Source organism: Thermodesulfomicrobium thermophilum DSM 16697 (genome assembly GCF_059568695.1).
Window position 1 is genome coordinate 112,866 of sequence record NZ_JCANTW010000013.1, and the last position, 208,543, is coordinate 321,408.

The 208,543-nt window shown below is 63.9% G+C and carries 198 protein-coding genes, 6 tRNA genes and 2 pseudogenes (1 of these 206 running past the window's edge); 99 read left to right on the forward strand and 107 right to left on the reverse strand.

The window, feature by feature from the left end; translation table 11 throughout:
• A protein-coding gene (gene metK / locus BR00_RS06300) for a methionine adenosyltransferase (RefSeq protein WP_496476741.1) crosses the window boundary here: on the forward strand, positions 1–741 show its 3' portion. It extends 429 nt beyond the left edge of the window; 741 of the gene's 1,170 nt are visible here — the last part of the coding sequence; the start codon falls outside the window, past its left edge; it ends in the stop codon at positions 739–741.
• Positions 742–785: 44 nt separating this feature from the next.
• Positions 786–1,718, forward strand: coding sequence for a glucokinase (locus tag BR00_RS06305; protein ID WP_496476742.1), 933 nt, complete (start codon positions 786–788; stop codon positions 1,716–1,718).
• A gap of 14 nt (positions 1,719–1,732) precedes the next feature.
• On the opposite strand, the gene BR00_RS06310 is transcribed toward BR00_RS06305, so the two are convergent.
• Complete coding sequence (locus BR00_RS06310) at positions 1,733–2,986, reverse strand: 4Fe-4S binding protein (RefSeq protein ID WP_496476743.1); 1,254 nt, start codon at positions 2,984–2,986, stop codon at positions 1,733–1,735.
• A gap of 48 nt (positions 2,987–3,034) precedes the next feature.
• Entirely contained in the window at positions 3,035–4,324 is a 1,290-nt protein-coding gene (locus BR00_RS06315; protein ID WP_496476744.1) for an NCS2 family permease, read from the reverse strand.
• 223 nt (positions 4,325–4,547) lie between these two features.
• Here BR00_RS06315 and BR00_RS06320 point away from each other — a divergent pair, with 223 nt between their 5' ends.
• On the forward strand, positions 4,548–5,348 hold the full coding sequence (locus tag BR00_RS06320) for a sulfite exporter TauE/SafE family protein (RefSeq protein ID WP_496476745.1): 801 nt from the start codon (positions 4,548–4,550) through the stop codon (positions 5,346–5,348).
• A gap of 209 nt (positions 5,349–5,557) precedes the next feature.
• On the opposite strand, the gene BR00_RS06325 is transcribed toward BR00_RS06320, so the two are convergent.
• From BR00_RS06325 to BR00_RS06345, 5 genes are read right to left on the reverse strand one after another with little or no spacing between them, the layout of a single operon-like run.
• Positions 5,558–6,301, reverse strand: coding sequence for an energy-coupling factor ABC transporter ATP-binding protein (locus BR00_RS06325; protein WP_496476746.1), 744 nt, complete (start codon positions 6,299–6,301; stop codon positions 5,558–5,560).
• 41 nt (positions 6,302–6,342) lie between these two features.
• Complete coding sequence (gene cbiQ, locus BR00_RS06330) at positions 6,343–7,104, reverse strand: cobalt ECF transporter T component CbiQ (protein WP_496476747.1); 762 nt, start codon at positions 7,102–7,104, stop codon at positions 6,343–6,345.
• A complete protein-coding gene (locus BR00_RS06335; RefSeq protein ID WP_496476748.1) occupies positions 7,097–7,702 on the reverse strand; it encodes a NikL family nickel/cobalt ECF transporter subunit in 606 nt (201 codons plus the stop codon). The genes cbiQ and BR00_RS06335 overlap by 8 nt, the downstream gene beginning before the upstream one ends.
• Positions 7,703–7,713: 11 nt before the next feature.
• Positions 7,714–8,319 carry a cobalt transporter CbiM gene (gene cbiM / locus BR00_RS06340; RefSeq protein WP_496476749.1) on the reverse strand — a complete coding sequence of 202 codons (606 nt, stop codon included), beginning with the start codon at positions 8,317–8,319 and terminating at the stop codon, positions 7,714–7,716.
• Between the two features lie 54 nt (positions 8,320–8,373).
• A complete protein-coding gene (locus BR00_RS06345; RefSeq protein WP_496476750.1) occupies positions 8,374–9,144 on the reverse strand; it encodes a DUF4198 domain-containing protein in 771 nt (256 codons plus the stop codon).
• Between the two features lie 258 nt (positions 9,145–9,402).
• Between BR00_RS06345 and BR00_RS06350 the strand changes: the two genes are divergently transcribed.
• From BR00_RS06350 to BR00_RS06375, 6 genes are read left to right on the forward strand one after another with little or no spacing between them, the layout of a single operon-like run.
• On the forward strand, positions 9,403–10,680 hold the full coding sequence (locus tag BR00_RS06350; protein ID WP_496476751.1) for an adenylosuccinate synthase: 1,278 nt from the start codon (positions 9,403–9,405) through the stop codon (positions 10,678–10,680).
• Between the two features lie 7 nt (positions 10,681–10,687).
• Positions 10,688–11,515, forward strand: a complete 828-nt coding sequence (locus BR00_RS06355; RefSeq protein ID WP_496476752.1) for a DNA polymerase III delta subunit-related protein — start codon at positions 10,688–10,690, stop codon at positions 11,513–11,515.
• Positions 11,512–12,768, forward strand: coding sequence for a phosphoserine phosphatase SerB (gene serB, locus BR00_RS06360; RefSeq protein WP_496476753.1), 1,257 nt, complete (start codon positions 11,512–11,514; stop codon positions 12,766–12,768). Before BR00_RS06355 ends, serB begins: the two co-directional genes overlap by 4 nt.
• The gene (locus BR00_RS06365) at positions 12,765–14,600 is read left to right on the forward strand and encodes a UbiD family decarboxylase (RefSeq protein WP_496476754.1); all 1,836 of its coding nucleotides are present in this window, start codon (positions 12,765–12,767) and stop codon (positions 14,598–14,600) included. Before serB ends, BR00_RS06365 begins: the two co-directional genes overlap by 4 nt.
• A 37-nt stretch (positions 14,601–14,637) precedes the next feature.
• Positions 14,638–16,056: a pyruvate kinase gene (gene pyk, locus BR00_RS06370; protein WP_496476755.1), complete on the forward strand. Its 1,419-nt coding sequence runs from the start codon at positions 14,638–14,640 to the stop codon at positions 16,054–16,056.
• A gap of 22 nt (positions 16,057–16,078) precedes the next feature.
• The gene (locus BR00_RS06375; RefSeq protein WP_496476756.1) at positions 16,079–18,004 is read left to right on the forward strand and encodes a bacteriohemerythrin; all 1,926 of its coding nucleotides are present in this window, start codon (positions 16,079–16,081) and stop codon (positions 18,002–18,004) included.
• Between the two features lie 146 nt (positions 18,005–18,150).
• Here the strand turns inward: BR00_RS06375 and BR00_RS06380 are convergent, their stop codons facing one another.
• From BR00_RS06380 to BR00_RS06405, 6 genes are read right to left on the reverse strand one after another with little or no spacing between them, the layout of a single operon-like run.
• Positions 18,151–21,123, reverse strand: a complete 2,973-nt coding sequence (locus BR00_RS06380) for an AIR synthase-related protein (protein WP_496476757.1) — start codon at positions 21,121–21,123, stop codon at positions 18,151–18,153.
• Positions 21,120–23,579 carry a sensor domain-containing diguanylate cyclase gene (locus tag BR00_RS06385; protein ID WP_496476758.1) on the reverse strand — a complete coding sequence of 820 codons (2,460 nt, stop codon included), beginning with the start codon at positions 23,577–23,579 and terminating at the stop codon, positions 21,120–21,122. The genes BR00_RS06380 and BR00_RS06385 overlap by 4 nt, the downstream gene beginning before the upstream one ends.
• Before the next feature lie 2 nt (positions 23,580–23,581).
• The gene (locus BR00_RS06390) at positions 23,582–24,565 is read right to left on the reverse strand and encodes a polyprenyl synthetase family protein (protein ID WP_496476759.1); all 984 of its coding nucleotides are present in this window, start codon (positions 24,563–24,565) and stop codon (positions 23,582–23,584) included.
• Positions 24,562–25,332 (reverse strand): 1,4-dihydroxy-6-naphtoate synthase, encoded by a 771-nt coding sequence (locus BR00_RS06395; RefSeq protein WP_496476760.1) that lies wholly within the window; start codon positions 25,330–25,332, stop codon positions 24,562–24,564. Before BR00_RS06395 ends, BR00_RS06390 begins: the two co-directional genes overlap by 4 nt.
• Positions 25,329–25,925 carry a futalosine hydrolase gene (gene mqnB, locus BR00_RS06400; protein WP_496476761.1) on the reverse strand — a complete coding sequence of 199 codons (597 nt, stop codon included), beginning with the start codon at positions 25,923–25,925 and terminating at the stop codon, positions 25,329–25,331. The genes BR00_RS06395 and mqnB overlap by 4 nt, the downstream gene beginning before the upstream one ends.
• Before the next feature lie 41 nt (positions 25,926–25,966).
• The gene (locus BR00_RS06405) at positions 25,967–27,277 is read right to left on the reverse strand and encodes a nucleotide sugar dehydrogenase (protein WP_496476762.1); all 1,311 of its coding nucleotides are present in this window, start codon (positions 27,275–27,277) and stop codon (positions 25,967–25,969) included.
• Between BR00_RS06405 and BR00_RS06410 the strand changes: the two genes are divergently transcribed.
• On the forward strand, positions 27,269–27,532 hold the full coding sequence (locus tag BR00_RS06410) for a DUF2065 domain-containing protein (RefSeq protein ID WP_496476763.1): 264 nt from the start codon (positions 27,269–27,271) through the stop codon (positions 27,530–27,532). The genes BR00_RS06405 and BR00_RS06410 overlap by 9 nt on opposite strands.
• A 5-nt stretch (positions 27,533–27,537) precedes the next feature.
• Here the strand turns inward: BR00_RS06410 and BR00_RS06415 are convergent, their stop codons facing one another.
• The 6 genes from BR00_RS06415 to ahbB all read right to left on the reverse strand — a co-directional run bounded on the left by BR00_RS06415 (position 27,538) and on the right by ahbB (position 32,170).
• Positions 27,538–28,230, reverse strand: a complete 693-nt coding sequence (locus tag BR00_RS06415) for a ubiquinone/menaquinone biosynthesis methyltransferase (protein WP_496476764.1) — start codon at positions 28,228–28,230, stop codon at positions 27,538–27,540.
• Positions 28,223–28,402, reverse strand: coding sequence for a hypothetical protein (locus BR00_RS06420; RefSeq protein WP_496476765.1), 180 nt, complete (start codon positions 28,400–28,402; stop codon positions 28,223–28,225). Before BR00_RS06420 ends, BR00_RS06415 begins: the two co-directional genes overlap by 8 nt.
• A 130-nt stretch (positions 28,403–28,532) precedes the next feature.
• Entirely contained in the window at positions 28,533–29,756 is a 1,224-nt protein-coding gene (locus BR00_RS06425; RefSeq protein ID WP_496476766.1) for a hypothetical protein, read from the reverse strand.
• A gap of 145 nt (positions 29,757–29,901) precedes the next feature.
• Complete coding sequence (locus tag BR00_RS06430) at positions 29,902–30,318, reverse strand: cytochrome c3 family protein (RefSeq protein WP_496476767.1); 417 nt, start codon at positions 30,316–30,318, stop codon at positions 29,902–29,904.
• Between the two features lie 76 nt (positions 30,319–30,394).
• Entirely contained in the window at positions 30,395–31,681 is a 1,287-nt protein-coding gene (gene hemL / locus BR00_RS06435) for a glutamate-1-semialdehyde 2,1-aminomutase (protein ID WP_496476768.1), read from the reverse strand.
• 18 nt (positions 31,682–31,699) lie between these two features.
• Positions 31,700–32,170 carry a siroheme decarboxylase subunit beta gene (gene ahbB, locus BR00_RS06440; RefSeq protein ID WP_496476769.1) on the reverse strand — a complete coding sequence of 157 codons (471 nt, stop codon included), beginning with the start codon at positions 32,168–32,170 and terminating at the stop codon, positions 31,700–31,702.
• Positions 32,171–32,330: 160 nt separating this feature from the next.
• On the opposite strand from ahbB, the gene BR00_RS06445 reads away from it, so the two are divergent.
• The gene (locus BR00_RS06445; protein ID WP_496476770.1) at positions 32,331–33,326 is read left to right on the forward strand and encodes an NAD(P)H-dependent glycerol-3-phosphate dehydrogenase; all 996 of its coding nucleotides are present in this window, start codon (positions 32,331–32,333) and stop codon (positions 33,324–33,326) included.
• On the opposite strand, the gene BR00_RS06450 is transcribed toward BR00_RS06445, so the two are convergent.
• Genes BR00_RS06450 through BR00_RS06460 form a run of 3 tightly spaced genes read right to left on the reverse strand, consistent with a single transcriptional unit; the run spans position 33,323 to position 35,260 of the window.
• Positions 33,323–33,727: a secondary thiamine-phosphate synthase enzyme YjbQ gene (locus tag BR00_RS06450; RefSeq protein ID WP_496476771.1), complete on the reverse strand. Its 405-nt coding sequence runs from the start codon at positions 33,725–33,727 to the stop codon at positions 33,323–33,325. The genes BR00_RS06445 and BR00_RS06450 overlap by 4 nt on opposite strands.
• Positions 33,724–34,137 carry an ATP-binding protein gene (locus BR00_RS06455; RefSeq protein WP_496476772.1) on the reverse strand — a complete coding sequence of 138 codons (414 nt, stop codon included), beginning with the start codon at positions 34,135–34,137 and terminating at the stop codon, positions 33,724–33,726. Before BR00_RS06455 ends, BR00_RS06450 begins: the two co-directional genes overlap by 4 nt.
• A gap of 1 nt (position 34,138) precedes the next feature.
• A complete protein-coding gene (locus BR00_RS06460; protein ID WP_496476773.1) occupies positions 34,139–35,260 on the reverse strand; it encodes a PP2C family protein-serine/threonine phosphatase in 1,122 nt (373 codons plus the stop codon).
• Positions 35,261–35,495: 235 nt separating this feature from the next.
• Here BR00_RS06460 and BR00_RS06465 point away from each other — a divergent pair.
• The 12 genes from BR00_RS06465 (at position 35,496) to BR00_RS06520 (ending at position 47,376) form a co-directional block, all read left to right on the forward strand.
• Positions 35,496–35,570, forward strand: a tRNA-Val gene (locus tag BR00_RS06465).
• Positions 35,571–35,621: 51 nt separating this feature from the next.
• Complete coding sequence (gene thrS, locus BR00_RS06470) at positions 35,622–37,556, forward strand: threonine--tRNA ligase (RefSeq protein WP_496476774.1); 1,935 nt, start codon at positions 35,622–35,624, stop codon at positions 37,554–37,556.
• Complete coding sequence (gene infC, locus BR00_RS06475) at positions 37,540–38,061, forward strand: translation initiation factor IF-3 (protein ID WP_496476936.1); 522 nt, start codon at positions 37,540–37,542, stop codon at positions 38,059–38,061. Before thrS ends, infC begins: the two co-directional genes overlap by 17 nt.
• Before the next feature lie 63 nt (positions 38,062–38,124).
• Positions 38,125–38,325 (forward strand): 50S ribosomal protein L35, encoded by a 201-nt coding sequence (gene rpmI / locus BR00_RS06480; RefSeq protein WP_496476775.1) that lies wholly within the window; start codon positions 38,125–38,127, stop codon positions 38,323–38,325.
• An 81-nt stretch (positions 38,326–38,406) separates the two neighbouring features.
• Positions 38,407–38,763, forward strand: a complete 357-nt coding sequence (gene rplT, locus BR00_RS06485) for a 50S ribosomal protein L20 (RefSeq protein ID WP_496476776.1) — start codon at positions 38,407–38,409, stop codon at positions 38,761–38,763.
• A complete protein-coding gene (gene pheS, locus BR00_RS06490) occupies positions 38,760–39,800 on the forward strand; it encodes a phenylalanine--tRNA ligase subunit alpha (protein ID WP_496476777.1) in 1,041 nt (346 codons plus the stop codon). The genes rplT and pheS overlap by 4 nt, the downstream gene beginning before the upstream one ends.
• Positions 39,801–39,809: 9 nt before the next feature.
• A complete protein-coding gene (gene pheT / locus BR00_RS06495; RefSeq protein ID WP_496476778.1) occupies positions 39,810–42,197 on the forward strand; it encodes a phenylalanine--tRNA ligase subunit beta in 2,388 nt (795 codons plus the stop codon).
• 5 nt (positions 42,198–42,202) lie between these two features.
• Entirely contained in the window at positions 42,203–42,553 is a 351-nt protein-coding gene (locus BR00_RS06500; protein WP_496476779.1) for a MerR family transcriptional regulator, read from the forward strand.
• Positions 42,546–43,022 carry a PilZ domain-containing protein gene (locus BR00_RS06505; protein WP_496476780.1) on the forward strand — a complete coding sequence of 159 codons (477 nt, stop codon included), beginning with the start codon at positions 42,546–42,548 and terminating at the stop codon, positions 43,020–43,022. Before BR00_RS06500 ends, BR00_RS06505 begins: the two co-directional genes overlap by 8 nt.
• A gap of 18 nt (positions 43,023–43,040) precedes the next feature.
• Complete coding sequence (locus tag BR00_RS06510) at positions 43,041–44,219, forward strand: pyridoxal phosphate-dependent aminotransferase (RefSeq protein WP_496476781.1); 1,179 nt, start codon at positions 43,041–43,043, stop codon at positions 44,217–44,219.
• A 12-nt stretch (positions 44,220–44,231) separates the two neighbouring features.
• Positions 44,232–45,878: a glucose-6-phosphate isomerase gene (pgi, locus tag BR00_RS06515; protein ID WP_496476782.1), complete on the forward strand. Its 1,647-nt coding sequence runs from the start codon at positions 44,232–44,234 to the stop codon at positions 45,876–45,878.
• Between the two features lie 34 nt (positions 45,879–45,912).
• On the forward strand, positions 45,913–47,376 hold the full coding sequence (locus tag BR00_RS06520) for a histidine kinase dimerization/phospho-acceptor domain-containing protein (RefSeq protein ID WP_496476783.1): 1,464 nt from the start codon (positions 45,913–45,915) through the stop codon (positions 47,374–47,376).
• Here BR00_RS06520 and recD read toward each other — a convergent pair.
• The 6 genes from recD to BR00_RS06550 all read right to left on the reverse strand — a co-directional run bounded on the left by recD (position 47,356) and on the right by BR00_RS06550 (position 57,586).
• Positions 47,356–49,149, reverse strand: a complete 1,794-nt coding sequence (gene recD, locus BR00_RS06525) for an exodeoxyribonuclease V subunit alpha (RefSeq protein ID WP_496476784.1) — start codon at positions 49,147–49,149, stop codon at positions 47,356–47,358. The two genes, BR00_RS06520 and recD, sit on opposite strands and share 21 nt — an antisense overlap.
• Positions 49,128–52,559, reverse strand: coding sequence for a UvrD-helicase domain-containing protein (locus tag BR00_RS06530; RefSeq protein WP_496476785.1), 3,432 nt, complete (start codon positions 52,557–52,559; stop codon positions 49,128–49,130). Before BR00_RS06530 ends, recD begins: the two co-directional genes overlap by 22 nt.
• The gene (locus BR00_RS06535; protein WP_496476786.1) at positions 52,556–55,645 is read right to left on the reverse strand and encodes an exodeoxyribonuclease V subunit gamma; all 3,090 of its coding nucleotides are present in this window, start codon (positions 55,643–55,645) and stop codon (positions 52,556–52,558) included. The genes BR00_RS06530 and BR00_RS06535 overlap by 4 nt, the downstream gene beginning before the upstream one ends.
• Positions 55,646–55,648: 3 nt before the next feature.
• Entirely contained in the window at positions 55,649–56,200 is a 552-nt protein-coding gene (locus BR00_RS06540; RefSeq protein ID WP_496476787.1) for an HD domain-containing protein, read from the reverse strand.
• A complete protein-coding gene (locus BR00_RS06545; RefSeq protein ID WP_496476788.1) occupies positions 56,197–57,096 on the reverse strand; it encodes a hypothetical protein in 900 nt (299 codons plus the stop codon). The genes BR00_RS06540 and BR00_RS06545 overlap by 4 nt, the downstream gene beginning before the upstream one ends.
• A 139-nt stretch (positions 57,097–57,235) precedes the next feature.
• Positions 57,236–57,586, reverse strand: coding sequence for a flagellar protein FlaG (locus tag BR00_RS06550; RefSeq protein WP_496476789.1), 351 nt, complete (start codon positions 57,584–57,586; stop codon positions 57,236–57,238).
• Positions 57,587–57,794: 208 nt separating this feature from the next.
• Here BR00_RS06550 and BR00_RS06555 point away from each other — a divergent pair, with 208 nt between their 5' ends.
• Positions 57,795–58,739 (forward strand): flagellin N-terminal helical domain-containing protein, encoded by a 945-nt coding sequence (locus BR00_RS06555; RefSeq protein WP_496476790.1) that lies wholly within the window; start codon positions 57,795–57,797, stop codon positions 58,737–58,739.
• Positions 58,740–58,802: 63 nt separating this feature from the next.
• On the opposite strand, the gene rnc is transcribed toward BR00_RS06555, so the two are convergent.
• Positions 58,803–59,540: a ribonuclease III gene (rnc, locus tag BR00_RS06560; protein WP_496476791.1), complete on the reverse strand. Its 738-nt coding sequence runs from the start codon at positions 59,538–59,540 to the stop codon at positions 58,803–58,805.
• An 11-nt stretch (positions 59,541–59,551) separates the two neighbouring features.
• Between rnc and BR00_RS06565 the strand changes: the two genes are divergently transcribed.
• Both BR00_RS06565 and BR00_RS06570 read left to right on the forward strand, forming a co-directional pair.
• Positions 59,552–61,609 (forward strand): acetate--CoA ligase family protein, encoded by a 2,058-nt coding sequence (locus BR00_RS06565; RefSeq protein WP_496476792.1) that lies wholly within the window; start codon positions 59,552–59,554, stop codon positions 61,607–61,609.
• A gap of 33 nt (positions 61,610–61,642) precedes the next feature.
• Positions 61,643–62,710 (forward strand): phosphotransacetylase family protein, encoded by a 1,068-nt coding sequence (locus tag BR00_RS06570; RefSeq protein ID WP_496476793.1) that lies wholly within the window; start codon positions 61,643–61,645, stop codon positions 62,708–62,710.
• Between the two features lie 20 nt (positions 62,711–62,730).
• On the opposite strand, the gene rnhA is transcribed toward BR00_RS06570, so the two are convergent.
• Entirely contained in the window at positions 62,731–63,192 is a 462-nt protein-coding gene (gene rnhA / locus BR00_RS06575; protein WP_496476794.1) for a ribonuclease HI, read from the reverse strand.
• On the reverse strand, positions 63,189–63,683 hold the full coding sequence (locus tag BR00_RS06580) for a hypothetical protein (protein ID WP_496476795.1): 495 nt from the start codon (positions 63,681–63,683) through the stop codon (positions 63,189–63,191). Before BR00_RS06580 ends, rnhA begins: the two co-directional genes overlap by 4 nt.
• Before the next feature lie 63 nt (positions 63,684–63,746).
• Between BR00_RS06580 and hflK the strand changes: the two genes are divergently transcribed.
• Both hflK and hflC read left to right on the forward strand, forming a co-directional pair.
• Positions 63,747–64,787, forward strand: coding sequence for an FtsH protease activity modulator HflK (hflK, locus tag BR00_RS06585; protein WP_496476796.1), 1,041 nt, complete (start codon positions 63,747–63,749; stop codon positions 64,785–64,787).
• A complete protein-coding gene (gene hflC / locus BR00_RS06590) occupies positions 64,787–65,632 on the forward strand; it encodes a protease modulator HflC (RefSeq protein WP_496476797.1) in 846 nt (281 codons plus the stop codon). Before hflK ends, hflC begins: the two co-directional genes overlap by 1 nt.
• An 87-nt stretch (positions 65,633–65,719) precedes the next feature.
• Here hflC and BR00_RS06595 read toward each other — a convergent pair whose 3' ends face one another.
• The 3 genes from BR00_RS06595 to BR00_RS06605 all read right to left on the reverse strand — a co-directional run bounded on the left by BR00_RS06595 (position 65,720) and on the right by BR00_RS06605 (position 67,082).
• A complete protein-coding gene (locus BR00_RS06595; protein ID WP_496476798.1) occupies positions 65,720–66,529 on the reverse strand; it encodes a rhomboid family intramembrane serine protease in 810 nt (269 codons plus the stop codon).
• Positions 66,530–66,656: 127 nt separating this feature from the next.
• Positions 66,657–66,733: transfer RNA gene (locus BR00_RS06600), tRNA-Pro, on the reverse strand.
• 79 nt (positions 66,734–66,812) lie between these two features.
• Positions 66,813–67,082 (reverse strand): hypothetical protein, encoded by a 270-nt coding sequence (locus BR00_RS06605; RefSeq protein WP_496476799.1) that lies wholly within the window; start codon positions 67,080–67,082, stop codon positions 66,813–66,815.
• Between the two features lie 190 nt (positions 67,083–67,272).
• Between BR00_RS06605 and BR00_RS06610 the strand changes: the two genes are divergently transcribed.
• The 7 genes from BR00_RS06610 to BR00_RS06640 all read left to right on the forward strand — a co-directional run bounded on the left by BR00_RS06610 (position 67,273) and on the right by BR00_RS06640 (position 74,863).
• Entirely contained in the window at positions 67,273–68,697 is a 1,425-nt protein-coding gene (locus BR00_RS06610; protein ID WP_496476800.1) for a mannose-1-phosphate guanylyltransferase/mannose-6-phosphate isomerase, read from the forward strand.
• A gap of 216 nt (positions 68,698–68,913) precedes the next feature.
• Entirely contained in the window at positions 68,914–70,047 is a 1,134-nt protein-coding gene (locus BR00_RS06615) for an ABC transporter substrate-binding protein (protein WP_496476801.1), read from the forward strand.
• Between the two features lie 58 nt (positions 70,048–70,105).
• On the forward strand, positions 70,106–70,999 hold the full coding sequence (locus BR00_RS06620) for a branched-chain amino acid ABC transporter permease (RefSeq protein ID WP_496476802.1): 894 nt from the start codon (positions 70,106–70,108) through the stop codon (positions 70,997–70,999).
• A complete protein-coding gene (locus BR00_RS06625; protein WP_496476803.1) occupies positions 70,996–72,036 on the forward strand; it encodes a branched-chain amino acid ABC transporter permease in 1,041 nt (346 codons plus the stop codon). Before BR00_RS06620 ends, BR00_RS06625 begins: the two co-directional genes overlap by 4 nt.
• The gene (locus tag BR00_RS06630) at positions 72,033–72,812 is read left to right on the forward strand and encodes an ABC transporter ATP-binding protein (RefSeq protein WP_496476804.1); all 780 of its coding nucleotides are present in this window, start codon (positions 72,033–72,035) and stop codon (positions 72,810–72,812) included. Before BR00_RS06625 ends, BR00_RS06630 begins: the two co-directional genes overlap by 4 nt.
• Complete coding sequence (locus BR00_RS06635; protein WP_496476805.1) at positions 72,805–73,509, forward strand: ABC transporter ATP-binding protein; 705 nt, start codon at positions 72,805–72,807, stop codon at positions 73,507–73,509. The genes BR00_RS06630 and BR00_RS06635 overlap by 8 nt, the downstream gene beginning before the upstream one ends.
• 220 nt (positions 73,510–73,729) lie before the next feature.
• Positions 73,730–74,863, forward strand: a complete 1,134-nt coding sequence (locus tag BR00_RS06640; protein WP_496476806.1) for an ABC transporter substrate-binding protein — start codon at positions 73,730–73,732, stop codon at positions 74,861–74,863.
• 117 nt (positions 74,864–74,980) lie between these two features.
• On the opposite strand, the gene BR00_RS06645 is transcribed toward BR00_RS06640, so the two are convergent.
• The 3 genes from BR00_RS06645 to BR00_RS06655 form a co-directional block, all read right to left on the reverse strand.
• A tRNA-Glu gene (locus tag BR00_RS06645) sits at positions 74,981–75,058 on the reverse strand.
• A gap of 3 nt (positions 75,059–75,061) precedes the next feature.
• Positions 75,062–75,135 (reverse strand) — tRNA-Gln (locus BR00_RS06650).
• Between the two features lie 60 nt (positions 75,136–75,195).
• On the reverse strand, positions 75,196–75,675 hold the full coding sequence (locus BR00_RS06655; protein ID WP_496476807.1) for a DciA family protein: 480 nt from the start codon (positions 75,673–75,675) through the stop codon (positions 75,196–75,198).
• A 126-nt stretch (positions 75,676–75,801) separates the two neighbouring features.
• Between BR00_RS06655 and BR00_RS06660 the strand changes: the two genes are divergently transcribed.
• Together BR00_RS06660 and BR00_RS06665 are read left to right on the forward strand one after the other, a co-directional pair.
• Positions 75,802–76,338 carry a bacterioferritin gene (locus BR00_RS06660; protein ID WP_496476808.1) on the forward strand — a complete coding sequence of 179 codons (537 nt, stop codon included), beginning with the start codon at positions 75,802–75,804 and terminating at the stop codon, positions 76,336–76,338.
• A gap of 18 nt (positions 76,339–76,356) precedes the next feature.
• A complete protein-coding gene (locus BR00_RS06665) occupies positions 76,357–76,806 on the forward strand; it encodes a DsrE/DsrF/DrsH-like family protein (protein WP_496476809.1) in 450 nt (149 codons plus the stop codon).
• A gap of 81 nt (positions 76,807–76,887) precedes the next feature.
• On the opposite strand, the gene BR00_RS06670 is transcribed toward BR00_RS06665, so the two are convergent.
• The 4 genes from BR00_RS06670 to BR00_RS06685 all read right to left on the reverse strand — a co-directional run bounded on the left by BR00_RS06670 (position 76,888) and on the right by BR00_RS06685 (position 79,687).
• Entirely contained in the window at positions 76,888–77,484 is a 597-nt protein-coding gene (locus BR00_RS06670; protein WP_496476810.1) for a superoxide dismutase, read from the reverse strand.
• A 137-nt stretch (positions 77,485–77,621) separates the two neighbouring features.
• On the reverse strand, positions 77,622–79,022 hold the full coding sequence (gltX, locus tag BR00_RS06675; protein WP_496476811.1) for a glutamate--tRNA ligase: 1,401 nt from the start codon (positions 79,020–79,022) through the stop codon (positions 77,622–77,624).
• Between the two features lie 54 nt (positions 79,023–79,076).
• Entirely contained in the window at positions 79,077–79,430 is a 354-nt protein-coding gene (locus BR00_RS06680; RefSeq protein WP_496476812.1) for a ferredoxin-thioredoxin reductase catalytic domain-containing protein, read from the reverse strand.
• Entirely contained in the window at positions 79,427–79,687 is a 261-nt protein-coding gene (locus BR00_RS06685; protein WP_496476813.1) for a glutaredoxin family protein, read from the reverse strand. The genes BR00_RS06680 and BR00_RS06685 overlap by 4 nt, the downstream gene beginning before the upstream one ends.
• Before the next feature lie 101 nt (positions 79,688–79,788).
• On the opposite strand from BR00_RS06685, the gene BR00_RS06690 reads away from it, so the two are divergent.
• Together BR00_RS06690 and BR00_RS06695 are read left to right on the forward strand one after the other, a co-directional pair.
• Entirely contained in the window at positions 79,789–80,958 is a 1,170-nt protein-coding gene (locus BR00_RS06690; RefSeq protein WP_496476814.1) for a DegT/DnrJ/EryC1/StrS family aminotransferase, read from the forward strand.
• A gap of 30 nt (positions 80,959–80,988) precedes the next feature.
• Positions 80,989–81,951 (forward strand): hypothetical protein, encoded by a 963-nt coding sequence (locus BR00_RS06695; protein ID WP_496476815.1) that lies wholly within the window; start codon positions 80,989–80,991, stop codon positions 81,949–81,951.
• On the opposite strand, the gene BR00_RS06700 is transcribed toward BR00_RS06695, so the two are convergent.
• The 18 genes from BR00_RS06700 to BR00_RS06785 form a co-directional block, all read right to left on the reverse strand.
• Entirely contained in the window at positions 81,948–82,691 is a 744-nt protein-coding gene (locus BR00_RS06700; RefSeq protein WP_496476816.1) for a UPF0280 family protein, read from the reverse strand. The two genes, BR00_RS06695 and BR00_RS06700, sit on opposite strands and share 4 nt — an antisense overlap.
• Positions 82,688–85,384, reverse strand: coding sequence for a putative bifunctional diguanylate cyclase/phosphodiesterase (locus tag BR00_RS06705; RefSeq protein ID WP_496476817.1), 2,697 nt, complete (start codon positions 85,382–85,384; stop codon positions 82,688–82,690). Before BR00_RS06705 ends, BR00_RS06700 begins: the two co-directional genes overlap by 4 nt.
• Entirely contained in the window at positions 85,384–86,463 is a 1,080-nt protein-coding gene (locus BR00_RS06710) for an FIST signal transduction protein (RefSeq protein WP_496476818.1), read from the reverse strand. Before BR00_RS06710 ends, BR00_RS06705 begins: the two co-directional genes overlap by 1 nt.
• Positions 86,463–87,545 (reverse strand): HD-GYP domain-containing protein, encoded by a 1,083-nt coding sequence (locus BR00_RS06715; RefSeq protein ID WP_496476819.1) that lies wholly within the window; start codon positions 87,543–87,545, stop codon positions 86,463–86,465. The genes BR00_RS06710 and BR00_RS06715 overlap by 1 nt, the downstream gene beginning before the upstream one ends.
• Entirely contained in the window at positions 87,527–90,403 is a 2,877-nt protein-coding gene (locus BR00_RS06720; RefSeq protein ID WP_496476820.1) for an ATP-binding protein, read from the reverse strand. The genes BR00_RS06715 and BR00_RS06720 overlap by 19 nt, the downstream gene beginning before the upstream one ends.
• 2 nt (positions 90,404–90,405) lie before the next feature.
• Positions 90,406–90,756 carry a type IV pilin protein gene (locus tag BR00_RS06725; protein WP_496476821.1) on the reverse strand — a complete coding sequence of 117 codons (351 nt, stop codon included), beginning with the start codon at positions 90,754–90,756 and terminating at the stop codon, positions 90,406–90,408.
• Between the two features lie 88 nt (positions 90,757–90,844).
• Entirely contained in the window at positions 90,845–91,708 is an 864-nt protein-coding gene (locus BR00_RS06730; RefSeq protein WP_496476822.1) for a DMT family transporter, read from the reverse strand.
• 84 nt (positions 91,709–91,792) lie between these two features.
• Positions 91,793–93,967 carry a polyribonucleotide nucleotidyltransferase gene (gene pnp, locus BR00_RS06735; protein WP_496476823.1) on the reverse strand — a complete coding sequence of 725 codons (2,175 nt, stop codon included), beginning with the start codon at positions 93,965–93,967 and terminating at the stop codon, positions 91,793–91,795.
• A 139-nt stretch (positions 93,968–94,106) separates the two neighbouring features.
• Positions 94,107–94,376 (reverse strand): 30S ribosomal protein S15, encoded by a 270-nt coding sequence (gene rpsO / locus BR00_RS06740; protein WP_496476937.1) that lies wholly within the window; start codon positions 94,374–94,376, stop codon positions 94,107–94,109.
• A 47-nt stretch (positions 94,377–94,423) separates the two neighbouring features.
• Positions 94,424–95,320 carry a tRNA pseudouridine(55) synthase TruB gene (gene truB / locus BR00_RS06745; protein ID WP_496476824.1) on the reverse strand — a complete coding sequence of 299 codons (897 nt, stop codon included), beginning with the start codon at positions 95,318–95,320 and terminating at the stop codon, positions 94,424–94,426.
• The gene (locus tag BR00_RS06750; RefSeq protein ID WP_496476825.1) at positions 95,299–96,285 is read right to left on the reverse strand and encodes a DHH family phosphoesterase; all 987 of its coding nucleotides are present in this window, start codon (positions 96,283–96,285) and stop codon (positions 95,299–95,301) included. The genes truB and BR00_RS06750 overlap by 22 nt, the downstream gene beginning before the upstream one ends.
• Entirely contained in the window at positions 96,257–96,601 is a 345-nt protein-coding gene (gene rbfA, locus BR00_RS06755) for a 30S ribosome-binding factor RbfA (protein WP_496476826.1), read from the reverse strand. Before rbfA ends, BR00_RS06750 begins: the two co-directional genes overlap by 29 nt.
• A gap of 1 nt (position 96,602) precedes the next feature.
• A complete protein-coding gene (locus BR00_RS06760) occupies positions 96,603–96,890 on the reverse strand; it encodes a DUF503 domain-containing protein (RefSeq protein WP_496476827.1) in 288 nt (95 codons plus the stop codon).
• A 3-nt stretch (positions 96,891–96,893) separates the two neighbouring features.
• Entirely contained in the window at positions 96,894–99,578 is a 2,685-nt protein-coding gene (infB, locus tag BR00_RS06765; protein ID WP_496476828.1) for a translation initiation factor IF-2, read from the reverse strand.
• Positions 99,575–99,910, reverse strand: coding sequence for a YlxR family protein (locus tag BR00_RS06770; protein ID WP_496476829.1), 336 nt, complete (start codon positions 99,908–99,910; stop codon positions 99,575–99,577). Before BR00_RS06770 ends, infB begins: the two co-directional genes overlap by 4 nt.
• On the reverse strand, positions 99,807–101,087 hold the full coding sequence (gene nusA, locus BR00_RS06775; RefSeq protein WP_496476830.1) for a transcription termination factor NusA: 1,281 nt from the start codon (positions 101,085–101,087) through the stop codon (positions 99,807–99,809). Before nusA ends, BR00_RS06770 begins: the two co-directional genes overlap by 104 nt.
• Entirely contained in the window at positions 101,084–101,581 is a 498-nt protein-coding gene (gene rimP / locus BR00_RS06780) for a ribosome maturation factor RimP (RefSeq protein ID WP_496476831.1), read from the reverse strand. Before rimP ends, nusA begins: the two co-directional genes overlap by 4 nt.
• Positions 101,582–101,668: 87 nt before the next feature.
• Positions 101,669–101,744 (reverse strand) — tRNA-Gly (locus BR00_RS06785).
• A gap of 820 nt (positions 101,745–102,564) precedes the next feature.
• Here BR00_RS06785 and BR00_RS06790 point away from each other — a divergent pair.
• The 5 genes from BR00_RS06790 to BR00_RS06810 all read left to right on the forward strand — a co-directional run bounded on the left by BR00_RS06790 (position 102,565) and on the right by BR00_RS06810 (position 107,309).
• Positions 102,565–103,626: an extracellular solute-binding protein gene (locus BR00_RS06790; RefSeq protein WP_496476832.1), complete on the forward strand. Its 1,062-nt coding sequence runs from the start codon at positions 102,565–102,567 to the stop codon at positions 103,624–103,626.
• A 61-nt stretch (positions 103,627–103,687) separates the two neighbouring features.
• Positions 103,688–104,776 (forward strand): ABC transporter ATP-binding protein, encoded by a 1,089-nt coding sequence (locus BR00_RS06795; RefSeq protein WP_496476833.1) that lies wholly within the window; start codon positions 103,688–103,690, stop codon positions 104,774–104,776.
• On the forward strand, positions 104,773–105,609 hold the full coding sequence (locus BR00_RS06800) for an ABC transporter permease (protein WP_496476834.1): 837 nt from the start codon (positions 104,773–104,775) through the stop codon (positions 105,607–105,609). The genes BR00_RS06795 and BR00_RS06800 overlap by 4 nt, the downstream gene beginning before the upstream one ends.
• Entirely contained in the window at positions 105,606–106,460 is an 855-nt protein-coding gene (locus BR00_RS06805) for an ABC transporter permease (RefSeq protein WP_496476835.1), read from the forward strand. Before BR00_RS06800 ends, BR00_RS06805 begins: the two co-directional genes overlap by 4 nt.
• Positions 106,461–107,309 carry a glycerophosphodiester phosphodiesterase gene (locus tag BR00_RS06810; protein WP_496476836.1) on the forward strand — a complete coding sequence of 283 codons (849 nt, stop codon included), beginning with the start codon at positions 106,461–106,463 and terminating at the stop codon, positions 107,307–107,309. It abuts the gene before it with no gap.
• A 322-nt stretch (positions 107,310–107,631) separates the two neighbouring features.
• Here the strand turns inward: BR00_RS06810 and BR00_RS06815 are convergent, their stop codons facing one another.
• The 9 genes from BR00_RS06815 to BR00_RS06855 all read right to left on the reverse strand — a co-directional run bounded on the left by BR00_RS06815 (position 107,632) and on the right by BR00_RS06855 (position 115,444).
• Positions 107,632–108,531: an amino acid ABC transporter permease gene (locus tag BR00_RS06815; RefSeq protein WP_496476837.1), complete on the reverse strand. Its 900-nt coding sequence runs from the start codon at positions 108,529–108,531 to the stop codon at positions 107,632–107,634.
• The gene (locus BR00_RS06820) at positions 108,528–109,331 is read right to left on the reverse strand and encodes a transporter substrate-binding domain-containing protein (RefSeq protein ID WP_496476838.1); all 804 of its coding nucleotides are present in this window, start codon (positions 109,329–109,331) and stop codon (positions 108,528–108,530) included. The genes BR00_RS06815 and BR00_RS06820 overlap by 4 nt, the downstream gene beginning before the upstream one ends.
• The gene (locus BR00_RS06825; protein ID WP_496476839.1) at positions 109,243–110,157 is read right to left on the reverse strand and encodes an amino acid ABC transporter permease; all 915 of its coding nucleotides are present in this window, start codon (positions 110,155–110,157) and stop codon (positions 109,243–109,245) included. The genes BR00_RS06820 and BR00_RS06825 overlap by 89 nt, the downstream gene beginning before the upstream one ends.
• An 84-nt stretch (positions 110,158–110,241) precedes the next feature.
• Positions 110,242–110,327, reverse strand: a tRNA-Leu gene (locus BR00_RS06830).
• A gap of 35 nt (positions 110,328–110,362) precedes the next feature.
• Complete coding sequence (locus BR00_RS06835) at positions 110,363–111,595, reverse strand: L-serine ammonia-lyase, iron-sulfur-dependent, subunit alpha (protein WP_496476840.1); 1,233 nt, start codon at positions 111,593–111,595, stop codon at positions 110,363–110,365.
• 9 nt (positions 111,596–111,604) lie between these two features.
• Entirely contained in the window at positions 111,605–112,984 is a 1,380-nt protein-coding gene (locus BR00_RS06840) for a DUF4139 domain-containing protein (RefSeq protein ID WP_496476841.1), read from the reverse strand.
• Between the two features lie 16 nt (positions 112,985–113,000).
• On the reverse strand, positions 113,001–113,771 hold the full coding sequence (locus tag BR00_RS06845) for a glycosyltransferase family 2 protein (protein WP_496476842.1): 771 nt from the start codon (positions 113,769–113,771) through the stop codon (positions 113,001–113,003).
• Complete coding sequence (gene tmk / locus BR00_RS06850) at positions 113,764–114,396, reverse strand: dTMP kinase (RefSeq protein WP_496476843.1); 633 nt, start codon at positions 114,394–114,396, stop codon at positions 113,764–113,766. Before tmk ends, BR00_RS06845 begins: the two co-directional genes overlap by 8 nt.
• Positions 114,397–114,439: 43 nt before the next feature.
• The gene (locus BR00_RS06855; protein ID WP_496476844.1) at positions 114,440–115,444 is read right to left on the reverse strand and encodes a 3'-5' exoribonuclease YhaM family protein; all 1,005 of its coding nucleotides are present in this window, start codon (positions 115,442–115,444) and stop codon (positions 114,440–114,442) included.
• Positions 115,445–115,590: 146 nt separating this feature from the next.
• Here BR00_RS06855 and BR00_RS06860 point away from each other — a divergent pair, with 146 nt between their 5' ends.
• From BR00_RS06860 to BR00_RS06950, 19 genes are all read left to right on the forward strand, one after another.
• On the forward strand, positions 115,591–115,905 hold the full coding sequence (locus BR00_RS06860) for a 4Fe-4S dicluster domain-containing protein (protein ID WP_496476845.1): 315 nt from the start codon (positions 115,591–115,593) through the stop codon (positions 115,903–115,905).
• A complete protein-coding gene (locus BR00_RS06865; RefSeq protein ID WP_496476846.1) occupies positions 115,880–117,028 on the forward strand; it encodes a 2-oxoacid:acceptor oxidoreductase subunit alpha in 1,149 nt (382 codons plus the stop codon). The genes BR00_RS06860 and BR00_RS06865 overlap by 26 nt, the downstream gene beginning before the upstream one ends.
• A gap of 1 nt (position 117,029) precedes the next feature.
• The gene (locus BR00_RS06870; RefSeq protein ID WP_496476847.1) at positions 117,030–117,878 is read left to right on the forward strand and encodes a 2-oxoacid:ferredoxin oxidoreductase subunit beta; all 849 of its coding nucleotides are present in this window, start codon (positions 117,030–117,032) and stop codon (positions 117,876–117,878) included.
• Positions 117,860–118,468: a 2-oxoacid:acceptor oxidoreductase family protein gene (locus BR00_RS06875; protein ID WP_496476848.1), complete on the forward strand. Its 609-nt coding sequence runs from the start codon at positions 117,860–117,862 to the stop codon at positions 118,466–118,468. Before BR00_RS06870 ends, BR00_RS06875 begins: the two co-directional genes overlap by 19 nt.
• Positions 118,426–119,229, forward strand: coding sequence for a 5'/3'-nucleotidase SurE (gene surE / locus BR00_RS06880; RefSeq protein WP_496476849.1), 804 nt, complete (start codon positions 118,426–118,428; stop codon positions 119,227–119,229). Before BR00_RS06875 ends, surE begins: the two co-directional genes overlap by 43 nt.
• A complete protein-coding gene (gene fba, locus BR00_RS06885) occupies positions 119,198–120,127 on the forward strand; it encodes a class II fructose-1,6-bisphosphate aldolase (protein ID WP_496476850.1) in 930 nt (309 codons plus the stop codon). The genes surE and fba overlap by 32 nt, the downstream gene beginning before the upstream one ends.
• A gap of 11 nt (positions 120,128–120,138) precedes the next feature.
• The gene (gene gap, locus BR00_RS06890; protein WP_496476851.1) at positions 120,139–121,137 is read left to right on the forward strand and encodes a type I glyceraldehyde-3-phosphate dehydrogenase; all 999 of its coding nucleotides are present in this window, start codon (positions 120,139–120,141) and stop codon (positions 121,135–121,137) included.
• Positions 121,138–121,197: 60 nt separating this feature from the next.
• Positions 121,198–124,647 (forward strand): DNA polymerase III subunit alpha, encoded by a 3,450-nt coding sequence (gene dnaE / locus BR00_RS06895; protein WP_496476852.1) that lies wholly within the window; start codon positions 121,198–121,200, stop codon positions 124,645–124,647.
• Positions 124,647–125,024 carry a 6-pyruvoyl trahydropterin synthase family protein gene (locus BR00_RS06900; protein ID WP_496476853.1) on the forward strand — a complete coding sequence of 126 codons (378 nt, stop codon included), beginning with the start codon at positions 124,647–124,649 and terminating at the stop codon, positions 125,022–125,024. The genes dnaE and BR00_RS06900 overlap by 1 nt, the downstream gene beginning before the upstream one ends.
• Before the next feature lie 5 nt (positions 125,025–125,029).
• Positions 125,030–126,595 (forward strand): ATP-binding SpoIIE family protein phosphatase, encoded by a 1,566-nt coding sequence (locus BR00_RS06905; protein ID WP_496476854.1) that lies wholly within the window; start codon positions 125,030–125,032, stop codon positions 126,593–126,595.
• Positions 126,577–126,921 (forward strand): STAS domain-containing protein, encoded by a 345-nt coding sequence (locus tag BR00_RS06910; protein WP_496476855.1) that lies wholly within the window; start codon positions 126,577–126,579, stop codon positions 126,919–126,921. The genes BR00_RS06905 and BR00_RS06910 overlap by 19 nt, the downstream gene beginning before the upstream one ends.
• Positions 126,922–126,924: 3 nt before the next feature.
• Positions 126,925–128,037, forward strand: coding sequence for a FapA family protein (locus BR00_RS06915; protein WP_496476856.1), 1,113 nt, complete (start codon positions 126,925–126,927; stop codon positions 128,035–128,037).
• Positions 128,038–128,060: 23 nt separating this feature from the next.
• Entirely contained in the window at positions 128,061–128,816 is a 756-nt protein-coding gene (locus tag BR00_RS06920) for a motility protein A (RefSeq protein ID WP_496476857.1), read from the forward strand.
• Positions 128,816–129,556 (forward strand): flagellar motor protein MotB, encoded by a 741-nt coding sequence (locus tag BR00_RS06925; RefSeq protein ID WP_496476858.1) that lies wholly within the window; start codon positions 128,816–128,818, stop codon positions 129,554–129,556. Before BR00_RS06920 ends, BR00_RS06925 begins: the two co-directional genes overlap by 1 nt.
• A 3-nt stretch (positions 129,557–129,559) precedes the next feature.
• Positions 129,560–131,197, forward strand: coding sequence for a CgeB family protein (locus BR00_RS06930; RefSeq protein ID WP_496476859.1), 1,638 nt, complete (start codon positions 129,560–129,562; stop codon positions 131,195–131,197).
• A gap of 71 nt (positions 131,198–131,268) precedes the next feature.
• The gene (locus BR00_RS06935; RefSeq protein ID WP_496476860.1) at positions 131,269–132,648 is read left to right on the forward strand and encodes a glycosyltransferase family 9 protein; all 1,380 of its coding nucleotides are present in this window, start codon (positions 131,269–131,271) and stop codon (positions 132,646–132,648) included.
• Between the two features lie 124 nt (positions 132,649–132,772).
• Positions 132,773–134,395 carry a flagellar hook-length control protein FliK gene (locus BR00_RS06940; RefSeq protein ID WP_496476861.1) on the forward strand — a complete coding sequence of 541 codons (1,623 nt, stop codon included), beginning with the start codon at positions 132,773–132,775 and terminating at the stop codon, positions 134,393–134,395.
• A 9-nt stretch (positions 134,396–134,404) separates the two neighbouring features.
• A complete protein-coding gene (locus BR00_RS06945) occupies positions 134,405–135,094 on the forward strand; it encodes a flagellar hook assembly protein FlgD (protein ID WP_496476862.1) in 690 nt (229 codons plus the stop codon).
• An 18-nt stretch (positions 135,095–135,112) separates the two neighbouring features.
• Complete coding sequence (locus tag BR00_RS06950) at positions 135,113–136,930, forward strand: flagellar hook protein FlgE (protein WP_496476863.1); 1,818 nt, start codon at positions 135,113–135,115, stop codon at positions 136,928–136,930.
• A gap of 74 nt (positions 136,931–137,004) precedes the next feature.
• Here BR00_RS06950 and BR00_RS06955 read toward each other — a convergent pair whose 3' ends face one another.
• The 5 genes from BR00_RS06955 to BR00_RS06975 form a co-directional block, all read right to left on the reverse strand.
• On the reverse strand, positions 137,005–137,769 hold the full coding sequence (locus BR00_RS06955) for an enoyl-ACP reductase FabI (protein WP_496476864.1): 765 nt from the start codon (positions 137,767–137,769) through the stop codon (positions 137,005–137,007).
• 9 nt (positions 137,770–137,778) lie between these two features.
• Positions 137,779–138,684, reverse strand: a complete 906-nt coding sequence (locus tag BR00_RS06960; protein WP_496476865.1) for a phosphoribosylaminoimidazolesuccinocarboxamide synthase — start codon at positions 138,682–138,684, stop codon at positions 137,779–137,781.
• Positions 138,685–138,686: 2 nt separating this feature from the next.
• Positions 138,687–139,985 carry a histidinol dehydrogenase gene (gene hisD / locus BR00_RS06965; RefSeq protein ID WP_496476866.1) on the reverse strand — a complete coding sequence of 433 codons (1,299 nt, stop codon included), beginning with the start codon at positions 139,983–139,985 and terminating at the stop codon, positions 138,687–138,689.
• Positions 139,986–140,188: 203 nt separating this feature from the next.
• A complete protein-coding gene (locus BR00_RS06970; protein ID WP_496476867.1) occupies positions 140,189–141,472 on the reverse strand; it encodes an outer membrane homotrimeric porin in 1,284 nt (427 codons plus the stop codon).
• Positions 141,473–141,605: 133 nt separating this feature from the next.
• Positions 141,606–143,219: an FG-GAP-like repeat-containing protein gene (locus tag BR00_RS06975; RefSeq protein ID WP_496476868.1), complete on the reverse strand. Its 1,614-nt coding sequence runs from the start codon at positions 143,217–143,219 to the stop codon at positions 141,606–141,608.
• A 150-nt stretch (positions 143,220–143,369) separates the two neighbouring features.
• Between BR00_RS06975 and BR00_RS06980 the strand changes: the two genes are divergently transcribed.
• The 6 genes from BR00_RS06980 to BR00_RS07005 all read left to right on the forward strand — a co-directional run bounded on the left by BR00_RS06980 (position 143,370) and on the right by BR00_RS07005 (position 149,079).
• Positions 143,370–143,843: a tetratricopeptide repeat protein gene (locus tag BR00_RS06980; protein ID WP_496476869.1), complete on the forward strand. Its 474-nt coding sequence runs from the start codon at positions 143,370–143,372 to the stop codon at positions 143,841–143,843.
• A gap of 210 nt (positions 143,844–144,053) precedes the next feature.
• Positions 144,054–144,488 carry a response regulator gene (locus BR00_RS06985; protein WP_281752181.1) on the forward strand — a complete coding sequence of 145 codons (435 nt, stop codon included), beginning with the start codon at positions 144,054–144,056 and terminating at the stop codon, positions 144,486–144,488.
• A 57-nt stretch (positions 144,489–144,545) separates the two neighbouring features.
• The gene (locus tag BR00_RS06990; RefSeq protein ID WP_496476870.1) at positions 144,546–145,820 is read left to right on the forward strand and encodes a sulfite exporter TauE/SafE family protein; all 1,275 of its coding nucleotides are present in this window, start codon (positions 144,546–144,548) and stop codon (positions 145,818–145,820) included.
• A gap of 3 nt (positions 145,821–145,823) precedes the next feature.
• Complete coding sequence (locus tag BR00_RS06995) at positions 145,824–146,519, forward strand: hypothetical protein (protein ID WP_496476871.1); 696 nt, start codon at positions 145,824–145,826, stop codon at positions 146,517–146,519.
• Between the two features lie 107 nt (positions 146,520–146,626).
• Positions 146,627–147,742, forward strand: a complete 1,116-nt coding sequence (locus BR00_RS07000) for a sensor histidine kinase (RefSeq protein WP_496476872.1) — start codon at positions 146,627–146,629, stop codon at positions 147,740–147,742.
• Positions 147,739–149,079 (forward strand): sigma-54-dependent transcriptional regulator, encoded by a 1,341-nt coding sequence (locus tag BR00_RS07005; protein WP_496476873.1) that lies wholly within the window; start codon positions 147,739–147,741, stop codon positions 149,077–149,079. The genes BR00_RS07000 and BR00_RS07005 overlap by 4 nt, the downstream gene beginning before the upstream one ends.
• 193 nt (positions 149,080–149,272) lie before the next feature.
• Here the strand turns inward: BR00_RS07005 and BR00_RS07010 are convergent.
• From BR00_RS07010 to BR00_RS07020, 3 genes and pseudogenes are all read right to left on the reverse strand, one after another.
• Positions 149,273–149,665, reverse strand: a pseudogene (locus tag BR00_RS07010) (response regulator); the annotation flags it as partial.
• Positions 149,666–149,828: 163 nt separating this feature from the next.
• Positions 149,829–150,740, reverse strand: a pseudogene (locus tag BR00_RS07015) (HEAT repeat domain-containing protein); the annotation flags it as partial.
• The gene (locus BR00_RS07020; RefSeq protein WP_496476874.1) at positions 150,737–151,573 is read right to left on the reverse strand and encodes a purine-nucleoside phosphorylase; all 837 of its coding nucleotides are present in this window, start codon (positions 151,571–151,573) and stop codon (positions 150,737–150,739) included. The gene BR00_RS07020 and the pseudogene BR00_RS07015, both read right to left, overlap by 4 nt.
• A gap of 86 nt (positions 151,574–151,659) precedes the next feature.
• Between BR00_RS07020 and BR00_RS07025 the strand changes: the two genes are divergently transcribed.
• The 9 genes from BR00_RS07025 to BR00_RS07065 all read left to right on the forward strand — a co-directional run bounded on the left by BR00_RS07025 (position 151,660) and on the right by BR00_RS07065 (position 159,258).
• Positions 151,660–152,415, forward strand: coding sequence for a motility protein A (locus tag BR00_RS07025; protein WP_496476875.1), 756 nt, complete (start codon positions 151,660–151,662; stop codon positions 152,413–152,415).
• The gene (locus BR00_RS07030) at positions 152,363–153,142 is read left to right on the forward strand and encodes an OmpA/MotB family protein (RefSeq protein WP_496476876.1); all 780 of its coding nucleotides are present in this window, start codon (positions 152,363–152,365) and stop codon (positions 153,140–153,142) included. Before BR00_RS07025 ends, BR00_RS07030 begins: the two co-directional genes overlap by 53 nt.
• Entirely contained in the window at positions 153,142–153,531 is a 390-nt protein-coding gene (locus BR00_RS07035; RefSeq protein ID WP_496476877.1) for a PilZ domain-containing protein, read from the forward strand. The genes BR00_RS07030 and BR00_RS07035 overlap by 1 nt, the downstream gene beginning before the upstream one ends.
• Positions 153,532–153,533: 2 nt before the next feature.
• Positions 153,534–154,943: an ATP-binding protein gene (locus tag BR00_RS07040; protein ID WP_496476878.1), complete on the forward strand. Its 1,410-nt coding sequence runs from the start codon at positions 153,534–153,536 to the stop codon at positions 154,941–154,943.
• A gap of 20 nt (positions 154,944–154,963) precedes the next feature.
• A complete protein-coding gene (locus tag BR00_RS07045) occupies positions 154,964–157,198 on the forward strand; it encodes an acetyl-CoA carboxylase carboxyl transferase subunit alpha/beta (RefSeq protein WP_496476879.1) in 2,235 nt (744 codons plus the stop codon).
• Positions 157,199–157,207: 9 nt separating this feature from the next.
• A complete protein-coding gene (locus BR00_RS07050) occupies positions 157,208–157,852 on the forward strand; it encodes a biotin/lipoyl attachment domain-containing protein (RefSeq protein ID WP_496476880.1) in 645 nt (214 codons plus the stop codon).
• A complete protein-coding gene (locus BR00_RS07055) occupies positions 157,853–158,215 on the forward strand; it encodes a hypothetical protein (RefSeq protein ID WP_496476881.1) in 363 nt (120 codons plus the stop codon). It begins immediately after the preceding gene.
• 10 nt (positions 158,216–158,225) lie between these two features.
• Positions 158,226–158,684 carry a single-stranded DNA-binding protein gene (locus tag BR00_RS07060; protein ID WP_496476882.1) on the forward strand — a complete coding sequence of 153 codons (459 nt, stop codon included), beginning with the start codon at positions 158,226–158,228 and terminating at the stop codon, positions 158,682–158,684.
• A 61-nt stretch (positions 158,685–158,745) separates the two neighbouring features.
• Positions 158,746–159,258: an NlpC/P60 family protein gene (locus BR00_RS07065; protein ID WP_496476938.1), complete on the forward strand. Its 513-nt coding sequence runs from the start codon at positions 158,746–158,748 to the stop codon at positions 159,256–159,258.
• Here the strand turns inward: BR00_RS07065 and BR00_RS07070 are convergent.
• From BR00_RS07070 to BR00_RS07105, 8 genes are all read right to left on the reverse strand, one after another.
• Complete coding sequence (locus BR00_RS07070; protein WP_496476883.1) at positions 159,252–159,737, reverse strand: hypothetical protein; 486 nt, start codon at positions 159,735–159,737, stop codon at positions 159,252–159,254. The genes BR00_RS07065 and BR00_RS07070 overlap by 7 nt on opposite strands.
• 22 nt (positions 159,738–159,759) lie before the next feature.
• A complete protein-coding gene (locus BR00_RS07075; protein WP_496476884.1) occupies positions 159,760–160,341 on the reverse strand; it encodes a hypothetical protein in 582 nt (193 codons plus the stop codon).
• Complete coding sequence (gene thrB, locus BR00_RS07080; protein WP_496476885.1) at positions 160,338–160,853, reverse strand: homoserine kinase; 516 nt, start codon at positions 160,851–160,853, stop codon at positions 160,338–160,340. Before thrB ends, BR00_RS07075 begins: the two co-directional genes overlap by 4 nt.
• 2 nt (positions 160,854–160,855) lie before the next feature.
• Complete coding sequence (locus BR00_RS07085) at positions 160,856–161,578, reverse strand: ABC transporter ATP-binding protein (RefSeq protein ID WP_496476886.1); 723 nt, start codon at positions 161,576–161,578, stop codon at positions 160,856–160,858.
• Complete coding sequence (locus BR00_RS07090; protein WP_496476887.1) at positions 161,578–162,345, reverse strand: ABC transporter ATP-binding protein; 768 nt, start codon at positions 162,343–162,345, stop codon at positions 161,578–161,580. Before BR00_RS07090 ends, BR00_RS07085 begins: the two co-directional genes overlap by 1 nt.
• 16 nt (positions 162,346–162,361) lie before the next feature.
• Entirely contained in the window at positions 162,362–163,438 is a 1,077-nt protein-coding gene (locus BR00_RS07095; RefSeq protein WP_496476888.1) for a branched-chain amino acid ABC transporter permease, read from the reverse strand.
• Positions 163,439–163,453: 15 nt separating this feature from the next.
• The gene (locus BR00_RS07100) at positions 163,454–164,362 is read right to left on the reverse strand and encodes a branched-chain amino acid ABC transporter permease (RefSeq protein WP_496476889.1); all 909 of its coding nucleotides are present in this window, start codon (positions 164,360–164,362) and stop codon (positions 163,454–163,456) included.
• Positions 164,363–164,466: 104 nt separating this feature from the next.
• Positions 164,467–165,600, reverse strand: coding sequence for an ABC transporter substrate-binding protein (locus BR00_RS07105; protein WP_496476939.1), 1,134 nt, complete (start codon positions 165,598–165,600; stop codon positions 164,467–164,469).
• 252 nt (positions 165,601–165,852) lie between these two features.
• Here BR00_RS07105 and BR00_RS07110 point away from each other — a divergent pair, with 252 nt between their 5' ends.
• The 3 genes from BR00_RS07110 to hemC are packed head-to-tail and all read left to right on the forward strand — an operon-like array spanning position 165,853 to position 167,657.
• Positions 165,853–166,455 carry an SIS domain-containing protein gene (locus BR00_RS07110; protein ID WP_496476890.1) on the forward strand — a complete coding sequence of 201 codons (603 nt, stop codon included), beginning with the start codon at positions 165,853–165,855 and terminating at the stop codon, positions 166,453–166,455.
• Positions 166,456–166,469: 14 nt separating this feature from the next.
• Positions 166,470–166,712 carry an FmdB family zinc ribbon protein gene (locus BR00_RS07115; protein WP_496476891.1) on the forward strand — a complete coding sequence of 81 codons (243 nt, stop codon included), beginning with the start codon at positions 166,470–166,472 and terminating at the stop codon, positions 166,710–166,712.
• A gap of 9 nt (positions 166,713–166,721) precedes the next feature.
• Positions 166,722–167,657 carry a hydroxymethylbilane synthase gene (gene hemC, locus BR00_RS07120; RefSeq protein WP_496476892.1) on the forward strand — a complete coding sequence of 312 codons (936 nt, stop codon included), beginning with the start codon at positions 166,722–166,724 and terminating at the stop codon, positions 167,655–167,657.
• Between the two features lie 84 nt (positions 167,658–167,741).
• Here the strand turns inward: hemC and BR00_RS07125 are convergent, their stop codons facing one another.
• From BR00_RS07125 to BR00_RS07195, 15 genes are all read right to left on the reverse strand, one after another.
• Positions 167,742–169,166 (reverse strand): efflux transporter outer membrane subunit, encoded by a 1,425-nt coding sequence (locus BR00_RS07125; RefSeq protein ID WP_496476893.1) that lies wholly within the window; start codon positions 169,164–169,166, stop codon positions 167,742–167,744.
• Complete coding sequence (locus BR00_RS07130) at positions 169,154–172,303, reverse strand: efflux RND transporter permease subunit (protein ID WP_496476894.1); 3,150 nt, start codon at positions 172,301–172,303, stop codon at positions 169,154–169,156. Before BR00_RS07130 ends, BR00_RS07125 begins: the two co-directional genes overlap by 13 nt.
• 54 nt (positions 172,304–172,357) lie before the next feature.
• Entirely contained in the window at positions 172,358–173,527 is a 1,170-nt protein-coding gene (locus BR00_RS07135; protein WP_496476895.1) for an efflux RND transporter periplasmic adaptor subunit, read from the reverse strand.
• A 39-nt stretch (positions 173,528–173,566) separates the two neighbouring features.
• Complete coding sequence (locus BR00_RS07140) at positions 173,567–174,160, reverse strand: TetR/AcrR family transcriptional regulator (RefSeq protein WP_496476896.1); 594 nt, start codon at positions 174,158–174,160, stop codon at positions 173,567–173,569.
• Between the two features lie 96 nt (positions 174,161–174,256).
• Positions 174,257–175,003, reverse strand: a complete 747-nt coding sequence (locus BR00_RS07145) for an N-acyl homoserine lactonase family protein (RefSeq protein ID WP_496476897.1) — start codon at positions 175,001–175,003, stop codon at positions 174,257–174,259.
• A gap of 140 nt (positions 175,004–175,143) precedes the next feature.
• Positions 175,144–176,214 carry a nicotinate-nucleotide--dimethylbenzimidazole phosphoribosyltransferase gene (cobT, locus tag BR00_RS07150; protein WP_496476898.1) on the reverse strand — a complete coding sequence of 357 codons (1,071 nt, stop codon included), beginning with the start codon at positions 176,212–176,214 and terminating at the stop codon, positions 175,144–175,146.
• A 24-nt stretch (positions 176,215–176,238) separates the two neighbouring features.
• Entirely contained in the window at positions 176,239–177,264 is a 1,026-nt protein-coding gene (locus tag BR00_RS07155) for a hypothetical protein (RefSeq protein ID WP_496476899.1), read from the reverse strand.
• Positions 177,265–177,273: 9 nt separating this feature from the next.
• The gene (locus BR00_RS07160; RefSeq protein ID WP_496476900.1) at positions 177,274–178,569 is read right to left on the reverse strand and encodes an ATP-dependent 6-phosphofructokinase; all 1,296 of its coding nucleotides are present in this window, start codon (positions 178,567–178,569) and stop codon (positions 177,274–177,276) included.
• Between the two features lie 9 nt (positions 178,570–178,578).
• Positions 178,579–179,505 (reverse strand): TIGR01777 family oxidoreductase, encoded by a 927-nt coding sequence (locus tag BR00_RS07165; protein ID WP_496476901.1) that lies wholly within the window; start codon positions 179,503–179,505, stop codon positions 178,579–178,581.
• Between the two features lie 73 nt (positions 179,506–179,578).
• Positions 179,579–180,181 carry an iron-sulfur cluster assembly scaffold protein gene (locus BR00_RS07170; protein ID WP_496476902.1) on the reverse strand — a complete coding sequence of 201 codons (603 nt, stop codon included), beginning with the start codon at positions 180,179–180,181 and terminating at the stop codon, positions 179,579–179,581.
• A 3-nt stretch (positions 180,182–180,184) separates the two neighbouring features.
• A complete protein-coding gene (locus BR00_RS07175; protein ID WP_496476903.1) occupies positions 180,185–181,363 on the reverse strand; it encodes a cysteine desulfurase family protein in 1,179 nt (392 codons plus the stop codon).
• Between the two features lie 101 nt (positions 181,364–181,464).
• Positions 181,465–182,172, reverse strand: coding sequence for an arginyltransferase (locus tag BR00_RS07180; protein WP_496476904.1), 708 nt, complete (start codon positions 182,170–182,172; stop codon positions 181,465–181,467).
• Positions 182,169–183,842, reverse strand: a complete 1,674-nt coding sequence (locus BR00_RS07185) for a glutamine--tRNA ligase/YqeY domain fusion protein (RefSeq protein ID WP_496476905.1) — start codon at positions 183,840–183,842, stop codon at positions 182,169–182,171. Before BR00_RS07185 ends, BR00_RS07180 begins: the two co-directional genes overlap by 4 nt.
• Complete coding sequence (locus BR00_RS07190) at positions 183,839–184,414, reverse strand: NUDIX hydrolase (RefSeq protein ID WP_496476906.1); 576 nt, start codon at positions 184,412–184,414, stop codon at positions 183,839–183,841. The genes BR00_RS07185 and BR00_RS07190 overlap by 4 nt, the downstream gene beginning before the upstream one ends.
• Complete coding sequence (locus tag BR00_RS07195; RefSeq protein ID WP_496476907.1) at positions 184,411–184,932, reverse strand: nitroreductase family protein; 522 nt, start codon at positions 184,930–184,932, stop codon at positions 184,411–184,413. Before BR00_RS07195 ends, BR00_RS07190 begins: the two co-directional genes overlap by 4 nt.
• Before the next feature lie 75 nt (positions 184,933–185,007).
• Here BR00_RS07195 and BR00_RS07200 point away from each other — a divergent pair, with 75 nt between their 5' ends.
• From BR00_RS07200 to BR00_RS07240, 9 genes are all read left to right on the forward strand, one after another.
• Positions 185,008–185,445 carry a DMT family transporter gene (locus tag BR00_RS07200; protein ID WP_496476908.1) on the forward strand — a complete coding sequence of 146 codons (438 nt, stop codon included), beginning with the start codon at positions 185,008–185,010 and terminating at the stop codon, positions 185,443–185,445.
• 10 nt (positions 185,446–185,455) lie between these two features.
• Positions 185,456–185,800 (forward strand): DsrE family protein, encoded by a 345-nt coding sequence (locus BR00_RS07205; RefSeq protein WP_496476909.1) that lies wholly within the window; start codon positions 185,456–185,458, stop codon positions 185,798–185,800.
• 19 nt (positions 185,801–185,819) lie between these two features.
• On the forward strand, positions 185,820–186,227 hold the full coding sequence (locus BR00_RS07210) for a hypothetical protein (RefSeq protein WP_496476910.1): 408 nt from the start codon (positions 185,820–185,822) through the stop codon (positions 186,225–186,227).
• A gap of 14 nt (positions 186,228–186,241) precedes the next feature.
• A complete protein-coding gene (locus tag BR00_RS07215) occupies positions 186,242–186,694 on the forward strand; it encodes a DUF3124 domain-containing protein (protein WP_496476911.1) in 453 nt (150 codons plus the stop codon).
• A 33-nt stretch (positions 186,695–186,727) separates the two neighbouring features.
• Positions 186,728–187,129 carry a hypothetical protein gene (locus BR00_RS07220; protein WP_496476912.1) on the forward strand — a complete coding sequence of 134 codons (402 nt, stop codon included), beginning with the start codon at positions 186,728–186,730 and terminating at the stop codon, positions 187,127–187,129.
• Positions 187,126–188,034, forward strand: a complete 909-nt coding sequence (locus BR00_RS07225; RefSeq protein ID WP_496476913.1) for a zinc metalloprotease HtpX — start codon at positions 187,126–187,128, stop codon at positions 188,032–188,034. Before BR00_RS07220 ends, BR00_RS07225 begins: the two co-directional genes overlap by 4 nt.
• Positions 188,035–188,051: 17 nt before the next feature.
• Positions 188,052–189,431, forward strand: coding sequence for a sigma-54-dependent transcriptional regulator (locus tag BR00_RS07230; RefSeq protein ID WP_496476914.1), 1,380 nt, complete (start codon positions 188,052–188,054; stop codon positions 189,429–189,431).
• A gap of 74 nt (positions 189,432–189,505) precedes the next feature.
• The gene (locus BR00_RS07235) at positions 189,506–190,858 is read left to right on the forward strand and encodes an MFS transporter (protein ID WP_496476915.1); all 1,353 of its coding nucleotides are present in this window, start codon (positions 189,506–189,508) and stop codon (positions 190,856–190,858) included.
• Positions 190,846–191,118, forward strand: a complete 273-nt coding sequence (locus tag BR00_RS07240) for a hypothetical protein (RefSeq protein ID WP_496476916.1) — start codon at positions 190,846–190,848, stop codon at positions 191,116–191,118. The genes BR00_RS07235 and BR00_RS07240 overlap by 13 nt, the downstream gene beginning before the upstream one ends.
• Here the strand turns inward: BR00_RS07240 and BR00_RS07245 are convergent.
• On the reverse strand, positions 191,096–191,653 hold the full coding sequence (locus BR00_RS07245) for a manganese efflux pump MntP (RefSeq protein WP_496476917.1): 558 nt from the start codon (positions 191,651–191,653) through the stop codon (positions 191,096–191,098). The two genes, BR00_RS07240 and BR00_RS07245, sit on opposite strands and share 23 nt — an antisense overlap.
• 144 nt (positions 191,654–191,797) lie before the next feature.
• Between BR00_RS07245 and speA the strand changes: the two genes are divergently transcribed.
• From speA to BR00_RS07275, 6 genes are all read left to right on the forward strand, one after another.
• Entirely contained in the window at positions 191,798–193,759 is a 1,962-nt protein-coding gene (gene speA / locus BR00_RS07250; protein ID WP_496476918.1) for a biosynthetic arginine decarboxylase, read from the forward strand.
• 2 nt (positions 193,760–193,761) lie between these two features.
• A complete protein-coding gene (locus BR00_RS07255) occupies positions 193,762–194,952 on the forward strand; it encodes a saccharopine dehydrogenase family protein (protein WP_496476919.1) in 1,191 nt (396 codons plus the stop codon).
• Complete coding sequence (nspC, locus tag BR00_RS07260; RefSeq protein ID WP_496476920.1) at positions 194,952–196,118, forward strand: carboxynorspermidine decarboxylase; 1,167 nt, start codon at positions 194,952–194,954, stop codon at positions 196,116–196,118. Before BR00_RS07255 ends, nspC begins: the two co-directional genes overlap by 1 nt.
• A 69-nt stretch (positions 196,119–196,187) precedes the next feature.
• Positions 196,188–196,709 (forward strand): type 1 glutamine amidotransferase domain-containing protein, encoded by a 522-nt coding sequence (locus BR00_RS07265; RefSeq protein ID WP_496476921.1) that lies wholly within the window; start codon positions 196,188–196,190, stop codon positions 196,707–196,709.
• 73 nt (positions 196,710–196,782) lie between these two features.
• Positions 196,783–197,928 (forward strand): pyridoxal phosphate-dependent aminotransferase, encoded by a 1,146-nt coding sequence (locus BR00_RS07270; protein ID WP_496476922.1) that lies wholly within the window; start codon positions 196,783–196,785, stop codon positions 197,926–197,928.
• Between the two features lie 70 nt (positions 197,929–197,998).
• On the forward strand, positions 197,999–198,235 hold the full coding sequence (locus BR00_RS07275) for a ferredoxin (protein WP_496476923.1): 237 nt from the start codon (positions 197,999–198,001) through the stop codon (positions 198,233–198,235).
• On the opposite strand, the gene BR00_RS07280 is transcribed toward BR00_RS07275, so the two are convergent.
• The 5 genes from BR00_RS07280 to rplM all read right to left on the reverse strand — a co-directional run bounded on the left by BR00_RS07280 (position 198,177) and on the right by rplM (position 202,058).
• Entirely contained in the window at positions 198,177–199,031 is an 855-nt protein-coding gene (locus BR00_RS07280) for a menaquinone biosynthetic enzyme MqnA/MqnD family protein (RefSeq protein WP_496476924.1), read from the reverse strand. The genes BR00_RS07275 and BR00_RS07280 overlap by 59 nt on opposite strands.
• 52 nt (positions 199,032–199,083) lie before the next feature.
• The gene (locus BR00_RS07285; protein ID WP_496476925.1) at positions 199,084–199,755 is read right to left on the reverse strand and encodes an adenylate kinase; all 672 of its coding nucleotides are present in this window, start codon (positions 199,753–199,755) and stop codon (positions 199,084–199,086) included.
• Positions 199,756–199,823: 68 nt separating this feature from the next.
• Entirely contained in the window at positions 199,824–201,158 is a 1,335-nt protein-coding gene (locus tag BR00_RS07290) for a radical SAM family protein (RefSeq protein ID WP_496476926.1), read from the reverse strand.
• A gap of 60 nt (positions 201,159–201,218) precedes the next feature.
• On the reverse strand, positions 201,219–201,611 hold the full coding sequence (gene rpsI, locus BR00_RS07295; RefSeq protein ID WP_496476927.1) for a 30S ribosomal protein S9: 393 nt from the start codon (positions 201,609–201,611) through the stop codon (positions 201,219–201,221).
• Positions 201,612–201,629: 18 nt separating this feature from the next.
• Positions 201,630–202,058: a 50S ribosomal protein L13 gene (rplM, locus tag BR00_RS07300; RefSeq protein WP_496476928.1), complete on the reverse strand. Its 429-nt coding sequence runs from the start codon at positions 202,056–202,058 to the stop codon at positions 201,630–201,632.
• A gap of 197 nt (positions 202,059–202,255) precedes the next feature.
• On the opposite strand from rplM, the gene BR00_RS07305 reads away from it, so the two are divergent.
• Both BR00_RS07305 and BR00_RS07310 read left to right on the forward strand, forming a co-directional pair.
• Positions 202,256–203,506: an HD domain-containing protein gene (locus BR00_RS07305; RefSeq protein WP_496476929.1), complete on the forward strand. Its 1,251-nt coding sequence runs from the start codon at positions 202,256–202,258 to the stop codon at positions 203,504–203,506.
• 47 nt (positions 203,507–203,553) lie between these two features.
• Complete coding sequence (locus tag BR00_RS07310; protein ID WP_496476930.1) at positions 203,554–204,030, forward strand: CBS domain-containing protein; 477 nt, start codon at positions 203,554–203,556, stop codon at positions 204,028–204,030.
• 77 nt (positions 204,031–204,107) lie between these two features.
• Here the strand turns inward: BR00_RS07310 and BR00_RS07315 are convergent, their stop codons facing one another.
• Positions 204,108–205,508, reverse strand: a complete 1,401-nt coding sequence (locus BR00_RS07315) for a sigma-54-dependent transcriptional regulator (RefSeq protein ID WP_496476931.1) — start codon at positions 205,506–205,508, stop codon at positions 204,108–204,110.
• Positions 205,505–207,916, reverse strand: coding sequence for a c-type heme family protein (locus tag BR00_RS07320; RefSeq protein WP_496476932.1), 2,412 nt, complete (start codon positions 207,914–207,916; stop codon positions 205,505–205,507). The genes BR00_RS07315 and BR00_RS07320 overlap by 4 nt, the downstream gene beginning before the upstream one ends.
• 376 nt (positions 207,917–208,292) lie before the next feature.
• On the opposite strand from BR00_RS07320, the gene BR00_RS07325 reads away from it, so the two are divergent.
• A partial coding sequence (locus BR00_RS07325) for a helix-turn-helix domain-containing protein (RefSeq protein ID WP_496476933.1) occupies positions 208,293–208,543 on the forward strand: 251 nt, incomplete at its 3' end.

Genomic DNA, 208,543 nt, shown 5'->3' on the forward strand with positions numbered 1-208,543 from the left:
TACTTTGCCCACGCCCTCTCCCGCCGCCTGGCCGAGGTGCGCAAATCCGGGCTGCTGCCTTTCCTGCGGCCGGACGGCAAGACCCAGGTGTCGGTGGAGTACCGCAAAGGCAAGCCGGTACGCATCGACAACGTGGTGGTGTCCTCCCAGCACAGCCCGGATGTGACGTATGAAGACCTGGCCGCGGCCATCACCGCCGAGGTCGTCCGCAAGACCCTGCCCGCCGGGATGCTCGACGACCAGACCCGCATCTACATCAATACCACGGGCCGATTCGTGGTGGGCGGTCCCTTGGCCGACTGCGGGCTCACGGGCCGCAAGATCATCAACGACACCTACGGCGGCATGGGCAATCATGGCGGCGGCGCCTTTTCGGGCAAGGATCCTTCCAAGGTGGACCGCTCCGGCGCCTACATGGCCCGCTACGTGGCCAAAAACGTCGTGGCCGCAGGCCTGGCGCAGACCTGCGAGGTGCAGATTGCCTACGCCATCGGCGTGGCCGAGCCGGTGTCGGTTCTGGTCACCACCGGCGGCACCGGCGTGGTGCCCGACGAGGTGCTCACCCAGGCGGTGCGCGAGGTCTTTGACCTGCGCCCGTACTTCATCATCAAGCGTCTCAACCTCATCCAGCCCATCTACAAGCAGACCGCCTGCTACGGCCATTTTGGCCGCGAGGACGTGACCTTCCCCTGGGAAGTGACCGACGCCGTGGACGACCTGCGCACCGCCGCGAAAGTCTAGCACCGTGGGCCGGGGAAACCCGGCCCGTGTTTTTGGGAGGCCCTATGGCGATGCTTGTGGCGGATATCGGTGGCACCCATGCCCGCTTTGCGGTGGTGGAAGCGCTGAACGGCGCGGCCCCGCGCTTGGCGCACGCAGTCACCGTGCCCACGGCCGCGGCCGCGGATCTCTCGGGACTCGTGGACTTGGCCCTGGAGCGCGGCTTGGGGCTGCCCCCCCAAAAGGCACGGGGCACGGTCCTGGCGGTGGCCGGCGCGGTGCAGGACGGGCGGGCGTGGCTGCCCAACGCCGGGCTCACGGTGGACGCCCAGGATGCGTGCCTGGCAGGACGGGCCGTGGTCCTGAACGACTTCGTGGCCCAGGCGTACGCCACCCTGCACCCGGAGGTCTGGGCCTTGAGCCGGGTGCTCCAGGAGGGGGCAGCGCGACCGGGTCCTCGGGCCGTGGCCGGCGCGGGCACGGGGTTTGGGGCCTGCGTGCTCATGCCCGGGGAGGCCGACTGGGTGCCGCTTCCTACCGAGATGGGGCATACGCCCTTTCCCTTTCTCCCTGCGGAACAGGCCCTGCAGGAGCGCATCCTTGCGGAGGCGGGTGAGGCCATCCTGGACGCCGTGGTCTCGGGCCCGGGCCTTTCCCGGGTGCACGCCTGGTGCACGGGCAAGGCCATGGCCCCTGCAGCCGTGGCAGAGGCCATTTCGCCCACGCACCCCACGTGTGCGGCCTTTGCCCGGCTCTACGGCCGCGCCCTGCGCATCCTTGCCCTCACGAGCCTGCCGACCTCCGGCCTCTTTGTGGCCGGCGGCGTGGCGGCCAAGAATCCCTTTCTGGTGGAGCACCCGGCGTTTCTCGAGGAGTTTTGCGCCTGCCGGGGCTACGAGACCGTGCTTGCCGCTCTCCCGGTGCGGCTTGTCACCCATCCTGATGCCGGGCTCTTGGGCGCGGCCATGGCGGGGCTCAAGCGGCGCTGGGTGGTCTGAGCTGCGGCGCGCCGCTATGCGCTGTGCTTGCGGAGAAACCCAAGAAAACGGGAGCGTAGCGCCTCGCTCATGAGCGCCTGCTTGACTCCGGGCAGGCGCAGAAAGCCTCCGGTCAGCGCGCGCAGGAAGGCGTGATCGAGGCGCCTTGGGTGGTCGAAGAGCACGTGCTGGAGCGTTCCCCGCTCCAGGGATTGCAGCAGGATGCGCTCGAAGATGTCTTCGGGAAGCAGGGTGCGCTTGGGGCGGGAGACCAAGTGGATGGCCTGGGCAGTGCAGCGCAGGGCGCAGACGCCGCAGCCCAGGCAAAAGGCCTCGTGCAGGCGGGGAATTTCTCCGGGCGGCGCCGTGATGGCGTGCACCGGGCACACCTGGGCGCAGCGGCCGCAGCGGCGGCAGCGGGCCTCGTCCACGGATGCCATGAGGCTCGAGGAGACGATGACCCCGGGATAGCCGCTTTCGCGCACCCCGCGCAGCAGATGGCAGCAGCATGCGCAGCAGTGGCACAGAAACCCAGGCGCCTGGCGTACATTGTCCGTGGAGAGGACGAGCCCGAGCTCTCGGGAGCGGACAAGGAGGTCGTCCACGGCCTGCCGGGGCACCTCGCGGGCAAAGCCGCGGCGGATGAGAAAATCTGCGGTCTCTCCGAGGGACGTACAGGTGGCGAGCCCTGCGGCGCATACCTTGCCGTCGGTGTGCAGCCGCTCATGGCGGCAGGCGCAGGTGCCGATGGCAAAGCGTTTGGCTTCTCGTACCATGGCGCTGGCGGATTCATGGTCTAGGATGGTGACCTGGGGCGCCTGGGTGCCTTCGTGCGGTAGGGCGCGCATGACGGATATCTGTTCCTGGCCTCCGAAATTGGCCTCGAGGAAGGCTTTTTCTCCCAGGATATAGGCGTGGAAGGCCTCGGCCAACGGGCGGATGGGAAGCCCCTGGGGGGCGCGCATGAAGGTGAACTCGAAAAAGCCGATGACCATGGGGCTGAGCATGTACTGGACCGTATCGCCGTCCCACAGGTCCATGACCAGTCCTTTGGCGCAGAGCCCTTCGAGCAGGGGCTGGAGTTCTGCCGCAGTCCTTTGGGTGATGCGGGCGATACGCGCCAGGGACGACGGCCGGTGGGGCATGGCCACCACGAGTTCGGCCTCGGCCTCGGTGTACAGCAGGGTGAGGATGCGGCGCAGGGTGGGCGTCCACGGCGTGCGCACCGAGGTTTGATCGAGTTTGCGCCCCAGGGCGCGGAAGATGTCTTTGGCGCTCGAGTGTCCCATAGAGGGTTTGGGGCAAGCCGCCGTGCAGCGCTTGCCCCATTTTTTTGGTCAGCCCACGAACTTGAGCAAAGAAAAGGCCGCAACCGCGTAGGTGAAGAGGGAGAGCTCGCGGCCGCGGCCGGTGAGCAGCTTGAGGGCGGTATACGAGAGGATGCCGAACACGATGCCGTCGGCGATGCTGTAGGTAAGCGGCATGGCGATGATGGCGAGAAAACCGGGGATGGCCTCGGTGGGGTCATCCAGGTCCATGTCCTTGATGGGCGAGAGCATGAAGAGTCCCACCAGGATGAGGGCCGGGGCGGTGGCCGCGCTGGGCACCATGAGAAAGACCGGAGAGAGGAAGAGGGCGAGGCAGAAGAGGGCTGCGGTGGTCAGCGCCGTGGCTCCGGTGCGGCCGCCTTCGGCAACGCCGGCGGCGCTTTCGATGTAGGTGGTCACGGTGGAAGTGCCGAGCAGGGCGCCCACGGTGGTGCCGATGGCGTCGGCGAGCAGCGCCTGCTTGGCCCGCGGCACCTGGCCTTCCGGGGTGAGCATGCCGGCCTTGGTGCAGACGCCCACCAACGTGCCGATGGTGTCGAACATGTCCACCAACAGGAAGGTGAGAACCACCATGATGAGCTCGCCAGAGGCCAGGGCGGAGAAGTCCATCTGCAGGGCGATGGGCGCAAGGGAGACGGGAAGGGATACGAGCGCTGTCCCGTGCCATTGGGTCACGCCCAAGGGGATGCCTGCCAGGGTGGCGGCGAGGATACCCAAAAGCAGGGCGCCCTTGACGCGCCAGGCAAGGAGCAGCCCAGTGAAGACAAGCCCCATAAGGGCCACCAAGGCCGGGCCTTGGGTGATGTCGCCCAAGGTGACCAAGGTGGCGTCGTGCTTTACCACGATGCCGGCGTTGTGCAGGCCGATGAAGGCGATGAAGAGCCCGATGCCCACGGAGAGGGCGCGTTTCAAGTTGAGGGGAATGCAGGCGATGATGGCTTCGCGGACATTGATGGCGGAAAGTACGATAAACAGGATCCCTTCCAGAAAGACCGCAGCCAGGGCCGTTTGCCACGAATACCCAAGGCCAAGCACGACCGAGTAGGCGAAAAAGGCGTTGAGTCCCATGCCCGGGGCCAGAGCGAAGGGCAGGCGGGCCACAAGCGCCATCACCAGGGTGGCGATGATGGACGAGGCGGCCGTGGCCGTGAACAGGGCGTCCTTGGGCATGCCGGTGGCCGAGAGGATGGCGGGATTGACGGCCAGGATATAGGCCATGGTCATGAAGGTCGTTGCCCCGGCGACGAGCTCGGTGCGCAACGTGGTGCCATGTTCGGCACAGCGGAAAAAGCGTTCCATGGGGAGGTCTCCTTGATCGGTTTGGGCGGCGCCTGGCGGAATCCGTACGGCGGCTCGGCCTTCAGGGCAAGTCATGCGGCCCGGGATTTGATGGATGGCCGTCTCAAAAGGGGCAGCAGCCCAAGGCGTCCCGCATTCAGGAGAAATTGCACGGCCTGAGTCTTGACAGGGGTGCGGATCTGGCAGGAATTGGTCTGACCAATTTTGGTGCAGGAGATGATATATGCTTGAAATTTTTGCAGTCTATCTTGCGGTGGGTGCCGTGGCCGGGGTGTTGGCCGGGCTTTTTGGTATTGGCGGCGGGCTCGTCATCGTCCCTATGCTGGTGCTGTGCTTCACCTGGCAGGGGGTGGACGGGGCGAGTATGATGCAACTTGCTCTGGGGACTTCCATGGCCAGCATTATGTTTACTGCGGTTTCCAGCTTCATGGCCCACCATCGCCGGGGGGCGGTGGCCTGGGATGTCGTGCGGCGTATCTGTCTGGGGATCCTGGTGGGGACCTATGCAGGGACGTTCGTGGCTGCCGTGCTTCCCACCCGGGTGCTCAAAGTGGTGTTTGTGGTCTTTCTCTTTTTCGTGTGCTGGCAGATGCTTTCCGGCAAGCGGCCCAAGCCTACGCGCCAGATGCCCGGCCTGGTGGGGACGAGCCTGGTGGGGGTGGTCATCGGCGCGGTTTCGAGTTTGGTGGGTATTGGCGGCGGCACGCTTTCGGTGCCGTTTATGGTGTGGCATAATATCCCGCTGCATCGGGCCATCGGTACTTCAGCGGCCATTGGCTTTCCCATCGCCGTTGCTGGCACCTTGGGCTACATTGTGCATGGTTTGGGTGTGCCGCGCCTGCCGGAGTGGTGTCTGGGATTCGTCTCACTGCCGGCGCTTTTGGGGATCGTTCTGGCGAGTGTATGCACTGCGCCGCTCGGGGTACGTTTGGCCCACGCCCTGCCCGTTGACCGTTTGAAAAAGATTTTCGCCCTCTTGCTGCTCATGGTGGGCCTACGGATGCTTTGGGGCGTGGTGGCGTAGCCCTTACCAGGGCGATCACAGTGAGCTGGCTGGGCCAGGCACGTCCCCTGGGTGTTGGGAAGGACCTCCATGGCAGTGCACCCCGCCAGGTTAGGGAAGGGCTGGTCAGGAAATCTCTCCACGAAAACCGTCCCATAGCGCGCATGTGCGCTGCTGCGTTCTGGAGCGCACGCAGGAATCTGCGTTTTATGTGTGGGCGAGCGTTGGGATTACCGTGGATTTTTCGCAGTTCCCGGGTGTTCGTGCGGGGCGCTTCCCAGGGGATGGGCGTGCACGTGGGAGTGGGGATGGAGCTGAAAGCCGTCGTGCATGCGTCCTGCCTCGAGGAGGAGAAAGCGGTCGCAGGTGGCTTCGAGAAAGTCCCAGTCGTGGGAGATGACCAGCCGGGCAGTGGGAAGCTCCTGGAGGATGGCGATGAGGCGTTCTCGGGTGGCAGGGTCCAGACCGGTGGTGGGCTCGTCGAGGAGCAGGAGTCTTGGCTGCATGGCCAGGACCCCGGCCAGGGCCACGAGGCGCATCTCGCCGCCGGAGAGACGGTGGGTGAGGCGCTCGGCAAAGTCCGAGAGCCCGAGCATGGCGAGGGTGGTTTCGGCGCGGCTTCGGGCTTCTTCCGGAGAAAGGCCCTGGTTGAGCGGACCGAACGCCACGTCGTCGAGCACCGTGGGATAGAGGAGCTGATCTTCGGCGTTTTGCAGGGCAAAGCCTACGGCCTGGCGCAGGCGGCGGAACCCGTCCTCGGAGGTGACTTCTTCTCCGTCAAAGAGGATGCGTCCCCCGCTGGGGCGGGCAAGGCCGGTGAGCAGCCGCAGGAGCGTGGTCTTGCCGCTGCCGTTGGCGCCCACGAGACCCACGCGGTCCTGGGCGGTGAGGCGGAGATGGATTCGGTCGAGGAGCAGCGGCCGGCCTGGGTAGCCAAAAGAAAGGTCTTCGGTGGCGAGGATGGGTGTCGGCATGGGCGGCGCTATGGCAGAAGGGGCGGGGCATGGCAAGGCGTTCAGCGCCCAGGAAGGCCCCAGATGTCCAGGCAGGTGAGGGCCGCGCTGATGGCCGCCATGGTCAGGCCGAAGGCGACGTCCTGCCAGGAGGCGCGGAAGGTGGTGACGCTGGTGAGGGTTCCGGAAAATCCCCGAAGCAGCATGGCCTCATGGGCGCGCCGGGCATGATCCAGGGCCCGCACCACCACGAGTCCGAGCATGGTGGCAATGGTGCGGTAGGAGTGGGCGTCGGTGCGGGGGACAAAACCGCGCAGCCGGGCGGCATCCTTGAGGCGAGTCCACGCCTGGTGGAGTACGAACACCTGCCGGTAGGTGAACAGAAGCAGCATGGCCACTGGGGTTGGGACGCCCAGGCGGCACAGGGCGTGGCCGAAGGTCGCCACGTGCATGGTGGCCACCAGGGCGATGAGGGCGAGGATCATGGCCAGGCCTTTGAGGGTGACGGCGGCGGCCAAATGGATGCCCGGCCAGGAGAGGTGCAGCGGCCCCCAGGCCCAGGCCGTGGGGCCCGGCATGGTGAGGGGGGTGGTGATCCAGAGGAGCCCGAAGAAGATGCTTACCGAGGCCAGGCGGCGCACCAGGGGGCGTATGGGCGGGGCCGCACCCATGACGAGGAGCAGGGCGATGCCGAGGGCTGCCGCCGCAGCCACAAGCTGCCCCATGGCGGCGACACTGGCGCTGAAGGCTACCGCCGCAAGGATGCGGGCACGGGGGTCGATGCGGTGCAGGAGGCCCCGGCCATGGGCGAAGGGCTCATCCATGGCGGCGGCTCCCAAAGTATGCGGCCACCCCAATGAGGCCGAAGATCCAGCCGATGCCGCCGAGGACATCCTGCAGCCGGGGGCCGCTGTCTTCCAGCAGGGCGCGGCGCAGCGGCGCCAGCTTGGCGTCGAGCTCGGCGCGCACGGCGGCGCGCACGATCGTCTCCAGTTCGGCCGGGTTGATCGCCTGCGTGGTCCCGGCGCCGGCCTGTGGTGCGGCCGCCGCTGCGGGCGAAGCGGCTTTGGCGGTGGATGGGGAGACGGCCGCCGGGGCCCCTCCGAACTCCGCAGGCTCCATGCGCCATTCGTTCTGGTGACCTTCGCCGGCAATGAGCACGAGGCGCAGCCCATGCTGCCGCGCAGCTTCGGGCACGGGAAACCGGAACACGCCGGCGTCGGTGGTTGTCCCCTCCAGGAGTACGGCGTCGGTGGCGCCGTCGAGCACCTGGACGCGGCCTCCCATGACCGGTTTGGATTTACTGTAGGAGCATTCCACCACGACCTCCTGACCTTCCACCAAGGCAAAGATATTGACGCGGTGGGCAGAGGCCGCGGTGGCGGCAAGGATGCACACAAGGGTGGCGATGAGGATCCGCATGGGGTTTCTCCTTAGGATGAGACGATACCGAAGGTTTCCGGCCGCACGCGGGCGAGGAAGCGCACGAGCAGGGCGGTGAGCACTCCCTCGGCTGCGGCTACCGGCACGTGGGCCAAGAACAGGACCTGGGCGGCGCGCAGAAACCCCTCGTCGGTGAAGGTGAGGGAGAGCGCCGTCAAAAGTCCGGCCCCAAGCACGCTCCCAAAGCCGCAGACAAAGGCGGCGATGGTGCGGGCTTGACCTGGCCGAAGGACCCACGGCCGGCAGAGGATGCCCAGGAGGACCGCCGGGGCGGCCATGTTCCAGGTGTTGATCCCCAGCACCGTGAGGCCTCCGTACTGAAAGAAGAGCGCCTGCAAGGCCAGCCCCATGAGGATGGCGGGAAAGGCCCCCCAGCCGAGAAGCATCCCCAGCGCGCCGTTGAGGACCAAATGGGCGCTGGTGGGGCCGATGGGGACGTGAACGAGGGAGGCCACGAAAAAGGCTGCAGCCATGAGGGCCACGAGCATGAGGTCCTCGTGGCGCAGACGCTTGAGCCCCATGGCGGTGCCGCCTGCGGTGAGCAGAGCGCCGCCCACCAGGATGGCGGGGGAAAGGACCCCTTCAGCGATGTGCATGGTGGATACTCCGTGGGGCGGCGGACCGCTCTTGGGCCGCCGCCCGGATGCGGGTTAGCGTTTCTGGGGCGCCACGAACTCGGCCCAGAGCACGGCGCCCTGCTCTACGGGTTTGGGCTGGCCGTCGTGGGCGATTTTCTCCTTGGCCGTGGTGAGGGCCGCAAAGCCCCACCAGCCCGGGAAGGGCACGGCATAGGTGAAGACGCCGTTGTCGTCCGCCTTGACCACCTGGGTCACCAGGAGGGCGTTGGGCGCTTCGTAGGCATTGCCTTGGTTGTAGTGCTCGATTTCCACCGTGGCTCCGGGTACGGGCTTGCCGTCCACGAGTACCTGGCCTTGGAAGACATTGCCGGCATAGTTCCCGAAGGGCCGGGTGAGCGGGACGATCTCCGTCTTGAGGCCGGCCGGTTCGTCCCAGCCTTCTTCCTCTCCAAAGGCGGACACGTAGGTCTTGGTGTAGTGGACGATGTAGCTGTCTTCGGCGGGCTCGAAATACGGCGTGGGTTCGAGGACGAACTGGTAGACTCCGGGCTTTTTGATGGCGTAGCTGACCTTCCACGCCTCTTTGTCCATGACCGTGGTGGGGGTGAGCTGCGCGGTGAGGTCCTCTGCCTTACCGTCGGTGATGACACGTACGGCTTTGGGCTTGGCCATGGTCATGCCCACCATTTCCATGGGATGGGAAAAGCTGATCTGGAGGCCCACGGTGGCCTGGCTTTTTTCTTCCACCACCGGGGTGGAGGGGATGACCATGCCGAAGTGCGCCAGGGCAGGGGAGGCCAGGGTCGTCAGGGCCACGCCGAGAAGGAGGGAACGAAACTGCATGGAAGACTCCTTGTGGGGTTTGATGAGTAAAACGCTGCAAACGCGAAGCTCTGTATATGGTTTCGTGATACGAATCAAGAGTTCGTAACAAAAAAGTCTTCGGATATTTTTTTTCGTCATCGTTGCGGTGCCGAGACGCAGGCGGGTGCTGGGGGCGGCAAATGCTTGGGGCGGCAAATTGACTTGCCCGTGGGGCTCCCGTAAGCGGTAGTGCCATTTGCGCGCAGCGCTGGTGAGATTTTTTTGAAGGAGACAGCCATGGCGGGAATCGTGGTGGTGGGCGCCCAATGGGGCGATGAAGGTAAGGGGAAGATCGTGGATTTGTTGACCGCGCAGGTGAGCGCCATCGTGCGTTTTCAGGGCGGCAACAACGCCGGTCATACGTTGGTGGTGGGGGGCGCAAGGACGGTGCTCCACCTCATCCCCTCGGGGATCCTCCACCCGGGCAAGCTCTGCCTCATTGGCAATGGGGTGGTCCTGGACCCCTTCGTGTTCTGTCAGGAGCTCGACACCTTGGCAGCCTCGGGCGTGGATGTGCGTCCTTCCCGGCTGCGGGTGAGCCGCAAGGCCCATATCATCATGGAATACCACCGGCTTTTGGACGCCGCCCGGGAAGCTTTCAAAAGTGGGGCGGACAAGATCGGCACCACGGGCCGGGGCATTGGGCCGTGTTACGAAGACAAGGCCGCGCGCGTGGGCATCCGGGCCGCGGATTTGGCGGACGAGGCGCTTTTGCGCCGGAAGATCGAAAAGGCCCTGGTGGAGAAAAACGCTTTGTTGACTGGCCTTTACGGTCAGGATGCCGTGGACGCCGAGGCCGTGTGGCAGCGGCTTGTGCCCGTTGCCCGGCGTATCGTGCCCTATTTGGACGACGTCTCCGAGCAGGTGGCCGTCGCCCTCCCCCAAGGGGTCCTTTTCGAAGGCGCTCAAGGCACGCACCTCGATATCGATCACGGCACCTACCCGTTTGTCACGTCCTCCAATACCGTGGCGGGTAATGCAGCGGCCGGGGCGGGGTGTGCGCCGGCGGCCCTTTCCCGTATCATCGGCATCGTCAAGGCGTACACCACCCGCGTGGGCGCCGGCCCCTTCCCCACGGAACTCACGGACGCTGTGGGCGACCTGCTCCAGGAACGCGGACAGGAGTTCGGCGCCACCACCGGCCGCCGTCGGCGTTGCGGGTGGCTCGATGCCGTAGTGCTGCGGGAGTCGGTGCGGGTCAACGGCCTTACCGAGATCGCCCTCACCAAGTTGGACGTGCTCTCCGGCGTCGATCCGCTGCGCATTGCCGTGGCCTACCGGGCCGACGGCCGCGAGGTGGCCTATCCGCCGCAAGGAGAGAACGCCATGGCCGCCGTGGAGCCGGTGTACGAGACCTTGCCCGGGTGGCGCGAAGACATCTCCGGGTGCCGCAGTTTTGCCGAACTGCCTTTGGCGGCGCAGAACTACGTGCGCCGCATCGAGGAGCTTGCGGGAGTTCCGGTGCGCCTCATCGCCGTGGGCCCGGATCGGGAGCAGACCATCGCGGTGGCCTGAGGAAGCGGTGGACGTTTTCGCCGTCGTGCATACCCAGGCGCGGGTGACGCGGATTCTGCGCCGTTTGGCGCCTCATGCGCCGGCGCTCGTGCTTTTGGAAGGCGCGGATGCCGTCTGCCGGCGGCAGGTGGGGCTTTTTTGGGCCGCCGCCGTCCACTGCCGGGAGATTGATCCCCCGTGCGGCGCGTGTGCCGCGTGCCATGCCGTTACTCAGGATGCCAGCCGCGATCTGGTGTGGCTGCGCGGCGAGGACGGAGAGATCAAGGTGGCCGACGCCCGGGCCCTGCGCCAGATGGCCCTGGATCCGCCTGCGGCCGCGCCCCGGCGGGTGGTGCTCATCACCGAGGCCCAGGCCATGAACGTGGAGGCGCAAAATGCGCTCCTCAAAATCCTCGAAGAGCCGGGGCCGTCCACGGTGTTCTGTGTGACGGTCCCGCACCGGGACGTGCTCCTCCCCACGGTGGTTTCCCGCGCCTTTGCGCTGACCTTGGCCTCTGTCTCTCCGGAGCCTCTTGAGGAGGCGGCGGCGTGGACCGCCTCTGTGGCGGAGTTTGCCGCTACGGGCGGCGGGGATCTCCTTGCCCGCACCGGCGGTTCCGTGGACGCGGCCCTGGCGCAGGAAGTGGTGCTCGAGGTCTTGCGGGCGGTGCTCGCCACCATGCGCGGTGTCCCCCAGGGGCAGCTGGCGGACGTCTTCACCCGCCGCATGGATGTGGTGACGGTGCGTGAGGCCCAGGTGCTGGCGGAAGAGGCGCTCCATCGCCTGCGTTTGGGGGTGAATCCGGCCTTGGCCCTGGAGGCCCTGGCCGTTGGACTGTGGAGGCTGTGCGCATGAAGCGGGAAATCATTTTGGTGCAGCTGGCCGGCGAAGACCGGCCAGGTTTTTTTGCTGCCATTTTGGGAAGTATTGCGCAGTTCGGGGTGCGGGTGGTGGACATGTGCCAGTCGGTCATCCATGAGACCCTCTCTTTGGGCTTCGTGCTGGAAGTGCCGCCGGGTGCGGCCTCGGCGCCTATCCTCAAAGAGTTGCTCTTTTGCGCCCACGGCCTTGGGCTTTCGGCCAGGTTTACGCCCATCCCGGAGGACGCCTACGAGGAATGGGTGGCTGGCCAAGGCCGGCCCCGGCACATCGTCACCTTGCTCGGTCGCTCGCTCACCGCCCAGCACCTGGCACAGTTGGGCCAGCTGCTCGCCCAGCAGGGGCTTTCCATCGACACCGTCACCCGGCTTTCGGAGCGGGTTTCCCTGGCCCGGCCGTCGGCCTCCCCCCGGGCGTGCCTCGAGTTTTCCGTGCGCGGCACGCCTCAGGACCGCTTTGCCATGCGCGCCGCCTTGCTGGAGCTCTCCCGTGACCTGGGCGTGGACGTGGCCTTTCAGGAGGATTCGGTCTTTCGCCGCATCCGCCGCTTGGTGTGTTTTGACATGGACTCCACCCTCATCGAGGCCGAAGTCATCGACGAGTTGGCCGCCCGGGCCGGTGTGGGGCCGCAGGTGGCGGCCATCACCGAGGCGGCCATGCGCGGGGAGTTGGATTTTCGCCAAAGCCTCACCGAGCGGGTGCGGCTCTTGGCCGGGCTTCCGGAGTCGGTGCTCGGGCAGGTGGCCGCGTCCCTGCGGCTTACCGAAGGGGCCGAGCGCTTGGTGCGCACCGTGAAGGCCTTGGGCTACAAGGTGGCCATCTTGTCGGGAGGGTTCACCTACTTCGGCCGGGTGCTGCAGGAGCGTTTGGGCATCGATTTCGTCCATGCCAACGCGTTGGAGGTGAAGGACGGCCGCCTCACCGGGCGCTTGGTGGGGGATATCGTGGACGGCCCGGGCAAGGCGGCGCGCCTGCGGGCCATCGCCGCGGCCGAGGGCATTTCCCTGGATCAGGTCATTGCCGTGGGCGACGGTGCCAATGACCTGCCCATGCTCCAGATCGCCGGTCTGGGTATCGCCTTCCACGCCAAACCCGTGGTGCGGGAAGGGGCCAGCCAGGCCATCTCCAACCTGGGCCTGGACGGCGTGCTCTACCTTTTGGGCCTGCGCGACCGGGAGATGGCGGCCCTGGAAGGCATGATGCAGCGTGCGCAGGAGGCACAACGATGATCCATCGCACCTTGGCCGAGGCCGTGGCCGACCTGGAGGCAGCGGGAGAACTGATCCGCCTGGACGTGCCGGTGGATCCGCATCTGGAGGCCGGGGTCATCCAGCGCCGCCTCTACGCCGCAGGGGGACCGGCGGTGCTCATGACCCGGGTGCGGGGGACGCGCTTTCCCATGCTGGCCAATCTCTTTGGCTCCCGCCGGCGCATCCGCTACCTTTTTCGCTCCACCTTGCGCTTGGTGGAGGCCATGCTCACGGCCAAGGCCGACCCCATGACCTTTGTGCGCTCGCCGCGCTTGTGGCCCAAGGCCTTGCGGGCCGCGGTCTGTACCCAGCCCCGCTGGGTGCAGGAGGGGCCGGTGCAGGCGCAGTCCTGCCGGCTCTCGGATCTCCCGCAGCTCGTGTCTTGGCCCAAGGACGGCGGGGCCTACGTCACCTTGCCGCAGGTGTACTCCGAAGATCCGGCCCGGCCCGGGCTTTGGGGTTCCAATATCGGCATGTACCGGGTGCAGATTTCCGGCGGCGCCCTGGAACCGGACGCCGAGGCCGGGCTGCACTATCAGATCCACCGCGGCATCGGCCCGCACCATGCCCGGGCTTTGGCCTTGGGTCGGCCGTTTCCGGTGAGCGTGTGGGTGGGGGGGCCGCCGGCCTTGACCCTGGCGGCGGTGATGCCCCTTCCCGAAGGCATGCCCGAGATCCTCTTTGCCGGGGCCTTGGCTGGCCACCGGTTGCCGCTGGTGCGCGGCGCCAATGGCCTGCCTGTGCCGGCGCAGGCGGATTTTTGCATCATGGGCGAGGTGCCTGCGGGACTGCTCAAGCCCGAGGGGCCCTTTGGCGACCATCTGGGCTACTACAGCCTGGCCCACCCCTTCCCGGTGCTGCGGGTGTACCGCGTCTGGCACCGGCCGGACGCCATCTGGCCCTTTACCACCGTGGGGCGGCCGCCCCAGGAAGACACCGAGTTCGGGGCCTTCATCCACGAGCTTACCGGCGAGCTCGTGCCTCGGGTCTTTCCCGGAGTGCACGAGGTGCACGCCGTGGACGCCGCCGGGGTGCACCCCCTGCTTTTGGCCGTCGGCAGCGAGCGTTACGTGCCCTATGCCGGAGAGCGCATGCCCCAGGAGCTCCTCACCAACGGCATGGCCCTTTTGGGATCCACCCAGACGTCGCTTTCCAAGTACGTGCTCCTCGCCGCCCGCGAAGACGACCCGGCGCTTTCCTGCCATGACGTGCCGCGGTTTTTCGCCCACGTGCTCTGCCGGTTGGATTTGTCCCGGGATCTCCACTTCATCACCCGCACCACCATGGACACCCTGGATTACTCGGGCATCAGCCTCAATCAGGGCTCCAAGGTGCTCTGGGCCGCGGCGGGAGATCCCAAGCGTACGCTCGCTTCGGTCTTGCCCGCGCCGGGGGCGCTCCCCGCAGGCTTTGGACCGGCGCGGCTCTTTGCCCCCGGCATTGTGGTGTTGGGCGGCCCTGCCCACGCCCAGCCTCGGGATACTCAGGACCCCGCCATGGAGGAGCTGTGCCGCTATCTTGCGGCCTGGGACGTGTCGGGCCTTCCCCTGATTGTGGTGGTGGACGACGTGGACTTTGCCTGCCGCCATTGGGACAACTTTCTGTGGGTGACCTTTACCCGTTCCGACCCGGCCACGGACACCTATGGCGTGGACGCCCAGATGCACTGCAAGCATTGGGGATGCCGGGCCATGGTCATCGACGCCCGGCTCAAGACCTACCATGCCCCGCCCTTGGAAATGGACCCGGAGGTGGAAAAACGCGTGGACGCCCTTGCGGCCCCCGGCGGTCCGCTGTATGGCCGCATCTAGAGTCCGGATTATCGTAGAGCCTGCAAGGAGGTCCATCATGCAGACCAAGATCGTGGCCACCCTCGGTCCCGCGTCCCTGGAACCTGGTGTATTGCGTGCCATGGTGCACCATGGCGTGCGCATCTTTCGCCTCAATTTTTCCCACGCCGACGCCGCCCACTTCGGTCCGGTGATCCAGAAGATCCGCGCCGTGGAGGCGGAGACCGGGGTGCTGCTCACGGTCATGGGGGATTTGTGCGGCCCCAAGATCCGCATCGGCGAGGTGGCGGGCTCTCCCTTGCAGATCCGCAAAGGCGCCTACGTGTGTTTGGGCGCGCCTGGCGAAAAGCCCCAGGAGACGGACATCTTCATCAGCCTGGAGGCGGTAGAGCTTCTCGAAGGTCTTGGCGAAGGCATGCCCGTGTCTTTGTCCGACGGTATGCTCCAATTTCGGGTGGTCAAGGTCTTGAAGCCGGACCGGCTCTTCCTCTTGGAGGCGCAAAACGGCGGGATGCTCACCTCCAACAAAGGCATCGCCTTTCCGGGTAAAAGCCTGCGTGTGGCCGCGCTCACGGACAAGGACCGCCGGGACCTGCACGAGGGCCTGGACATCGGCCTCGACGCCGTGGCCTTGTCCTTTGTGCAGAGCCGTGACGACATCGATGACATCAAGGCCGAAATCGCCCGGCATGGCACCTGGATCCCGGTGGTGGCCAAGGTGGAGCGCCGCAACGCCGTGGACGACATCGACGCCATCGTGGATGCCGCGGACGCCATCATGGTGGCCCGGGGTGATCTGGGGTTGGAATGCAGCCCGGCGGAGCTGCCCATCATTCAGAAAAAGCTCCTTCGCGCCTGCCGCCACGCCCAGAAACCGGCCATCGTCGCCACCCAGATGCTCCTTTCCATGGTGAAGAACCCCGTGCCCACCCGGGCCGAGGCCACGGACGTGGCCAACGCCATGCTCGACGGCGCGGACTGCGTCATGCTTTCGGAAGAGACCGCCATCGGCTCCTATCCGGTGGAGGCCGTGCGCTTCATCCAGGAGATCGCCCAGTACGCCGAGCCCTATTACCTGGAGCGCATCGGCGGCCCGTATCGGCCCAAGGAAGAGAAAAATCCGCCCAAGTTCATCGCCTATTCCGCCTGTCTCTTGGCGGACAACGCCGAAAGCGCCGCCATCGTCTGCCACTCCACCACCGGCGCCACGGCGCGGTACATCTCCAGCCGCCGGCCGCGGCAGCCCATCTACGGCATGACCACCGACGCCCGGGTGCTGCGCTGGCTCAACTTTTTCTGGGGCGTGACTCCGGTGATGAGCGATGCCTCCATCCCCAGCCACCAGAAGCGGGCGGAGCGCTTCGTGCAATCTTTTGCGGGCTTCCGCCATGGCGAGAGTGTGGTCATCGCCAGCGGCCAGGCCACGCCCGGCATGCCGGCGGTGATGACCAACGAGATCAAGGTGTATTACAAGTAATACGTGAGGAGAAGGAGGAGATATGCGCGTCGGTGTATGGCCCATGATTTTGGCGGTGGCCACCGCTGGAGCCGCGGGTGCGAGCTTCATCATACCTGCCCCGTGGGGCAGTGTCGTGGTGTTGCTCTTGGCTCTGGCCCTGGTCGGGACGTTGGGATGGCAGGCGCGCGGTGGAGCGCGGACTGCCGCGCAGGCGTCGGGGGAGAGCGACCTCGCCGCCATGGCGCACGTGCTTGATGCCGCCAGCACCGGCCGCTTTCAGCAGGTCCTCGATTTCTCCGGGGCTGCCGCCAGACAGATCCAGCGTCCTGTCAACGCCCTTTTGGCCTTTGTGGTGGGGCTCATTGGATCGGTGGACGGTCAGAACCGCATCCTGGGCGAGGTGCAGCAGTTTTTGATGAACTTGGATGCGCGCCTGCAAGATCAGATCTCCCGCACCGAGGCCATGGCCAAGGATGTGCAGGGCGCGGCCACGCAGTCCGTCCATGACGCGGAGACCATCTATCAGTCCATGGAGGACATGTCCGTGGCCACCACGGAAATCGCCACTTCCGTGTCCAAGACCGCCCAAAAGACCGCCGAAGCCCGGGAGCAGGCGGAAAACGCCGCGGCCTCCATCGCCAAGCTCAGCGAGAGCTCACGCAATATCGGCGACGTGAGCCAGGTGATTCGCGCCATCGCCGCCCAGACCAACCTGCTTGCCTTGAACGCCACCATCGAGGCCGCCCGTGCCGGCGAGGCGGGTCGCGGTTTTGCCGTGGTGGCCAACGAGGTCAAGGAGCTGGCTCGGCAGACCGCCGAGGCCACGGAGAAGATCACCGCCCTCATCGAAGGCATCCAGAGCGATGTGGATGACGCCATCGCTCGGGTGCAGGGCATCACCGGCTCCGTGGCCGAGGTCAACGACCTCGCCTCTACCATCGCCAGCGCCACGGAGGAGCAGACCGCCACCATGGCCGAGATCACCACCAACGTGCGCCGCACCAAGGAAGCCGCCACGGTGGTGAAAGAGCGGGCCGACGCCCTTATGGCCTCCACCGAGGACTTCGCCGCCATCGCGCCCCAGGTGTCCATCGCCAGCGAGGCCATGGCGCGTATCGTCAAGTCCAACACCGTGGTCCTGTCCAAAGTGGGGGTCGCGCCGGGGATGGAGGCGCGTTTGGAAGCAAGTCTGTCCGCAGCCGCACGGCTCAAGAGCATCTTCTTCAAACACATTGCGTGGGGCAATGCGGTGATGCGGGCCATTGTTGCGGGGGTTCCACCGGAAGTGGAGATGGATCCCAAGAAGTGTGCCTTGGGCAAATTTCTGGAGACCTACCAGCCGGAACACCCCGAGGTCCGGCGCATCCTCCAGACTCTGCATCCCCTGCACGACAAGCTCCATGCCTCGGCTGGGCTGGTGCGGCAGGCCACGGCCGAAGGGCGGTCGGCAGCGGACATCATGCAGATCTTTTCCCAGGAGATCTCTCCGGTGCTGAGCCAGGTTCTGGACTTGCTCTCGCAGTGGATCACTGTGGAGGAAGGAAGCCGCGCCCAGGACGGCGGGGTCTTCATGCCGTGGACCCAGGATTTGGAACTCGGCATCCCTACCATCGATGAGCAGCACAAAAAGCTCGTGGCCATGATCAACAGCCTGCACCGGGCCGTGGAGAAGAACGACGCCGCCGGCGCCAAGCGGGTGCTCCAGGAACTGGTGGAATACACCGGCTACCATTTTGGCACGGAAGAGAAATTCTTCGACCAGCATGGATATCCGGAGGCCGAGGCCCACAAGACCATTCATAAGAAGTTGGTGGAAAAGGCCCTTGCCTTCACGAAGAAGTTCGACGCCGGCGACGAGTTCTTGGCTCAGGAGCTGCTCAATTTCCTCAAGGATTGGCTGATGAGTCATATCTGTGTTACGGACCGAAAATATGTACCCTTCTTGCAGGGCAAAGGAGTCCGCTAGACTGTTGCCAGACGTGCCGCCGCGGGGCGCCGCAGTCTTGCCAAAGGCCGGCGCGTCTGGGTGAGCGCGTCTTCGGTCCGGTTCTCATGCCAACGCCCCCATTTCGGGGGCGTTGGTCGTGGAGGAAGCCTGAATGCGGCCGAGGCTCAGCGTTGGCGGCCCCAGTCCAGGGGGGATTGCCAGGCGTGGCGCAGGGCGGAGAGCGCCGCCTGGGCAAGGAGGGTGCCGGCGTGGGTGAGGCGCAGCGTGGGCTCGGCGCACGTCTCGCCGATGCGGGCGGCGTCTGCGCCCACGAGGGCTTCGAAGGCGTGGGTGCGGTCTTGGGGCACACTCACCACCAGGCGGCTTGGGCTTTCGCTGTAGAGGACTTCTTCCGGGTGCTGGCAGCCGTGCGCCGGGATGGCGGAGGCGTCCACCACCGCGCCCAGCGCCCCGCCCAAGGCCATTTCCGCCACCGTGACCGCGATGCCGCCGTCGGAGACGTCGTGGCAGGCGGAGATGAGCCCTTCGCAGATGGCGGCATAGAGGCGCTGGTAGCGCTGCCGGGCCGCGAGGGCGTCCACGTGGGGGATGGCGCTGGAAATCCCCAGGGCCTGGGCGTATTCCGAGCCTCCGAGGTCGCCGTGGGTCATGCCCAGCACGTAGAGGGCCTCGCCGGGTTTTTTGAAGTCCGCGGACACGGCGCGGGTCACGTCCGGCATGATGCCGAGCACGGTAAAGAGCACCGTGGGCGGGATGGAGATCTTGACGCCGCCGCCCAGGTAATCGTTTTTCATGGAGTCCTTGCCGGAGATGCACGGCACCCCGAAGGCGTGGCAGAAGTGGGACAGGGCCCGGGCCGAGCGTACGAGCTGGGCGAGCTTGAAGGCGCCGTCGGGGTTTTTGTCCGAGGCGATGGGGTCGCACCAGCAGAAGTTGTCCACCCCAACCAGTTGGTCGGGGTCCGCGCCCACGGCCACGGCGTTGCGGATGGCCTCGTCCATGGCGTTGGCGGTCATCCAATAGGTGTCGAGGTCGCTCAGCTTGGGGCAGATGCCGCAGGCGAGAACCGCCCCGCGCAGGCTGTCCAGCCGCGGCCGCAGCACTGCGGCGTCCGTGGGGCCGCCCGCTCCCATGAGGGGTTTGATGACGCTGCCGCCCTGCACCTCGTGGTCGTATTGGCGGATGACGTATTCCCGCGAGCAGATATTGAGGCGGCCGAGCATGGCGAGCAAAAAGTCGGTGCCGTTTTCCACCCGCGGCCGGGAGGTGGCGGCTGCGGCCGCAGGCGGGGTCCAGAGGGCGGAAAGCTCCATCTGCGGGGTGCCGCGGTGCAGGAAGTCCATGTCCAGGGCCGCCACCACGCGCTCTCCGTGGCGCACGAGAAAGAGGCCGGAGTCGGTGAACGCCCCCAGATCCGTGGCCTCCACGTCCATTTCCCGGGCCAGGTCCAAGAATGCGCCGAGCTTGTGCGGCGGCACGGCCACGGTCATGCGTTCCTGAGCCTCGGAGACGAGGATTTCCCACGGCGCAAGCCCCGGATACTTGAGGGGCGCGCGCGCCAGGTCCAGCTCGCAGCCGCCGGTGTCTTGGGCCATCTCGCCCACGGAGGACGAAAGGCCGCCGGCGCCGTTGTCGGTGATGGCGTTGTAGAGCCCCTGGTTCCGGGCGCGCATGAGAAAATCGTACATCTTGCGCTGGGTGATGGGATCGCCGATCTGCACCGCCGTGGCCGGAGAGCCTTCGTGAAGCTCTTCCGAGGAGAAGGTGGCGCCGTGGATGCCGTCTTTGCCGATGCGGCCGCCCACCATGACGATGCGGTCGCCCACCTGGGCCTTTTTCTCGTGGCTGGGGCGGCCGGCCACGGTGGCCGGCATCTTGCCCACGGTGCCGCAGAAGACCAAGGGTTTGCCGAGGAAGCGTTCGTGGAAGACGATGGCGCCGTTGACCGTGGGCACGCCGCTCTTGTTGCCGCCGTGCTCCACCCCTTCGCGCACGCCTTCGAAGATGCGGCGCGGGTGCAAGAGCCGCGGCGGCAGCTCGCCGTCGTAAAAAGGCGAGGCAAAACAGAACACATCGGTGTTGCACACCAACTCCGCCCCCATGCCGGTGCCCATGGGGTCGCGGTTGACGCCCACGATGCCGGTGAGCGCCCCGCCGTAGGGGTCCAGGGCCGAGGGGCTGTTGTGCGTCTCCACCTTGATGCAGAGGTTGGTCTCGGCGTCGAAGCGGATGACGCCGGCGTTGTCCTTGAAGACCGACAGGCACAGGTCGTCCGCCCCACGCAGGGCGCGTAGGCGGGCGGTGGTGGCCTGGATGCAGGTCTTGTAGAGGCTGTAGATGGTGCTTGTATGCCCGGTAACTGCATCGCGGTAGTGGATGCGGGCGCTGAAAATCTTGTGTTTGCAGTGCTCCGACCAGGTTTGGGCCAGGCATTCCAACTCGGCGTCGGTGGGCGCCGGGCCGAGGCCATGGCGGCTGCGGCGGGCAGCCACCTGCGGGTCCGCGAAATAGGCGCGGATGGCCTGCATCTCGGCGAGGCTCAAGGCCAGGGTGCGGGAACGGCTGAGTTCCAGAAGCTCCGCGTCATCCAAGGACGCAAGTTCCATGACCTCCACCGCGGCCGATGCCGTGGCTGCCACCACCGCCATCTGCGGGGCAAATCCCGGTTCCTTTTCCCATTCCTGGCGGCTTTTGATGCGCAGGCGCTGGATGAGTTCGTTGGCCAAGAGGTCCCGGCCGATGTGCTCCACCTGCGCCCGGGAGAGTGTGCCGAAGATGCGGTACTGGGTGGCGGTGGAGACCTGGACGCCGCGCACCCCCAAGGCCAGGGACAAGGTCTCCCGGGCGGTGCGGCCTTCGTTGTCCGTCACGCCGGGGCGAAAGCCCACTTCCAGCGCCCAGTCCGGAGTCGGCTCCAGGGGCGTGAGGGAGGCGGTATGGAGCACCGGGTCATGGAGCAGGGCGGCATCACAGGCCGCGGTGGCCGTCTCGGGGCTGAGGCCGTCGATGGTGTAGACCTTCACCAGGCGCACGGCGTCCACCGCGAGTCCCAGTTCGGTGCGGATTTTGTGCGCCACCCGGGCGCCTTGAGTATCGGGCAGGTCGGCGCGGGTGCCGACTTCCATGCGAACGATCATGCAGGACTCCTTGGCGACTCTGGTGGGGCGAGAAAGACGAAGGTGTTTCCGCCCCCTTGTTTGGCTTGGTAATTGGCGGCGTCGGCGCGGGAAATAAGGCTTTGTACCGAGTCGTTTTCCGCAAGTAGGGTGGCGCCGATGCTCAGGGTGCACTCCTGGGTGAGGGCCGCTGTCTGCTTTTGGATGCGGGAGGCAAGAAGGGAGAGCCCTTCGGGCGAAGCGTTGGCGCAGAGCACCAGGAATTCGTCCCCGCCGAAGCGGAAGGGATAGTCCATGCCTTTGCGGAGATTTTCGCGCAGCACGGCGCCGATGCCGGCAAGGAGCTCGTCCCCGGCGCTATGGCCGTGGCGGTCGTTGTACTGTTTGAAGCGGTCCACGTCGAAGAAGATCACCCCCAGAGGCTTGCCCGTGCGCCGGCTGCGGTCCATTTCCCGTTCGGTGATGCTGGTGAGGTGGTGGCGGTTGAAGACGCGGGTGAGGGCATCGAGCAGGGCCTGGTCCTTGATGGCGCGCTCCAGGCGGCGCACCGCGGTCATGTCCCGGCCCACGAGCACGGCGTGGTAGCGGGGCGACTGCACCCGGATGCCCAAGAGCTCCAGCACGAACTCGCGGTTGTTGAGGACCGTGCGCACTTCCACTGGTTCGCGGCGGTCGAGGAGGGCGCTTAAGTCCCAATGCGGGTCGAGGGGATTCATGGACGTGCCCAAGTCCAGGATGTTGCGGCCCACCAAGGCCTGGGCATAGGGCTTGGACACGAAGCCGATGACCCCGGCCTCGTCGATGGTCATGACGATATCAGGCATGACGCGCAGAAGCCCTGCCAGGAAATCCCGCTGCTCCACGGCCTCGAAGCCGTGGAAATGCACGGCGGAAAGGTCCTGGATGAGGAGCAGGATGCGCCGGGAGGCGTTTTCGCGGCTCGCCATGCGGTAGGCGCTGACGCTGATGCAGGGCGCGGTTTCCGCCGTCTGGGGGTCCAAAGGGCAAAAGGCCGTGCAATGGCAGTCCTGCTGAGGATCCTCGAGAAACTGGCGCCATTCCTCCGTTTGCACCGAGTGTGGCAAAAGGGCCAGGAGTTCGGTGAGCAGCGCCTCGTTGGGCGCGGCTGTGGTGAGATAGCGTCCCAAGGCCTTGTTGGCGGCGATGAGGCGGCCGTTTGCCCCGAGCAGGGCCACGCCCACGGGCAGGCTCTCCAAGAGGGCGGCCTTGGCGCGCTGGGGGGCCTGGTAGGTGAGGTAGCGGCGGTAACTGGCCGCGGCCAGACGGGCGTAGAGCTCGGTGGCGGATTTTTCCCCGCAGTCGGCCTGGGAGAGGCGCAGTTCGCCCAAAGGCTCGTCGTGGTCCGTCATGAGGATGGGGCTGAGACTTGCCGGAAGAGGCATGGTGGCAAGGAGGTTGCCTCGGCCAAGAGGCGTCGCGCCCGCCGGAGTGAGGGCGAAGCGCAGCCATCCTGGAGCTTCGGGGTCGCGCAAGACCACTTCCGCGCTCCGGCAGCCCCAATTCCAGCGGACGTGGCGGCCCATGACCGTGGCCACGGCGGATACGTCTCCGGTGACGGCCTCGATCTCCCGCGCCTGGGCAAGAAAATCCTGGATGTCGTCCACGGCGTAGGGCTTGAAGGACCACGTCGTCTGCCAGTTGACGCGCATCACCGTGCACATGGCGTCGAAGCGTTCCCCCACGGTTGCCCGCAATGTCTCCAGCCCGGCGGCGTCCAAGCCCACGGCGCGTTTGATGAGCAGATGCACCTGGCCGAGCGCCTCGGGGGCGGGTTGGGTGCGGAATTCCGCTTCTGCCCAGGCGGTGGCCAGGATGACCAGCTGGGTGAGCGGCGGGTGCTCCAGGACCCCGGCGAGATCGTGGTGGTGCTGCACCGCCTCGATGACCGGGCGCGGCAGGTTCCAGAACTCGAGAAGCTCTGCGGTGAGGGCGTGGTGCTCCATCGCCTCGGGCAGTCCCGGGCCGATCAGGTCCGCAGGGGCGCCTTTGGGCAGGCGGCCGGCAACGGTGAGGATGAGCACCGCCAGGTCCTTGAGCAACGTGGCCAAGTAGGCTTCTTGCACGAGCGAGGGATGGGCGTGCTGGGCCATGGCCTCGGCGGCCAACGCCCCCCAGACGATGGTGCGCCACGCCAGATTGGGGTCGAAGCCGTGCTCCAGGAGGACGACGCCAAGGCTGCGGTGCAGGGAAACGGCGAGGGCGATGCGCAGGAGCTCTTGCCGCCCGAGCACCACCACCGCACGGTGCAGATCGGCGATGCGTTGAGTTTGGCCGTAGGCCGGGGAATTGACCAGGGCGAGCACCGTCCCGGCCAGGGCTGGATCCGCGCGGAGGGTGTCGGCCACCGCCTTGGCGTCGGCCGTGGGGTCCACGATGATGGCCAAAAGTTTGGCCGCCACCGGGGAAAAGGAGGCACGCAGACTTTCGCGCAGGGCTCGGGACAGTTGGGCGCGCATGGTCATTTCTCCCGTTTGAGGACGTACTCGCCGATGGTGTGGAGAAGTTCCCGCTCAGGTGATACTGGGAAGAGGGAAAGGGCGCTCAGCGCGCTTTGGACGTACGTTTGGGCTTTTTCCACCGTGGCGCGGGCAAAACCGCCGTCCACCACACGCTGCTGGATATCCGCAAAATCCGCCGCAGAGAGCTCCCGGCGCTGGATGCGGTCGGCAAGTTCTCCGCGCTCGTTGTCCGGGAGGCTTTCGAGGAACAGGAGCAGCGGCAGGGTCCGCTTGCCTTCGCGCAAATCCCCCCCTTGGGGCTTGCCCAAGGCCGCTTCCGTGGCTGCGTAGTCCAGGGCGTCGTCCACCAATTGGAAGGCGATGCCCAGCCCCAGGCCGAAACGTCGGGCGGCGTCCACCACGGCGGCGTCCGCCCGGGCCAGGATGGCCCCGGCTTTACAGGCCGCCTGGATGAGGTAGGCGGTCTTGCCGGTGATGATTTCGAGGTACGCTTCCTGGGAAAGGGCCGGGGCGTCCATGGCGGCGATTTCTTCGATCTCCCCGGCGGCGGTGGCCAGGATGGCCTGGGCCGCGCAGGTGGTGAGCGCCGGGATGCCGGGGCGCGCCATGATGGCGTTGGCGTGGGCGAGGAGGGCGTCTCCGGCGAGGATGGCGGGCACGAGGCCAAAGACGGTATGCGCCGCAGGCCGGCCCCGGCGGGTAGTCGCCCCGTCGAGGATGTCGTCGTGGATGAGGGTGGCGGAGTGCAGAAGCTCCAGGGCCACGGCCGTGGCGTGCAGGTGGACTTCCGCGCCGCCCAAGGCCCGGGCGGTGAGGATGGTGAGCATGGGGCGCAGGCGTTTGCCTCCGGCGTCCAGCACGTGTCGGGCCACGGGCTGGACGGCTTGAGGCAGGCGCGCGATTTCTTCGTGGATCGCCGCATGGATGGCGGGAAGCTCGGCCTGGAAGGCGAGCTTGAGTTGTTGCGTGGTGCATGGAGTCATGGAGAGGTCCCTAGGTGGCCGAGAAGTGTGAGAGCGGCGCGGCCCGCTTCTCCCATATCCAGGCTCAAGTCGTTGGCGTAGGCGGCAATATGGTTGGCGAGCGTGGGGGCGTCAAGCTCCTGGGCGAGGGAGCGCACCAGCGGCATCACTGCCTCCGGATGGCTGCGGGCAAAGGTGAGGCTTTTTCGGATGGCGTCCTCCACCGCGGCGCGGGCCTCGGGCGGGTGCTTGCGGTCCATGGCGATGACCCCCAGGGGGATGGGGAGCCCGTGGGAGACTTCCCGCCACCACTGGCCCAGGTCGAGGGCGAGGGTGAGACCCAGGCGCGCGTAGATGAGGGCGGTCTCGTGGATGACGAGGCCGGCGTCCACGGCGCCGGTTTGGACCATCTCCGGGATGGCGTGAAAGATGGTGGGCACGGCCTCGAACTCGGGGCCGAGAGCGGCGCGCAGCAGCCTATAGGCCGTGGTGGCGAGCCCGGGCACGGCGATGCGCTGCAGGTGTTTGGGGGGCGGGGTGCGCGTGACCAGCTTGGGCCCGTGTTCCAGGCCGAAGGCCCCGCCGCAGGACAGGATGTGGTATTCGGCAAGGCCCAGGGCGGCTGCGGCGCTCACCTTGATGACGTCGAAGCATCCCTGGGCGGCGCGCTCGTTGAGTTCCTGCACGTCGTGCCAGAAAAAGCGGGCCGCAGGGCCAGGGACGCGGCCGAGAATCCACGACCCGAAGATCCAGGTGTCATTGGGACAGGGGGAGATGGCGACGTTCATGACGGGTGGGAAAACAGGGTTTGGGTGGCGTGGGCCAGGGCGGCGAGGGCGGCGGGGGCGTCCCAGCGCCGTTTGTCCCGCTCGCCCACGGCATTGGAGATGCTGCGCACCTCAAGAAAAGGGACTCCGGCCAGGCGGGCGGCCAGGGCCACGCCAAAGCCTTCCATGGACTCGGTGACGGCCTGCCACTGGCGGTGCAGCCGGGCGGCCAGCACCGGGTCTCCCGTGACTCCGGCGCCGGTGAGGGCCGGGCCGCGTATCCATTGCCTGGGAAGCGAGAGCCCCAGGGCTTGGGCCGCGGCGTCGGGATCGAGGCGCAGGACGGGCTCGGGGACGTCATCCAGCATGGGGAAGCCCAGGGGCGTCAGGGTGCCGTCAGCCTGACGCACTCCGTATTCGGGCCAGATTTCCTGGGTCGCCACGACCAGCTCCCCCAGAGGGGCGGCGGTGAGGTCGAAGCTCCCGGCGATTCCCAGATGGAGGACGCCGCGCGCCGGCATTTGTCCCAAGATCCGGGCCGTGGAGGCCGCAGCCGCTACCGGGCCCACGCCCACCACGGCGGCGTGGAGTTCGGGGTATGGGCCGAGGCGCATGGCTGCGGCGCATTCCCGCTGAGTGGGGCAGGCGAGGAGGATCACAGGCGCCAGTATACGGTTTCGGTGAGGAACCGGTCCTTGGGCAGGACCCCTTTGACGTCCATCACCACCGGCCGAATGCCAGGGCGGTGCATGGCGGCCACCATGGCGGGGTCCAGTTGGACGAAGGGGGCGTGGGCCACGGCGATGATGACGGCGTCCAGGTTCGTGAGATCCTCCAGCGGCTTCAGCGCGATGCCGTATTCCGCCAGCGCTTCGGCCGGGTCTGCCAGGGGGTCGTGCACGTGGGTTGCAACGCCGTACTCGGCAAGTTCCGCCAGGATGTCCGGCACGCGGCTATTGCGCAGGTCCGGGACGTTTTCCTTGAAGGTGAGGCCGAGGACGCCCACCTGGGCCCCGCGCACCGGGCTGCCTTGGGCGATGAGCAGCTTGACGGTCTTTTCCGCCACGAACTTGCCCATGGCGTCATTGGTGCGCCGACCGGCCAGGATCACCTGCGGATGAAACCCCAGGCTCTGGGCCTTGGCCGTGAGGTAGTAGGGGTCCACACCGATGCAGTGGCCGCCCACCAGCCCGGGCCGGAAGGGGAGGAAGTTCCATTTGGTGCCTGCCGCGGCGAGTACGTCCTGGGTGTCGATGCCCATGCGGTCGAAGATCATGGCCAGCTCGTTCATGAGGGCGATGTTGATGTCCCGCTGGGTGTTTTCGATGACCTTGGCCGCTTCGGCCACCTTGATGCTCGGGGCGCGGTGGATGCCTGCCCGCACCACGGTGCCGTAGACCTGGGCGAGCAGTTCCGTGACTTCCGGCGTTTGGCCGGCCACGATTTTGACCACCGAGGCGAGGGTGTGCTCGCGGTCTCCGGGGTTGATGCGTTCCGGAGAGTAGCCCACGAAGAAGTCCTCGCCGCAGTGCATCCCCGAGGTGGCCTCCAAGACGGGCACGCATTCTTCTTCGGTAAGTCCGGGGTAGACGGTGGATTCGTAGACCACCACTGCGCCCGGCCGCAGGTGCGCGCCCACGGTGCGGGTGGCGGCAATGAGCGGACCCAGATCCGGGGTGCGGTCCTGGCGGATGGGGGTGGGCACGGCCACCACAATGATTCCCGCCTCGGCAAGCAGGCCGGGGTCGGTGGTGTAGCGCAGAGCGGTTTCCGCCAGAATTTTGGCCGGGACCTCGTGGGTACGGTCGATGCCGGCGGAAAGCTCCGCCACCCGTTGGGGGGAAATATCGAACCCGATGACGTCGAAGTGCCGGGCAAAGGCCACGGCCAGGGGCAGGCCCACGTAGCCGAGCCCCACCACGGCCAGGGCGCGTCGGCGGTGGTGCAAATCTTCCATATGGATCATGAGGTGCTCCTTTCTGGTGCTCTCGACAGGTCCCTGGGCCTATGGCAAAGTCCGGCCATGGCTTTGGATCGACCAACTCTGCTGTGCGCCCTGGGGCTGGCCCTGGTTTTGGAAGCGGTGCCCTATTTTCTCTTTGCGGAGAAGATGCCCCGCTATTTCCGGACCATGGCTGCCATGCCGCCCCGGGCCCTGCGTCTGGTGGCTGCGCTCATGCTCGCCCTGGGGCTGGGCTTGGTGGCCTTGGGACGCGCGTAGTGTCTTCATTCCGGCCGGCTGGCCTCGTGGAGAAACACGATGCCCGAGGCCATGGGTGTATAGCGGATCAACGTGAATCCGGCTTCTTCCAGTTCTTGGGCGAGCGCCTCCTCGTGGGGAAAGGCGGCGATAGTCTCCGCCAGGTAGCGGTAGGCTTCCGGGTCGCGGGAGACCATACGGCCGATGGCCGGAAGCAGCCGGTGGAGATACCAATTGTAGAGCCCTCCCCAGATGCGGCGCCGGCCGGTGCCGAATTCCAGGACCACGAGCTTTCCTCCGGGCCGCAGGACGCGGAGGATCTCGGCAAAGGCGTCGCACCGCGGCCGGATGTTGCGGATGCCAAAAGCCACGGTCACGGCCTGGACGCTGGCGTCCGGCAGGGGAAGGAGCCGGGCGTCGGCCTGCACGGGCCAGATGGGCCGGCCGGTGCGTTTGGCGTGCCCGCGCGCCAGCATGGGGTGGGAAAAGTCCACGGCCACCACTTGGGCCTGGGGATGCTGGCGGCAGATCTCGCAGCTCACATCCAGGGTGCCGGCGGCGAGGTCCAGGACCGGGCCGCGCAGGGGCGGCAGACAGCGCACCATGGCCCGCCGCCACAGCCGGTCCAGGCCAAGGCTCAGCACGTGGTTGAGAAGATCGTAGAAGCGGGCAATGTTGCCGAAGAGCCCCGCCACCCGGCGGGCGTGGGGGTCACGCATGGGGCTCCTCACGGGACGAGCTCTCACGGGCCTTGGTGATGACCCGCAGCACTTCATCGTGGATCAGGGCGAAGTTTTCGGCAAAATTGGCCGGCGAGATGCGCCCCACCTCGATGAACTTGATGACCACTTCCTTGGCCACCTGCAGGGCCTGCTTGCGTTCGCTGTCCATAGGGCTCCTTCCTGGTTGGAACAAAGAAAAACCGCCCGGGGGGAGTGGTCTTGACCTGCTTTGGGGAGTCCGGGCGGCAAAAACCGAAGAAAAAAACCGGTGAAGCCTTCCCCTTCGGTTTTTGAAATACCTATTCTTGGCCTGCCTCCGCCATGAGCGCGGCCAGTTCTTCACGGATGGCCCGGGCAGCCACCCGCGGGGCCTCGTCCTCGATGAGGGTGTGGATCCGTTCTTCCAGGTTCGCGTTCACGTTTTCCATGGTTTGGGCCATGGCATCCAGACGGGCGGCAAGGGCCGTGATCTGCGCGTCCCGGGCGGCGAGCTGCTGTTTGAGGGCCGCCACTTCGGCATCCCTGGCCGCCACCTGGGCGCGTACGGCCTCGATCTCCGCATTTTGCGCCGCTATGGTCTGCCGGAGGGCGGCGGCGTCTTCCGGCAGGATGCCGTCTGCAGATGGGGCCGCTTCGGGGGCCTTCGGGGCGGCACCCTTCGAGAGGGTCGCAATTTCTGCGCGCAGAGCGGCCAATTCTTCACGCAGCGGGGCCGCCCAGGTGTCCAGGTCCGGGAGCGCCGGTGCTTCGGCTTTGGGCGCCGGGTCCTGGCGCACGGCGGCGGTGGCTGCGGCGAGACGATCGTCCACTTGGGCAAGGACAAGGGCCATGAGCGCGGGGAAGAAAGGAAGTTTCTCCGGGTCCTCGGGAAGGTTCAAGGGTCCCGTGTGCTCCGTGCTTTCGGAGAGAGCCGGTTCCTGCGCCTCCTCCGGATCGGGCGTTGCTTCGGCGTCGCCTGCCGGCGCATCGACCGTGGTCGCCTCCTGGGTGGACCCGTCGTCCAGGGGGGCTTCTGCGTCGGACGCCAGGGGCGCAAGGTCTGGCTCCGTGAGGAGATCGGCGTCCTCGGCGGATGCAGGCCCCAGGTCGGGCTCTGCCGTGAGGTCGTCTTCCAGGAGGTCTGCGTGCGCTGCGGCGGAAGGCTCGGACGCTGGCGCCGCGGGCTCGGTGTTTGCCGCAGTCGCTGCCGGCGCGTCGTCGGCAACGGCCGGTGTCTCGGCGAAGATGTCCAGGTCGTCTGCGGCGAGCGGGGAATCCTCCTCCGTGTTGAGGACGATGTCGGCGTCGGGATCAAGGACTTCCGTTGCCGCGGGGAAGGCATCTTCTTGCGGCGGCGTGGGGGCGTCCAGGTCCGCCAGCGGGTCGAGATCCGGGGAGACGTCCTCCAAGAGGGCGTCGAGCTCGTCGTCCAGGCTCTTGGGGTCCACGGCGTTTTCCGCCGGAAAGTCGTCCAGACCCGAAGTAATGGGTGCGTCTTCCTCGATGATGTCCGTGAGTTCAATGATTTCGTCGTCTGCGTGCATACTTCCCCCGCCAAGGTTGTCGCCTGTGCTTGATGTCCTCGCCGTCTATCCCAAGTAGCCGCGAAAAAAAAGCCCCATCCGCCGGGACGGATGGGGCAACCAAGGGCCCGTGCTTGTGCTTTGACAACGCCGCGCTACCGGCACCTTACTTCATGTGGCACTTGCCGCAAGCAGTCGGGCCAGTGGGCTTCTTTTCCTTTTTGAGCGCCTTGTGGCAGTCCAGGCACTGTTTGTGGAAGGCGTTTTCCACCAGCTTGATGTCCTTGGCATTGGCCGCGGTCTTGGCTTCCTTGGAGTCATGGCAGCCCGCCGAGGTGCACTGTTTGATCGCGCCATCCTTTGCCATGGTGTGATGGCACTTGGCACACTCGAAAGCCGCGTGTTTGGAATGGGGGAACGGCACTGCTTTCTGCAAGGGTTTTCCGTCCTTGGTCTGCATGCCTTCCGGGGCCTTGATGACGTAGTCATCGCCTGGGGCTTTTTCCGTGGCCGAGAACAGGGGTGCAGTGCCCAAAGCGAGCAGCAGCACACAGAACAGGCTGACAATCATGGATTTTTTCATTTTTCCTCTACCTCCACAAAAAAATGTTCTGAAAAGCACAAGCACGCATATCTATAGAGAGGGTCTTGGTTTTCCGTCAAGGATGGGCCGTGGTTTGGGGGGCAAAAGCGCGGGTAGCCTCCAGGATGCGTTCCAGATCCGCGTCGGTGTGGGCAAAGGAGAGGAAGGCGCATTCGAAGCCCGAAGGCGCAAGAAAGACGCCGTGTTCGCGCATGTGGCGGAAAAATTGTCCGTAAAGGGCGGTATCCATGGTCTGGGCGCTGGGAAAATCCGTCACCGGATGTTCGGTGAAGAAGAGGGTGAACATGGAGGCCACGGTGTTGCACTGCACGGCAATGCCCTTGGCGCGCAGGATGTCCGTCATCTCCGAGGCCAAGGCGCGGGTGCGCCGGGCGAGGGCGTCGTAGTCGTGGCCTTCCAAAAGGCGCAGCGTCGCCAGCCCTGCGGCCATGGCCACGGGGTTCCCCGAGAGGGTCCCGGCTTGATACACCGGTCCTTGAGGGGCGATGTGCTCCATGATCTCCCTGCGGCCGCCGTAGGCCCCTACGGGCAGGCCGCCGCCGATGATCTTGCCGAGGCACGTGAGGTCCGGCTGGACGCCCAAGGCCGCTTGCGCCCCGCCGTAGGCCACGCGAAAGCCGGTGATGACCTCGTCGAAGACGAGGAGCGCCCCGTATTGGGTGCACAGCTCGCGGAGGGTTTCCAAGAATCCCGGCTGCGGGGGGACCAGGCCCATGTTGCCGGCCACAGGCTCCACGAACACACAGGCGATGTGGTCGCCACGCTCGGCGAAAAGGGTGCGGACCGCCTCGGTGTCGTTGTAGTGGGCAAGGAGGGTGTGCTGGACCACGGCCTGGGGTACACCGGGCGTGCCGGGAATGGCCTGGGTGGCGACGCCGGAGCCGGCGCTGGCGAGAAAGGCGTCGGCATGGCCATGGTAGCCGCCGTGGAATTTGAGTACCAGATCGCGGCCGCTGTAGCCTCGGGCCAGACGCAGGGCGCTCATGGTGGCCTCGGTGCCGGAGGAGACCATGCGCACCATCTCGATGCTCGGTACCGCGCGGATCACGGCCTCCGCCAATTCCACTTCCAGCCGACAGGGTGCGCCGTAGCTGGTGCCTCGGCGCACCGCCTCGATCACCGCGGCTTCCACTTCTGGATGGGCATGGCCGAGGAGCATGGGGCCCCAGGACATGACGAGGTCGATGAGTTCGGCGCCGTCTTCGGTGGTGATGTGGCTGCCCTGGGCGCTGGCGATGAAAAGGGGCGTGGCCTCGACGCTCTTGCAGGCCCGCACGGGGCTGTTGACCCCGCCGGGGATGTATCTGCAGGCACGCTCGAACAATGCTTCGGAAGAGTGCATTTGTGCTCCTCAATAGGGTTAAAAATATTCCATGGACGTTTTCTTGAGCTCTTTATCGCTGAAGAGGATGTCGTATTGGGTGACTCCCGTGAGCTCTTGGATGCGGCGGACTACTTCCAAGCATTCGTCTTGGGTGCGCCCATGGATCATGGTATAGAGGCTATATGGCCAATCGAGGCAGTTGCGGCGCAAATAGCAATGGGAAATCTCCGGCTGGGCCGCCATGATGCGGCCTGCAGCGTCTTCATCCACGCCGTCTTCCACATACCAGGCCACCATGGCGTTGAAGCCGTAGCCTGCCTGTTGATGGCGGAGCGTGGCCCCAAAGCGGCGGATTTGGCCGCCTTTTTTGAGGCGCCGCAGCAGCGCGAGCACTTCCTCCTCGGTGACCCCGGCTGCACGGGCAATGTCGGCGTAGGGAGTGGCGCTGTCGGGAAGCGTGCCTTGCACCATGCGCAGTACTTGGCGTTCGCTGGGGGTAAATTCCATGGGCCTTCCTCGATATTTTCCATGAGTTTCGTTGCGGAAGCTGTAGTCCCTTTGCCGTGGACCTGCAAGGGGGGGCGGCTGCCCTCGAGGAGGGCGCCGGTGGACAGGAAATAAGGGTGTCGGTAGGTTCGGGACGTGCATTTCGTGGAAGGAGGTGTGGATGCGGACGGTGGTGTTGGGTGCGGGCAGTTGGGGGACCGCGTTGGCGCACGCGCTGGCGCTTTCGGGGAAAGAGACCGTGCTTTGGGGCCGCAGTGCCGCCCTCATGGCCCATATGGCCCAATGCAGGGAGAACCGCCGCTATTTGCCGGGATGGCCTGTGGCCGCGGCCGTACGTCCCACGGCGGACATAGCGGCGGCCTTGCGCGGTGCCGCGTTGGTGGTGCTTGCCATCCCCTGCCAGCGCTTAGCCGCGTTTTTGCAGGAACATGCCGGACTTTTTCCCCAAGGCGCGGCTGTGGTGTGCGCCGGCAAGGGTGTGGAGCAGGGGAGTCTGCGCACCATGGGCCAGGTGGTGGCTGCAGAGCTTGGCGCACGGCAGGTGCGCTACGGCGTGCTTTCCGGTCCCTCTTTTGCGGAGGGGGTCATGGCGGGGCAGCCTACGGCCGTGGTCTTGGGGTGCGCCGATGCGGCGTTGGGGGAACGTATCCAGGCGCGTTGTGCCAGCCCGGCCTTTCGGGTGTACGGCACCACGGATGTGTTGGGGGTCGAGCTTGCCGGCGCGCTCAAAAACGTCATGGCCATTGCCGCGGGGCTCGCCGACGGTCTGGGGTTTGGGGAGAACGCCCGTGCGGCGCTCATCACCCGGGGGTTGGCGGAGATGGCCCGCCTGGGCGAGGCCATGGGGGCCCGGGCCCAGACCTTCATGGGGCTCGCCGGGCTGGGGGATTTGGTGCTCACCTGCACCGGGGATGCAAGCCGTAACCGTCGCGTGGGGCTGGCCGTTGGCCGGGGGCAAACCCTGGACGCCGCCTTGGCGCAGGTAGGCGGCGTGGCCGAAGGGGTGTGGACCGCGCAGGCCGTGCAGGAGCTGGCGCAGCGATTGGGCGTGGAGATGCCCATCTGTGAGCAGGTCCATGCCGTGCTCTTTTCCGGCAAGAGTCCTGCGGAGGCGGTGGCGGCCTTGATGGGGCGGCCGCTGCGTTGGGAGACCTAGCCTTCGGGCGCTGCGGCGAGGGCCTGCACCCATACGGTGCGGCGCCGCGGGCCATCGAACTCCGCCAGAAAGATCCGCTGCCAGGTGCCGAGCCGCAGCCGCCCGGACTCCAGCATCACCGATACCGAACTGCCCACCAGGATCGTTTTGATATGGGCGTCGGCGTTGCCCTCCACGTGGCGAAAATGGGAACTTTGCGGAACGAGGCGGTGGAGAAAGGCGAGGACGTCGTGGGCCACGTCCGGGTCCGCCCCTTCGTTGATGAGGATGCCGCAGGTGGTATGCGGGCTGAAGACCATCAGGGCCGCTGCCTGGGAGTGCCGGGCTGCGGCAGCGGCCACCTGCTCGGTGATGTCCACGAGTGCTTCGCGGCGGGAGGTGGATACGGTGAAGCTCGTCATTTGAGCGGAATCTCCACGCACAGGGCGTTGCCGCAGCGGTTGTGGGAGAAACGGGTGGTGAGCAGCCGGAAGATTTCGTGGCCACGGCCGCTTTCCGCTTCGGGGTCGCTTGAGCGACGGAGCCAGGCTTGCCAATCGAAGCCGTGACCTTGATCTTTGACGTAGAGGCGCAGCTTGCCCTGCCGGTGCTTGAGCCGCCACAGGACCTCCTTGGCGGGGTCGGCGCCGTTGCCGTGCAGGATGGCGTTGTTGAGGGCCTCCCGGGTCACCAGGGCGACGTCGAAGAACCGATTCTCGGCCCCGTGGCGGACAAGGAATTCCCGCAAGAGCTCGACGCTGCGGTCTACGTGGCGTAGTTCCGAACTCATCTGCACTTCGATGTCGTGTTCGAGGACTGTGGCGGCGAACATGTCAAACCTCGATGCCCAAGAGCACGCTGTCGTCTTCGGCAGGGCCCTTGCGGGTGGCGATATATTCATGGATGGCCTCCACGGCAGCGGTGATGGGCAGGGACGAAGCGGAGCGGATGGCGGCCCACAGCAGGGCGATGCCTTGGTCCCGCGTGACGGGGGGATCGCCGAAGCCTTCGATGAGCCCATCGGTGTAGAGAAAGACCCGGTCTCCGGGGTGGGCGGCGATGTCCTGGGGCGTCCACAGGGCGGCGTCGAACACGCCGAGGATGTCGCCCTCGGCTTGGATGAGCTCTATATCGCCGTCCTTGCGGGCGAGAATCGCCGGGGGATGGCCGGCGCTCACCAGGTGAATGCAATTTTGGACGCGGTTGACGCGGGCCATGGCCAGGGTGGCGTGCGCGCCGTTGGTGAGGATACGGGTCAGCACCCGGTTGGTCATGGCGAGACTTTCTTCCGGGGCCGTGGCGGCATTGACGTTTTGACGCAGCAAGGCCGTCAGGGCGGAGGTGAGAAAGCCGGCCCCCAGGTCATGGCCGCTCACGTCGGCAACGATGTAGTCGAACACCCCCACGCCTGTGGGCAGCACGTCGTAGATATCGCCGCCTGCTTCGAGTACGGGGGCGAAATGCACGCCGAACCGGGCCTCGGGCAGGTCTTCGGGCCGCACCAGAAGCGACTGCTGGGCCGCCTGGATCTGCCCGAGACGTTGCGCCTGGGCTTCCATGAGGGCGCTGTACGTGAGTCGTAGCCGTAAGTGGACCTTGACCCGGGCGAGTACCTCTGCCTTTTCGAAGGGCTTGGAGATGAAATCCACCCCGCCGCATTCCAGGCCATGCACCCGGCTTTCGGTATCCGTGAGGGCGGAGATGAAGATCACCGGGATGTCGGCGGTTTGCGGCGTCTCTTTGAGGAGTTGGCAGGTGAGGTAGCCGGTTTCTTCCGGCATCATGACGTCGAGGAGGATGAGATCCACGGGGTGCAGCGCGGCTAACTCCCGCGCCCGAGGGCCGTCGTGGGCGGTGAGCGTGGCAAAACCGCTTCGCCGCAGCATGGACTCCAGGATACGGGCGTTGAGGGGCTCGTCGTCCACAATGAGGATGAGTGGGGTGCGATGGTCCACGGGGCCTCCTGATGTCCACCATAGCGAGGCCGCGCGTCTCCTGCAAGGGGGAGGTGGGTTTTGAGGCAAAAAAAGCGGTGCAGCGGTGCCCCCGAGCGGGGAACTCGGCGGGATGAGTGCGGGCGGCTTGGTTGGGCGCGGGCAGGGGTATGGGGGGCATGATCGGCCGGCACAAATTTGTTCCGTAAAATCTTGACAGGGGGGAGGCGTCTTTGTAGTGACGAGGCCCTCGTTGAGGCGCGTAGCTCAGTGGGAGAGCACTTGCTTGACGTGCAAGGGGTCAGGAGTTCGACCCTCCTCGCGCCTACCACTGCAAACACCAGGGAGGCAGAGCCTCCCTGATGCATTTCTGGGGTGACGCATGGTGTACGTAGGAGACGTCTCGGTGGAGGCAACGCCAGGGATGACCTGTCGCGATGTCTTGGCGCAGGGGGTATCCAAAAAGGCAATGAAGGAAGCCGTCGCCTGTCTTTGTGACGGCGAACCCAAGGATTTGGATGCTCCGCTTCCTTCGGGAACCGAGCGCGTGGAGCCTGTCTTTTTGGATTCTCCGCTGGGGATTTCCATTTTGCGCCATAGCGCCGCCCATATCATGGCCGAAGCGGTCAAACGCCTGTATCCTGAGGCCAAGGTGACCATCGGGCCGGACATCGAAAATGGATTTTATTACGACTTCGATCTTTCCCACGCCTTCACTCCAGAAGATTTGGAACGCATCGAAGCCGTGATGCGCGAAAGCATTGCGGCCAACCATCCGTTTGTGCGTCGGGAGATGTCCGCAACGCAGGCGCGGGAGTATTTTCGCTCCGTCGGGGAGACCTATAAGCTCGAAATCATCGACGATCTCGGTGCGGACATGGTGTCCGTCTACCAGCATGGGGATTTCGTGGATTTGTGTCGAGGCCCGCATCTGCCCTCCACGGGCTTCGTGCGTGCCTTCAAGCTTACTGCCGTGGCCGGTGCGTACTGGCGGGGTGATGCGAACCGTCCCATGCTCCAGCGTATCTACGGCACGGCTTTCCCCACGGAAAAGGCCTTGAAGGCCCATTTGGCCATGCTCGAAGAGGCCAAGAAGCGCGATCACCGCAAGCTCGGCCCGCAGCTGGATCTGTTCAGCTTTCATGAGCGCGGCGGTGCCGGCATGGCCTATTGGCACCCCAAGGGGGCGCTCGTGCGGGCCATTCTGGAAGATTTCGTCACCAAGGAAATGCTGCGCCGTGGCTATGGTTTGGTGCGCACTCCGCAGATTTTGCGCCGTGATTTGTGGGAGACTTCGGGGCACTACGCCAATTATCGGGAAAATATGTATTTTACCGAAATCGATGGTGTGCCCTACGGGGTCAAACCCATGAATTGCGTGGCGCACATGCTCATCTATACTACCACGCAGCATAGTTATCGGGATTTGCCGGTGCGGCTCTTTGAATTCGGCGTGGTGCACCGCCATGAGCTCTCGGGCGTGCTGCACGGGCTTTTGCGGGTGCGGCAATTCACGCAGGATGACGCCCACATCATCTGTCGTCCCGATCAATTGCTGGATGAAATCAAGGGCGTGATGCGTTGGATTCAGGACCTCATGGGCGTTTTTGGTTTCGAATACCGCATGGAGCTCAGTACCCGGCCGGAAAAGTCCATCGGTACGGACGAGGACTGGGAGCGCGCGACGAGTGCCCTGCGGGACGCCATGGCGCAGATGGGGCTGGAATACAGCGTCAACGAAGGCGATGGCGCGTTTTACGGGCCCAAGATCGACGTCAAGCTCCGGGATTGTTTGGGTCGGGAATGGCAGTGTTCCACGATTCAGGTGGATTTCACCTTGCCGGAGCGCTTCGATCTTGCATATATCGGCGAGGACGGCGAGCGGCACCGGCCGGTGATGGTGCATCGGGCTATTATGGGCTCGGTGGAGCGGTTCATCGGTATCCTCGTGGAACATTTTGCCGGGGCCTTCCCGTTGTGGTTGGCGCCGGAGCAGGTTCGTGTGCTCACGGTGACCGACCGGCACGACGCCTATGCCTTTGAGGTGGTGCAGGCGCTGCGGGATGCGGGCATGCGGGCCGAGGCCGACACGCGCAACGAGAAGCTCGGCTACAAGGTGCGTGAGGCCCAAATGGCGAAGGTCCCCTACGCCGTGGTGATTGGAGATGAGGAAGTGGCTGGGGCATGCGTGAGTGTGCGCCAGCGGGGCGGTGCGAATCTTGGGACCATGACGGTTGCTGCGTTGGTGGACCATTTGCGCCGCGAATGTGCGGAACCTTTTACGCGCGGAGGCATGCGCTATTCTTTCCACAACTAAGGCCCGGAAGAACCGGCAGATTCGGGCGCGGGAGATTCGCGTCATCGGCGAAGACGGCGCGCAGATTGGTATCATGAGCGTGGATGAGGCCCTGGCCATTGCAGAAAGCCGGGGTCTGGATCTTGTCGAGGTAGCCCCCAACGCCAAGCCACCAGTGTGCAAGGTGATGGATTATGGCAAATACCTCTACGAGGAGAAGAAAAAGGCTCAAGAGGCCAAGAAGCGCCAGACGCAGATTCAGGTGAAGGAGGTCAAATTCCGACCCCATACCGATGACCATGACATCGAGACCAAGGTGCGCCATATCCGGCGTTTTCTCGACGACGGCGACCGGTGCAAGGTGACGGTGTTCTTCCGGGGGCGGGAAATGGCTCACAAGGATTTGGGGGAGGCCATTTTGCAGCGCATCGTGGAAATGACCGCCGATGTGGCCAAGGTGGAGCAGACCTCGCGTTTTGAAGGCCGCACCATGTTTTTGGTGTTGGCCCCACTGCCCAAGAAATAAACGCCGGCCTCGGCTGGCGTGGCCCGCTGCGTATGCGGCAGGACCTTTTGAAGGAGGAGAACCATGCCCAAGATCAAGACCAACCGGAGCGCAGCCAAGCGCTTTACGGCCACGGGCGGCGGTAAGATTCGGCGCAACCACTGCAATATGCGCCATATCTTGACCAAGAAGTCGCCCAAGCGGAAGCGGCAGCTGCGCAAATCGGTCATTGTGGCCGATGCCAACGTGGCACCGATCCGTCGTCTGTTGCCGTACCTGTTCTAAACGTCGAAAAACCACCCCACAGTGGGTGCGGCGCAGTGCTCCAGTTTGTTCCCACTGGACCTGGCCGTGAAGGAGATCATCATGCGTGTCAAAAGAGGAATGACTGCCCATCGTCGGCACAAGAAGTATCTCAAGCTTGCCAAAGGCTATCGTGGATCGCGTCACGCGCTCATTCGTACCGCTCGGGAGACCGTGGAGCGCGCATTGTGCTTTGCTTACCGGGATCGCAAGCAGAAAAAGCGTGCTTTTCGCGCCCTGTGGATCATGCGCATCAACGCCGCTGCCCGGGAGCATGGGTTGACCTACAACCGCTTCATGCACGGGCTCAAACTCTGCCAGATTCAGCTGAACCGTAAAGTATTGGCGGATATGGCCGTGCGGGAGAAAGAGGCATTTGCGGCGTTGTGTCAGATGGTACAGCAGAAGGTCGCGGCGTGAAGACCCAATTGATACAGGACCTGGAGGCCTTGGTGCCGCGCTTTGCAGAAGCGCTGGCCGAGGCGGATGCTTCCGACGTGGAAGCGGTACGGGTGCAGTTTTTGGGCCGCAAGGGAAGCCTTGCGGCCCTTATGGCTGCCATGGGAGGCCTGGACCCGCAGGACCGCCCTGAGGTGGGGCGGGTTGCCAATGCCGTCAAGGCGCGGCTTGCGGAGCTCTGGCAGCAGTGTCAGGAGCGTTTGGCCCAAAAAGCCCAGGGCGCGGCAATGCCTTTCGACGCCGGGGATCCCGCGTGGGTGCCCCATGTGGGCGCACTCCACCCCACGACGCGTATCCAGCAGGAGATCTGTGCGGTGCTCCAGCGCATGGGCTTCGAGACGGTATCCGGCCCTGAGGTGGAGACGGATTTTCATAATTTCGAGGCCCTCAATCTTCCTCCCGGACACCCCGCACGGGATATGCAGGACACCCTGTACATCACCGAGCGGGTGCTCTTGCGCACCCACACCTCACCCATGCAGGTGCGCACCATGCTCGCCCGTCGGCCGCCGCTGGCCATCATTGCCCCGGGGAAGGTGTATCGCCGGGATTCAGACCTGACGCATACGCCCATGTTCCACCAGATCGAAGGCCTGTTGGTGGACCGGGAGGTAACCATGGCGCAGCTGCGCGGGGTGCTCACCGCCCTGGTGCAGGCGGTGTTCGGGGCCTCCACCCGGGTGCGTTTCCGGCCGAGTTTTTTCCCGTTCACCGAGCCCAGCGCCGAGGTGGACATGAGCTGCGTGTTGTGCGGCGGCCGCGGCGTGCTGGACTCCGGCGAGGGATGCCGTGTGTGCAAGGGGACCGGATGGGTGGAAATTTTGGGTTGCGGCATGGTGGATCCTGCGGTGTTTGCCAAGGTGGGCATCGATCCAGAGCAGTGGAGCGGGTTCGCCTTTGGCCTCGGGGTGGAGCGTATGGCTATGCTCAAGTATGGGATCGGCGACCTGCGCCTCTTTTTCGAAAACGACAGTCGGTTTGTGCGCCAGTTTGCGTGAGGTGCGGTGATGTTGCTCGGTCTTTCGTGGCTTCGGCAGTGGACGCCTTTTGAGGGAACAGCAGAAGAATTGGCCGATCGGCTCACGATGTTGGGCCTGGAAGTCGAAGACATTCGGGATCCCTTTGCCCATTTGACCTCGGTGGTGACGGGGCGGGTGGTGGAGTGCGTCCCGCATCCGGCGTCGGACCATTTGTCTGTGTGCCGGGTGGACGTGGGAGGAGCGGAGCTTCTTCCCATCGTATGTGGGGCCCCCAACGTGGCGGCGGGACAGATGGTGCCGGTGGCCACCGTGGGGACCACGCTTCCAGGGGGCATGACCATCCAAAAGGCCAAGCTGCGCGGAGAGCGTTCGTGGGGCATGATCTGCTCGGAGCGGGAATTGGGTCTGGGAGAGAGCCATGGCGGCATCATGGTGCTCGACCCGAAGCTTTCCCCCGGCGTCCCCGTGCCGGACGCCTTGGGTCTGGAGCGTGTGGTGCTTGATGTGAGCATCACCCCCAACCGCGCCGACTGTCTTTCTGTCTTGGGTCTGGCTCGGGAAACGGCCGCGGCCTTTGGATTGCCGCTGCACCTTCCCCAGGTGCAGCTTACCGAAGCCGGGGAGCCCTGGTCGTTTGCCGTGGAGGCGGAGGCCGACGCCTGCCCGCTCTACCAGGCTCGGTTGATCCGCTCCCTTTCGGTCGCCCCGAGTCCGGAGTGGATGCGCTACCGCCTTCTTGCCTGCGGCATGCGGCCACGCAACAATCTCGTGGATGTCACCAATTACGTGCTCTTGGAGACGGGCCAGCCCCTGCACGCCTTTGACGCAGACCGCTTGCACGGAGGGCGCATTCGGGCGGCGCGGACGCCGCAGCCGCTGGATTTCACCACGTTGGATGGCCAGGTGCGGCGCATGGAGCCTGGGGACATCCTCATTTGGGATGCCCAAGGACCGGTGGCCGTGGCCGGCGTCATGGGCGGGCAGGATTCGGAAGTCACGGAGACGACCACGAACGTGCTTTTGGAGAGCGCAGTGTTCCATTCGCTCTCGGTGCGGCGCACGGCCCGGCGCTTGGGGATCGCCAGCGAGGCGGCGTATCGCTTCGAACGCGGAGTGGATCAGCTCGCTACGACGTGGGCCCTGGACCGGGCTGCCGCCCTCATGGCGGAGCTTGCAGGCGGCGTGGTCGCCCCAGGGGTGGCTGGAGCAGAGCCTGTGCCCTATGTCCCGCGGTCGGTGTCCTTCCGTCCTCGGCGGGTTTTTCAAGTTTTGGGCGTGGACCCGGGCGAGGAATTTGCCCACAAGACTTTGGTGTCCCTCGGCTGTGCCGTAACGAGCCACGAGGATGCCTGGGAGGTCACCTTGCCTTCGTTCCGCCTGGATCTGGAGCGGGAGATCGATTTGGTGGAAGAGGTGGCCCGTTTTTATGGTATGGATCGCATCCCGGCGGTGCTTCCGCCGGTGTCTTTGTCCCTCGATGCCCTGGCGCAGGCGGACACGAGCTTTGCGGAGACCGCCGCAGTCAAGGCATGGGGCAAGGGGGCCGGGCTGTTGGAGGCGGTGAACTACAGTTTCGTGAGCGCCGCGGACATGGAGCGGTGCGGTCTTCCTCTGGAACACGCCGTACGCGTGGCCAACCCCTTGAGCGAGGACATGGAAGTGCTGCGCACTGATCTGGTTCCAGGGATGCTGCGCGCCCTGCGTCACAATATCGCGGGGGGGACGACCCGAGTGCGGCTCTTTGAGGTGGCGCGGATATTCGTCTCGGATGCCCAGAGGGAAACCACGGTGGCGGAAGCCCTGCGTTTGGCTATTCTCCTGCATGGCGCGCGTTTCGCCGAGCGGGCGCCGTATCCTCGTGGAGAGGTCGCCTTTGCCGATATCAAAGGCCTGGTGGAACATTTGCTTGTGCATTTGGGCCTGGGGCCGTGCCGCTGGCAGGTGGAGCAGGCCCGGCCATACCTGGCGGAGCAGGCTACGGCATGGGTGGATGGCCGCAGCATCGGTGCTGTGGGCCGCATCGCGCCCAGTATCGCCGATGCCTATGAAGCGCGCGGGGCAGTGTGGTATGCGGACCTCGATCTGGAGCGGCTTTTGGCCATGGCCCGGCAGGCCCGCCTGCGTTTCACTCCCCTGGGGCGTTTCCCGGTGGTGCGCCGGGACGTGACCTTGCGCATGGGCTGGGATATTTCCGTGGACCAGGTGCTCGGCGCAGTGGCGGCCATGCAGGAGCCGCTGGTGGACGAGCACTTCGTTTTGGATGTCTACCATCCGCAGGACGCCGCGGTGCGCCATGTGACGGTGCGCGTGGTCTACCGGCATCCGGAGCGGACGCTCAAAGACAAGGAAGTGGACAAGGTCCATAGTCGGCTGGTTTCCCGCATTGTACAGCAATTGCCTGTCCAGGTGGTGTGAGATCCATGGCGGCGCGGCGCTACCGCATCGGTGAGGTGGCGGCACTCTTGGGGGTGCGGACGTCCACCTTGCGGTTTTGGGAGACGGAGTTTCCCGAAGCCCGCGCCCAGCGCACTGCCTCGGGCCAGCGGTATTATACCGAGGAGGCCGTGGCCGCGCTGCGCCGCATCAAGGATCTGGTGCACCGTGAAGGCCTGACCCTGGCCGGGGCCCGGCGCCGGTTGCGCCAGGAGGGTTCCGCTGAGGCGGAAGCTGGGCTTGTGCAGGAGCTCGCCCGGGATCTGGAGGCGCTCTATGGGTTGCTTGCAGGCAGACCTCCGGCGGGGGCGCCATCTCAGGGAGGTTCCCATGGCTAGTGTGCAGAAGATATTCATGGCCAAGGATGGGAGCGCCACGTTCGTTTGTCCGGCATGCGGTCGGGAGAGGGTGTTTGATGCCCGGGCTTTTTTGGACAAAGATCCGCGGTTCGATATCCGTTGCTCCTGCGGCCAGATAACGCCTGTCCTTTTGGAATTTCGTAAATATTTCCGCAAAAAGGTCCGTTTGCTCGGGTTTTGTACCGTGGAGCGCACGGGCCAGGAATACCCCATCGAAGTGCGGGACGTGTCTTTGGAGGGCGTGGGCTTCGCCCTGGCGGACAAGACGGTGGTGCCGGACATGCTCCCCGGGGACGTGGTGGAGGTGCGTTTTCGCCTCGACAACCGCGCCAAAAGCCTCGTGGAGCGCCGCGGCGAGATCCGCACCCTGCGTGGGGAGTTCATCGGTGTGGAGTTCTTTCCCGTGGCCTACGACAAGGACCTGGGCGGCTATCTTTTGGGAACGTAAGCATAAGGAGGCTCCGTCATGCGACTGGCCCAGCGGATGCAAGCCATTCGGCCTTCAGCCACCTTGGCGGGCAATGCCAAGGCCCAGGAACTCCGCGCTGCAGGCAAGCCCATCGTGAGCCTGGCAGTCGGGGAGCCTGACTTTCCCACCCCGGCGCACGTGGTGGACGCGGCCCATCAAGCCCTGCGCGATGGGTTTACCCGCTATACCCCGGTGCCGGGCATCGCCCCGCTGCGCGAGGCCGTGGCGGCTTCTTTTGCGCGCTACGGCGTCACCACGGCCGGGCCGGAGCATGTGATGGTGACCAACGGCGGCAAACAGGCCCTGTTCAACCTGTTTCTCGCCATATTGGATCCGGGCGATGAGGTGCTTGTCCCCGCGCCGTACTGGGTGAGCTACCCGGATATGATCGCCCTGGCCCAAGGGGTGCCGGTGGCGGTGCCCACCGAGCCGGAACGAGGCTTTTTGGTGGACCTCGACGCCTTGGATGCGGCATGCACCCCGCGCACGCGCATGCTGGTCCTCAATTCGCCTTCCAATCCCACGGGCGCGCACTACACCCAGGAGGCCATGGATCAATTGGCCGCCTGGGCCCATGACCGGGGGATCTTCGTGGTGAGCGACGAGATCTATGCCCAGCTGGTGTATCCGCCGGCAGCGCCTGCCTCCCTGGCCCCGTGGTGGCAGCGTCACCCCGGGGGCTTTGCCATCGTCAACGGCCTGGCCAAGAGCCATGCCATGACCGGGTGGCGTGTGGGCTACGTCTTGGCCCATGCGGACCTCATCAAGGCCATGGTCAAGATCCAGGGGCAAAGCACGTCCAACATTTGTTCCATTGCCCAGAAGGCGGCCTTGGCTGCGCTCACGGGCGACGACGCCTGTGTTCAGGCCATGCGGCAGGCCTTCCAGCGCCGTCGGGATTTGGCCATGGACATGGTGCAGACGTGGCCCAAGGTGGTCTGCCCCAAGCCGCAGGGGGCGTTTTATCTCTTTCCTCGGGTGGACGCCCTGTACTCGCCGACGGTGCCGGATTCCGCCGCCATGTGCGCCTATCTCCTCGATGCCGCATCCGTGGCGCTGGTGCCGGGCGCGGCCTTCGGCGATGACCGCTGTATTCGCATTTCCTATGCCGTAGACGACGCCACGCTGACCGAAGCCCTTGGGGCCATAGGGCAGGCGTTGGCGCGTCTGTGCTAGTGGGAGGTCGCTATGGGGATTCATCAGACACCCGCGTGGCAGGCCTTGGCAGAGCATGCCCGGCAGATGCAGCGCGTCCATCTTCGCCAGCTCTTTGCCGAGGACCCGGATCGCTTTATCCGCTTCCACCGCCGCATCCCTGGGCTGTTGGTGGATTTTTCCAAAAACTGGATCACGGACCGCACCCTGGCCTTGCTGGTGGATCTCGCCGTGGCGGCGGAGCTTCCGGCGCGCCGGGACGCCATGCTGCGCGGGGAGCGCATCAATTCCACGGAAAAACGGGCGGTGCTCCATACCGCCTTGCGTCGGCCGCGAGGGGCCTCGCTTCTGCTGGACGGCCGGGACGTGGTGGCGGACGTGCATGCGGTACTGGACCAGATGGAACGGTGGGTGGAGGCGGTGCGCAGCGGCGCGTGGCGGGGATACACCGACCGGCCCATCACCGATGTGGTCAATATCGGCATCGGCGGCTCCGACCTGGGGCCGCGCATGGCGGTGCATGCCTTGGGGGCTTACACAGCCAAACATTTGCGTTTCCACTTCGTCTCCAACATCGATCCCACCCACATGGCTCGGGTGCTGGAGGTGGTGCACCCGGAGACCACGGTCTTTTTGGTGGCCTCCAAGACCTTCACCACCCAGGAAACCCTGGCCAATGCCCACGCGGCCCGCGCCTGGTTTTTGCGCTCCGCCACCGAGGTCGATATCGCCCGGCATTTCGTGGCCATGTCCACCAATACCGAGGCCGTGCGTGCCTTTGGTATCGACCCTGCCAATATGTTTGGTTTTTGGGATTGGGTGGGCGGCCGCTACTCCGTGTGGTCGGCCATCGGCCTTTCGGTCGCCTTGGCCATCGGCATGGAAGGATTCCGGGAGTTTTTGGCCGGCGGTCACGACATGGACACCCATTTCGCCACTGCTCCCCTTGCGGACAACATCCCCGTGATCTTGGGCCTGCTGCGGGTGTGGTACCGTGATTTCTGCGGCCTTTCCTCGTGCGCGGTCCTTCCGTACGACCAGTATCTCGAACATTTTCCCAGTTATCTCCAGCAACTCGATATGGAGAGCAACGGCAAGGGCGTGACCCATGCCGGGGTCCCGGTGGAGTACGCCACCGGTCCGGTGCTGTGGGGGCAGGTGGGGACCAATGGGCAGCACGCCTTCTACCAGCTCCTCCACCAGGGGACGAGTGTGGTGCCGTGCGACTTCTTGGCCCCGAGAGCGCCGCTCCACCCCTTGGGCGATCAGCATCGCATGCTGCTGGCCAATTTCCTTGCCCAGACCGAGGCCCTCATGCGCGGCCGCACCCTGGAGGAGGCCCGGCAGGCCCTGCGCCATTTGTCTGAAGCGGAGCGGGAGCGCCTTGCCCCGCACAAGGTCTTTCCGGGCAATCGGCCGTCCACGTCCATCGTGTACGACCGCTTGACTCCGCGCACCTTGGGTCGGCTCATCGCTCTCTACGAACACATGGTGTTCGTGCAAGGCGTGATTTGGGACATCAACTCCTTCGATCAGATGGGCGTGGAGTTGGGCAAAGAGTTGGCGGGCGCTTTGCTGCCCGAGCTGGTGCCCGGAGCGGCGGTGGGAGACCATGACGCCTCCACCGCGGCCTTGGTGCGGTATCTGCGCGCCGAAGACGACACCCCCGCCGGGGACTAAGGTCCGGGTGGGGCGGGGAAGATTGTACCATACCATGCGCTATAATCCCTTTCGCGTCGATCCCGCCCACCCCTTCCAACTCGTCCGTTTTCTTTCCGTGAGCTCCTTGGTGCTGGTGCTCGGCGCCGGGCTCGCCCTTGCTGCGGTGCTCACCAACACTGTACGCGCGGCGTTTTTGGACAAGAACCGCGCCTTTGCCCAGCTGTTGGCGGAAAATCTCAATCACCAGATCTATCGGCGCTTCACCTTGCCGGTGGTGCTCGCCTTTGGTCGGGTGGAGCTCAAGCGCAAAGAACAGTACGAGCGCCTGGATCAGGTGGTCGAGTCCACCGTCCATTCCTTCCATGTGCTGGAAATCCGTATCTATAACGAGGCCGGAGAAGTGGTGTACGCCACGCAGCCCCACTTGGTGGGGCGTACGGATTTGAGCGATGGGGCGGTGCGCGCTGCGGTCGACGAAGGCCGCACCACTATGGAAGAGGTCCATGTCCGATCGAGATGGGTGACCTTCCTCGACCCTACTCCTGAGCCGGAAAGCGTCATCTTGCGTACGGTCTATCCGCTGCGGGCGGAAGCGGATTTGCGGTTTCGAGAAAACCCCGGCCCCCTTTTGGGGGTGCTTGAGATCACCCAAGACATCAGTCACGATTCCGGGACCGTGGTGCGCCTGCAGCTCTCCATTTTGGTGGCGACCTTGGTTTCGTCCGCGGTGCTGTACAGTCTCATGGTCTTTCTCATCCGCAAGGCGGACCGGGTGCTGGTGGAGCGGGCCCGGGAGCGCGAACGCCTGGAGCGGGAGCTCGCGCAAAACGAAAAGCTGGCTTCCATGGGGCGCATGGTGGCGAGCATAGCCCACGAGATCCGCAACCCTCTGGGGATCATCCGCAGCAGTGCGGAGCTCTTGCGCAAGAAGGAGACCGACCCGTCGAGCGCCAGCGCGCGCATGCTCGAGGCCATCTTTGAAGAGTCCAAGCGACTCAGCCAGATCGTCAATGACTTTTTGGATTACGCCCGACCACGGCAACCCGCCATGGACGAGGTGGATCTCCATGCCTTGGCCCATCAGGCGGTGACCTTTTTGGGACAGGAGGGTCGCGTGCGTTTGGAAAACCGCTTGCCGGCACCGTATCTGGTGCACGGGGACAAGGAGTTGATCTACCGTGCGCTGTACAACGTCCTGGCCAATGCCGTGGCGGTCTCCCCGGCGGGGATGCTGGTGACCGTGGAGCCGGTATGCCGGGAAGGGTGCCGCGGGGTGCGCGTGTGCGACTGCGGCCCGGGCTTCGATCTCCAGATGTTGCCGCGTTACATCGAGCCCTTCTTCACCACCCGGGATCAGGGGACCGGCCTTGGGCTCGCCATTGTGCATTCCGTTATGCAGGCTCACGGCGGGGAATTGGTGCTGGGCAATACCGAAGCAGGCGGCGGCCAGGTGGATTTGATCTTCTGTGAGCCGTGCCTTGAGGATACGCCCGCATCACACGGATTTTTGCCGTAGGTCTTCCTGGGGGCTGTGCCAAAGCCGCTCGCCGAGCCCGGCGTTGCGCTCTGTGCGGCGAGTTGCTGCCTGAAGGATGCGCTCCGTGTCGCCAAGGATGATGAGGCGTGTGCGCGCGCGGGTGATGGCCGTATAGACGAGTTCCCGAGACAAAATAGGGTGATCGGCCCGAGGCAGGACGAGGATGACGGTGTCGGCCTCGGATCCCTGGCTTTTGTGTACCGTGGTGGCATAGGCGGTTTCCACTGCACCCAAGGCGGTCGGCGGCACTGAGCGCGGGCCGGCAAACCAGACACGAAGCGTTCTGCCAGGAGACCTCAAGGTGACCCCCACGTCCCCGTTGGCCAAATCCAGTTCCGGATCGTTGGCGAGCACGAGAATCAGGCGGCCAGGAAACCATGGGTCAGAGCTAGTGCGGAGCATGGTCTCCAGCAGGGCATTGGCGTGCTCCACGCCTCCGGGACCGTGACGCATGGGGCATAAGATCCGCAGTCTGTCGGCGGCGGCCAGGGCGGCATCGGGAGACAGGCGGCCCAGCGGCTTGAAGGCGGGAAGCGCGTGGCGGCCAAAGAGGGCCTCCAGTTCGGTCTCGGTGCGCCATGGGGAAATCGTGACGTCCGGCCAGGGCTGGGTGAGGACGGCCTGCAGGCGTCGGGTATCGCCGGTGCGCAGGGCCTGTGCCAGGGCCTGGATGCCGGAGTCCGGACGAAAGCGGTAGGTACGCCGCAGGGCGATCAGATTTTCGGCAAGGGGCGGCGCCGGCGTGGGCAGAGTGGGAAGTGCCCAGCCGCAAAGGGTATGGGCCATGTCGGCGGTCTCCGGGCCCACGGCTTCGGGATCCGGGCTGCCGGTGAGACTTGCCAGCACCGCCCCTTCTTCCACGGAGGTGAGCTGGTGGGGATCGCCCAGGAGCACCAGACGCGCCCCTTCGGGGAGGGCGCGTACCAAGTGCCAGGCGAGCTCCCCGTCCATGAGCGAGGTTTCATCCACCGCCAGAAGATCCACCGCCAGGGGGCGGGAGGGGTCGCGCTGCGGCGTGCCGGACGTCCCGATCCCCAGCAGGCGATGGATGGTGCAGGCGTCGCCGGGGATCAGACCGCGGGTTTCCGGGGGAAGTGCGGGCAGGGCGCTGGCGAGGGCCTCGCGCATGCGCGCCGCGGCCTTGCCCGTGGGCGCGGCCAAAAGGATGCGGGGACGTATGCCCCTCGCGTGGACGGCGTGGGCGGCATAGAGACCCAGGGCCCGGGCCAGAGTGGTGGTCTTGCCGGTGCCCGGGCCGCCGGCGATGATGGTGAGCTGGCGCGTGACCACTTGCAGGGCCGCCAGGGCCTGGAAGTCCGGCTCTGGTCCGAGGTTCGGAAAAAATCGAGGCAGGGCCGCGGCAAGCCAGGCAGTATCCACCTCGGGTCGGCATTGGGCCAGGTGGAGGAGGCGCTTCGCAAGTTCGGTCTCGTGGTGGTAATGCCGCCAGAGATAGAGGCGTCCGCAGCTTCGGGCCAGAGGGGCAGGGTCGCCCTGGGTGCTGATCCACGGCATCCCCGTGGCCGTGAGTTGGGGGGCGAGCTCGGCATCGATGGCCTCCATCCGGGCGGTGATTTCTCCTTCGGCAAGGCAGGTGTGCCCGCGTCGGGCGCCTTGGGAGAGCAGGGCTGCGGCCAGGGCCACGGCCAGGGGCGCGCCGAGGTGGAAGAGCGCCCCGGCGGCCAGGAGGTCTTGGGGAGTGAAGCCAAGCTCCGGAGCACGGTGGGAAATCAGTTTCGGGGCAGGGAGCATAGGCGACTGCGCATGGTGTGGATGGTGGGGGGATGGGCGGGGATATGGACGATGCCGTGTCCGGGGTAGTGGGGATGGACGCCGCGCACGAAGAGGAAAAAAGCTCCTCCCAAAAGTTCCAGGGGATCGCGTCCGGGCATGCGTGCGGCGAGCAGACGGTCGAGAGCGGCCAGATACAAGGCGGCCTGCAGATCGTAGCCGTGTTCCTTCATGACCTTGGCCATGGCGTCTGGGGTATAGGCGCTGGGGGTTTCTCCCAAAAGGTGGGTCTTCCAGTCCACCACGTAGTACCGGCCGCGGATTTCCAGCACCGCGTCCACAAAGCCGGTGATCCATCCCGGACCCATGTCGCGAACGCAGCGTGACGCGCGGCCGCTCAAGGATTGGGTCAGGAGCGCGAGCTCCTGGTGGCTCAATCCCGCTGTGGGCAGGAGAAATTCCATCTCCGCCACCCAGCCTTGGTGCTCGCGCAGGCAAAAGCCGCCCAGGTCGGCGTCGAGAACATGGTCCACCATCTGGGTCAAGGTCTCGGTCCAGCGCAAATCCAGGCCATATGTCTCAAGGCCCCGGCGCACGGCTTCTTCCACCGGCGTGTCCGTAGTGGCGGCCTGTGACACGTCTTCCCAGATGGCGTGAATACAGGAGCCCGCCACCGGGCCGCGGGGAAACCGGGCAATATCCCAGGGTTCTTGCGGAGCCTCCGGGGGCGCCGCAGGCGCTTCGGGCGGCTCGTCGTCCCATCCCGGTCGGGTTGGGACGAGCCCCCGCATCAGGCCGGTAAAGCTCTGGATGGCCGGAGGCGAATCGAGGCTCCGCGTCCACGGGGCGATGTGAAGCTCCCAGGCGGGCTGCGGCGGGTCCCAAGGTCGGGGAAGGGCGCTGGGCAGGGGCTGCACCGAGACGACTTCTGCCAAGGGGGCGAGGTCGGCGTCCACGTCGGCGTCCTCGAGGTCTTTCCAGCGTACCGTGTTGCGGCTTCCGTGCAGGACCCAGGCCAGGCCCGATGTGTCGGCCCGATTGATGCGGCCCCAGGCGAAATAGAGGCGGTGGCTGGCCCGGGTGAGGGCCACGTAGGCCAGACGCACGCCCTCGGCCAGGGCTTCCTTCTGGGCCAGGGTTTGGGCCTCGGCGCCGCCCGCCAAGTCCATGATGAGGCCGCGATCGTCGTGGTAGAACAGCGGCGGGGACCCCACCTCGGTTGGCCGGAAGAGGTATGGGCAAAAAACAACTTGAAATTCCAGCCCCTTACTCTTGTGCACCGTAAGGATGCGCACCGCCTCTTCAGCGCCGATGGGCCGCAGTGTGGTGGCGCTGTTGGGTGCTGTGCCGGGGCTGGCCACGAAGCGGCAGAGCGCTGCGGGCGTGGCTCCCCGGCTTTCGTGGAATTGCAAGAGCTCCAGCACGTGGTCGAGGTTGGTCACCGCCCGCAACCCCTGGGGGAACTCCAGCAGGCGCGCTCGCGTATTGGCGCGGGTGAACAGCATCTCCAGGGCTGCCACCACCCCTTGGCGGCGCCACACGTCCATGGCGTCGGCGAAACGTTCCTGCCAGATCTCCAACTTTTCGGGGTGGTCGTGGAGCTGTCGGATGGCGGTGGCGTCAAAGCCCAAGAGGTCCGTGGCCAGGGCCGTGGCCACGCGGGCGCGGCGCCGGGGCTCGCGCATGGCGTCGAGCAGGGCGAGCACCCCTTCTGCCTCGGCGCTGTCGAGTACCGAGGCGTCTTCTTCCAGGATGCAGGGGATGCGGGCGGCTTCCAGGGCCCTGGCCACGGGGAGCATCTGCGCGCGGGTGTCCACCAGCACCGCTATGTGGCCGGGGTGGATGGGGGCCCCGTCCAGACGCACGTCCCGGACAAGCAAGCGGTGGATCTCCGCAGCCACGGCCTGGGCAAGCAGGGGGATGGCCGCGTTTTGGGCAAGGGGTTTGTCCGGGGCCGGCACGCGCCAAAGCACGCAAGCCGCGGAGCAGTCCGGGTCCTCCATGCGGGGCCACGGCGCAGGCCGGGGCTGCACCGGGGAAAACGCCATTTGCGGGAGCACGAAGGCGTTCGCATGGCGGGAGAAGATGGCGTTGACGGCCGCTACCAGGGCAGGGGCGGCGCGGTAGTTGGTGTCGAGGGTGGCTCGGTGCTCGCAGCGGGCGGCGGCATCGAAATACACGTGGATGTCCGCGCCCCGGAAGGCGTAGATGGCCTGTTTGGGATCGCCGACGGTGATGCGGCAATGCCCCGCGTGGTCGAAGAGGCGTGCGAGGATATGCTCTTGCAGGGCGTCGGTGTCCTGAAATTCGTCCACGATGGCCACACGCCACGCCTTCTGCGCCTGGCGGCAGATCTCTGGGTCGTCCACCAACGCGGCGGCCTGGCGGATGAGGGCGTCGAAGCTGTGCATCCCCAATTCCTCGCTGGCGGCGTCGATGCGCGCCATGGCCGTGGATGCAGCCCTGGCCAGGGTTTGGGTGCGCCAGAGGTCCGCGGCGTGATAGAAGTCTTGCGCCGCGCTCCATGCCTCGGCGAGGCGGGCAAGGGACGAGAAATTCGGGTCTGCGCCGGCTTTGAGGCACTTTCCCAAATGTTCGGGCGTGAGCTTGGAAAGGGCGTCTTGGTCCTGGGATGTGGGTTTTTTCCATGGCGTGGCGAGGAATCGTCGCCAAGCATCCAGGGCGTTGGCAAGCGTTGCTTGGCGGATGCGGTTTCCCAGAAACACGGTTTGACGGTGCGTTTCGCACCAGGCCACGGTCTTTTCGATGGCGTCCCAATGCGCTTGCACGGTCTGGAGTGCGTCTTGGAAAGCGTCCTGGGTACGGAAGAGTTCATGGGTATCCGCAGGTGCAGGAGCAGGGCGGATGATGGGATCTTGGACCAGGGCAGGGGTCTTCAGGAGGGCTTCCAAGTCCTCGACGCGTAGGGTTTGGCGCAGGTATTGGCCGGCAAGCCCGGGCAGCGTGGAGAGCTCCTGGCGCCACAATTCCATGGCCGCGTGGTGGATGATGGGGGTGGCGTCGTCGGTGAGCACGCTTGGCCCGGCGCCGGGGCCGAAGCGGTTGATGAGGCGTTGGCAAAAACCATGGATGGTGCAGATGGGGGCCTGGTCCATGGCCAGGCGTGCCGCCGCCAAGCGGGCCCGCACCGGGATGCCGCGGACTTCGGCTTCTTTGAGGTGGCGCATCACGGTATCGTCGGTACAGGTGTCGGGGGGGCGCAGGCAATGGGTCAGGCGTTGGGTGAGGCGGGAACGGAGCTCCTGGGTGGCGGCGTCGGTGAAGGTGACTGTGAGGATACGCTCCACCGGGATGCCCTCCAGGGCCACCAGGCGGATGAAGAGGATCTCCAATGAGTAGGTCTTGCCGGTGCCGGCGCTGGCTTCCACGAGCACGCGGCCGGAAAGGGGCAGCGAGAAGAGATCCGTCATGGCGTGGCCTCGGTGAGCATGGGGACGAGCAGTCGCTGCGCCAGGTCGTGGGCTTCGTCCCAATGCGGAGTGTCGGGAAAGCAGATGCGCAGGTACGGGTCCTGGTTTTCGGGAAAGGGGCCGTCTGTCCAGGCGCTGACCATCTTCTGATGGGCATTGTCGTGACCCTTGGGGCAGTAGGCTTGGGCGTACGCGAGACACGCCTTGGGAAGCAGGGCCACAGGACGGGTGTGGGCCTCGAGCCAAAGGTCTATGGCCGCGCGCAGGCGGTCTTTGCTCTCTTTCGGGTCGAGGACTGGTTGGGTGATGATGTGGTCTTCAGTGATGAGGGTGACCCGATCGGCCGCGCGCGTCGTCCCGGCCACGATCAGCGTGAGGTAGAGGCGTAGGAGGTCTTGGGTTTTGAGGGTGGCTGGCCGGTAGAGCGCGATGCCTCCTGCGGCCAGGGGGAGGGTCCCGCAAAGCGTGGTCTCTTCCATCTCCACGTAAAAGGGGTGAGGGCGGATGCCGTGCGGAGCGATAGCGCGGATGTGCTGGGCCATGTCCATCACCTGGGCGATGGCGGGGACGACGAAGGCCTCGCCTCCTGGGGTGTCGGGGACGACCTGCCAGGCCTGGGCGGTGCGGACGAGTTCGGTGAAGGAGGCGCCGCGTTGGGCAAGCTCTAGGAGCGCGCCCTTGAGGCGGTGGAGAGTCCGGTGCGCCGGCGTGCGGCAGGGCTCGTCGTCCGGGATGTCTTCTTCGCGGAAATGCGGACGGATACCCAGGGCGTGGAGGAGCGTGCGGCAGGGGTGGGCGAGGTCGCGGATTAGGCGGCCAAGCTCCAGTTCCGCCGGCATCTGGGGCCGGGGAAGCGGGTGCCGGAAGAATGGCGGCCGGGGCCGTTGGGGGCGGAGAAAGGCGTGCGCCTCCTGGAGGCGGCTGCGGGTAGTGGTGGGCCAGGGAAACGAGGTGTCCAGGGCGCGGGGATGGAAGGCGAAGAACGGGTGCGTGGTGACCAGGGCCGAGGAAGGGGATGCGCCATCCACAGTGGCGCGGCTGTCGAGGTGCTCCAGGAGACTGGCGAGCACCGGTGACGGGCCGAGGGCCGAGGGCCCTGCGCTGGGGGCGAAAAGCAGGAGGCGGTCGCGGGCGGAGAGCAGCGCGTCCAGGAAGAGACCACGGTCGTCGTCGGTGGGGGTGCGGTCTCCTGGCCGGGGATGCGCGGCAGTCAGGTCGAGACACGGGGGTGTTTGGGTGCGCGGAAAGTTGCCCGCAGCCAGCCCTAAGAACGCCACCACGCGGAAGGGTACGGCGCGCATGGGGCGCGGAGCGCAGAAGGTGATGCCGCGGGCGAGAAATTCGCCCTCCTGGGTTTCGGAATTCAGGGCGCGCTCCAGGGCCTGGGCCATGGAGCGACCACAGGCCGCAGGACGGCCGGCGTCTTTCCATGCGTTCAGCGTTTCCGCGACGCCCCGGCGAAGTTCTTCCGGCGCGCCGCTCCCTTGAGCGGGCCAAAAGGTTTCGAGCATCCAGGGAAGGATCCGCTCCCAGTCCGGGGCAGGGTCTTGGACCCATTGGCAAAGGTGCTCGAGATGCTCCAGCCACAGGGCGCAGGCGGCGAAAAGCTCTCGGTCCTCGCTTGGGCCAAGGGCAAGGGGAGCGACTCCTTGGATGGTGCCGTGGTGATCGCCGGTGATGGCCCCGAGAGCCAGGCGCGTAAGCCCGGCGCGCCAGGTGCCGATGGCGCTGGGCGGCGCGCCGTGTTTTTGGCGGAAGGCCGCGTCGATCCCCCAGGCAATGCCCGCCTGGGCGAACCAGGTCTGCAGGCGCAGGCAGGCGTCTTCGGAAAGTCCGAGAAGGCCCCGCGTGGGCGGGGCGAAGAAGAGTTCTTGCACGCGGCTGCGCTCCAGACGACCGGCAGCGATGCGCAGAAGATCCAGGAAGAAGCGGATTTCTTCATGGATCAGGCCATGGTCCGCTACAGCATACGGGACTTCGGGAGCGCTGCTGCCGAAGACCGCGTGGATGAGGGGGGCGTAGGCATCCATGTCCGCCGTGATGGCAAGGATGTGATGCGGCTCCAACGTGGGGTCGGTCTCGAGAAGATGCAGAAGACGCTCCCGCAGGACCTCCACTTCCCGGCGGGGGGTGGCGCAGAGGTGCACTTCGATATTGGCGCGGTTTTTGGAGAAATCCCGGATTGTCGGGGTTGCGGGCAGGTGGAGGAGATCGGCGTGCAGACAGCCCAAAAGGGTATCCTCGGCGGGCTGGGCAAGGAGCGGAGCCACTACGGCGCATTCTTCCCAGCGGTCCAGGGCGTCTCGGAGGGACGATCCCAGGAGGGCCAGCATCTGGGCCGCGCTCCCTTCCTCGTGGCTCTGCCGCCGTCCCCAGGTGTGCGCAGACGGGCCGAGTACGTACACGTGGACCGGGATGTGGGCGCCGAGGGCTGCCAAGAGATCCACGAAGTGCGGCGGCGCACTGGAGATGCCAAAAACCGCCACGCGGTGAGGCAGGCCCTTCGGGTCCGGGCGGGAGCGCAGAGCCTCGATCATGGCCAGGGTGAGGGCGGCGCGGTGACTTTCTTCCTCGCCGCGTACCACGCGCTGCCAAAGCCGCCGCTGCCAGTCTTCTGAATCCCGGTTTTCCGGGCCGATCTCGCCGCACGGCACGCCCTGCTGCCACTTGGCGAGCCAGTGGGGACGAAAGAGCTGGTAGCGCTCGAAGACCGACGCCAAAGCCACGGCCTGTCCCATGCGCTGGCAAGGGGAGGAGACTGCCGCCCTCTCACCCAAGAGGGCGCCTTCGTATTCCAGTGCCGCCATCAAGCGCCATAGCAGCCGGGAGGCGGAAAGCGGGCGCCGCGCGCCGGGAAGGCGCAGTCGGCGGGCGAGATCGTGCAGCAAGGCTGCGGGAAAAGGGAAGCGCACCCCGGCGCAGATGCCGTGCTCCCGGGCCAAGGTCATGGCCAGGTAGCGCTCCATGCCCCGGGATTGGACCACCACGATCTCCTGGGTGAGGGGAGACAGGCTGTCCTTGAGGTGGTCCGCGAGGAGTGTTGCTAGGTATTCCAGGCGATTGGAGAGAAAAACCGTGAGCGCCATGGGCTAGGTGAGTCCCACCTCGCCGGCGATGTCGTGGATGGCGGCGATGGCGAGTGTCAGAAACTCGTCAAGGGCCAGGTTCAGGTGGCTGCACTCGGCGATGGTTTCGCGGCACACTGCGGCGGCGAAGCGTTTGTCCTTCATTTTTTTTCGCAGGCTCGACGCCTTGAGCCCTTGGGTGCGTTCCGGCCGCACCAGGGCCGCGGCATGGATGAGGCCGGTGACCGTCTCTCCGCAGCGCAGGGCGAAATCCAGGGGAGTGGTCGGGGCAAAGCCGGTGGCTTCGTTGTGGGCGCGGATGGCGGCGAGACCTGCTTCAGGAAGCATCCCCCCTAAGGAGTTGGCGGCGATGACGCCGTGGAGCTCCGGGGTGTCCTGGGTGGCGGGGTAGTCGAGGTCGTGCAGCAGCCCCACTCGACCCCAGAGCTCGGGATCGTGGTCAAGGCGCCGCGCCAAGGCCGTCAGAACGGCCTCGGTCTCCAGGGCATGGGCGCGCAGATGCGCCGGGGTGTTGGCTTCGTCAAGAAGGAGAAGGGCTTTTTCGCGGGAAATCATGCTGAGCGCTCCGGAGTGGTTTCGGGTCGTCGGGCGGGGAAGCCGGTGAACATGCGGTTCCACGCCAAATTCAAGGCAATGGCGAAGAGAATGGCCAGGATGGCCAAGGCCACGTCGTAGATGGGCGGTGCGGCCAGGGCCAGGCGGATGAACACCGTGGCCAGTGCGTAGCCGGAGTTGCGAAACACTGCGTGGAACGATGGCCAGAAATATTGCGCCACCAACACGACGAGGATGTCGGTGAAGACGAGCAGAGTGTAGAAAAAGGGGAAAAACTCCACGTGGGGCAGTCCCGCCAGGGTGATGGCCACGTTGGTCAGGCCGAAGCCTACGAAGACCGTCAGCAACACCAGGGCGATGGCCTTTTTGATGGCCACGAAGCGGTACAGGGCCGTGGCCGACAGGGTGTCTTTTTTGTGTTTGGGCTGGATGCGGCGAAAGACCCCGAGCAGGGCGAAGAGGACGAGCGCCCCGAATCCGGACACCGCCAGGTGGAGCACTGGGGTCAGATTGGCCTCCACGGTGATGGGCTCGCCGAGGAGGCTCAGCTCTTTGAAGGCGTTGCGCAAAAGGATCAGGGCCAGGATCTCGAATTGGGTGCCCAGGGATTTGGAAAAGGAACACGGCAGGGTGAAGAGAAAACTCACCACTTCGAGGATGAGCACCAAGGTGAAGGCGAGGTTGACGGCGTGGAAATGGTTGGCAGGGGTATGCTGGGCGAGGGCCGCGGGCAAAAGTCCTTGGCGGCCGAGTTCGATACCGGCCAGGGCCGCGAGAAAGACGAGCACGAGGAGGGCTGCCGCCCGCCGGTGAAAGCCCTCGCTCTCCCAGAAATGATGCAGGGGGTCGAAGAGGAACGTGACGATTTCACAAATACGGTCCACCCACTTGCCCATACTTCCTCCGGCCCACCAGCATGGCAAAAGCCCGCGCCAGAGGCAAGCCCCGCTCTCGGCGTTCAGGGCGTGCGGCGACGCTGCCGGAACGGGGCGACTCTATCCGGAGATCGTTTTTTGGAGACGGTGCGAGACGGGTTTAGAGGGAGCGGTCCACCAATACGCCCACAGTCTCTTCGATGGCTGCGGCCAGACGCAGGATGTCGTCCGGCGGGATCTTGCGGATGAGTTTGTCGGTTTGTGGATCCCGGACTTCCACCTGGAGACGGTCCGTGGAGTCGTCCACGTGGAAACGCAGCTCCACGCCCAGGGAGGCCATATAGGCGCTCATGGCGTCCGCCACTTCCTTTACGGTCTCGGGAGAAGGCGGTGGAGGCGGCGGTCCGGGCTGCCGTTCCAGGTCGGGGTCACGCTGGGGCTGGCGGTCCGAGGTCCAATCGGCCGCCGGTGGGGTGGGATCCTGCAGGGTGATGGCGGCAATGGAATTCATGATTGGCCTCCGTTGGTTTTCGGTGATGAAGTTTTATCCCTCTTATCGGTCGAGGAGAGGAGAACTTTAGGGGTGCGGAAAAAATGACCGCTTGGGCGGGATCCGAGGAGGGAATTATCGCTAGAAACTTTTTTTTGTTGATAAAAAAATATTCGGCATCTTTTCTGCAAAAGGAGGGGCACACCACACCAACAAGGAGGTTTTTCCCATGTCTTTGGTCATCAACCACAATTTGATGGCGATGAACGCCGCCAGAAACTTGACTCAGTCCTATGGCGCCCTGTCCACCTCGACGCGCCGCCTGTCCTCAGGCCTGCGGGTGGGCACTGCCGCAGACGACGCGGCGGGCCTCGCCATCCGCGAACTCATGCGCGCGGATATCGCCTCCCTCAAGCAGGGCATCCGCAACGCCAACGACGCCATCTCCCTCATCCAGACCGCCGACGGCGCCCTTCAGGTCATCGATGAAAAGCTCATCCGTATGAAGGAACTGGCCGAACAGGCGGCCACCGGCACCTATACCTCGGACCAGCGCCTCATCATCGACTCCGAGTACCAGGCCATGGCCTCGGAAATCACCCGAATCGCCAATGCCACCAACTTCAACGGCATCTATCTCTTGAATGGGAATCTTTCGGCATCCACTCCGCATGTGGCAAGCTGGGCCAGCTCTCATGATGGTTCAGGACTGGCCTCCACCGGCCCGCTCAAGGTCCACTTTGGCACGGGCAACAGCTCTGCCGAGGACTACTACTACATCGCCATCCAGACCGCCACGGCCTCGGCCCTGGGTGTGGGGAACCAGGCGGATGTGAACCGTGACAACGGCTCCGGCGTGGCAGGGGCCGGCTTTAGCATCTCCACCCAGCAGGCGGCGCAAGAGGCCCTGGAGGCCCTCAATGCGGCCATCGTCTCCAAGGACAACATCCGTGCCAATTTGGGTGCGCTCCAAAACCGGCTGCAGAACACCATTACCAACCTGCAGATCCAGGCGGAGAACCTGCAGGCTGCGGAGTCTCGGATTTCCGACGCCGACGTGGCCCAGGAAATGACCGCATTCGTGCGCAACCAGATCCTTACCCAATCTGCGGTGGCCATGCTTTCGCAGGCCAACCAATTGCCGCAGATGGCCATGCAGCTCATTCAGGGATAATGGAACGGGCGCAGACGCGCTGATGCGGAGTGTGGCAGGTGGCCAAAGACAGGCCGGGGTCCGTCAGGACCCCGGCTTCAGAAGACTCTCGGCCTGGCCATCGCCTTCGGTGAGCGTCTGGAGCGCCGCTGCCGCTGCTGCTTGTTCCGCCTTGCGGATGCTGGTTTCCCACGCGCAAAAGCTCTGGCCATCAGGCACGGTGACCTGCACGTGGTATTCCTTGGCGTGTTCGGGGCCGCGACTGGCAAGCAGGCTGTAGGTCGGCCGCTGCCGCCACCGGCTTTGCGTATATTCTTGCAGTTTGCTCTTGAAGTCCGCCGGCCGGAAGGTCTCGGGCGGCGATGGCCATTTGCCGGCAAAAAGATGGTCCACCAAGGCGCACGCCGGCTGCAATCCTCCATCAAGAAAAAGGGCGCCGAGCAACGCTTCCAGGGCGTCGCTGACCACGGAATTTTTTTCCCGTCCTCCTTGGGCCTCCTCTCCTCGCCCCAATAAGATCCATTCATGCAGCCCGATGGTGCGGGCCGCTTCCGCCAAGGCGGTCTCACTGACCAGGGCGGAGCGCATCTTGGTGAGGTGCCCTTCCTGGGCATGGGGAAAGCGGGAGTAGAGGGCGTGGCTCACGGCCAGTTCGAGCACGGCGTCCCCCAGAAATTCCAGGCGTTCATTGCTTTCGGTTTGGTGCTCGTTGGCATGGGAGCTGTGGGTAAGGGCCTGAATGAACAGCTTGACTTGCCTGGGTTGGTAGGCGAGCATGCGATGCAATTCATGCAGTACACGTTGGATAAAATCCTCGGACATTACGGAACTCCATGCAAGACATTCATGTGGGAGCGCTTTTTTCCCCCCAGGCGGTGGCTGTTGTGGGGCCGTGCCATGAAGAAGGAACCGTCGCTGCACGGTTTTTGGCGCGGCTGCGGGAGTGGGCCTATCAGGGTGCTGTAACGGCAGTCAATTGCCGGGACAGTCTCCCGGAAACCCTCGCGCTGGCCGGGGTAGATTTGGCTGTGGTGTGCCTGCCTCCGGCACAAGTGCCCGGGGCGGTGGAACGGCTTGCTCGGGCCGGGGTGCGCGCTGCTTTGGTTCCCGGCAGCGGCTTTGCCGATCGGGGCGGTGAAGGATATTTCTTGGAGAAACGTTTGGCCGCCGTGGCGCAGGAGGCCAATGTGGCGGTGCTCGGTCCGCACTGCCTGGGCGTGGTTTCCTGGCCGGAAGGGCTCAACGCATCGCTGTTGGAAAAGCTCCCCCCATCGGGAGGGGTGGCGTTTTTCTCCCCATCGGCGACCGTGTCCGGGGCGGTGGTGGATTGGGCCGTGGCCGAAGGCGTGGGCTTTTCCCGCTTGGCCGCCCTTGGGAATCGCGCTGCGGTGGATGAGGCCTCGATCCTGCAGTATTTGGCGGAAGACTCCGAGACCCGCGTCATCGCCGGATACCTGGAAGGCGTCTTTGCCGCCCGGCGCTTTGCCCGGGTGAGCCAGACCGTCACTCGGATGAAGCCGGTGGTCATGCTCCTTGGCGGTCTCACCACTCAAGGGCGGCAGGCCGTGGCCGCGGCCGCCGGGCCCTTGGCGGGGTCGGAGGCGGCGTACCGTGCCGCCTTGCGCCAGGCGGGCATCATTGGCGTTTCCGACCTGGAAACCTTCCTGGATACCGTCAAGGCATTTGCTCTGCTCCCGGAGCCTTCCGGACCGCATGTGGCGATCCTCACCAACTCCGGCGGCGCTGGTGTCTTGGCCGCCGACGCCCTGAGCGCCACGCGCTTGGAACTCGCCCGTTTTTCACGGGCCACGGCCGAGGCCCTGCGGCGACAGACCGGGGCTTGGCCCGCCAACCCCTTGGATCTTGGCGCGGAGGCCACGCCGGAGGATTTTGCTGCGGCCCTGCGTCTTGCGGTGGCGGACCCGAGAGTGCGTCTGGTATTGGCCGTCATCGCCCGTCCTGCGGGGACGGACGTGCAGGCGGTGCTGGACGCCATGGCGCAGGTGGATCGCCAAGACACTCCGGTAGCGCTCTGTGTGGTGGGGGAACGCCCAGGCGCGCTGGTGCGGCAGGCCCATGCCCAGGGAATGCCGTGTTTTTCTTCTCCTGCGGCCGCGGCCAGGGCGCTCGACGCCATGCTTGCGTACGGGTGCTGGAAGGAGGAGCCGTTTCCGGTGGAGGTGTGCTACCGTCGGGACAGCACCAAAGCGGAATTGTGGCTGCGGGAGGCCATGAGCGTGGGCCATCGGGACATGGCCGGCCCGGCGGTGTTTCCCCTGCTTGAGGCGTACGAATTGCGGCACCCGGCAACGGAGCTCGCCCGCACCAGCAAGACCGCGGCCCGCATCGCCCGTCGTTTGGGCGCGCCGGTGGCGCTCAAGATCGCCTCGCCGCACATCCAGCACAAAAGCGACGTGGATGGGGTGGATCTCGGATTGGCGGACCCCGAAGCCGTGCGCCAGGGATTCGTGCGCCTGACGCATCGGGTGCAGCGCTTGCGGCCAGAGGCTTTCATTTCCGGGTGCTGGGTGCAGGAGATGATTGCTGGCCCTGTGGTGGAGGCGCGGGTGTGGGTGGTTCGGGACCCGCTGTTCGGCCCGGTGGTCCGCCTCGGCTTGTGCGATGGGGACCACCATGGAGTGAACGCTCGTTTGGCGCCTCTTTCGCTGACGGACGCCAGCCGCATGGTGCGCGAGTTCACCCCTCTGGCGGCCAGCCGTGGCGGCAGGCAGCCCATGCATTTGCGTGCCCTGGAGGATGTGCTGCTGACTGTGTCGCAGCTCGCCTTGGATATGCCCGAACTCTATACCGTAGAGCTGGATCCGGTCCTCATCACCCCTCGGGGAGCATGGATTGTGGATGCCCGGGTGTGTCTCGTGCCTGTGGAGTAGGATCAGTCAAACCCCTTGCCAAGGAGAATGGGTATGGCCGTTGGAATTTATGTTGGCTCGACGTCGAGTTATTCGGGCAAGAACATGGTCGCCATGGGCTTGGGCTTGCGGTTGCAAAAAGAAGGCTACCGCGTGGGCTATATGAAACCCGTGGGCGCCTTGCCGCTCGAAAAAAATGGCGTCCTGGGGGATGCCGATGCCTTTTTCGTGCAGGAGATTCTTGGACTCAGTGACGATCCTACCCTGGTGACTCCCGTGGTGGTGGATCAAGATTTCAAGATGCGCGCCTTTGGGGGACGTTGCGAAGATTTGATGGGAAAAATCGTCTCCGCATACGAAAAATTGTCCCAGGACAAAGACGTCATGCTGGTTGCCGGGTCCGGCAGCATGTATTCGGGCAAATATTGCGGCGTTGATGGCGTGAGCGTGGTGCAGCGTTTGGGCATCAAGGCGATCGTTATCGATCGCTATATGAAGGAGCTCAACTACGACTTTCTGGTGGTGTTGCGGGAGATCCTCGGCGATTTGCTTTTAGGTGTGCTCCTCAACGATATTCCGCCGAGCTTTCGGGATGAACTCGACAGCTTGTTGCATCCTTTCTTGGAGAGCAAGGGGGTCAAGGTGCTGGGGAAGATTCCCTCCGATCCTCTCATGGGGGCCATCAAAGTGGCGGACCTGGCCGAGCGTCTGGGCGGCCGCATCATCACGGCCCAGGCCAAGGCGGATCGGGTGGTGGAGAGTTTTCTCATCGGCACCATGCAGGTGGAAAACTTTATGACCCACTTCCGGAAGAATAAGAAATCCGCGATCATCGTCGGCGGAGACCGTTCCGATGTGCAGCTCGTGGCCTTGGAAGGGCAATGCCAGTGTTTGGTGCTGACCGGAAATCTCTATCCCAATGACATCATCATGACCCGGGCGGAGGTGCTCGAAGTGCCCATCGTGGTGGTGCGCGACGATACGTTTACGGTAGCCAAAAAGATGGAGGCCATTTTGTCGCGGCACAAGCTGCGGGATCTCATCAAAATTCAGCACGGCTCCCAACTCGTGAGCTCCATCATCGATTTTGCGTATATCAAGGAGACACTGGGGTTGAAATAGCGCCGCGGCGACTCGCGTGGTTACGTCATGCCCGGGTCCTGGGGAAGTCCTGGGGCCTGGGCCGCCTGTTTGGCGAGGACGTCGCAGCGTTCATTTTCCGGATGGCCGGCGTGGCCGCGGACCCAATGGAAATCCACGTGATGGCGGGAAAGCAAGGGGATGAGCCGCTGCCAGAGGTCTTGGTTTTTGACGGGTTTTTTGTCGGCGGTTTTCCACCCCCGCTGCTGCCATGCCGGCAGCCACCCTTTGGCGATAGCGTCGTGGACGTAGCGGGAATCGGTGATCACCTGCACGTGGCACGGCCGGGTGAGGGCCGTCAGTCCTTCGATGACGGCGAGCAGCTCCATCCGGTTGTTGGTGGTGTGGGCAAAGCCGCCGGAAAGTTCTTTCTCATGGCTGCCCCAACGCAGGATGGCGGCCCATCCTCCAGGCCCAGGATTGCCGAGGCTTGCGCCATCGGTAAAGAGAAGAACTTCGCTCACGGCCGCCCCAGCTTTTCCATGTGCTCTGTGATGGTGAGGACGATTTGTCCCAGCCCTTCCTGCCATCGGTCATTTTCCCAGTACGGAAGCAGCAGCGGCCCTTCCAGCTCGGCTTCGAGACCGGGTTTGAGCGCATGCCGCAAGAGAGGGGGGAACACCACCCGGGCCTCACGCCGGGATGGACAGAGCGCGATCATGAGGGTCTTGGAGTTCATGGTGGGCAGCAGGATGCCGTCTCGAGTGATGCGCACGCGCACGGTGATGCCGTGGGTGTTTTGCATGACCCGGGCAAAACGGATGAGGGCGTTTTTTTGCTCCGCAGAGAGGGACTTGGTCTGATCCCAGACAATGCCTTGGTCCGTGACGGCCTCCAAGGATCGTTGGTGGTTGACCCAAAACAGATATCCGACGAGGACAAAGACACCAAGCACGCCCACGAAGCGGAGGATTTTCTCCGCGGGGCTCGAACCAGAGATGCGGGGCAGTCGCATGGGACCTCCATGGTTACAGTCGGAGTGATTGCGGCAACGCCTTGAACACAGGAGGAGAGATCGATGACATGGGATTGGGAAAAACTCCAGCAGCGCCGGCAACGGCCAGTGGGTCCTGCGCCAAATCTTGGAGATTTTACAGAGCGCGTCAAGGATTGGAGCCAGTTGCGGCCTCCTGCGATCCGCTGGATCGTCGGGGCGGTCGTTCTTTTGTGGCTGGCAAGTGGCATCTATATCGTGGAACCGGATGAAGTGGGTGTGGTGCAGCGTTTTGGCGCCTACCATCGTACCACGCAGCCTGGACCGCATTATCATTTTCCCTTCCCCATAGAGAAAGTGCAAACTCCCAAGGTCACCAAGATCCAGCGGGTGGAGATCGGCTTTCGGGGAAGCACCGCCTTCGTGACTCAAGGCGGGGCGCAGATACGCCTTGTGCCGGAAGAATCCTTGATGCTCACTGTGGATGAGAACATCGTGGATGTGCAGTTCATTGTGCAGTATCAGATCGCGGACGCGGAGAAGTTTCTCTTTCGTATCGCCAATCCTGAGAAAACGGTGAAAGACGCGGCTGAGGCCGCCATGCGCGAGGTCATCGGCTACAACAAGATCGACGCCGCCCTCACGGACGGCAAGCTCGCCATCCAAAACGAGGCCCGAGCGCTCATGCAGCGCATCCTCGATACCTATGAGAGCGGTATCCGGGTGGTTGCCGTACAGCTCCAAGACGTCCACCCTCCGAAACAGGTTATTGATGCCTTCAAGGACGTGGCTTCGGCCAAGGAAGACAAGAGTCGCTTCATCAACGAAGCCGAGGCCTACGAGAACGACCTTTTGCCGCGTACCCGCGGCGAGGCGGCGCGGATCATCAACGAGGCCGAAGCCTACCGTGAGACGGTCATCCGCAAGGCTGAGGGCGAAGCGGCGCGCTTTACTTCCGTCTTGGCGCAGTACCGCAAGGCGGAGGACGTGACTCGCCGGCGTCTGCTCATTGAGACCATGGAAGCGGTGTTTGGAAGCGACGGGGTCCATAAGACCATCGTGGATCCCGAGGCCATGGGCCGGACCCTTCCTCTTCTTCCCCTTTCTCCTGGAGGTCAGCGCTGATGCGGATACAGATTGCCGTAGTGGCCGCCATCATGCTGGTGGTGGCGGCGTGGGAGTGTGTGTATGTGGTGGATGAAACCCAGCGGGCTATCGTGCTGGAGCTGGGCCGCCCGGTGGGCGACGCGCCCCAGGGGCCAGGACTGCACTTCAAATTACCCTTCATCCAAAAGGTGGAATACTTCGATGCCCGGGTGCTGGAATACGACGCCCCGCCGGCGGAGGTGTTGACCCGGGACAAGAAAAACTTGGTGGTGGACAATTATTCGCGCTGGCGCATTGCCGATCCGCTGCTGTTTTATCGCTCGGTGCGAACCATCCCCGGAGCACTCGCCCGCATTGACGATGTGGTCTACTCGCAGGTGCGTGAGGTGCTTGGCCGCTACCTCCTCACCGAAGTGGTGGCCTTGGAGCGGGCGACCATCATGGAAGAAGTGCGCCAGGCGGCGGATACCCGCCTCCATGAGTTGGGTATCGCGGTGGTGGATGTGCGCATCAAACGGACGGATCTGCCGCCGGAAAACCAGAAGGCCATCTATGGCCGCATGCGGGCAGAACGAGAGCGCCAGGCCAAGCAGTACCGTTCCGAGGGGCGGGAAGAGGCGGCGAAGATCACCTCCGGCGCGGATCGCAAACGGGCGGTGCTCTTGGCCGAGGCCAACCGCCGGGCTGCGCAGCTGCGCGGCGAAGGCGAGGCCCAGGCCACAGCCATCTATGCGGACTCCTTTGGTCAGGATCCCAAGTTTTACGGCTTTTGGCGATCGCTGGAGGCGTACCGCAATAGTCTGACCAATGGGACGGATGTGGTGCTCACCCCGCAGAGCGAGTTTTTGCAGTATTTGCGCTGAGAGGAGGAATGCCCCCCCCGGGCTGATCTTCCCGGAGGAACTGAAGGGCCTCAACGCGGATGCGCGGCGTTGGGGCCTTTTTTATGCTCAGGGGATGGGCGGCGTGGCGGCGCGAAGCGCCAGCACCCAGGCGCTCACAGGAAGCAGCAGGGCTGCGCCGAAGAGCAGGGCATCCAGCGCGCGGGTGCGGGGCGCCCATCGTTTGAGGATGCCGCCCGCCATCAGGCCGGTGATCAGTCCTGCCACATGGGATGCAAGGTCGGTGTTCTCGCCACCCATGCCCAGCAGGGCGAGCAGGGCCAGACCTATGGCCACGGTGGTGGACAGTCGGCGCTCGTTGCTCCATGCCGCAAGCCCCACTGCGGCAAAGACCGCCGTGGAAAAGCCGATGGCGTCATGGGGGCTCCCCAGAAACCAGGCCACCAGAAGGTTGGCCATGGCAGCGGCGAGCGTGATGGCCAGCCAGGTGAGGCCTGCCCCGAAACGCCGGGCCGCCATGACGACAAAGAGCGCCCCGGCGGCGAGGTTGGCTATGAGGTGGGCGCCGTCGGCATGGAGGGTGAGGGCGGTGACGGCCCGCCAGAGTTCGCCGTCTTGTATGGCGTGGGCCTTGGCGCTGCCGATGTCGATCCAGACGCTGCGCGGGATGGTTGTCAGGGGAAGGACGTGGGTGGTGACGAGGCCGAAGATGCCTTCGGCCAAAAGCGGAAGGAAGACGGTGTTTGTGCCGGAACGAGGAGGGGGCGGCTCCATGGGCGGTTGGTCGAGCTCGCTGCGCATGGCCGCGATCTCTGTCTGTGCGGCGGGCGCGTGGTGTTCGGGCACCAGGACTCGGAACCCACGGGCCGAACGGAGCACGCGGTAGGGAATGTCCTTGGCCGCCAGGGCGAGAGCCATGAGCCGTGCTTGGCTCCGGGAAAGGCGGGTGGCTACGGGTACCCAGGGGGTGCGGTCAGGGGAAGTGGACATGGCATGGATGAAGACAAAGGGCTTGGAGGCGTTCCTCCAAGCCCTTATGTTCGTGTGGTCGGGATGGCGCGACTCGAACGCGCGATCTCTGCGTCCCGAACGCAGCGCTCTACCAGACTGAGCCACATCCCGAAAGCGAAGGCGCTCTTAGGCCAAGGCCTGACGCTTGGCAAGGATTTTTCGCGGTTTTTTTTGCGCCCGCCTTGGGCGTTTAGCCGTAGCGCCCGTTTTTTACCGTGAAAACGTATGATTCTAGTTCGGGACGGTCTTCCGCACTGGGGCCGTCGAGGTCGGCCTCGTCCCAAGACCATCCCGCATCCTGCCAGCGTAGCCACCCCAGGCGGGCCTTGAACGCGGCGTCCAGATACACCACCTGCACCCGCCCTTCTTCGGCCATGTGCGTATCCACGGCGATACCGACTTTGCGGCCATGGTGGGAGGAGAAGGGCATCGGATATCCAGGGCGGATTTTGGGGGGCATGGGACCTCCTGGGTGAATATGACACGGACGTTTCCTATCCTGAGGGGCTGTTTGGCGCAAGAAACGGACTATTTCGGGCTGGTTTTTGTGGAGGAACAGAGAGGGATGGACGGTGTTTTTTTTGTCCCCTTGCTTCCTTACGGGGGAGCCCGTAGCAAGGGACGCGACTGTTCTTTTGGGAGGTATGCGTATGGCGCTGTATCCTGTGATCCTTGCCGGAGGCTCCGGCACCCGCTTGTGGCCGTTGTCCCGCAAACTGTACCCCAAGCAGCTGCTTCCCCTTTTAGGGGAAGACACGCTGCTTCAATCCACCTGGAAACGTCTTGATGGCCTTGGCGCCGCCATGACGCTGGTGCTGTGCAGCGAAGAGCATCGTTTCATCGTGGCGGATCAACTTCGGGAGCTGGGCGCTGCCGCCCGTATCATCCTCGAACCAGTGGCCAGGAATACCGCCCCTGCGGTGGCCGTGGCCGCCTTGGCGGCCATGTGCCAGGACCCCGATGCGGTGCTCGTGGTGCTCCCGGCGGATCACGCCGTGGCCGACGCAACGTTGTTTCAAGATACGGTGCGCGCGGCGATGCCGCTGGCCGAGGCGGGCTATCTGGTGACTTTTGGCGTTCCGCCCACGCGGCCGGAGACCGGGTATGGCTATATCCAGCGGGCGGAGGCCTTGCCGGAGGGTGGCTTCCGGGTGGCGCGCTTCGTGGAAAAGCCCGATGCGGACACCGCGCGGCAGTATTGCGAACGTGATGATTATTGGTGGAACTCGGGCATGTTCGTGCTGCGGGCCGACAGAGTGGTGGCGGAGTTGGAGCGCTTCGAACCGGATATGGTGGCGGCGTGTCGGGCCGCGTTGGGCACCAGTTGTCAGGATTTGGACTTTTTGCGTTTGGACGCCGAAAAATTTGCTGCAAGCCCCGAGAAGTCCATCGACTACGCAGTGATGGAGCGCACGGACCGGGCGGCGGTGCTCCCCCTTGCCACGGCCTGGAGCGATTTGGGCTCCTGGGACGCCCTGTGGGAAGCAGGTGCCAAGGACGCTTCCGGGAACGTGGTGCACGGCGACGTGCTCCTGGCGGACGTGCGTGATTCCTTTGTCCATGCCGAGTCGCGCTTGGTGACTGCAGTCGGCCTTGCCGATCATATCGTGGTGGAAACCACCGACGCCGTGCTCGTCGCCCCTCGTCACCGGGTGCAGGAAGTCAAACAATTGGTGGATACCCTCAAGGCGCGCCGCCGGCCTGAGGCGGTCACGCACCGCAAGGTCTTCCGGCCGTGGGGAAATTACGAATCCATCGACGCCGGCGACCGTTATCAGGTGAAACGTATTACCGTCCTGCCGGGGCAGGTGTTGTCTCTCCAGAAACATTTTCACCGCGCCGAGCACTGGGTGGTGGTGCAGGGAACCGCGGTGGTCACACGGGGGCAGGAGCAGATCCTCTTGCGAGAGAACGAATCCATCTACATCCCGCTCGGCACCGTCCACCGTTTGGAAAACCCTGGCCGCATCCCCCTGGAGCTCATCGAGGTGCAGGTGGGCCCCTATCTCGGGGAAGACGATATCGTGCGCTTGGAAGACGTATATGGTCGCAATCTTCAAGAGGCGGAAGCGTGAACGCTGCTCGCGGGATCGCTTTGCGTACCGCATGTCTTGCGGTTTTTTGGCGATTGACGCTCTATCCGTTTTCCCGTAGCTCCTCGCCACTTCCAGGATTGGGAAGACTGTTGTTTGGTAATCGATAATTGAAAAAATCCTGGGGTGTCCCAGGTAGAGTTCTGTTGTGGCCGTTGAGGCCGTGGATTCAACTATCTCCCGTTAAGGAGGAGACGCATGAAACGCTGTTTTCTGCTGGCTGTGGTCCTTGCCGTATTTGGCATGGCAGCTCCGAGCTTCGCCGTGGACACGGTACGCATTGGCGTGTACCTGCCGCTCACCGGCCAGAACGCCTTTGGCGGACAGTTGGAGCTGGAAGGCGTCCAGATGGCGCACGAGGAAGTGGGCGAGGTGCTCGGCAAGAAGGTGGAGCTCTTCGTGGTGGACAACAAGTCCGACAAGGTGGAGGCCGCCAATGCCGTGAAGCGCCTCATTGACAAGGAGAACGTCCAGGCCATCATCGGCACCTATGGCTCCTCTTTGGCCATGGCCGGCGGTGAAGTGGCGGAGAAGGCCGGTGTCCCCCAGGTGGGCACGAGCTGCACCAATCCTTTGGTGACCCAAGGCAAGAAGCACATCTTCCGTGTATGCTTCATCGATCCGTTCCAGGGCGCGGGCGCGGCCACCTATGCCATCAAGGACCTGGGCCTGAAGAAGGCCGCGCTGCTGGTGGATGTGGCCAACGATTATTCCGTGGGCCTGGCCAGCTTTTTCAAGCGCTCTTTTGTGAAGCAGGGCGGCGAGGTGGTGGCTGCGCTCAACTACCAGTCCGGTGACCAGGATTTCACGGCCCAGCTGCAGCAGATCATCTCCAAGAAACCGGACGTGCTCTTCATTCCCTCGTATTTTGCCGAGGGCGCCATCATCATGAAGCAGGCCAAGGAGCTTGGGGCGACCTTCAAGATCATGGGCGGCGACGCCATGGACAACCCGGAGATCGTCAGCATCGGCGGGTCGGCGGTGGAGGGCTTCATGCACACCACCTTCCCCTATGACCCCTCCATGCCGGACATGAACCCCGTGGCCCAGAAGTTCACGGAAAATTGGAAGAAGAAACATCCGGACAAGGACCCCAACGTCAACGCCGCCTTGGGCTATGATGCGTACATGATCATCATCGACGCCATCAAGCGCGCCGGCTCCGCAGAGCCCGCCAAGATCAGCGCGGCGCTGGCCGATACCAAGGGATTCGTGGGTGTTACCGGGGTGACCACCATCAATGAGACCCATGACGCGGAAAAGCCCGTGGGCATCGTGGTCATCAAGGATGGCAAGAAAACCTACGTGGGCAGCATCCAGCCAGAACTGTAATCCCCACAATACGGCCAAACCGGGGAGGGCGACCTCCCCGGTTTTTTGAGGTAATGGCATGACGATTGAAATTTTTCTCCAACATCTGCTCAACGGCCTGACCCTGGGGAGTCTCTACGCCCTCATCGCCATCGGCTACACCATGGTCTATGGCATCCTGCGCCTCATCAATTTTGCGCACAGCGAAATTTTTATGTTGGGCGCGTATTGTGTTTTTTGGGGAGTGACTCTGTTTCATCTGCCATGGCCCCTTGCGCTGGTGGCTGCGGTGGCTGCAGTGGCCTTGGTGGGTGTTCTGGTGGACAGGGTGGCGTATCGGCCTTTGCGTGATGCCCCGCGCATCTCGGCATTGATCAGCGCCATCGGCGTCTCCTTTTTTCTGCAGAATGTGGCCATTGTGCTTTTCAAGGCCATCCCGCGCGAAGTGTATCGTCCTGAGTGGCTGGAAAACCCCATGATCATGGGAGGGGTGCGCGTGTTGCCCCTTACGCTCTTCGTGCCGGTGCTTTCCCTGCTCCTCATGCTTGGTCTCATGTACATCGTGTACCACACCAAGCCGGGCTTGGGCATGCGCGCCATCAGTAAGGACATCGAAACCAGCGCCCTGATGGGCGTGCCGGTGAACTCCATCATTGCCCTCACCTTTGGCCTGGGTTCCGCCTTGGCGGCGGCCAGCGGCATCATGTGGGCCTTGCGGTATCCGCAGCTGCAGCCCATCATGGGAGTCATCCCTGGGTTCAAGGCCTTTATCGCGGCGGTGTTCGGCGGCATTGGGTCCATCCCTGGGGCGGTCATTGGTGGACTTGTGCTCGGGTTCCTGGAGATCCTCATCGTGGCCTTTTTTCCGGATTTGGCCGGCTACCGGGACGCCTTCGCCTTTGTGCTCCTGATCGTCGTTTTGCTCGTGAAGCCCACGGGCCTTTTGGGCGCACGTCCCGAGGAGAAAGTATGAAGCGGTACCACGTTTTTGCACTCAACTTCATGCTGGTGGGAGTGTTGGCGGCGCTTTTGGCCTGCGCCCAACGCTTTTTGGATGGATATTCCATCCAGATATTGAATCTGGTGGCCATCAATATCTTGCTCGCCCTGTCCCTCAACCTGATTTACGGCTTTACGGGGATGTTCAGCTTGGGGCACGCGGGGTTCATGGCCATTGGCGCCTATGTGTGCGCCATATTGATCCTGTCTCCGGACCAAAAGGCCATGCTCTTCTTGTTGGAGCCTGCGTACCCGTGGATCGAGAGCGCCCACGCCCCCTTCGTGGTGGCGGTCTTTGCCGGAGGTTTGGCCGCAGCCGCCATGGCGGCGGTGGTAGGGTTCCCGCTCCTGCGCCTCGGCGACGATTATCTCGGCATTGCCACGCTGGGGTTTGCCGAAATCGTGCGCGTGGTGGCCAACAATGTGCCGCGGATCACCAACGGCGCCCTGGGCTTCAAAGGTATTCCAGCCTATGCCAACCTGTGGTGGAACTATGGGTGGTGCTTGCTCGCACTGGTGCTCATTGTGCGAATTTTGCGCAGCAACACGGGGCGGTGCTTCAAGGCCATCCGCGATGACGAAGTGGCGGCCCGAGCCATGGGGGTGAACGTCTTTCGCCTCAAGCTCCTGTCGTTTTCCCTGGGCGCTTTTTTCGCTGGGGTGGGTGGAGGCCTTTTGGCCAGCCTGCTTACGACTATCGATCCCAAGATGTTTCTCTTCGTGCTCACCTTCAACGTGCTCATGATCGTGGTCATGGGTGGTTTGGGTTCGGTGACGGGGTCGGTCATTGCCGGGGCTGCAGTGACCATCATCTTGGAGTGGTTGCGCTTCGTGGAAGACCCCATCACCTTGGGATCCGTGACCCTGCCGGGGATTCCGGGCATGCGCATGGTGGTGTTTTCGCTCCTCCTCATTGCGGTCATTTTGTTCCGTCGGGAGGGGCTGATGGGGACGCGGGAGATTTCCTGGGAAGGGATCGCCGCGTGGCTTCGGCAAAGGAGGAAGGCATGAACGCCTTGGTGGAAGCGCGCAGCTTGACCATGCGTTTTGGGGGCCTGGTGGCGGTGAGCGAATTTTCCGCGGCCATCGCACCGGGTGCCATCGTAGGACTCATCGGGCCCAATGGGGCAGGCAAGACCACGTGTTTCAACATGATCACCGGGTTTTACCGCCCAACCCAGGGGCAAGTGTTGCTGGATGGCCGAGACATCACCGGGCTTCCTCCCCATGCCGTGTGTGAGGCGGGCATTGCTCGGACGTTCCAGAATATCCGGCTGTTTGGCAATGGCACGGCCTTGGAAAACGTGCTGGTGGGCATGTACGTGCGCCAGAAAAGTTTTTGGTGGCAGTCGGCGCTGTTTTGGCCGCCGGCCCTGCGGGAGGAAGCGCGTCAGCGCACGCGGGCCATGGAGCTCTTGGATGCCGTGGGCCTGACCAGCGTGGCGGGAGAAAAGGCCTCCAGTTTGCCGTACGGCGCCCAGCGCCGTTTGGAGATTGCCCGGGCCCTGGCCACAGCGCCGCGGTTTTTGCTGCTCGACGAGCCGGCAGCTGGCATGAATCCGCAGGAATCGCAGGAGCTCATGGAGTTTATTCGCCATATTCGTGATGCGTTCTCCCTCACCATCCTGCTCATCGAGCACGATATGAAGGTGGTGATGGGCGTGTGCGAGCACATCTATGTGCTCGATTATGGCGTGACCATCGCGCAGGGCCCGCCCGCGGCCATCCAGTCCAACCCCAAGGTTATCGAGGCCTACCTCGGCGAGGAGGCGCTTGCCTATGCTTAAAGTCACCGATTTGCACGTCTCCTATGGAGGCATTCATGCCCTCCAGGGGATTTCCCTTGAGGCCCCTGCCGGCAAGATCGTCACCCTCATCGGGGCCAACGGCGCGGGGAAAAGCAGCACGTTGCGGGCCATTGCCGGGTTGATCAAGTCCAAGACCGGCTCCATCACCTATGAGGGCGAGGAGCTGACCACCTTGGATCCGGCCGCCATCGTGCGTCGAGGCATTGCCCTTTCCCCGGAGGGGCGGCGCATCTTTCCCCACCTTTCGGTGCGCGAAAATCTGCTCTTGGGGGCCTATAGCCGCCGCGACAGTGCTGGTATTGCGCGGGACATGGAATGGGTCTTCGATCTCTTCCCGCGGCTTCGGGAGCGCAGCGAGCAAAAAGGGGGCACCCTTTCCGGAGGCGAGCAGCAAATGCTGGCGGTCGCTCGCGCTCTTATGAGCCGGCCGCAGGTGCTCATGCTCGACGAGCCGAGCTTGGGGCTTGCCCCGCTTTTAGTCAAAGACGTGTTCTCCATCATCGAGCGTATTAACGCCGAGGGCCGTACCGTGCTTTTGGTGGAACAGAACGCCTTTGCCGCCCTGAAAATCGCCCATTACGCCTACGTGCTGGAGACCGGCCGCATTACGCTCCATGGCACGGGCGAAGAACTTTTGGCTGACCAGCGCGTCATTCAGGCATATTTGGGAGGATAGCTGGCTGCGGCCGAGTACTCCAAAGCCCGGGACGTTCCCGGGCTTTGTGCTATCGTGAGGAGCGCTTGGCGCTGGTGCGTTTGTTTTTGTATTATTTTTATTGGTTTAGAGCTGCTTTGGCCTGATGCTTATCGATAATTGAGTATTGAACGGCTTTGTGTATGGAGCGGAGGGCTGCGGCCCGATGGGAAACTTTGGGATCTTTCGAAGGAGGGGGCGCATGGCACGCGGTTTTCTCATAGTGATGGCCCTGGTCGTCTTGGGCGTGGGTGCTTCGAGCGCTGCTGCCGACACGGTGCGCATCGGCGTACATTTGCCGCTTTCCGGGCAAAACGCCTTTGGTGGACAGCTGGAGTTGGAAGGAGTGCGCCTGGCCCATGAAGAAGCCGGTGCAGTGCTCGGCAGGAAGGTGGAGCTCTTCGTGGTGGACAACAAGTCGGAAGAGGTCGCGGCGGCGAACGCGGTGAAGCACCTTATTGATACGGAGCATGTGCAGGCCATCATCGGCACCTACGGCTCTTCGCTCGCCATGGCCGGCGGTGAGGTGGCGGAGAGGGCCGGGGTCCCCCAAGTGGGCACCAGTTGTACCAATCCGTTGGTGACTCAGGGCAAGAAACATGTCTTCCGCGTGTGTTTTATCGATCCGTTCCAGGGCGCTGGCGCGGCGACGTATGCCATCAAAAAATTGGGCATGAAGAAGGCCGCGGTGCTGGTGAACGTGGCCAACGATTATTCTATGGGGTTGGGGAACTTCTTCAAACGTTCCTTTGTCAATCAAGGCGGAGAGATCGTTGCGGATCTCACGTATCAGTCCAGTGACCAGGATTTCACGGCCCATTTGATGTACGCCATCTCCAAGAATCCAGATGTACTCTTTATCCCGGCGTATTTTACCGAAGGGGCCGTCATCCTGAAACAGGCCAAGGCCTTGGGGGCAACCTTCAAGATCATGGGAGGGGACGCCATGGACAATCCTGAGGTTATTTCCATCGCTGGCCCGGCTGCAGAAGGCTTCATGCACACCACGTTTCCTTACGATCCGTCCATGGCGGATATGAATCCCGTGGCGCGGAAATTTACGGAAGACTGGAGGAAGAAGCATCCGGATCAGGAGCCCAACGTCAATGCTGCGTTGGGGTTCGATGCGTATATGCTGCTTCTCGATGCCATCCAGCGCGCTGGCTCCGTGGAGCCTGGTAAGATCAGCGCCGCGTTGGCCGAAACCCGGGGATTTTTGGGCGTAACCGGGATCACTACCATCAACGAAACCCACGATGCGGAAAAGCCCGTAGGCATCGCGGTGATTCAGGAGGGTAAGAGGGTCTATCTGGGCAGTATCCAGCCAGAGTTGTGATGGATCTCGCGGGCTGCCGAACCGGGGGATACCCCGGTTTTTTTATGGCGCGAGCCGTGGCGCTCGCCACACTATGAAAAAATCCCACGAGAGGTTGTCTCGTGGGATGGATTGTTGTGGCGTCCCCAAGGGGATTTGAACCCCTGTTATCGGCGTGAAAGGCCGGTGTCCTGGACCGAGCTAGACGATGGGGACGTTTGGCTGGGCGACTAGGATTCGAACCTAGATTGACGGAGTCAGAGTCCGCTGTCCTGCCGTTGAACGATCGCCCACAACGGAGAAAGCCATTTAGGGAGAAGGTGGATGTCTGTCAAGCAAAAAAACAGCCTGAGTCACGATTCTTTTTTACGGGATGCCATGGCGCGCAGCCGAGCCACGTAGGTGCGGTAGGCCCGCCCCACAGGAGAATCTTCAGGGAGCTGCAGCCCGCCGATGGGCGTAGGGCAAGGAGTTGGAGTCTTCGGGGGCGGCGGGGAGAGAAAGTTTTGATTGAGGGCTGTGCGGGAGCCTGGGAGTTCGAAGCGTACCTCTTGAAAATAGGGCTGCTCCAAGAGGGCGTTGGCCCGGTCGAGAAGGGCGGGACCGAGAAAGGATGCTTCTTGCAGAATGGCTGGGTGCTGTGCGCCGACGCGGAGCTCTCGGCCTTGATGCCCCAGGGGGACCAAGAGTTTTCCCAGCTCCGGTCCGGCGATTTCTTCCCAACGTTTCCAGAGCCCGGCAATGGCAAGCTCGAGCGCCGCCTCTTCGCTCAGGGCCGTGGCGATGATTTGCGAGGCGGATTGGAGGGCGCGGGTGCGGCGTTTGCTCCACATGATTTGTGCCTACGGGTTTGCCTTTGTCCTGACAAGGGGGCTTGTTTTGCGATGGGGCCTGGGGCATAGGGGAGACTGTCTTCAGGCAAAAACACACAACAACCACTTCACGATAAGGAGTCCTTTATGCTTTCCAAAGAAGAACGCCGTGCTAAAGTCATCGATGCCCTCAATCAGGCCCGGGGTATGGAACTCTACGCCATTACCCAGTACATGAACCAGCATTATGGTCTAGACGCCATGGATTATGGGGAACTGGCCGCCAAGGTGAAGCTCATCGCCATCGACGAGATGCGGCATGCGGAGATGTTCGCCGAGCGCATCAAGGAGTTGGGGGGAGAGCCCACCACCGATCCGCTGGGAAGTCTCAAGAAAGGACAAGGCGTGCGGGAGATCTTTCCCTTTGACGCCACCTTGGAGGACGACACCATCGATCAGTACAACCAGTTTGTCCTGGTGTGCCGGGAATGCGGCGACAGTGTGAGCCTCAAACTCTTTGAGACCATTATCGAGGAGGAGCAGGCGCACATGAACTACTTCGACAACGTCGGCAACCACATCGCCACTCTCGGCGATACCTATCTTTCCAAGATTGCCGGGACTTCGGCGTCCACGGGGCCGGCGACCAAGGGGTTTGTTTTGGGAGGTTCTGCAGGCGCGTAACGGAAAAAGAAGGGCCTTATGGCGGCAAACGTATCTCGGGAGTCGGCGGCATTTATCACCTCGAAAGATACGCTCGAAGGGGTGTACCCAGGGCTCATCCTGGGCATCAATGCCTGTCGTTTGGGCATGGAGGCGTCGGTCTTTTATACCTTCATGGGGATCAATGTCATCCGGAAAGGCTGGATCGACAAGATCAAATTCCATCCCCCAGGGTTTATGGGGGCGATCCCAGGGATGGCAAGTGTTGCGACGTGGATGATGAAGCAAAAAATGGACGCGGCCAATATTCCGTCGGTTGAGGATCTTCAAGAGATGGCGCAGATGGAAGGGGTACGTTTTGTCGCTTGCCGTATGACGGTGGATATGATGGGGCTTTCTGAAGAGGATTTTATTGACGGTGTGACGATTATGACCGCGGAAGAGTTCCTCCGCTATGCTAAGGAGTGCAAAATTCTTCTCTATACGTGAGGGAAGATCTTTGGTGGAGGCAACGAACGCGGGCCGCTTCGATTTTTCGGAGCGGCCCGTATTTTTGGGATGCTGGATGGGTTACTGGGCGAGTTGTTGGTTGACGAAGTCCCAGTCGATGAGTTTGGCGATGAAATCCGCCAGATAGTCGCCGCGACGGTTTTGGTAGTCGAGGTAGTAGGCGTGCTCCCACACGTCCACGGTGAGCAGCGGCTTGATGCCGTGGGCAATGGGGGTGTCGGCATTGGCGGTCTTCATGATGGCCAGCTTGCCGTCTTTTTCCACCAGCCATGCCCAACCGCTGCCGAATTGGGTGAGTCCGGCCTCCTTGAAGGCCGCGGCGAAGGCCTCATAGCCCCCCAGGTCGCGTTCGATGCGTTCGGCAATGGGGCCGGTGGGCTTGCCCCCGCCGCCGGGTCTCATGCACTGCCAGTAGAAGGAGTGATTCCATACCTGCGCTGCATTGTTGAAGATGCCCGCACGGCTGGCGTCCCCTGCCGTGGCTCGAATGATCTCTTCCAAGGTCTTGTTCTCGAGCTCGGTGCCCGCGATGAGCTTGTTGGTGTTGTCCACGTATGCTTGGTGGTGTTTGCCGTGATGGAAGTCCAGCGTCTTGGCGCTGATGGTGGGAATCAAGGCTTCTTTGCCGTAAGGCAGGTCAGGCAAGACGAAGAGCATGGGAGCCTCCTAAGGAAGATGAGTTATGGAAAACGATTCTATTGTGGACAATCGTCGGGATCTGTCAAGAGAGTGGAAGACAAAAAACGCCCCGTTGCAGAGTGCTCCGGGGCGCGTACGTGTTTTGAGGAGCGTGCTTAGGAAGGAATGAGGGTTGCGGCGTGCTGCAGGCGCTCCAGCACGCGGTCTTTGCCCAACACCGCCATGGTTTCGAAGAGCCCGGGGCTGACGGTGCCGCCGGTAAGCGCCACGCGTAGGGGCTGGGCAATGGCCTTGAAGGGTTTGCTCACGGCATTGAGGTAGGCCCCTACGGCTGCTTCCAGGGCGGGAACGGAGAAGTCCGTGATCCCGGCCAAGACCTCCCGCAGCGCCGTCAAATGCTGGCGCGCTTCGGCGCCGAGGTGGGTTTCCACGGCCTTGGCGTCATAGGTGAGGTCTACGGTGGGCACGAAAAAGAAGGTCGCGGCCTCTGCCATCTCCCGCAAGGTCTTGGCCCGGGATTGGTAGAGCGGCACCACCTGGCGCACCAAGTCCTCGTCCGGGGCGCATCCCAGCATAGGGGTGAGGAGCTCCGCCACCAGCGGCGCCAGGCGTTCCGGCGAGCTGGTCTTGATGTAGTGGCTGTTGACCCAGGTGAGCTTGTGCATGTCGAAGACCGAAGGGGAACGGCCGAGTCCTTCCACGGAAAACTTTTCCAGGAGTTCTTCCAGAGAGAAGATTTCGTCGTCTCCGTGCGCCCAACCGAGGCGTGCCAGATAATTGACCATGGCCTCGGGGAGAAATCCCATCTCCTTGTAGGCCATGACGGACATGGCCCCGTGGCGTTTACTGAGTTTTTTCTTGTCCGGCCCTAAGATCATGGGCACGTGGCCGAAGCGAGGCAAAGGATAGCCGAGGGCTTCGTAGAGGAGGATCTGCTTGGGGGTGTTGCTCTGATGGTCATCGCCGCGCAGCACGTGGGTGACCCCCATGAGCGCATCGTCCACCACGACGGCCAACTGGTAGATGGGGGAGCCGTCGGCGCGGCGGATGATGAAGTCGTCGAGCTCCTGGACGTCCCAGGCAATGGTGCCCTTGACCATGTCGTCGAACACGATCTTGCCGGTTTGCGGGGTCTTGAAGCGCACCACCCGGCCTGGGCCCGGGCCCAAATTGCGCTCCCGGCAACGACCGTCATACTTGGGCTTGAGCCCCGCCGCCCGGGCGCGTTCGCGCATGGCGTCCACCTCCTCCGGGGAACAGTCGCAGTAGTAGGCATGGCCGGATGCCAAGAGCTTCTCCACGTGGTCGTTGTAAATGGCGGTGCGCTCGCTTTGCAGGTAGGGACCTTCGTCCCAGGCAAGGCCGAGCCAGCGCATGCCGTCGAGGATGGCCTGGGTCATCTCCGGGGTGGAACGGGCCTGATCCGTGTCCTCAATGCGCAGGATGAAGCGTCCGCCGTGCTTGCGGGCAAGCAGGAAGTTGAACAGGGCGGTGCGGGCGCCGCCGATGTGCAGGTAGCCCGTGGGGCTGGGGGGAAAACGGGTGACGATGGACATGGTTCCTCCGGGGCGAAAAAAATCGGCCCTGGTTAGGCAGGGCCGAGGAGTGTGTCAATCTTCGCCATTCGCAAGTGCTGCCAGGAGTTTTTCCGGGTCGCGGCGTTCGGGCACCGTGACATGGGGAATACGTCCTTCGTTCCAGTCTTGGGAAACATAGAGTCCGCAATAACATGCCCCGTATTCCGCTACATCAGGTTCACGGTACACGCATGGACACAAAATATCCCGATCAAGATCGAGCTTTCCCGAAGCAAGCCGGCATGGGCAAGCCATGTACCCATAGCGTTCTTTATTGACCAAAAGGCTCTCCAAGAGGTCCATGGTCATTTGCATATCTTTATTGAAGAAATATCCTTTGGGCTCTTGGATCGATTTGAGCTTTTCGTACAGTTCTTTGGTGGTCATAAGTTACGCAATGCCTCCTCGATTTCTTTCTCTTTGAAGCCAATGATGGCTTCTCCGTTGATCAAGATTGTCGGGAAAGAGAGCTTGGGGTTGATCGTTTTGATGTGCTCTACCATGGCTTTACGTTCATCACCGGTCAATTTGTCGACAAAGATGCAGTCATAGGTGACGCCGCAGCGATCCAGGAATTCTTTGGTGTGCTTGCAATGGATGCAGGTGCTGAGGGCGTAGAGGGTTATGGGGGCTGGTTGCGACATGGTTTCCTCCTTGCGTCTGGGATGGGGCTGGTATAGCCCCCGAGCCGGTGTTTGGGTAGTCTATTTGTGTGTGGGCGTCCATGCCCGGTAAGGAGAACACTATGCGCCAGGATTTTTTGGTTTTTGGATCGCCGCGCATTGAAGCCGATGAGATGGAGGCGGTCCTTGCATGCCTCAAGTCCGGCTGGATTGGCACCGGTCCGCAGGTGGCGGCCTTTGAGGCTGAGTTTGCGGCCTACAAGGAGGCCCCCCATGCGGTGGCGGTCAATTCCTGCACCGCGGCGTTGCACCTGGCGCTCCTTGCCGCGGATCTCGCCCCTGGGGACGAGGTCATCACCACGGCCATGACCTTTTGCGCCACGGTGAACGCCATCATCCATGCCGGCGCCACCCCAGTGGTCGTGGACGTGGATCCTGCCACCGGCAACATGGACCCGGAGGCGGTGGCTGCGGCCATCACCCCGCGCACCCGTGCGCTCCTCCCGGTGCACTTTGCAGGCCGCGCCTGCCCCATGGAACCCCTCCTGCAGCTTGCCCAGCGGCACGATCTCACCGTTATTGAGGACTGCGCCCACGCCATCGAGACCGAGTACCATGGCCGTAAGGCCGGCACCATGGGGCAGTTTGGCTGCTTCAGTTTTTACGTCACCAAAAACGTGGTGACCGGCGAGGGGGGCATGGTCATTACCGCGGACCCAAAGGCCGCGGCCCGCATCAAGGTGCTCGCCCTGCACGGCATGAGCGCCGATGCCTGGAAACGTTTTGGTGACGACGGCTACAAGCATTACTACGTCACCGAGGCGGGTTTCAAATACAATATGATGGACATTCAGGCCGCCATGGGTCGCATTCAGCTCTCCAAGGTGGAGCGTTATTGGCAGCGACGCGGGGAGATCTGGCAGCGCTACATGGAGGCCTTTGCGGACTTACCCATCGATCTCCCGGCGCCGTTGGAGCCGGATCAGCGGCATGGCCTGCATCTCTTTACCATCGGCGTGGATGAGGCACGCTGCGGCATTGCTCGGGACGAGTTTTTGGGCGCCATGCGGCGGCAGAATATCGGGGTGGGCGTGCATTACCTCTGTATCCCCGAGCATCCCTACTATCAGCAGCGCTTTGGTTGGAGTCCAGACATGGTCCCCAACGCCCGTGACATGGGACGGCGTACGGTGAGCCTCCCGCTTTCGGCAAAGCTTACGGATGCAGACGTGGACGACGTCATCGCGGCGGTGCGCGGGATCCTGGCGGAGGCAGCGCATGGCGGCGTTTGACGGCCGCCGCATGGAGGTCGCTCTCAGGTGATGGATGTTTCCTCGTGGGATGCGGCCCTGCGCACCGTGGCTTGGCCGAGTGTCAAACTGGTGGCGGCGGTGGCGGTTGGGGTCTTGGTGGGCAATCTCATCGAGGCCTCGCCGTGGTCGCGCTGGCTTGCCCGCATGGCCCGGCCTGTGGCCCGGATGGGGCGGTTTTGCGATGTCTCTGCGGCCAGCTTTGCCGTGGCCTTCGTCTCCGGCTACACGGCCAATACCATGCTCGCCTCGGCCTACGAGGAAGGCCGCATCAGTCGGCGTGAGCTCATCTTGTCCAATCTGTTCAATAGTTTGCCTACGTATTTTCTCCATCTGCCAAGCATGGTCTTTATGACCGTGCCGCTCATTGGTCGTGCCGCGGTAGTGTATCTGTCCATCACCGTGGGGGCGGCGCTGCTGCGCACATGCGGCGTTTTGGGCGTGGCGCGGCTGCTTTTGGGTGGTCTTGGCCGGTGCTGTCTGGAGGAGACGGCGTTGCCGCCTGCGCCGCAGGATCTCGCCGGCGTGCTGCGCGCGGCATGGAAGCGCTTTCGGCGGCGCATCGGCAAGATCGTGGCCATCACTGTCCCGGTGTACCTGGCCTTTCAGGGGCTGCATGCCTCGGGCGCCTTTCATTGGCTGGAGTCCCGGATTGTGGAATACCTCGGCAGCGCCTTGATCCCTCCCCAAGCCATGAGCGTCGTGCTGTTCCAGCTGGCCGCGGAGTTTTCCGCGGGCATGGCCGCTGCCGGCGCCCTCCTCGACGCCGCGGCCCTGCCCGAGCGTCAAGTGGTGCTCGCCCTGGTGGTGGGCAACATCGTCTCTTCGCCCATGCGCGCCTTTCGGCATCAGTTCCCGTACTATGCGGGGATTTTTGCGCCGCGCCTGGCGCTGGAGCTCATTACCGCCAGTCAGGCCTTTCGGGTGCTTAGCCTCGTGCTCTGCGGCGGCATCTATGCCTGGCTGACGGCCTAGTGCTGTGGGGTGTCCACGGCGACGAGCTCTAGATTCCCCCACGCGCCGAGCATCTCTCCGCAGCGCACCAGGACCCCGTCAATACCGATCTGCTCCCACGCTTGCGCCAGGGCGAGGGCTCGTTCCACGTGGCGGGGGCTGTGCACCCGGTTGGCCAGGGCCGTGGCCGCGGCATCGGCCAGGGCGGCGTCGGCGGCGCGCACCACCACCAAGTCCGCGTCTCCAAAGCTCAGGGAATGGCCGATACGCGCTGATGAAGCACACAGAGCGCAGGGGAAGTCGTGGGGCGCGAGCCGCAAGCCGAGACGCATCCCGGCGGCAGGATCGTCGAGGATGCCCACCACCCGCTCGGTGCGGGAGATGAGGTAGTTGTCGCCGCCGTTTTCCACGAGCACTTCAGGGCTTTCCCGGTGCAGGGCCTCGGCCACGGCCTGGGCGATGGCTCCGGCCACGGCGGCCATGGGCCCCACGCCCGTGGCTTCGGCGGCGTGGTACATGCGCCTGACGATGGCTGGGGCGCGTTGGGGGCAGGGCAGCGGGGTGAGGGCGGAATAGAACTCCGGGTGGAGCTCCGCCCAAGCTTGGATCTGGCCGCGTAGGCGGCGGACTTCGGTGGCCGCCATGGCCGAGAGGTCCTGGTGGGCGGCGATCCAGAGGTCCGACTCTTCGATGACCACTTGGAAGGTGGTGAGGTCGGGGGTACGGGCGCGGTAATTGCGGATCCAGAAATTTGATTTCATGCAAGAGCTTGGGGAATGCGTTCCAGAAGAAAGCGTAGGGTGGTTTGGGCATCCATGGGCCGACCGAAGTAGTAGCCTTGCGCCAGGGGACACCCCAATTGGTGGAGGGCGTCCAGTTGCGCTCGCGTTTCCACGCCTTCGGCCACGGTGGTGAGGCGCAGCACTTGGCCCAGCCCCAAGATGACCCGCACGATTTCCAGATTGGAAGGATTTTCCAGCATGGAGTTCACGAAGGAGCGGTCGATCTTCAGGGTGTCCACCGGCAGGCGGCGCAGGTAGGACAAGGAAGAATATCCGGTGCCGAAGTCGTCCATGCATACGCCGACACCTTCCTGGCGCAGGCGGTGGAGCTTGTGGCTTGCCTGCTCGATGTGTCGCATGATGGCCGTCTCGGTGATTTCGAGCTTGAGGCAGGACGGCGGCATGTGGGCCTCGCGCAGGCTGGTGAGCACCGTGGTCACGAGATTGGGGTGGGCGAGATCCTGGGCCGAGAGGTTGAGAGACAGGAAGAGGGTCGCCAGTTGCGGATGCTGCTTGCGCCAGGAAGCAAAGATGCGGCAGCTGTTTTTGAGCATCCATTGGGTCAGTTGGGTGATGAGGTTGGCCTTTTCCGCCAGGGGGACGAAGGTGGCGGGTGAGACTGGCCCCAACCGGGGATGCTGCCAGCGCACCAGTCCTTCGAGGCCGACCACCCGTCCGTCAGCGACCTGGACAATGGGCTGGAAGTGGATGGAGAGCCCATCGCTTTCAATGGCGTGGCGCAGGTCGCCTTCCATGTGAATATTCTGCATCACTTGGGCGTACATGCGCCGGGTAAAGACCTTGAATCGGTTTTTGCCCGCGTTTTTCGCATGGTACATGGCGATATCCGCATCGCGCAGGACTTCGTCGGCCGAGGTGTAGCCGTCGGTATTGAGGACGACACCGATGGAGGTGGCGGGCTGGTAGGCATGCCCTTCCAGATCCACAGACTGGTTCATGGAGCGGAGGATGCGTCGGATGACCGGCACGGCATCCCGGGGAGACGAGATGTCCGCAAGCAGGATGGCGAATTCGTCGCCGCCCAGGCGTGCCACGGTATCGCCGGTGCGCACCGCTTGGGCGAGAACCCGGGCGATGTGTTCCAACAAGGTATCTCCCGCGGCGTGGCCGAGCGTGTCATTGACGCGCTTGAAGTCGTCGAGATCGAGCATCATGGCCGCGAAGCGTCGTTTGCGGCGGGCGAGGGCTTGGCTGAGGCGGTCGAGGAATAAGGTGCGATTGGGCAGGCCCGTGAGCTGGTCATGCAGGGCCTGGTAGGCCAGTTCTTCTTCGTAGCGTTTGCGCTGGGAGATGTCTTGGTAGAGGAAGAAGGCCCCGGCCACCCGGCCGGCCACGAGATAGGGGTAGCCCAAAATGGCCACGTCGATGCTGTGCCCCATACGGTGACGACGGGAGGTTTCCACGTGCACATTGGCCCCTGCCAAAACCCGCTGCACGAGGGAGGCGTGCTGCGCTTGACTGGCCTCGTCCACAAGCACGTCAAAGGCGTTGGGGATGTCCTGGGCCTTGAGACCGAAGAGATGGGAAAACGCGGCGTTGGCGGACTGCGGTCGGCCTTTGGGATCCACCACGAGGATGCCGAGCGGCGCATTGTCGAAGAGCTGCTGAAACTTGTCCTGGGTGGCGGCCAATTGTTCCTGGAGCTGTGCGTGCGCTGCGGCCAGGGCCAATTGGTCCGCCACTTGGTCCAGGAGCCCGCCAGCAGCCAGCAGCCGGCCTGCTTGGGACAGGCACAGGGCCACTGCGCCGGAGAATTGTGCCGTCGCCGGCAGGGGGGCGGCCATGACCCAGCCGTCGGCAAGCAGCGCTGCGTCCGTGCTGCGGCCGAGAAACTCCGCCTGGTCCATGGCAGCCTTTGCCCGCTGGGCGAATCCGCTGTGGGCGCCCTGGCAGAAGAAGCGTTCGCCTTCGTTTTGGGGGCGCAGACGCAGCGCCACGTCGGTGACCGGAAGAAGCCGGGAGAGCACTGCGGCCGCAGCTTGCGGCAGGGCGTCCATGCTGGAGAGGTTCGTGGTGTTCCGTGCGAGCTCATAGAGGATCCGGGCGCGCACGACGTCGCGCTTATGGCTCGTGATATCGCGGACGGTTTCGATGGCCCCGGCCACCTGGCCTGAGGAGTCCCGCAAGACGATGGCGTGCGCCCACACGAAGGCGCCGGATCCTTGGCGCAGGGCAGGGGCGAAGGCTTCGGTGGTGAGCGCGTCCTCGTCTTCGTGGAGTTCCGGGTACTGGCGGCGTTCGGGCAGGCTGGGGTCCAGGAGCACGTCCACGAGCATGGGACGTGCATAGCCATAGAAGGGGACAGCGTAGCACCGTCCTGCCTTGCCGAGGATCTCCACCGCCGGCACCCGGGTGATGGCCTCCATGGCCCGGTTCCAGGCCTGCACCCGGCCTTCGTGATCGATGACCATGGTGGGGTCGGGGAGAAATTCGATGATACGGGTGAGTCGCTTTTGCGCTTCGCCGAGGCGGCTGCTCTGTTCGGCCAGCTCCTGAGTGGCCAGACGCAATGCCTGGGCCTGGAGGGCGATCTCTTCTTCCAAGTGGGAGTAGGCGGTGCTGACAGCCTCGGTGAGGGGGGCAAGTTTGGGGTCCAGGGCGTCTGGTGAGAGGCCGAGGTCGCGGAATTGGCGGATGAGGAGGCGGTGCATCAGCGTGGGCGTAGGGCCGTGAGGCAGATGGTTTGATTGCGGAAGGAGCAGGGCGCGGCGGCGATCTCTCCGTAGGAATACCAGCCTGCCATGGGGATGCCCAGCGTGGCGGCTACTTCGGCGGGCTCGTCCTCGGCCAGGGGACCGAGGACGTGGCGCCGCGCCACACAGCTCACCATGAGGGCCGCAGCGGAGCCTTGCGGAATTTGCGCTGCCGCGGTGCGCGCTGCGTTCAGGACGTCCACCATGGAGGCATGCATAAGTTGTACTGTGCTGCCTTCGGGGATGGCGGTGGTGAAGAGGAGGCCATGGCGTTGATGATCTACGGCGATAAGACTGCGCAGGACAGGGGCTTCGCCCGGTGCGGATACCAGCAGGGGAAAATGGTGTCCGCTGGCAGGCAGGTCTGCCGCATGGGGGCCGAGGTAGCGGGCGTAGAGGGTGAGCGCCGGCTCGTCGTCCAACTCAAGGATGAGTCTTCCTTCGGCTGCGGTGACCGTGCGTGGCGGCCCCATGGCATGCCAGCCGCACCCGGTGGCGGAGACTGCCTCTAGTTGTGGCGGCAGGGCCATGGCCACCAGGCCGTCGGTGAGGATTTCCGTGTCATGGAGCAGGACGGTGCGCTGAAAGCGCTCGCCATCTGCAGCCATGCCGCCGGTGATGATGGCGTGGGGGAGCGCCTCGGAGAGGGCGCGGGTGAGGCGTTCGCCGTCGAGGTGGAGTCCTTCGGCCATGATGATGATCGGGCCGGTGGGGGCCGGGCCCAGGGTGTCGGCCAGATCTCGGGCCAGGGTCCATTCCGAAGCCAGCCCTCGAGCTCGGATGCGGAGCGCGCGGGCTTTTTCAGGTAAAAACCAGAAGGCCGCCAGGATCCCTTGGCTGTGCAGGCGGCCTGCCTCGACGATGCCTGCGGTGGAGCATCCTTGGATCGGGACGCCAGGGTAGCGCCGCCGCAGGGCGGCTGCGGCATCTTGGACGGCGGCGTCCGACATCTCGGCCCACCAGAGCAGGATGCCGGAAGGGATGTCGTGGGGCAAGTCGCGCCAATCTGCGGAAGGGGTATGGCGAGTGCGGAGCATCAGTCTTGCCAGCGGGCGCGGATGGCGCGGATTTCCTCGATGTGCTGGAAAAAGGCGTCGACGACGGCCGGATCGAAGTGGGTGCCTCGACCTTCGGCGATGATGGCCAGACAGCGGTCTTCGGGAAAAGCGGGCTTGTAGGGCCGCTCGCTGGAGAGGGCGTCGTAGACGTCCACCAAGGCCACGATACGGGCCTCCATGGGGATTTGTTCGCCCTTGAGGCCCAAGGGGTAGCCGGTGCCGTCCCAGCGTTCGTGGTGCAGCAGAGCGAGAATGCGCGCCAGGTGCAAGAGCTCGTTGTCGTCGGGGTCGGTCTCGTCGAAGTGCAGGCAACGCTTCCGAGCTTCGTCGCGGCTTTTCAAGCTGGAGAGGATCTCACAGCCGTAGAGGCAGTGGCGCTGCATGATGGCCCATTCTTCGGGGTCGAGTTTGCCGGGTTTGAGGAGGACGGCGTCCGGGATGCCGATCTTGCCGATATCGTGCAGTGGGGCGCAGTCGCGCAGCATCAGGCAGCGCTCCTCGGAAAGCCCCATGGCCCGACCGAGGACCGCGCTGATTTCGCCCACGCGCATGACGTGGTTGCCGGTTTCGTTGTCCTTGTATTCCGCAGCGCGGCTGAGTCGCTGCATGATTTGGCGCCGGGTGCGTTCCAGCTCGTGGGTGCGCTGGGCCACGAGTTCTTCCAGGTGCTCTTGATGGCGGCGGTTCTCCCGCAGGAGCGCGGCCCGCTCCATGACCTTGTCCAAGGTGTAGAGCAGCAGGTCGAAGTTCCGGATGGGCTTGGTGATGTAGTCCCAAGCGCCAAGCCGTACCGCCCGCAGGGCTTCTTCCACCACCCCGACTCCGGAGATGACCACAGTAGGCATTTCGGGGTGGTTTTGGCGTGCGGCCTCGATCACGGCATATCCATCCACCACGGGCATATTGAGGTCCACCAACGCCACGTCCACCGGTGTGGCGGCGAGGATCTCCAAGGCCAGTTGGCCGTTTTCCGCTTCCAGCACCTGGTGGTCCAAATCTTCCAAGTAGGCGCGCACGGAACGGCGCAAGGCGGGTTCGTCGTCTACGACGAGGACGCGCATGCAACCTCCTTTGACGGTGTGGGCTCGGGGGTGGGGAGTTCGAGGAAGAATACCGCACCGTGGCCGGGTTCGGATTCGGCCCAGAGCCGGCCGCTGTGGTTTTGGGCAATGAAATAGGATACGGCCAAACCGAGTCCCGTGCCGTGGCCCGGGGGTTTGGTGGTGAAAAACGGCTCGAAGATGTGCGGCAGGACTTCCGCAGGGATGCCGGGGCCGTTGTCGGCGATGCGGATGCGCACCATCCCTTGGTGGTGGCGGGTGGTGATGCGGATGCGTGGGCCTTCGGCTGGCGGGGCCTCGTGCAGGGCGTGGGCTGCGTTGCGCAGCAGGTTGAGAAAGATCTGCTCGATCTCCGTTTGCGCGACGAACACCGGGGGCAGTGTCGGGGCATAGTCGCGCTCGATGGTGATCCGCCGGAAGTCGTAGTGCTTTTTGAGATCGTAGTCCTTGCTGGCCAGGGAAATGGCGGTCTCCAGCATGTCGTGCACAGCGCATATGGTCCGACGGGACTCACTTTTGCGCCCGAAATCGAGCATGGTGCGGACGATGCCTGCCGCTCGGCCGCCAGCGTCGCGGATGTCGGCCAGAAAATTCGGGATTCCTCGGGCCGTGACATAGCGGTGCACGTCCTCCAGCGTCACGCCGAGCTCTTCGGCCACCTGCCGGTTCTTGGGAAAATCCGGGCGCAGCCGCAGCTCGGCGTTTTGGGCGTTCTGCAGAATGATCCCCAGAGGATTGTTGATCTCATGGGCAATGCCCGCGGCAATGCCGCCCAAAGAGAGCATTTTTTCCGTTTGCACCAGAAGTTCCTGAATGCGGTGGTGTTCGGTCATGTCGCGCAGGGCAAGCAGCATATGCGTTTCGCCGTGGAGCACAAGAGGGCGGGCGGTGATGGCAAGCGGCATGGGGGTGGCGTCGGCGCGCATGCCTTGGGCGTCGCGGCGGACGGTTTCGCCTTTTTCAAAGACTGCAGCGTAGAGGGATGCGCGCAGCTCCGGGGCAAGCAGGGGGACGGCCTCCAGCGATGGAGGCAGGGGGGCCTCATGGGCCACCATCTGGGCGAAGGCCGCGTTGGCGTGGAGAATGTTCTTTTGTCCATCCACCAAGGCGAGTGCTTCGGGGGAAAGGTGGAAGACGGCGGTAAAGAGGCGCAGCGCGTCTTCGCGCTCTTGGTGGGTGAGGCGCTGTGCCGTGACGTCGCGAAAAAAGATGCCCGCCAGATCCGTGCCCACGGGAAAGACGATCAGGGTGTAGAAACGCTCGTGGTTCAGGCGGTTGATGTAGGGAAAATCCTCTTCGATGTGTGGGATGTTCTGGTCGAGGACCATGTGGAGGATTTGGGGAAGTCGGGTGCTCCCCAGGCGCGGAAAGACGTCGAGAAGGGAACGGCCGACCATGGTGTGGATGTCCGCTCCCATGGTTTCGATGGTAGCGGGATTGGCGTCTTCGATGAGGAAATCTCCGCCCTTTGTGCGGCGGAAGAGGCCGAAGGCCAAGGGCACGTGTTCCAGGACGGCCTGGAGACGCAATTTGCTGCGCATGAGCTGCTGTCGGGTTTCTTCCTGGTCGTGGATATCCAGGTGGACGCCCACCACGCGGGTGGGCGTGCCGGCGGCGTCACGCGTGAGGGCTTGGGCGAAGCTCAAGATCCAGCGCCAGGAACCGTCGGCCGTGCGCATGCGGAAGCGGGCGGTAAAGCGGGACTGCTGGGGATCTTCGAGAAAGCGGACGAAGTTGGCCTCTGCTTGGGGGAGATCATCGGGGTGGACGAGCTTTCTCCACAGGCCATAGCCTCCGGCCGCATCTTCCGGAGGCGTGTAGCCGAGCATGCGGTACCAGTTTTCGGAATGGAATTCGGCCCCGGAGCGGGTGTCGTGCTCCCAGATTCCGGCCCCGGTGGCCTCCAGGGCGATTTCCAGGCGTCGCAGCGCGGACTGCTTCTGGGTGTGGGCGGATTCCAGCTCCCGCATGCGGGCGCGCAGCCGCCGGGTCAGCAAGAAGGCGGCGGCCGCGAGGGTGCCCAGCAGTGCCGCGCCCACCGCCGCAGCGAGGACGAGGGCGCGGCGTACGGCAGGGTCCATGGGCTGTTCGGCAGGAAGCCAGCGCTGCCGCAGCGTCTCCCATTCCTCCGGGGAAATGGATGCCAGCGTCTTGTCGAGGATGCTTGCCAGCAGCGGTGCGTCTCGGCGGGTGGCGAGGCCGAGGTTTTCCGTGTCTTTCAAAAGCTGCGTCACCCGCAGGGTGGTCATGCCGAGGCGGTGGAGAATGGAGGCCGCCACCACGGTGTTGTGGATGGCGGCGTCGGCCTCTCCAAAGGCCACTTGCATGAGCGCCTCGGCGATGGTGTCCACTTCGGTGAAGCGGGCATGGTCGGGGTAGTCGTGGCGGATTTTTTCCGACGCGGCATAGTTGCGGATCAAGACGATGGTGCGGCCCCGTAAGGATTCCATGTCGGACCAGGGGCTTTCCTTGCGCACGACGATTCCTAGGGGCAGGAAGAGATAGGGCTTGGTGAAGAGGAGAAATTGCGTGCGCTCCGGGGTGTAGGCGACGCTGGTGACGATGTCTGCCTCACCCTGACGCATCCATTCCAGGGCCTGGGTCCAGGTGGCCGGGGCCACGAAGCGCAGGTGCACCCCGATGCGCTGCTCCACAAGCTCCATGAGACCACGGGTGAACCCCTGCAATTCTCCGTTTTCCAGATATTCGAAGGGCGGATAATCGCGGTCGAAGATCACGGTGAGGGTGGGGTGCTGCAGTAGATAGGCCTGCTCTTCGGCGGTCAAGGAAAGCTTTTGCCCCCAGCACAGAGCAGGGGCAAGCAGGCCCAGAAGGACGAGGAGGGTGATGAAACGCATGACTATTGAGGGGCACAGACCGCCACATTGGCGGCGATGGAGCAGTTGATGGTCACACCGTCGTAGTCGTGCAGGCATGGCACCGAGAGGGTGGTGGTGCCGTTGGCGACATAGATGGAGACGGTGCAGTTCAGGAGGTTTCCGCTCATGTTGGAGCAGGTGTAGTTTTGGATGCCATCGATGGCCTCTTGGCTGGCCGCCAGCATCATGCAGGAGCGCAGGTCGCTTTGCGCCCGGGCGAGCGCCCCTTGAATGCGGTATTTGACCAGTTGCGGGATGGCAATGGCTGCGAGGATGCCCACGATGGCGACCGCCACAAGAAGTTCCACCAGCGTAAATCCTGCCTGACGCATACGGCCTCCTTGGTTTGTATCCCTATGCCACAAGGCGGGGTGCAAGGCCAGCAGTTTTCGGCGGACGGCGGTTTGCCTGTCAGGAAGATCATGGCCGTAGTTGCGCGGTGATGGTGCCAAGAAGCATGAGACTGCAGCCGAGCATAGCCCGAAGGGACATGGTTTCTCCCAAAATAGCCCAGCCGCCCAGGGCGGCGAACACTGCCTCCAGGCTCAGGATGATGGCTGCCGGTGCCGGTCTCGCGTGGCGCTGGGCGATGACCTGCAGGGTGTAGGCGACCCCCACGGATCCGAGGCCGCCGTAGAGGATAGGGACGATGCCCTGGCGGATCCCGCCCAGGGCGACGGTTTCGGTGGCGAGGGCCCCCGCCAAGCTGATGAGGCCGCAGGTGAGAAATTGGATGATGGAAAGGGCGACGGCTTCTCCAGCGCGAAGCCCCGTGCTGAACCTGCCGATGGCCAGTACGTGTACGGCCCAGAACACGGCGGAGAAAAGGACGAAGACATCACCGCGGTTCATGGAGAAACCTTCGGTAACGGAAAGCAGATACATGCCGGTGAGGGCCAAGCATGCCCCGGTCCAGGTGCCGAGCCCGGCGCGCTGGCCAAAAGGATAGCCCAGAACCGGCACCAACAGGACGTAGAGGCCGGTGATGAACCCTGCGTTGCCGGCGGTGGTCCAGCAGATGCCCAGTTGCTGGAGCCAGGCGCCGAGAAAGAGCACCACGCCGAGGACCATGCCGCGGCGAAGCATCCACAGAGCGGGCAGTGTCCGCTCTCCGAGACCCCAGGCCAAGGGGATGAGGGTGAGTCCGCCTAAAAGGAAGCGGATGCCGTTGAAAGTGAGCGGGCCCATGAAGTCCATGCCCATCCGTTGGGCAGTGAAGGCAAGGCCCCAGATGAGGGCGGTGAGACCGAGCAGAAGATTGGCGGTGGTTTCCTGACGACGCATGCGAACTCTCGTGGACGGAAAAACGGGGCGAGAGATCTCGCCCCGCTGTTGAGGGGATGGATGGGGGTCGCGCAAAAGGCGCGGCTAGCGCCGCCCGCCGCCGCGAGGCCGGCCGCCGCGGGGGGCGTGGCGTTCCACCGGGTCCGGAGTCTCTCCGGCGGCTTCTTGCAGGATGGCCTTGCGGCTGAGTTTGATGCGGCCCGAAGGTTCGATGTCGATGACCCGCACGCGGATGGCGTCGCCTTCGCGCACCACGTCCGTGACCGTTTGGACCCGGGCGCGGTCCAACTGAGAGATATGGCACAGGCCCTCCAGGCCGGGCAAAATCTCTACAAAGGCGCCGAAGTCCATGACCTTTTTGACGATGCCGTCGTAGTCGCGGCCCAGTTCCGCCTTCTGATCGTAGAAGAGCACCATTTCTCGGGCCTTGGCCAAGGTTGCTTGGTCCGGGGCGAAGATGCTCACCTTGCCGCAGTCGTCGATGTCGATGTCCGCCTGGGTGGCCTCGCAGATGGCCTTGATGTTCTTGCCGCCCGGGCCGATGAGCTCGCGGATCTTGTCCGGAGAGATGTGGACCGTATCCGTCTGGGGCGCAAAGCGGGAGAGCTCTCCCCGGGGGGCGGGCAGGACGTTGGCCATGGCGTCGAGGATGAAGATCCGCGCCTCGCGCGCCTGGGCCAAGGCCTTACGCATGACCTCCGCCGGGATGCCGGCGATCTTGATGTCCATCTGGATGGCGGTGACGCCGTCGCGGCTGCCGGCCACCTTGAAGTCCATGTCGCCGAGGTGGTCTTCGTCCCCGAGGATATCGGTGAGCACCAGATAGCGGTCGCCTTCCTTGATGAGTCCCATGGCGATGCCCGCCACCGGGGTGGTAATGGGCACGCCTGCATCCATGAGGGCGAGACAGCCGCCGCACACCGAGGCCATGGACGAGGAGCCGTTGGACTCCATGATGTCCGACACCAGGCGGATAGTGAAGGGAAAGGACTGCGGATCCGGCAGGATGGGCGTGAGTGCGCGCTCCGAGAGGGCGCCGTGCCCCACTTCGCGGCGGGAGGGGGCGCGCAGCGGCCGGGCCTCGCCCACGCAGTAAGGCGGGAAATTGTAGTGCATGAGGAAACGCTTGGCCACGTCGCCGCCCAGGGTTTCCAGCCGTTGCTCATCCCGGGAGCTTCCCAGGGTGCAGGTGCACAGCGCCTTGGTCTCGCCGCGGGCGAAGATGGCGGAGCCGTGGGTGCGGGGCAGGACGCCCACCTCCATGGTCAGGGGCCGTACGGTGGTCAGGTCCCGGCCGTCGATGCGGCGGCCTTCTTCGAGGATGCGGCGGCGCACCAATTCCTTCTCCAGGGCTTCCAAAACTTCGCCAACCCGCGCCAGTCGCTCCGGCGCTTCGGCAAAGCGTTCCCGCAGGGCGGCGAGGACCGCTTCTTTGACCGCGGCCTTGGCCTCCTTGCGGGCGAGCTTGGTCGGCACGCGCAGGGCCTCGTCCAGGGGGGCGACGGCCACTTCCCGTACTGCGGCCTCCAGCTCGGCGTCGTGGACCGGTTCCGGAACCACAAACTTGGCCCGGCCGCGCTCCTCGCGCAGGGACTCCTGGGCATCGAGAAAGGGGGCAAGCTGGCTGTGTCCCCAGGCGATAGCCTCGGCGAGCACGTCTTCGGGGATGAACTGCGCCCCGCCCTCCACCATGACCACGGCGTCCCGCGTGCCGGCCAGCACCAGGTTGAGAGGACTCGATTCCATCTCCTTGGTGGTGGGGTTGAGGATGAAGGCGCCGTCTTTTTGGCCGATGCGCACCGCAGCCATGGGGCCGGCAAAGGGAATGTCCGAGATGTGCAGCGCCGCCGAGGCCCCCAGCATGGCAAGGATGTCCGCCGGGTGTTCGCGATCCGACGAGATGACCGTGGCGATGACCTGAATCTCGTGATTGATGGTTTTGGGGAAAAGCGGCCGGATGGGGCGGTCCACCAGGCGGGAGATGAGGGTCTCGTGATCGCTGGGACGGCCGATCTCCCGGCGGAAATAGCTGCCCGGGATGCGGCCTGCAGCGTAGAGCATTTCCTGGTAGTTGCAGGTGAGCGGCAGGAAGTCCACGGTGCGGTCCATGGCCTGGTGGGTGGCGGTGACGAGCACGATGGTGTCGCCCCAGCGCACGGTGACTGCGCCGCTGGCCTGCAGGGCCAGGCGGCCGTGTTCGATGGTGATGGCTCCATCTGCCCACGAAATGGTGCGGGTGGTCGTGGAAAATCCAGACATGGGTATACTCCTCAAGGGGTTGGCCCTCCCCTTGCGGGTTTGGTGATGCGTGCAGAAAACGAACTTCGCTTCCTGGACAGCAACACGAAACCCTGGGGCGGGAGGGCAAAGGGCGGGGGAAGCCCCCGCCCGTGGTGGTTTACTTACGCAGGCCGAGCTTGGCGATGATGTCGCGGTAGCGCTGCACATCCTTGGAGCGCAGGTAGGAGAGCAGTTGCTTGCGCTGGCCGACCAGCTTCAAGAGGCCCACCCGGGAGTGATGGTCTTTGGGGTGGCTCTTGAAATGTTCGGTGAGGTACTCGATGCGCGCCGAAAGCAGGGCGATCTGGACCTCAGGGCTGCCGGTATCGGTTTCCGACTTTCCGAATTCCTTGACAATTTCCGCTTTTCGTTCCGGTGTCAGGACCACAGCGATCTCCTTATATTGGGTTAGGGTGATGGACCATGGAACCGGGCCTACCATAGGCCGCGAAGCACGCGCCATACCACTGTCTTCCCGTGGATCTTGGCTTGCATGAGGGCCAGGGCCGCGCCGCTGGAGTCCAGCATGAGGGCCTTGTCCCCCGGGGCCGCGGTGACGCCGGGAAACATTCCGGCAGGCAGCATTTGCCCTTGGCGCACCATGGATGCTTGCGCCTCGGTGGCGATGAGGCGCGGCCAATGGGGCAATGCCTCGGCCAACGGGATGACCAGGCGGCCGAGGTCATCCCCTGCAGCGAGGATTTCCTCCAAGCTCAAGGCCTGATCCAGGGTGAAGGGATGGCATGCCTCGCGTTCCAGTTCCTCGAGCACGGCGCCGCACCCAAGCCGCATCCCCAGGCTGTGGGCCAGGGACCGAACATAGGTGCCGGTAGAGCACGTGACTCGAAATTCCACCCGCGGCAGGTCCACGCGCAGGACCTGGGCGGAAAAAACGGTAATGGGTTTCGTCTTGGCTGGCGGGGTAATGCCTTGGCGTACCAAGAGGTATCCTGGCTTGCCGCCGTGTTTGGCCGCGGATACGGGCGGCACCTCCTGCTCGGTGAGTTCGGTCCAGGAGAGGATGAGGCGGCGCACGCTATCGGGTTCGATGTGTTGCCACGGCGCCTCGGACGTCACCGAGCCCTCGCGGTCGTAGGTATCGGTGGTCAGACCAAGGCGCAAGACCCCGCGGTAGACCTTGGTGCCGGTGTTGAGGTGTTCGGCGAGCTTCGTCCCATGGCCGAGGAGCACCACCAGGACGCCGGTGGCCATGGGATCGAGAGTGCCCGCATGGCCGATTTTGCGTTGTCCCAGGCGCTTGATGCGGTTGGTGACCTGGGCCGACGTGAGCCCTGGGGGTTTGGCTACGATCAGGATACCGTGCTGCTGCATGCCTCCTCCAATTCCGCGGTGATTGCGGGGATGAGGGTGCCGATGGCCTCCTCCATGTCCGTGGTGATGAGATTGCCGCCGGCAGCGTTGCGATGGCCGCCGCCGCCAAAGCGTGTGGCCACGGTTTGCACGTTGATCTCGCCCTTGGAGCGCAGGGAAAATTTGATCCGGTCCCGTTCTTCCCGCAGACTCACGGACACCAGGACGCCGCGGATGGCGAGCCCTTCGTTGACGAGTCCTTCGGTGTCTTCCGGCCCGGTGCCGGTGCGGGAAAAAAGCTCTTGGGTGAACTGGAAGAGGCAGATACGGCCGTCGGCGAAGAGCTGGGCCTTTTGCATCACTTCCCCGCGCATCTGGACTTGCGCCAAGGAGCCGGTGGAGTGTTTGCGCTCGTAGAACGGACCGGGTTTGAGGCCTTGACGCAGGATTTCCGCAGCCATTTCCAGCGTTTGGGGGCGGGTATTGTTGTAGCAAAAATCCCCGGTGTCGGCGGTCAGCGCCAAATACAGGGCCTCGCCCAAGGGGCCGGCAAAGGGGATGCCAAAGACCCGGGCGAGCATGCCCACCATCTCGCCGGTGGCGGCCATGCGCTGGTCCACCCAATTATAGGTGCCGAAGTGGGAATTGCCCAGATGGTGGTCCAGGTTGATGATGGGCAGAGTGGTGATCCAGGGTTGGATGGCCTCTCCCGGACGGCGGACGTCGCCGCAGTCGAGGATGATGATGACCTCCGGCTTGCGGTCCGGCAAGGCGGAGACAATGGCCTCGCCACCACGCACCCAGTCGAAGCGCCGTGGCAACCCGGATTCGTTGTAGATGACGACCTCTTTGTGCAATGCCCGCAAGATGCCGGCCATGGCGAGCATGGAGCCGATGGCGTCCCCGTCGGGGTTCACGTGGGAAGTGACGAGGAAACGGTGGTACTGCCGGATGGCGTCAGCGATGGGGTGCAGCGGGGGGATCATACACCATTTCCTCCAGGAAGGCATCCCAGGTGAAGCGCAGGTCAGGGACCGCGCGCAGCCGCAACTCCTGGCCGAGGCGCAGGCGCAAGAAGCCTTTGGCCCGGTAGAGCCCTTGGGTCGTGCGGGTCTCCACCTCGCGGCCTTCCACGTGGGTGAAGAGCACTTCCGCGATGCTGAAGTCCCGGTTGAGGCGCACGCCGGTGACCGTCACCAAGCGCACGGCAGGATCTTCCACCTCTTCCACGAGGATGCGGGCAAGAACCTGCATGATTTGATCGGCCATCTGCATGGCCCGACGGCTTGTGGCGCGGTGCATATCAGTCTCCAAAAATTTCGATGTCTGCGGCGATGAGCTCTTCGCTGGTGGCCGCTTCGACCATGGCCACGGCCTTGTGGAGCAGCCCTTGGGCGTGGCCGGCGTCACCGCTGACGGTGACGACTCCGAGCACCAAGGCACCATGGTTGTCCTGGGACTCTGTCTCCGCCACAGCGACATTGAACTTGTTGCGCAGCTTCTGTTTGAGGCTGGCGGCAATGCGGCGCTTCTCCTTGAGGGAGAAGACGCCGTGCAGCCGGAATTCCAAACGCAGCGCCCCAATGTACATGGCCTATTCGATGGCGCGGGCCTCTTCCACGTGCTCGAAAGCCTCGATGACATCGCCCACTTTGATGTCGTTGAAGTTCTCCAGGCCGATGCCGCATTCGTAGCCTTTGGTCACCTCCCGGGCGTCTTCCTTGAACCGTTTGAGGGAGGCGATACGGCCCGTGTACACCACCACGCCGTCGCGCAGCAAGCGGGCGCCGGCGTTGCGTTTCATCTTGCCGTCGCTCACCATGCAACCGGCAACCATGCCCACCTTGGGGACGGAGAAGGTCTGCTGCACGTCGGCCTGACCCAGGTAGACCTCTTTGATCTCCGGCGAGAGCATGCCGGACATGGCTGCTTTGATGTCGTCCACCAGCTTGTAGATGATGTCGTAGAAGCGGATGTCCACCTGTTCCTGCTCGGCGATCTCCTTGATTTTGGCCGTGGGACGCACATTGAAGCCGATGACGATGGCATTGGACGCCGAGGCCAAGAGGATGTCGGACTCGGAAATGGCGCCGGTGCCGGCGTGGACGATGCCGATCTTGATTTCGTCGGTGGAGAGCTTGCGCAGGGCTTCGGCAATGGCTTCTTGGGAACCCTGGACGTCGGCCTTGAGCACGATGTTGAGGCTTTGAGTCTCACCGCCAGCCTTGGCCGCCAAAAAGCTCTCCAGGGTGACCTTGGATTCTTTGGCCAGCTCACGCTCGCGCTGCTTCATGCGCCGTTCTTCGGCGATGCGGCGGGCGACTTTCTCGTCCTGCACCACCACGAACTCGTCACCCGCCTCGGGCACGCCTTCCAGGCCTTGGAGTTCCGCCGGCATGGATGGCCCGGCCACCTTGATGGCGCGGCCTTGGTCGTTGAACATGGCCCGCACCTTGCCGCTGAAAAGTCCGCATACAAAGGCGTCGCCTTGGCGGATTTGGCCTTCCTTGACCAGGATGGTGGCCACCGGGCCACGGCCTTTGTCCAGGCGCGCCTCGATCACGTGACCGCGCCCGGGCTTGTCCGGGTTGGCCTTGAGCTCCAGGACTTCGGCCTGCAGCAGGATGAGCTCCAGGAGCTCGTCCAGGCCGATACGCTTTTTGGCCGATACCGGGGCGAAAATGGTATCTCCGCCCCAGTCTTCCGCCAAAAGTCCCAGGTCGGCGAGCTCGCGTTTGACCCGGTCAGGATCCGCACCGGGTTTGTCGATCTTGTTGACCGCTACCACGATGGGCACGCCGGCGGCCCGGGCATGGTTGATGGCCTCACGGGTCTGCTCCATGACGCCGTCGTCCGCGGCCACCACGAGCACCACGATGTCCGTGACCTGCGCGCCGCGGGCGCGCATGGTGGTGAACGCCTCATGACCCGGGGTGTCCAGGAATACCACTTCGCCACGGGGGGTACGCACATGGTAGGCGCCGATGTGCTGGGTGATGCCGCCGGCCTCTCCCGAGGCCACGTTGGTCTGACGGATGGCGTCCAGAAGCGACGTCTTGCCATGGTCCACGTGCCCCATGATGGTCACCACAGGCGGCCGCGGCTTGAGGGATTCTGGGGCGTCGGCTTCTTGAGGGATAAGAAAGGATTCCTCGGAGAAGCCCACCTTTTCCACGTCGTAGTGGAATTCCGCCGCCACCAGTGCTGCGGTCTCGAAATCCAGGGATTGGTTGATGGTGGCCAGCACGCCCATGCCAAAGAGGGTCTTGATGAGCTCTTGGGCCTTGATACCCATTTGATGGGCGAGGTCGCTCAAACGGATGCTTTCCTCGATGCGGATCTTGCGTTTGGCTGCCTTGATGGGCTGGGAGACCGGACGGCGTTCCGATTGCCGTCTGGCTTCCGCCCGCTGCGCCTTTTTGCTCTTGGAGAGGATGGCGGCTTCCTGCTTGTCGTAAATATCGCGTGCCTCCACGGTGCGGCGGCCTTTTTTCTTCTTCCCGCGGCTATCACGGCTGGGGGCGTCGCTGGGCGGGGCCACTGGCGCAGGGGCTGGACGAGGCTCGGGCCGGGGTGAGGCCTGGGGAAATTCCACCACCTTGGGCCGGGAGATGACTTTGACGGCCACCGTGGGGGCTGCGGGCTTGCGGCTGCGGTCTTTGGAGCGCTTGCGACTGTCTTTGGGAGAAGCGTCTTCCCGCTCCTCGGGCTGCGGTGCTTCCGCAGGGCGGCCGTCGGCCGATGCTTCGGGCGCGGCAACCATGGCGTCTTCCGGCGTGTCTTGGACCGGGACAGATGCCTCGGGCGTGGCTTCTTCCTGGGGAAGAGTGGCTTCCGGCGCGGCAGGTGCCGTTTCCGACGCAGGCTGCGGCTCCGGCTGTACCTCTGGCTGGGGTGTTTCGATGATTCGAGCTCGGGGCGCCTCGGGACGGCGGGCCTTACGGACGGATTTTTGCGGCGTGGTCTCCGAGTCTTCGGACGCTTGCGGGGCCTCTTTGGCGGCCGGAGCGCTCGCTTCCCCTTCGCGGTCGTCTTTTGGTGCGCTGCTGCGCGTCGTACGCCGGCGGCGGCGTACGACCACTTCCCCTGCCACGCGGGTCTCCACCGGGGCGTTTTGGGATGCTTCGTAGCGTTTGCGTACGGCCTCCACCTGTTCTTCCGTGAGGCCGCTCATTTGGGTTTTGGCCTCAATGCCCAGCTCATGGACAATGCGCATGATCTCCCGACCTTGTGCGCCGAGCTCGGCCACCAAATCCCGAATCCGCATTTTCGTGCTCATGCCCTCTCTCCCTTACATTTCATGCGCCAGCCGCGGTACGAGGCCACACGCTCCTGACATTTCGCGTTGCCGCAGACGTAAAAACCGCGGCCTGGCTGCCGGCCGCTTGGGTCCGGCACCAATGCGGCGCCCCCTGGCGGCGGGCAGAGATATCTCTGCATACAATCTTTCTCAAACCGCTGCCGGCAGATGACACAGGTACGAACCGGGCGGTGTTTCTGGGGAAAATCATTCCTGGAGGGTGCTTCCACTCTCGGCCTCATCGTCGCGGGGCTGGACCTTGGGCGAAAGGAGGTTGATGGCGGTGCGCAAAATCCCCACCGTGTCTTCATCCACCCCGCGGATGCGCATCAAATCTTCATTGTCGGCCGCAGCCAGGGCTTCCAAGGAGTCGAATCCCGCGTCCAGGATGTCGGCCAGGGACACTTGTGCCGCGTTTGCCACCTGCTCCAATTGCTGGCGGTTTTTGTACATCTGGTTGAAGCGGGTGAGCGAATGGATGTCGATCTTCCAGCCGAGGAGCTTGGCCGCCAGCTTTACGTTTTGGCCTTTTTTGCCAATGGCGGGCGTCAGCTGGTCATCGGGGACGACCACCTCGAGGGTTTTTTCCTCATCGTCCACGATGATTTTGGCGATGCGCGCCGGAGACAGGGCATTGGCCGCGTAGGTGGCGATGTCCGGGCTCCAGAGGACGATGTCGATGCGCTCGCCGCGCAGTTCCTGCACGATGTTGTGGATGCGCGAGCCCCGTACGCCCACGCAGGCTCCCACGGGATCCACGTTGGAATCCTGGGACAATACCGCCACCTTGGCCCGCAGTCCCGGATCCCGGGCGACACTCATGATGTTCACCGTGCCGTCGGCCACCTCGGGCACTTCGCGGCGGAACAAGGCCACCATGTAGTCCGGATGGGAGCGGGAAATAATGATCTGCGGGCCGCGGCCTTCCTTGCGCACGTCGATGATGAGGCCTTCCACCCGGTCCCCCTGGCGGAAGTGCTCGCGGGGGATTTGCTGCTCCTTGGGCAGCAGGGCCTCGGTGCGCCCCAGGTTGACGATCCAGCCGGCGCGGTCGCGGCGCTGGATGATGCCGCTGACGATCTCGTTTTTCCGGTTTTTGTATTCCTCGTAGATGATTTCCTGTTCGGCGTCGCGCATGCGCTGGATGAGCACCTGCTTGGCGCTTTGCGCGGCAATGCGGCCGAGATCCTCCACGTGGAGACGAAAACCCATTTCGTCGTCCAACTCCACGTTGGGGTCGTGCTGGCGCGCCTCTTCCAAGGAGATTTCGTTGTCCGGGTCGTGGACTTTGTCCACCACGATCTTGAATTGGAAGACTTCGATGTCCCCGGTTTCGTCGTTGAAGGTGACTTCGATATCGAGGCCATCCCCATATTTTTTGATGACCGATGCCCGGATGGCTTCTTCCAAGGTATCGATGAGGAGATCCCGGTCGATCCCTTTGTCTTTGCTGATTTGGTCGATGACTTTCTTCAGTTCGAGATTCATGCGGTAGTCTCCGTGGAAAAGGAGGGCGAGAGATCGTACACCAGCTGGACCTTGGCGCAGGCCGGCCAGGGCAGGCGGAAGACATGGCCGTTTTCCGCCAGGACAAGGGTATCATCCTCCAGCGCTTGGAGAACTCCCTGGAAATTTTTGCGACCGTCCATGGCTTCGCGCAGACGCACCCGGATGGTGGCCCCCACATAGGAAGCGAGCTGCTCGGGGTGAAAAAAGAGCCGATCAAGGCCCGGAGAAGACACTTCCAAGGTATAGGCCCCGGGAATGGGGTCTTCCACGTCCAGGGCGAGGCCCAGGTGTCTGCTTACGGCTTCGCAATGTTCGATGGTCGCCCCGCCTGGGGCGTCCACGTACACGCGAACGAGAAGGCGTCGTGAGCCGCCGCCGAATTCGATCCCCCACAGGGAGACCCCGTGGGCGAGGCAGGCGGTTTCGGCCAAAGAGGTGATATGGGCGCGTAGGGCGGTGGTGTCCATGGTCATGGGGTGGTCGAGAAAAAAAGAAGGTGGACCGAAACCGGGCCCACCCTCATCGGTTCTCCGCGCAGTCGCGGACGGATACATGAGGTGTGGAGCGGGTGACGAGAATCGAACTCGCGACACCAAGCTTGGGAAGCTTGTACTCTACCAATTGAGCTACACCCGCTCGGAAGCGGAAGCTTCTTTGCCTCAAAGAGTCCGCAGCCGTCAAGATGTTTCCTGCCGCTGTTGCCGGACAATGATATTGTCACCCCTGAATTGGCCAATAAAAATGGCATCCCGGGAAGACACGGGGTGACCTATCCTTGCCGGCGAAGGAAGCGCGGCGGTTTGTGGAGATCGAGCGGAGGCCCTCTGAAGCGCTTCCGGCCCGAGAGGCGGGCGAGCGTCTGGGCGCGTGAGGTTCCTGGGCCACAGGGCGATTTTTGTGGTGGAGAAGCGCCAGGGCGAGCGCGATGTCGGGCGTAGCGGCCCTCTTCGGGAATATGAGCCCTCAAAGGGAAATCGCTGGGGACAGCGACCACGAGACAAGGGACCATCACGCCCGCCGCCGCTATTTCCTCGCGCGGGGTATTTCCGCCCAGAGCCCGCTGCGCGGGCGGCGCGTAGCGGCCCGGAGACAACCTTGAGGTGTTGGGAGAGGAGTTGTCCTTGGTGGAGACGGTCTCACGCAGGGCGCCGGTGGCGCCGTCCCCACTCGTCCACAAAGGGCGGTATTTTTAGTGGTTGCCTCTACCCGGGCTGGAGAGTCGCGTTGCCGACGTCGCATTGCAACAAGATCGTCAAGAAAGCACCGTAGAGCTTGCGTGTATTGGGGCGGTTGGGGTATCCCTCCAATGGGGCGGTTGCATGAGCACGCGTGAGGCAAGGTCCTGATACAGGACACGAGCGCGCGACCCGCCGTGAAATCCGTTTCCAATTTTTCGTTCGAGTGGTATTGATTTGGCTGGATTGTCGGTTTGATTTTTTAACGATGGAGTTTGATCATGAAAAAGAAGTTGGTTTTCGCACTGCTGGCACTGTTCTGCCTGGCGGGCGTCGCCCAGGCGCAGGAAACCCTGAAACTGCTGACCTGGAAAGGCTACGCCCCCCAGAACCTGGTCGACAAGTTCGAGAAGGAGACCGGTATCAAGGTGGAAGTCACCTACTCCAACAACGAAGAGATGATCGCCAAGCTGCGCGCCACCCGCGGGGCGGGCTTCGATCTGGCCCAGCCCAGCCAGGACCGCATCGCCTCGGTGCAGGAGCAGTTCGGCATCTATCAGCCCATCGACTATACCAAGATTCAGTCCGACCTGTTCATCCCTTCCATGCTCGAAGCCGTGAAGAAGAACACCCAGGTGGGCGGCAAGTCCTATGCCGTGCCGTTCTGCTGGGGAACCTCGGGGCTGGTGGTCAACACCGCCCAGGCGGGGGGCGCCACGTCCTGGAAGGCGCTCATCAATCCGCAGTACAAGGGCCGCATTAGTTATCGTCTCAAGAGGCCCGTGCTCATCGGGTTGGGATTCGCCCTGGGCTATGACCCCTTTGCCCTGTACGGCGATGAGAAGGCCTACGGCGAGATGCTGGACAAGATTGAAGCCGAGCTGATCAAGGCCAAGCCTCTGGTCAAGAACTACTGGGCCAACGGCGACCAATTGTTGGAATCCGTTCGTTCGGGCGAGGTGACCGTGGCCGAGGGATGGGACAACGGCGGCTGGAAGCTGCATGAGGAAAACAAGGATATCGACTTCGTGGCCCCGAGCGAAGGCGCCTTGGGCTGGATCGACACCTTCGCCATCCCGGCCAAGGCCAAGAACGTCGACGCCGCCTACAAGTGGATCAACTTCATGCTCCGGCCCGAAAACAGTGGCGCCTTCACCTCCGCCGAAAAGATCCCCACGGCCTCCAAGGGTGCCGGCCCCTTCATCGACCCGGCCTTCCAGGCCAACTTTGACCGTTCCTTTCCCCAGGCGGTCATCGACAATATCAAGTGGTACCCGCCCGTTCCCGCCAAGCTCGAAGCCATGGAAGGCAAGGTGCTGGACAGGATCAAGGCCGCCAACTAACCGTTGCACGGTCCGGAGCGTTTGCGCCCCGGACCTTCATTTTTTTTGATAAGGCAAGCGCATGCAATACGATCTGGTCATTTCCCGTCTGGTCAAGGAGTTCGGAACGTTCCGGGCCGTGGACGACGTGTCCTTCGAGGTGCCCAAGGGCTCCTTCTTTTCCATTCTCGGTCCCTCGGGCTGCGGCAAGACGACGTTGCTGCGCATGATCGCGGGCTTCGAGGAACAGACGAGCGGGCGTATCGAGATCAGCGGCCAGGATATGCGTGGGGTTACGCCCAACAGGCGGCCCGTGAACCTTGTCTTCCAGCACCTTGCGCTTTTCCCCATGATGAACGTGGCCGAGAACATTGCCTTTGGCCTGCGGCGCCGCAAGGTGCCCGCGGCCGAAATCCGCAGGCGCACGGAGGAGATGCTGGAACGGGTCGGCCTGCCCGGTTACGGCGCCAAGCGCATCCACCAGCTCTCTGGCGGCCAGAAGCAGCGTGTGGCCATTGCCCGCTGCTTGGTGCTCGATCCCAAGCTGTTGCTTTTGGATGAACCCTTGGGCGCCCTGGACCTGAAACTGAGGGAGCAGATGAAGGTCGAGCTCAAGAAACTCCAGGCCAAGGTCGGCACGACCTTCATCTACATCACCCACGATCAGTCCGAGGCCCTGGTCATGTCCGACACTGTGGCGGTCATGAACCGCGGGCGCTTCGAGCAGGTCGGCTCCCCGCAGGAACTCTACATGGATCCGCAGACGCCCTTCGTGGCGGGGTTCGTCGGGGACAACAATCGTTGGGAAGGGACGGTGGAGGAAGTGGAGGGTGAGACCGTCCTGATCCGCACCGACGAGGCCCTGGTTTTTCGTGCGCGCCGCAAGGCCGATGCACACAAGGGCCCGGCGACCCTGTTTTTGCGGCCCGAAGCCATGGTCATCGATCCGGTCGGAACGGACGGGCTCAATACGTTTCCGGCTGTGGTCAAGGCGATCCTGTTCGACGGCGCCAACAGCCGCCTGTTGACGGTGACCCCGTCGGGGCACGAGCTCCTCGCGGCCCTTCCCCAGAATCGCGCTTTCGACCACATCCGTCCCGGCGCAGAGATCACCCTGGGCTGGCACCCCCACTCGGGCATCGTTTTTGCTCGCAGGGAGGAATGTCCATGAACCGATCCGGCCTATTTTGGCTCTTTCTGACACCGGTCCTGCTGTGGCTCTTCCTGCTCATCGTGCTTCCGCACGTGGATCTGTTCATCCTGAGCTTCCGGACCGACGAGGGCTGGAGCCTTGAGAACTACGCGAACTTCTTCACCGAACCCATCTACTGGCTGACTTTCGTGCGCACGGCAGTCTATTCCATCATCACCACGTTGCTCACGCTGGTCGTGTCCCTGCCCGTGGCCTTCTACATCACCAAGCTCTCCCGGCCGAGGGTGCGCGGTTTCCTGATGATCCTCCTGCTTCTGCCGTTTTGGGTCAGCGAGTTGGTCCGGGTCTACGGGTGGATGATCCTGCTGCGCGAGTCCGGCGTGTTGAACTACCTTTTCCTGCAGCTCGGGCTTCTGGAGCGTCCCGTGGAGATGCTCTACAACGACGCGACCATGATCATGGGCCTGGTCTACACGTCCATGCTCTTCATGGTGGTGCCCCTGGTCTCGGTCATGGAGAGCCTCGACGACAGTCTGGTGGAGGCCGCCTACGACCTCGGCGCGAGCAAGATCTGCATCTGGCGTACGATCATCATCCCGCACTGCAAGCCGGGCATCACCTCCGGCGCCATCGTGGTATTCATGCTGGTGCTCGGCAACTACCTCACCCCCAACCTCATGGGCGGCAAGAACTCCCTGTGGTTCACGGAGCAGATCTACAACCAGTTCATCGCCAGCTTCAACTGGAACCAGGGGGCGGCCTTCGGCTTCCTGCTGCTGGCGCTCAGCTCGTGCATCGTCTGGGTCGGGCTCAAGCTCACGGGCCAGAAGCTCGGGGAGGTGGCGTCGTGATCCGCTCTCTGCCGCGCAGCAAGGCCTATGACTGGTCCTTCCGCTGCTTCATCCTTCTCTACTTCGCCTTCCTGTTCGCGCCGCTGCTCGTCACCTGCGTGCTGGCCTTCAACGATTCGAACTTTCCGTCCCTGCCTTGGCAGGGATTCACCCTGGACTGGTTTTTGGCCAGCGGACCGGACCGCATTGGTCTGTTTCACGACGACCAGAACCTGCGCGCCATCGTGACCAGCTTCAAGACGGCCTTGTGTGTCTCCATCCTCAGTACGGTGGTGGGCACCTGCGCCAGTTTCCTGTTCGAGAAGGAGGAGTTCCGCTTCAAGGGCGTACTCTACTTCCTGATGCTCGCGCCCCTGGTCATTCCCGGCGTCATCCTGGGTATCTCCCAGTTGCTGGCCGCCAATACGGCGGGCGCCTTTTTTGATGAGACGTTCGGGATAGATATCGAAGTGTTTCGTCCCAGTTTCTGGCTCGTGGTGCTGGGCCAGTTCTCGTTCATCACCACCTTCGTGACGCTGGTGGTGTCGGCCCGGCTGCGCAAATTCGACCACTCGCTGGAAGAGGCCGCCCTGAATCTTGGGGCCACCCCGCTCGGCGTCATCTGGCACATCACCCTGAAATTTCTGCGCCCTGCCATCGTGGGCGCCGGGGCCGTCGCCTTCCTCATGAGCTTCGAGAACTTCAATACGACCCTGTTTCTCGTCGGTTCCGAACCGACACTGCCCATCAACCTCTATCTGCAGGTGCGTGATGGTTCCACGCCGGTCATCAACGCGGTGTCCCTGATGCTCATCGTGGGGACGTCACTGTTGGCTTTGGTCAACGTCTATTTCACCAAAAAGGCTGATTAAATGTTTTTCGATCGCCTCCCCGGCTCGGGGTATGTTTGCGCCCATCGAGGCGCGCGCGCTTTGGCTCCCGAAAACACCATGATGGCGGCCGAACTCGGCCTTGCCCTCGGTGCGGACTATTGGGAAACGGATGTCCACAAGATCGCCGACGGCTCGCTGGTGATTTTTCACGATGACGTGTTGAGCCGTACGACGGACGTGCGCGACCACGACGAGTTCGCGGCCCGCGCGCCCTGGATTACGTCCGGCTTCTCCTTCGAGGAGCTGCGCCGGCTCGACGCAGGCGCATGGTTCGCCGAGCAGGACCCCTTCGGCACCATAGCCTCGGGCGAGGTGTCTCCGGTCGATGTCGACCGGATGCGCGGCCAGCGGATTCCCTCCCTGCGCGCGGTGCTGGAGTTCACCCGTAGGCACGACTTCCCCTTGAATATCGAGATCAAGGACCAGACCCAGTCTCCCGGTGATCTGTCCATCGTCGGCGACGTGCTGGAAATGGTGCGCTCCACCGGTGTCGAGGACCTCGTGCTGGTCTCATCGTTCAATCACGACTACCTGGCCGAGATGCGCAGGCTGGCCCCGGAAATCCCGATAGCCGTCCTGGTTGAGGGCGCCCACCCCGCCAACCTGGTGCAGTACCTCCATGATCTCGGCGCAGAAACCTATCATCCCGATCATGCGCTGGTCGACGCTGGTCTCGTGCGAGAGCTGACCGCTGCGGGCATCCGCGTGGCGCCCTGGACGGTCAATGACATGGACCGGGCCATGGCGCTGATCGACGCCGGGTGTTTCGGCATCATCACCGATTTTGTCCACTCCCTGCGCAAGAGGCTCGTGCACCGGCAGAAGTGATGGCCCCCGGTGGGGCAGCCGTTGCTCTCCGGCGAGCTTGTGTATCTCCCCAACCTCCTGGGTGACTTCGCACACGCCGAGACAGGCGCCGACATCGCCGAACACGGGGAAGGGGCGGAAGGCCCGCCCATGTTGATCCAGGATTCCGCAAGACACGGGACCATCACGCCCGCCGCCGCTATTTCCTCGCGCGGGTATTTCCGTCCAGGGCCCGCTGCGCGGGCGGCCCATGACACAACCTTGAGGCGTTGGGGCGGTGCGGCGTCTGGCTCACGCAGGCTGCCGCTGGCGCCGTCCCAACTCGCCCACACAGGGGATATTTTTATTGCCTGGTTCCAGACGGTTCCTGCCGCTGGGCGATGCGGGTTTCCACGATTTGGGCCAAGGCGGACAAAATGGCGGTGAGGAGGAAGTAGATGACTGCCACGGTGATCCAGACCTCGAAGGTGCGGTAGGTGGTGGCCATGAGCTGCATGCCTTGAAAGGTGAGCTCCTGGATGGAAATGACGGCCATGATGGCGGAGTCCTTGACTGTGGAGATGCCTTGGCCTGCCAGCGGGGGCACCATGACCCGCAGCGCCTGAGGCAGGATCACGTGGCGCAGGATTTGGCCTTGGGAGAGCCCGAGGGCAGAGCCGGCGTCCCATTGCCCGCGGCCAATGGATTGGATGCCGGCGCGCACGATTTCGGCCACGTAGGCCCCTTCCATGAGGCCCAGGATGCACGCTGCGGACCACAGGGCGTGCATCTGACTCACGGGGCCGAAGGCAAATTCCAACAGGCTCCGAACATTGCCGGTGGTGGTGCGGGCGGCGCTGTGCAGGTGGCTGAGAAACGGGATCTGGTCTGCGAGGAAGAAATAGCCGAGAAAGACGAGCACCAGCGGCGGGATATTGCGGATGCCGTGGATGAGGCACGCCGAGAGGGCGCGCAGATACGGCCAGTGGCTCACCCGGCACAGCCCGCCCACGGCGCCAAGGACTATGGCGATCAGTCCGCCCCAGAAGGAAAGGCGCAGGGTTTGGGCGACCCCTTGAAGAAGCAGCCCCGGGGCAAGCGCGGGCTCGGTGCGTACGAGATAGGGCGCAAGGGCCTTCCAATCCCAATCGTAGGGCACCTGGTGTCGGGCGCGCAGCGCGATCCCTGCCCCGGCGGCGGCAAGGACGAGGAGGAGGAGAAAGTCAGGCCACAGCCGTCGCCGTGGCCTGGGCGTCTTTTTCATTGGAGGCGCGACTGCCAATCCAGGGTGCGGAACCAGTAGGTGTAGCGTTCTTCCAACCAGCCTTGGGTTTGCTGGATGGTGATCCAGTTGTTGAGGAAATTGAGGAAGTCGTGGTCGCCTTTGGGCACGGCGAAGCCGATGGGTTCGCGGGTGAAGGTCTGGCCCGCAAGGGGCAGGTAGAGGCGGTCCTTGTGGCGTACTGCCTGATGCTCGGGGAAGGGCGCTGAAGCCACCATGGCGTGGGCGCGGCCGGTGAGCACCTCTTGGAGGGCCTGAGCTTCGTCGTCGAACATGCGCATGGTGGCTTTGGGCATGAACTTCTGCACCGCGGCCACGGAGGTGGCGCCGGTTTTCACTGCAATGACGGTTTCCGGGGTGTTGAAAGCGTCGATGCTCGTTTTGCGCGGTGCGGTTTGGGCATTGGCCACGATGGACATGCCGGAGAACTCGTAAGGGGCACTGAAGTTGACTTTGAGGTTGCGTGCCGGGGTGATGCCCATGCCGCCGATGATGATGTCGAACTTGCCGGCCAGCAGCGCCGGGATGATGCCCGACCACTTGGTGGGTACGAATTCCACCTGCACCCCCATGTCTTCGGCCAGCTTGCGGGCCACGTCGATCTCAAAGCCCATGTACTCGCCGTTTTTGTCCTTCATGGCCCAGGGCACGAAGGTATCGAATCCGACCCGAAGCACCCCGCGGCGGACGACCTCATCCAGGGTGTTTTGCGCCAGGCCTGGCGCGGCGAAACCCAAAAGGACCATGGCAAGAAGCAGCAAGGGGAGCACACGGTGGCGCATGACAACCTCCAGGAAGCGGGTTGAGGGATGAGGAGCCGTGCATGCGGGAGGCGACCCACGAGAGGGTTCCCGTGAGCACCAGGTACATGCCGGCGACGAAAAACCAGGTTTCGAAGACGAGAAACGTCTCCGCCACCACGGCCCCGGCGCGCATGGTGAGGTCGTAGACCGCGATGGTGGACACCAGGGCGGAGTCCTTGATGAGGGAGACCCCTTGGTTCACCAAGGCCGGAAGCACCGTGCGCACGGCTTGGGGCAGGATGATCCGGGCCCACAGGTGCCACGAGGACAGGCCCAGGCTGCGCCCGGCTTCCCATTGCCCTTGAGGCACGGCCAGGATGCCGGCGCGTAGGATTTCCGAGGCGTACGCTCCCTCGAACAGGGCCAGGGCCGTGACCGCAGTGGCCAGGCGGTCGATACCAAGGATCGGGGCGGCGACGAAGTAGAGAAAGAAGATTTGGACGATGAGCGGGGTGTTGCGCACCGCTTCCAACACCACCCGGGAGACGGCACGGGCAACGGGCGAGGCCGAAAGCCGCATGATCGCGAGGCTCGGGGCCACCAGGGCCATGCCGCCAAGTCCCCACAGGCTTACCTGGATGGTTTGGGCAAGGCCGAGGAGGAGGGGGCCCGGGGCGAGGCCGTCTTGGGTACGAAGCACGTACGGCCAGAGCCGACTCCATTGCCAAGTGTAGCCTACGTGTTCCGCCCCGCGCACCAGAATCCACGCGAGGCCGACCAGGGTGAGGAGCACCCGCGTCCACACCCATCCCGGATGGTGCCACCAGATCCTCCAGCACAGAGGAATGCGCACGCCAAACAGCATGTGCGGGTATTACGCCACCAGACGAGAAAAGTCCATCATGCGAAGACGAGGCACGGCACCATGGCAGATACGCGTGGCGGTGATTGGTGCCCGGGGCGGGATTTGAACCCGCACGGCCCGAAAGCCAAGGGATTTTAAGTCCCTGGTGTCTACCGTTCCACCACCCGGGCAGGAAAGGCAACTGTAGGCGCAGTGTCTGTCCGGGTCAATCGCCGTGGGAACGCGGCAGTCCTGCAGCTTTCTCAGGGCGCAGGAATACTCGGGCCAATCCTCCTTGCGCAGTCTCCCGGTACAGGGAAGGAAGGTCGTGGCCGGTCTGCTGCATGGCCTCCACCACCTGATCAAAGCTGATGAGATGGCGGCCGTCGGTGAGCAGGGCATACTCCGCGGCGGACAGGGCGCGGATGGCGGCAAAGGCGTTCCGTTCGATGCAGGGGACCTGCACCAAACCCAGAATAGGATCGCAGGTGAGGCCCAAATGGTGCTCCAGGCCCATTTCCGCAGCGTATTCCACCTGGGCGGGAGAGCCGCCGAGGATCTGCGCCGCTGCTGCGGCCGCCATGGCGCAGGCCACGCCCACTTCCCCCTGGCAGCCCACCTCCGCCCCGGCGATGGAGGCGTTGGTCTTGACGATATTGCCCACCAGTCCTGCCGTGGCCAAGGCCCGGAGGATGTCGGTTTCGTCCAAGTCCATGTCTTTGTGGAGGTAGGTGAGCACGGCGGGCATCACCCCGCAGGACCCGCAAGTGGGGGCGGTGGCCACCATGCCGCCTGCGGCGTTGTGCTCCGCCACCGCCAGGGCGTAGGCGGTGAGCAGGGCCGTGCGTCGCATGCTTCCCCGCAGGCTTTTGGTGCGGGCGAGCACGGACCTGGCCTTGCGCTGCAGCTTGAGCCCTCCGGGGAGCACGCCTTCGGCCTTGCTGCCTTCGCTGATGGCGGCGCGCATGGTGCGCCACACTGCGGCAAGGTGATCCCAGACGTCCGGTTCCACCTCATCCACCAGGGCCCACAATGGTCGGCCGGAGTCCTGCGCCCAGGCCAGGATCGTGGCCATGTGGCGCATGGGATAGATGGACGGCGCAGACGCCGCGTTGCCGCCAGGCTCGCGGAGTTCTCCGCCGCCGATGCTGAACACCGTCCAGGTTGCCGTGGGGGCGTTCTGCGCCGAGAGGGCTTCGAAGGTCATGCCGTTGGGATGAAAGGGCAGCGGCTCGGGATCCCAGAGGATTTCCGCCTGCAGCGGCGTAAGGCCTTGGAGGATGGCCTGGTCCGTCAAGTGGCCTTTGCCGGTGGCGGCGAGGCTTCCATGCAGGGTGACGCGTACGCGGACGGCGTCGGGGTGTTTTTGCCGAAAAATTTCCGCTGCCCGGCGTGGGCCCATGGTGTGGCTGCTGGATGGGCCCATGCCGATACGGTAGAGTTCTCGCAGAGATTGCATCGTGTGCTCCTACCACCGGGCTTCGACGGTGTACCGCACCACCACCGGGGCATCGGTTGGGGTGGGCGCAAGGGTGAGGTCAAGGAGGGCCGTGCGGCTGTCTTGTTGGACAAAGGGATGGGACGGGCCTTGGATGGTCCAGTCTCCATGGAAGCGTTCGGAAAGCTCCAGCCGCTGCGGGGTGCTTTTGGCGTTGTGGATGCGAAGTTCCCAGGTGCAGCGGGCGGCGTTGCGGCCGAGCTCTTGGTAGTCGAGCATACGCCGCTCGATGACGACGTCGAAAGACTCTCCCAGGCGCAGTCGGGCCTCGGTGTCCACAGGAGTGTGGCCGATGGTGTTTTCGCCAAGGAGTACGGGACCGCTTTCCGTCTTTCCGTATACGCGCACCGTCCCTTGCGGTAGGGGGATGCCGAGGCCGCTTGCGGCACGGTTGTGCAGACGGAGCATGGTCCGGGGGTGGGTGGTCGTGGTGGCGCCGGACCAGCGTTGGGGCATGGCGTCGCTCGCCGCGGCGAGATACGGCTCCACCTGGATGGTGCGCGCGGCGATGAGCGGGACCTGCACGGTCTCGTTGGCGGCGATGTCCACGGGCTGCGGCAGGGTGTACATGTGGCCGCTGGAAATCTCTTCCCGTTGGATTCGTGGTGCATCTTCCCGGGCCATCATAGGGGCGGCGAGGTAGTTGCGAGGAGCGCCTTCGTCGAAGTCCACATCGCCGGCCACCAGGCGCAGCTGCGCCCCGGTGAGGTCCAGTCCCGCATTGTTGGTGATGGTGGCCTGCCCCGTGAGCTCTCCGGTAGTGCCGTCGTGGTGGAGATAGAGGCTGTAGTCCATGGCCCAGCGCATGCCGCTCGCCAGGTAGAGAACCTCTATGTCGTGGTGGTTGGGGCCGAGGTTTTTGGCCTGCCAGGTGAGGGTGGGGGCGAGGACGAGGGAGTTTTCCTGCGGGATGTGGATGCCGCGGTGCTCGCCGATGTAGATGCCGTCTTCCATCTGGAAGATGGGCGGGATGGTGGCGGCAAGCAGCACCGCTTCCCGGGAGACGGTGCGCTCCGGAGTGGTGGGGTCGGGCAGGAGTACGCGTAGGGTATGGCCTTTGAGGGCGTTGAGAAGATTTGCCGGGGTGGTGATCCCGGGGTGGAAACGGGTGTCGGTGGCGGTTACGGTGCTCGGATCGGTACTCGAGCGCACGGTGACGGAGGAAAGGTCAAGGGTGGCCGCCACCCCGGGGAAGGTGACCGTGCTTTCGCCTTGGGGGAGTTCCACGCGGCGTAGGTGGCGGATGAGGGCGTGGTCGGCGCCGTACACCGTGACCTGGGTGGAAAGGTCGTGGGCCTCGGCGGACAGGGCGGTGAGCGCAAGGCCAAGGAGGGTGACGACGAGGAACATGGTCGGCTCCGCAGGTTTAGGAGGTGCTGTGGGTGTGGAGGGCAAGTTCCGTGGCGCGGAGGTATTTGTGGAAGGCGTAGAAAAAGCCGTTGACCGCCAGCACGAAACCCGCGCGGCCGTCGAGAAAGCCCGCACGCAGCACATATATCTTGGCAAAGCGGGCAAGTCCATGGGCCAGTGCCGTGAGCACCGAGGGGCGTTTTCCCTGGCGCACCAGGTCTTGGGCCGCGATTTGGGTGTAGGCGTTCATTTTTTCCACGTGCTGGGCCAGGTTGGCATAGGGGTAGTGGAGGATGTCGCCTGCAAGACGCCGGGTGGGGCCGTGGGGGCGGAATCCATAGTGCGGTGGGCAGACGTGGACCTCGGTCTTTTCCAGGAGAAAGACCCGGGGCAGGAGGTCCGGGTACCAGCCGCTATGGCGCAAGAATCGGTCGAAATAGAAGGACGCCCGCGGACAGAGAAAGGCCACGGCGTCGCCCGGGTCGGCGAGGGCCGCCTGGATGGACGCTTGCAGCGCAGGCGAGAGGATCTCGTCCTGATCTAGGGATACCACCCACGGGGTGTGGATCTGGGCAAAGGCAAAGCGGAATTGGTCCGCCGGGCCTGTCCAGGGGCGCACCAGCACCCGCGCCCCGCAGGTCGCGGCGATGTCCCGGGTGCGGTCGGTGCTCTCGGAGTCCACCACCAGGATTTCGTCGCAGAACGCCAGGGAGCGCAGGCAGGCTTCCAGGTGGCGCTCGCCGTCTTTGGTGAGCACAAGTCCCGTGACCGGAGGGCGGCTAGACATGGCCGCGCTCTTCCAGCACGCGCAGGATGGCGTCGAATACCGTTTCCGGCGTCCCTGTGGCGTCCACCACGGCGATGCGCGCACGGTTGAGGGCCGCCCAAGTGAGGTACCCCTCCCGCACGCGGGCGTGGAAGGCGAGGGCCTCGGCCTCGAATCGGCCTTCGTCCGTAGCTCCGGTGGTGAGGTTGCGGGCCAGCGCCCGGCGCAGCCCGGTTTCGGGGTCCACGTCGAGGACGATGGTCACATCGGGCCAGAGGCCGCCCACAGCCAGGTCGCAGAGTTCCGCCAGCCGGGCCGGAGTCATGCCGCGGCCGTAGCCCTGGTAGACGATGGTGGAGTCCGCGAACCGGTCGCAGAGCACCAGTCGGCCCGCATCCAGGGCCGGACGGATGACGGTGGCCACATGCTGGGCGCGGTCGGCAAGGTAGAGAAAGAGTTCGGCCTCGCGGGTGATGTCCGTGGCCGCAGGGTCCAGCAACAGCCGCCGCAGTTCCGTGCCCAGGCGGCTTCCTCCGGGCTCACGGGTGGTGAGCACGTCGTGGCCGTGACGGATGAAATACTCGGCCAGCAGCCGCTGTTGGGTGGTTTTTCCGCAGCCTTCCATGCCTTCGAGGGTAAGAAACATGGGGGATCTCCTGGGGTGATGAGGCGGGGTGATCGCAGAAGCCTCACGCCTGCGCCGTGTCGTTCGCAGGCGCGGTAGCGGCGGATGCGGGGCGCGGGGTGCGCAGGGGTTCGAACACGGCCCGGCCCAGCGCCGGGATGCGCTCCGACCAGGACAACGGGGGGCAGCCTGCCAGGGCCGCCCGGGTGGTGGCGATCTTGGCGTCCAGGTTGTCGGCGAAGTGGAGGATGAAGGCCTCCACGGTCATGGGCTCTCGGGGGGTGCCGAATTCCGGCTGCCCGTGGTGGCTCACCACCAGGTGCCGCAGATGCAGGGCAAGTCCCTCGGGGAGTTCGGGGACCTGGGCGAGGAATCGGTCGAGGATCTCCATGCCCAACACCAAATGGCCGATGAGTCGGCCGGCATCGGTGTACTCTCGGTCCAGGCCCGCGCTGATCTCAAAGGCCTTGCCCAGGTCATGGAAGAGGGTGGCCACCAGCAGGATCTCCTGGTCCGCCTCAGGGTAGAGGGCGGCGATGGATTGCGTCAGACGCATGACCGCCAGGGTGTGCTCCAAGAGCCCCCCGACGTAGGCGTGGTGTACTTTTTTGGCTCCTGGGGCCTGGATCAGCGCCGTGCGGATTTCCGGGTCCGTGAGTACCATGGCGCAGAGTGTGCGCCACGGGGCGTAGGTGAGGCCGGATTCCAAGAGCGCTTCTACCTGGGCAAGGAGTTCTGCGGCCGGGGTGGCGCTCACGGCCATGAAGTCCGCAAGGTCCACGGAGGCCGGGTCCACGAGGCGGAATGTAGTAATATTGATTTGCGCCTGGCCGTTGTACGACGTGACTGCGCCCTCTACCTTGGCGATGGCTCCGCGGGGTATGTCCGCGACGCTGAGGCTGGTGGGCGCCCAGATGCGGGCCTCCATCTGGCCGGTTTTGTCCATGAGGGTGATCTGCCAATAGCGGCCGTTTTTGGCCTCCCGGCGCTGGGCCGCGGTCACGGCGAAGAGGTCCGCCACGAGGTCGCCTGGGGCAAGGTCGCTGAGATAGGTTTGCTTGATAGTCATGGAAGTTGCCAATCCTCGGTGTCTGGCATAGGTGAGAGTGAATCCGCATGGGCTGGTAACAGCGCAACGAATCGTGTGTTTTTTTGCCCAAAACTTTGCAACTGGCAAGCCGCAATGGCGAGCCGAACTGGCCGCGGGAGGCGTGGATGGCTGGCAAGCGAGGACGGGGGCGGACCCGGGTGCGCATCTATCCGGACTGGTGCAAGGGCTGCGGCATTTGCGTGGCCTTTTGTCCGGCCGGGGTGTTCGCCATGGGGCCTCAGGGCAAGGCCGTGGTGGCCAAGGAAGCATTGTGTATGGATTGTGGATTTTGTGAACTCCATTGTCCGGATTTCGCGGTGTCCGTGACGCCTCGCCCGGAGGGGGCCCTAAAGGGGGCTGAGGCGTCCAAGGAAACCGAGCACGCAGGACACGAGGCGCACAAGGAGCCCGAGCATGGCGAGCAAGAAACGCAGTCGTAAGGAACTCTTCGCCCAGGGCAACGACGCCGTGGTGGAAGGGGCGCTGTTGTCGGGGTGTACGTTCTACGCCGGCTATCCCATCACCCCGTCCACGGAGATCGCCGAGGGCATGGCCGCCCGGTTGCCATACGTCCCGGATGGGGTCTTCATCCAGATGGAAGACGAGATCGCGAGCCTGGGCGCGGCCATTGGCGCGTCTTTGGCCGGGCGCAAGGCCATGACCGCCACCTCGGGGCCGGGGTTTTCCCTTATGCAGGAGCATATCGGCTACGCCTGCATGGTGGAGGCGCCGCTGGTCATCGTCAATGTCATGCGCGGGGGGCCCAGTACGGGGCTCCCGACGAGCCCGGCCCAAGGGGACGTGCAGCAGGCCCGCTGGGGGACGCACGGGGATCACTCCATCATCGTGCTCTCGGCAAGTAACGTTCAGGAATGCTTGGAAATGACTGTAACGGCCTTCAACTTCGCCGAAAAGTACCGCACTCCGGTGATCCTGCTCCTCGACGAGGTGACGGCCCATACCCGCGAGCGGCTGGTGATACCGGAAGCAGGAGAGGTGGAGATCCTTTCCCGGGTGGCGCCGTCCATGCCGCCGGAATGGTATGTCCCCTACGAAGACGGCCTGCGCGGGGTGCCGCCCATGCCGGCCATGGGCTCCGGATACCGGTACCACGTCACGGGGCTTACCCATGACCGCAACGGGTTCCCCACCTCGCGCCCCGACGAAGTCCAGGCCCTCATTTCCCGGCAGTTCCGCAAGATCGACCAGTTCTTCTACGACATCCAGCTTACGGAGTCCTACTTGTGCGACGACGCCGAGGTGGCGGTGGTGGCTTACGGGTGTGTGGCCCGCTCGGCGCGTTTGGCCGTGGATCTGGCCCGGGAACAGGGCGTGCGGGCGGGGCTCCTCCATCTGAAGACCCTGTTTCCTTTTCCGCGCCCTGCGGTGGAGGCGGTGCTGCGCACCTGTCCTCGGGTGGTGGTCCCGGAGATGAACATGGGGCAGATTTCACGCGAAGTAAAACGGGTGAACAACGGTCTGGCCGCCGTCCGTACCGTGAACCGCATCGATGGCCAGATCATCACCCCCCAGGAAATCCTCAAACCTCTGCTGCGAGGCTGACATGGCGGCCATTACCGAGCTCATTCACGATTACTTGCGCCACAACAAGAAGTTTCCGCACGTGCTCTGCGCCGGCTGCGGGCATGGTATCGTGCTCGGCGCCTTGATCCGCAGCATCCACTCCCTGGGACTCTCCAAGGACGACGTGGTCCTGGTGGCGGGCATCGGCTGCTCGGGCCGGGTGGCGGTGTACGTGGATTTCAACACGGTGCACACCTGCCATGGCCGGGCCCTCACCGTGGCCACAGGCATCAAGATGGCCAACCCGAAGCTCAAGGTCATCGCCATCATGGGCGATGGCGATGCCTTGGCCATCGGCGGCAACCATTTCATCCATGCCGCCCGCCGCAACATCGGTATCACCGCTTTGGTGCTCAATAACTCCATCTATGGGATGACGGGCGGCCAGGCGTCGCCGGCGTCGCCCACGGGCTCCATGTCCACGACCACGCCGTTGGGGCAATTGGAGCGCTCCTTCGACGTGGTGGACCTGGGTCTTGCCTGCGGCGCGGGGTATGTGGCCCGGGCCACGGCCATGCATGCCCTGCTTTTGGGAAAGCTCCTGGAAGAGGCACTCACCCGGCCGGGCTTCTGCTTGGTGGAGGTGCGCACCCCCTGCCCCACGCAGTACGGCCGCAAAAACGGGTTCAAGACTGCGGTAGAGATGTACCGCTGGTACAAGGAGCGGGCGGTGAAGCGGGAGCGTTGGGACTCATTGCCTGAAGACCAGCGGGCGCAGTCGTTTCCCATCGGCGTGTTTCGAGACGCCCCCCAGCCGGGCCTTGAAGAACGCTACTATGCCGCGTGTTCCCGCGTGCAGGAGAAGACGTCATGCCAGCAATCCCAATAGATCGTTTTGAAATTCGGCTCTCCGGCCTGGGCGGCCAGGGTATTTTGACCCTGGGGCGCATCCTTGGCCAGGCCCTGGCCTTGGAGCATGGCTACCATGTGGCCCAGACGCAAAGTTACGGTCCGGAGGCGCGAGGCGGAGCGAGCCGCGCCGACGTGGTGGTGAGTTCCCGTCCCATCAGCTATCCCAAACCGGTGAATCTGGACCTTCTGGTGGCCTTGAGCCAGGAAGCCTGCAACCTGTATTATCGGGATCTCAAGGGCGAAGGGCTTCTCTTGGTGGATGCCGACCTGGTGCCGCAGCCGCCCACCAACCGATTTTGCGCGCTCCCCTTCACCGCCCTTGCCCGGGAAAAGCTGGGGAACGCGCAGGCCATGAACATCGTATGCTTGGGAGCGTTGGTGCACGTGCTGCCCATGCTTTCCTTGAAGGCGGTGAAGGCGACGCTGCCAGCGGTGTTGCCCGCCAAGATCGTGGAACTCAATCTCAAGGCCGTGGAGCTGGGCTCTACACGGGCGAGGAAACGCTATCCGGATATTGCCACACAATGGACATTCTTCTCACCAACGACGACGGCATCAATGCCGTAGGGCTGCGCGCCCTGTACCGCGCCTTGCTCGATGCCGGCCACAACGTGCGCGTCGTGGCGCCCGTAACCGAGCAGAGCGCCGTGGGCCATGCCATTACTTTGTTTTCTCCCCTGCGCGTGGTGGAAGTGCGGGAGGTGGGCTTCGAGGGCTTGGGAGTGGTGGGCACTCCGGCTGATTGTGTCAAATTGGCGGTGCACCACGTGCTTGTGCGGCGGCCGGACCTGGTGATCTCGGGCATCAATGCCGGCGCCAACGTGGGCGTGGACGTGCTCTATTCCGGCACGGTTTCTGCGGCCACGGAAGGGGCCTTGGCCGGGATCCGCGCTTTGGCCGTATCCGTGGACGACTTCCGCCCCCGGGACCTTTCCGCCCAAGCCATGTGCACCGTCTCGTTCGTGGAGGACTTTCCCTGGGCGTCGCTGCCGCCGCTGACGGTGCTCAACCTCAACTTTCCCGCCGGGCCGTTGCCCTATCCGCCCCGCATCGAGGTGTGTCCGCAAACCAGCGCCACCTACCGGGACTGGTACATCGAGCGGGCCGATCCCCGCGGTCGGCCGTATTATTGGCTCGGAGGAGTCATTCCCGAGGAATTGGTACAGCCAGGTACGGACCGGGCTTTGCTCTCCCAGGGCTGTATCACGTTGACGCCGCTTACTTTTGACCTCACCCATTGGGCGTTTTTGAACGTCCTGCGAGATACCCTTCATCAACCCGAGCAAGGAGGATCCCATGCCCCTGACCACACCGAAAGCGATGTTTGAGCGGGCCTACGCCGAAGGTTTTGCCGTCGGCGGGTTCAACGTCAACAACATGGAAATCGTCCAAGGTATCATGGAGGCGGGTGCCGCGGAAAAATCCCCCCTGATCCTGCAAGTGTCGGCAGGAGCTCGCAAGTATGCCGGCCAGGCGTACATCATCAAATTGGTGGAAGCAGCCTTGACCACCGTGGATTTGCCGGTGGTCCTCCACCTGGACCACGGACAGAATTTCGAGATCTGTAAAGAGGTCATCGACGGGGGATTTTCGTCGGTGATGATCGACGGCTCGCATTTGCCGTACGAGGAAAACATCGCCGTGACCCGGAAGGTGGTGGAGTACGCCCATGACCGCGGGGTATGGGTGGAGGCGGAGCTGGGCCGCCTGGCAGGCGTGGAAGACGAGGTCCATTCCGCGGAAAACGTCTATACGGACCCGGACCAGGCGGCGGAATTCGTGGAACGCACCGGGTGCGATTCCTTGGCCATCGCTATCGGCACCAGTCACGGGGCCTACAAGTTTGCCGGTGAGGCCCGTTTGGATTTCGATCGCCTGGAGAAGGTGGGCAAACTTTTGCCGGGCTTTCCCATCGTGCTCCACGGCGCATCCTCGGTGCCTCAGGAGTTCGTGGCCATGGCCAATACGTACGGCGCGCAGATCGGCGGCGCCCGCGGGGTGCCGGAAGAGCTGTTGCGCAAGGCCGCCGGCATGGCGGTGTGCAAGATCAATATCGATACCGATATCCGTTTGGCCATGACCGCCACCATCCGCAAGTATCTCGCCGAGCATCCGGACCACTTCGATCCGCGGCAGTACTTGAGCGTGGCACGGGACGCGGTGCGGGATATGGTGCGGCATAAAATCCGCAACGTCTTGGGTTCGAGCAATAAAATCGACGCATAAGGAGAAGAGAGATGGGCGTGCGAGTCGCTCTCAATGGATTTGGTCGTATCGGACGCTACATGGCCCGCGTCCTTGCTGGCCGGGAAGATTTGGAACTGGTGGCCGTCAATGCGCGGGGAGACAACGCCTCCTTGGCGCATCTGCTCAAGTATGATTCCGTGCACGGGATCTTTCCGGGCGAAGTGACGGCCACCGAGGATGGGTTCGCCATCAACGGCCGGCTGGTGCGGGTGACCCGCAATGCCCCGGATGCCTGGGACTGGGCCTCCGTGGGGGCGGATATCGTGGTGGAGAGTACGGGCAAGTTCACCGATCGCGAGAGCTGTGAGCGCCATCTGGCCTGCGGAGCCAAGAAGGTGATCGTGTCGGCGCCGGCCAAAAATCCGGACGTCACGGTGGTTGTGGGCGTCAATGACGAATCGCTCGCCGCCGAGCACCGCATCATCTCCAACGCCTCGTGCACCACCAATTGTCTGGCGCCGGTGGCCAAGGTTCTGCACGCCACCTTTGGCATCAAGCACGCCCTCATGACCACCATCCATTCCTACACCATGAGCCAGCGCATTCTGGACGGCACGCACAAGGATTTGCGCCGGGCTCGGGCTGGGGCCATGAACATCCTGCCCACCACCACGGGTGCGGCTCGGGCGGTGACCCTGGTGATTCCGGAGCTTGCGGGCAAGCTCGACGGCATGGCCGTGCGCGTCCCGACGCCCAATGTCTCGTTGGTGGACCTGGTGGCCGAAGTGGAACGGCCCACCACCGCAGCCGAGGTCAATGCGGCCCTCAAGGCCGCGGCCGCCGGCCCGGAAGGCGGTCCCATGGGCTATACGGAACTGCCTTTGGTCTCGGTGGACTATGTGGGCAGCCCTTACGGCGGGGTGGTGGACGGCCTATGCACCGCAGTCATGGACGGCACCATGGTGAAGGTCATCGTCTGGTACGACAACGAAGCGGGTTTCACCCACCAATTGGTACGGCTCACCGCCAAGGTGGCCGCGTTGCTCTGATCCGCGACAAATCCAGGGCGGCTCCCGGTGTGCCTGGGGCCGCCCGTGGTATTTTTTGGTATGAATACATTTGCCCATCTCCATTGCCACACGGAATACAGCCTGCTGGACGGCGCCATCCGCTTGCGCGACCTCTGCGCCCGGGCGGTGGATTATGGCATGGAGGCCGCCGCCGTGACGGATCACGGCAATCTTTTTGCGGCATTGCCGTTTTACTTGGAAGCCAAGAAGCACGGTATCCGACCGATTATCGGCTGTGAAGTGTATGTGACCGGAAACATGCACGATCGCAGTGATAAAAACCGTTTTCACCTGGTGCTGTTGGCGCAAAATCTCGTGGGGTACCACAATCTGGTCAGGTTGGTCTCCGCAGGGTTCTTGGAGGGGTTTTACTACAAGCCGCGTGTGGACAAGGAGTGTCTCAAGCGCCATGCTGAGGGGCTCATTGCCTTGTCCGCCTGCATCAAGGGCGAGATTCCGTGGACCCTCACCCAGGTGGGCATGGACGCTGGTCTCGAGGTGGCGCGGCAGTACGCGGCCATTTTTCCGGGGCGCTTGTATCTGGAGCTCCAAGAAAACGGACTTCCGGAGCAGGAGGAGGCCAATGCCCGGCTCTTGGAAGCTGCCCAGATCCTTGGGCTGCCGCTGGTGGCCACCAATGACTGCCATTACCTGGAGCGGGAAGATTTCGAGGCCCATGACGCTTTGCTGTGCATCGGCACGGGCAAGACCGTGGACACCCCCGGCCGGCTGCGCTTTTCGTCCAACACGTTTTACTTTCGTCCACCGGAGGAGATGGAAGCGGCCTTTGCCCACGTGCCCGAGGCCTTGGAAAACGCCGCCCGTATTGCGGACCTCTGCCAGGTGGAGTTCGATCTCGGTCGGCATCACTTTCCGGCCTACGCTGTGCCGGACGGCTGTTCCATGGAGGACGAGTTCCAGCGCCTGGCCCGCGAAGGTCTGGAAGTACGGCTGCGTCAGCTCCCGTATGCGGTGGATCCCCAGGAATATCGAGACCGCTTGGAGCATGAGCTGGCGGTCATCACGGAAAAAGGCTTCGCCCCGTATTTCCTCATTGTGCAGGACTTCATCAACTGGGCCAAAAGCCAGGGTATTCCGGTGGGTCCGGGCCGTGGTTCCGCGGCCGGGTCCCTGGTGGCCTACGCCCTGCGCATCACCGACCTCGATCCCATTCGGTACCGGCTCTATTTCGAGCGTTTTCTCAATGCCGAGCGGGCGTCCCTGCCGGATATCGACGTGGATTTCTGCTACAATCGCCGCGACGAGGTCATTCGGTATGTGACGGAAAAATACGGCGCGGATCGGGTGGCGCAGATCGTGGCCTTTGGCACCATGAAGGCCAAAGGCGTGGTGCGGGATGTGGCCCGGGTGCTCGGGATTCCGCTCAAGGACGCCGACCGGGTGGCGAAACTCATCCCCGATGACCTCAAGATGACCTTGGACAAGGCCCTGGAGCAGGAGCCGGAGCTTCGGGCCTTGGTGGAAAACGACCCGGTCTTTGCCAAGCTCTTCCATATTTCCCGCCGCCTGGAGGGCCTTGCCCGACACCCGTCCCAGCATGCGGCGGGCATCGTCATCTCCCGCGAACCCATGGTGGAGTATCTCCCCCTGCATGTGGGCAAGAACGGCGAAGTGGTCACCCAGTTCGACATGAAGAAAGTGGAGATGGTGGGGCTCATCAAGTTCGATTTCTTGGGCCTCAAGACCCTGACCGTGATCCACGATGCGCTGCGCCTCATCGCCCACGGGGGCGGGACTCCACCGGATTTGGAGACCTTGCCTCTGGACGATGCGGCGACGTACGAGCTTTTGTGTCGGGGGGAGACCGACGGTGTGTTCCAGCTGGAATCCGAAGGCATGCGCCGGGTGCTCCGCAGCCTCAAGCCTTCGTGCTTCGAGGACATCATCGCTTTGCTCGCCCTCTATCGTCCGGGACCGCTGGAAAGCGGCATGGTGGACGACTTCATCGACCGCAAGCACGGCCGCAAGCCCATCGAATACGCCTATCCTGAGCTTGCGCCCCGCCTGCACCCCATCCTGGAAGACACCTACGGGGTGATCCTCTACCAGGAACAGGTCATGAAGATCGCCTCGGAACTGGCCAACTACTCCATGGGCGAGGGCGACATCCTGCGCCGGGCCATGGGCAAGAAGAACCCCGAAGAAATGGCCAAGCAGCGCTCGCGGTTCCTCTCCGGCGCTCGAGAAAACGGCATCAGCGAAGAGGCCGCAGGCTGGATCTTCGACCTCATGGAAAAGTTCGCCGGTTACGGCTTCAACAAGGCCCATAGCGCCGCCTACGCCCTCATTTCCTACCAGACGGCGTATCTCAAAGCACATTTTCCGGCCGAGTTCATGGCCGCCACCATTACCTCCGAGGTCTCCAACTCTGATAAGGTCTTGGCGCATGTGAACGCCTGCCGCGACATGGGGCTCACCATCCTGCCGCCGGACGTGAATCAGAGCCGCTATGAGTTCACGGTGGAAGACGGAGCCGTGCGCTATGGGCTCTCGGGCATCAAAGGGGTGGGCGAGGCCGCGGTGCAGGGTATGGTGGCGGAACGGGACGCCCACGGCCCATTTGCCAGCCTGCTGGATTTTTGCTGCCGGGTGGATTTGCGGAAGGCCAACAAAAAAGTGCTCGAAGCCCTCATCAAGGCCGGGGCCATGGACACCTTTGGCTGCCATCGGGGGCTGCTGCTCGCAGCGGTGGAGCCGGTCATGGCCATGGCCCAGCGGCAGGCCAAGCGCAAGCGCTCCGGCCAGCTCTCCTTTGCGGCCATGGCGGATGCCTCCACGTGCCGCCTGACCGGCATTGGCGCGGATGTCCCCATAGAAGGCGAGGTCCGCATCCTTGATGATACGGAAAAGCTGCGTATGGAAAAGGAGGCCTTGGGGTTCTACCTCATGGGGCACCCCCTGGAGCCGTACCGGGAGGAACTGCGGCGCATGGACCTGACACCCCTTGCCGCGTGCGCGGAACTTGGGGAAGGTACGGCGGTGCGCGTAGCCGTGCTGGTCACGGGACTCAAGGCCATCACCACCAAGCGGGGGGATCGCATGGCTTTTGCCGAGGTGGAAGACCTTTCCGGCTCCGGCGAGATGGTGCTTTTCAGCGACGTCTTTGCCGCGTGTCGGGAGGTGCTTGCCGCAGAGGAGCCCGTGCTGGTGGAGGCCGAGGTGGGGCGCATGGAGACGGATGACAATGGCCAGGTGGTGCGTGTCAAACTCGTAACTCGGGACATGCGGCCTTTGCGCGCGGCCGTGGCCGAGAGTGCGCAGCCGGTGCGGGTGGAGGTCCCTTTGGCGGACGTCGTGGACTGGGATGGGCTCGCCCAGGTCTTTTCCCGCCACACGGGCCCTGCGCCGGTGGTGTTGGAGGTGGTGGCTCCGGAATTCGTCTGCCAGCTGCAATGCGGGCCGGGGGTCACCGTGGCTGCGGGGCCGCAATTTTGGCGCGACATCGAGTGCTGGCGAGGAGGGCAGTGATGGGGGTATGGCGGCTGCGGGTGCGCGGTGGGTTTGCCGCGGCGCACCAGATTCTGCATTACGGCGGGCCGTGTGAGGCCCTGCATGGTCACAACTTTGCCGTGGAGGTGGAGGTGGAGGGCTGTGTGCTGGATTCCAAGACAGGTATGCTCATGGACTTCAAGGAGCTCAAAGGGCATCTGGCCGCGGTGACAGGGCAGTTGGATCATACCCATGTCAACGCGCTGCCGGAGTTTGCCGGCGTGAGTCCTTCCTCCGAGCGTCTGGCGGAGTATATCTTTCGCCGCCTCGCCGTGCGCCTGAAAGACTCCGGGGTGCGCCTGGTGCGGGTGAGTGTGGCGGAAAACACCGGCTCTGAGGCCGAGTACCGGGAGTAAACGTCATGGCACAGGCGTCGGCCGGGTTGCACGAACCCGTGCGGGTCATGGTGGTGGACCAGGATCCGGTGCTGCGCCGTTTGGTGCGCCACGCCTTGGACGCGCGTTTTGTCCTCTCGGAGGCCCAGGACGGGTTTGACGCCTTGGATGCCTACCTGGAAGAGCGCTTCGATATCGTGGTGATCGGCGAGCGGCTGGGCTCTTGTGATGCCCGGCAGGTGGTGGAATACATCCGGGGGCAGGCCAACGACAGCCGTACGTTCATCGTGGTGTTGTTCTGGGATCTCTCACCGGCGGGGGAGTTCGCCTTGCTCCACGCCGGGGCCAATGATTGTCTGCGTCTTCCCTTTTACCGCGAGGTCTTTCGCGCCCGCATGGAGGTGGGCTTGCGCCACATCCGCATGACGCAGCAACTGGAGCAGGCCTACATGCGCATCGAAGCGCAGATGCGCACTGTGGCGGATTTGCAGAAAAAGCTCGTGCCGTCCTTGGCGCAGGAAGTGCCGGGGTTTCGGGTGCGGCACCTCTACCAGCCTTCTGGTTTGGCCAGTGGAGACTATTACGATTGTTTGTCTCTGCCTTCGGGCGGCGTGCGGGTGGTGGTGGCGGACGTGTCCGGTCACGGGGCCCGGGCGGCCTTTATCATGGCCATGGTGCGTACGGTGGTGCGCGCAGGCACGGCCCGTGGAGCGAGCATCGAGTATCTCCTTGCCACCACCAACACCCAGCTTTTGGAAACCGTGGGGGATGAATCGGATTTTGTGACCATCTTTCTGGCGGACGTGGACCCGGCACTGGGGCGGCTGCGTTTTGCCAGCGCCGGGCATTGTCCGGGGCTTTTACGTGTGGGCACGCAGGTGGAACCCCTGGCGGCGTCCACTCCCATGCTGGGGTTTTTCCCCTTGGAATTTCGCGTTGAGGAGCGGGCATTTCCGCCGGGATCGGGCCTTTTGCTCTACACCGACGGCCTGTATGAGTGGGAGATGGCCTCCGGCGAGCAGCTGGGGGTGGACCGGTTTGTGGCGTTGGCCGCCGAGGCGATCTGTGAGCCCACCGTGTATCTGGACGCCTTGATGCACCGGCTGGAAGAAGCGGGCGAGATGCCGCCGGTGTTCACCGATGACGTAACCGCCCTTTGGGTGGAGACGGACCCGACCTGGCGCAGTGTGGTCTTCCGCGTCGAGGCGGCGCCGGCCCAGGTGCGTCAGGTAGTCCGTCAGGCGGTGGAATGGGCTGCGGAGATGCCGCCGGAGATGCGGGACGCCGTGGAGCTCGCCGTGGTGGAGGCGTGCGCCAACGTGGTCCGCTATGCCTACGGCGAGGGAGGTGGCGTCCTCGAGTTGCGGGTGGCGGTGGCCCCTGGGAGCTTGGTGCGCTTTCAGGTGGTGGACTACGGCCGCCCCTTTGACCCGCCGGAGCGATGGGGACTGCCGGAAGAAACTTCCTCTTCAGGGCGTGGGCTTTTTCTGATCCACACTCTCATGGACCGTGTACACTACGGTCGCATGGAGGGTGCCAATGTACTGACACTGGAGAAACGATGGGAGGGCGCATGCCAGAATTGCATGTAGAGACCAAAGGCACCGAGGTGTGGGTGCGCTATGACGGAGAAATCACTTTTGACGTGGTGGAGGACCTCAAGGTCCGCATGGAGACGGTGTTTGCCGCCCCCAACTGGAAGACGCTCATTTTCGATCTGGAGGGAGTGGACTTTCTCGATAGTTCTGGCATCGGCTTTTTCGTCATCCTCAACAACCGCTGCTCCCAATCCGGGCAGAAGCTCATCCTCTTTCGTCTGCGGCCGCAGCTGCGCAAGACCTTGGCGCTTGTGAACATGCTGCACTTTTTTTGCATAGCCGACGACCAGGACGATGTGGATGCCAACCTCGTGGACTAGCCCATGCCCTATTTTCTCAAACACCATTTCGATCCCGATTTCGACTATCTGAACTTGAAGCCCCGCCAGCGTGAGGACGGCTCGGTGGATCATCAGAATATGGGGTACGTGCAGAACGTCATCGAGGGCCAGGTGCTGGCGGAGATGGTGCCCATCTCCGAAGAAGCGGCGCGCGCCTTGCCGCCGCAGGCGGTGTTTGCCGAACCCCGTTTCCCCATGGGTCGCAACTGTGCGGTACACCCCCAAAATCCCCTGCAGCTTTTGGCCTCGGCCAATGGCTACGTCTTTTATGACGGCGGCCTCATCCATGTGAAGCGGGTGCTCAACGTGCGCCAGGACGTGGGCGTGCGCACGGGCAACGTTCATTTTGTGGGGGATGTCATCGTCCATGGATCGGTGCGTTCCGGTTTTGAGCTCGTGGGCCGGGACGTGCGGGTGCAGGAGGGAGTGGAGGCGGCCACCGTGCAGGCCGGCGGCAACCTGCAGGTGGATGGCGGGGTGCGCGGCGCCGGGGTGCTTCGGGCCGGCAAAAACATTCGCGTGGGATTTTGTGAGAACGCGACCCTCTGGGCCGGGGACTCCATCCTGGTGGACAAGGTCTGCATGCATGCCCAGGTGTTTTGTCAGCGCAAGCTGGCGGTGCGCGACCGGTTGGTGGGCGGCCGCATCTGCTGCCAGGCGGTGGTGTTTGTGGGCGGGCAACTGGGCGGCGGGCTGGGCACCCCCACGGAGTTGGTACTTGGCTTCGATGCCGAACTCATGGGCGAGGTGGAGCGCTTGGAGCGGGAACTTGCCCGCTTGGGGCCGATGAGCAAAGAGTTGCAGCGGGAAATGGCAAAAAATTCCACCTATGCCGCGGAGTACGCCCCGCGCCTGGCCACTGTGGAGCGCAAGATGCGCGCGTTGCAGAACAAGGTGGTAGGCATGCGCGAGCGGCTCCACGAGCGCTTTTTTGCCCGCGCTGTGGTGGTGGCGCCCGGCGAGGTGCGGCCTGGGATCACCATCTCCATTGGCACCGCCCGGCTGCAGGTGAATGATTTTTTGCGCAACGTGCGCTTCGAGTTGGCTGACGACGAGATTGTCGTGCGCAGTCCTGCCCTCGGCAAGAAAGAGTAAACAAGAGCACCATAAGGTGACCTATGGATATCGGAACCCTTATAGGCATTGTTGCAGCTTTTGGTCTGATTTTGGGCTCCATCTTCATGGGGGGGAGCATTGGGGCCTACGTAGACATCCCGTCGGTGCTCATCGTCTTCGGTGGCACTGTGGCCGTGACCTTCATCATGTACCCCATGGGCGCGGTATTGGGTATGGTGAAGGTCATGCTCAAGGCCTTTTTTGCCAAGGATCCGAATCCCAAAGATCTCATCAAGAAGATCGTGGAACTGGCGGAACTTGCCCGGCGGGAAAGCCTGGTGGCCCTGGAGAAGGCCAGCGTGGATGATCCTTTTCTCAAGAAAGGAGTGCTCCTCGTGGCGGACGGTACCCAGGAGAGTCTCGTGCGTTCGGTACTGGAGACGGAGATCAATTTCATGCGCCAGCGCCACGGCTCGGGGCAGGCCATTCTCAAGAGCATGGGCTCCATGGCCCCGGCCTTTGGGATGATCGGCACTCTTATCGGTCTGGTGGCCATGCTGCAGACATTGGATGACCCTTCGGCCATTGGTCCGGCCATGGCCGTGGCCTTGCTCACTACCCTCTACGGCGCGGTGCTCGCCAACGTCCTTTTCATCCCCATCGCCACCAAGCTGGGCGAGCGTTCCGCGGCCGAGGCTTTCTACATGGAGATCGCCGTAGAAGGCATCTTGTCGGTGCTGCGCGGGGAAAACCCGAGAATCATTCAGGATAAACTGGAGGCATTTCTGGCCCCGGCCTTGCGCGAAGGGAGTAAGTGATGTCCGAGGAAGCCCCCAAGAAATGTCCGGAGTGCGTGTGCCCCGACGGCTTGCCCGAATGGCTGGCCACCTTTGGGGACCTCATGTCCTTGCTGTTGACGTTTTTCATCCTGCTCCTTTCCTTTGCCAACATGGACCTCCAAAAGTTCAAGGATATGATGGGCTCCATTCGGGATGCCTTTGGTGTGCAGACGGATCGTCCTATGGATACGTATGTGGCCTATTCTCCCTCGAGATACGAGCGCGAGGAGGTGAAGCTCGACAGCGAGTCGCGCAAGATCATGCAGCTTTCGCTGCAGATCTCCGCCATGTTTCAGGAGGATCAGGAGCTCGCCAAGCAGGCCCAGGTGACCCCTGACGACAAAGGTGTCTTGGTGCGGGTGGGAAGCGGCGCCCTGTTCGCCCCAGGATCGGCGAAGCTCAAGCCGGAAGCTTCCCGCGTGCTTGAAGAGGTCATCACCATCCTCGTCAACTTCAATTTCGATGTGGTGGTGCGCGGGCATACCGACGACTCCGAGCCCCTGGGGGGCTTTGGCTCCTACTGGGAACTGTCCGCGGCCCGGGCTGCGGCGGCTCTCAACTACATCATCACCCGTGGCCATATCGCGCCTTCGCGCCTCAAGGCAGTGGGGTATGCCGATACCCGGCCTTTAATGCCCAATACCTCGGAGGCCAATCGCGCCACCAACCGGCGGGTGGAATTCTATTTCCACCGCGCTGCAGAAAAGGGGGCCTGGTAGCCCATGCAGGTCTGGCCCGTGCGCGGAAAAGACGGCGCGCTCGTGGACGCTGTGGTGGAGGTGGCGGGCAAGCGCTGGCGCATGAATGGCCGCCGGGGGCCTGCCTTGGAGGAAGATCTGTTGGCCGCGGCGCGGCCCCAGAAGGGCGAGGCCGTGGTCTTCTTGGGCGCGGGACTGGGGGCGGGCGTTGCCGCTGCCTTGCGCATGGGACTGCCGGTGGCGGTGGTGGATAAGGAAGCTGGGCTTGCCGAAGCCTTGGGTATCCGCCTTCCGCACGAGGTCTTGTGGTGCCGGCATGCGGACCTCGAGGCCGTGCTTGCGGCCTTGACGCGCTGGCAGATGGATTTGGGAGGCCTGCCCCTGGTGCCCATCGTGCATCCGCTCTACGCTCGCCTCGATCCTGTTTTTTACCGCACCTTGGCCGAGCAGTTGGCCGCAAGCCGCAACACACGCTTTTGGCAGCGCGCCCGGGCCCCGCGCCTTGAGGAGGGCAGGCCACGCATCCTTTTGGTGGCGAGCGCCTATTTTCTCCACGGCGAGCTTGTGGCCGCCTGCGCCCGCCTGGGGTACGCGGTGCGGGTGGTGGATCTCCCCAGCCAAGAGGTGGGAAGGCAGGAGTTCGTAGAGGCTATTTTGCAGGCCGTGGTGGAGTTTCGGCCCCATTTCGCCCTCACCGTCAATCACTTGGGCGTGGACCGGGAAGGGGTGCTCACGGATCTCTTGGCCCGGCTGGAGCTCCCTCTGGCTTCGTGGTTCGTGGACGATCCGCATCTCATCATTGGCCTTTACCGCAGTGCGATCTCTCCGTGGGTGGCCCTTTTTACCTGGGATGCGGACACGGTGGAGGGCCTGCGCGCCATGGGCTTTGCGCATGTGCGCTACCTGCCGCTGGGAACAGATCCCACCCGTTTTGTGCCCCAGGGGGCTCCCCGCCTGGACGTGGCCTTTGTGGGCAACTCCATGGCGCACAAGACACGCACTCGTCAGGGGATCCTTCCTCGGGAGCTTACATCCTGCATTTCTCAGGTGGCGGAAGGTTTTGTCCAAAGCCCCATCCGTACGGTGCGGGCCTATGTGGCGGCCCACCATCCAGACATCCTGACCCAAATGGAAGCGCTTTCCACGGAGAGTCAGCTCGCCCTGGAGACCGCCATCACCTGGCATGCCACCCGCGACTGGCGCCATGCATGTGTGCGCAAGCTCCTGCCCTTTCATCCCCACATCGTGGGGGACTCGGGATGGCGGCGCCTCCTTCCGGCGCGCGGCTGGCACTATCATCCCGAGGTAAGCTACTACAGCGAGCTCCCTGGATTGTATCCGCAGGTGCGGGTGAACTTCAATTGCACCAGTTTGCAGATGAAAGGGGCAGTGAACCAGCGAGTCTTCGACGTGCCGGCCTGTGGAGCCTTTCTCCTCACCGACTACCGTCGCCAGATGGAAGATCTCTTTGCCTTGGGCCGGGAGGTGGTCTGCTACAGCGACCCAGAAGAGATTGATGACTTGGTGCGCTACTATCTTTCCCACGACATCCCGCGTCAGGCCGTCATCCAGGCTGCCCGCAAGCGGGTGCTTCTGGAACACACCTACGACGCGCGGCTTGCCACGTTGGTTGCCGCCATGCGGCAGTGGTATGGCGGCTAGGTGCTGCAGGAGTCTTCCCGGCAGTGCGTATGCTGCCTGCGGGCCTGTGGTGTCGGTCGCACTCGAACCTTATGGCTGATCCCATCGTTGTCCTTCAGATGCAGCGTCTGGGGGACGTGGTCCTCTCCTTCCCCCTGCTTTTGTGGCTGATGCGCACTTTCCCCGGTCATCCGCTGTGGCTGCGCGCGGAGCCGCAATTTGCCGCCTTGGCGCGGGGGCTCATGCCTTCCGGGGTGCGGCTCCTGGGCCCTGCAGACGATGCGGAACTGCGCGCCACCCCGGCGCACCTCGTGCTCCACCTGGGGCATGCCGAATCCGGGGCGGCCTTGGCCGGCGCCATCGTTGCCCGGCGGGTGCTGGGGCTTGTGCGCCGCGACGGGGTGCTGCGCATTCACGGATTTTGGCACCGCTACCGGGCAAGCCTGGTGCACGCCAACCGGCATAATCGCTTCCACTGGGCCGATCTCTACGCCCTGGACGCCGTGCCCATGGAGCGCATGGCGGCCACCCGCTGGGATGCGCCGCGCCGCCCTCCTTCGGACAAAATCGGCCTGTTTCTCGGGGCGAGCACTGCGGCCAAGCGACCGGATGCCGTCTTTTGGGCCGGGGTCTGCGGCCACTTGCGTCGTTTCGGCTTTACTCCGGTGCTATTGGGCGGCCCGGCGGAAAAACCCCTGGCCGAGGCGGTGCGTGGGCTGGTGCGTCGGCCGGTGCTCGATCTCTGCGGCGCCTTCAGCCTGGAGCGCCTGGCCTACTTCGGGCAGGAGCTGGCGCTGCTCATCACTCCGGATACCGGCCCCATGCACGTGGCGGCCTGGACCGGGCTGCGGGTCCTCAATGTGAGCTTGGGGCCGGTATGGCCGTGGGATACCGGGCCGTATCAGCCGGGGCATCTGGTGTTGCAGGCCGCCTGCTCGTGTCGCGGGTGCTGGGCGTGCACGCGGAAGGCCGAGCCCTGCCGCGCCCCCATGACCCCGCGTCAGGTGGCCATGGTGGCTGCGGCTGCGGTGCAGGACGCGCCGTGGCCATGCGTGCGGGGGCTGCGGCTTGCCCAAACGGGCCGGGACGCGCAGGGGCTGTACCTCCTGGAGCCCCAATGCGGCGCCGAGCCCTGCGCCCGGGAGCTCGTGTCCCGCTATTGGCGCGCCCTGTGGCTTGCCTGGGGCGCTGGGGGCGATGCGGCCTCCTGCCGCGCCATCCGCCAGCAGTTGTGGAGCGCCTTTCCTGCCCTTGCCCGGGCCCTTGCCCGCGAGAGCCTGCGCCTGGTGCGCTGGCTCTCCACCACTTCGCCGCCCACCCCGCTTCCGTGGAGCTCCTTTGCTCCCGCCCTCCGTCCTCTGGCAAGTTTCCTTGCTGTGAACCTCGAAAACGAAGATTTTTCGCCAACAAGCCTGCGCCATGCGGCCGAACTGGTGGAGCGCCACCTCGCATTCTTTGCTCCGGAAGCTTGAGCCCGTGCATGGGGCGTTGGGGACTGCTGTGACCTGCGGTGAGGGGTCCTTCCTGGATGTCTGAGCCCACGCATGGGGCGTTTGGAACGGCTTTTGATTGGTGTCCTCAGCAAAGGAGGGTCCCATGCAATTTTTTCCCATCTCTTTGCAGCACGGCGGCGTGTTTTCCGTGCTGGCGGGCAAAGGTGCATCCGCCAAGGCCGGATCCTTGTTTTCCCAGCTCTTGGGGCGCAGCAAGAGCGCGTCTGCTGCGAGCCTGTGGGAACACATTCTGGCGGTGCGCGAGAAAGGCGGCATTAACGACGACCTGTGGCAGCGCCTGACGGACTGGAAAAAGAGCGGCGAGGACGGCCGTTTGGGCGCGTGGCTGGCGCAGGTGTGCCCGGAGCTTTTACCTGCGGGCTGGATACCGCCTCAAGGAGATGCGGACGAGGCCGCGACGCACGACGCCGGTGACGCCGTCGTATCCGCGAAGCAAGGGGCGCAGTCTCTGTGGACGGCCCATGGGAAGGGGAGAAAATCCCTGGGCGCAACATCTGCGACGCACGAAGATATCCACGGGCCCTTGGCGCAGAAGGGAAAGGCAGCTCGAGAGGATGCGGGGGAGGCCTTGGCGAAGGAGTCTTCCCACATCGCTTCCTTGAAGGAAGCCGCGACGTCTTCCGGAAAAATCCAGGGCTCTGGGAAGGCCGAAAAGCACGAGGCCTTGGGGCGGGGCCGCCTCTTTGCTTCCGCCGCCGAATCACAGCGCAGCGACAGGCATCCGGGGGCTGTGCGCCCCTCGGTTGCGACGGTGGATGCCGCCTCCAAGGGCGCTGCTTCGGCGGCGTCGCTCCCCCAAAAAGACGGGCCAGGGCAAAGCCCGCCAGGGGACGTGGGCCATAAGGCGTCCCCCTCTGGCCCTACGCTTGCGTCTGCGGAGAGTCTGTGGCGGGCGACGTCCAAGAAGGTCGGGCAATCTCTCGAAGCCCATGGCCTCACGGGGGCGTCCGACACCCGGCCTCAGGGCACACCAGAGGGGGAAGATCGCATCCGCTCAGGGCAGGGGGGACGCCACGCGGAGTCGGTCTGGATGGAGGACTCCCAGGAGCTGAGCCCCCGCGCGGTGCCTTTGCGCGGCAGCGGTTTCGGGGCAAAGGAGGGCAGGCCCGAGCACCAGTCGCCTGACGAACGTCGGGGGCAAAGGCTGCTGGCTGCGCAGGGCGGGCAGACCACAGGCGCCGAAGGGGCTGGCGCCGCGGTCTTCTCCCCCGCAGGGCCGGTGGCGTCCCGCGCCGAGGCCCTGGCGCCTTCCATCGTGGAGCAGACGGCGCAATCCATGGTGCGGCAACTCTCTCCGGGCATCAAGCAACTCACCATCCAGATCGAACCCCAGGATCTGGGGCCCATCCACGTGGCCCTGCAGGTGCGTGGCGGCGAGGTCCACGCCGTGCTGCGGCCGGCGCACCCGGAAACCAGCCAGGTCCTGAACGCCCATCTGCCCACCCTGCGCCAGGAGCTGGAGCGGCAGGGGTTTCAGGTGGCGCGCCTGGACGTGCAGACCGGTCTTGCGGACTTGGGCTCCCAGACTGCCTGGGATGGGACCAGCCAGCACCAGCGCCCGCAGGGGGACGGCGCGGGCACTGGATTTTTGTGGCGGCGTTCCGCAGCTCCGGAGGAATCGTTGGCGCGCAATCTGCAAGAAGGCAGGACGCCCGGCCTGCACACGGCACTTCGTGCCGACGGGGCTGTGGATCTCTTTGCGTGAGGCATCCGTATGATCGAATCCATCCTTCAATCCCAAGGGGCCTTTGCCGGCAGCGAGGCCAACAGTTCCAAGGCCCTGGACAAAGACGCCTTCTTGCGCCTGCTGGTCACCCAGCTCCAGCATCAGGACCCCTTGAACCCCATGGATGACAAGCAGTTCATCGCCCAATTGGCGCAGTTTTCCAGCCTCGAGCAGATGAACAACATTGCCGCGGGCATCACCAAGCTCACGGAGCAGGCGGCAAGCCAGGACATGCTCTCCGCCGCGGCCTTCATGGGCAAAGAGGTGGTGGCCGCAGGAAGCGGCCTGTCCAAGGAAGACGGCGCGGTCTCCAGTGTGGATTTCACCCTGCAGGGCACCGCCACCGAGGTACGGGTCTTTGTGTATGACAGCACCAACAACCTGGTGCGCACGGAAAAACTTTCCGGCCGTGCCGCCGGTACCTATTCCTATGCTTGGGACGGCAAAGACGACCAAGGCGGCAGCCTGCCCGATGGCCGCTACACCGTGACCTTTGCCGCCACCGATGCCGAGGGCACACCGGTGCTCGTGTCCACGGCCGTCTCCGGCCGGGTCACGGCGGTGGAGCGCACCGATGACGGCGTCACCCGGCTGCGTCTGGCCGATGGCCGTACCGTGGCCCTCGGGGACGTGCGTACCGTGACGGAAACGAGCACCGCTGCCACAGCGCAGGAGTAAGAAGAAGAGGAGGGACCTATGGGCCTGTCAGCTTCCATGTATGCGGGAACCAGTGGACTGCGTGTCCACGGTGAGGACATGTCGGTCATCGGCAACAATATCTCCAATATCTCCACCATCGGGTTCAAGGCCTCGCGCTCGTACTTCGAGGACACCTTGAGCCAGACCATCTCCGTGGCCAACGGCGTGGGGCAGGTGGGCCGTGGCGTGGCCATGGGCGCGGTCATGGGGGATTTCTCCCAGGGCTCTTTGGAAACCACCAACGAAGCCACGGATTTGGCCATTGGCGGGAACGGCTTCTTCGTGGTGGTCCCGCCTGGGGAAGAGACCAACTATTACACCCGGGCCGGCTCCTTCCGCTTCGACAAAGACGGCTATCTCGTGGACCCCCATGGCTACCGGTTGCAGGGCTGGGCCATCCAGTCCGACGACACGAGCGAGGTGGTGTCCACCACCGAGACGTCCGCCCCCAGCGCCACGGTGAAGATCGTGGGCGTGCCCACGGATATCAAGCTGGAGAACTTCCAGTCGCCCCCCCAGGCCACCAGTCGGGTGGACCTCATCTTGAACCTCGATTCCCGGGCCGTAGACCGCTCCGTGGAGGATGGGGACCCGCCTGCCACCACCCCGTTTGATGGCACGCCGTTTACGGCCATGTTCGACGCCTATGATGCCAACTCCGTGGATGGCGTCCCTTTGGGAGACGCTCGCTACGCCTACCAGACTACGATCAAAGTCTACGATGAAAATGGCGGGGCGCATAACCTCACCGTGTATATGGACCCCATCAATGATCCCGATGTAACAGACAATGCCGGGGGCAAACGTTATTGGGAATACATCGTGGCCGTGCCGCCCGCTGAAGACAATCGGGAATTTTGGGCGGTGCAGACCGATACTTCCAAGCGGGGCATCCTCATGGCCGGCACGCTCACCTTCAACGCCACCGGTGAGTTGGAAGGCATGAGCGCCTTTACCATCAATAACCCCTACAACGGAACGGGCGGTACGGAGCCGACCCCTGGTCCCCCGCCTACCGCTGGCGTGTTTGCTACCGATGCCAGCGCCATCACCAACTGGACGCCAGCCAATTTTTCCAAAAACGGCTTTCCGGTGTGCACCGCCAACTTCTTGGGCAAGGCCAATGGCAGCATCACGGCTACGGACGATGATCCGGGGACGTCCAACATTCCGCCCAAGGATCTTACTTTGACGGACAACTCTCCAGCCAACATCGAGATCAACTTCGGGCTGCGCAACAAGGCCACCAACTGGTCCGGAGGCTTGGCTAATTTGGATGAGCTCAGGCGGTTGATGCAGACCGGCAACAGCGGCGGCGCGGTGACGACATCGGCCGAGATGCAGGCGGCCCTTGCCACCATCAACAATTTCGCCTCCGTGGAGGCCAATGCCCTGCGCACCACGAGCTACAGCTCGGCGTCCACCACGGTGTACCAGTCCCAGAACGGCTATGCCGCGGGCTTTCTCCAGAGCATCTCCGTGGACCGGGACGGCGTGCTCACCGGTCGCTACTCCAATGGGCAGGTGCAGCAGCTCTACGCCCTGACCCTGGCCACCTTCAACAACAACTACGGCCTGTACCGGGAGGGCGGCAATCTCTTTTCCGAGACCCGCGCTTCGGGCCCGGCCATCACCGGCCTGGCCAATACCGGCGGCAAGGGGAGTATTGCCTCCAATGCCCTGGAGCAATCCAACGTGGATCTTGCCACGGAATTCGTGAAGATGATCACCACAGAAAAGGGCTTCCAGGCCAATTCCAAGACCATCACCACCACGGAAAACCTCATGAACACCCTCATCCAGCTCAAGCGCTAAGGCTTGGATAGCGGACACGCAAAAACCCCGGGGCATCCCCGGGGTTTTTGGTTTGAGTGGTTCGGATGGCGGGGCTAGATGCCCATGATGTGGTAGCCACTATCCACGTAGATGACCTCGCCGGTGACGGCGCTGGCCAGATCCGAGGCGAGGAAGAGCGCCACCTTGCCTACTTCCTCCTGGGTGATGTTGCGCCTCAGCGGCGCCCGCTCCTCGATGGTCTGCAGGATGCTGCGAAAGCCCGAGATACCCGAGGCCGCCAGGGTCTTGAGGGGCCCGGCGCTGATGGCATTGACCCGGATGCCCTTTTCCCCCAAGTCCATGGCCAGGTAGCGGACGCTGGCCTCCAGGGCCGCCTTGGCCACGCCCATGACGTTGTAATTGGTGATGACCTTTTCCGCGCCGTAGTAGGTCATGGTCATGATGGAGGCCCCAGGGGAGAGCAGCGGCTCGAAGGCCTGGGCCAGGGCCACCAGGGAGTAGGCGGAGACGTCCAGGGCCAGGTGGAAGCCGTCGCGGCTGGTGTCGATGTAGCGGCCTTTGAGGTCGTCGCGGTTGGCAAAGGCGATGGAATGCACCAGGATGTCCACGCTCCCCCAGGAGGCACGTACTGCCTCCACTGCCGCGCCGATGGCGGCGTCGTCCGTGACGTCACACGGGAAGAGCAGTTCCCCGCCCAGCTCCGCGCAGATGGGCTCCACCCGTTTCTTGAGGGCTTCGCCCGCGTAACTCAGGCCGATGGTGGCGCCGCCCTCCTTGAGGGCCTTGGCGATGGCGTAGGCGATGCTCTTGTCGTTGGCCACGCCGAAGATCAGGGCTTTTTTTCCGTCGACGAGCATGTCGGTCTCCTATGGGTTGGGGATGGCAAGGGGGCTACCGGTGAGGATGCGGTAGGCGTCCAGGTAGCGGCGTTGGGTCTGGAGGATGATCTCCTCGGGCACTTTCGGCGCTGGCGGTCGTTTGTCCCAGCCGGAGGACGACAGCCAGTCGCGCAGATATTGCTTGTCGAAGCTCGGCGGCACCAATCCCGGTGTATACCCTTCCTTGGGCCAGAAGCGCGAGCTGTCCGGGGTGAGCACCTCGTCGATGAGCATGAGATCCCGGTCATGGAGGCCGAACTCGAATTTGGTGTCCGCAATGAGGATGCCGCGCTCCTCTGCATAGGCCCGGGCCCGTTCGTACATGGCAAGTGAGATCTCTTGTACCCGGCGCACCAGGCCTTCGCCCACCCGGGCCTTGGCCGAGGCCACGGTGATGTTTTCGTCATGCTCGCCCAGGTCGGCCTTGGTGGAGGGCGTAAACAGCGGCGGGGTGAGTTTGGCCGCCTCGGGCAGCCCTTCGGGGAGCTTGTGCCCGCACACGCTGCCGGTGGCCAGATAGTCCTTGTAGCCGGAGCCGGTGAGGTAGCCGCGCACGATGCACTCGATGGGCAGGGGCTTGGCGCGGCGCACCACCACCGCCCGGCCCTCCAGGTCATCGGCGAAGGCCGCCAGGGCCGGCGGAAAATCCGCCACTTCCGTGGCCACCAAATGGTTGGGCACCAGGTCGTGGAACATCCGCATCCAAAAGACGGTGATCTGGTTGAGGACTACGCCTTTGTAGGGCACGGGCTCGCCAAGCACCACGTCAAAGGCGGACATGCGGTCCGTGGTGACGATGAGCAGGTGCTCGGCATCCAGGGCGTAGATGTCCCGAACTTTGCCGCGGGAGAGGAGCTCGAGTCCCGGAAACCGGGTCTGGGTGACGACGCGCATGGTTACTCCTTGAAGCGGGATTCGATGCTGCGGGCATGGGCCTCGAGGCCTTCCAGCCGCGCCAGCCGGGCGATGGTGGCTCCATGCCGGGCTACGTACGCAGGATCGGTGGCCACGAGGCTCGTGGTCTTGCAAAAGGTCGCTACCGAGAGGGCCTGGGCGAAGCGGGCGGTGCCCAGGGTGGGGAGCACGTGGTTGGGGCCGGCAAAGTAGTCGCCCACGGGCTCCGGGGTGGTGTGGCCGAGGAACACCGCCCCGGCGTGGCGCACCAGCGGCACCAAGGCCCATGGGTCGGCCACGGCCAGTTCCACGTGTTCCGGGGCCAGGGCATTGATGTACTCCATGCCCGTGGCCAAATCCGGCACCAGGACGATGGCTCCCCAATCGGCGAGCGCCTTGCGGGCGAGCTCGGCCCGAGGCAGGTCGTCCAATTGGCGCTCCAGTTCCGCGGCCGTGGCTCGGGCCAGGGACGTATCCGGGGTGAAAAGCAGGGCCGAGGCCATGGGGTCGTGCTCCGCTTGGGAGAGCATGTCCGCGGCCAGGTAGTGCGCCGTGGCCGAAGCGTCCGCCAGGATGGCGATTTCGCTGGGCCCGGCGATCATATCGATTCCGACGATCCCAGCTACCAGGCGTTTGGCCGTCGTGACGTAGATGTTGCCTGGCCCGGCGATGACGTCCACCGCGGAAATACTCTCCGTGCCCAACGCCAGGGCCGCGATGGCCCAGGCCGAGCCCATACGGTAGATTTCCGTGATGCCCAGCATCCGTGCGGTGGCAAGGAGATATGGATTCACGGTGCCGTCCGGCCGCGGCGGCGTGGCCACGGCGATGGATGTCACTCCGGCCACCTGGGCCGGGATGGCGGTCATGAGCAGGCTGGAGATGAGCGGGGTGTTTCCGCCCGTGCCGCCCGGGACGTAGAGCCCAGCGCGGCCCACGGGCAGCACCAACTGGCCGAGGATGGCGCCGGGCGCGTGGGTGAACCAGGAGTTCTGCCGCTGGCGCTCGTGAAAGGCGCGGATGTGGGCTGCAGCTTCGGCGATGGCCGCGGCGTCGGCCTCGGGAATTGATGCCGAGGCGATGTCCGCCTCGGGCACGCGGATGGTCTGGGCCGCGGCATGAGGCCAGTCGAAGCGGGCCGTGTACCGGGCCACCGCGGCGTCGCCTTCGGCCTGTACCGTGGCGAGGACCTCGCGCACCTGGGCCTCCAGCGCCGCCATGTCCGCCCCCGGCGCCCCGCGGCCGGCAAGCCAGGCTCGCAGCTCGGACAGGGAAGGATGGGAAAGCACGCGAATGGACATGGGGTATCCTTGGGGAAAAGATGACGTGTTGGAAAGCCCGCCTTCTATGCCGTCCGGCCGGGGCAAGTCAAATGACGCCGGGCAAGCGGCCCTGACGCCACGGGCGTTGCCTGCGGCGCTCCCGCGGCCTGCGGAGCGTGGCTGGGGCACAAAAAAAGGCCAGGGTTGCCCCTGGCCTTGGGTGTCAGCAATAATCCCAACGCTTAGAATTTGTACTTGAAGCCCGCAGCCACGAAGGCAGAGGGGTCGGCGTCGTCGAACTTGTCGTCGTTGAAATCGGGGGCAAAGTAGTCGAATTCCACGATGGCCGAGAGGTTCTCGTAGATCTTGTAGGTGTTGGCGAAGTACACTTCCCAGGCATGGGACTCTTCGTCGAAGAGCTGGGCGGAGTCTTCATCCGAGGTGCCCTTGAGGTACGCCACCACCAGGGTGTGGGTCAGGTTGTCGATGAACTGGATCTTGTCGAGCTTGAGGCCCACGGTCCACATAGCCAGGCCAGCTTCCTGCGGCAGGCCAGTCAGCCCCCAGGTATCCCAGCCGGTGTTGAAGGCGCGGGCGCCGGTCATGGGCGAAATGGCCCAGCCTTCGGACAGCGTGGGCATGATCTCGGAGCCGTCGGTGGCGTCGTCGTCGTCACCCGAGGCATAGGTGAAGAACAGGGTGGGGGTCACCATGTCGAACTTGTAGGAGGCCGCCAAGGCACCGTACCAGCCCTTGTCGTTTTCATCCAGACCGGAAGTGGAGCCGTACATGAGGTCTGCGGCAAAGGTCAGCGGATCGAACATGGTGAGCTCGGCGTTGGCGCCCAGCCACCAAATGTTGTAGGCCTCGGCGGTTTCGCGGTCTTCACCCACCCAGCCATACGCAAAGTACGGGGTGATGGCAAAGCCGTCGAGCTTGATGGGCGCAGCCAGGAAGGAGGCGTCCAGCTCGCTGTCTTTGGCCGTGGACACGATGTTGTCGGTGTTGGTGTCCTCGCCACGCATGAAGCCAGCGGTCAGGGCGAACATGTCGTTGATGGGCGCGCTCACCACGATGGCCGGGGCGTCGTCGTCAAAAATGGGGGAGCCGAACACGCCGGGCAGGGCCACAGGCTGCATACCGGCCTTGATGTTCACCGTGGTGTCCGGGTAGGTGAAGTCGATGTAGGCGTGCTTCACTTCCACAGCGCCGGTGGTGCTGGTGCTGTCACCACGGTTGGACTGATCGGTGCCGAAGCCGGCGTCAAAACCCCACTCGGTGTCGATCTCGAAGCCCACCACACCCTTCAGGTTCTGGCTGGCCACGTAGTCGAAGTACATACGCACGCGCTGGTTGATGGCGTGGTTGTCGGCGTCGGAGACATCCGAGTTGAAATCATAGAGGTTCTGGGACCACTGGCCGTACACGTCGATGCTGCCGCGGGTCTTGAGTTCGGCGGCGGAGGCGCTCCAGGCCGCGCCGAACAGCATGCTGGCCAAGAGAGCGGCACAAGCAAAACGTTTCATGGTGTTCCTCCTTTTGCAATTGGGTTGCGTTGAGAAAAAGCTTCGGCTGACGCCGTGGCCTCACCTTTAGGGGAAGGCCGGTCCAAAAAGCAAGCCCTTTTTTGCGTTTTTTTGGGCTTTGGTCCAATTTTTTTTACTGCCTCTGCGCGGCGGCGCTGATGCCTTGCGTATCTAAGGGATACGCCAGGAGTACCGTGCGCTTGGACTGGGTGCCCAGGAGCCCGGTGTGGGTGTTCACGAGCACGGTGAGGTCCAAGCGGCCGTCGCCGTCCAGGTCCGCCAGGGCGTAGTCGGTGATGGTGCCTTTGATGACACTCGTCTTCCACTGCAGGGCCAGACCCACGCCGTCCCAGTAGAGGCTGTGCATTTCGCCCTGGGGGTAGTCGCGGTAGTTGGAGAAGATCTGGGCGGACACCGAAAGCCCCCGGCCCACCAGGAGTTCAAAACGCTTGTCGCGGTCGAGGTTGGTAAGCAGCATGCGCATGGGGATGAAGAGCGCGGCCAGGGGCATGTCCTTTTCCGTGTAGGGCCGCAGTCCCGGCGCGGCTTCCTGCTTGTCGATGGCGATGTTGGAGCCGGCGTAGGTCTCGTCCGTGACTGCGAGCAGGGACCCTGCCGGTGAGTACACCCGCAGTTTGTCGCTGCCGTCCACGAGGATCACCTTGTGGGAGCCTTCGTCCGGCAGGAACTGCACGTTGAAGATGTTGCCGTCGTGGGGCAGGGCCACCGCCGGGCCCAGGGTGAGGCTGCCGCCGCTGCGCACCACGGTGTTCACCTGGCTTTCCAAGAAGCGGGTGGTGCCGATTTTTTGCCCCACCAGGGTGGGCGTGAAGTCGGGCGGCAGATTCACCGTGGCCAGGAAGAAGGGGATATGGTCTTCTTTCACCTGGAGGGCGCCCCCCTTGAGGGTGTAGATGGTGGAGAAGGCCGCCTTGCCGTCCATGCCGGTGAGGATGATGTCCGTCTTGCCGTCGCGCTCCAGGTCGAATGCAGAGATACGCAGTACCTCGAGGCGTCCGGGGTACTGGGTCTCTGCCACCTTGCGCAGCTCGCCACTCGTTACCCGGTAGGCCAAGAGCGCACCGTCGGTGACGATGAAGACTTCACTAGCGCCGTCGCCGTCGGCATCCGCCACCACCATGCCGCGGGAGGCGAAGGGCAGGGCCTGGCTGCGCCAGCGGCCTTCGGTGGTGTCGGCGTTTTGGTACTTGAGGGAGGGGTTGGCGTAGACCCCGGGTTGGGATTCATTGACGATGATGGAGGGATTGGGCGCTGCCACGGCGGTAGTGGCTGCCGGCGGCAGGGCGTGGCCGTGAATGTGGGCGTCCATGCGGGTGGCGATGCCTTCCAAGGCGGGGATGACTCCCGACAGCGGGGTTTCCATCGCAAAGGGTGTGGCTGCGCCGTGGGCGTCCATGAGCTGCACATCGAGGCTGCAGGAATCACCCATGATGGTGGTCGCTCCCCACACCAGGTAGTCCACGCCGAGTTTTTTGGCGATGGCCGCCGCGGCCGTGGCGTCCGTCGGCGCCGTGGGGGCTGCGGCACGCACGCGGCTTGCATCCACGGCGTCCAAAGCCCCTGGCCGGGCGAGGCGCGAGGCGAGCATGCTGGGGATGCCCTGGGAAAGGTACTGGTATTCTTTGGGGCCGTGCACGGCAAAGGGAAGCACCGCGAAGGTTTTCGCCCACAGGGGCGTGGCCCATGCCAAAACCGCCACGAGAAGCAGGAACAGGCGCTTGAACATGAAGTCCTCCATGGATAGCACAAAGGCGGCCGAGGGCCGCGAAACGTTTTTCTTCTTGGAGGGCTTGGTGATGGATGTCAATTGTTCGCTGCAACGAAAGTGCTCGGACGTGCGGACGCAGGCGTGTGTGCAGTCCTGGGAGGTCCTGCCATGGTGACGCGGCGGGAGCTTCTTTTCGGCTTGGTGCGCCGCGTGACCCCCAAATCGCCGCTCTCCGGCCTCGACGCCGAGGTGCGGGCCGCGGACGCGGCCTTTGCCAGTGGGGATTTTGCCCTGGCCCGGGAGCGCTACCGCGCCGTGCTGCGCACCCAGCGCGACCATCACGAGGCCCGGGTGCGCCTGGGGATTTGCTTCTACAAGCTGGGGGAATTTCTCCAGGCCAAGGACACTCTGGCCATGGCCGTCCGTCATCGTCCGGCAGATCCCCTGGCCCGAGCCTACCTGGGGCTGAGCTACGCCCAGCGCGGCCAAGTGGAGAAGGCCCTGGCGGCATGGGAAGGGTTCATGGACCCCGACAATATTTCGCTGACGCGCGAAATCAATCTGTGGCGCGCCCTGGCGGAAAGCGGCGAGCCGGTGGACGTACCGGCCATGGTGGCTGCAGTGGAACCCCTGCTGGGGTGAGGTGGGGTGTTTTTCCCCGCATGGGGCGTTTTTCTCCAGGGCTATGGATGCGCCCGGTGCATCGAACCATCTCATATTCTTGGATTTTGAGGGGTATGGGCAGCGATGCGTGGTGCCGGCGCGCTTGGGCGTTCTGTAGAATTTCCTGAAAGTTCAATGTGTTGTTCTTTTTTGGCATAGCCTTTGTTTGGGTGAAATCAAGGAGGCGTCATGCTTGTTGCGGCCAATGTCCTGCTAGTGGATGACGATGCCCAGTTCACCGAGATCATGCGCAAGCGTTTGTCGGTGCGCGGCATGCGGGTGCGCACGGCCCACAGCGGCCTGGAGACCCTGGCGTGCCTGGCGGCGGACCCGGAGATCGAGGTGGTGGTGCTCGACGTGCGCATGCCGGGCATGGACGGCCTGGAAACCCTGCGCCGCATCAAGGCCGAGCATCCCTTGGTGGAGGTCATCATGCTCTCGGCCCACGCCACCATGGACGATGCCGTGGACGGTATGATGCAGGGGGCCTTCGACTATCTGCTCAAGCCCTGTCCGGTGGAAATCTTGGATGCCAAGATTCGGGCCGCGGTCAGCCGCAAGCGCGAGCATGAGGAGAAGATCCTCGACGCCCGGCTGGCGGCCCAGAGCTGCCGTCAGGACTAGGAAGACGCCCAAGGGAGGCACGTGGCGGTTTTCGCCCAAACAGCAAAGGAGGACGACATGGGATTTTTTCGGGATTTTGGAAAACTGATGGTGGAGGGATCGCGAAGTTTCGCCCGGTGGGAGCTGGACAATGCCCGCGTCATCATGGGGGATCGTCGGCGTCTGGCCCTGTTGGGGCTGCTCTTGGTGCCGGTGATCGTGGGCAGCGTGGCCTTTGCCGAGGAAGTCAGCCAAGCCCTTCCAGGGTTCATCGGCGGCAAAGAGGCGTATGGGCCGTCGTACTATAGCCTGTTCATCTTTTTGGTGTCCATCGCCGTGGGCATGGGCGCAGGGCTCATCTCCGGCTGTATCGGCGCCGGCGGCGGCTTCATCATCGCCCCGGCGCTCATGAGCGCTGGGGTGAAAGGTATCCTGGCCGTGGGTACCGACCTCTTTCATATCTTTGCCAAGGCCATCATGGGCTCCGTGCTCCACCGCAAAATGGGCAACGTCTCGGTGCCCCTGGCGGTGACCTTCATCATCGGCGCGGTCATCGGCACCACCGTGGGCGCAGGCATCAACCGGGCGCTCTACGACATCAACCCGGTCTTGAGTGACGCCTTCATCACCATTGTCTATACCTTCATGCTCGGGTTCTTGGGCTTCTACGGCATGTACGACTACTTCAGCGCCAAGAAGGGCGGCAAGGCCGCCGGTCCGCATGAGGGCCGCGAAGGCGCTGGACTCACCCCGTTGGCCCAGCGGCTCCAAACCGTGACCCTGCCCCCCATGGTGACCTTCGACCAGGGTATCGTGCCCGGCGGCCGCAAGATCTCGTGTTGGTTCCTCATCCTCTCCGGAGTCATCGTGGGCATGGCTGCCGGTATCATGGGCGTGGGCGGCGGCTTTCTCACCTTCCCCATCTTCGTGTACGTGCTGGGCGTCTCGTCGCTGACCACCGTGGGCACGGATATCTTCCAGATCGTGTTTACCGCCGGCTACGGCGCCATCACCCAGTACGCCATCTACGGCTTTATCTTCTACACCCTGGCCATGGGCATGCTTTTGGGTTCGCTCATCGGCATTCAGGTGGGCGCCTTGGTGACCAAGGTGGTGCCCGGCATTACCATTCGCGGCTTCTTCGCCCTGTCGGTCATGGCCGGCTTCGTCAACCGGGCCTTTGCCCTGCCCAAGAAGCTCGTGGCCATGGGGTGGATCGCGCTCGACAAGGCCACGGCATCCATGATCGACACCGTGGGCATGTGGCTTTTCTTTGTGACCATCGGCTTGTTTGGGGTGTGGGTGTTCGGCGCCTTTTTCATGAACATCAAAACCCTCAAGGGGGAGGCCTAAGCCATGCATAGCAAGAAGGAATTCACCTTGGGCTTTGTCCTGCTGGCCCTGTTTTTCGTGGTGCTCTTTGCCATGTTCATGCCGCTGTGGGACGGCCATAATGCCATGGCATACCTGGACAACCTCTATAACTCCATTTCCAAGGGATCTGCATATTATGTCCCAGAAATGAAAGAAAAATCAGATTCTCTGGGATCGGTGACTCTCGATACTGCCGTTTCTATGAAGAGTGAATCCCAGGCACAGGCCATGGCCTCGATTCTTCAGGCATCCGGAGTTACAGCGGCAGCGCAAGGGAATAAAATCAATGTCCAGGGAAGTTACAAGACGATCATTGATTCCTGCCTTGCTGATGCCGATGTCATGTATCACAATGATGGTGCATCGTTGCAGAAGAAATATCCTGCGTATGCGCAGAAGGATGAACGTCAGGCCTTGTACGATTGGTTCGTGTTCTTGGAGGGACTCGACAAGGCGCTCAAGGATCAGAAACGCTTCGCCGATGCCAAGGTTGCCTATTCCGTGAAATCCAAGGTTGTGGAGCCGGCATACAATTACTACAAAGTGCAGGCGGAAAAGATCGGGGATAAGTGGGGGATCGTCTTCTTCTCCCTGGCATTCTACGTTATCTACACCATGTGGTATGGTTTTTCGATCCTCTTTCTCTTCGAGGGTTGGGGGCTCAAGATCAGCCACTAGCCGCAAGGAAAGTGCGGTGCGCGGCGCGGGGGAGACCTCGCGCCGTGTGCTTTTCAGGGGGGCGGTTGTGTGGTAGGAGCTTGGGAATACCAGGAGAGCAATGCCTGATGCCGCCATCCCCATCGTATGCGTGTACCCCTGCCCAGGAACTTGCGGCCGCCCACCGCGCCTTGGCGTGCCTGCACGCCTTGACGCTGCACTTTCTCGATTCCGAGGCCGAGGTGAGTGCCGTGGTCGCCCAGGTGCCGCCAATGGTGCGGGAGGCCTTGTCCCATCCGCAGGCCCTCGCCGTGGCCGTGCGCTTGGATGGCCAGACATGGACAGCGGGGGACATGTCCGAAGATGCGCTCCACATCGCGCCGCTGGTGGTGCAGGGTGTGCGCCGCGGCAGCCTGCGCCTGGGCGGGGAGGAGCGCTGGGTGCTGGAGGAAGACCGGCGCCTTCTCGATCAGGTGGCCCTGCAGCTCTCCTCCCTCATCGCCAAGAAGGAGGCGCAAACGGCCCGCCGCAAGCTGGAGGCGCAGGTGCGCCGGGCCGACCGGCTGGCCAAGGTGGGGCAACTGGCCGCAGGCCTTGGCCATGAGCTCAACGAACCCCTGGCCAACATCCTCGGCTTTGCGCAACTGGCTGCCGCCACCCCAGGGGTGCCGGAGTCGGTGCGCCGGGATCTCGCGCGCATCGAGGCTGCGGCCATGCAGTGCCGGGAGATCATCAAGAAACTCCTCGTCTTCGGCCGCCAGATGCCGTTGCAGCGGCAGCGGGTGGATCTTGCCGACGTCATAGGCCAGGCGCGGGACTTGGTGGCCGCCAGCGCCGAGCGTCATGGCGTCTTGCTCGAGGTGACGGTGGATGGTGCTCCGGTGGTGCAGGCAGACGCCGGCCAATTGGTGCAGGCGGTGGTGAATTTGGCGGTGAACGCCATCCATGCCATGCCCACGGGCGGGGTGTTGCGTCTGGCCGCCTACGCGGAAGCAGGCAACGCCGTGGTGGCGGTGGAGGACTCGGGCATGGGCATGAGCCCGGAAGTTTTGCGCCAGATCTTTCATCCGTTTTTCACCACCAAGGGGCCGGACGGCGGCACGGGCCTAGGGCTGGCGGTGGTGCATGGTATCGTGTCGGCCCATGGCGGGGTCGTGGACGTGCAGAGCACCCCGGGCGTGGGCTCGCGTTTCGAGATGGTCTTTCCGCTGTGGGAAGAGAGCGTCGGCGCGGAGGGCGTGTGAGCGAGGAACTGCGCGTTGTGGCCATTGATGACAATCCCGCCACCCTGGAGGTCGTCGCCCGGGTCTTGGCGCCTCACGGCTACGCGGTGCGCACGGCGGCAGGTCTTGCCGAGGCCATGGCCCTGCTGGCGCGCGAACCGGCGGACGTGGTCATCACCGACTTGCGCATGCCCGGGGAGGACGGCCTGGCCGTGGTGCGCACGGTGCGGGAACAGTTCCCGGACACGGAGATCATGATGCTCACCGGCTATCCTTCCGTGGAGGGGGCGGTGCACGCCATGCGCGATGGGGCCGCGGAGTATCTGGCCAAGCCCTTTACCGCTGAGGAGCTCGTGGATGCCGTGGAACGCTTGGCGCAGCGGGTGCGCCGCCGTCGGCTCATGGCAGCGGATGTGCCGGCTCCGGATGGGCTTTTGGGGGCCTCCGCGGCCATGCGCCAGGTGTTTGCCCTCATCCATAAGGCTGCGGCATCTGCGGCCACGGTGCTCATCTCCGGGGAATCCGGCACCGGCAAGGAATTGGTGGCCCGGGCCATCCATTATCAGAGCGCGCGCCGCGCCCAGGCCTTTGTGCCGGTCAATTGCTCGGCCATCCCCGAAAGCCTGGTGGAGAGCGAGCTTTTCGGCCATGTGCAGGGGGCCTTTACGGGGGCCACCAAATCCCGGGCCGGTTTTTTCGAGATCGCTGCAGGGGGGACCATCTTCCTCGATGAAATCGGCGACGCCAGCCCCAGCCTCCAGGCCAAGCTGCTGCGGGTGCTGCAGAACAAGGAGTTTTGCCTGGTGGGGTCGTCGCGGCCGCGCGTGGCCGATGCCCGGGTCCTGGCCGCCACCCACAAGGACTTGGCCGCCTTGGTGCGCCAGGGGGTATTTCGGGAAGACCTGTTCTATCGTATCCAGGTGCTGGAAATCCGGGTGCCGCCGCTGCGGGAGCGCGGCGAGGACGTGCTGCTCCTTGCGCATTTTTTCTGCCAGCGTTTTGCCCAGGAGCTGGGGCGGCCGCAGCCGCGCTTCGACGATGCGGCCTTGGACGCCCTGCTGCGCTATGCGTGGCCCGGTAACGTGCGCGAGCTGGAAAACCTCGTGCACCGTCTGGTGCTTTTGGTGGATCGGGACACCATTGGATGCGGGGATTTGCCTGCGTATATGCGGGCCTTGCCGCAGCGGGAGACGGCCTTTGTGCCCCGCAGCCTTGCGGAAGTGGAGGCCGAACACATCCGCGCGGTGCTGGCGCATGTGGGCGGCAACAAGTCCCAGGCAGCCGAGATCTTGGGCATTGACCGCAAGACCTTGCGGGAAAAACTGCGCCGCCTGGAATCCGGCGGCGCTGCTGCGTAGCCACGGCGTGGCATCGAGGTTGCTCGGGGCCTGTCTCTACTGGGCGTTTTCGAGATATGGCCGCATGGCCTCCATGAGGCTTTGTGGAGTGAACGGCTTGTTCACAATGGCGTTGACCCCGGCCTCCAGGGGCGGCCTTGTGGTCGTTCATCTCGTTTTGGGTGGTGACCATGAGCACGGGCAGGGTCTCCTTGGGGAAGCGCTCGCGGATGCGGCGGGTGAGCTCGATGCCGGTGATATCCGGCATGTTGAGGTCGGTGAGCACCATGGCCGGGGTGTTGCCTTCGAGCCATTCCAGGGCGCTGGCCGGGAACTCGAAGAGCACCGGCTCGAACCCGAGTTCGTGCAGGGTGTTTTTGTAGATGGAAAGGATCATGCGCGAATCGTCCACCGCCACGACGGTGGGGCGGGGGTTGCGCTGTGGCTTCGGGGGCCACCAGGCGCAGGGCGAGTTCCGAATACCCGTTTTCCTTGAGCAAGCCGTAGAAGTAGTCCTTGGTGTCCTGGTGCGCGCGCTGCACGACTTCGAGGAGCATGGCGGCCAGGCGATCGTCTTCCACCAAAGAAAGGAAAATTCGGCCGGCATGGGCCTGCACCACGGTACGGATGATTCGGGTGGCGTCGTCGTCGGCCGCAGCCATGTTCTTGATGCCTGCGCCCAGGATGGGGGTGAAATTGCGGTCCACGGCCCGGGCCGCGGCCACGGCCACGTGCTCTACGGGGGCCAGCAATCCTTGGGTGAGTATGTAGGCCCCTTTGTCCAAGGGGAGCAGCCCCAAGGCCTCGTAGGCGGCGAAGCGCACGTTGGGGTTTTTGGGCTGGGTATGCAGGAGCTTGCGGATGGGGGCGATGGCCGCGGCGTCGCCGATGTCCCCCAGGACGTTGAGGGTATGGATGACGAGGTCCGGATCGTCGTAGCGCAAATTGTCGGTGAGCAGCGGCACGGCCTTGGCGCCGATCCCCACCAGGGCCTTTTTGGCGTAGGTGCGGATGTGGGCGAAATGGGAGCGGATGGCCTCATTGAGTTTTTCCAGGGAGGTGGTGTCCTGTACCCGGGCAAAGATGTCGAGGATGAGGATGTCCAGCTGGTTGTCCGTGCCCATGCGCTCGGCCAGGCGGCGCATGGCGGTGGGGGTGGCGATTTTCCCCAGGGCTCGGATGGCGGCGATGATGAGTTTGCGGTTGCCGGAGTAGAGGAAGTCGCCCAGGGCGTTGGTGGCCACGGGGTCGCCGATTTCGCCGAGAGTGCGGATGACGACCTCGATGCGGTCGGGCTCGGTGAGGGTCGCCATGAATTCCAGCAAGGGCTCCGTGGCCGCCTCCAACTTGAGCTCCGCCACGATGCCGAGCACCAAGTCCAAGGCCCGCGGGCCGAGGGCGGGCAGCACGGTTTCGAGCACGTGCGGCTCGGCGAGGAGCTTGACGGCCAGGATCTCGCGCACCACAGCGTGGCGCTCCACCAAATCCGGCTGGGTGTCGGCGAGCTTGGCCGCCAGAGGGATGGCCATGGTGGGGCGCGCCTTGGCGAGGATGCCCAGGGCCTGCGCCTGGGTGGCCGCGTCGAGATGGGGGAGGTAGTCGAGGACCAATTGCGCCTTGATGGCGTCGTTTTTGGCCACGTTGTCGGCGATTTCTTGGAGTACGCAGGCGGCTTCACTCATGGGGCTTCCTCCAGGGTGGGGATGAGGTGGTCAAGCAGGCGGCCGAGGGCCTTTCCGGTTTGGGCGGCCTGATCGAGGATGGCCTCGATGGACGCCGCTTCCATGCAGTCCGGCAGGTTTTGATTGGTGATGCAGGAAATGCCGAGAACTTGCATGCCCATGTGGTGGGCGGCAATGGCCTCGAGTACGGTGGACATGCCGATGGCGTCCGCCCCCAAGGCGCGGAACATGCGCGTCTCCGCCGGGGTCTCCAGCTGGGGGCCGGTGATGCCCACGTACACCCCGCACTCCAGGCGGATGCGGACATCCATGGCCGCGGTGAGGGCGCGGGCGCGAAGGCGCGGGCAGTAAACCTGGCTCATGTCGGGAAACCGCGGCCCCACGGCGTCGTCATTGGGGCCCGTGAGCGGGCTGTGGCCGGTCAGGTTGATGTGGTCGGTAATGGCCATGAGACTGCCCGCGGCAAAGAGCGGGTTGAGGCCGCCGGCGGCATTGGTGAGCACCACGCGGCGCGTCCCGAGAAGGCCCAGGGTGCGCAGTGGCCGCACGATTTCCCGCGGAGAGTAGCCTTCGTAGAGGTGAAAGCGGCCTGAGAGCAGGGCCACTGGGGTGCGGCGCAGGCGCAGCAGCACCAGCTCCCCGGCGTGTCCTGGGGCCGTGGAGCGAGGGAATTCGGGGATTTCGGGATATGGAATGCGCTCGAGGACTTCGGTGCCCGCGGTGAGCACTTCCCCGAGCCCGCTTCCGGCCACCACCACCGTGGCCGGACAGGGGTGATGGAGGTGGGCCTGCAGCCATGCAGCGGCACGCCGCACACGGGAAAAAGGGGGCATAGCGTCTCCTTGGAGGCGGATGCTGGACAGGGTTGTGGCTCCTTGGGTACGGGCCGAAGCATCCATGTCACTATAAGGACAATCGTATGGATTTTGCAACGCTTTTAGGACTCCTCTTTGGGCTGGCCCTGGTCTTTGGAGCTATCTGGTGGGGTGGCGCGGTGGCCATCTTCATCAATATTCCCAGCCTGATGATCGTGGTGGGCGGGACGTTGGCCGCCATCTGCGTCAATTTTCCGCTGCACGAGGTGTGGCAGGCGGTACTGTCGGTGGTGAAGGTCTTTGGCCGACGCCGGGTGACGGCCAACGACGTGGTGAACGTCATGGTGCAGGTGGCGGAGATCAGCCGCCGCGACGGACTGTTGGCCTTGGAGCGCGTGGAGACGGACAACAAGATCCTGCAGAAGGCCTGTCAGCTCATTGCGGACAATGCCGACCACCGAGTCATCCGCGATGCCGTGCGCTTCGAGATCGCCTCCATGAACCGTCGTCACAGCAACACGCAAGATGTGTTCAAGCGCGCCGCCATGTATGCCCCGTCTCTGGGCATGATCGGCACGCTCATCGGTCTGGTACAGATGCTCACCAACCTCAATGACCCCAACACCATTGGCCCGTCCATGGCTGTGGCGCTCCTGACCACCTTTTACGGCGCCTTCATGTCCACCATGATCTTCTTGCCTATTGCCGGGAAGCTGCGGTCCATATCCATGGAAGAACGGTTGCATTTGGAAATCATCTTCGAAGGAGCAAAGTGCATCCTGGAGAATAACAACCCAAGGCTGGTGTATGAAAAACTCTCGTCCTTCGTCCCCCCCAAAGAACGTCGATCCGTCCGATGACGCCCCTCTCCTCCCCGAGGAAGAGGAGGTGGAGGAAAAGGCCGCATGGGAAACCACTTTGGCGGACCTCTCCATGCTGCTTCTCACCTTTTTTGTGCTCCTCTATTCCATGAGTACCCTGGATTCCCGCAAATTCGAACAGTCGTTTTTCTCCGTGCGCGTGGCCCTGGAGGAGATGGGGGGTAAAGGCTCCGGGGTGAAGGTACTGGAGAGCGAGGGCGGGGTGTTCGTGGACGAGGTGCGCATGCTGCGCGAGCTGGAGCAGCACCAGCAGCAGGTATTTTCGGATTTCAACATGTACGCCACCCAGCATGGCCTCGCCGGCATCGTGGGGGCCCGGCTGGAGGCCGGCAAGATCACGCTGGTGCTCCCTGAGGCGGTGCTCTTCCCCAAGGGCCAGGCCGAGCTCACCCCCGAAGGGCGCCGGGCGGTGGAGGGTCTGCGGGACTTTTTCATTCAGGTGCCGGACCAGCGGGTGCTGGTGGTGGGACATACGGACTCGGCCCCTGTGGCGCCGGGGTCGCGGTTTCGGGACAATTGGGAGCTGTCCACCTTGCGGGCCGTGGCGGTAGTGCGGGCCCTCATGGAGATGGGGATTTCCGCCAACCGCCTGTCCGCCATGGGGCTGGCGGATTCCCAGCCGATCCTCCCCGAAACCGACGAGGCAAGCCGGGCACGCAACCGGCGCGTGGAATTCGTGCTGGAAAAAATGATTGGAGGTCGGTGATGGTGGATGAACTCGACGGCCTGTGTCTCAAGTACCAACCGCAGACGTCTTACCCGCGTCAGGCCTTTCGTGTCGAGCGCCCGCAGGGGGTTACGGCGCGCCTGAACGGTGCTTGCTTGGTTGCCCTCAAGGATATAAGCGCCTGTGGCTTCGCCGTGGAAGAGGTGGGCCCCTGGCACGAGGGCCAGAGTGTGCAGGTGGACCTGCTCAAAGACGGCGAGGTCCGCTTCCATCAATTGGCCGCGCAAGTGGTGCGCGTGGGGGAGCGGACCACGGCCTTTCGTTTTCTTCATCCCCATTGGCGTGCCGAAGCCGCTTTGGACGGGTTCGTCCTGGAGCTGGAAAAGGCCGCCATCGCCCGCCGCAAGGCGCAAACCGAAGATGGATAGCTATGCAGGAACGACATACCATTCTCATTGCCAATCGCGGCGAGATCGCCATCCGCATCATGGAGGCGTGCCGCAAATTGGGCCATGCCTTTGTGGCCCTATTCACTGAGGCCGACCAGGACAGCGAGCACTGCACCTTGGCCCGCACATGGGGCGGCTCCCTGTACCGCATCAGTTCCTACCTGGATGCCAACGAAATCTTTGCCGTGGCCGATGCCAGCGGCGCCACCGCCGTGCATCCGGGCTACGGGTTCTTTGCCGAGGATTTTCGTTTTGCCCGCCGGGCGGTGCAGCGGACGCGCAAGCTCCAGTTCATCGGCCCGTCCTGGCAGGTGATCCGGGAGCTGGGAGACAAGATCAACACCAAGCGTCTGGCCCGGCGATTGGGCGTGCCCACGGTGCCCGGATCCGATCGCCCCATCACCGATGACCTCGAAGCCGAGGAGATGGCGGAGTCGCTTTTCGCCTTTCAGACGGAGATGGGGGTCAAGCAGCCGGTGGTGCTGGTGAAGGCCTCGGCCGGTGGCGGCGGCATGGGCATCGAGGAGGTGGACGACCTCGGAAAATTCCGCACCGTGCTTCGGCGCATCAAAAACTACGCCCGTCGGCAATTCCGGGACGAAGGGGTGCTCATCGAGCAGCGCATCTTTGATTTCAACCACTTGGAAGTTCAGATCCTCGCAGACCGCACGGGTAAAGACCCGGTGCATTTCGGGACCCGCAATTGCACGGTGCAGTCCACAGGGCGGCAAAAGCGCATCGAAGTGGCGCCGGGGTTTGATCCAGCCAGCTTGCGCTATGCCTTCGACGCGCAAAAAGTCCTGGATGACATCACCGAATATTCCCTGCGCATCGCCCGCGAGGTACGCTACGACAGCGTGGGCACTTGGGAGTGGATCGTGAGCCCCACCGGTCAGCCGTTTCTCATGGAGGTGAACACCCGCATCCAGGTGGAAAACGGGGTGTCGGCACGCATCGCCCGGATCCGCCACAAAGGCGGGGTGGACCTCATCGCCGAGCAGATCCGCACCGCCCTGGGCGCGCCCCTGGGCTACAAGCAAAAGGACATCTCCTTTGAGGGCGTGGCCATCGAGTACCGCATCATCGCCGAAGATCCGGACAATCGCTTCGCCCCGTGGGTGGGCCGCATCACCCGCTTCGCTTGGCAGCCGCAGCCGTGGCTTTCGGTGCATACGCAGGTGCCTCAGGACCGGCCCTACGAGATCCCCACGGATTTCGACCCCAATTTGGCCTTGGCCATTGTCTGGGGCAAGGATTTGGCCGAGGCCAAGGCACGCGGATTGGAGTTTTTGGAGCACTTGGAGCTTTTGGGCGAAAACGCCGCCGGTGAGCCCCTGCGTTCCAATATCGCCTTTTTGAAGCGCCATACACCTGATTTACTTGCTTTTTAGCCCCGATTGAGGAGCTTTGCATGGACCGTGACAAACGTATCCAGGAGCTGGGTACCCGGCTCCGGTATATTCAAGATATCTTCGCTTCCGAGCAGAATCCGGACGTGGATCTGCTCACTGCCCGGTATGAGGAGTATTGCGCCCGGCATATGCACTTGTCCGCCGAGGAAGCCGCTCGGCAACTCAAGACACTGGAAGACCTCTTTGGGTTTTTGGAGCGCAAATTGGAGCGGCAGCTCACTCCGATGCACAAGGTGCGTATCGTGCGGCATCCCCAGCGCATCTGCCTCAAGGACATCTTGGAGAATGTCTACGACAACTACACGGAGATTGGCGGCCAGGATGAATACAGCATCGACCCCAGTATGCTCATCGCCCGGGCGTACATCACCCGCAAACGGGGAAAAAAGACCTACAATCAGGCGGTGATGGTCATCGGCCAGGAAAAAGGCCATGGTCAGGAGTTCCGCAACGGCGGCTCCGTGAAACCGTGGGGCAACGCCAAGGCCCTGCATTACATGAAGGTGGCCGAGACCGAGAACATCCCCATCCACACCTACATCTTCACCCCCGGCTCATATCCCATCGAGGACTACCCCGGGGCAGCGCAGCAGATCGCCCGTAACCTCTACGAGATGGCGGGGCTCAAGGTCCCCATCGTGGCGGTTATTTCCGAGGGCGGCTCCGGTGGGGCCGAGGCCATTGGGCTGGCGGATACCCGCATCATGATGTCCCATGGCTACTATTCGGTCATCTCGCCCGAAGGCGCGGCCGCCATCGAAGGCCGGCTCAAAGAAGGCCAGCGCGCCACCCCGGAGCTCATCGCCCGCTGCGCTGAGGCACTCAAGATGACGGCCGACGACAACCGCGCCATGGGCTATGTGGATTGGGTGATTCATGAGCCGGAACTGGGGGCCCGGCCCGAGCATTACGAGTTTTTCCGCAAGCTGCGCAAGGCAGTGATTGCCTCCACGGACGAAATCGTCCTCGAGGTGAGCAACCTGCGCCTCTTTCGCTCGTGGGCCCTCAAGCGGCATCAGGGCTCCGACGTGCTCGATGTGTATGTGCGGTGGAACCTGGACGCTGCGGCCAAGGAGCGGCTTTTGTGGCGCCGGTATAAGAAATTCCGGCGCATGGCGCAGCATGCCTACAAGGAAGAGCGGCATGTGTGGAAAAAGGCCGTGACCCAGACGGCCGAGGCCTTGGGGAGTATCTATGCCTATTTCCGTTATGAGCTTTTGGGCCGGCACCAGAAGAAGGTGACCGAACTGGCCGAAGACGTGCACGCGGAGATGCAGGTGGTCATGAGCCGGCCGGCGCGCTGGTGGAACCGCATCAAGGAAACCTTGGTTCCCAAGCCGGAGCCGGCGGCGGAGCTGGTGCAGCTCTCGGCCTGGGACGAGGGTCGAGGTCAGGAAGGCTGGCAGTACGTGAGCCCCCAGGCCAAACAGGACCGCGCCGTTCCGTGTCCTGGGGCGCGTAAACATGGCTGTCTGGACCAATGGGCTCCGGATCTGTTTGGCGACTTCGCCGGGGTGTGCAGTTTTTGCGGCCACCATTTTCCCATGGAATACCAATGGTATCTCCACAATGTCTTCGATCCCGGCTCCATCGACGAGTTCTTCGCCGACGTGGAATCCATCAATCCCTTGAAGTTCCCTGGCTTTGACGAGCGCCTGGCCGAGGCCAAGAAAAAGACCGGGCACAAGAGCGCGTGCATGACCTTCGAGGCGCGCATCGACGGCACTTCGGTCATGGTGGCCATGCTCATGGCGGCCTTCCGCGGCGGGTCTGTGGGGGCGGCCGAAGGCGAGAAGTTTATCCGCGCCATCGAGCGCGCCCGGCGGAAACAGCTCCCCTTTTTGGCGTATGTGCACGGCACGGCCGGTATCCGCATCCAGGAAGGGGTCAACGGCGTCATCCAGATGCCGCGCTGCACCATGGCCGTGCGCCGCTACATCGAGGCCGGCGGCCTGTATCTGGTGCTTTATGACACCAATTCCTACGCCGGGCCGGTGGCCAGCTTCCTCGGGTGCTCGCCGTACCAATTTGCCGTGCGCTCGGCCAATATCGGCTTTGCCGGCCGTGGGGTCATCCGCGAGACCACGGGAATGGATATCCCCCCGGACTACCATAATGCCTTTCAGGCCCTCTCCCGCGGACATATTCAGGGGATTTGGGATCGCCGGGAAATCCGCGCCAACCTCATCCAGTCGCTCAAGACCATGGGCGGCCGCAATCTGTACTACCGCTAGGAGCTCCCCATGGATGTCAAAGAGATGTTGCGTCGTCTCCACGAGTCTCCCTTCGAGGAGATCGTCGTGCGTGCCCCGCATTCGGGGGTAGCGCGTTTTGTTCTCACGGAACTTGGAGCGCAGGTGTCTGGGCCTTCGGGCACGTGGCGGGAAAAGCCGGGCACGGCCATCGTGCGTCTGGAGCGCGAAGGGGCGGTGCGGCCGGTGTGCGCCCCGCAGAAAGGCGAGGTGATCGCCCTGGCCACGGACAAAGACGGGGTATTTGTGCAGGCGGGTGAGGAACTGGCACGTATCCGCCACTTTCTCACCAAGGAAGAGGTGCTGGACCGCATCTTGCGTGAGGCCTTGCACCTGTTCTGTGCCCCGGAAAAGGGCAAATACTATTTCACCGCAGAAGTGGACACCAAGGTCAAGGCCAAGGGGAGCCGCAGTGTGCGTGTGGAAGAGGGGATGGAGCTCTTTATCCTCTCGCGCATGAAGCGGGAAACCACCTTGCGCTACAGCGGTCCGTCCGGCATTGTGTACGCGGTCTATTTCGAAGGCGGAGAGTCCGTGGATGCCGGGGCCCCGCTCATCGGAGTGTGTGCGGAATCCGAGCTTTCCACCATCGAAGACGTGGTGGCCCGCGTGCAGAGCGAGTGGGAGGAAGTCTAGATGGGGCGCACGCTGACCATTCGGGTGCAGGCGAGCACGTACTCGGAAGACGAGGTGCGGCGCCGCTGGCCGCGGCTGTGGAACCTCGCCTTCGAGGAGCATCAGCCTACATTTCCGTGTCCCATGCGCGGGGTCCTTGAGCTGGTCCAGGCCTTGGATGACCTGCGCCAATTTGGCCGCTGGGACGCGCGCGCAAGTGAGGTGGCGACGGCATTGCAAAAGGGAATGCCGGCGGCAGTGGCCGCCCGGCGTCAATTGGAAGACGCCTTGAGCCGGTGGGACGTGCACGCCGCTCTGGCGGCCACGGACGCGGTGGAAGACGCCCTGGACCTTGTAGAGCGGCAGATGCCGCGGACGGCATAAGGAGAATACCATGGCTGGAACATTGAACAAAGTGATCCTCATCGGCCGCCTAGGGCGGGATCCGGAACTGCGCTACACCCCCAGTGGGCAGGCGGTGGCCAATTTTTCTTTGGCCACGGATGAATCCTACACCACCAAAGACGGACAAAGGGTGGAGCGTACGGAGTGGCATCGCATCGTGGTCTGGGGCAAGCAGGCGGAGTTTTGCGGCAATTATCTGTCCAAGGGCCGCTTGGTGTATGTGGAGGGCCGCCTGGAGACCCGCAAATGGCAGGATAACCAGGGCCAAGACCGCACGACCACAGAGATTCGCGCCGACCGGGTGCTGGGCCTGGACTCCCGCCCTGCAGGGGAGGGCGGCAGCTACGCGCCGGCGCCGGACCTGGGACGGGTTCAGGGATCGGAGGAAGAAGACACCGGTCCGGTGTTTCCAGGCAAGGCCTCACAGATGGATGACGTGCCCTTCTAGGAGGCAAGCGCCCCTGGGCAGCGCGGAAACGTTGCGCCTGTGGTGCGGGGCGCTGGCAGGGATGCCGTTGGCGCGGGCATGGAGTTCGGGCCGCAGGGGCGGTGGATGGTGGCGCGGGCTCCTTCTCGCCGTGGTGGTCCTCGTTGCTGGGTGCGGGGGGCGGTATGTGCCGCCTCCGGCGCCTCCGCCCCCCCCTGCCCCGCTTCCTTCTCCCGTGGAGCGCTTGCAGGCAGTTGCCTTGGCGTGGGTGGGGGTCCCGTATCGGGTGGGAGGCATGGACCGTCGCGGGGTGGACTGCTCTGGGCTTGTGGTGCGCATCTACGAAGATGCGTGGGCTCTTGCCATGCCCCGCCGTGCGGTGGATCAGGCCGAGGTGGGCGTCGCGGTTGCCCCTGCCCGGCGTCGGGCGGGAGATTTGGTCTTTTTCTGGGATGGCGGCCCGCACAGTGGGATACTCTTGGATCCCAACCGCTTCATCCATGCGTCGTGGAGCCGGGGCGTGATGGTGTCGGAACTGGATGCCTATTGGTGGCCGCGGCTGCGGGCCGTACGCCGAGTCCTTTCAGATTACTGAAAGAGCGCCCCTTGGCTTGCAAAGAAGACTTGAGGTTTTGTCCCCTCGGGACGCGCGCCGGGGGCGGTGGTCAGCTCCATGCGGTAGCCAAAGGAGATGGATAGGGGGCCTTCGGCCCCGACGCTCTTGGGCGCGAGGTGGAATTCCAGCGGCACCCCCTTGCGGATATCCAGGGGCAGGTAGAGGCGGAGGTCACTGGCCAGCACGCGGCCGCTGGCATCGCTGAGGTAGGCCTGGATCCACAGGTCCTGTGCCCAAGTGGCCCAGGAAGGGATCTCTTCTTCCCGGGGCAGCGCCGTGCCCTGGAGCACGATGCGGCCGCCCTGGTAGTCGCCGCGGAAGACGAAGGTCCAATGCCGGGTGGAGAGGGTGGTTTCCTCTCCGGGGGCCCAGGCCGTCTTGCTGAGATGGATGACGCTGAGGTGCGCGCAGGCTGCGGCGCAAAAGACCAGGAAAAGGACGGCGATGGCGCGGGGCATGACGGACCTCAAATGTTGTGGGTTACATCTCCGGAGGTCCTTGAACCATCATCTCCGCCAGGGTCAAGTCCACCTTGGGGAGTTTCCCGAAGCGCCGTGCGCCCAGGAAGGTGCGCTCTATTTCGATGAGGCGCAGGTAGAACGGCGTGCGGTCGAGAAGCGGCACGTCGCCCTTCGCGGCGGTGCAGATCTCCTGGCTGCGCCAGCACCCGGGAAAGGAGAGCACTCGGCCGTCAGGGCGGCGCAGCATATTGGGCACGCCGTGCAAGCGACAGATCATGAGGCGGTGGGCATAGAGGCTGCAGCGGCCGCCGTCGTTCACCGGGCACATGACTTCCGGGCGTTTGCCGTGCATGCGGGCGGTCTGGGCCTCGGCCACGGCGCGGCGGGCCCGGCCCAAGTAGCGTTGACGTGCGTCTTCGGGAAGTTCCATGAGGCCCTGCCAGAAATACGCCCATTCCACGTAGGTGTGGTGCTGGAAGTAGCTGGTGCAGCAATTGTCGGTGCAGCCTTCGCAGGTGAGCCCCAAGCAGGCGGCGGCGTCGGCGTAGGCGGTTTCCATGTGCTGGTAGAGATCTGCAAGGCGGGCGAAGACGTGGGTCATGAGGCGTTCTCGGTCAGGGTGGAGAAGTGTTCCCAGATCCTGGCCGCGGCGGCCTGAGGATCGAGGGTGTCGCTGCATACGCGGAACTGGGCCCAGCGGGCGTAGAGAGGGGCGCGTTCGGCGTAGAGCTCGGCCAATGTTTGTCCTGGGCGCATGGCGAGCCCTCGGCTGGCCACATTGTGCAGGCGACCGGCGATGGCGGCGAGACTTGCGTCCACGTGGACGATCCAGCCCTGTTGGGCCAGATGCTCCATGGCGTTTCCCCGGTACACCACACTACCGCCCGTGGCGATGATGGCCCGGCGCACGGATAGACGCAAAATGCCTTCGGCCTCGGCGTCGAGAAAGCCTTCCAGGCCCAAATGGTCACGGATGGCTTGCAGCGGTACCCCCCACCAGGCTTCCAGGAGGGCGTCGGTATCCACCATGGCCCAGCCCGAAAGGGCCGCCAAGGCGCGGGCCACGGTGGTTTTGCCCGCAGCGGCCATGCCGATGAGCACGATGGAGGTCATGGTTAGCCGCCGAGATAGGCCTTCTTCACGTCCGGATTGTCCTTGAGCTCCTGGGCCGTGCCGTGGATGGTGATCTCTCCGGTGTCGAGCACGTAGCCGCGGTGGGCAAAGGAAAGGGCCACCCGGGCGTTTTGCTCGATGAGGAGGATGGTCATGCCTTGGGCGTTGAGTTCCTTGAGGGCGCGGAACATGTCGTACATGAGCAGCGGCGCAAGCCCCATACTCGGTTCGTCCAGCATGAGGAAGGTGGCCCCGGTCATGAGCGCCCGGCCCACGGCCAGCATCTGCTGTTCGCCGCCGGAAAGGGATTCGCTGCGCTGGTGGCGGCGTTCGGCGAGACGCGGAAAGAGGTGGTATACCAGCTCCAAGTCCTGGGCCATGCGGGTGGTGTCCTTGCGGGCGTAGGTGGCCAGGGCGAGATTTTCCTCCACGGTGAGATTACCAAAGATATGCCGTCCTTCTGGGGCCAGGGCGATGTGGAGGTCCCGCACTACCTGGTGCGCTTCCATGCCGAGGATGCTTTGGCCGTGGTATTGGATATCGCCGGCCGTGACTTGAGGGCCCTCGGGGGGCGCCACGCGGGCGATGGTGTGCAGGGTCGTGGTCTTGCCCGCGCCGTTGGCGCCGATCAAGGTCACGATTTCGCCTTGGTTCACCGTGAAGGAGATGCCGTGCAGGGCTTCGATATTGCCGTAGCGGACCACGAGGTTGGTGACTGTGAGCATTAGATGTTCTCGTCTCCCAAGTAGGCTTTGATGACGTCGGGGTTGGTTTGGATTTCCTGGGGCGTCCCTTCGGCGATGGTGACGCCGAAATCGATGACTTTGATCCATGAGCACAGGGTCATGACCACGTCCATCTGGTGCTCGATCATCCAGATGGCGATGGGGAACTCGCGATGGATCCAGCCAATGAGTTCGATGAGTTCCCGCACGTCGGCGGAGTTGAGGCCTGCGGCAGGCTCATCGAGGAGCAGCAGCGCCGGCCGGGTGGCAAGGGCGCGGGCGATCTCCACGCGGCGCTGGACGCCGTAGGGGAGGTTGCGCGGCCGCTCCCCGGCCAATTCACGCAGTTTGAGTGCCTCGAGGATTTCCATGGACCATGCGGCTACCGCTGCTTCTCGGCTCCGGTAGCGGCTGGTGCGGGCAAAGGCGTCCCAGAGGCCGTACTGCAGGGTGCCGTGCTGCGCCAATTGGATGTTTTCGAGCACGGTCATGTCGTGCCACAGACGGATGTTTTGGAAGGTGCGGGCAATGCCGCGCAAGGTAATGGCGTGAGGCCGCAATCCGTTGATGCGCTCGCCTTTGAAGACGATGTCTCCTGCCGATGGCGTATAGAAGCCGGAGATGAGGTTGAACACCGTGGTCTTGCCGGCGCCGTTGGGGCCGATGAGGGCGATGAGCTCGCGCCCTTCAAGGGTGATGGAGAAATCCGACAGGGCGCGCAGGCCGCCGAAGTGCTGGGTGAGTCCGGAAATCTGCAAAAGTGGCATGGCATCGCCTCAGGGTCTAGCTGAAGGAAAAGTAGCGTTTGAGCCGTGGGAAGACGTCGGAAAGCTCCCGGTCGCCCATGATGCCTTCTGGACGGAATTGCATGAGCACAATGAGGAGCATGGGGATGATGACCCACTTCCACACTTGGGAGAGTTCGTAGTCCGCGGGCAAAAGATGGGCCCAATGCAAGGCCGTGTCCACTGCGGGAATGACGAAACGCAGGGCCTCGAGGAGCATGGTGAAGATCACTGCAGAAATCACCGATCCTGACAAAGAACCCATGCCGCCGAGATAGACCATCACCAGGCATTCGGTGGATTTGAGGATGCCGAAGGAGTTGGGGTTGATGTAGCCGAGGATATGGGCAAAGAGTCCGCCGGCGATCCCCGCGAGCCCACTGGAAAACATGAACGCCACGAGTTTCATGCGGTTGGTGTCCACACTCATGATTTCGGCGGCCACTTCGTCCTGTTTGATGGCGATGATGGCCTTGCCGTAGGTGGAGGACATGAGCCTGCGGATGGCGGCGATGGAGAGCACGGTAAAAAGGCCCACCCAGAAGAGCATCCAGGGAGCGTCAAAAGTATCTTCCATGGCGAAGAGGATCTTCTTCATGCCCATGAACCCTCTTGGACCGCCGATACTCTCAATATTGATGATGGTGCTGATGATGATGTAGTTGGCCGCAATGGTGATGATGGCCAGGTAGTCATCGCGCGTCTTGAAGGACGGGACTGCGACCAAAAGGCCGGTGATGGCCGCTGCGACGCCACCGATGAGCAGCACGACGGGAAAGGCGACGATGGTCATCTGCGGCGGCAAAAGCTCCAGGCCGAAGTTTTTGGCGTCGGTGAAGAGGACGATATTGAGGATGGAGGAGACATATGCGCCGACGGCCATGAATCCTGCGTGGCCGCAGGCAAATTCTCCCATATAGCCGTTGACGATGTTGAGGCTGCTGGAAAGGATGATGTTGACCCCGATGAACATGAGGACTGTTTGGATATATCCATCGATGACGCCCAGGTGGGCGAGGCCAAGGACGACCGCAAGACCCAGGATCGTCAGGAGTGGGGCGGAAGCACGCTGCATGAAAGACTCCTGGCGTTAGATTTTGGTTGTACCGGAAACGCCGAAGATGCCGGTAGGTTTTTTGTACAAGATCACGAGGAGGATGGTGAATGCAATGAGTTCCCGGTAAGTGGACGGGAAGAATGCGACCACCAAAATTTCCACGAATCCCAAGAGGAATCCTCCAACGAAAGCGCCACGAATATCGCCAATGCCGCCGACCACTGCGGAAATGAATGCCTTCCATCCCACCATAGCGCCCATGTAGGGATCCAAAACCGGATAGGAGAGGGCGAAAAGCAGACCCGCCAATCCGGCAAAGGAAGAACCCAGGATAAAGGTAAAGACGATGATGGTATCCAGCGGGATGCCCATGAGCGGCACCGCGAATTTATCGTAGGAAATGGCGCGCATGGCCATGCCGATCTTCGTCTTGGTGACCACGAATTGGAGAAAGAGGAAGACGAGGATGGTACAGACGATGACGGCCACCTTTTGGTTCGTGAGGCTCACCGGGCCGAGGGCGTAGACCGTCTTGTCCAAGAGCTGGGGAAAGCTTTTGCGGCTGGCGCCAAGGAGCGCGAGGTTTCCATTTTCCAGAATAAGCCCGCACATGAGGGCGGTGATGACCACGTAGAGGCGGTTGGCGCCTTTGCGCCGCAAGGGGCGATACGCGATGCGTTCGATGGAAACGCCTACGGCGGCGGTGAGCAGCATGGTGAGCGGCACGGTCAGCGCAAGCGCTGTGGAGGGGGACATGGCGCTCCCCAGAAAGAACGTGGCCACGAAAAAGGCGATATACGCGCCTACCATGAAGATGTCGCCATGGGCGAAGTTGATGAGGCGCAGCACGCCGTACACCAGCGTGTAGCCCAAGGCGATGAGCGAGTAGAAACTCCCCCACTGCAATGCATTGAAGAAATTTTGCAAAATGGAATCGAACACAGGGCCTCCTTGGGGCGTGATGAGACGCGGGGGCCTTCGTTACGGGGAAGCACCGCAAAAGGCAATGTGGCCCGGAAGTGGTCTTCCGGGCCACATGAGTCGTTTTACGGGCACACGGATTCGGCAAAGGTGAACTGGCCGTCTTCGGCGATTTTCACCACCACGGCACACTTGATGGGATCGCCCTGGTCATCGAATTTCATGTTGCCGGTGACCCCTTTGAATTCCTTGATGGCGGCCATGGCGTCGCGGATGGCCTTGCGGTCCTTGCGCACATTGCCGGTGAGCTTCCCGGCGTCCTGAATGGCGGTGAGCACGATGCGGGTGGCGTCCCAGGTGAGGGCCGCCACGTCGTCCGGGGCGTAGCCGTACTTGGCGGTGTAGCGGTCGATGAAGACTTTGGTGTCTCCCTTGGCGCCTGCAGCGGCGTAGTGGGTGGAGAAATACTGACCGACACAGTCCTTGCCGCACAGGGGCATGAGCTCGGCGCTTCCCCAGGCGTCCGAACCCATGAAGGGCCCTTTCCAGCCCAGGTCGTGGGCCTGCTTCACGATGAGGGCCACTTCGTTGTAGTTGTCCGGCAGGAAGATCACGTCGGGATTGGAGGCGATGATCTTGGTGAGCTGGGAGCTGAAGTCCTGATCCTTGCTGGAGTAGGATTCAAAGGCGGTGATGCTGCCCTGACCGTTCTTCTTCTCGAACTCGGTGCGGAAGATTTCGGCCAGGCCCTTGGAGTAGTCGTTGTCCAGGGCGAAGAGCACGGCTGCGGACTTGGCGCCGAACTGCTTCTTCACGAAATCCACGGCGATGGGGCCCTGGAACGGGTCCAGGAAGGCGGCGCGGAACACCCAGGGACGGTCCTTGGTAGTGTCCGGATTGGTGGACCAGGGGGAGATCATGGGCGTTTCGTTGTCATTGGCCACCTGGCCGGCAGGGATGGCCTGCTTGCTGGAATTGGGGCCTACGATGGCGAGTACCTCGTTTTGCTCGATGAGCTTGAGGGCCGCGGCTACCGCGGATTCTGCTTTGGATTCATTGTCTTCGTAGATGAATTCCAGCTGGTACTTTTTGCCGCCCACCTCGAGGCCGCCCTTGCTGTTGATCTCCTCCTTGAGCATTTCGGCGGCGAACTTGGACGCTTCGCCCACCTTGGGGATGTCGCCGGTGAGCGGGATGTTGAAGCCGATTTTGATGGTTTCCGCCAGGGCGCTGCCAGCAAACAGCATGGCACTGAGCATGGCTCCGAGCACGAAGGATTTTTTCACAGAGACCTCCCGAGTGTTGAAAGGTTACGAGGATGTCGTGCTCGATAATCGACTCCTTGGCAAAAGAAAAGAGGGGGGATTGCAGAATCGGTCGCGGTTGGCTGACCACAAGGGGCGGCCAGAGAACTCTGGATTCCGGGCATCGGCGGGACCGGAAGTACGGCCCTCTTCCTTGCCAAAGTCCCGCCTGCGCCCTACAGGATGCAGGCCGCCAGGAGGAGGAGCATGAAATCGGATCTGCGTTGGATGCACGCTGTCATTGCCCGCCACGCCCATGAAGGGGCGGTGCTGCGGGAGCGATACTTTAGCGCGGCTGCCGGCGATGTGGCTCAAGCCGCGGCGGCGCTGGCAGCGATTCTGGCCGGCGGCGGCAAGGTGCTGGTGTGCGGCAATGGCGGCAGCGCTGCCGATGCCCAGCATTTGGCTGCAGAGCTGGTCAATCGTTTTCGCATGGATCGACCTGCCTTGCCGGCCCTTGCCCTGACGGTAGACACCTCGGTGCTCACCGCCGTGGCCAATGACGTCGCCTTCGAGGCGGTGTTTGCCCGCCAGGTGGAGGCCTTGGGCCAGCCTGGGGACATGCTGGTGGCCATCTCCACCTCAGGACGGAGCCCCAATGTCTTGGCCGCCCTGCGGGCGGCGCGCGCCCGCGGCATGAGCTGTCTGGGCCTGTGCGGGGTGGACACCCAACACATGGGGCCGCTGTGCCGGCACCTTTTGGCCGTGCCCCATGAAAGCACCCCTTTGGTGCAGGAAGTCCATATCACCCTGATCCACATGCTGTGCGAGCTGGTGGAACAGGCGCTTTTTTCGCAATCTGCTCCATAACCAAGGAGGACTGTATGCCCATCTATGAATATTGCTGCACGGATTGCGGCAAGGAATTCGAAGAAGTCGTTCTGGGCGAGGCGACGGTGGCGTGCCCGCATTGCGGGAGCACCAAGGTGAACAAGCTCCTCTCCCGCAGTCATTTTCGCACCGGAGGCCCCATCGTTACGGGAAGCCCGAGCGCCAATGCCATCACCACCCGCGGCAAGAGCGGCTGTGCGTCCTGCTCGGGCGGCAGCTGCTCCACCTGCCACTAGGATCCGCCCATGCAGACCATGCGTATTGCCACCCGCGGCAGCCAACTGGCCTTATGGCAGGCCCGGCACATCCAAGGCCGCTTGGAAGAGCGCTACCCCGGATTGCGGGTGGAGCTTGTGGTGATCAAGACCCGCGGGGACAAGATCCTGGACGTGCCGCTGGCCAAGGTCGGTGGCAAGGGGCTTTTCGTCAAAGAGATCGAAGACGCACTCCTGGCTGGCGCGGCGGACATCGCCGTGCACTCGATGAAGGACGTGCCGGCCGAGCTGCCCCAAGGCTTGAAGATCGGCGTTATCCCGGAGCGGGAGCAGCCTACGGACACCTTGCTTTCCGTGCAGTATGCCGGGCTGGAGGCCCTGCCGCCGGGGGCGCGGGTTGGCACGAGCAGCTTGCGCCGGCAGACCCAGCTTTGGGCCGTGCGCTCGGACTTGGAGGTGGTCTCTTTGCGGGGAAACCTCGATACCCGGGTGCGCAAGCTCCATGAGGGCGCCTTCGACGCCATTGTGGTGGCCACGGCAGGGCTGCGCCGCCTTGGGCTTTCTGCCCCGCATGCCGAGGAACTTGCCCCGCCGCGCTTCTATCCTGCGGTGGCCCAAGGGGCTCTCGGCATCGAGTACCGCACTGACCGCCCGGAGTTGGACGAGCTTTTGGGCTTTCTCGATCATTCCGCTTCCCGGGTGTGTGTGGAGGCGGAGCGGGCCTTTCTCTTTGCCCTCGACGGCGGCTGCCAGGTGCCCATCGCCGGCCATGCGGTGCTCGACGACGCTGGCCGTACGGTGCAACTTACAGGCCTGGTGGCGGACCTTTCCGGCAAGACGGTGATTATCCGGCGTGGTGCTGCCAAGACCAAGGACGCCGCGGCGCTGGGGAGGTCCGTGGCCGAGGAAGTGCTGGGCGCCGGTGGCCGAAGCATCCTCGAGGCGGTGTACCGTCAGGACGATTGAGACAGCGCCCCCAGACTGTCGTCGTAATGCAGATGGCCCTCGTTTCCGGGGGCCATCGATTTTTTTCACTCCACGTGGATGCGCTCAGGAGCCTGGCTGCGGCTTCTGCCCCTCAGTGCAGGGGGGAGCGGAGACCTCCTCCCAGCCTCCGCCGAGGGCAGCATAGAGGTCGATCATGGCGAGCTTATGGGCCAGTCGGACGGCCAGGAGGTCTTGGCGGGCTGCCAGAAGCGTGCGTTCGGCGTCGTGTACGGCGAAGGCGCTTTCTAGGCCTGCCTCGGCCCGAAAGCCGACAAGTTCTCGCAGCCGTGCGGTGGCGGCAACACGACGGCTTTGGGCTTGGGACTGGGCATGGGTGCTGTGCACAGTGGCCAGGGCGTCGGCCACTTCCCGAAATGCCTTTTGGATGGTTTCCTCGTACTGCGCCAGGCGCAGGCGCCGCTCTGCCTCAGCGGCGGCGACGCCTGCCGCGGTTGTGCCGGCATCGAAGATGGGGAGACTCATTTGTGGGATCACGCTCCATGTCCGCTGGGGCAGACTCCACAGCGAGGTGAGTTCGGTGCTGGCAAGTCCAAGGGTGCTGGTGAGGCTGATTTTGGGAAAGAATGCGGCGCGGGCGGCACCAATCCGTGCCCCTGAGGCCCAGAGCCGATGTTCGGCCTCAAGGATGTCGGGGCGGCGTGCGAGGAGGTTCGATGGCAGTCCTGGGGCGGGCTGTGGGGCGATGCGGACTTCCTCGATACGCTGGGCAGGGAGATGGAGTTCGCGTACCGGCACGCCAACGAGCACCGCCAAGGCGTTGTGGTCGTGTGCCACTTGAGCTTTGAGGCGTGCCACTTCTGCCTGCGCCGTGGTCACGGATTCTTCGGCGAGCAGCAGGTCCTGCTCCGTGGCGAGACCGTGCTCCACTTGGGATTGGGTGAGCTGCCATGTGGCCTCGCGGCTGGCGAGGGTATCGGTGGCAATGGCCAGTTCTTCCCGATCGCCAGCCAAGGTGAGGTAGGTGCGGGCAATGTTCGCAATGAGGGCGATGTGGGCCGCACGGTACGCCTCCTCCGTGGCCAGATATTCTTCTAAGGCTGCTTCATGAAGGCTGCGCACTCTGCCAAAGAAGTCCAGCTCGAAAGAGACGATGCCTGCGGCAATACTCCAGGCTCGGTCCACTCCGTGTGCTCCTCCGCGGATATCTGCGGGGGTGCGGGTGGTTTCGGAATCCGCGGAAAGGGAAATGTGGGGGACTCTGCTTGCCCGGGTGATCCCCCACTGGGCCTGTGCTTGTTCCATGGCGGCAACAATCTGGCGCAAGTTCCGGTTGTTGGTGCGTGCTGTCCGGATAAGCTCCTGGAGTGCTGGATCTGGAAAGAATTCGGTCCAACCTGGCAGTGGTGCAGGGGAGACGATCTGCGGCCATGCGTCCGGTCCAGGGAGTTGTGGTAGCTCCCGCTTGGGGGCCATGGAGATACAGCCAGTTAGCAGGACCAGGATGGAGGCGAGAGTTAGTGCTCGCATGGGTCACCTCCGGGGGCAGGGTGGCGTACGCACCCGTGCAGGGTGGGGGGCGTGGTAAGGCGGCGTACCAGGACAAAGAAGACAGGCACCAGGAGGGATCCCAGGACGGTGGAGGCGAGGGTGCCACCGATGACCCCGGTTCCGATGGAATTTTGGCCGCCAGACCCGGCACCGGTGTTAAGGGCAAGGGGGAGGACTCCGAGCACGAAAGCGAGCGAGGTCATCAAAATGGGGCGGAGGCGTTGCCGCGCGGCGTGGGCCACGGCTGGGATTGGATCCATGCCGGTTTCTACGAGGTTTTTGGCAAACTCCACGATCAGGATGGCATTCTTCGCGGCGAGCCCCATGGTGGTGAGCAGCCCCACTTGGAGATAGATGTCGTTGTGGAGCCCACGCATCCAGACAGCGGCCAACGCGCCGCATATGCCTACCGGGACACCGAGAATGACCGATGCCGGCAGGCTCCAGCTTTCGTATAGGGCCGCCAGACACAAGAACACCGCGATGAGAGAGAGACTATAGAGGAGGGCGGTCTGGGCGCCGGCTTGGCGCTCCTGGAATGAGATTCCGGTCCAGGAATATCCGATTCCCGCAGGCAGTTGCCGCGCCAGGGCCTCCATGGCGGCCATGGCCTCGCCAGAGCTTTTTCCAGGGGCGGGGGCACCGAGGATCTCCACCGAAGGGACGCCGTTATAGCGTTCGAGGCGCGGTGAGCCCATGGCCCACTCCCCTTGGGCGATGCTCGAGAGGGGGAGCATCTGGCCGCTTGCTCCGCGCACATGCCACCGGCGCAGGTCTTCCGGGGCCATGCGGTACGGGGCGTCGCCTTGGACGATGACCTTTTTCACACGGCCACTGTCGAGGAAGTCGTTGACGTAGGCGCTGCCCCAGGCGGTGGCGATGAGGCTGGTGACGTCAGCGATCGCCACTCCGAGGGTGGTGGCTTTTTCCCAGTCTATGCGGATGTGGTATTGCGGCGTGTCTTCGAGACCATTGGGGCGTACCATGGCCAGGTCCGGATGCTGGCGGGCCATGGCGAGGAGCTGGTTGCGGGCCTCGAGGAGCTTTGCGTGGCCGAGTCCAGCCATGTCTTGGAGCTGAAAGTCGAAACCGGCGGCGTTCCCCAGCTCCATCACTGCCGGCGGAGTAAAGGCGAAGACTTGGGCATCGCGGAAGCGGGAAAAGGCGGCCATGGCCCGTCCGGCGATAGCGGCAGCGCGCATGTCGGGGTGTTGGCGCAGTTCCCAATCTTTGAGGCGCACGAAACACATGGCCGTATTTTGGCCGCTGCCGGCAAAACTGAACCCTGCTACGCCAATGAGCGAGGCGACGGATTCTTTTTCTGTTTCGAGGAAATGCTTCTCGATGCGTTGGAGGACCTGGAGTGTCCGCTCCTGGGTGGCGCCGACGGGCAGTTGGGCCTGCACGAAGAGGAACCCTTGGTCTTCCTCAGGGAGGAATGCTGTAGGCAGGTGCCGGAAAAGGAGCAGCGCCCCTACCAGGATTGCGCCATAAACGAGGAGGGCGCGTCCCCAGCGCTGGGTCAAAGCCAGGACAGCGCTGTGGTATCTTTGGGTCATGCGCTCCAAGATACGATTGAACCATTGGAGAAGGCCGCGGCGGTGGGTATGGCCCGGGTAGGGTTTGAGCAGAGTGGCACAGAGCGCTGGGGTAAGGATCAATGCCACCAGTACCGAGAGGGCCATGGAGGAAACCAAGGCGATGGAGAATTGGCGGTAAATGACTCCGGTGGAGCCGGGGAAGAAGGCCATGGGCACGAAGACTGCCGAGAGGACCAGGGCGATGCCCACGAGGGCCCCGGAAATCTGTCCCATGGAGCGCTGGGTGGCTTCTTTGGGGGGAAGACCTTCCTCATGCATGATGCGTTCGACGTTTTCCACCACCACGATGGCGTCGTCCACAAGAAGGCCGATGGCCAGGACCAGGGCAAACATGGTGAGGGTATTGATGGAGTAGCCGCACGCGGCCAGGACGCCGAAGGTCCCCAGCAGCACCACAGGGACAGCAATGGTCGGGATGAGTGTCGCGCGGAAGTTTTGCAAAAAGAGGAACATGACCGCGAATACCAGGAGAATGGCCTCCCCAAGGGTGCGGACCACTTCCTCGATGGAGATGCGCACGAACGGCGTGGTATCAAAAGCTTCGGTGACGCGTAGCCCCGCAGGAAAAGTGGGGCGGAGGCTTTCTATATAGCGGGCCACTGCCTTCACCGTGCTGAGGGCGTTGGCGCCGGAGGCCAGTTTGATGGCTACCGCTGCGCTTGGCTGGCCGTTGAAGCGGGCAATGCTTTGGTAATCTTCAGGGCCGAGCTCCACTCGGGCAACGTCACCGAGGCGGACATTGGATCCATCTGCCTGGACTTTGAGAAGGATGGCGCGGAACTGCGCCGGGGTTTGCAGGCGCTCTTGCACGGTCACGGTGAAGTTGGTGCGCTGTCCGGGCGTTGCGGGGAGCCCCCCCAATTGTCCTGCAGAGATCTGGGCGTTTTGCGCCTTGATGGCGGCGATGACGTCCGCCGGGGTCAGACCATAGGCGTGCAGGGCATCGGGGTCGAGCCAGATACGCATGGCATGCTGGGCGCCGAACAAGGTGGCCTCGCCCACTCCGTCTACACGGCTGAGTCCGTCGAGGACGTTAGCCGCCACATAGTCCGCCAGTTGCCCTTGATTCATGGACCCGTCCTCCGAAACGAAGGCCAGCACCTGAACAAAGTTGCGTACAGATTTGGTGACCCGTACGCCCTGGGCTTGAACTTCCTGTGGCAGGAGGGCCATGGCCAATTGGAGCTTGTTTTGGACCTGTACCTGGGCGATATCGGGGTCGGTCCCTGTTTTGAAGGTGAGGGTGATGGTCGAGCGGCCGGACGCCTCGCTGGTGGAGGCCATGTAGTCAAGGTTGTCGATGCCCTGCATTTTTTGCTCAATGACTTGGGTGACGGCATCTTCGACAGTCTTGGCTGAAGCCCCGGGATACGTAGCGCTGATACTCACTGCAGGAGGAGCGATGGGTGGGTACTGCGATATCGGAAGCCCGATGATGGCGAGTACTCCTGCCATCATGGTCACGATGGCCAGAACCCATGCAAATATCGGGCGATGAATGAAAAATTGCGACATGACGACTCCAGGAATAGTATCAGTATACCATCGTTATTATTGGATGGCAGCGGATCATTGGTGTGCAGTGTGTGTGACGTTGTCTTTTGCTTCGATGACTCGGACTTCCATGCCCGGACGGACTTTTTGCAGCCCCTCCACGATCACCCGTTCTCCGGCTTCAAGACCGCTGCGCACGATCCAATGTGTGCCCACGCTGCGGTCCAGCTCTACAGGGCGTGCTGCCACCCGATCATCGGCATCCACCACCAGGACCGTTGCCGCGCCATGGGCATCGCGAAGTATTGCCTCCTGAGGAACGAGCAGCGCCTGAGGGATACCGCCTTGTTCCACGATGGCCCGTACGTACATGCCGGGCAAAAGCACGCGCTTGGGGTTCGGGAATACGGCCCGAAGCGTCACAGTTCCGGTAGAGGTATCCACCGTAGCCTCCGTGAGCTCCAAAGTGCCTGGCAGTGGGTACGGGGAGCCGTCTTCCAGAAGCAGATGGACGGTGGTGGTGCCTGCAGACTGAATGGCACCGGATTCCACGGCCTGGCGGAGGCGCAGCAGTTCCGTATTGGACTGGGTCAGATCGACATAGATGGGATCCAGCCGATGGATGACGGCCATGGCTTGTGCTTGATTGGCGGTCACGAGCCCTCCCGGAGTGGCGAGGGCGCGGCTGATGCGGCCGGAGATGGGGGCGGTCACGGTAGTCCGGGCCAGGTCGATGCGTGCGGCCTCCAAATTGGCCTCGGCCGCTGCGACCGAGGCTGTGGCCAAGGCAAAGGCGGCTTGAGCATCGTCGTTGTCCTGCTGGCTGACCGCTTTGGAGCGCACCATTTCTGCATACCGCATGGCCTTGAGCCGCACGGGTTCGAGTTCCGCTTTTGCCCTGGCCAGGGCCGCGGCAGCGCTCGCAACGGCCACACGGTAACTCGCGGGATCGATTTGGTAGAGGGGCTGGCCGGCCTTGACCTCAGACCCCTCTGAAAACAGACGCTTCTGAATGATGCCAGTGACCTGTGGGCGGATTTCCGCCACTTCGTAAGCAGTGGTGCGGCCTGGGAGTTCTGCGGTGAGCTGGACTTCCTGGGTGCGAAGGGCAACTACGGCCACCTCGGGCAAAGGGGCGGCAGCAGCATTGGCGTTGTGCGGTTGGCTTGCAGGCTTCCAGACGAGATACAGCCCGAAAGCAACACTGATGGCGATCGTCAGGATAACGGCGCGCGTGGCGTTCATAAGGTTTTCCTTTTAAGTAAACGATTGTTTATTGGGGGCTTATGGGGCTAGAGAACGGACGAAAAGACGCCAGCTGGATTCAGCCTGGATTATGGGGTCGAAGTCAGGGGCAGGCATGCGGCTGGAGAGCACGGCAATGGCGAGAATTTGGCCCAGAAACTGGATGAAGATGTGCTGGGCAGGGATGTCGTCTCGGATTTCTCCTCGCTCTTGGCCGCAGCGGATAATGGCGCAGAGAGCCTCTTCTTGCCGGGCATGACTGGCCATGAGACGCTGGCGAAAACGGGAGTTGCTGCCCCACATGGAGTCGGAGAGGATGAGGACAGGCAGTGCCCGGTAGCGTTGCACCGCGGTCAGGTGGACGTCGAAGCAGCAACGCAACCGGTGGAGGGTGGTACCGGTGGCCTCCTGGGCCCGTTGGATGCCCTCGGTCTTGATGGCGTCCAAAAGGTCGAGGATGCTCTCGAGAATGTCCGTCATGCCATTGGGGAAATGCCGGTACAGGGCTGGAGCCGTGACGCCGATGGCGCGCGCTACGTTGCGGGCGGTGAGGGCCGCGATGCCCTGCTCGACCACCAGTGTCAGGGCGGCCTCTGCGATTTGGTCTCGCCGGATGGTCGTGGGGTGTCGCATGGCCGCGGCTGTTAACGATTGTTCACTTTGGTGTCAAGGAACCAAAAAAGGCGCCCTGGAAAGGACGCCTTGGGCCTGGCCATCAGCTCGGGCAGCTTACGCCGGCACTTCTTTCATGGCCGCAAAGCGGGGCTCATGCAGCGGCAGCATGTGTTCCGCCAGGGTCTTGGCCCGCAGGAGGGTGGCATAGGCTTCTTCGACATCCACATGCGTGCCTGGGGGAATGACCTCCATCTCCATGGCGCGGATGGGTGCCGGAGGGTACAGGTTTTCGAGGATGGTGCAGAATCCGCAAATGAGGGCACTGCCTTTGGGTGTCTCCACCCGTATGGACATACCGCCTCGGGTGTGGGCCGGGGTGTGGATCATGGTGATGCCAGGAACAATTTCCGTATCCTCGGTCAGCGCAACGATTTGGTCGTTGGCTTCCACCTCTTCGATGTAGTCTTCCAGGTAGCGGAAATCCAGTGGATGTGGATTGTGGATGCGTTCCAGCTCATGGGCATGCACGTAAAACGTCGCATTGATGCATTTACTGTCATTTTCACAATGATCGTTGTGCAGATGCGTGTGTAAGACAATATCGATGTCTTCCGGTTTGAGACCGTAGAGGGCGAGTCCAGACTCGAAGGTATGAATTGGGCCTCCGATGGCCTGCATGCGATCATCGGAAATGATGGGATGCATCTCTCCGGTGTCCACGAGGATGGTGCGGTCACCTCCTTCGAGATACCAGCAGTAGATGGGGATGGTGTAGGGCGTCCCATAGTCATGTTGGTAGGTCATCATGCCTTTGTCGAAGACTTTGGTGCCCATGACAATGGGGTGGATTCGGTAGGTCATGATCGTGCTCCTTGGGGTGGATGCCGAGTGCTGCCTAGTCGGCGCGCACCGCATATCCGTCCGAGCGCTGTGCTTGTCCTGCGTAGCGCAGGGGATACCGGTCATGCGTTGGCTGCAGGCATCGCCAAGAGTGTTCGGCCTCAGCCGTCCTGGTGCTCATCCGCGGCGCGGGCAACGCCAGCGCTCGCAAAGGTCGCCATGTCCGTGAAGATGGCTGCGGCGCAGCGCAGGATAAAGACGGCCATGGCCGCGCCCGTACCTTCGCCGAGGCGCAGACCGAGATGGATGAGCCCCTGGTCTCCCACGGCTGCGAGCACGGCGCGGTGTCCCGGCTCTGCCGAGGCATGGGCGAAGAAGGCGTAGTCTTGTACCGTCGGGGCCATGGCCCGGGCCGCCACAAAGGCCGCGGTGGCGATGAATCCGTCGACGACCACGTTCATCCGTCGGCTGGCGGCGCCGAGGATGAGTCCGGTGAGGGTGGCGATTTCCAGACCGCCCAAGGCGGCGAGAATGGCCACAGGATCACCGCCGGCGACGACTTCCCGGTGGCGGGCGAGGCCTTCGGCGATCACCGCCACTTTGTGCTGCACGCGCTGGGGGGAAAGTCCGGTTCCCGGCCCGGTGATGGCTTCGGGGGCAAGACCGAGATAGGCGCAGTACAGGGCCGTGGCCGGGGTGGTGTTGCCAATGCCCATCTCGCCCGTTCCCACGGTGACAAAACCCTCGGTGTCGGCGAGGCTGGCAAGTTCCAGGCCGTTTGCCAGGGCCTCTTCGCATTGGGCCCGGGTCATGGCCGGACCTTGGGTGAAGTCTGCGGTCCCCGGCGCCACCTTGCACTGGATGAGGTGCGGATGCTCGGGAAAGGGGCCGCCGGCGCAGCCTGCGTCTACAACCCGTAAATCCACGCCCGCCTCGCGAGTGAGCACATTGATGGCCGCCCCGCCTGTAAGGAAATTGTGCACCATCTGCCGGGTCACGGCCTGGGGAAAGAGGCTTACTCCGTGGGCCGCCACGCCGTGGTCACCGGCGCAGGTATAGATGCGCGCCGGATCCACCTTGGGCCTGCCGCCGTGGATGGCCGCCAGTCGGGCGGCGAGAACCTCCAGCCGACCGAGGCTGCCTTGGGGTTTGGTGAGGTTGTCGAGGTGCTGCTGGGCGCGAGCGATCTGCTGGGGATCCACGGGATCGATGGAAGGAAGGGTCCAGGTCATGAAGTCCTCAGAAACGTTGAGAGGTTATTGGGGTTGGACCGCGCTTTCCACGGCATCTGCCGCGCGGCGTAGGGTTTCGGCCAAAGGCAGGAGGGCCGAGAGCTCCATGCCGTGCTGGGCGCGGCGGGCGCTCCAGGCGGCAAGATACAGGGCATTGTCTTCACTGAGCGGCAGACGCTTGAGGTTTTCCACCAGGCGCTGCCGAGCTTGGGCCGCCTGGCGCAGGGCGTTGTCCACGGCCTGGGTGGCGCTGGCCAGGGCCGGCATATTCCCCTGGACTTGGACGTTCCAGACCTCCATTTGCGCCGTGGTCACGGCCTGGTTTTGGGTGTGCCAGGCGGTGACCAGGGGGAGATGACTTTGGTCCTGCGCCAACGAGGCGATGGCCTGAGCGAGGTTTCTGAGCTCTTTGGCCACGAGGATCATGGCCTCGGTGCGTTGGGCCGCGGAAAGAGGGGCCACGCGTTCTGCTCCGTCCACGAGAAAAGTCCGCGTGCTGCCGGCCAACGCCTCCTTGAGGGCGTTTACGAACACAGGCAGGTAGGCTCGTTCCAGGGCACCCAGCACCTCAGGCCGCAGGGCGTAGGCGATGACCGCCTGGCGCGCTTGGAGGATGTCGCTTTTCTCCACCGCCACGTCGGGCAGGTCCGCCAGGCGTACGCCCAAGGATTGGATGCGCAGGTCCAAGCGGCCGGTCCCGGCGAGATTTTGGGTGGTGCGCCCCGGGTGGTAGCGGTCCGCTACGGCCTGCGCCAAAGTGCGCACCAGGGAGCGGGGCAGCATGGGGTCGTCCGCCACGGCCAGCGTGGTGTTGGTGGCATTGGTGGCGTTGGCGGAGGCGTTTTCCGAAGAGGTGTTGGCGGCCGTTGCATTGGAAGCGGTGGTGGCGTTGGCGGAGACCACGGCCTCGGAGGCGTTGCCCACGCGCCAGCGCTGCGGTGCCACTTCCGTGATGGGCGCTGGCGGCGGGGTTTGCGGCCGTTGGGTCCACCACCACCATGCCGCCCCAAGACCGCAGGCCACCAAGAGGAGGAAAATCAGCGTGCGCATGGGCATCCTTTAGGGGTTACAGGTAAACATGTCGAGGGGTTGTCCTGTGGTCTCCAGAACAGAGCGCCAGTAGTTGGAGGTGGTGTCTAGTTTGCGGCGTTTGGCCGTCACCAGGTGTAGGGGCAGGTAGACGTAGCGCTCCTGGAGTTTGGAGACCACCATGCCGGTCTTTCCGGCCATGGCGGCGTGGACGGCGTGCTGCCCGAGAAATCCGCAGTAGATGCGGTCGTTGGAGTTGGCTGGCACGGAGCGGATGATGTAGCTCGGGTCGATGTACTTCAGGGTGTAGGGGAAGCCCAGGGACTCGAAGTAGGTTTTGATCTCTTGGCGCAAAAGGGCACAGATGTCGCCCAGGATGGGGTTGCCCGAGGCATCCTTGCGGCCGTCGGTCTGGCAGAGATCTTGGCCGGCGCCTTCGGCCACCACGATGACGGCATGGCCGCGGCGCTGCAAACGCTCGTGGAGCAGGGGAAGCAGGCCGTTTGGGCCGTGCAGGGCGAAAGGCGCCTCCGGAACGAGCACGAAGTTGACTTCCTTGAGGGCCAGGCTGGCCTGGGCGGCGATGAAGCCGGACTCGCGGCCCATGAGTTTCACCATGCCGATGCCATTGGGCGCGCCCATGGCCTCCACGTGGGCGCAGCGAATGGCCTCGGTGGCCTTGTCCACGGCGGTGTCGAAGCCAAAGGATTTGGTGACGAAGTTGATGTCATTGTCGATGGTCTTGGGGATGCCCACCACCGCGATCTTGAGGTTGCGTCGCGCCACTTCTTCGGTGACCCCGCGGGCGGCCTTCATGGTGCCGTCACCGCCGATCATGAAGAGCACCGAGACGTTCATGCGCTCGAGGGCGTCCACGATGTCTTCGGGGGGCTGGTGCCCGCGGGAGGAGGCCAGGACGGTGCCGCCGAATTCGTGGATTTCGCTCACGCTATCTGGAGTGAGCTCCACCAGGTCGTGATGGTACTTGGGGATGAACCCCTGGAGTCCGTAGCGGATGCCGAGCACGCTGGAGACCTTGTAGTTGTGGTGGGCGCTCATGACGATGGCGCGGATGACGTCGTTGATGCCCGGGCATAGTCCGCCGCAGGTAACGATGGCGCACTTGGTCTTGGGCGGGTCGAAATAGATCTTCTGCCGCGGTCCGGCGGCCTCGAACTCGCAGAGCACCTCTTCCGTGGCCTCGTCGATGATCTCTTTGGAAAGGTGGAGGCGGATCCGGTCGCTGTCGTCCACGAAATGGCAATAGGGCAGGGGGGTGTCCACTTTGCACGGGCCAAGAGTGGGGATGGTGGTGTCGATGTGCATGGGGGCTCCTTAGGCTCGGGGTGGATGGGCGTTCTTGGACATACGGACCGCGTGGCGCAGGGCAGTGGCGATATCCGGATAGGTGAAGGAAAACCCTGCCGCCTGGAGGCGCCGGGGCTCGCAGCGTTGGCTGGTGAGGAGCATGCTTGCCGCCTCCCCCAAGACGAGGTGCAGGACCCATGGGGGAACGGCAAACACTGCGGGCCGGTGGAGGGCTGCGGCCAGGGCGCGGGTGAAGTCGGCGTTGGTGACGGTCTCGGGGGCTACGAAGTTGATGGGCCCGGAGAGAGCGTCGTGCTCCAGGACGAAACGGATGCCGTGAGCGACGTCTTCGATGTGGATCCACGGAAACCACTGCCGTCCGGAGCCGATCCGCCCTCCAAGTCCCAGGCGGAAGACCGGCAGCATGGCCCCCAGGGCCCCGCCGCCAGGGCCCAGCACCACCCCGAAGCGAGGGATGATCACCCGGTGGCCGCAGGCTTGGGCGCTCAGGGCGGCTTCCTGCCAGGCTTGGGCCACTTCGGCGAGAAACCCGGTGCCGGCCGGGGCGTCGTCTCCCAGTGGGGTGTCGCCCTGGTCGCCGAAATAGCCCACCGCGTTGGCGCAGACAAAGACCTTGGGCGGCGCAGCGCGCAGGGCCTCCACCACCATTTCCGTGGTGCGCACCCGGGAGAGGCGGATACGCTCTTTGGTGGCGCTGTCCCAGCGGGTGGCGATGGGGGCTCCGGCCAGGTTGACCACCGCATCGTGGCTTGCGGCGGCTGCTTGCCAGGGCCCTGGGACCATGGGGTCGCCAGGCATGGCCTGGATGCGCGGATGCGGGGCAAAGGGGGTGGCTTTGCGTACCAGCACCGTGACCTCATGGCCGGCCTCCGCGAGCATCGGCACCAGGGTCCGCCCCACAAATCCCGTTGCTCCTACGGCAAAGATCCGCATACGTCCCTCCCTGTTGCTGCAGGGGTCGGGTGGAGCGCTGGCGAACCCGTCTCCACCCGCCGCAGAGATCCGCTTAGAGTCCGAAGTGCTTTTCGATGAAGGAGGTGAGCACCCGCTGCGCCTCCTCCTGACATTCTCCGCACCCTGTGCCAATCTTGGTGCGTTCTTGCAACTCTTCGAAGCTGCGCGCGCCTTCGAGGACTGCGTGCTCGATATCCTCTTCGGTGACGTTCAGGCAGTGGCAGACCACGCGCGGTCCCAAGGTCTGAATGCGGTCTTCCATACCATGACGGCGGTAGTAGTCGTCAATGGCCGCGCGCAGGGCCTTGTCGCCCAGTACCGAGCAGTGGACTTTGTTGTCCGGAAGCCCCCCCAGGGCGGCGAGGATGTCCTTGGAGGTGATGCGGGCGGCGGCGTCCAGGGTCATGCCGCGCACCATCTCCGAGAGCATGGACGTGCTGGCGATGGCGCTGGCGCAGCCGTAGGTCTGCCACTTGCAGTCCGTGATGGTAAGGGCCTCGGGATCCACCTTGAGGTACACGACCATTTCATCGCCGCACTTGACGTTGCCGGTGCGGCCCACCGCGTCGAAATCCTCGGGGTTTTCGTCGCGCAGTACGTTGCGGGGATTGAGAAAATGGTCGCGGACGGTGTCGGAATATACCCATTGGGTCATGACTTACCTCCGGTAAGCGCTGGAGATGGAGCGCAGGTTGGCGATGATGGGGGGCAGTTCCCGCAGCATGGTGTCGATATGTTCTTCCGTGGTCTCCCGGCCGAGGGAAATGCGGATGGAACCGTGGGCGTACTCCACGGGCACGCCCAGGGCCATGATCACATGGGAAGGATCCAGGGATCCGGACGCACAGGCCGAACCTGTGGAGACCGCGATGCCCACGGCGTCCAGATGGAGGAGAATGGCCTCGCCTTCCACCCCCATGAAGGAGACGTTGAGGGTGCTCGGCAGGGTGTGCTCAGGATGGCCATTGAAGGTGACATCTGGGATGGCGGCTTCGATGCCCTGACGCAGGCGGTCCCGCAGGGCCGCAAGGCGGGGGGCCTCGGTGTCCATTTCCACCAAGCGCATACGCGCCGCCTCGCCCATGGCCGCGATGCCGATGGTGTTTTCCGTGCCCGCGCGCCGGCCGGCCTCTTGATGGCCGCCCAGGATGAGCGGACACAGGGGCGTGCCGCGGCGCGCCACCAAGGCGCCCACGCCTTTGGGGCCGTAGATCTTGTGGGCTGAGAGTGTGAGGAAATCCACGTCCCAGGCCCGCACATCCACCGGGATCTTGCCGACGGCCTGTACGGCGTCGGTGTGGAACAGGGCCCCGGCCTCATGGGCGATGCGTGCGGCTTCCGGGATGTCCTGGATGGTGCCGGTCTCGTTGTTGGCGGTCATGATGGACACGAGTCCCACTTCCGGGGTGACGGCGGCGCGCAGCTCGTCCAAGTCGATGCGGCCGGAGCGATCCACCCCGAGGATGGTGACCGGGTGCCCCAGACGGCGCAGATATTTGGCCGTCTCCAGGACGCAGGGGTGCTCGATGGCCGTGGTCACCAACCCTTTGCGCGTGCCGAGGTCGCAGCGGCAGGCGGTCTTGGTGCAGCGCACCAGCGAGAGTACGGTGTTGTTGCCTTCCGAGCCGCTGCCGGTGAATATCACTTCCACAGGGTCGGCGTTCACCAGGGCCGCCACCTGGGCGCGAGCGGCCTCCACGCGGGCGCGGGCCTCGCGGCCGAAGGCGTGGAGACTCGATGGGTTTCCAAAGACATCCAGCATCTCCACCATCACCCGTTTGACTTCCGGGTGGAGGGGGGTGGTGGCGTTGTGATCCAAATAGATGGGTTGCGGCATAATGACTCCTTAATAGGCAGTGTTCCCATCAGGGACATGCATCTCCTTTGCGCATTGTCAGGGCGCTTGTCCACAGGCAGTGCTGTTTTTTGCAGCACAGCTCATGGTCCGGGCGAACGTCCCGTCTTTTCCCAAGCCTTGCGTTCCCACGCGTAGCGCTCTTGGGGTCGGAAACGTTCCTTGTAGGCCATGCGCGGGCAGCCGGCCACCACGAAGCCCAGGTAGTAGAAGGCAAGGCCCAGGCGCCGGGCCAGGTCGATCTCCCGGAGAATGCTGAGGTTGCCCAGACTCAGCGCCGCATAGTCGGGGTCGAAGACGAAGTACACGGAGCTTAAGCTTTCTTCGCCGATGTCGAGATAGCTCACCCCTACCAGGCGCTCGCCCAGGTGATAGAGTGCGAGCATGGACGGACAGGAGGGGCTGTGCAGGTGCACGAGAAAGTCGTCGGCATCGGCTTCCTGGCCGAAACGCATCCGGCTGTGGCGGGCGTAGAGTTCAAAAAACTCCGGCCGGTAGTGGAGGGGGGCTAGGCGCATGGTCACCTGGCGCCCCAGGCGCAGCACCCGGCGTTGGCTTTTGCTGGGCTGGAAGTGGTGCACCGGGACGCGTACGGGCCGGCAGGCGCGGCACCCCTGGCATGCGGGACGGAAATAATAGGCCCCGAATTTGCGCCATCCCTGAGTGAGGAGCCAGTCGAGCTCCTGGGGCCGCACTTCGCCGGCGAAGAAATGCTCGTAGGTGAGGTGGCGGTCCGGGAGGTACGGGCAAGGGACCGAGGGAGAGGGCTCCGGGGCCTGGTAGAGGATCATGGACGGCGGGCCGCCTCCTTGCTCCAGGAGTCGCGCAACCCCACGATACGGTTGAATACAGGTCGTTTCTGGGTGTGGTCGAAACGATCCGCGCAGAAATACCCCAGCCGTTCCAGCTGGAATCGGGCCTCGGCCGGGCAGGCGGCAAGCATCGGTTCTCCCCATCCCTGACAGGTGGCAAGGGAGTCGGCGTTGACGTCCTCAAGGAAGTCTCCCTCGGCGCCAGGATGCTCGGTGGTGAACAGGCGGTCGTAGAGCCGGGCCGTGAGGGGCACGGCGTGGCGGGCGGACACCCAGTGGATGGTCCCTTGGACTTTGCGGCCGTCCGGGGCATTGCCGCCGCGGCTTTCCGGATCGTGGGTGCAGAACACCGTGGTCACCGCGCCGTGAGCATCCTGTTCCACCCCGGTGCAGGTGACGAGATAGGCTCCGCGCAGGCGCACCTCCGCCCCGATGGTGAGCCGCCGGAAGCCTTTGGGCGGAGCGAGGGCGAAGTCGTCGGCCTCGATCCACAGTTCCCGGCAGAAAGGGACCTGGCGGCTGCCCAGGGATGGATCCTTGGGATGGTTGGCCAGGGTGAAGAATTCTTCGGCCTCTTCCGCATACGAGGTGATGACGAGGCGTACAGGCCGCAGCACCGCCATGGCCCGCGGCGCGGTGCGGTCGAGCTCCTCGCGGATGCAGCTCTCCAGCAGGCTCATGTCCACGCAGCTCTCGGAACGGCTCACCCCCACGCGCTCCACGAACTGGCGGATGGCCGCCGGCGGCACGCCCCGGCGTCGGAGGCCCGAGAGGGTGGGCATGCGCGGATCATCCCAGCCGTTCACGATGCCGCGCTCCACCAACGTCTTGAGTTTGCGCTTGCTGGTGACCGTGAAGGTGAGGTTGAGGCGGTTGAACTCGATCTGCTGGGGGTGGCAGGGGACGTCGAGCTGCTCCAAAAACCAGTCGTAGAGCGGCTTGTGGTCGGCGAATTCCAGGGTGCAGATGGAGTGGGTGACGCCTTCCAGGGCGTCGGAAAGACCGTGGGCGAAATCGTAGGTGGGGTAGATGCACCAGGTGTCGCCGGTATTTTGGTGCGGCCGTTTGAGGATGCGGTAGATGACCGGGTCGCGCAGGTTGATGTTGGGCGAGGCCATGTCGATCTTGGCGCGCAGGGTGCATTCCCCTTCGGCGAATTCGCCGGCGCGCATGCGGGCGAAGAGATCCAGATTTTCGGCCACGGAGCGGTTGCGGTAGGGGCTTTCGACCCCTGGTTCGGTGAGGGTGCCGCGGGTGGCGCGCAGTTCGTCGGCGGAGAGCTGGCACACGTAGGCTTTGCCTTTATGGATGAGCTCCACGGCGAATTGGTAGAGGCGTTCGAAGTAGTCCGAGGCGTGGTAGAGGTGCGGTCCCCAGTCGAACCCCAGCCAGCGCACGTCCTCCTTGATGGCGGCCACGAAGGCCGGGTCTTCTTTTTCCGGGTTGGTGTCGTCGAAGCGCAGATGGCAGCGGCCGCCGAATTCCCGGGCCAGGCCGAAGTTGATGCAGATGGACTTGGCGTGACCGATGTGGAGAAACCCGTTGGGTTCCGGAGGAAAGCGGGTGACCACTTCGCGGACGGCGCCGCGGGCCAGGTCTTCGGCGATGCGCTCGCGCAGGAAATGGGATGGCGGTGTGGTGGTATTCATACGTGCTCCTTGGAGACGGAAAATGTCGGCGAAGCGGCGGGCATAGGGAGCGCCGGCGGCCTTGGCAAGCCCAGGGCGGCAGCCAGGGCCATGGCCGTAGCGCGAAAGGCGAGCTCCTGCCAGGGGATCGCCGAGGGGGCGAAGACCGCGGCGCTTCGAGTCTCCCCCCGTGGCGTGGGGGCGCCGTGGGCCTGGGCGGTGTAGGCCACGACCACCATGGTCTCGCCCGGGTGGGAAAAGACTCCCACCAGGCCGGTGATGGCGGCCGTAAGTCCGGTTTCTTCGGCGATTTCCCGAAGGAGCGCCGCTTCCACCCCTTCCCCTTGATCCACATGCCCGCCCGGCAGCATCCAGCCGTGGTCCTTGAAGGCGCGGCGCACGAGCACGATGCCCGCTTCCACCTGGAGTACCGCGCAGGCCACGAGCTTGGGGTCCGGATACAGGGCGCGGCCGCACGACCCGCACACCCGAGGGCTTCCAAGGGGCAGGGGGTAGGGGGCGCCGCAGCCGGGGCAAAAGCGGAGCTCTTCCCAGGAAAGGGGCTTGGGGCGGCGGCAGGCGGTAGAGGTCATGGCGCAGGGATGTGGCGGATCTTGTCCCAGGGGAGGCTTTCCCGGGCGTGGCCGCGTTTGCGGCGCTCCGGGTGGCCGACGGCGATGATGCACAGTACCCGGGCGTTTTCCGGAAGGCCTGCGGCCTCCCGGACGAAGTCTTCGGCGCTGCCGCCTGCGGCGTGCTGCCGCAGCCGCACCTGCACCCAGCAGCTCCCCAGGCCCAGGCTTTCGGCCGCGAGCTGGAGGATGATGGCGGCGATGGAGCAGTCCTCGATCCAGGTGTCGGCGCGCTCGGGGTCCGCCCAGACCACCACGCCCAGGGGGGCTTGGGCCAGAAACTCGGCGCCGTGCGGCTTGCAGGTGGCCAGTTTTTTGAGCAAGGTCCGATCCGTGACAAAGACGAAGGCCCAAGGGTTGAGCCCCCGGGAGGATGGGGCGCGGAGCACCGCCTCCTTCAGGGCGTCCAGTGTGGCGTCGTCCAGAGGGGCTTCGGTATAGGCGCGGATGCTGCGCCGCTGGCGTAGGATATCGAGCATGAGGACCTCCGTGGCGTTGGGATGAACGCTGGTTTAGCGATGGACGCTTGGCCTGGCAACGGTCCGGGAGGATGCATGGACGTGTGGATATGGGCGGTGGTGATGCTGGCGGGCTGCCTCATGCCGGTGCAGCCGGTGCTCAATGCCTGGGCGGCGCACGCCTTGGAGAGCCCGTGGTGGGCGGCGTTCTTGTCCTTTGCCGGCGGCACCGGGGTGCTCTTGGTCTTGGCCTTGGCCTTTTCCGGGCTGCCTTCAGCAAAGGCCGTGGCCGCGTTGCCGCCTGCGGTGCTGTGGGCCGGGCCCTTGGGGGCGCTTTTTGTCACCGCCACCTTGGTGGCTGTCCCCCGCTTGGGGGTGTTCCCGGTGATGGTGCTGTTGGTGGCCGGCCAGTTGCTCACCGCTGTCGTGATGGATCACTACGGCTGGATGGGGGTGCCGCGGGTGCCCCTTTCCTGGTCGCGGCTGCTGGGTGGGGCTTTGGTGCTGATGGGCGTCCTTTTGGTGCGGCGATAAGGAGATGCAGATGCGTACGGTGCTTTTTGTGTTCAATGCGGACCCCATGTGCTTCATCCATGTGCTTCTCAACGCATTGGATATGCATGGGAGGGGCCATGCGGTCTCCGTAGTCCTGGAAGGCAAGGCGGTAACCCTGGTGCCGGAAGTGGCGGCACAGGAGCATCCGCTCCATGCACTCTTCGCACAGGTACACAGCGCCGGGCTTCTGGACGGCGCATGCCGGGCGTGCTCGAAGAAGTTGGGCGTGGACGGCGCTATCGAGGCGGCAAACGTGCCCCTTATCGGGGATATGCATGGACACCCCTCCATGGCCGCCTACATGGAACGTGGATATACGGTCATTTCATTCTGATGTGTTAAGGAGAGAGACGATGCTTCCTTTTTTGGTGTACCGGTGTCGCGAGAACGATCCCGTCAAGCAGCCGGAGGCGGTGATTTCCCTGTGGCCGGAAGACGTGCCGCGTTTTGCGCAGATCCTCGACGAAGCCGCCGGCCAGCGGCCGGGGAAGGAGCGCAAGCCTGGAGAATACTGGGAGATCGTGGCCAAGGACGATGCGGACCCGTATGACTGGGAAAAGGTCACCGGGAGCCTCAAGCGCCGGGAGCACGATCCCTTGGGCGATATGTGGCGGGAGCGGGCGCGCATAGAGCGCCTGGTGGAGCAGGGCGTCCCCCTGGAGGAGGCCCTGGCGGTGATGACCCCCCTTTCCCATACCCTGCGCTACGAATCCACGCCGCCCAAGGAGCTCTTGCCGCGCCTGAAGGACGCTTCGGAGTGATACGGAGGTGCGGCATGTTGCGCGTGCTCTGGGTGCTGTGCGTGGTCTTGGCGGCTGAGGCCGCCTGGTGCGGTCCGGTACGCGAACAGACGGTATACGTGCCGGTCTATTCCCACGTGTACCACGGCGACCGGGAGCGGCCCTTTCTCTTGGCGGCCACGGTGGCGGTGCGCAATGTGGACCGCGCCATTCCCATTACCGTGGTCGCCGCGGACTATTACGACAGCGACGGCCGCCTGCTGCGGCGCCTGGTGACTGAGCCTCGCGTCATTGCGCCGTTGGCCTCCTTGCGCGTGGTCATTCCGGAGTCGGATGCCGCGGGGGGCAGCGGGGCGTCGTGCGTGGTGCGCTGGCAGGCCGAGCGGCCAGCGGCGGCGCCGGTGGTGGAGGCCGTCATGATCGGCACCCGTTCGTCCCAGGGGATTTCTTTTGTCTCCCAGGGACGGGTGCTGGAGGAAACGCCGTAGCGACTGCGGAAACGTACAGGAGGAATACCGACGATGGAGACGCTCGAACAATTCTTGGAGTCCTGGGAGGACTGTGCGGCCAAGGAGGCCTTTGGCATTTTACGGGAGGCGCTTGCCGCAGTGCCCGGAGTGGTGCTTTCCACCAAACTGCGCCCAGGAGTGAGTATTTCCCTGCGTGGGGGCCATCCCCGTCAAGAGGGGCGGGAGCTTTTCGTCATGGTGGACATCATCGACGATGATCCGGAAAATCGCTGGTTGTCGGTGTGCTTTTACGACGACCTGGTGAGCGACCCGGAAGAGCGCGGTGACTTCGTGCCCCAGGGCCTCTTGGGCGAGGACGCCCGGTGTTTCGACCTCGACGAGGCCGATGCGGATGCCGTGGGCTACGTGGCGCAACGCATCCGTGAAGCCGGTGCGCGGGCAGCCCGGTCATGATCCGTCTTGGCCTCGACGCTCGGGCCCTGCAGCGCCACCGCCTGCGCAACCTGCTGCAGTCCGCGCTGCTCCTTGCCTTCATGGCGGTCCATGCGAGCCTCGTGGGCTACTTGATGTGGGGGGCGCAGGGGCTGTGGCTCATGGTCTTCTGGTTGGGGGTTGCCGTGCTTCTGGGCGGCGGCCGCGCCTGGCGCTGGCAGCTGCGCCTCATGGGCGCTCGTCCGGTGTCCGTGGCCGCGGCGCCGCGCATGTACGCCGTGCTGCGGACTTTGGCGCAGCGCGCCGGGCTTGCCGCAGTCCCCGCCCTCTGGTGGATCCCTGCTGCCGTGGCCAATGCCTTTGCCATCGGCAGCCGCCAGGACGCGGCGGTGGTGGTGACTCAGGGGCTCGTGGACACCCTGAGCGAGGAGGAATGCATCGCGGTCTTGGCCCACGAAACCGCCCACGTGGCCCACGGGGATCTGTTCGTCATGGGCCTGGCGGACGGCATCTCGCGCCTGACCGCAGTGCTCGGATGGATGGGCTGGATGACCTTGGTGCTCGCTTTGCCGTACTGGCTTTCGGGGGCGGATGGGCCGTGGGGGGCGCTTCTTCTCATTGCCCTTGCCCCGCAGGTGAGTCTGCTTGCCCAATTGGGGCTTTCGCGCACCCGGGAGTTCGATGCAGACCTCACGGCCGCCATGCTCATGGGCCGGCCCGAAGCCCTGGCCTCGGCCCTGGTGAAGCTCGAGCAGGCGCAGCGCGGCTGGCGTCGGATCGTTTTTCCGCGGCGTTCCACCCCGGAGCCCTCGTGGCTGCGCACCCACCCGTCCACTGAAGAGCGCGTGGCGCGCCTCATGTCCTTGCGTGTCCCGGAGCGTGACCCCTGGGACCTGGCCCTGGGGGTTGTCCCCTGGCAATGGTAACCTTCGCGGAGAACGTCGTGCCCAATCACATCCTCGTCATCGACGACGAACGCAATTATCTTTTGGTGCTGCAGGCCATCCTCGAGGAAGAAGGCTATCAGGTGACCGCCTTGGCCGACCCAGTCCTGGCCGTGGCCTTTCTCGATGAGTCCGAGGTGGACGTGGTCATCACGGATATGAAGATGCCCGGCATGAGCGGCCAGGAAGTCCTGGAGACGGTGCGCCACCGCTTTCCCCACGTCCCGGTGCTCATCATGACCGCCTTCGGCAGTATCGACCACGCTGTGGAGGCCATGAAGGCCGGGGCCTTTGACTACATCACCAAGCCCTTTGCCAACGACGAGATCTTGCGCTCCGTGCGTCGGGCCATGCAGCTGGCCCAGGCCCAGCGCCATAACCGTCTGCTCCAGGAGCATCTGGCACAGCGCTTCGGCGAAGGGGCCATCGTGGGGCAATCCCGGGCCATCCGCGAGGTGCTCGCCCTGGCCGCCAGGGTGGCCCCGTCCCGCAGCACGGTGCTCATCACCGGGGAGTCGGGCACCGGCAAAGAGCTGGTGGCCCGGGCCATCCATTTGGGCTCGGACCGACGGGACATGCCGTTTGTGTCCGTGAACTGCGCTTCTCTCAATCCCGGGGTCCTGGAGAGCGAGCTCTTTGGCCATGAAAAGGGCTCGTTTACCGGGGCCGTGGCCATGCGCCGCGGCCGGTTCGAACTGGCCCAGGGCGGTACGCTTTTTCTCGATGAAATCGGCGAGATCAGCGCCGAGATTCAGGTGAAGCTCTTGCGGGTGCTCCAGGAGCGGGTGCTGGAGCGGGTAGGCGGCACCGAGCCCATTGCCGTGGACTTCCGGCTCATCACCGCCACCAACAAGGACCTCGCCGCGGAAGTGGCTGCAGGCCGCTTTCGGGAGGACCTGTTCTATCGTCTCAACGTCATCAATATCCACGTGCCGCCCCTGCGCGAGCGCCGTGAGGACATCCCGCTCTTGGCCACCCATTTCCTGCGCCGCTTTGCCGAGGACAATGGCCGCCAGGACCTGCGCGGGTTCACCCCTCAGGCCATGGACTATCTGTCCGCCTTCGATTGGCCGGGCAATGTGCGCCAATTGGAGAACGTCATCGAGCGGTGCGCAGTGCTGGCTCCAGGCCCGGACATCGATGTGCCGGACCTGCCGCCGGAGCTGCGCGACGAAGAGACGCAGTACAAGAGCGCGGTGGACCTCTTGCCCCTGCAGCTCAACCTCTCCGAGACGTTGGAGAAGATCGAGGCGGCGTTGATCCGCCGGGCGCTCGTGCGCTCGGATTTTGTACAGGTGAAAGCCGCGGAGCTTTTGGGCGTCTCCAAGAGTCTTTTACAGTACAAACTCAAGAAGTATAACATCAGCCTGCGCGGCTAACAGGGCCGCGGCGGGGGCTTGGGCGTCACTTGAGGATGCTTGCGTCGAAGCGGCCTGCGGACGAGGGGGAAGGTATGGGGATGTTGCTGCCGCTCTGTTTGGCCAACTTCGCCGTGCTGCTCATGATTTCTGCCGTGGGCGTGGCTCTCCCCGCCATGCAGCAGGACTTGGGCGGGTCGGCGGTGCTTTTGGGCTGGGTGGAGGGGGCCTATACCCTGTCCTTGGCCATGGCCTTCGTGCCTGTGGCCCGGGTGGTGGACATTTGGGGCTTTCGCCGCATGTTCCGCCTGGCGCTCGTGGTCTTTGTGGCCGCGGGTGTCGCTTTGGCCGCGAGCCCGAGCCTGGAGTGGGTCATCGCGGTGCGCAGCGTGCAGGCCGTGGCCGGAGCGACCCTCAATACCGCGGCCTTGTCCATGCTGGCGGTGGGGGTGTCCAAGGCGCAGCGCGGGGCGGCCATGGGCTGGTTCGTGGCCTCCATTTATGCCGGCCTTGCCGCGGGCCCGCTTCTCGGCGGCTTTCTGGTCCAAAATTGGGGGTGGCGCAGCGTCTTTGCCGTGAGTGTGCCGCTGGTGGCCACGGCCTGGGGGGTCTCGTCGCGCATTGCCGGGGAGTGGCGGCCGCGGGCCGGGCAGCGTGTGGACGGCCTGGGTGTCGTGCTCTATGCGGGCAGCGTGGGGACCTGGCTTGTGCTCCTGGCCTCGGTGGACAACGTCCACCGGGCAGGCCCATTGGCGGCGGCTGCGGTGCTCCTTTCCTGGTGGTTTGTGCGCCGCATGCGAACGGTCTCCCGGCCGCTTGTGGATCTGCGGGCGCTTGTGGGCAATCGTACCTTGATCTTTTCGCTCCTCGCCACGGGCATCAACTACGCCAGTGTGTTTTGCGTCGGGTTCTTGCTCAGTCTCTTCACCCAGATTGTCTGGCATTTTTCACCCATGCAGGCCGGGCTCGTCTTGGTCATCCCGCCGGTGGTGCAGTCTTTGGGCTCTCCGTGGGCCGGGCGTTTTGCGGATCGCGTCTCGGCCCCGCTTTTGGCCTCGGCGGGCATGGCGGTGTGCGCCGCAGTACTGGCGGCCTTGGCCTTTGGGGTGCCCACACTTCCGGTGGCAGCGCTTTTGGCGATTTTGGCGGCTCAGGGCGTGGGGTTTGCCCTGTTTTCCTCCCCTAATATGACGGTCATCTTGGGTTCGGTACGACCCGAGGATTACGCCATTGCCTCCAGCCTTACCGGTGCGTTCCGCACCTTTGGCATGGCCGTGTCCATGGCGGGGATCACGGTGGTCTTCCGCTTGGTCATGGGGGAGGCGTCCGTGAACGCCGCAGGTGCGCAAGCCCTGGTGACGAGCATGCGCACCGTGCTTTCTCTGGCTGCTGTATTGTCCGTGGCGGGGGTGGTGCTGTCCTTGGGGAGGGTGCCGTGGCGGCGCTAGGCTGGGTGCGGTGGCTTGTGGCCGCGGGGGTGGCGCTTGGGGTGTGCCGCATGGTCTTTTGGGGCGTTGATGCGCCCACTGCGGTGGGTGTGGCCCTGTTGCTCGTGCTGTGGCTGGTGCGTCCCAAGCCGCGGCCGTGGCGGGAGGCCTATTATTGCCAGACGTGCGGGGCGGTGTACCCCCTGCAGCCGCCCAAGCGGTGCGCGTGCGGGTGCGTGCGCTTCTTCCGCGAAGACGCTACCCCATCCACCAAATCTTGATGCCCAAAAGTACGAGTACGCTGCCCCCAAAACGTTCGGCCCATGCGCCCAGGGGGACCCGACAGCCCACTTGGGCGCCGAGAAAGAGTCCCACGCCGGTGAGCAGTGCCGCGGTGACGCCGATCACCAGGCATGGCACCAGGATCGGCACGTCAAGCAGGGCCAGGGACACGCCTACGGCCAGGGCGTCGATGCTGGTGGCGATGGCCAGGGCGATGAGGCGCATGCCTTGGGTGGGGTCGGTGCAGGTGGTGTCCGTGCCGTGGCCGCGGCTTTCCCACAGCATGTGGAGCCCGATGCCCGCCAAGAGGAAGAAGGCCAAAAGCGGGGCATAGGCGGCGAGAAAGGCCCGGGCGAGGCTTCCGCCCGCCCAGCCCGCCACAGGCATAAGTGCCTGGAAGAGGCCGAAGGCGCTGCAGAGGCGCACGTAGTGCCCCCGGGTGGGATGCTGGAGGGCTGCTCCGGTGGCCACAGCTACGGCAAAGGCGTCCATGGCGAGGCTTACGGCGAGAAAAAGGAGCGCGAGCGGGGACATGCGGACCTCGGGTGGTTCAAAAAGACGTTTCCTTTACGCGCTGCCACTAGGGTTTGGCAAGGGAACATTGACGGGGAGGCCGGGGGCGTCTACAGGGGCCAAGACGCGGGCTCGCGTCAATTTTTCTTGGGTGAAGGAGGGGGCATGCGGTCGCGGAGCTTGGAAAAATGGACAGCAGCGCGCTCGGCCGAGCTGTATGGCGTGGACAATTGGGGCGGTGGGTATTTTCGGGTCACTGCGGACGGACTCTTGGGCATTACGCCGTTTCCAGGTTCCGAGACCTGCGTGCCCATCATGGACATCATCGGCGGCTTGCAGGAGCGCGGCCTGGGGCTGCCGGTGCTCTTGCGGGTGGAAAACCTCCTCGATGCGCAGATCACCCTGCTGCACGAGTCCTTTGCCGCCGCCATCGCCACCCTGGGCTACGGCGGTGAGTTCCGGGGGGTATACCCGGTCAAGGTCAACCAGCAGCAGCAGGTGCTCGAAGAGATCGCCAAGGTGGGCGGCCGCTTCAATCACGGCTTCGAGGTGGGGAGCAAGGCGGAGCTCATCGCCGCCCTTTCCTTCCTCAACAACCCTCGCGCCTGCCTGGTCTGCAACGGCTACAAGGACAAAGACTACATCGATTTGGCCTTGTATGCCTGCAAGATGGGATTTTTGTGCTTTCTCGTCTTGGAGATGCCGAGCGAACTGCCGCTCATTTTGGAGCGCTCCCGGGTCTTGGGTATCGAGCCGCGCATCGGCGTGCGCATCAAGGTCTCTTCCCAGGCCGGCGGGCATTGGGCGGAATCGGCCGGAGACCTTTCCATCTTCGGCCTGTCCACCGCCGAAGTGGTGGACGCCTTGGACCTTTTGCGCGAGCAAGACATGCTCCACTGCATGCAGTTTCTGCATTTCCACTTGGGCTCGCAGATCCCCAACATCCGCGACATCCGTATGGCGGTGCGCGAAGCCACACGCATGTATGCGGAACTCGTCGCCGAAGGCTGCCCCATGGGATTCTTGGACCTTGGTGGCGGCCTTGCCGTGGACTATGATGGGTCGCACACCAACTATCCCTCGAGCCGCAACTACACCTTGCAGGAGTACTGCATGGACATCGTGGAATCCGTGATGTCCACGCTGGATGAACGCGGCATTGCGCATCCGCATATCATCACCGAGTCCGGCCGCGCCACTGTGGCCTACTATTCGGTGCTCCTTTTCAATGTCCTCGACGTGAGCCGCCTGGAAGACCGTCCGGTACCGGAGAAGCTCGATGCCGACGCGCCCGAGGCCATTCATAACTTGCTCGAGGTCTACAATTCCCTTTCTCTCAAGAACCTTCAGGAATGCTACAACGACGCCATCTACTACCGTGACGAAGTGCGGCAGCTCTTCCGCCTGGGCCAATGCAACCTGCGGCAGCGGGCCTTGAGCGACACCATCTTTTGGGCCGTCATTCGCAGCATTGCCGAGCGGCTGCCGGGCATGAAGAACCCGCCCTCGGCCCTCAAGGACATCGATCTGGCACTGGCGAGCATCTACTACTGCAACATGAGCGTCTTCCAGTCCCTTCCCGATGCCTGGGCCATTGGACACCTCTTCCCCATCATGCCGGTGCACCGCTTGAGCGAGGAGCCCACCGAGACCGCGATCCTTGCAGACATCACCTGCGACAGCGACGGCAAGCTGGACCGTTTCATCGATATCCATGGGGAAAAACGGGTGTTGGAGCTTCATAGTCTGACCTGCGGCGAACCGTATTATTTGGGGGCGTTTTTGGTGGGCGCGTATCAGGAAACATTGGGGGATCTCCACAACCTCTTTGGCGACACCAATGTGGTGAGCGTGCGCATCAACGAAGACGGTACGTACGATCTCACACGGGAGTTGGAAGGCGATAGCGTCGCTGATGTGCTCTCCTATGTGGAGTTCGACCCCAAGCAGGTCTTGGAGAACTTTCGCAAGGTGGCGGAAGCCGGCGTGCGGGAAGGAAAGATCAGCCCGCAGGAGCGGTTTCTCATCATGCGTGCTTACGAGCGCGGGCTCAGAGGCTACACCTATTTGCATGAAGGCCGCGGCGGTTGCGCCGTGGAGTCTGTGGATTCATCCCAAGGGAGGTAACCATGTCGCGAGTGCTTATTGTCGGTGCCGGTGGCGTGGGCAGCGTGGTGGCGCACAAATGCGCCCAGGTGCCCGAGGTCTTTTCGGAAATCATGCTGGCCAGCCGGACGGTGTCCAAGTGCGAGGCCATTGCCGCTTCGGTGCGTGAACGTACCGGCCGCACCATCGCTGTGGAGCAGCTGGACGCGGACAACGTGGCCGAAACCGTGGCCCTGTTGCGTCGCTTCCAGCCGCAGGTGCTCATCAATGTGGCCTTGCCCTATCAGGATCTCCCGCTCATGGATGCCTGCCTCGAGGCCGGGGTGGATTACCTGGATACCGCCAACTACGAACCGCCCCATGAGGCCAAGTTCGAGTACAAATGGCAATGGGCCTACGACGAGCGCTACCGGAGTGCCGGGCGCATGGCCCTCTTGGGCTCGGGCTTCGATCCGGGGGTGACCAATGTGTACTGCGCCTACGCGCAAAAGCACCTGCTCGACGAAATCCACGAGCTCGACATCATCGACTGCAACGCCGGTGACCACGGCCAGCCCTTTGCCACCAACTTCAACCCGGAGATCAACATCCGCGAGATCACGCAGCGGGGCCGCTACTGGGAGCGGGGCGAGTGGGTGGAGACCGACCCCTTGTCCTGGTCCATGACCTTCGATTTTCCCGACGGCATCGGACCGAAGAAGTGCTATCTCATGTACCACGAGGAGCTGGAGTCTCTGGCTCGGAACTTGCGCGGCCTCAAACGGGCGCGATTCTGGATGACCTTCTCGGATAACTATTTGAACCACCTGCGCGTGCTGCAGAATATCGGCATGACCTCCATCGAGCCTGTGGAATTTCAGGGCCAGAAGATCGTGCCCTTGCAGTTCCTCAAGGCCGTGTTGCCGGAGCCCGCTTCCCTGGGGCCCCTCACCAAGGGCAAGACCTGCATTGGCTGCCTCATGAAGGGGATGAAGGACGGAAGACCGCGGACCGTGTATATCTACAACGTCTGCTCCCATGAAGCGGCCTACAAGGAAGTGGGCTCTCAGGCCATTTCCTACACCACGGGTGTGCCGGCCATGATCGGCGCCATGCTCATGATGACCGGTGTGTGGCATGCCCCCGGCGTCTATAACATGGAGCAGTTGGACCCGGATCCGTTCATGGAAAAGCTCAACAAGCATGGTCTTCCCTGGGTGGTGCGGGAACTGTGATGGACGGCCGCACCCAGTTCCGCTTTGATGCGACGGCAGTGGAGACCCCGTGTTTCGTGGTGGATACGGGGCTCCTCGCCCGCAATCTGGAGATCTTGGCCGCAGTCAAGGCCCGCACTGGCTGCAAGATTTTGCTGGCGCTCAAAGGTTTTGCCATGTGGAGCGTGTTTGCCCAACTGCGGGAGGTCCTCGACGGCGTCTGCGCCAGCTCTCCCCATGAAGCGCGCCTGGGGCGGGAGGAGTTCGGTGGTGAGGTGCACGCCTTCGCCGCCGCCTATTCCGAGGCCCATGTGCGTGCGCTCTGCGCCACGGCCGACCATGTGGTGTTCAACTCCTTCGGCCAGCTCACGCGGCTTGGGCCCGTGGTGGAGGAGGAGTGTGCGCGTCTGGGCCGGCAGGTGCGGCTGGGCATCCGCATCAACCCCGAGCACTCCGAAGGCACGGTGCCCATCTATGATCCGTGTAGTCCAGGTTCCCGCCTGGGGGTGCGGCGGCGGCATTTTCGGCCGGAGCTCTTGGATGGGGTGTCGGGCCTGCACTGGCATACGCTGTGCGAACAGAACGCCGACAGTCTGGAGCGCACCGTGGCCGCGGCGGAAGCGGCCTTTGGGGAGTTTTTCTCCCGCATGGAGTACGTCAACTTCGGCGGCGGGCACCATATCACCCGCGCCGATTACGACATTGCCTTGCTGTGCCGCATCATCACCGACTTTCAGGACCGCTACGGGGTGCAGGTGTACCTGGAGCCCGGAGAGGCCGTGGCCCTCAATACGGGCTATCTCGTGACCACCGTGCTCGACCTCATCGAGGCGGACATGCCCATGGCCATCCTCGACACCGCGGTGCCGGCGCACATGCCCGATGTCCTGGAGATGCCCTACCGGCCGCACATCGTGGGCTCGGGGGAGCCTTTCGAAAAGCCGTACACCTACCGCCTGGGCGGGCTTTCCTGCCTGGCCGGGGACGTGGCCGGGGAGTATTCCTTCGATGCGCCGCTGCATCTGGGCCAGCGTCTGGTGTTCACGGACATGGCCCATTATTCCATGGTGAAGACCAACACCTTCAACGGCGTGGGCCTGCCCAGCATCTACACCTTTCATCCGGGCCGCGGCTTGCAATTGGTGCGGCGCTTTGGCTACGAGGACTTCAAGGGCCGCCTTTCGTAGCGGGCTTCGTGCCCGCAGCGCAGAACGGCGCAGAGACCACGGCATCTTCAACCGCATACGGAGGCGTGTATGGAACTCACCGGCAGGAAGGTCATGATCTTCGTAGAAGAGATGTACAACGATTACGAGTATATCTACCCTTACTACCGTTTGCTGGAGGCTGGGGCTGAGGTGGCGGTGGTGGGGCCGGCGGCCGGGGCCAAATACACGGGCAAGGCCGGGACCACGGCGGTGAGCACCCTGGCGGCGGCCGAGGCCAAGGCTGCGGAGTTCGCCGGCCTGGTCATCCCTGGGGGCTACGCTCCGGATATGATGCGTCGGCACCCGGCCATGGTGGACTTGGTGCGGCAGATGGACGCCGCGGGCAAGGTGGTGGCCGCCATCTGCCATGCGGGCTGGATGCTTGCCTCGGCCAAGATCCTGCGCGGACGCACGGTGACTTCTTTTTTCGCCATTCGCGACGATTTGGAACACGCCGGCGCCACCTGGGTCGACCAGGAGGTGGTGCAGGATGGAAACCTCATCACCAGCCGCACCCCGGCGGATCTGCCGGCCTTCATGCGTGCGGTGGTGGCGGCGTTGCGGGGATGATGGCCGGGCGCGGCGCGTGGAGCCGTCTGGGCCGCGCCCTGAACTGTTGAGGCAGACACCATAAGGAGCAGGCATGGAGTGTAATCCCTGGTGCGCGGAGCTCACCTCCTTCAAGGTCATGGACGTGCTGGAGCGGGCCGGCGAATTGGAGCAGATGGGCCGCAGTATCGTTCACCTGGAGATCGGAGAGCCTGATTTTCCGTCCCCCGAGGCAGTACGCCGGGCGGCCATTGCGGCCATCGAGCGGGGGGAGACCCATTACACGCATTCCCAGGGGATCCTCCCGCTGCGCGAGGCCATTGCCGAGCATTACCGAGCTACGTACGGGGCTACCGTGCACCCGGACCAGATCGTGGTCACCCCCGGCACCTCGCCGGCCATGCTCCTGGTGTTCTCGCTGCTGTTGCGGCCTGGGCAGAAAGTGATTCTGCCCGACCCTTCCTATGCCTGCTATCCCAATTTCTTACGCTTTGTCGGGGCCTGTCCGCTCTTTGTGCCGGTGCGCGCCGAGGACGGGTTTCAGATCGATGTGGACGCCGTGCGCCGGGTGCTGGGGCCGGACGTGGCCGGGGTGCTCATCAATTCTCCGGCCAATCCCACGGGCGTGGTCCTGGAAGACCGGGTGCTGGAGGGGCTGGCCGGTTTGGGAGTCCCCATCTTTTCCGACGAGATCTACCAGGGGCTCGTGTACGCCGGTCGGGCGCGCAGCATGCTGGAGTTCACGGACAACTGTTTTGTCTTCAACGGGTTTTCCAAGCTCTACGCCATGACCGGCTGGCGCTTGGGGTACGTCATCGCGCCCAAGCGGTTCGTGGAGCGGCTGCGCACCATGCAGCAGAACTTTTTTCTCTGCACCAGCTCCATCGCCCAATGGGCGGGGCTTGCGGCCCTCACCCAGACCGCGGCGGATGTGGCGCACATGCGGGCGGTGTACGACCAACGCCGTCGTTTTCTCATCCAAGAGCTTCGGGCCTTGGGTCTGGGCGTTGCCGTGGAACCCACCGGCGCTTTTTACGTGTTCGCCGACGCCCGGCATTTGACCTCCGACTCCCTGAGCTTTGCCTTCGACCTCTTGGAGAACGCGGGCGTCGGGGTGGCGCCGGGCATTGATTTCGGGCCGGGCGGCGAAGGGTTTTTGCGCTTCTCCTACGCCAACTCGTTGGAAAATATCGCGGAAGGTATGCGGCGTCTCCAAGGATATCTCGCGGGTCGTATGTAAGATTGTGTGCGGGCGGTTTTGTTCCATGCACAAACCCAAGTGTGCTCGCATCACTTCAGGGGAGCGATGTATGGACGTAGAAGTGGCGGTCAATGGACCGTGCTGTTCGGGATGCGGGGCCTGCGTGGAGCTTGCCCCGGAGGTCTTCGCCCTTGATACCGGCGGTACGGCGCAGGTAATCTGCAGTCGCTGTCCGCAAGAAGTGGCCTGCAAGGCGGCGCAGTACTGTCCGGAAGACTGTATCGAGGTTATGGTTCCGGGAACCAGCGCAGAGCCGGCATGCCACGAAGCAGGCCGAGCTCGGTAGCATACGCCCCAAAGCAGGCGAGCGCCGCCTGCTCCTCAGGGCCAAGGTCGGCGTGCATGGTGCGCCAGTAGGCGAGCACGGCCTCGGCAGAGATGCCGTGCAGGGTGGCGGCCAGGGGCGCGAGCTCGGGGAGGCGTTGGGGGAGCGCGCGGGAGACGGTGGTCAGGGCCTCGTGGAGTTGGGCAATGGCTTCACGGTGCTCGGCGAGGCTTGCCGCGCGCACGATCCACACAGCAAAAACAAAGGGCAGCCCAGTGAAGTGGTGCCAGGCCGTGGCCAGGTCGATGACCTGCCAGTCCGGCGGCGGATTCAGCCAGCGCTTCAGGGCGATGTTGCCGATCTCCAGGTGCGGTCGGCCTGTGCTCAGCCCGTGCCCCGGGGGGCATTGCCGCCACTGGGGTTCCGGCAGCCTCCAGGCCAGACGCCAGAGGATGCGCAGCAAGGCCGATGAGGTGGCCGAGGCTGAGGACAAAAACACCGGTCCCGGATGGTGCGCCATCCAGGCGCCCAGATCTTCCAGGGCGACAGGGGCAAGAAGCAGCACGCTTTGCACCTGGTGGCGGGCGCAGACGCCGTGGCCGGCGAGCAGGCGGTAGTGTTCCGCCCCTTCCAGGTATTCGAAGGAGCTGGACGGAGAGACGTCCAGCCGGCCTTCGCGCAGGGCGCGGTTGAGTTCGCTGGGGTGCCCGGGCAGGTGGACGCAGTCCCTGCCTTCCGGCAGCAGCCGGGCGAGCAGCTGGAATACGTGCCAGACGTTGAGATAGTCGATGCGCCCGAGGCGCAGAGCAAGCGGCATGGCGGAAAAAACGCGCCTGGAGAGGTCTCCAGGCGCGCATCGTTGGCAGGTCTTAGCTCAGCTGGGCGAGCAGGGTTTCCTTGATCTCGGTGATGGAGCCTTCGCCGTTGAGCTCAATGTATTTGAAGCCGGCCTCTTTGGCCAGGTTCTTGTAGTAGTAGCAGGCGGCCAGGGTGCCGGTTTCGGTATTGTAGTAGATGTCGTGACGCTTGTTGATGGCCTCTTCATCCTGGTCGTCACTGCGGGCGGAGAGCTCACCACCGCACACCCGGCACTTGCCGTCCACGGGTTTGATGGCATCGATATAGATGTTGTTGGGATGGTTGGGATCGTTCTTGCAGAGACGACGCCCCATGATGCGGTTTTTGGCCACCTCGCGCGGCAGCAGGATCTCGATGACGTAGTCCAGCTTCACGCCGTCGGCCTTGAGGGCCTCCCACAGCTTCTGGGCCTGGACGATGGAGCGGGGAAACCCGTCCAGCAGCCAGCCATTGGGGCCGGCCTTCTTGAGCACGTCGAGCACCATGGGAATGGTGATATCGTCGGGCACCAACTCGCCGCGATCGATGTACTCCTTGGCTTTCTTGCCCAGCTCCGTGCCGCCGCCGATGTGCTGGCGGAAGATGGCGCCGGACTCAATGTGGTCCAGATTGTACTTCTGCTTGACCAGCGACCCTTGGGTGCCTTTGCCGCTACCATTGGGTCCGAAAATCAGGATGTTCACGATGAGCCCTCCTTTGCAAAAAATTTCACAACCGCCTATCCCTCGGCGTGAGGGCTGTCAATGTCTCTTCAGGAAGCAGAATTTGCAGGAAAATTTTTGGGGGCCGGCGCTGGCCCCTGGGCGGTCCACAAGAGGGGAGCTCCGTCGGGCAAGAGGTAGGGGTTGAAATACCCGAAGCGCACCCAGGGGCAGGCGGCACGGATGCGGGCCAGGAAGTGATGGAGTCCCATGCACGGGGAGGTGGGGACGCCCATGTGCTCCAGGTAGCGTTCGGGGTCCAGGGAGAGGTTGCGCATCTGGATGTAATCCGGACGGGTGTCGGTGAGGAGGGCAAGGAGGGCGTCGAGTTCGGCCTCGGTGTCGCTCACTCCGGGGAAAAAGAGGTAGTTGAGGGACACAAAGAGCCCTTGGGCCTTGGCCTCGGCAATGCTCGCCGCAACATCGGCGAACCGGTAGCCTTGCGGGGCGTGGTAGCGGGCGTAGACCTCGGGCTGGGCGCTGGCCAGGGTGACGCGGATGGAGGAAAGCCCGGCTTTGGCCAGGGGCTCCAGGGTAGCAGTGAGGCTCGCGTTGGTATTGATATTCACCGTGCCTGGCCCGCCAGCCTGCCGAAAGCGCTGGACTGCCTGGGTGATGCGGCGGGCCTCGGTGAGGGGCTCGCCTTCGCATCCCTGGCCGAAGGAGAGTATGGGCCGCTTTTCTCGGCGGGCGTGGATCTCCATGACCTGGACGATCTCTTCCACCGAGGGGCTGAAGGTGATGCGGTTTTGCGGGGCCACGAAGCCTGCCTCGGGGGGTTGCAGGGAAATGCAGCCCAGGCATCGGGCGTTACAGACCTTCGAGGTGGGCAGCGGTGCCTCGAATCGTCCCAAGGCCAGGTTTTTGGCCGCTGGGCAGCAAAAGGTGAGCGCACAGCGGGTCAGGTGTCCCACCAGGCGGTTTTGGGGAAATTGCGCCCCCAGTTTGCGTGCTCCCTGAGTGATACGGCTTTGCGGAATACCGGAAAAAATCTGGCGCGGGTCGTGATCCACCAAGGAAGCTGCCACCCAGAAGCGGTCACGGGCAAAGCCCACGGCGCCGTAGGCGAACATGGGCAGCGTCGGGGCGCCGGCTTCCGTCATGTAGGCCGCCGTGGCCGAGAGGGTGAATCCCGGCCGCACAAAGGCGGCCACGGCGCACTCTTCCAGCGCTTCCACGTTTCCCTGGGCTGGGTCGAGGCCCAGGGCGCGTCGGCCCGGCAAGAGGTAGAGATCGCTTCCTTCCGGCAGCGGGATGAGTTCATCGGGTCGCGGCAGGGCAAGCTCGTTTCCGCGCCGCACCAGCATGAGCAGGTCCGGATGATCGTAAATGGAACCGTCGGAGTCGGCAAAGACCAGATGGGGACGCAGGCGGGATCGGGACATGGGCGCACCAATGAAAAAGGCAGGGCGGACCCTGCCTTGGATTTGAGGTTGGAGCGTGGTTTAGCGCTTGGAGTACTGGAAGCGGGCGCGGGCCGCACGCTGACCGTACTTTTTCCGCTCTTTGATGCGCGAATCGCGGGTAAGGAACCCGGCGCGCTTGAGCACGCCCCGCAGCTCGGGGTCGAAGCTCAACAGGGCTCGGCTGATGCCATGGCGTACCGCCTGGGCCTGCCCCGAGAGGCCGCCGCCCGTGACCCGGCACACCACGTCCACCTTGTCGATGGTCTTGGTGAGCTTGAGGGGCTGCTGGATGATCATCTGCAGCGTCGCCCGGGGGAAGTAATCCGCCAAATCCCGGCCGTTGACCGTAATCTTGCCCGTGCCCCGGTACATGCGGGTGCGAGACACGGAGGTTTTGCGCTTGCCCGTACCGTAGTAGAAATCCTGGCTCATAGCGTGACTCCGTCCTTATTAGAGATCCAGCGGCTGAGGCTGCTGGGCCGCGTGCGGGTGCTCGGTGCCGGTGTAGATGCGCAGCTTCTTGATGAGCTTGTAACCCAAGGGACCCTTGGGGAGCATGCCGCGCACCGCCTTGCGCAGGACGTCCGTGGGCTTGGTGCGCAGCATGTCCTTGAGCACGGTGCCCTTGATGCCGCCGATATGATGGCTGTGGCGGTAGTAGACTTTCTGCGTCATCTTTTTGCCCGTGACGCGGATTTTATCGGCATTGACCACGATGATGTAGTCGCCGTTGTCCATATGGGGGGCGTAATCGGGCTTGTGCTTGCCGCGCAGGCGCAGGGCGATTTCCGCGGCCAAGCGGCCCAAGATTTTGTCCTGGGCATCCACCACATACCACTTGTGGTCGATGTCGCTGGCTTTAAGGCTATAGGTCTTCATGTTTCCGGCTCCTCGACAAATCGTTGGCCTTGAGATCGTGGGAAGACGGGCGTCAAGGACGGGGTTCCTTGTGCTTTCCCGTTTTTTCCCGTACACATACCATCGTGAACGTGACCTTCGTGGGATAAGGAGAAGGTCGCTTTTAGCTGCCGAGGTCTCGCTTGTAAAGGATTTTTCTGGCTCCTGCGGGAGGAGTTATGCCCAGCATCCGCAAAGGGCTTTTACAATTGGTCTTTTCCGGGAGTTTCATGAAGCGCTGGAACGACAAGCTTCGGCCCATGGAACTGGTGGAAATGGACAAGCAAGGGCACAAGATGATCGTCGCCTGGGCCTTGGGGGAACTGGCGGCCCAAGGGTTGCCGGAGGATCAGGCCGTACGTCTGCGGGAAGACATCGTGCGCGGCGGCATCTTCGACTACCTCTACCGACTGGTCATTACCGATATCAAGCCGCCGGTTTTTTATCAGATCAAGGCCAATCCGGACCACTACGGCCGGCTCACCGCCTGGGTCCTGGAGCAGTTGCGGCCGCGGGTGCAACCGCTGGGGCGGGAGTTTTGGGACGATCTGTGTGCGCATTGTCACCGCCAAGGCCGGGAGGAAGAGTCGTTGGCGGAGAGCATTCTGGCGGCGGCGCATCTTTTCGCCAGTCGCTGGGAGTTTCATCTCATCCGGCCCCTCAATCCCTGGGACGACGAGATGGCGGAGATCGAGGCCAATTTCCAGCAGGGCCTTGTCCGCCGCCAGCACCTTGCCGGCGTGGCGGACTTGCTCGAGGCGCCGGCCACGGCCTTGGGGCGCTTTGTGACCCTGTGCGGCACCCTGCGCTTCCAGAAGCGGTGGTCGCAAACCCCGCGCATCCCGGAGACCTCGGTTTTGGGGCATATGTTTTTGGTGGCGTGTTTGGCGTATTTCTTCAGCATCGTCGTGGGCGCCTGCTCGGCGCGGCGCTGTAACGACTTTTACGCCGGGCTCTTTCATGACGTACCGGAGCTTTTGACGCGCGACATCATCTCGCCGGTGAAAGGCTCGGTGGCGGGCATCGACGATCTTATCCGGGAATATGAAAAGCGGGAGCTGGAGCGTCGGCTCTTTGCCATTTTGGACACCCCGGTGACGCGCCCCCTTGCGGACAGTCTGCGCTATCTCTTGGGCCTGGAGGTGGGCTCGGAGTTTTGCGATTTGGTGACTTTGGATGGTCGGCCGGCGTGTGTCAATTGGGAGCAGTTGCAAGGGACGTTCAACGAGGACCGCTTTGCCCCCAAGGATGGCCGCATGCTCAAGATTTGTGACCAGTTGGCGGCCTTTCTCGAGGCATACACCTCCAAAACCCACGGGGTGGTCAACGACCACCTCCAGCAGGCCCTGTGGCGGATCCGCAGCCGTCTGGGACAGGAGGCCCTCACCGAAGAGGTGCATATTGGGGCCTTGCTGGCGGATTTCGATTGAGGCAAGGAAGGCAAAATTTTTGGAAAACTCTATCAGGAGAACTGCTCATGCTGTTGCGCAAACGGGTGTGGGACATCATGCGCGAGGATTTTGCCTCGGTCCGCGAAGACGCAAGCCTGGCGGACGCCATTCGGGCGCTCATCGCCAGTCGCCAAAAGCATCCGGATAGCACCTTTGTACTCGTCTTTTCCAAGGCGGATCGTTTTTTGGGGGTGGTCTCCATGTGGAACCTGGTGCAGGGGCTTGGCCCGTGCCTCTTGCGGGATACCTTGCTGGAGCCTGCGGAAGTGGACTGGGACAAGGCCTTTGCCCATGCGTGCCGCTCCTGTGCCAATGTCGGGCTTATGGATTGCATCCAGGTGGACGTGCCGGTGATCAAACCTGGTGACACTCTGGCCCGGGTACTGGAGCTCTTTTTGGACTACCGCCGCGGCCGGGCCGTGGTGGAGGAAGGCGGCCGCATCATCGGTGTGGTGGTCTTGGCGGACTTGTTCCAGGAGATTGGTGCGCAACTGGGGGCATAGGCCCATGGCCGCCGGGGCGCTGCGCCCGGCGTGTGCGCTCGCGGGTTGCCCGGTCTCTATGGCGGGCAGCCCGTTTTTTATGCCCGCAGGCGGAAGGACTCTGCGGTGATCCCCAGCCGCTTGAGAATCTTTTGGAGACTCATGCGCTCCAGGCCTGAGATCCGCGCTGCCTCGGAGATGTTGCCCCGGGTGTGGGTGAGAATCCGCTCCACGTAGCGACGCGTGAAGGCGTCGAGCACATGGGCCTTGGCCGTATGGTAGGGGGTGATGGCGGACGGGTCGTCTTCCGCAGCGCTGTGCAGACCTTCGGCCTGGGAGATGGCGGCGGCGCTGATGACGTCCCCAGGGCTGAAGACCGCGGCGCGGCGGACGCAATTGAGCAGTTCCCGGACATTGCCCGGCCAGTTGCGCGCCGAGAGGAGGGCGAGGGCCTCTGGGGAGAAGGTTTTATCCCCGACGCCGAGCTCTCGGCAGGTGCGTTCCAGAAAGGCCGTGGCCAGGAGAGGGATGTCGTCGCCCCGCTCACGCAGCGGGGGAAGGGTGAGGCTCAAGACGTTGAGACGATAGTAGAGGTCTTCGCGAAAGCTTTTGGCTGCGATCTTGGCTTCCAGGTCCTGGTTGGTCACGGCGATGATGCGCACGTCCACGGAAATGGATTTGCTCGCCCCGACTGGCCGCACTTCGTTTTCTTGGAGCACACGCAGCAGCTTGGTCTGCAGGCTCATGGGGAGATCGCCGATTTCATCGAGCATGAGGACTCCGCCATGGGCGGCCACGAAGAGGCCGCGGCGGTCGCGCTGGGCGCCGGTGAAGGCCCCGCGTACGTGGCCGAAGAGTTCGCTTTCCAGCAACTGTTCGGGGATGGCTGGACAGTTGACGGAGATGAACGGTCCGTCGGCGCGGCGGGACAGGGCGTGGATGGCTCGGGCCGCGAGCTCTTTGCCGGTACCGGATTCGCCGCGCACGAGCACCGTGTAGTCCGAGGCAGCGATGGCGGCGATGGCCTGATGGATTTGGCGCATGGCGGCCGAGGTCCCCAAAAGCCCTACCTGGTTGCCGCAGGCCGCAACCGCTGCCCGCAGTCGTTGGTTTTCTCGGAGGAGCGCGGCGCGTTCCAGGCCGTTGGTAATGACTCGGGTCAGGTGATCCGAGTCCACGGGTTTGGTGAGGAAGTCGTAGGCGCCGGCCTTGAGGGCCAGGACTGCGGAGTCGATGTCCCCGTGGGCGGTGAGGACCACCACGCACAGGCGGGGTTGCAGGGCCAGGGCGCGGGGCACCAGGTCCAGGCCGGAGATGCCGGGCATGCGCAGGTCGGTGACCAGGACGTCACAGGGCGTGGTCTCGAGATCCTTGAGGGCAGCTTCGGCATTGAGGACATAATCGATCTGGGTGTCCGGAAGTTTTGGGGTCAGCAGCCGTACCAGCCCCCTGGCAAAGTCTGGCTGGTCGTCCACCAAGAGTACACGAGGCATGGTCATTGGTCGTCCTTGGGGCAATCTTCCCGCGGCAGGGTGAGCACGAAGAGTGCGCCGCCTTGGTTGAGGGCTTCAATAGTTCCGCCCATATCGTGCATCAGTCCAAAGGCGACGGCAAGACCGAGGCCGGTGCCGCGGCCCACCTCTTTGGTGGTGAAGAACGGATCGAAAATATGGGGCAGGTCGCTTTCCGGGATTCCGGGGCCGTCGTCCGCCACGGTGATCACGGCGTGGCGGCCATCTTCGCTGCAGGCGGCACCCAGCGTAACGGTCCCGGCATGGGGCTCCACAGCGTCCAGGGCGTTGAGCAGAAGATTGGAGACGACTTGCTCCAAGGCGCTGGCGTCCGCGCGGGCGAAAAGCGGGTCAGGCGGCAGCTCGAGACGAAGCGTGCAGCGTCGGGCCTGGGCCTGGACTTCGAAGATGCGGGCAAGCCCGGTGAGGAGCGCGCTGATGTCACAGGGCCCTGTCTGCGCCGGGCGCGGCCGCGCAAAATCCAAGAGGTCGCGCAGGACTTTCTTGGCGGCCACTGCGTGGCGCTCGATGACCGCCAGATCTTCCAGGCATTGGGGATCGCTGATGCTCTGGCGCAGGAGCTCCGTATAGCACACGATGACCCCGAGGGGGTTGTTGACCTCGTGCGCCAGCCCTGCGGCGAGTTTGCCCACGGCCACGAGTTTTTCCGTTTGGCGCAGCCGCTCCAGCATGCGGCGTTCGGTGGTGTTTTCTCGGGCGTAGACCACGAAACGGCGGGGGTGTTTTGGCGGTGCGTGGAGCGGGTAGCGGGCCACGGCGAAGGAGCGGCCGTCTTCCATGGTGATCGACGAGAGGATGGGGGTTTCCGGGGCTCCTTCTTCGCTGGGGTCGAAGGGGCGGTCGCCGAAGAAGCGGGGCGGCAGCTTGAGGGGTTCGCTGGCCGGGGCGGGGCCACCGAGGGCGAGCGCCAAGGCGCGGGCGGGTTCGTTGGCCAGCAGGATGGTGCGATGGTTGTCCACGAGTGCCAACGGATCGGAGATGCCATCGAAAATGGAGGCGAGGAGTGCGTTTTGGGCCATGAGGGAGTTGATGGCGTCCAGGTTTTCGAGGGCCAGGGCCAATTGGTGGCCGATGGCTTGGTAGAGCTCCGGGGCGTGGGAGGCTGGGGTGGGGCCTTGCCGGGGAAAGTGCAGGCGCAGGATCCCCCGGCTGATGTCCGTGGTACGCACCGGGATGAGCACCTCGTCCTCGGTGGTCACCATCTCTCCGGAGGAGATGATGTCGCGCCAATTGTTCGGCGGCTCAGGCAGTTGGGCGTCGCGCGGCCAGAGGACGGACCCGATGCCGGAGCCGCATTGGTAATATACCCAATCTGCCCCAAAGCGTTTTCCCAGTTGGGCCAGTGCGGAGCCGAGCAGTTCGGTGTTGGTGTGGGCGCTATTGATGGTGTGGAAGAGGTCCACGAAAAGAGCCACGTCGGCGCGCCGCTCCTGAGCCTCGTGGGTGAGTTCCCGGGTGCGGGCCGTGACCATGCCTTCCAGGTTGCGGGCGTATTGTTCGATGTTTTCCCGTGCCTCTTTGAGCCGGGCCGCCAAGGTCTCGATGCCGGTGTAGATCTCCTCGATCTCGTCGTGGGTGGCGGGGGATTCGGTGGAGCTGGGCGTGGCCCCTGCTTCTTGAGGGAAGTAATGACGCAAGACGTCGGTGACGCGGCGAAGATTGGCTACCACCAGGCGGTCGAAAAAGACCTGCATGGTGAGGTAGAACCCTGCCAAGCCCACAGCGAAAAGCGAGAGAAATCCTACGGTCTTGCCTTTGATTTGGCCCAGGGCGCTGCCTACAGGCACCACAACCATATCCAGTCCCACCAGCTCTCCAGGATGTCGCCAGAAACCGCGTTCGTTCCCGTAGCGCTCAAGGAGGGTTTTCGGCGCGTCGGCGGGGCGGCCATGGCAGCGGAGGCACGATGGTTGGAGTCGAACCGGGCGGGCTGCCAGGAACACTTCGTCCCCATTATATTGGGTGATTTCTTCGATACGGGTCAAGGTCGGGTCTGCGGCAAAGCGTTCCATGGTGGCGCGCTCGAAAGAGTCTGCCTCGTAGTCGGGATTGCGGGCCCCCACGGCCACGCGGCGGTAGCGGACTTGTTCGTCATGAAGCCCAAGGCTGCTCATGATTTTGCGGGTGACATAGGAGGTGGACATGGCCTCGAGGATGAAGGCGTCGGGGTCGAGACGGGCGTACATGGCTGGCCGGAGCACCGTGGCCACGTAGGTCTGAATGGCCTCGGCCTGGGAGAGGATGAGCGATGCCTTGTGCTCGGTGTCGGTGACGAGCTGGTCCCGGAGATTGATGGAGAGGAGCACGGCAAAAAAAACGCCCAAACTCCCCATGCTCAGGGACAAGACCAGGAGAAAACGCTGCTTGAGAGACATCTGCTCGCTCCTTGGTTTTTCCTTGCAGTAGGTTTCCTGGGAGGGGCTGGCAATGCAGCCTGAGGAAGGCATCCTGCTATCTGGAGTTGGCAGTTTATGGAGGGGGACTCAAAAATAATTTTTTATTTCAATGTGATACAGTTGTTTTTTTGTTGGCATGCTTTTTGTTTTTGTGCTCATGCCACAGCCGCCCTGGGCGGTATGTGGAGTCCCTGTCAACGCAACACGCAAGGAGGAATGCATGGCTGACGACGTTGTCATTGATCGAGGCAAAAGCCAACTCTCGGACCTCTGGACTGTTACCGGACAATGATATTGTCACCCCTGGCTGGGACAATAGAAATGTCATCCCATGAAGACACGGGGTGACGTATTCATGAAGGCAGAGGAAGCGCGGCGGGCGTTTGTGATCGAGCAGGCAGTAGCCGGAGCGTTCACGGTTCGGGAGGCGGGAGAAGTCCTCGGGCTGAGCTGCCGGCAGGTGATTCGACTGAAAAATCGGTATCGTGAGGAGGGAGCCGTGGGCCTTGTCCACAAAGGACGGGGCAAAGCGTCGAATCGGAGAATTGCCCAGGAAATCCGTAAGTTCGTTGCCGAGAAGGCGAAAAGTGACTTTGAAGGGGCGAG

Coding starts and splice junctions, on each gene's coding strand:
- BR00_RS06305 (WP_496476742.1), top strand. CDS start 786: ATGGCGATGCTTGTGGCGGATATCGGTGGCACCCATGCCCGCTTTGCG.
- BR00_RS06310 (WP_496476743.1), bottom strand. CDS start 2,986: ATGGGACACTCGAGCGCCAAAGACATCTTCCGCGCCCTGGGGCGCAAA.
- BR00_RS06315 (WP_496476744.1), bottom strand. CDS start 4,324: ATGGAACGCTTTTTCCGCTGTGCCGAACATGGCACCACGTTGCGCACC.
- BR00_RS06320 (WP_496476745.1), top strand. CDS start 4,548: ATGCTTGAAATTTTTGCAGTCTATCTTGCGGTGGGTGCCGTGGCCGGG.
- BR00_RS06325 (WP_496476746.1), bottom strand. CDS start 6,301: ATGCCGACACCCATCCTCGCCACCGAAGACCTTTCTTTTGGCTACCCA.
- cbiQ (WP_496476747.1), bottom strand. CDS start 7,104: ATGGATGAGCCCTTCGCCCATGGCCGGGGCCTCCTGCACCGCATCGAC.
- BR00_RS06335 (WP_496476748.1), bottom strand. CDS start 7,702: ATGCGGATCCTCATCGCCACCCTTGTGTGCATCCTTGCCGCCACCGCG.
- cbiM (WP_496476749.1), bottom strand. CDS start 8,319: ATGCACATCGCTGAAGGGGTCCTTTCCCCCGCCATCCTGGTGGGCGGC.
- BR00_RS06345 (WP_496476750.1), bottom strand. CDS start 9,144: ATGCAGTTTCGTTCCCTCCTTCTCGGCGTGGCCCTGACGACCCTGGCC.
- BR00_RS06350 (WP_496476751.1), top strand. CDS start 9,403: ATGGCGGGAATCGTGGTGGTGGGCGCCCAATGGGGCGATGAAGGTAAG.
- serB (WP_496476753.1), top strand. CDS start 11,512: ATGAAGCGGGAAATCATTTTGGTGCAGCTGGCCGGCGAAGACCGGCCA.
- BR00_RS06365 (WP_496476754.1), top strand. CDS start 12,765: ATGATCCATCGCACCTTGGCCGAGGCCGTGGCCGACCTGGAGGCAGCG.
- pyk (WP_496476755.1), top strand. CDS start 14,638: ATGCAGACCAAGATCGTGGCCACCCTCGGTCCCGCGTCCCTGGAACCT.
- BR00_RS06375 (WP_496476756.1), top strand. CDS start 16,079: ATGCGCGTCGGTGTATGGCCCATGATTTTGGCGGTGGCCACCGCTGGA.
- BR00_RS06380 (WP_496476757.1), bottom strand. CDS start 21,123: ATGATCGTTCGCATGGAAGTCGGCACCCGCGCCGACCTGCCCGATACT.
- BR00_RS06385 (WP_496476758.1), bottom strand. CDS start 23,579: ATGCGCGCCCAACTGTCCCGAGCCCTGCGCGAAAGTCTGCGTGCCTCC.
- BR00_RS06390 (WP_496476759.1), bottom strand. CDS start 24,565: ATGACTCCATGCACCACGCAACAACTCAAGCTCGCCTTCCAGGCCGAG.
- BR00_RS06395 (WP_496476760.1), bottom strand. CDS start 25,332: ATGAACGTCGCCATCTCCCCCTGTCCCAATGACACCTGGATCTTCGGG.
- mqnB (WP_496476761.1), bottom strand. CDS start 25,925: ATGCGCCTCGGCCCATACCCCGAACTCCACGCCGCCGTGGTGGGCGTG.
- BR00_RS06410 (WP_496476763.1), top strand. CDS start 27,269: ATGGATCATGAGGTGCTCCTTTCTGGTGCTCTCGACAGGTCCCTGGGC.
- BR00_RS06405 (WP_496476762.1), bottom strand. CDS start 27,277: ATGATCCATATGGAAGATTTGCACCACCGCCGACGCGCCCTGGCCGTG.
- BR00_RS06415 (WP_496476764.1), bottom strand. CDS start 28,230: ATGCGTGACCCCCACGCCCGCCGGGTGGCGGGGCTCTTCGGCAACATT.
- BR00_RS06420 (WP_496476765.1), bottom strand. CDS start 28,402: ATGGACAGCGAACGCAAGCAGGCCCTGCAGGTGGCCAAGGAAGTGGTC.
- BR00_RS06425 (WP_496476766.1), bottom strand. CDS start 29,756: ATGCACGCAGACGACGAAATCATTGAACTCACGGACATCATCGAGGAA.
- BR00_RS06430 (WP_496476767.1), bottom strand. CDS start 30,318: ATGAAAAAATCCATGATTGTCAGCCTGTTCTGTGTGCTGCTGCTCGCT.
- hemL (WP_496476768.1), bottom strand. CDS start 31,681: ATGCACTCTTCCGAAGCATTGTTCGAGCGTGCCTGCAGATACATCCCC.
- ahbB (WP_496476769.1), bottom strand. CDS start 32,170: ATGGAATTTACCCCCAGCGAACGCCAAGTACTGCGCATGGTGCAAGGC.
- BR00_RS06445 (WP_496476770.1), top strand. CDS start 32,331: ATGCGGACGGTGGTGTTGGGTGCGGGCAGTTGGGGGACCGCGTTGGCG.
- BR00_RS06450 (WP_496476771.1), bottom strand. CDS start 33,727: ATGACGAGCTTCACCGTATCCACCTCCCGCCGCGAAGCACTCGTGGAC.
- BR00_RS06455 (WP_496476772.1), bottom strand. CDS start 34,137: ATGTTCGCCGCCACAGTCCTCGAACACGACATCGAAGTGCAGATGAGT.
- thrS (WP_496476774.1), top strand. CDS start 35,622: ATGGTGTACGTAGGAGACGTCTCGGTGGAGGCAACGCCAGGGATGACC.
- rpmI (WP_496476775.1), top strand. CDS start 38,125: ATGCCCAAGATCAAGACCAACCGGAGCGCAGCCAAGCGCTTTACGGCC.
- rplT (WP_496476776.1), top strand. CDS start 38,407: ATGCGTGTCAAAAGAGGAATGACTGCCCATCGTCGGCACAAGAAGTAT.
- pheT (WP_496476778.1), top strand. CDS start 39,810: ATGTTGCTCGGTCTTTCGTGGCTTCGGCAGTGGACGCCTTTTGAGGGA.
- BR00_RS06500 (WP_496476779.1), top strand. CDS start 42,203: ATGGCGGCGCGGCGCTACCGCATCGGTGAGGTGGCGGCACTCTTGGGG.
- BR00_RS06505 (WP_496476780.1), top strand. CDS start 42,546: ATGGCTAGTGTGCAGAAGATATTCATGGCCAAGGATGGGAGCGCCACG.
- BR00_RS06510 (WP_496476781.1), top strand. CDS start 43,041: ATGCGACTGGCCCAGCGGATGCAAGCCATTCGGCCTTCAGCCACCTTG.
- pgi (WP_496476782.1), top strand. CDS start 44,232: ATGGGGATTCATCAGACACCCGCGTGGCAGGCCTTGGCAGAGCATGCC.
- BR00_RS06520 (WP_496476783.1), top strand. CDS start 45,913: ATGCGCTATAATCCCTTTCGCGTCGATCCCGCCCACCCCTTCCAACTC.
- recD (WP_496476784.1), bottom strand. CDS start 49,149: ATGCTCCCTGCCCCGAAACTGATTTCCCACCGTGCTCCGGAGCTTGGC.
- BR00_RS06530 (WP_496476785.1), bottom strand. CDS start 52,559: ATGACGGATCTCTTCTCGCTGCCCCTTTCCGGCCGCGTGCTCGTGGAA.
- BR00_RS06535 (WP_496476786.1), bottom strand. CDS start 55,645: ATGGCGCTCACGGTTTTTCTCTCCAATCGCCTGGAATACCTAGCAACA.
- BR00_RS06540 (WP_496476787.1), bottom strand. CDS start 56,200: ATGATTTCCCGCGAAAAAGCCCTTCTCCTTCTTGACGAAGCCAACACC.
- BR00_RS06545 (WP_496476788.1), bottom strand. CDS start 57,096: ATGGGCAAGTGGGTGGACCGTATTTGTGAAATCGTCACGTTCCTCTTC.
- BR00_RS06550 (WP_496476789.1), bottom strand. CDS start 57,586: ATGAATTCCATTGCCGCCATCACCCTGCAGGATCCCACCCCACCGGCG.
- BR00_RS06555 (WP_496476790.1), top strand. CDS start 57,795: ATGTCTTTGGTCATCAACCACAATTTGATGGCGATGAACGCCGCCAGA.
- rnc (WP_496476791.1), bottom strand. CDS start 59,540: ATGTCCGAGGATTTTATCCAACGTGTACTGCATGAATTGCATCGCATG.
- BR00_RS06565 (WP_496476792.1), top strand. CDS start 59,552: ATGCAAGACATTCATGTGGGAGCGCTTTTTTCCCCCCAGGCGGTGGCT.
- BR00_RS06570 (WP_496476793.1), top strand. CDS start 61,643: ATGGCCGTTGGAATTTATGTTGGCTCGACGTCGAGTTATTCGGGCAAG.
- BR00_RS06580 (WP_496476795.1), bottom strand. CDS start 63,683: ATGCGACTGCCCCGCATCTCTGGTTCGAGCCCCGCGGAGAAAATCCTC.
- hflK (WP_496476796.1), top strand. CDS start 63,747: ATGACATGGGATTGGGAAAAACTCCAGCAGCGCCGGCAACGGCCAGTG.
- hflC (WP_496476797.1), top strand. CDS start 64,787: ATGCGGATACAGATTGCCGTAGTGGCCGCCATCATGCTGGTGGTGGCG.
- BR00_RS06595 (WP_496476798.1), bottom strand. CDS start 66,529: ATGGCTCTCGCCCTGGCGGCCAAGGACATTCCCTACCGCGTGCTCCGT.
- BR00_RS06605 (WP_496476799.1), bottom strand. CDS start 67,082: ATGCCCCCCAAAATCCGCCCTGGATATCCGATGCCCTTCTCCTCCCAC.
- BR00_RS06610 (WP_496476800.1), top strand. CDS start 67,273: ATGGCGCTGTATCCTGTGATCCTTGCCGGAGGCTCCGGCACCCGCTTG.
- BR00_RS06615 (WP_496476801.1), top strand. CDS start 68,914: ATGAAACGCTGTTTTCTGCTGGCTGTGGTCCTTGCCGTATTTGGCATG.
- BR00_RS06620 (WP_496476802.1), top strand. CDS start 70,106: ATGACGATTGAAATTTTTCTCCAACATCTGCTCAACGGCCTGACCCTG.
- BR00_RS06625 (WP_496476803.1), top strand. CDS start 70,996: ATGAAGCGGTACCACGTTTTTGCACTCAACTTCATGCTGGTGGGAGTG.
- BR00_RS06630 (WP_496476804.1), top strand. CDS start 72,033: ATGAACGCCTTGGTGGAAGCGCGCAGCTTGACCATGCGTTTTGGGGGC.
- BR00_RS06635 (WP_496476805.1), top strand. CDS start 72,805: ATGCTTAAAGTCACCGATTTGCACGTCTCCTATGGAGGCATTCATGCC.
- BR00_RS06640 (WP_496476806.1), top strand. CDS start 73,730: ATGGCACGCGGTTTTCTCATAGTGATGGCCCTGGTCGTCTTGGGCGTG.
- BR00_RS06655 (WP_496476807.1), bottom strand. CDS start 75,675: ATGTGGAGCAAACGCCGCACCCGCGCCCTCCAATCCGCCTCGCAAATC.
- BR00_RS06660 (WP_496476808.1), top strand. CDS start 75,802: ATGCTTTCCAAAGAAGAACGCCGTGCTAAAGTCATCGATGCCCTCAAT.
- BR00_RS06665 (WP_496476809.1), top strand. CDS start 76,357: ATGGCGGCAAACGTATCTCGGGAGTCGGCGGCATTTATCACCTCGAAA.
- BR00_RS06670 (WP_496476810.1), bottom strand. CDS start 77,484: ATGCTCTTCGTCTTGCCTGACCTGCCTTACGGCAAAGAAGCCTTGATT.
- gltX (WP_496476811.1), bottom strand. CDS start 79,022: ATGTCCATCGTCACCCGTTTTCCCCCCAGCCCCACGGGCTACCTGCAC.
- BR00_RS06680 (WP_496476812.1), bottom strand. CDS start 79,430: ATGACCACCAAAGAACTGTACGAAAAGCTCAAATCGATCCAAGAGCCC.
- BR00_RS06685 (WP_496476813.1), bottom strand. CDS start 79,687: ATGTCGCAACCAGCCCCCATAACCCTCTACGCCCTCAGCACCTGCATC.
- BR00_RS06690 (WP_496476814.1), top strand. CDS start 79,789: ATGCGCCAGGATTTTTTGGTTTTTGGATCGCCGCGCATTGAAGCCGAT.
- BR00_RS06695 (WP_496476815.1), top strand. CDS start 80,989: ATGGATGTTTCCTCGTGGGATGCGGCCCTGCGCACCGTGGCTTGGCCG.
- BR00_RS06700 (WP_496476816.1), bottom strand. CDS start 82,691: ATGAAATCAAATTTCTGGATCCGCAATTACCGCGCCCGTACCCCCGAC.
- BR00_RS06705 (WP_496476817.1), bottom strand. CDS start 85,384: ATGCACCGCCTCCTCATCCGCCAATTCCGCGACCTCGGCCTCTCACCA.
- BR00_RS06710 (WP_496476818.1), bottom strand. CDS start 86,463: ATGCTCCGCACTCGCCATACCCCTTCCGCAGATTGGCGCGACTTGCCC.
- BR00_RS06715 (WP_496476819.1), bottom strand. CDS start 87,545: ATGCGCGTCCTCGTCGTAGACGACGAACCCGCCTTGCGCCGTTCCGTG.
- BR00_RS06720 (WP_496476820.1), bottom strand. CDS start 90,403: ATGCGTTTCATCACCCTCCTCGTCCTTCTGGGCCTGCTTGCCCCTGCT.
- BR00_RS06725 (WP_496476821.1), bottom strand. CDS start 90,756: ATGCGTCAGGCAGGATTTACGCTGGTGGAACTTCTTGTGGCGGTCGCC.
- BR00_RS06730 (WP_496476822.1), bottom strand. CDS start 91,708: ATGCGTCGTCAGGAAACCACCGCCAATCTTCTGCTCGGTCTCACCGCC.
- pnp (WP_496476823.1), bottom strand. CDS start 93,967: ATGTCTGGATTTTCCACGACCACCCGCACCATTTCGTGGGCAGATGGA.
- truB (WP_496476824.1), bottom strand. CDS start 95,320: ATGCAGCAGCACGGTATCCTGATCGTAGCCAAACCCCCAGGGCTCACG.
- BR00_RS06750 (WP_496476825.1), bottom strand. CDS start 96,285: ATGATCCCCCCGCTGCACCCCATCGCTGACGCCATCCGGCAGTACCAC.
- rbfA (WP_496476826.1), bottom strand. CDS start 96,601: ATGCACCGCGCCACAAGCCGTCGGGCCATGCAGATGGCCGATCAAATC.
- BR00_RS06760 (WP_496476827.1), bottom strand. CDS start 96,890: ATGTACATTGGGGCGCTGCGTTTGGAATTCCGGCTGCACGGCGTCTTC.
- infB (WP_496476828.1), bottom strand. CDS start 99,578: ATGAGCACGAAAATGCGGATTCGGGATTTGGTGGCCGAGCTCGGCGCA.
- BR00_RS06770 (WP_496476829.1), bottom strand. CDS start 99,910: ATGAAGACACGGTGGGGATTTTGCGCACCGCCATCAACCTCCTTTCGC.
- nusA (WP_496476830.1), bottom strand. CDS start 101,087: ATGAATCTCGAACTGAAGAAAGTCATCGACCAAATCAGCAAAGACAAA.
- rimP (WP_496476831.1), bottom strand. CDS start 101,581: ATGACCATGGACACCACCGCCCTACGCGCCCATATCACCTCTTTGGCC.
- BR00_RS06790 (WP_496476832.1), top strand. CDS start 102,565: ATGAAAAAGAAGTTGGTTTTCGCACTGCTGGCACTGTTCTGCCTGGCG.
- BR00_RS06795 (WP_496476833.1), top strand. CDS start 103,688: ATGCAATACGATCTGGTCATTTCCCGTCTGGTCAAGGAGTTCGGAACG.
- BR00_RS06800 (WP_496476834.1), top strand. CDS start 104,773: ATGAACCGATCCGGCCTATTTTGGCTCTTTCTGACACCGGTCCTGCTG.
- BR00_RS06810 (WP_496476836.1), top strand. CDS start 106,461: ATGTTTTTCGATCGCCTCCCCGGCTCGGGGTATGTTTGCGCCCATCGA.
- BR00_RS06815 (WP_496476837.1), bottom strand. CDS start 108,531: ATGAAAAAGACGCCCAGGCCACGGCGACGGCTGTGGCCTGACTTTCTC.
- BR00_RS06820 (WP_496476838.1), bottom strand. CDS start 109,331: ATGCGCCACCGTGTGCTCCCCTTGCTGCTTCTTGCCATGGTCCTTTTG.
- BR00_RS06825 (WP_496476839.1), bottom strand. CDS start 110,157: ATGCTGTTTGGCGTGCGCATTCCTCTGTGCTGGAGGATCTGGTGGCAC.
- BR00_RS06835 (WP_496476840.1), bottom strand. CDS start 111,595: ATGCAATCTCTGCGAGAACTCTACCGTATCGGCATGGGCCCATCCAGC.
- BR00_RS06840 (WP_496476841.1), bottom strand. CDS start 112,984: ATGTTCCTCGTCGTCACCCTCCTTGGCCTTGCGCTCACCGCCCTGTCC.
- BR00_RS06845 (WP_496476842.1), bottom strand. CDS start 113,771: ATGTCTAGCCGCCCTCCGGTCACGGGACTTGTGCTCACCAAAGACGGC.
- tmk (WP_496476843.1), bottom strand. CDS start 114,396: ATGTTTCTTACCCTCGAAGGCATGGAAGGCTGCGGAAAAACCACCCAA.
- BR00_RS06855 (WP_496476844.1), bottom strand. CDS start 115,444: ATGACTATCAAGCAAACCTATCTCAGCGACCTTGCCCCAGGCGACCTC.
- BR00_RS06860 (WP_496476845.1), top strand. CDS start 115,591: ATGGCTGGCAAGCGAGGACGGGGGCGGACCCGGGTGCGCATCTATCCG.
- BR00_RS06865 (WP_496476846.1), top strand. CDS start 115,880: ATGGCGAGCAAGAAACGCAGTCGTAAGGAACTCTTCGCCCAGGGCAAC.
- BR00_RS06870 (WP_496476847.1), top strand. CDS start 117,030: ATGGCGGCCATTACCGAGCTCATTCACGATTACTTGCGCCACAACAAG.
- BR00_RS06875 (WP_496476848.1), top strand. CDS start 117,860: ATGCCAGCAATCCCAATAGATCGTTTTGAAATTCGGCTCTCCGGCCTG.
- surE (WP_496476849.1), top strand. CDS start 118,426: ATGGACATTCTTCTCACCAACGACGACGGCATCAATGCCGTAGGGCTG.
- fba (WP_496476850.1), top strand. CDS start 119,198: ATGCCCCTGACCACACCGAAAGCGATGTTTGAGCGGGCCTACGCCGAA.
- gap (WP_496476851.1), top strand. CDS start 120,139: ATGGGCGTGCGAGTCGCTCTCAATGGATTTGGTCGTATCGGACGCTAC.
- dnaE (WP_496476852.1), top strand. CDS start 121,198: ATGAATACATTTGCCCATCTCCATTGCCACACGGAATACAGCCTGCTG.
- BR00_RS06900 (WP_496476853.1), top strand. CDS start 124,647: ATGGGGGTATGGCGGCTGCGGGTGCGCGGTGGGTTTGCCGCGGCGCAC.
- BR00_RS06905 (WP_496476854.1), top strand. CDS start 125,030: ATGGCACAGGCGTCGGCCGGGTTGCACGAACCCGTGCGGGTCATGGTG.
- BR00_RS06910 (WP_496476855.1), top strand. CDS start 126,577: ATGCCAGAATTGCATGTAGAGACCAAAGGCACCGAGGTGTGGGTGCGC.
- BR00_RS06915 (WP_496476856.1), top strand. CDS start 126,925: ATGCCCTATTTTCTCAAACACCATTTCGATCCCGATTTCGACTATCTG.
- BR00_RS06920 (WP_496476857.1), top strand. CDS start 128,061: ATGGATATCGGAACCCTTATAGGCATTGTTGCAGCTTTTGGTCTGATT.
- BR00_RS06925 (WP_496476858.1), top strand. CDS start 128,816: ATGTCCGAGGAAGCCCCCAAGAAATGTCCGGAGTGCGTGTGCCCCGAC.
- BR00_RS06930 (WP_496476859.1), top strand. CDS start 129,560: ATGCAGGTCTGGCCCGTGCGCGGAAAAGACGGCGCGCTCGTGGACGCT.
- BR00_RS06935 (WP_496476860.1), top strand. CDS start 131,269: ATGGCTGATCCCATCGTTGTCCTTCAGATGCAGCGTCTGGGGGACGTG.
- BR00_RS06940 (WP_496476861.1), top strand. CDS start 132,773: ATGCAATTTTTTCCCATCTCTTTGCAGCACGGCGGCGTGTTTTCCGTG.
- BR00_RS06945 (WP_496476862.1), top strand. CDS start 134,405: ATGATCGAATCCATCCTTCAATCCCAAGGGGCCTTTGCCGGCAGCGAG.
- BR00_RS06950 (WP_496476863.1), top strand. CDS start 135,113: ATGGGCCTGTCAGCTTCCATGTATGCGGGAACCAGTGGACTGCGTGTC.
- BR00_RS06955 (WP_496476864.1), bottom strand. CDS start 137,769: ATGCTCGTCGACGGAAAAAAAGCCCTGATCTTCGGCGTGGCCAACGAC.
- BR00_RS06960 (WP_496476865.1), bottom strand. CDS start 138,684: ATGCGCGTCGTCACCCAGACCCGGTTTCCGGGACTCGAGCTCCTCTCC.
- hisD (WP_496476866.1), bottom strand. CDS start 139,985: ATGTCCATTCGCGTGCTTTCCCATCCTTCCCTGTCCGAGCTGCGAGCC.
- BR00_RS06970 (WP_496476867.1), bottom strand. CDS start 141,472: ATGAAACGTTTTGCTTGTGCCGCTCTCTTGGCCAGCATGCTGTTCGGC.
- BR00_RS06975 (WP_496476868.1), bottom strand. CDS start 143,219: ATGTTCAAGCGCCTGTTCCTGCTTCTCGTGGCGGTTTTGGCATGGGCC.
- BR00_RS06980 (WP_496476869.1), top strand. CDS start 143,370: ATGGTGACGCGGCGGGAGCTTCTTTTCGGCTTGGTGCGCCGCGTGACC.
- BR00_RS06985 (WP_281752181.1), top strand. CDS start 144,054: ATGCTTGTTGCGGCCAATGTCCTGCTAGTGGATGACGATGCCCAGTTC.
- BR00_RS06990 (WP_496476870.1), top strand. CDS start 144,546: ATGGGATTTTTTCGGGATTTTGGAAAACTGATGGTGGAGGGATCGCGA.
- BR00_RS06995 (WP_496476871.1), top strand. CDS start 145,824: ATGCATAGCAAGAAGGAATTCACCTTGGGCTTTGTCCTGCTGGCCCTG.
- BR00_RS07000 (WP_496476872.1), top strand. CDS start 146,627: ATGCCGCCATCCCCATCGTATGCGTGTACCCCTGCCCAGGAACTTGCG.
- BR00_RS07020 (WP_496476874.1), bottom strand. CDS start 151,573: ATGCCCCCTTTTTCCCGTGTGCGGCGTGCCGCTGCATGGCTGCAGGCC.
- BR00_RS07025 (WP_496476875.1), top strand. CDS start 151,660: ATGGATTTTGCAACGCTTTTAGGACTCCTCTTTGGGCTGGCCCTGGTC.
- BR00_RS07030 (WP_496476876.1), top strand. CDS start 152,363: ATGAAAAACTCTCGTCCTTCGTCCCCCCCAAAGAACGTCGATCCGTCC.
- BR00_RS07035 (WP_496476877.1), top strand. CDS start 153,142: ATGGTGGATGAACTCGACGGCCTGTGTCTCAAGTACCAACCGCAGACG.
- BR00_RS07040 (WP_496476878.1), top strand. CDS start 153,534: ATGCAGGAACGACATACCATTCTCATTGCCAATCGCGGCGAGATCGCC.
- BR00_RS07045 (WP_496476879.1), top strand. CDS start 154,964: ATGGACCGTGACAAACGTATCCAGGAGCTGGGTACCCGGCTCCGGTAT.
- BR00_RS07050 (WP_496476880.1), top strand. CDS start 157,208: ATGGATGTCAAAGAGATGTTGCGTCGTCTCCACGAGTCTCCCTTCGAG.
- BR00_RS07055 (WP_496476881.1), top strand. CDS start 157,853: ATGGGGCGCACGCTGACCATTCGGGTGCAGGCGAGCACGTACTCGGAA.
- BR00_RS07060 (WP_496476882.1), top strand. CDS start 158,226: ATGGCTGGAACATTGAACAAAGTGATCCTCATCGGCCGCCTAGGGCGG.
- BR00_RS07065 (WP_496476938.1), top strand. CDS start 158,746: ATGCCGTTGGCGCGGGCATGGAGTTCGGGCCGCAGGGGCGGTGGATGG.
- BR00_RS07070 (WP_496476883.1), bottom strand. CDS start 159,737: ATGCCCCGCGCCATCGCCGTCCTTTTCCTGGTCTTTTGCGCCGCAGCC.
- BR00_RS07075 (WP_496476884.1), bottom strand. CDS start 160,341: ATGACCCACGTCTTCGCCCGCCTTGCAGATCTCTACCAGCACATGGAA.
- thrB (WP_496476885.1), bottom strand. CDS start 160,853: ATGACCTCCATCGTGCTCATCGGCATGGCCGCTGCGGGCAAAACCACC.
- BR00_RS07085 (WP_496476886.1), bottom strand. CDS start 161,578: ATGCTCACAGTCACCAACCTCGTGGTCCGCTACGGCAATATCGAAGCC.
- BR00_RS07090 (WP_496476887.1), bottom strand. CDS start 162,345: ATGCCACTTTTGCAGATTTCCGGACTCACCCAGCACTTCGGCGGCCTG.
- BR00_RS07095 (WP_496476888.1), bottom strand. CDS start 163,438: ATGCAGCGTGCTTCCGCCCCACTCCTGACGATCCTGGGTCTTGCGGTC.
- BR00_RS07105 (WP_496476939.1), bottom strand. CDS start 165,600: ATGCTCAGTGCCATGCTGTTTGCTGGCAGCGCCCTGGCGGAAACCATC.
- BR00_RS07110 (WP_496476890.1), top strand. CDS start 165,853: ATGAAATCGGATCTGCGTTGGATGCACGCTGTCATTGCCCGCCACGCC.
- BR00_RS07115 (WP_496476891.1), top strand. CDS start 166,470: ATGCCCATCTATGAATATTGCTGCACGGATTGCGGCAAGGAATTCGAA.
- hemC (WP_496476892.1), top strand. CDS start 166,722: ATGCAGACCATGCGTATTGCCACCCGCGGCAGCCAACTGGCCTTATGG.
- BR00_RS07125 (WP_496476893.1), bottom strand. CDS start 169,166: ATGCGAGCACTAACTCTCGCCTCCATCCTGGTCCTGCTAACTGGCTGT.
- BR00_RS07130 (WP_496476894.1), bottom strand. CDS start 172,303: ATGTCGCAATTTTTCATTCATCGCCCGATATTTGCATGGGTTCTGGCC.
- BR00_RS07135 (WP_496476895.1), bottom strand. CDS start 173,527: ATGAACGCCACGCGCGCCGTTATCCTGACGATCGCCATCAGTGTTGCT.
- BR00_RS07140 (WP_496476896.1), bottom strand. CDS start 174,160: ATGCGACACCCCACGACCATCCGGCGAGACCAAATCGCAGAGGCCGCC.
- BR00_RS07145 (WP_496476897.1), bottom strand. CDS start 175,003: ATGACCTACCGAATCCACCCCATTGTCATGGGCACCAAAGTCTTCGAC.
- cobT (WP_496476898.1), bottom strand. CDS start 176,214: ATGACCTGGACCCTTCCTTCCATCGATCCCGTGGATCCCCAGCAGATC.
- BR00_RS07155 (WP_496476899.1), bottom strand. CDS start 177,264: ATGCGCACGCTGATTTTCCTCCTCTTGGTGGCCTGCGGTCTTGGGGCG.
- BR00_RS07160 (WP_496476900.1), bottom strand. CDS start 178,569: ATGCACATCGACACCACCATCCCCACTCTTGGCCCGTGCAAAGTGGAC.
- BR00_RS07165 (WP_496476901.1), bottom strand. CDS start 179,505: ATGCGGATCTTTGCCGTAGGAGCAACGGGATTTGTGGGGCGGACCCTG.
- BR00_RS07170 (WP_496476902.1), bottom strand. CDS start 180,181: ATGACCCAATGGGTATATTCCGACACCGTCCGCGACCATTTTCTCAAT.
- BR00_RS07175 (WP_496476903.1), bottom strand. CDS start 181,363: ATGCCGCAACCCATCTATTTGGATCACAACGCCACCACCCCCCTCCAC.
- BR00_RS07180 (WP_496476904.1), bottom strand. CDS start 182,172: ATGATCCTCTACCAGGCCCCGGAGCCCTCTCCCTCGGTCCCTTGCCCG.
- BR00_RS07185 (WP_496476905.1), bottom strand. CDS start 183,842: ATGAATACCACCACACCGCCATCCCATTTCCTGCGCGAGCGCATCGCC.
- BR00_RS07190 (WP_496476906.1), bottom strand. CDS start 184,414: ATGACCTCTACCGCCTGCCGCCGCCCCAAGCCCCTTTCCTGGGAAGAG.
- BR00_RS07195 (WP_496476907.1), bottom strand. CDS start 184,932: ATGCTCGATATCCTACGCCAGCGGCGCAGCATCCGCGCCTATACCGAA.
- BR00_RS07200 (WP_496476908.1), top strand. CDS start 185,008: ATGGACGTGTGGATATGGGCGGTGGTGATGCTGGCGGGCTGCCTCATG.
- BR00_RS07205 (WP_496476909.1), top strand. CDS start 185,456: ATGCGTACGGTGCTTTTTGTGTTCAATGCGGACCCCATGTGCTTCATC.
- BR00_RS07210 (WP_496476910.1), top strand. CDS start 185,820: ATGCTTCCTTTTTTGGTGTACCGGTGTCGCGAGAACGATCCCGTCAAG.
- BR00_RS07215 (WP_496476911.1), top strand. CDS start 186,242: ATGTTGCGCGTGCTCTGGGTGCTGTGCGTGGTCTTGGCGGCTGAGGCC.
- BR00_RS07220 (WP_496476912.1), top strand. CDS start 186,728: ATGGAGACGCTCGAACAATTCTTGGAGTCCTGGGAGGACTGTGCGGCC.
- BR00_RS07225 (WP_496476913.1), top strand. CDS start 187,126: ATGATCCGTCTTGGCCTCGACGCTCGGGCCCTGCAGCGCCACCGCCTG.
- BR00_RS07235 (WP_496476915.1), top strand. CDS start 189,506: ATGGGGATGTTGCTGCCGCTCTGTTTGGCCAACTTCGCCGTGCTGCTC.
- BR00_RS07245 (WP_496476917.1), bottom strand. CDS start 191,653: ATGTCCCCGCTCGCGCTCCTTTTTCTCGCCGTAAGCCTCGCCATGGAC.
- speA (WP_496476918.1), top strand. CDS start 191,798: ATGCGGTCGCGGAGCTTGGAAAAATGGACAGCAGCGCGCTCGGCCGAG.
- BR00_RS07255 (WP_496476919.1), top strand. CDS start 193,762: ATGTCGCGAGTGCTTATTGTCGGTGCCGGTGGCGTGGGCAGCGTGGTG.
- nspC (WP_496476920.1), top strand. CDS start 194,952: ATGGACGGCCGCACCCAGTTCCGCTTTGATGCGACGGCAGTGGAGACC.
- BR00_RS07265 (WP_496476921.1), top strand. CDS start 196,188: ATGGAACTCACCGGCAGGAAGGTCATGATCTTCGTAGAAGAGATGTAC.
- BR00_RS07270 (WP_496476922.1), top strand. CDS start 196,783: ATGGAGTGTAATCCCTGGTGCGCGGAGCTCACCTCCTTCAAGGTCATG.
- BR00_RS07275 (WP_496476923.1), top strand. CDS start 197,999: ATGGACGTAGAAGTGGCGGTCAATGGACCGTGCTGTTCGGGATGCGGG.
- BR00_RS07280 (WP_496476924.1), bottom strand. CDS start 199,031: ATGCCGCTTGCTCTGCGCCTCGGGCGCATCGACTATCTCAACGTCTGG.
- BR00_RS07290 (WP_496476926.1), bottom strand. CDS start 201,158: ATGTCCCGATCCCGCCTGCGTCCCCATCTGGTCTTTGCCGACTCCGAC.
- rpsI (WP_496476927.1), bottom strand. CDS start 201,611: ATGAGCCAGGATTTCTACTACGGTACGGGCAAGCGCAAAACCTCCGTG.
- rplM (WP_496476928.1), bottom strand. CDS start 202,058: ATGAAGACCTATAGCCTTAAAGCCAGCGACATCGACCACAAGTGGTAT.
- BR00_RS07305 (WP_496476929.1), top strand. CDS start 202,256: ATGCCCAGCATCCGCAAAGGGCTTTTACAATTGGTCTTTTCCGGGAGT.
- BR00_RS07310 (WP_496476930.1), top strand. CDS start 203,554: ATGCTGTTGCGCAAACGGGTGTGGGACATCATGCGCGAGGATTTTGCC.
- BR00_RS07315 (WP_496476931.1), bottom strand. CDS start 205,508: ATGACCATGCCTCGTGTACTCTTGGTGGACGACCAGCCAGACTTTGCC.
- BR00_RS07320 (WP_496476932.1), bottom strand. CDS start 207,916: ATGTCTCTCAAGCAGCGTTTTCTCCTGGTCTTGTCCCTGAGCATGGGG.